Annotated in this window: 177 protein-coding genes, 3 pseudogenes and 1 riboswitch (2 of these 181 only partly in view); of the genes and pseudogenes, 107 read left to right on the forward strand and 73 right to left on the reverse strand. The window is 71.5% G+C overall.

Annotation, left to right across the window (positions count from 1 at the left end):
• From ACIGO6_RS10045 to ACIGO6_RS10060, 4 genes are all read left to right on the forward strand, one after another.
• Window positions 1–322, forward strand: partial view of a GNAT family N-acetyltransferase gene (locus ACIGO6_RS10045; RefSeq protein WP_399873886.1) — the 3' portion only. Its footprint begins 2,498 nt before the window's first position; 322 of the gene's 2,820 nt are visible here — the last part of the coding sequence; the start codon falls outside the window, past its left edge; the stop codon is at window positions 320–322.
• A 62-nt stretch (window positions 323–384) separates the two neighbouring features.
• Window positions 385–981, forward strand: coding sequence for a DUF5998 family protein (locus ACIGO6_RS10050; protein ID WP_399873888.1), 597 nt, complete (start codon window positions 385–387; stop codon window positions 979–981).
• A complete protein-coding gene (locus ACIGO6_RS10055) occupies window positions 981–2,174 on the forward strand; it encodes an alkaline phosphatase family protein (RefSeq protein ID WP_399873890.1) in 1,194 nt (397 codons plus the stop codon). Before ACIGO6_RS10050 ends, ACIGO6_RS10055 begins: the two co-directional genes overlap by 1 nt.
• A gap of 70 nt (window positions 2,175–2,244) precedes the next feature.
• Entirely contained in the window at window positions 2,245–2,895 is a 651-nt protein-coding gene (locus ACIGO6_RS10060; protein ID WP_399873893.1) for a thymidine kinase, read from the forward strand.
• Between the two features lie 29 nt (window positions 2,896–2,924).
• Here ACIGO6_RS10060 and ACIGO6_RS10065 read toward each other — a convergent pair whose 3' ends face one another.
• A complete protein-coding gene (locus ACIGO6_RS10065; RefSeq protein ID WP_399873896.1) occupies window positions 2,925–3,725 on the reverse strand; it encodes a VOC family protein in 801 nt (266 codons plus the stop codon).
• 238 nt (window positions 3,726–3,963) lie between these two features.
• Here ACIGO6_RS10065 and ACIGO6_RS10070 point away from each other — a divergent pair, with 238 nt between their 5' ends.
• Window positions 3,964–4,815 carry a sulfurtransferase gene (locus ACIGO6_RS10070; protein WP_399873898.1) on the forward strand — a complete coding sequence of 284 codons (852 nt, stop codon included), beginning with the start codon at window positions 3,964–3,966 and terminating at the stop codon, window positions 4,813–4,815.
• 102 nt (window positions 4,816–4,917) lie between these two features.
• Here the strand turns inward: ACIGO6_RS10070 and sepH are convergent, their stop codons facing one another.
• Entirely contained in the window at window positions 4,918–5,979 is a 1,062-nt protein-coding gene (gene sepH, locus ACIGO6_RS10075; RefSeq protein WP_399873901.1) for a septation protein SepH, read from the reverse strand.
• A gap of 470 nt (window positions 5,980–6,449) precedes the next feature.
• On the opposite strand from sepH, the gene ACIGO6_RS10080 reads away from it, so the two are divergent.
• Complete coding sequence (locus ACIGO6_RS10080) at window positions 6,450–7,325, forward strand: hypothetical protein (RefSeq protein ID WP_399873904.1); 876 nt, start codon at window positions 6,450–6,452, stop codon at window positions 7,323–7,325.
• Here ACIGO6_RS10080 and ACIGO6_RS10085 read toward each other — a convergent pair.
• Both ACIGO6_RS10085 and ACIGO6_RS10090 read right to left on the reverse strand, forming a co-directional pair.
• Window positions 7,249–8,586, reverse strand: a complete 1,338-nt coding sequence (locus ACIGO6_RS10085) for a D-arabinono-1,4-lactone oxidase (protein WP_399873906.1) — start codon at window positions 8,584–8,586, stop codon at window positions 7,249–7,251. The two genes, ACIGO6_RS10080 and ACIGO6_RS10085, sit on opposite strands and share 77 nt — an antisense overlap.
• A complete protein-coding gene (locus tag ACIGO6_RS10090; RefSeq protein ID WP_399873908.1) occupies window positions 8,528–9,784 on the reverse strand; it encodes an MFS transporter in 1,257 nt (418 codons plus the stop codon). The genes ACIGO6_RS10085 and ACIGO6_RS10090 overlap by 59 nt, the downstream gene beginning before the upstream one ends.
• Before the next feature lie 172 nt (window positions 9,785–9,956).
• Here ACIGO6_RS10090 and ACIGO6_RS10095 point away from each other — a divergent pair, with 172 nt between their 5' ends.
• Window positions 9,957–11,084 carry a ferrochelatase gene (locus ACIGO6_RS10095; protein ID WP_399873910.1) on the forward strand — a complete coding sequence of 376 codons (1,128 nt, stop codon included), beginning with the start codon at window positions 9,957–9,959 and terminating at the stop codon, window positions 11,082–11,084.
• A gap of 8 nt (window positions 11,085–11,092) precedes the next feature.
• Window positions 11,093–11,911: an inositol monophosphatase family protein gene (locus tag ACIGO6_RS10100; RefSeq protein WP_399873913.1), complete on the forward strand. Its 819-nt coding sequence runs from the start codon at window positions 11,093–11,095 to the stop codon at window positions 11,909–11,911.
• Window positions 11,912–12,341: 430 nt separating this feature from the next.
• Here the strand turns inward: ACIGO6_RS10100 and ACIGO6_RS10105 are convergent, their stop codons facing one another.
• Window positions 12,342–12,515 carry a hypothetical protein gene (locus tag ACIGO6_RS10105; protein WP_399873915.1) on the reverse strand — a complete coding sequence of 58 codons (174 nt, stop codon included), beginning with the start codon at window positions 12,513–12,515 and terminating at the stop codon, window positions 12,342–12,344.
• Window positions 12,516–12,957: 442 nt separating this feature from the next.
• Here ACIGO6_RS10105 and ACIGO6_RS10110 point away from each other — a divergent pair, with 442 nt between their 5' ends.
• From ACIGO6_RS10110 to ACIGO6_RS10125, 4 genes are all read left to right on the forward strand, one after another.
• Window positions 12,958–13,611: a response regulator transcription factor gene (locus tag ACIGO6_RS10110; RefSeq protein ID WP_003993508.1), complete on the forward strand. Its 654-nt coding sequence runs from the start codon at window positions 12,958–12,960 to the stop codon at window positions 13,609–13,611.
• A 6-nt stretch (window positions 13,612–13,617) separates the two neighbouring features.
• Window positions 13,618–14,862, forward strand: a complete 1,245-nt coding sequence (locus ACIGO6_RS10115) for a sensor histidine kinase (RefSeq protein ID WP_399873918.1) — start codon at window positions 13,618–13,620, stop codon at window positions 14,860–14,862.
• A 405-nt stretch (window positions 14,863–15,267) separates the two neighbouring features.
• On the forward strand, window positions 15,268–15,564 hold the full coding sequence (locus tag ACIGO6_RS10120) for a DUF4193 domain-containing protein (protein WP_003993510.1): 297 nt from the start codon (window positions 15,268–15,270) through the stop codon (window positions 15,562–15,564).
• Between the two features lie 13 nt (window positions 15,565–15,577).
• The gene (locus ACIGO6_RS10125) at window positions 15,578–16,513 is read left to right on the forward strand and encodes a hypothetical protein (RefSeq protein ID WP_399873921.1); all 936 of its coding nucleotides are present in this window, start codon (window positions 15,578–15,580) and stop codon (window positions 16,511–16,513) included.
• Window positions 16,514–16,526: 13 nt separating this feature from the next.
• On the opposite strand, the gene ACIGO6_RS10130 is transcribed toward ACIGO6_RS10125, so the two are convergent.
• Window positions 16,527–16,988, reverse strand: a complete 462-nt coding sequence (locus tag ACIGO6_RS10130) for a DUF3093 domain-containing protein (RefSeq protein WP_399873924.1) — start codon at window positions 16,986–16,988, stop codon at window positions 16,527–16,529.
• 57 nt (window positions 16,989–17,045) lie between these two features.
• On the opposite strand from ACIGO6_RS10130, the gene ACIGO6_RS10135 reads away from it, so the two are divergent.
• From ACIGO6_RS10135 to ACIGO6_RS10170, 8 genes are all read left to right on the forward strand, one after another.
• Window positions 17,046–17,630 carry a PaaI family thioesterase gene (locus ACIGO6_RS10135; RefSeq protein WP_399873927.1) on the forward strand — a complete coding sequence of 195 codons (585 nt, stop codon included), beginning with the start codon at window positions 17,046–17,048 and terminating at the stop codon, window positions 17,628–17,630.
• Window positions 17,627–18,178 carry a dUTP diphosphatase gene (gene dut, locus ACIGO6_RS10140; RefSeq protein WP_399873930.1) on the forward strand — a complete coding sequence of 184 codons (552 nt, stop codon included), beginning with the start codon at window positions 17,627–17,629 and terminating at the stop codon, window positions 18,176–18,178. Before ACIGO6_RS10135 ends, dut begins: the two co-directional genes overlap by 4 nt.
• 1 nt (window position 18,179) lies before the next feature.
• Entirely contained in the window at window positions 18,180–18,932 is a 753-nt protein-coding gene (locus ACIGO6_RS10145; RefSeq protein WP_399873932.1) for a DUF3710 domain-containing protein, read from the forward strand.
• A 326-nt stretch (window positions 18,933–19,258) separates the two neighbouring features.
• On the forward strand, window positions 19,259–19,951 hold the full coding sequence (locus ACIGO6_RS10150; protein ID WP_399873935.1) for an ABC transporter ATP-binding protein: 693 nt from the start codon (window positions 19,259–19,261) through the stop codon (window positions 19,949–19,951).
• Window positions 19,952–20,073: 122 nt separating this feature from the next.
• Window positions 20,074–22,653, forward strand: a complete 2,580-nt coding sequence (locus ACIGO6_RS10155; RefSeq protein WP_399873937.1) for an ATP-binding protein — start codon at window positions 20,074–20,076, stop codon at window positions 22,651–22,653.
• A complete protein-coding gene (locus ACIGO6_RS10160) occupies window positions 22,650–23,333 on the forward strand; it encodes a response regulator (RefSeq protein ID WP_399873940.1) in 684 nt (227 codons plus the stop codon). The genes ACIGO6_RS10155 and ACIGO6_RS10160 overlap by 4 nt, the downstream gene beginning before the upstream one ends.
• Before the next feature lie 95 nt (window positions 23,334–23,428).
• Window positions 23,429–23,827 (forward strand): OB-fold nucleic acid binding domain-containing protein, encoded by a 399-nt coding sequence (locus tag ACIGO6_RS10165; protein WP_399873943.1) that lies wholly within the window; start codon window positions 23,429–23,431, stop codon window positions 23,825–23,827.
• A 3-nt stretch (window positions 23,828–23,830) separates the two neighbouring features.
• Window positions 23,831–24,631: a DUF3159 domain-containing protein gene (locus ACIGO6_RS10170; RefSeq protein WP_399873946.1), complete on the forward strand. Its 801-nt coding sequence runs from the start codon at window positions 23,831–23,833 to the stop codon at window positions 24,629–24,631.
• Window positions 24,632–24,715: 84 nt separating this feature from the next.
• Here ACIGO6_RS10170 and ACIGO6_RS10175 read toward each other — a convergent pair whose 3' ends face one another.
• Both ACIGO6_RS10175 and ACIGO6_RS10180 read right to left on the reverse strand, forming a co-directional pair.
• Complete coding sequence (locus ACIGO6_RS10175; RefSeq protein WP_399873949.1) at window positions 24,716–25,393, reverse strand: potassium channel family protein; 678 nt, start codon at window positions 25,391–25,393, stop codon at window positions 24,716–24,718.
• A complete protein-coding gene (locus tag ACIGO6_RS10180) occupies window positions 25,393–26,064 on the reverse strand; it encodes a potassium channel family protein (protein WP_399873951.1) in 672 nt (223 codons plus the stop codon). Before ACIGO6_RS10180 ends, ACIGO6_RS10175 begins: the two co-directional genes overlap by 1 nt.
• 579 nt (window positions 26,065–26,643) lie before the next feature.
• On the opposite strand from ACIGO6_RS10180, the gene ACIGO6_RS10185 reads away from it, so the two are divergent.
• The 5 genes from ACIGO6_RS10185 to ACIGO6_RS10205 all read left to right on the forward strand — a co-directional run bounded on the left by ACIGO6_RS10185 (window position 26,644) and on the right by ACIGO6_RS10205 (window position 31,848).
• Complete coding sequence (locus ACIGO6_RS10185) at window positions 26,644–28,707, forward strand: APC family permease (protein ID WP_399873953.1); 2,064 nt, start codon at window positions 26,644–26,646, stop codon at window positions 28,705–28,707.
• 91 nt (window positions 28,708–28,798) lie between these two features.
• A complete protein-coding gene (locus ACIGO6_RS10190) occupies window positions 28,799–30,151 on the forward strand; it encodes a class I SAM-dependent RNA methyltransferase (RefSeq protein WP_399873955.1) in 1,353 nt (450 codons plus the stop codon).
• 305 nt (window positions 30,152–30,456) lie between these two features.
• Window positions 30,457–30,651, forward strand: a complete 195-nt coding sequence (locus ACIGO6_RS10195) for a ribbon-helix-helix protein, CopG family (protein WP_399873958.1) — start codon at window positions 30,457–30,459, stop codon at window positions 30,649–30,651.
• On the forward strand, window positions 30,648–31,040 hold the full coding sequence (locus ACIGO6_RS10200) for a type II toxin-antitoxin system death-on-curing family toxin (protein WP_399873961.1): 393 nt from the start codon (window positions 30,648–30,650) through the stop codon (window positions 31,038–31,040). Before ACIGO6_RS10195 ends, ACIGO6_RS10200 begins: the two co-directional genes overlap by 4 nt.
• Window positions 31,041–31,491: 451 nt before the next feature.
• Window positions 31,492–31,848: a hypothetical protein gene (locus ACIGO6_RS10205; RefSeq protein WP_125495830.1), complete on the forward strand. Its 357-nt coding sequence runs from the start codon at window positions 31,492–31,494 to the stop codon at window positions 31,846–31,848.
• Here the strand turns inward: ACIGO6_RS10205 and ACIGO6_RS10210 are convergent.
• Both ACIGO6_RS10210 and ACIGO6_RS10215 read right to left on the reverse strand, forming a co-directional pair.
• A protein-coding gene (locus ACIGO6_RS10210) for an IS5 family transposase (protein ID WP_390056890.1) occupies window positions 31,838–32,658 on the reverse strand; the annotation gives its coding sequence in 2 pieces (ribosomal slippage) (window positions 31,838–32,301 and window positions 32,301–32,658; 822 coding nt in all). The two genes, ACIGO6_RS10205 and ACIGO6_RS10210, sit on opposite strands and share 11 nt — an antisense overlap.
• 18 nt (window positions 32,659–32,676) lie before the next feature.
• Window positions 32,677–32,835, reverse strand: a complete 159-nt coding sequence (locus ACIGO6_RS10215; RefSeq protein ID WP_399873964.1) for a hypothetical protein — start codon at window positions 32,833–32,835, stop codon at window positions 32,677–32,679.
• Window positions 32,836–33,724: 889 nt separating this feature from the next.
• On the opposite strand from ACIGO6_RS10215, the gene ACIGO6_RS10220 reads away from it, so the two are divergent.
• Window positions 33,725–35,083: an MFS transporter gene (locus ACIGO6_RS10220; RefSeq protein WP_399873966.1), complete on the forward strand. Its 1,359-nt coding sequence runs from the start codon at window positions 33,725–33,727 to the stop codon at window positions 35,081–35,083.
• On the forward strand, window positions 35,067–35,828 hold the full coding sequence (locus ACIGO6_RS10225) for a hypothetical protein (RefSeq protein WP_399873969.1): 762 nt from the start codon (window positions 35,067–35,069) through the stop codon (window positions 35,826–35,828). The genes ACIGO6_RS10220 and ACIGO6_RS10225 overlap by 17 nt, the downstream gene beginning before the upstream one ends.
• Here ACIGO6_RS10225 and ACIGO6_RS10230 read toward each other — a convergent pair.
• From ACIGO6_RS10230 to ACIGO6_RS10275, 10 genes are all read right to left on the reverse strand, one after another.
• On the reverse strand, window positions 35,802–36,893 hold the full coding sequence (locus ACIGO6_RS10230; RefSeq protein WP_399873971.1) for an LLM class flavin-dependent oxidoreductase: 1,092 nt from the start codon (window positions 36,891–36,893) through the stop codon (window positions 35,802–35,804). The two genes, ACIGO6_RS10225 and ACIGO6_RS10230, sit on opposite strands and share 27 nt — an antisense overlap.
• 78 nt (window positions 36,894–36,971) lie before the next feature.
• Window positions 36,972–37,742 carry a class I SAM-dependent methyltransferase gene (locus tag ACIGO6_RS10235; RefSeq protein WP_399873973.1) on the reverse strand — a complete coding sequence of 257 codons (771 nt, stop codon included), beginning with the start codon at window positions 37,740–37,742 and terminating at the stop codon, window positions 36,972–36,974.
• Between the two features lie 22 nt (window positions 37,743–37,764).
• Window positions 37,765–38,910, reverse strand: a complete 1,146-nt coding sequence (locus tag ACIGO6_RS10240; protein ID WP_399873976.1) for a glycosyltransferase — start codon at window positions 38,908–38,910, stop codon at window positions 37,765–37,767.
• Window positions 38,907–39,701 (reverse strand): alpha/beta hydrolase, encoded by a 795-nt coding sequence (locus ACIGO6_RS10245; RefSeq protein WP_399873979.1) that lies wholly within the window; start codon window positions 39,699–39,701, stop codon window positions 38,907–38,909. Before ACIGO6_RS10245 ends, ACIGO6_RS10240 begins: the two co-directional genes overlap by 4 nt.
• Entirely contained in the window at window positions 39,698–40,942 is a 1,245-nt protein-coding gene (locus ACIGO6_RS10250) for a (d)CMP kinase (RefSeq protein WP_399873981.1), read from the reverse strand. The genes ACIGO6_RS10245 and ACIGO6_RS10250 overlap by 4 nt, the downstream gene beginning before the upstream one ends.
• The gene (locus ACIGO6_RS10255) at window positions 40,939–41,556 is read right to left on the reverse strand and encodes a dTMP kinase (protein ID WP_399873984.1); all 618 of its coding nucleotides are present in this window, start codon (window positions 41,554–41,556) and stop codon (window positions 40,939–40,941) included. The genes ACIGO6_RS10250 and ACIGO6_RS10255 overlap by 4 nt, the downstream gene beginning before the upstream one ends.
• Window positions 41,556–42,212, reverse strand: a complete 657-nt coding sequence (locus ACIGO6_RS10260) for a hypothetical protein (RefSeq protein WP_399873987.1) — start codon at window positions 42,210–42,212, stop codon at window positions 41,556–41,558. Before ACIGO6_RS10260 ends, ACIGO6_RS10255 begins: the two co-directional genes overlap by 1 nt.
• Before the next feature lie 125 nt (window positions 42,213–42,337).
• Complete coding sequence (locus ACIGO6_RS10265) at window positions 42,338–43,222, reverse strand: GNAT family N-acetyltransferase (RefSeq protein ID WP_399873990.1); 885 nt, start codon at window positions 43,220–43,222, stop codon at window positions 42,338–42,340.
• Window positions 43,219–44,400 (reverse strand): nucleotidyltransferase family protein, encoded by a 1,182-nt coding sequence (locus tag ACIGO6_RS10270; RefSeq protein WP_399873994.1) that lies wholly within the window; start codon window positions 44,398–44,400, stop codon window positions 43,219–43,221. Before ACIGO6_RS10270 ends, ACIGO6_RS10265 begins: the two co-directional genes overlap by 4 nt.
• A 31-nt stretch (window positions 44,401–44,431) precedes the next feature.
• The gene (locus ACIGO6_RS10275; protein ID WP_399873997.1) at window positions 44,432–44,950 is read right to left on the reverse strand and encodes a hypothetical protein; all 519 of its coding nucleotides are present in this window, start codon (window positions 44,948–44,950) and stop codon (window positions 44,432–44,434) included.
• A 62-nt stretch (window positions 44,951–45,012) separates the two neighbouring features.
• Between ACIGO6_RS10275 and ACIGO6_RS10280 the strand changes: the two genes are divergently transcribed.
• Window positions 45,013–45,684 (forward strand): histidine phosphatase family protein, encoded by a 672-nt coding sequence (locus tag ACIGO6_RS10280; protein WP_399874875.1) that lies wholly within the window; start codon window positions 45,013–45,015, stop codon window positions 45,682–45,684.
• 4 nt (window positions 45,685–45,688) lie between these two features.
• Here ACIGO6_RS10280 and ACIGO6_RS10285 read toward each other — a convergent pair whose 3' ends face one another.
• Window positions 45,689–46,348: a hypothetical protein gene (locus ACIGO6_RS10285; RefSeq protein WP_399874000.1), complete on the reverse strand. Its 660-nt coding sequence runs from the start codon at window positions 46,346–46,348 to the stop codon at window positions 45,689–45,691.
• A 53-nt stretch (window positions 46,349–46,401) separates the two neighbouring features.
• On the reverse strand, window positions 46,402–47,112 hold the full coding sequence (locus tag ACIGO6_RS10290; RefSeq protein WP_399874003.1) for a class I SAM-dependent methyltransferase: 711 nt from the start codon (window positions 47,110–47,112) through the stop codon (window positions 46,402–46,404).
• Window positions 47,113–47,406: 294 nt separating this feature from the next.
• Here ACIGO6_RS10290 and ACIGO6_RS10295 point away from each other — a divergent pair, with 294 nt between their 5' ends.
• Complete coding sequence (locus ACIGO6_RS10295) at window positions 47,407–48,591, forward strand: hypothetical protein (protein WP_399874006.1); 1,185 nt, start codon at window positions 47,407–47,409, stop codon at window positions 48,589–48,591.
• Between the two features lie 187 nt (window positions 48,592–48,778).
• Here ACIGO6_RS10295 and ACIGO6_RS10300 read toward each other — a convergent pair whose 3' ends face one another.
• Window positions 48,779–49,600 (reverse strand): hypothetical protein, encoded by an 822-nt coding sequence (locus tag ACIGO6_RS10300; RefSeq protein WP_399874009.1) that lies wholly within the window; start codon window positions 49,598–49,600, stop codon window positions 48,779–48,781.
• Window positions 49,601–49,770: 170 nt separating this feature from the next.
• Here ACIGO6_RS10300 and ACIGO6_RS10305 point away from each other — a divergent pair, with 170 nt between their 5' ends.
• The 5 genes from ACIGO6_RS10305 to ACIGO6_RS10325 are packed head-to-tail and all read left to right on the forward strand — an operon-like array spanning window position 49,771 to window position 58,297.
• A complete protein-coding gene (locus ACIGO6_RS10305; RefSeq protein ID WP_024886728.1) occupies window positions 49,771–50,079 on the forward strand; it encodes a YciI family protein in 309 nt (102 codons plus the stop codon).
• Between the two features lie 46 nt (window positions 50,080–50,125).
• Window positions 50,126–51,751: a condensation domain-containing protein gene (locus ACIGO6_RS10310; RefSeq protein WP_399874012.1), complete on the forward strand. Its 1,626-nt coding sequence runs from the start codon at window positions 50,126–50,128 to the stop codon at window positions 51,749–51,751.
• Complete coding sequence (locus tag ACIGO6_RS10315) at window positions 51,718–53,535, forward strand: non-ribosomal peptide synthetase (protein ID WP_399874015.1); 1,818 nt, start codon at window positions 51,718–51,720, stop codon at window positions 53,533–53,535. Before ACIGO6_RS10310 ends, ACIGO6_RS10315 begins: the two co-directional genes overlap by 34 nt.
• Window positions 53,536–53,560: 25 nt before the next feature.
• Complete coding sequence (locus ACIGO6_RS10320) at window positions 53,561–56,710, forward strand: amino acid adenylation domain-containing protein (RefSeq protein WP_399874877.1); 3,150 nt, start codon at window positions 53,561–53,563, stop codon at window positions 56,708–56,710.
• 54 nt (window positions 56,711–56,764) lie between these two features.
• Window positions 56,765–58,297 (forward strand): condensation domain-containing protein, encoded by a 1,533-nt coding sequence (locus tag ACIGO6_RS10325; RefSeq protein WP_399874018.1) that lies wholly within the window; start codon window positions 56,765–56,767, stop codon window positions 58,295–58,297.
• A 16-nt stretch (window positions 58,298–58,313) separates the two neighbouring features.
• On the opposite strand, the gene ACIGO6_RS10330 is transcribed toward ACIGO6_RS10325, so the two are convergent.
• Both ACIGO6_RS10330 and ACIGO6_RS10335 read right to left on the reverse strand, forming a co-directional pair.
• The gene (locus ACIGO6_RS10330; protein WP_399874020.1) at window positions 58,314–59,735 is read right to left on the reverse strand and encodes an amino acid adenylation domain-containing protein; all 1,422 of its coding nucleotides are present in this window, start codon (window positions 59,733–59,735) and stop codon (window positions 58,314–58,316) included.
• A gap of 23 nt (window positions 59,736–59,758) precedes the next feature.
• Window positions 59,759–60,961, reverse strand: a complete 1,203-nt coding sequence (locus tag ACIGO6_RS10335; protein WP_399874022.1) for a cytochrome P450 — start codon at window positions 60,959–60,961, stop codon at window positions 59,759–59,761.
• Window positions 60,962–61,095: 134 nt separating this feature from the next.
• Between ACIGO6_RS10335 and ACIGO6_RS10340 the strand changes: the two genes are divergently transcribed.
• A complete protein-coding gene (locus ACIGO6_RS10340; RefSeq protein WP_399874025.1) occupies window positions 61,096–61,704 on the forward strand; it encodes an O-methyltransferase in 609 nt (202 codons plus the stop codon).
• 729 nt (window positions 61,705–62,433) lie between these two features.
• Here the strand turns inward: ACIGO6_RS10340 and ACIGO6_RS10345 are convergent.
• Both ACIGO6_RS10345 and ACIGO6_RS10350 read right to left on the reverse strand, forming a co-directional pair.
• Window positions 62,434–63,117 carry an ABC transporter ATP-binding protein gene (locus ACIGO6_RS10345; RefSeq protein ID WP_399874027.1) on the reverse strand — a complete coding sequence of 228 codons (684 nt, stop codon included), beginning with the start codon at window positions 63,115–63,117 and terminating at the stop codon, window positions 62,434–62,436.
• Window positions 63,114–64,202 (reverse strand): ABC transporter permease, encoded by a 1,089-nt coding sequence (locus ACIGO6_RS10350; protein ID WP_399874030.1) that lies wholly within the window; start codon window positions 64,200–64,202, stop codon window positions 63,114–63,116. The genes ACIGO6_RS10345 and ACIGO6_RS10350 overlap by 4 nt, the downstream gene beginning before the upstream one ends.
• A gap of 173 nt (window positions 64,203–64,375) precedes the next feature.
• On the opposite strand from ACIGO6_RS10350, the pseudogene ACIGO6_RS10355 reads away from it, so the two are divergent.
• From ACIGO6_RS10355 to ACIGO6_RS10370, 4 genes and pseudogenes are all read left to right on the forward strand, one after another.
• A pseudogene (locus ACIGO6_RS10355) lies at window positions 64,376–65,592 on the forward strand (sensor histidine kinase).
• The gene (locus ACIGO6_RS10360; protein WP_399874032.1) at window positions 65,589–66,227 is read left to right on the forward strand and encodes a response regulator; all 639 of its coding nucleotides are present in this window, start codon (window positions 65,589–65,591) and stop codon (window positions 66,225–66,227) included. Before ACIGO6_RS10355 ends, ACIGO6_RS10360 begins: the two are co-directional and overlap by 4 nt.
• A 106-nt stretch (window positions 66,228–66,333) precedes the next feature.
• Complete coding sequence (locus ACIGO6_RS10365) at window positions 66,334–66,651, forward strand: hypothetical protein (protein WP_399874034.1); 318 nt, start codon at window positions 66,334–66,336, stop codon at window positions 66,649–66,651.
• A 311-nt stretch (window positions 66,652–66,962) separates the two neighbouring features.
• Window positions 66,963–67,544, forward strand: coding sequence for a GNAT family N-acetyltransferase (locus ACIGO6_RS10370; RefSeq protein ID WP_399874037.1), 582 nt, complete (start codon window positions 66,963–66,965; stop codon window positions 67,542–67,544).
• 258 nt (window positions 67,545–67,802) lie between these two features.
• Here the strand turns inward: ACIGO6_RS10370 and ACIGO6_RS10375 are convergent, their stop codons facing one another.
• From ACIGO6_RS10375 to ACIGO6_RS10385, 3 genes are all read right to left on the reverse strand, one after another.
• Complete coding sequence (locus tag ACIGO6_RS10375) at window positions 67,803–68,471, reverse strand: nucleotidyl transferase AbiEii/AbiGii toxin family protein (RefSeq protein WP_399874878.1); 669 nt, start codon at window positions 68,469–68,471, stop codon at window positions 67,803–67,805.
• A gap of 5 nt (window positions 68,472–68,476) precedes the next feature.
• Window positions 68,477–68,869 carry a hypothetical protein gene (locus ACIGO6_RS10380; protein ID WP_399874040.1) on the reverse strand — a complete coding sequence of 131 codons (393 nt, stop codon included), beginning with the start codon at window positions 68,867–68,869 and terminating at the stop codon, window positions 68,477–68,479.
• A 349-nt stretch (window positions 68,870–69,218) separates the two neighbouring features.
• A complete protein-coding gene (locus tag ACIGO6_RS10385; RefSeq protein ID WP_399874042.1) occupies window positions 69,219–69,359 on the reverse strand; it encodes a hypothetical protein in 141 nt (46 codons plus the stop codon).
• 598 nt (window positions 69,360–69,957) lie between these two features.
• Here ACIGO6_RS10385 and ACIGO6_RS10390 point away from each other — a divergent pair.
• From ACIGO6_RS10390 to ACIGO6_RS10430, 9 genes are all read left to right on the forward strand, one after another.
• On the forward strand, window positions 69,958–70,677 hold the full coding sequence (locus ACIGO6_RS10390; protein WP_399874045.1) for an IclR family transcriptional regulator: 720 nt from the start codon (window positions 69,958–69,960) through the stop codon (window positions 70,675–70,677).
• Window positions 70,678–71,134: 457 nt separating this feature from the next.
• Window positions 71,135–72,895: a hypothetical protein gene (locus ACIGO6_RS10395; RefSeq protein ID WP_399874046.1), complete on the forward strand. Its 1,761-nt coding sequence runs from the start codon at window positions 71,135–71,137 to the stop codon at window positions 72,893–72,895.
• Complete coding sequence (locus ACIGO6_RS10400; RefSeq protein WP_399874048.1) at window positions 72,892–73,770, forward strand: hypothetical protein; 879 nt, start codon at window positions 72,892–72,894, stop codon at window positions 73,768–73,770. Before ACIGO6_RS10395 ends, ACIGO6_RS10400 begins: the two co-directional genes overlap by 4 nt.
• Entirely contained in the window at window positions 73,767–74,777 is a 1,011-nt protein-coding gene (locus tag ACIGO6_RS10405; protein ID WP_399874051.1) for a membrane dipeptidase, read from the forward strand. The genes ACIGO6_RS10400 and ACIGO6_RS10405 overlap by 4 nt, the downstream gene beginning before the upstream one ends.
• A gap of 515 nt (window positions 74,778–75,292) precedes the next feature.
• Window positions 75,293–76,942 carry an ABC transporter substrate-binding protein gene (locus tag ACIGO6_RS10410; RefSeq protein ID WP_399874053.1) on the forward strand — a complete coding sequence of 550 codons (1,650 nt, stop codon included), beginning with the start codon at window positions 75,293–75,295 and terminating at the stop codon, window positions 76,940–76,942.
• 5 nt (window positions 76,943–76,947) lie between these two features.
• Window positions 76,948–78,078, forward strand: coding sequence for an ABC transporter permease (locus ACIGO6_RS10415; protein ID WP_399874056.1), 1,131 nt, complete (start codon window positions 76,948–76,950; stop codon window positions 78,076–78,078).
• Window positions 78,075–78,965 carry an ABC transporter permease gene (locus ACIGO6_RS10420; RefSeq protein WP_399874059.1) on the forward strand — a complete coding sequence of 297 codons (891 nt, stop codon included), beginning with the start codon at window positions 78,075–78,077 and terminating at the stop codon, window positions 78,963–78,965. The genes ACIGO6_RS10415 and ACIGO6_RS10420 overlap by 4 nt, the downstream gene beginning before the upstream one ends.
• Entirely contained in the window at window positions 78,962–80,317 is a 1,356-nt protein-coding gene (locus ACIGO6_RS10425; RefSeq protein ID WP_399874062.1) for an ABC transporter ATP-binding protein, read from the forward strand. Before ACIGO6_RS10420 ends, ACIGO6_RS10425 begins: the two co-directional genes overlap by 4 nt.
• Window positions 80,314–81,351: an ABC transporter ATP-binding protein gene (locus tag ACIGO6_RS10430; protein WP_399874064.1), complete on the forward strand. Its 1,038-nt coding sequence runs from the start codon at window positions 80,314–80,316 to the stop codon at window positions 81,349–81,351. The genes ACIGO6_RS10425 and ACIGO6_RS10430 overlap by 4 nt, the downstream gene beginning before the upstream one ends.
• Before the next feature lie 445 nt (window positions 81,352–81,796).
• On the opposite strand, the gene ACIGO6_RS10435 is transcribed toward ACIGO6_RS10430, so the two are convergent.
• The 3 genes from ACIGO6_RS10435 to ACIGO6_RS10445 form a co-directional block, all read right to left on the reverse strand.
• Window positions 81,797–82,012 (reverse strand): hypothetical protein, encoded by a 216-nt coding sequence (locus ACIGO6_RS10435; RefSeq protein WP_399874066.1) that lies wholly within the window; start codon window positions 82,010–82,012, stop codon window positions 81,797–81,799.
• A 179-nt stretch (window positions 82,013–82,191) separates the two neighbouring features.
• Window positions 82,192–83,850 (reverse strand): amidohydrolase, encoded by a 1,659-nt coding sequence (locus ACIGO6_RS10440; protein ID WP_399874068.1) that lies wholly within the window; start codon window positions 83,848–83,850, stop codon window positions 82,192–82,194.
• A gap of 109 nt (window positions 83,851–83,959) precedes the next feature.
• On the reverse strand, window positions 83,960–85,294 hold the full coding sequence (locus ACIGO6_RS10445; protein ID WP_399874071.1) for an MFS transporter: 1,335 nt from the start codon (window positions 85,292–85,294) through the stop codon (window positions 83,960–83,962).
• A gap of 214 nt (window positions 85,295–85,508) precedes the next feature.
• Between ACIGO6_RS10445 and ACIGO6_RS10450 the strand changes: the two genes are divergently transcribed.
• The 3 genes from ACIGO6_RS10450 (at window position 85,509) to ACIGO6_RS10460 (ending at window position 87,610) form a co-directional block, all read left to right on the forward strand.
• Complete coding sequence (locus tag ACIGO6_RS10450) at window positions 85,509–86,402, forward strand: LysR substrate-binding domain-containing protein (protein ID WP_399874073.1); 894 nt, start codon at window positions 85,509–85,511, stop codon at window positions 86,400–86,402.
• A gap of 624 nt (window positions 86,403–87,026) precedes the next feature.
• Window positions 87,027–87,221, forward strand: a complete 195-nt coding sequence (locus ACIGO6_RS10455) for a ribbon-helix-helix protein, CopG family (RefSeq protein ID WP_030583974.1) — start codon at window positions 87,027–87,029, stop codon at window positions 87,219–87,221.
• Window positions 87,218–87,610 carry a type II toxin-antitoxin system death-on-curing family toxin gene (locus tag ACIGO6_RS10460; protein WP_399874075.1) on the forward strand — a complete coding sequence of 131 codons (393 nt, stop codon included), beginning with the start codon at window positions 87,218–87,220 and terminating at the stop codon, window positions 87,608–87,610. Before ACIGO6_RS10455 ends, ACIGO6_RS10460 begins: the two co-directional genes overlap by 4 nt.
• A gap of 304 nt (window positions 87,611–87,914) precedes the next feature.
• On the opposite strand, the gene ACIGO6_RS10465 is transcribed toward ACIGO6_RS10460, so the two are convergent.
• From ACIGO6_RS10465 to ACIGO6_RS10495, 7 genes and pseudogenes are all read right to left on the reverse strand, one after another.
• Window positions 87,915–88,355, reverse strand: a complete 441-nt coding sequence (locus ACIGO6_RS10465) for a hypothetical protein (RefSeq protein ID WP_399874078.1) — start codon at window positions 88,353–88,355, stop codon at window positions 87,915–87,917.
• A gap of 10 nt (window positions 88,356–88,365) precedes the next feature.
• Window positions 88,366–89,433, reverse strand: coding sequence for a cell wall-binding repeat-containing protein (locus tag ACIGO6_RS10470; RefSeq protein ID WP_399874081.1), 1,068 nt, complete (start codon window positions 89,431–89,433; stop codon window positions 88,366–88,368).
• Window positions 89,430–91,196, reverse strand: coding sequence for a helix-turn-helix domain-containing protein (locus ACIGO6_RS10475; protein ID WP_399874083.1), 1,767 nt, complete (start codon window positions 91,194–91,196; stop codon window positions 89,430–89,432). The genes ACIGO6_RS10470 and ACIGO6_RS10475 overlap by 4 nt, the downstream gene beginning before the upstream one ends.
• 1,062 nt (window positions 91,197–92,258) lie before the next feature.
• A pseudogene (locus ACIGO6_RS10480) lies at window positions 92,259–92,406 on the reverse strand (transposase); the annotation flags it as partial.
• Between the two features lie 93 nt (window positions 92,407–92,499).
• On the reverse strand, window positions 92,500–92,733 hold the full coding sequence (locus ACIGO6_RS10485; protein ID WP_399874085.1) for a hypothetical protein: 234 nt from the start codon (window positions 92,731–92,733) through the stop codon (window positions 92,500–92,502).
• A 467-nt stretch (window positions 92,734–93,200) separates the two neighbouring features.
• Window positions 93,201–93,869 (reverse strand): nucleotidyl transferase AbiEii/AbiGii toxin family protein, encoded by a 669-nt coding sequence (locus ACIGO6_RS10490; RefSeq protein ID WP_399874880.1) that lies wholly within the window; start codon window positions 93,867–93,869, stop codon window positions 93,201–93,203.
• 5 nt (window positions 93,870–93,874) lie between these two features.
• Entirely contained in the window at window positions 93,875–94,267 is a 393-nt protein-coding gene (locus ACIGO6_RS10495) for a hypothetical protein (protein ID WP_399874088.1), read from the reverse strand.
• A gap of 462 nt (window positions 94,268–94,729) precedes the next feature.
• Between ACIGO6_RS10495 and ACIGO6_RS10500 the strand changes: the two genes are divergently transcribed.
• From ACIGO6_RS10500 to ACIGO6_RS10525, 6 genes are all read left to right on the forward strand, one after another.
• Complete coding sequence (locus ACIGO6_RS10500; protein WP_399874091.1) at window positions 94,730–95,581, forward strand: helix-turn-helix domain-containing protein; 852 nt, start codon at window positions 94,730–94,732, stop codon at window positions 95,579–95,581.
• Between the two features lie 178 nt (window positions 95,582–95,759).
• Entirely contained in the window at window positions 95,760–96,623 is an 864-nt protein-coding gene (locus tag ACIGO6_RS10505; RefSeq protein WP_399874092.1) for an ABC transporter ATP-binding protein, read from the forward strand.
• A gap of 86 nt (window positions 96,624–96,709) precedes the next feature.
• Window positions 96,710–97,777 (forward strand): iron-siderophore ABC transporter substrate-binding protein, encoded by a 1,068-nt coding sequence (locus ACIGO6_RS10510; protein ID WP_399874094.1) that lies wholly within the window; start codon window positions 96,710–96,712, stop codon window positions 97,775–97,777.
• 57 nt (window positions 97,778–97,834) lie between these two features.
• The gene (locus tag ACIGO6_RS10515) at window positions 97,835–99,931 is read left to right on the forward strand and encodes an iron ABC transporter permease (RefSeq protein WP_399874097.1); all 2,097 of its coding nucleotides are present in this window, start codon (window positions 97,835–97,837) and stop codon (window positions 99,929–99,931) included.
• A 40-nt stretch (window positions 99,932–99,971) separates the two neighbouring features.
• Window positions 99,972–101,042 (forward strand): peptidase C39 family protein, encoded by a 1,071-nt coding sequence (locus ACIGO6_RS10520; protein ID WP_399874099.1) that lies wholly within the window; start codon window positions 99,972–99,974, stop codon window positions 101,040–101,042.
• A 241-nt stretch (window positions 101,043–101,283) separates the two neighbouring features.
• The gene (locus tag ACIGO6_RS10525; RefSeq protein WP_399874102.1) at window positions 101,284–101,964 is read left to right on the forward strand and encodes a hypothetical protein; all 681 of its coding nucleotides are present in this window, start codon (window positions 101,284–101,286) and stop codon (window positions 101,962–101,964) included.
• 20 nt (window positions 101,965–101,984) lie between these two features.
• Here ACIGO6_RS10525 and ACIGO6_RS10530 read toward each other — a convergent pair whose 3' ends face one another.
• The 6 genes from ACIGO6_RS10530 to ACIGO6_RS10555 form a co-directional block, all read right to left on the reverse strand.
• Window positions 101,985–102,449: a barstar family protein gene (locus ACIGO6_RS10530; protein ID WP_399874105.1), complete on the reverse strand. Its 465-nt coding sequence runs from the start codon at window positions 102,447–102,449 to the stop codon at window positions 101,985–101,987.
• Window positions 102,446–107,155 carry a putative T7SS-secreted protein gene (locus ACIGO6_RS10535; protein ID WP_399874108.1) on the reverse strand — a complete coding sequence of 1,570 codons (4,710 nt, stop codon included), beginning with the start codon at window positions 107,153–107,155 and terminating at the stop codon, window positions 102,446–102,448. Before ACIGO6_RS10535 ends, ACIGO6_RS10530 begins: the two co-directional genes overlap by 4 nt.
• Window positions 107,156–107,157: 2 nt before the next feature.
• Complete coding sequence (locus ACIGO6_RS10540; RefSeq protein ID WP_399874111.1) at window positions 107,158–107,814, reverse strand: hypothetical protein; 657 nt, start codon at window positions 107,812–107,814, stop codon at window positions 107,158–107,160.
• Window positions 107,811–108,218, reverse strand: coding sequence for a hypothetical protein (locus tag ACIGO6_RS10545; protein WP_399874882.1), 408 nt, complete (start codon window positions 108,216–108,218; stop codon window positions 107,811–107,813). The genes ACIGO6_RS10540 and ACIGO6_RS10545 overlap by 4 nt, the downstream gene beginning before the upstream one ends.
• 154 nt (window positions 108,219–108,372) lie before the next feature.
• On the reverse strand, window positions 108,373–109,566 hold the full coding sequence (locus ACIGO6_RS10550) for an acyl-CoA dehydrogenase family protein (protein WP_399874114.1): 1,194 nt from the start codon (window positions 109,564–109,566) through the stop codon (window positions 108,373–108,375).
• Between the two features lie 22 nt (window positions 109,567–109,588).
• Window positions 109,589–111,154 carry a class I adenylate-forming enzyme family protein gene (locus tag ACIGO6_RS10555; protein ID WP_399874116.1) on the reverse strand — a complete coding sequence of 522 codons (1,566 nt, stop codon included), beginning with the start codon at window positions 111,152–111,154 and terminating at the stop codon, window positions 109,589–109,591.
• Window positions 111,155–111,315: 161 nt separating this feature from the next.
• Here ACIGO6_RS10555 and ACIGO6_RS10560 point away from each other — a divergent pair, with 161 nt between their 5' ends.
• Window positions 111,316–111,912, forward strand: coding sequence for a TetR/AcrR family transcriptional regulator (locus tag ACIGO6_RS10560; RefSeq protein ID WP_399874119.1), 597 nt, complete (start codon window positions 111,316–111,318; stop codon window positions 111,910–111,912).
• Here ACIGO6_RS10560 and ACIGO6_RS10565 read toward each other — a convergent pair.
• Window positions 111,879–113,339, reverse strand: coding sequence for an MFS transporter (locus ACIGO6_RS10565; protein WP_399874122.1), 1,461 nt, complete (start codon window positions 113,337–113,339; stop codon window positions 111,879–111,881). The genes ACIGO6_RS10560 and ACIGO6_RS10565 overlap by 34 nt on opposite strands.
• A 156-nt stretch (window positions 113,340–113,495) precedes the next feature.
• On the opposite strand from ACIGO6_RS10565, the gene ACIGO6_RS10570 reads away from it, so the two are divergent.
• From ACIGO6_RS10570 to ACIGO6_RS10590, 5 genes are all read left to right on the forward strand, one after another.
• Window positions 113,496–114,680: a serine hydrolase domain-containing protein gene (locus ACIGO6_RS10570; protein WP_399874125.1), complete on the forward strand. Its 1,185-nt coding sequence runs from the start codon at window positions 113,496–113,498 to the stop codon at window positions 114,678–114,680.
• A 183-nt stretch (window positions 114,681–114,863) separates the two neighbouring features.
• A complete protein-coding gene (locus tag ACIGO6_RS10575) occupies window positions 114,864–117,068 on the forward strand; it encodes an MMPL family transporter (RefSeq protein WP_399874128.1) in 2,205 nt (734 codons plus the stop codon).
• 31 nt (window positions 117,069–117,099) lie between these two features.
• The gene (locus ACIGO6_RS10580; RefSeq protein WP_399874131.1) at window positions 117,100–118,572 is read left to right on the forward strand and encodes a streptophobe family protein; all 1,473 of its coding nucleotides are present in this window, start codon (window positions 117,100–117,102) and stop codon (window positions 118,570–118,572) included.
• A 68-nt stretch (window positions 118,573–118,640) separates the two neighbouring features.
• Window positions 118,641–119,381, forward strand: coding sequence for a response regulator transcription factor (locus tag ACIGO6_RS10585; RefSeq protein ID WP_399874133.1), 741 nt, complete (start codon window positions 118,641–118,643; stop codon window positions 119,379–119,381).
• Between the two features lie 23 nt (window positions 119,382–119,404).
• The gene (locus ACIGO6_RS10590; protein ID WP_399874136.1) at window positions 119,405–120,922 is read left to right on the forward strand and encodes an ATP-binding protein; all 1,518 of its coding nucleotides are present in this window, start codon (window positions 119,405–119,407) and stop codon (window positions 120,920–120,922) included.
• A gap of 8 nt (window positions 120,923–120,930) precedes the next feature.
• Here the strand turns inward: ACIGO6_RS10590 and ACIGO6_RS10595 are convergent, their stop codons facing one another.
• From ACIGO6_RS10595 to ACIGO6_RS10605, 3 genes are all read right to left on the reverse strand, one after another.
• Window positions 120,931–121,635, reverse strand: coding sequence for a GNAT family N-acetyltransferase (locus ACIGO6_RS10595; RefSeq protein ID WP_399874138.1), 705 nt, complete (start codon window positions 121,633–121,635; stop codon window positions 120,931–120,933).
• A gap of 38 nt (window positions 121,636–121,673) precedes the next feature.
• Window positions 121,674–122,228 (reverse strand): LysE family translocator, encoded by a 555-nt coding sequence (locus ACIGO6_RS10600; RefSeq protein WP_399874142.1) that lies wholly within the window; start codon window positions 122,226–122,228, stop codon window positions 121,674–121,676.
• A gap of 321 nt (window positions 122,229–122,549) precedes the next feature.
• Window positions 122,550–123,614 (reverse strand): LacI family DNA-binding transcriptional regulator, encoded by a 1,065-nt coding sequence (locus ACIGO6_RS10605; protein ID WP_399874145.1) that lies wholly within the window; start codon window positions 123,612–123,614, stop codon window positions 122,550–122,552.
• Between the two features lie 256 nt (window positions 123,615–123,870).
• Here ACIGO6_RS10605 and ACIGO6_RS10610 point away from each other — a divergent pair, with 256 nt between their 5' ends.
• From ACIGO6_RS10610 to ACIGO6_RS10620, 3 genes are read left to right on the forward strand one after another with little or no spacing between them, the layout of a single operon-like run.
• Complete coding sequence (locus tag ACIGO6_RS10610; protein WP_399874148.1) at window positions 123,871–125,322, forward strand: purine-cytosine permease family protein; 1,452 nt, start codon at window positions 123,871–123,873, stop codon at window positions 125,320–125,322.
• Window positions 125,323–125,369: 47 nt separating this feature from the next.
• Window positions 125,370–127,145 (forward strand): adenine deaminase C-terminal domain-containing protein, encoded by a 1,776-nt coding sequence (locus ACIGO6_RS10615; RefSeq protein ID WP_399874151.1) that lies wholly within the window; start codon window positions 125,370–125,372, stop codon window positions 127,143–127,145.
• A 25-nt stretch (window positions 127,146–127,170) separates the two neighbouring features.
• Window positions 127,171–128,181 carry an adenosine deaminase gene (locus ACIGO6_RS10620; protein ID WP_399874154.1) on the forward strand — a complete coding sequence of 337 codons (1,011 nt, stop codon included), beginning with the start codon at window positions 127,171–127,173 and terminating at the stop codon, window positions 128,179–128,181.
• Here ACIGO6_RS10620 and ACIGO6_RS10625 read toward each other — a convergent pair.
• From ACIGO6_RS10625 to ACIGO6_RS10635, 3 genes and pseudogenes are all read right to left on the reverse strand, one after another.
• The gene (locus tag ACIGO6_RS10625; RefSeq protein WP_399874155.1) at window positions 128,169–128,756 is read right to left on the reverse strand and encodes a tyrosine protein phosphatase; all 588 of its coding nucleotides are present in this window, start codon (window positions 128,754–128,756) and stop codon (window positions 128,169–128,171) included. The genes ACIGO6_RS10620 and ACIGO6_RS10625 overlap by 13 nt on opposite strands.
• A pseudogene (locus ACIGO6_RS10630) lies at window positions 128,756–129,365 on the reverse strand (MBL fold metallo-hydrolase). The gene ACIGO6_RS10625 and the pseudogene ACIGO6_RS10630 overlap by 1 nt, the downstream one beginning before the upstream one ends.
• 128 nt (window positions 129,366–129,493) lie before the next feature.
• Window positions 129,494–130,225 carry a TetR/AcrR family transcriptional regulator gene (locus ACIGO6_RS10635; protein ID WP_399874158.1) on the reverse strand — a complete coding sequence of 244 codons (732 nt, stop codon included), beginning with the start codon at window positions 130,223–130,225 and terminating at the stop codon, window positions 129,494–129,496.
• A gap of 117 nt (window positions 130,226–130,342) precedes the next feature.
• Between ACIGO6_RS10635 and ACIGO6_RS10640 the strand changes: the two genes are divergently transcribed.
• The 15 genes from ACIGO6_RS10640 to ACIGO6_RS10710 all read left to right on the forward strand — a co-directional run bounded on the left by ACIGO6_RS10640 (window position 130,343) and on the right by ACIGO6_RS10710 (window position 173,823).
• Complete coding sequence (locus ACIGO6_RS10640) at window positions 130,343–131,353, forward strand: ABC transporter ATP-binding protein (RefSeq protein WP_399874160.1); 1,011 nt, start codon at window positions 130,343–130,345, stop codon at window positions 131,351–131,353.
• Entirely contained in the window at window positions 131,346–132,143 is a 798-nt protein-coding gene (locus ACIGO6_RS10645; RefSeq protein ID WP_399874163.1) for an ABC transporter permease, read from the forward strand. Before ACIGO6_RS10640 ends, ACIGO6_RS10645 begins: the two co-directional genes overlap by 8 nt.
• Before the next feature lie 602 nt (window positions 132,144–132,745).
• Entirely contained in the window at window positions 132,746–133,615 is an 870-nt protein-coding gene (locus tag ACIGO6_RS10650) for a 3-hydroxyacyl-CoA dehydrogenase family protein (RefSeq protein WP_399874165.1), read from the forward strand.
• A 41-nt stretch (window positions 133,616–133,656) separates the two neighbouring features.
• The gene (locus ACIGO6_RS10655) at window positions 133,657–134,676 is read left to right on the forward strand and encodes an HAD-IIIC family phosphatase (protein ID WP_399874883.1); all 1,020 of its coding nucleotides are present in this window, start codon (window positions 133,657–133,659) and stop codon (window positions 134,674–134,676) included.
• A complete protein-coding gene (locus ACIGO6_RS10660; RefSeq protein ID WP_399874168.1) occupies window positions 134,669–134,965 on the forward strand; it encodes a phosphopantetheine-binding protein in 297 nt (98 codons plus the stop codon). Before ACIGO6_RS10655 ends, ACIGO6_RS10660 begins: the two co-directional genes overlap by 8 nt.
• Window positions 134,949–136,121 (forward strand): acyl-CoA dehydrogenase family protein, encoded by a 1,173-nt coding sequence (locus tag ACIGO6_RS10665; RefSeq protein ID WP_399874171.1) that lies wholly within the window; start codon window positions 134,949–134,951, stop codon window positions 136,119–136,121. Before ACIGO6_RS10660 ends, ACIGO6_RS10665 begins: the two co-directional genes overlap by 17 nt.
• Complete coding sequence (locus ACIGO6_RS10670; protein WP_399874174.1) at window positions 136,108–145,809, forward strand: amino acid adenylation domain-containing protein; 9,702 nt, start codon at window positions 136,108–136,110, stop codon at window positions 145,807–145,809. The genes ACIGO6_RS10665 and ACIGO6_RS10670 overlap by 14 nt, the downstream gene beginning before the upstream one ends.
• The gene (locus ACIGO6_RS10675) at window positions 145,806–147,059 is read left to right on the forward strand and encodes an ACP S-malonyltransferase (protein ID WP_399874176.1); all 1,254 of its coding nucleotides are present in this window, start codon (window positions 145,806–145,808) and stop codon (window positions 147,057–147,059) included. The genes ACIGO6_RS10670 and ACIGO6_RS10675 overlap by 4 nt, the downstream gene beginning before the upstream one ends.
• Window positions 147,056–151,660 (forward strand): SDR family NAD(P)-dependent oxidoreductase, encoded by a 4,605-nt coding sequence (locus ACIGO6_RS10680; RefSeq protein ID WP_399874179.1) that lies wholly within the window; start codon window positions 147,056–147,058, stop codon window positions 151,658–151,660. Before ACIGO6_RS10675 ends, ACIGO6_RS10680 begins: the two co-directional genes overlap by 4 nt.
• Window positions 151,648–156,363, forward strand: coding sequence for an SDR family oxidoreductase (locus ACIGO6_RS10685; RefSeq protein WP_399874181.1), 4,716 nt, complete (start codon window positions 151,648–151,650; stop codon window positions 156,361–156,363). The genes ACIGO6_RS10680 and ACIGO6_RS10685 overlap by 13 nt, the downstream gene beginning before the upstream one ends.
• Before the next feature lie 2 nt (window positions 156,364–156,365).
• Window positions 156,366–163,115: an amino acid adenylation domain-containing protein gene (locus tag ACIGO6_RS10690; RefSeq protein WP_399874184.1), complete on the forward strand. Its 6,750-nt coding sequence runs from the start codon at window positions 156,366–156,368 to the stop codon at window positions 163,113–163,115.
• 30 nt (window positions 163,116–163,145) lie between these two features.
• Window positions 163,146–166,355: an amino acid adenylation domain-containing protein gene (locus ACIGO6_RS10695; protein WP_399874187.1), complete on the forward strand. Its 3,210-nt coding sequence runs from the start codon at window positions 163,146–163,148 to the stop codon at window positions 166,353–166,355.
• A gap of 16 nt (window positions 166,356–166,371) precedes the next feature.
• Window positions 166,372–172,350 (forward strand): beta-ketoacyl synthase N-terminal-like domain-containing protein, encoded by a 5,979-nt coding sequence (locus ACIGO6_RS10700; RefSeq protein ID WP_399874190.1) that lies wholly within the window; start codon window positions 166,372–166,374, stop codon window positions 172,348–172,350.
• Window positions 172,347–173,111 (forward strand): thioesterase II family protein, encoded by a 765-nt coding sequence (locus tag ACIGO6_RS10705; RefSeq protein ID WP_399874193.1) that lies wholly within the window; start codon window positions 172,347–172,349, stop codon window positions 173,109–173,111. The genes ACIGO6_RS10700 and ACIGO6_RS10705 overlap by 4 nt, the downstream gene beginning before the upstream one ends.
• A 4-nt stretch (window positions 173,112–173,115) precedes the next feature.
• A complete protein-coding gene (locus tag ACIGO6_RS10710; RefSeq protein ID WP_399874195.1) occupies window positions 173,116–173,823 on the forward strand; it encodes a 4'-phosphopantetheinyl transferase family protein in 708 nt (235 codons plus the stop codon).
• 92 nt (window positions 173,824–173,915) lie between these two features.
• On the opposite strand, the gene ACIGO6_RS10715 is transcribed toward ACIGO6_RS10710, so the two are convergent.
• A complete protein-coding gene (locus ACIGO6_RS10715) occupies window positions 173,916–174,326 on the reverse strand; it encodes a MerR family transcriptional regulator (RefSeq protein WP_399874197.1) in 411 nt (136 codons plus the stop codon).
• A 427-nt stretch (window positions 174,327–174,753) separates the two neighbouring features.
• Between ACIGO6_RS10715 and ACIGO6_RS10720 the strand changes: the two genes are divergently transcribed.
• Window positions 174,754–176,244: a SulP family inorganic anion transporter gene (locus ACIGO6_RS10720; RefSeq protein ID WP_399874885.1), complete on the forward strand. Its 1,491-nt coding sequence runs from the start codon at window positions 174,754–174,756 to the stop codon at window positions 176,242–176,244.
• A 106-nt stretch (window positions 176,245–176,350) separates the two neighbouring features.
• On the opposite strand, the gene ACIGO6_RS10725 is transcribed toward ACIGO6_RS10720, so the two are convergent.
• Genes ACIGO6_RS10725 through ACIGO6_RS10735 form a run of 3 tightly spaced genes read right to left on the reverse strand, consistent with a single transcriptional unit; the run spans window position 176,351 to window position 179,984 of the window.
• Window positions 176,351–177,193, reverse strand: coding sequence for an ATP-binding cassette domain-containing protein (locus ACIGO6_RS10725; protein WP_399874199.1), 843 nt, complete (start codon window positions 177,191–177,193; stop codon window positions 176,351–176,353).
• Window positions 177,190–179,046 carry a dipeptide/oligopeptide/nickel ABC transporter permease/ATP-binding protein gene (locus ACIGO6_RS10730; RefSeq protein ID WP_399874202.1) on the reverse strand — a complete coding sequence of 619 codons (1,857 nt, stop codon included), beginning with the start codon at window positions 179,044–179,046 and terminating at the stop codon, window positions 177,190–177,192. Before ACIGO6_RS10730 ends, ACIGO6_RS10725 begins: the two co-directional genes overlap by 4 nt.
• On the reverse strand, window positions 179,043–179,984 hold the full coding sequence (locus ACIGO6_RS10735) for an ABC transporter permease (RefSeq protein WP_399874205.1): 942 nt from the start codon (window positions 179,982–179,984) through the stop codon (window positions 179,043–179,045). Before ACIGO6_RS10735 ends, ACIGO6_RS10730 begins: the two co-directional genes overlap by 4 nt.
• A 248-nt stretch (window positions 179,985–180,232) precedes the next feature.
• Between ACIGO6_RS10735 and ACIGO6_RS10740 the strand changes: the two genes are divergently transcribed.
• On the forward strand, window positions 180,233–180,928 hold the full coding sequence (locus ACIGO6_RS10740) for a TetR/AcrR family transcriptional regulator (protein ID WP_399874208.1): 696 nt from the start codon (window positions 180,233–180,235) through the stop codon (window positions 180,926–180,928).
• Here ACIGO6_RS10740 and ACIGO6_RS10745 read toward each other — a convergent pair.
• Window positions 180,918–181,925 carry an SGNH/GDSL hydrolase family protein gene (locus ACIGO6_RS10745; RefSeq protein WP_399874211.1) on the reverse strand — a complete coding sequence of 336 codons (1,008 nt, stop codon included), beginning with the start codon at window positions 181,923–181,925 and terminating at the stop codon, window positions 180,918–180,920. The two genes, ACIGO6_RS10740 and ACIGO6_RS10745, sit on opposite strands and share 11 nt — an antisense overlap.
• 244 nt (window positions 181,926–182,169) lie before the next feature.
• Here ACIGO6_RS10745 and ACIGO6_RS10750 point away from each other — a divergent pair, with 244 nt between their 5' ends.
• Window positions 182,170–184,530, forward strand: a complete 2,361-nt coding sequence (locus tag ACIGO6_RS10750; RefSeq protein ID WP_399874213.1) for a glycoside hydrolase family 3 C-terminal domain-containing protein — start codon at window positions 182,170–182,172, stop codon at window positions 184,528–184,530.
• A gap of 81 nt (window positions 184,531–184,611) precedes the next feature.
• Here the strand turns inward: ACIGO6_RS10750 and ACIGO6_RS10755 are convergent, their stop codons facing one another.
• Complete coding sequence (locus tag ACIGO6_RS10755; protein WP_399874214.1) at window positions 184,612–185,199, reverse strand: TetR/AcrR family transcriptional regulator; 588 nt, start codon at window positions 185,197–185,199, stop codon at window positions 184,612–184,614.
• A gap of 10 nt (window positions 185,200–185,209) precedes the next feature.
• Window positions 185,210–186,493, reverse strand: coding sequence for a glycoside hydrolase family 1 protein (locus ACIGO6_RS10760; RefSeq protein ID WP_399874216.1), 1,284 nt, complete (start codon window positions 186,491–186,493; stop codon window positions 185,210–185,212).
• Between the two features lie 242 nt (window positions 186,494–186,735).
• On the opposite strand from ACIGO6_RS10760, the gene ACIGO6_RS10765 reads away from it, so the two are divergent.
• A complete protein-coding gene (locus tag ACIGO6_RS10765) occupies window positions 186,736–188,343 on the forward strand; it encodes a family 20 glycosylhydrolase (RefSeq protein WP_399874218.1) in 1,608 nt (535 codons plus the stop codon).
• A 52-nt stretch (window positions 188,344–188,395) separates the two neighbouring features.
• On the opposite strand, the gene ACIGO6_RS10770 is transcribed toward ACIGO6_RS10765, so the two are convergent.
• The 3 genes from ACIGO6_RS10770 to ACIGO6_RS10780 form a co-directional block, all read right to left on the reverse strand.
• Window positions 188,396–189,934 (reverse strand): ABC transporter substrate-binding protein, encoded by a 1,539-nt coding sequence (locus tag ACIGO6_RS10770; protein WP_399874221.1) that lies wholly within the window; start codon window positions 189,932–189,934, stop codon window positions 188,396–188,398.
• 219 nt (window positions 189,935–190,153) lie between these two features.
• Window positions 190,154–190,351 (reverse strand): DUF397 domain-containing protein, encoded by a 198-nt coding sequence (locus ACIGO6_RS10775; RefSeq protein ID WP_399874223.1) that lies wholly within the window; start codon window positions 190,349–190,351, stop codon window positions 190,154–190,156.
• Complete coding sequence (locus ACIGO6_RS10780) at window positions 190,348–191,190, reverse strand: helix-turn-helix domain-containing protein (RefSeq protein WP_399874224.1); 843 nt, start codon at window positions 191,188–191,190, stop codon at window positions 190,348–190,350. Before ACIGO6_RS10780 ends, ACIGO6_RS10775 begins: the two co-directional genes overlap by 4 nt.
• Before the next feature lie 144 nt (window positions 191,191–191,334).
• Between ACIGO6_RS10780 and ACIGO6_RS10785 the strand changes: the two genes are divergently transcribed.
• Together ACIGO6_RS10785 and ACIGO6_RS10790 are read left to right on the forward strand one after the other, a co-directional pair.
• The gene (locus ACIGO6_RS10785) at window positions 191,335–191,823 is read left to right on the forward strand and encodes an ATP-binding protein (RefSeq protein WP_399874227.1); all 489 of its coding nucleotides are present in this window, start codon (window positions 191,335–191,337) and stop codon (window positions 191,821–191,823) included.
• A 100-nt stretch (window positions 191,824–191,923) separates the two neighbouring features.
• Window positions 191,924–192,583: a TetR/AcrR family transcriptional regulator gene (locus tag ACIGO6_RS10790; RefSeq protein WP_399874229.1), complete on the forward strand. Its 660-nt coding sequence runs from the start codon at window positions 191,924–191,926 to the stop codon at window positions 192,581–192,583.
• A 61-nt stretch (window positions 192,584–192,644) separates the two neighbouring features.
• On the opposite strand, the gene ACIGO6_RS10795 is transcribed toward ACIGO6_RS10790, so the two are convergent.
• The gene (locus tag ACIGO6_RS10795; protein ID WP_399874232.1) at window positions 192,645–193,244 is read right to left on the reverse strand and encodes a TetR/AcrR family transcriptional regulator; all 600 of its coding nucleotides are present in this window, start codon (window positions 193,242–193,244) and stop codon (window positions 192,645–192,647) included.
• Window positions 193,245–193,426: 182 nt separating this feature from the next.
• On the opposite strand from ACIGO6_RS10795, the gene ACIGO6_RS10800 reads away from it, so the two are divergent.
• Entirely contained in the window at window positions 193,427–195,046 is a 1,620-nt protein-coding gene (locus tag ACIGO6_RS10800) for an MFS transporter (protein WP_399874234.1), read from the forward strand.
• 31 nt (window positions 195,047–195,077) lie between these two features.
• On the opposite strand, the gene ACIGO6_RS10805 is transcribed toward ACIGO6_RS10800, so the two are convergent.
• The 6 genes from ACIGO6_RS10805 to ACIGO6_RS10830 all read right to left on the reverse strand — a co-directional run bounded on the left by ACIGO6_RS10805 (window position 195,078) and on the right by ACIGO6_RS10830 (window position 200,162).
• Window positions 195,078–195,944 carry an ATP-binding cassette domain-containing protein gene (locus ACIGO6_RS10805; protein ID WP_399874236.1) on the reverse strand — a complete coding sequence of 289 codons (867 nt, stop codon included), beginning with the start codon at window positions 195,942–195,944 and terminating at the stop codon, window positions 195,078–195,080.
• Window positions 195,941–196,690: a cobalt ECF transporter T component CbiQ gene (gene cbiQ / locus ACIGO6_RS10810; protein ID WP_399874237.1), complete on the reverse strand. Its 750-nt coding sequence runs from the start codon at window positions 196,688–196,690 to the stop codon at window positions 195,941–195,943. The genes ACIGO6_RS10805 and cbiQ overlap by 4 nt, the downstream gene beginning before the upstream one ends.
• Complete coding sequence (locus ACIGO6_RS10815; protein ID WP_399874240.1) at window positions 196,691–197,029, reverse strand: energy-coupling factor ABC transporter substrate-binding protein; 339 nt, start codon at window positions 197,027–197,029, stop codon at window positions 196,691–196,693.
• Entirely contained in the window at window positions 197,026–197,739 is a 714-nt protein-coding gene (locus ACIGO6_RS10820) for an energy-coupling factor ABC transporter permease (protein ID WP_399874242.1), read from the reverse strand. The genes ACIGO6_RS10815 and ACIGO6_RS10820 overlap by 4 nt, the downstream gene beginning before the upstream one ends.
• A gap of 29 nt (window positions 197,740–197,768) precedes the next feature.
• Window positions 197,769–197,956: riboswitch (cobalamin riboswitch) on the reverse strand.
• Between the two features lie 92 nt (window positions 197,957–198,048).
• Window positions 198,049–198,519 carry a potassium channel family protein gene (locus tag ACIGO6_RS10825; protein ID WP_399874887.1) on the reverse strand — a complete coding sequence of 157 codons (471 nt, stop codon included), beginning with the start codon at window positions 198,517–198,519 and terminating at the stop codon, window positions 198,049–198,051.
• Window positions 198,520–198,620: 101 nt separating this feature from the next.
• Complete coding sequence (locus tag ACIGO6_RS10830) at window positions 198,621–200,162, reverse strand: chloride channel protein (protein WP_399874245.1); 1,542 nt, start codon at window positions 200,160–200,162, stop codon at window positions 198,621–198,623.
• 295 nt (window positions 200,163–200,457) lie between these two features.
• On the opposite strand from ACIGO6_RS10830, the gene ACIGO6_RS10835 reads away from it, so the two are divergent.
• Window positions 200,458–200,925 carry a hypothetical protein gene (locus ACIGO6_RS10835; RefSeq protein WP_399874247.1) on the forward strand — a complete coding sequence of 156 codons (468 nt, stop codon included), beginning with the start codon at window positions 200,458–200,460 and terminating at the stop codon, window positions 200,923–200,925.
• Window positions 200,926–201,226: 301 nt separating this feature from the next.
• Here the strand turns inward: ACIGO6_RS10835 and ACIGO6_RS10840 are convergent, their stop codons facing one another.
• Complete coding sequence (locus ACIGO6_RS10840; RefSeq protein ID WP_399874250.1) at window positions 201,227–204,361, reverse strand: FAD-binding and (Fe-S)-binding domain-containing protein; 3,135 nt, start codon at window positions 204,359–204,361, stop codon at window positions 201,227–201,229.
• Between the two features lie 218 nt (window positions 204,362–204,579).
• Between ACIGO6_RS10840 and ACIGO6_RS10845 the strand changes: the two genes are divergently transcribed.
• From ACIGO6_RS10845 to fxsT, 10 genes are all read left to right on the forward strand, one after another.
• On the forward strand, window positions 204,580–204,972 hold the full coding sequence (locus tag ACIGO6_RS10845) for a cell division protein SepF (protein WP_399874253.1): 393 nt from the start codon (window positions 204,580–204,582) through the stop codon (window positions 204,970–204,972).
• 96 nt (window positions 204,973–205,068) lie between these two features.
• Entirely contained in the window at window positions 205,069–206,283 is a 1,215-nt protein-coding gene (locus tag ACIGO6_RS10850) for an AAA family ATPase (protein WP_399874255.1), read from the forward strand.
• On the forward strand, window positions 206,280–206,651 hold the full coding sequence (locus tag ACIGO6_RS10855) for a nucleotide pyrophosphohydrolase (protein ID WP_399874258.1): 372 nt from the start codon (window positions 206,280–206,282) through the stop codon (window positions 206,649–206,651). The genes ACIGO6_RS10850 and ACIGO6_RS10855 overlap by 4 nt, the downstream gene beginning before the upstream one ends.
• Window positions 206,652–206,864: 213 nt before the next feature.
• On the forward strand, window positions 206,865–207,335 hold the full coding sequence (locus tag ACIGO6_RS10860) for a DUF6099 family protein (RefSeq protein WP_399874261.1): 471 nt from the start codon (window positions 206,865–206,867) through the stop codon (window positions 207,333–207,335).
• A 59-nt stretch (window positions 207,336–207,394) separates the two neighbouring features.
• Entirely contained in the window at window positions 207,395–208,318 is a 924-nt protein-coding gene (locus ACIGO6_RS10865; RefSeq protein ID WP_399874263.1) for an LLM class F420-dependent oxidoreductase, read from the forward strand.
• A 164-nt stretch (window positions 208,319–208,482) separates the two neighbouring features.
• Window positions 208,483–209,961 carry a 3' terminal RNA ribose 2'-O-methyltransferase Hen1 gene (locus tag ACIGO6_RS10870; protein ID WP_399874266.1) on the forward strand — a complete coding sequence of 493 codons (1,479 nt, stop codon included), beginning with the start codon at window positions 208,483–208,485 and terminating at the stop codon, window positions 209,959–209,961.
• Window positions 209,962–209,996: 35 nt separating this feature from the next.
• The gene (locus ACIGO6_RS10875; RefSeq protein WP_399874889.1) at window positions 209,997–212,525 is read left to right on the forward strand and encodes a polynucleotide kinase-phosphatase; all 2,529 of its coding nucleotides are present in this window, start codon (window positions 209,997–209,999) and stop codon (window positions 212,523–212,525) included.
• Between the two features lie 170 nt (window positions 212,526–212,695).
• The gene (locus tag ACIGO6_RS10880) at window positions 212,696–214,240 is read left to right on the forward strand and encodes a hypothetical protein (RefSeq protein WP_399874268.1); all 1,545 of its coding nucleotides are present in this window, start codon (window positions 212,696–212,698) and stop codon (window positions 214,238–214,240) included.
• The gene (locus tag ACIGO6_RS10885) at window positions 214,237–215,355 is read left to right on the forward strand and encodes an AAA family ATPase (RefSeq protein ID WP_399874271.1); all 1,119 of its coding nucleotides are present in this window, start codon (window positions 214,237–214,239) and stop codon (window positions 215,353–215,355) included. The genes ACIGO6_RS10880 and ACIGO6_RS10885 overlap by 4 nt, the downstream gene beginning before the upstream one ends.
• Window positions 215,356–220,029, forward strand: coding sequence for an FxSxx-COOH system tetratricopeptide repeat protein (gene fxsT, locus ACIGO6_RS10890; RefSeq protein ID WP_399874274.1), 4,674 nt, complete (start codon window positions 215,356–215,358; stop codon window positions 220,027–220,029).
• Between the two features lie 22 nt (window positions 220,030–220,051).
• Here fxsT and ACIGO6_RS10895 read toward each other — a convergent pair whose 3' ends face one another.
• Window positions 220,052–221,374, reverse strand: a complete 1,323-nt coding sequence (locus ACIGO6_RS10895; RefSeq protein WP_399874277.1) for a cation:proton antiporter — start codon at window positions 221,372–221,374, stop codon at window positions 220,052–220,054.
• A 118-nt stretch (window positions 221,375–221,492) separates the two neighbouring features.
• Here ACIGO6_RS10895 and ACIGO6_RS10900 point away from each other — a divergent pair, with 118 nt between their 5' ends.
• From ACIGO6_RS10900 to ACIGO6_RS10930, 7 genes are all read left to right on the forward strand, one after another.
• Complete coding sequence (locus ACIGO6_RS10900) at window positions 221,493–222,659, forward strand: hypothetical protein (RefSeq protein ID WP_399874280.1); 1,167 nt, start codon at window positions 221,493–221,495, stop codon at window positions 222,657–222,659.
• Complete coding sequence (locus tag ACIGO6_RS10905; protein ID WP_399874283.1) at window positions 222,656–223,771, forward strand: caspase family protein; 1,116 nt, start codon at window positions 222,656–222,658, stop codon at window positions 223,769–223,771. Before ACIGO6_RS10900 ends, ACIGO6_RS10905 begins: the two co-directional genes overlap by 4 nt.
• A 119-nt stretch (window positions 223,772–223,890) precedes the next feature.
• Window positions 223,891–224,124, forward strand: coding sequence for a hypothetical protein (locus ACIGO6_RS10910; RefSeq protein WP_399874286.1), 234 nt, complete (start codon window positions 223,891–223,893; stop codon window positions 224,122–224,124).
• An 88-nt stretch (window positions 224,125–224,212) separates the two neighbouring features.
• Entirely contained in the window at window positions 224,213–225,979 is a 1,767-nt protein-coding gene (locus ACIGO6_RS10915; RefSeq protein ID WP_399874289.1) for an aKG-HExxH-type peptide beta-hydroxylase, read from the forward strand.
• Window positions 225,980–226,038: 59 nt separating this feature from the next.
• Entirely contained in the window at window positions 226,039–227,262 is a 1,224-nt protein-coding gene (locus ACIGO6_RS10920; RefSeq protein ID WP_399874291.1) for an arginine deiminase, read from the forward strand.
• Between the two features lie 72 nt (window positions 227,263–227,334).
• Window positions 227,335–228,342, forward strand: a complete 1,008-nt coding sequence (gene argF, locus ACIGO6_RS10925) for an ornithine carbamoyltransferase (protein ID WP_399874293.1) — start codon at window positions 227,335–227,337, stop codon at window positions 228,340–228,342.
• Between the two features lie 105 nt (window positions 228,343–228,447).
• On the forward strand, window positions 228,448–229,899 hold the full coding sequence (locus tag ACIGO6_RS10930) for an amino acid permease (protein WP_399874295.1): 1,452 nt from the start codon (window positions 228,448–228,450) through the stop codon (window positions 229,897–229,899).
• On the opposite strand, the gene ACIGO6_RS10935 is transcribed toward ACIGO6_RS10930, so the two are convergent.
• Complete coding sequence (locus tag ACIGO6_RS10935) at window positions 229,856–230,356, reverse strand: ATP-binding protein (protein WP_399874297.1); 501 nt, start codon at window positions 230,354–230,356, stop codon at window positions 229,856–229,858. The two genes, ACIGO6_RS10930 and ACIGO6_RS10935, sit on opposite strands and share 44 nt — an antisense overlap.
• 135 nt (window positions 230,357–230,491) lie before the next feature.
• Between ACIGO6_RS10935 and ACIGO6_RS10940 the strand changes: the two genes are divergently transcribed.
• A protein-coding gene (locus tag ACIGO6_RS10940; RefSeq protein WP_399874299.1) for an enoyl-CoA hydratase family protein crosses the window boundary here: on the forward strand, window positions 230,492–230,686 show its start. 633 nt of this gene lie beyond the right edge of the window; the window shows 195 of its 828 coding nt (coding positions 1–195); it begins with the start codon at window positions 230,492–230,494; its stop codon lies beyond the right edge, outside the window.

The raw sequence follows: 230,686 nt of genomic DNA on the forward strand, positions 1-230,686 counted from the left end.
AGCCGCCACCCAGCTGCTCGGCGACATGGCGCACCGGCTGATTCCGGTCACCGACCGGGAGGCCGGCTCGCTCGTCCGCTCGATCCGCACGGCCCCCCTCCTCTTCGGCTGGCGCGGCTCGGCCCCGGTCGACGCCCCCGCCCTGGAGGAGCTGCTGCTGCGGGTCTCCCGGCTGGTCGACGACCACCCCGAAGTGGTCGCGGTCACCCTGGAACCGGTCGTCGTCGCCCCGCGCGGCCTGAGCGTCCTCAGCGCCTCCGTCCGCCTCGCGCCCCCTCCCGCCAGGGACGACCTCGGCCCGCGGACCCTGCCGGCGTACTGACCGCTCCCGGACCGGCACGGGGATCGCACGAGCGTGCCGCGCAGTCAGTGGGCCCCCGTAGGATGGACGGCATGGCCAAGACCAGTACGACGACCCAGGGGCTGCGAGCGGCGATCGAGCGCAGCGGCTACTACCCGGCCCTCGTGGCCGAGGCGGTGGAGGCCGCCGTGGGCGGCGAGCCCATCCGGTCGTACCTGGTCCACCAGGAGACGACGTTCGACCAGAACGAGGTGCGCCGGCACGTGACCGTGCTGGTGCTCACCGGCAACCGCTTCATCGTCAGCCACACCGACGAGCAGGCCGCCGACGACACCTCCCCGACGCCGTACGCCACGACGTCCACGGAGTCGGTCAAGCTCGGCCGGATCTCGTCCATCGTCGTCAGCCGCGTGGTCGCCAACCCGGAGAAGTACAAGCCGGGCACGCTGCCCCGTGAGATCGTCCTGACCATCGGCTGGGGCGCCGTCTCCCGCCTCGACCTCGAACCGGCCGCCTGCGGCGACCCCAACTGCGAGGCCGACCACGGCTACACGGGGAGCTCGACGGCCGACGACCTCAGCCTGCGCGTCAGCGAGGCCGGGGACGGCCCGGAGACGGTGCGCCAGGCGCTCACCTTCGCCCAGGCCCTCTCCGAGGCGACCGCGGACTCCGCCCGCTGATGGTGCAGCCCGCCGCCTGGGACACCCACCCGGAACCGCTCCCCGTCGACTCCGCCCCCGTACCCGAGTACGGCAGCGGCTCGCTCGCCGACCTGCTGCCCACGCTGGCCGCCGGCCTCGGCGTCCCCGGCATGACCGCCGGAATCACCGAACTGACCCCGGCCGACCGGAACTGCGTGTTCCTGATCGACGGCCTCGGCTGGGAGCAGCTGCGGGCCCACCCGGAGGACGCCCCGTTCATGAGCTCGCTGCTGAGCAGCTCACGCGGCGGCACCGGGCGCCCGATCACCGCCGGCTACCCGGCGACCACCGCGACCTCCCTGGCCTCCGTCGGCACCGGCCTGCCGCCGGGCGCCCACGGTTTGCCCGGCTACACCGTGCGCAACCCGGCCACCGGCGAGCTGATGAACCAGCTGCGCTGGCAGCCGTGGACCGCGCCGGGTGCCTGGCAGCCGTATCCCACCGTCTTCCACCTCGCCCACGAGGCGGGCGTGCACGCCGCGCAGGTCTCCTCCCCGACCTTCGCGAACACCCCGCTGACCAAGGTCGCGCTCAGCGGCGGCTCGTTCCACGGGCGGCTATCCGGCGAGGACCGCATGGACCTGGCCGCCGAGCAGCTGGCCGACGCCGACCGCGCCCTCGTCTACACGTACTACGCGGAGGTCGACGGAGCCGGCCACCGCTTCGGCGTCGACTCCGACACCTGGCGCGGCCAGCTCGCCCACGTCGACCGGCTCGTCCAGCGCCTCGCCGAGCAGCTGCCGCCGCGCAGCGCCCTGTACGTCACCGCAGACCACGGCATGATCGACGTGCCCTTCGACGAGGACCACCGCATCGACTTCGACGAGGACTGGGAGCTGAAGGCGGGCGTCGCCCTCCTCGGCGGCGAGGGCCGCGCCCGGCACGTGTACGCCGTCCCCGGCGCGCACAACGACGTACTGACCTGCTGGCGCGAGGTGCTCGGCGAGCAGTTCTGGGTGGCCTCGCGCGACGAGGCGATCGCGGCGGGCTGGTTCGGCCCCCGCGTCGACGACCGGGTGTACGACCGCATCGGCGACGTGGTGGCCGCCGCGCGCGACGACGTCCTGCTCATCGCCTCCGAGCGGGAGCCGAAGGAGTCGTCGATGGTCGGCAACCACGGGTCGATGACCCCGGCCGAGCAGCTCGTCCCCCTGCTCGAAGTACGCTCCTGAAGCCCCCTGCCCCCACCCCGCCCCATTCCCCCACTGAGTGACCATGCTGCCGAAAGGTGTTCGACTCCCCATGCCCGAGCTGGTGTTCTTCTCCGGAACGATGGACTGCGGGAAGTCGACGCTGGCTCTCCAGATCGAGCACAACCGCTCGGCCCGCGGCCTGGCCGGCATGATCTTCACCCGCGACGACCGCGCGGGGGAGGGCAAGCTCTCCTCACGCCTCGGCCTGGTCACCGACGCGGTGGAGGTCGCGGACGGACAGGACCTCTACGCCTATGTCGTCGACCACCTCTCGCAGGGCGGACGCGTGGACTACGTGATCGCGGACGAGGCGCAGTTCCTGGCGCCGGAGCAGATAGACCAGCTCGCGCGCGTGGTCGACGACCTCGAGGTCGACGTGTACGCGTTCGGCATCACCACCGACTTCCGCTCCAAGCTGTTCCCCGGTTCCCAGCGCCTGGTCGAACTCGCCGACCGGGTCGAGGTGCTCCAGGTCGAGGCCCTGTGCTGGTGCGGCGCCCGCGCCACGCACAACGCCCGCACCGTGGGCGGCGTCATGGTCGTCGAGGGCGCCCAGGTGGTCGTCGGCGACGTCGCCCAGTCCCCCGACGAGATCGGCTACGAGGTGCTGTGCCGACGGCACCACCGGCGCCGTACGACCGCGGCGACGGCCCGCGCGGCAGCGCTGTCACCGGACGTGCTGCCGGTGGCACCCGCCTGAGCGGCCCGGGGACCTCCCGCGGCCCGGCCTCACCGGCCCTCCAGCAGCGCCAACCGCGCCCCCTCCGGATCCGCCACCCTCGCCACCCGGCCGTGGGGCGTGTCCTGCACGGGCTCCAGGACGTGCCCGCCCAGCTCGACGAGACGCTCCAGCGCCTCCTCCGCGTCGGCCACCTCGAAGTACGTCGTCCAGTGCGGCCCCCGGTCGCGCGGCAGGGCGTCGCCGAGGCCGTGGATGCCCGCGACGGGGCGGCCGTCGAGGCGCAGGGTCACGTAGTCGAGGCCGGCGGAGTCCTCCCGGACCAGCTCGAAGCCGAACACCGTCTCGTAGAACTTGGCGACGCTCGCCGTCTCGAAGGTCGTCAGCTCGTTCCACGCCGGTGTGCCGGGTACGCCCGATACGGCCGTGCCGAGGTGCGCAGCGGCCTGCCAGACACCGAAGACGGCGCCCGAGGGGTCGGAGCCGATGGCCAGGCGGCCGGCCCGGCCGGCGTCCAGCGGGCCCACGCCGACGGTGCCCCCGCACAGGCGTACCGTTTCGGCCGTCCTGTTGACGTCGTCGGAGGCGAAGTAGGGCGTCCAGGCGATGGGCAGGTGCCGGTCCGGGGGCAGTTGGCCGATGCCCGCCACCTCGCGGCCGTCGAGCAGGGCCCGCGCGTAGGGCCCCAGTTGCTGCGGGCCGGGCTGGAACTCCCAGCCGAACAGGGCTCCGTAGAAGTCATGGGTCGCGGCCGGCCCGTGCACCATCAGACTCACCCAGCAGGGCGTGCCGTGCGGGCGCCGGGCGTTCGTCTCGCCGTTCCGGCCGGCCGGCCCCCGTGCGTCGGTCATCGTCACTCTCTTCTCGGCCCTGCGCGGGCCGTGCGTCCGCTTCCGCTCCGACGGAGCCCCCGCGTCGATGCCGGCACCGGTCCCGGTGCCGCGCACCTCGGGCTCGCTCGTGAGGCCGCCCGCCTGCTCGGCTGGTACAGCATGTGCCCGAACCCGTACGCCTCGTGATCGGTACTGTCCGGCGGGCAGAGTAGCCCGACATCGACGCGGCGGCCACTCGGTGCGTCAGGATGGGGCCATGAACGCCATCATCTCCGCATCCGATCTCGCCGACGAACTGGCGGGCGCGAACCCGCCGGTCCTGCTCGACGTCCGCTGGCAGTTGAGTACGGCCAAGGCGGCCGGCGCCCCGCCGTTCGACGGCCGCGCCGAGTACGCGGCCGGGCATCTCCCCGGCGCCGTCTTCGTCGACCTGGACCGGGAGCTCGCCTCCGCCCCCGGCACCGGCGGCCGGCATCCGCTGCCCGACGTCGCGGAGTTCGGCGCGGCGATGCGTCGGGCGGGCGTGTCGACCGGGCGGCCGGTCGTCGTCTACGACGGAGGACAGGGGTGGGCGGCGGCCCGCGCCTGGTGGCTCCTGCGCTGGACGGGTCACCCGAACGTGCGGGTCCTCGACGGCGGGTTGCCCTCCTGGGAGGCACCGCTGTCCACGGACGTCCCCGCGCCCGCGGAGGGCGACTTCGCGCCGGCGCCGGGTGCGGCGGGGCTGCTGGACGCGGACGGGGCGGCCGCGCTGGCGCGGTCCGGGGTGCTGTTCGACGCCCGCGCGGGGGAGCGGTACCGGGGCGAGGTCGAGCCGATCGACCCGGTGGGCGGCCACATTCCGGGTGCCGTGTCGGCGCCGACGACCGACAACGTGGCGGCGGACGGCCGCTTTCTGCCCGCCGAGGAGCTCCGGGCGCGCTTCAAGACCCTCGGCGCCACGGAGGGCGGCGAGGTCGGCGTGTACTGCGGTTCGGGCGTGTCGGGCGCCCACGAGGTGCTGGCCCTGGCGGTGGCGGGCATCCCGGCGTCGCTGTACGTGGGCTCGTGGTCGGAGTGGTCGTCGGATCCCGGGCGGCCGGTCGCGGTGGGGCCCGACCCGCAGTAGGGCGGCGCCGGACCGATCCCGGGCCGACCGCAGGCCGACACATGTGGAGCAGGGCCGCACCCAGGCGGGTGCGGCCCTGCTCCACATGCGCGAAAGGCCGGTCTACTCCTGCTTCTTGCGCCGCGTACCGAACACGATCTCGTCCCAGCTCGGCACCGCCGCGCGGCGGCCCGGCCGGACCCCGTCGGCCTCGGCCTGACGGTCGGTGGAGCCGGTGAGACGGTCGCGGTGGCTGGCCACGGAGCGCGGCATGAGCACGTCGGCATAGGCCGAACCGGCCGACGCCGCAGGAGCCGGGGGCTCCTCGACCTCGGGCTCCTCGGCAGGCTCCTCCACCGGTTCGGGAGCGCGCTCGGGTACCACCAGGTCGCCCCGGAAGCTCGGCACCGCCTCCAGGAGGCTGGTGAGCGAGTCCCGTTCGCGTTCGGCCGAGGCGGTGGCCGCGGTCTCCTCGGCCGGCTCGGACGGCGGCGGGGGCGGCAGGCTCGGCCGATCCCGCTGTTCCCGGTCGAGGGAGCGGTCCAGCGGACGGTCGCGCGGCAGCCGCGCGATCCGCGGGACGAACGGGAAGCTGGGCTCGGGCGCGGCGAGGTCGTCGGACTCGCCGATCAGCGCGCGTGCCTCGTCGTCGACGGCCTGGACGAGCCGCCGGGGCGGGTCGTACGTCCAGCTCGCCGAGTGCGGCTCGCCCGCGACCAGGTAGACCAGCAGTACTTCCCAGGTGCCGTCGTCGCGGCGCCATGAGTCCCACTGGACGGTGTCCTTGTCGGCGCCGCGCAGCAGGAGCCGCTCCTGGACGGCCTCGCCGAGGGGCGGGCCGGAGTTCTCGCCGGGACGGCGGACGGGGGTCTTGCGGGCGCGCTCGGCCATGAAGGCGCGCTCGGCGAGCACCGGACCCTCGAAGCGGCGCACGCGGTCGACGGGGATGCCGGCCATCGTGGCGACCTCTTCCGCGGTCGCGCCGGCTCGTATACGCGCCTGGATGTCGCGGGGGCGGAGATGGCTCTCCACCTCGATCTCGATCTGGCCGAGGCGGGGACGGTCGCCGCGCACGGCGGCCCGGAGCCGCTCGTCGATCGGAAGCGTGTACTCCGTGCTGTCCGCAGCCTTCAGCACCAGCCGTGTGCCGTCATTCGAGACGGCCACGACACGCAGTTCGGGCATGGGGACCTCCCGGGTGGTGCCTGCCGACGTCACGTGCGTCGCTGCTTCCGCTCTGTCGAGTGTGGCCTGCCCGGGTGCAGCCTGCCACAACCTTGCCGAGTTGCCCGGCGTGTCGGGCACGGGCCCTGGATCGCCGTTATGGCACGGTTACCTATTCGCAACGCTAAGTGACCAACTCGGTCACCCTGTGCAACTAGCCCCCTCCCGGCGGTCCTTCAAGATCCTGACCCCTGTCGGGGGACCGGACCCAGGGCTCGCAACAGTACTCCATTCGGGCCACGTGCGTGGATTGGCACGCCGCCCAACTTCTGGCAAGAGGTGCCGCTTGGTCGCCCCTGGCCCGATCTCCGCGATCCCGGGCGTGGCGTACTTCACGCAATCACCAGAAACGGAACTAATGGTTTCGTTCGCACGTCCCTTTCTCGTGCAGTTGATGGATCACGTGCGGGAAAGGCAGGGAAGGTCCGGGGATGCGTGAAAAGCCCGATGGCGTAGGCGATGCGGACATGCGTACGGAGGGGGAGTCCAAGCGAATCGACCTGAGCGTGCCCCAGGTCGCGGGAAGCGCCCTGGCGGCCGTGGTGGCCGCCAAACTCGCCTCCTCCTTCGGTGTCTACGGCACGATCCTCGGGGCGGGACTGATCAGTGTCGTCGCCACTTGTGGAGGCTCGGTCCTCCAGCACTTCTTCAAGCGCACCGGCGAGCAACTGCGGGTCAGGCGCACCGCAGAGGCCTCAGTCGGCGGCGCACACCCGGGCGGGCGGACGGCTCCCGTTCCGGGCGAGTTCACACAGGGCACCGTCTACCGCGCGCGGGCGCGGGGCTGGAAGCGGCCGGTGGTCGCGGCGGCCCTCGTCTTCGGCGTCACCATGGCCGGGATCACCGCGTACGAACTCGCTTCCGGCCACAGCCTGAGCGGCGGCCGGAGCACCACCGTCGGCAGCGCCCTCACGGGCCACGACTCCGCGTCCGGTTCGGAGAAGTCGGACGAGCCGAGCGATTCCGAGGGCGGCGGTGCCTCCCAGGATTCCCAGGACAGCGGGGACACGGGGGGCGCCGGGGACTCCGAGGGCCCGGCGGGTTCCGGCTCCGGCGACGACGCCCCGGCCGCGACCCCCTCCGGTACCCCGGGCGGGACCGCCGACAGCACGCCCTCGGGCGACGGCTCCGCGCAGGACGGCGGTACGGCCGCCGACCCGACGCCCACCCCGGACGCCACCGGGGACGGGGCGCCGGGCGAGACCGCGAACCCCGACGCCGGAGCCTCGGCTACCGCCCCAGAACCCGGCGCAAGTAGTCGTTCCGGAACAGCCGATCCGGGTCAAGGCGGTCCCGCAGCGCCGTGAACTCACCGAAGCGCGGATACACCCGGGAGAGGTACTCGGCGTCCCGGGTGTGCACCTTCCCCCAGTGCGGCCGTCCCTCGTGGGCCGTGAAGATGCGCTCGGCGGCGGTGAAGTACGCATGGTAGGGCGTGCCCCGGAACATGTGGACGGCGATGTACGCGCTGTCGCGGCCCGAGGCCGTGGACAGCGCGATGTCGTCGGCCGGGGCCGTGCGCACCTCGACCGGGAAGCTGATCCGCAGCCGCGAGCGGTCGATCATCGCCTTCAGCTCGCGCAGCGTCTCGACGACGGCCTCGCGCGGAACGGCGTACTCCATCTCCACGAACCGCACCCGGCGCGGAGAGGTGAAGACCTTGTAGGCGGTGTCCGTGTACGTCCGCGCGGACAGCGCCTTGCTGGAGACCCGGGCGATCGCCGGGATGGTGGCGGGTACCGCGCGGCCGACCCAGTTGACCGCCTGGAAGACGCCGTTGGACAGGAACTCGTCCTCGAACCAGCCCTGGAGCCGGCCCACCGGCTGCTCGGGGCCGGCGCTGCGGTTGTTGCGCTTGGTGTTGGTGCTGCCGGTGTGCGGAAACCAGTAGAACTCGAAGTGCTCGTTCTCGGCCCACAGTTCGTCGAAGTCGGTCAGGACCCGCTCGAACGGCATCGGTTCCTCGCGGGCGGTGAGCAGGAAGACCGGCTCCACGGCGAAGGTGATCGCGGTGACGACGCCCAGGGCGCCGAGGCCGATCCGGGCGGCGGCGAAGACCTCGGGGTTCTCCTTCTCGGAGCAGGTCAGCACCGAGCCGTCCGCCGTGACCAGTTCCAGGCCCCGGATCTGGGCCGCGATCGAGGCGGACTCGCGGCCCGTGCCGTGGGTGCCGGTGGCGGTGGCTCCGGAGACGGTCTGCTCCATGATGTCGCCCATGTTCGTCAGCGACAGGCCCTCCCGCGCGAGGGCCAGGTTGAGCCGCTTGAGCGGCGTGCCCGCCTCGACCGTGACCGTCATGGCGTCGCGGTCGATGTTGCGGATGCCCGTCAGCAGCTGTGGGCGTATCAGCACGCCGTCCGTCGCGGCTATGGACGTGAAGGAGTGCCCGGTGCCGACGGCCTTGACCGGCAGCCCGTCCTCGGCAGCCCTGCGGACGGCCTCGGCCAGTTCCTCGACCGAGGCGGGAGCGACCTCCCGCGCGGGGCGCGCGGAGACGTTGCCGCCCCAGTTACGCCATGTGCCGTTCCTGCCGCTCGTCTTCCCGATCGTCGTGCGTGTGCTGCTCAACGGTCCCTCCCCGACGCGGTTCCGGCCGCTTGAGCCGGCGGTACCCGAGGAAACCGACCGCGACCGCGACGGCCCCGGCCACCGCCGGAACCCCGTACCCGGCACGCGCTCCGGCGGCGTCGATCACCCAGCCGCCCGCGGAGGAGCCGAGCGCGACCCCGACCGCGAGTCCGGTGCTCACCCAGGTCATGCCCTCGGTGAGCTGCGTGCGTGGCACGTGCTCTTCGATGAGGGACATCGTCGTGATCATCGTGGGAGCGATGGACAGACCCGCAACGAACAGCGCCACGGCCAGAAACAGCAGGTTTCCGACCAGTAGGAGGGGGATCATACTCACGGCCATCGCACAGACGCCCAGGAGCCAGCGACGTTCCGGCGGGCCCGCGAAGCGCAGCAGCCCGAAAATCATGGCCGCGGTGCACGAACCCGCCGCGTACAGGGCGAGTACGACGCTGGCGAGGGCCTTGTGCCCCTCCTCCTCGGCGAAGGCCACGGTGACGACGTCGATGGCGCCGAAGATCGTCCCCGTGGCGACGAACGTGCCGACCAGGACCTGAAGCCCCCGGGAGCGCAGCGCGGTGCCGCCGCCCTTGTGCTCGCGCGGGTGCGGCTCCGGCTCCGTGGCGCGCTGCGCGGTCAGCCAGAAGACGCCCGTCGCCAGGAAGCAGGCGGCGAGCAGCGGCCCGGCCTCCGGGAACCACGCCGTGGACAGGCCGATGGAGATGATCGGTCCGAAGATGAAGCAGATCTCGTCCACCACGGACTCGAAGGAGTACGCGGTGTGCAGTTGCGGGGTGCCCCGGTACAGGGCCGCCCAGCGGGCCCGGACCATGGCGCCGAGGCTCGGCACGCAGCCGATGCCGACGCAGGCCACGAACAGCACCCAGTCCGGCCACCCGTAGTGCGCCGCGGGCAGCAGTACGGCCGCCGCGGTGAGCGACACCAGGGTCGCCGGCCGCAGCACGCGTCGCTGGCCGTACCGGTCGACCAGGCGGGAGACCTGTGGTCCGGCCACGGCGGCGGCGAGCGCGATGGTGGCCGAGAGGGCACCGGCCAGTCCGTATCGCCCGGTGAGCTGCGAGATCATCGTCACCACGCCGATGCCCATCATGGACAGCGGCATACGGCCGAGGAAGCCCGCGGTCGAGAAGGCCTTGGTGCCGGGGGCGGCGAACAGGGCGCGGTAGGGGCTGGGCAACGGCGTCTCCGGAACGGCTCAAAGTGCTTGGTACGGCGCTCTGTAAGGCGCGAACACAATCGATACAGCTTACTCGCCAGGTGCTCCCGGAAACACCCCTCGGAGACCCCTGAAACCACGGTCGGCACCCCACCGTTTCCCCGCTGTCAGTGCCGGGTGGCAGGATCGAGACATGCCAGACGTGCTCGATGCCAGCCCCTACGACGCCCTGCTCCTGCTCTCGTTCGGCGGCCCGGAGGGCCCGGACGACGTGGTCCCGTTCCTGGAGAACGTGACGCGGGGGCGCGGCATCCCCAAGGAACGCCTCAAGGAAGTCGGCCAGCACTACTTCCTCTTCGGCGGGGTCAGCCCCATCAACGACCAGAACCGCGCCCTGCTGGACGCCCTCCGCAAGGACTTCGCCGAGCACGGACTGGACCTGCCGGTCTACTGGGGCAACCGCAACTGGGCGCCGTACCTGACGGACACCCTGCGCGAGATGGTCCGCGACGGCCGCCGCCGCATCCTCGTCCTCGCCACCAGCGCCTACGCCTCGTACTCGGGCTGCCGCCAGTACCGCGAGAACCTCGCGGACGCGCTCGCCGCCCTGGAGGCGGAGGGGCTGGAGCTGCCGAAGATCGACAAGCTCCGGCACTACTTCAACCACCCCGGCTTCGTCGAGCCCATGGTCGACGGCGTCGTCCGGTCCCTCGCCGAGCTCCCGGAGGAGGTCCGGGACGCCGCGCACATCGCGTTCTCGACCCACTCGATCCCCACCTCCGCCGCGGACACCTCCGGCCCGGTCGAGGAGCACGGCGACGGCGGGGCGTACGTCCGCCAGCACCTGGACGTGGCGCAGGTGATCGCCGACGCGGTCCGCGAGCGCACCGGCGTCGACCACCCCTGGCAGCTCGTGTACCAGTCGCGGTCGGGCGCCCCGCACATCCCGTGGCTGGAGCCCGACATCTGCGACCACCTGGAGGAGCGGCACGCGGCCGGGGTCCCCGCCGTGGTGATGGCCCCCATCGGCTTCGTCTCCGACCACATGGAGGTCCTGTACGACCTCGACACGGAGGCCACGGCCAAGGCGAAGGAGCTGGGGCTGCCGGTGCGCCGCTCGGCCACCGTCGGCGCCGACCCGCGGTTCGCCGCCGCGGTGCGCGACCTCGTCCTGGAGCGGGCCGCGGACGAGCGCGGTCAGGAGGTCGCACCCTGCGCCCTCGGCGCGCTAGGCGCGAGCCACAACCTCTGCCCGGTCGGCTGCTGCCCCGCCCGTGCTCCCCGCCCCGCCGCCGCGGGCGCCGACAGCCCCTACGCGTGAGGAGCCCCGTGACCGACGTGACGACCGACCCGCTCCACGCCGACCTGCTGAAGATCGCCCAGGAGGCCGCCCACCGCGCCGGCGAGCTGCTGCGCGACGGGCGCCCCGCCGACCTCGCGGTCGCCGCCACCAAGTCCAGCCCGATCGACGTGGTCACCGAGATGGACATCGCGGCGGAGAAGCTGATCACCGGCCTGATCGCGGACCGCCGCCCGGACGACGGCTTCCTCGGCGAGGAGGGCGCCTCCACCGAGGGCACGAGCGGCGTCCGCTGGGTCATCGACCCGCTCGACGGCACGGTCAACTACCTGTACGGGCTGCCCACCTGGGCCGTCTCCATCGCCGCCGAGCAGGACGGCGAGCGGGTCGCCGGGGTGGTCGTGGCCCCGATGCGGGGCGAGACGTACCAGGCGGTGCGCGGCGGCGGGGCCTGGGCGACCGGGGCCTGGGACGGTGAGCGCAGGCTCGCCTGCCGGGCCGCCGCGCCGCTCGACCAGGCGCTGGTCTCCACCGGCTTCAACTACGTCGCCGACGTCCGCGCCGAGCAGGCCGAGATCGCGCGGCGGCTGATCCCGCTGGTCCGCGACATCCGGCGCGGCGGCTCGGCCGCGATCGACCTGTGCGACGTGGCCGCGGGACGCCTGGACGGCTACTACGAGCGCGGTCTGCACCCCTGGGACCTCGCGGCCGGCGACCTGATCGCCCGGGAAGCGGGCGCGGTGACCGGTGGACGCCCCGGAGAACGCCCGTCGGGCGAACTGACGATCGCTGCCACCCCGGAGGTGTTCCAGCCCCTCCAGCGGCTGCTGGTGGACTTCGGCGCGTAGGCCTCCGGCGGATCGTGCGGCGCCCGACCGGCAAGGGCGTGGGCGCCCCGCGACCCGCGCCTGTGTCACGGCTCGCCGGGTCCGCACGCCCCGCCACCGTCGGTCGACCGGGCGGTGCGCCCGGCGGCGGGGTGGCGGCCGGCGTCCCTGCCGACCCGTCGCCGGGTGGCGGGCGTCAACCCGGGCAGGACCCGCCACCGACGTTGCCCCGGCGGTGGCCGGCCCGGGGGCTCCGGGCCGGCCACCGTTCCGGGTCCGGCCCGCCGGCGCGCCCCGGGGAGCCGGCAGCGGCCGGCGGTGCTGCCGCCCGGCCCGGTGCTCACGCCCCGGCCGCGCACCTCTCACGCTCCGACTGCTCCCCGCCGTAGGCGTCACGCACGACGGGGCCCCGGCGCTGGATCCCGCCGGGGCCCCGTCGCTCACGGGCCGATCAGATGCCGGTCGCGCTGACCTCCACACCGTGCTCGGCGGCAAGGCGGCGCAGGTCGTCGAGCTCGCCCAGCTCCACCTCGACGAGGAACTCGTCCCCCTCGTCGCGGGCCCGGGACAGGTCGGACTCGGTCGTCTTTATGCGCTGCAGAAGTCCTGCGGTGAAAGCGTCCATGCTGCGCCCCCTCGTCCTGGGTCGTGGGTCGATGGCACGGGGGTGTGCCGTTCGGAAGGGGCGATCACGTCTCCGGTGGAGTGCCCAGCGCTGCCCTGCTGGGCGGCGACGGTGCCGGACACCCACGCCCGCTCTGCGGAAGCGGACCGCGGCGTACCGCGTGGTGGTGCGGCACAGGCAGAGCGTGATCGCGGGGTGTAAAGCGGTCCTCCCCCCGCGTCCTTCCGGGGAAACCTAACCGCGGGAGAAAATCTCGCATTCCCGGTTCTGCCGCGTTTTCCCGCCGACCCGCCTCCTCCAGGGCCGCCCCGAGGGGCCCTCGCCCGCCTTACAGCCGACTTATGGCCGAAAAGGGCAGGATGGAAGGCAACACACCCACCAGCCCCCTGCCCTCGTGCGCCCCAGAAGCGCTGCGCGGGTGGACACAGGAAGGACAAGCGACGTGCGCGTACTCGTCGTCGAGGACGAGCAGCTGCTCGCCGATGCGGTGGCCACCGGACTGCGCCGGGAGGCCATGGCCGTCGACGTCGTGTACGACGGTGCGGCCGCCCTGGAGCGCATCGGCGTCAACGACTACGACGTGGTCGTCCTCGACCGCGACCTCCCCCTCGTGCACGGCGACGACGTGTGCCGCAAGATCGTCGAACTCGGCATGCCCACGCGCGTGCTGATGCTCACGGCCTCCGGCGACGTCAGCGACCGCGTCGAGGGTCTGGAGATCGGCGCCGACGACTATCTGCCCAAGCCCTTCGCGTTCAGCGAGCTCATCGCGCGCGTGCGCGCCCTGGGCCGGCGCACCAGCGTGCCCCTGCCGCCCGTCCTGGAGCGGGCCGGCATCAAGCTCGACCCGAACCGCCGCGAGGTCTTCCGCGACGGCAAGGAGGTGCAGCTCGCGCCCAAGGAGTTCGCGGTGCTGGAGGTGCTCATGCGCAGCGAGGGCGCGGTCGTCTCCGCGGAGCAGCTGCTGGAGAAGGCCTGGGACGAGAACACGGACCCGTTCACCAACGTGGTGCGTGTGACCGTCATGACCCTGCGCCGCAAGCTGGGCGAGCCGCCCGTCATCGTCACCGTCCCCGGCTCCGGCTACCGGATCTGATCGACCGTGGCGACCACACCCGCGCCCCCCGGGGCGCCTCCGAAGCCCACGTGGGACCCCCGCTCGGCCACGCCCCTGCCGTGGCTGCGCCCCACCATCCGGATAAGGCTCACGCTGCTGTACGGCGGCATGTTCCTGATCGCCGGAATCCTGCTGCTGTCGATCATCTATCTGCTGGCCGCCCAGGCCGTGCGCACCGGCAACGAGCCGCTCTACAAGATCGTCGACTTCAACGACCTCAGGGTCACCAGCAGTGACTGTCCGGTGGTCGACAACGGCAACCTGTCCCTGTCCGACTTCAACGCCGCGATCAGCGACTGCATCGACCACCAGCGCAAGGTCGCCCTGGACAATCTGCTCAGCCGTTCGCTGCTGGCCCTGCTCGGCCTCGCCGTGATCGCGTTCGCCTTCGGCTACGCCATGGCCGGGCGCGTCCTGTCGCCGCTGGGCCGGATCACCCGCACCGCGCGCGCGGTGGCGGGTTCCGACCTCTCCCGCCGGATCGAGCTGGACGGACCGGACGACGAGCTGAAGGAGCTGGCGGACACCTTCGACGACATGCTGGAGCGGCTCCAGCGGGCCTTCACCGCCCAGCAGCGCTTCGTCGGCAACGCCTCCCACGAGCTGCGCACACCGCTGGCGATCAACCGCACGCTCCTGGAAGTGCACCTGTCCGATCCGCACGCCCCGGTGGAGCTCCAGCAGCTCGGCAAGACGCTGCTGGCCACCAACGAACGCAGTGAGCAGCTCGTCGAGGGCCTGCTGCTGCTGGCCCGCAGCGACAACCAGATCGTCGAGCGCAAACCGGTGGACCTCGCGGAGGTGGCCGGTCAGGCCATCGACCAGGTGCACGCCGAGGCGGAGGCCAAGGGCGTGCAGCTCCGCGGGACGCGCGAACCCGCGGTGGTCCAGGGCAACGGCGTCCTGCTGGAACGGATCGCCCTGAACCTGGTGCAGAACGCCGTGCGCTACAACGTGGCAGAGCAGGGCTGGGTGGAGGTCACCACCGCGGTCGAGAACGGCCAGGCGGTCCTGGTGGTCACCAACACCGGTCCGGTCGTGCCGGCGTACGAGATCGACAACCTCTTCGAGCCGTTCCGGCGGCTGCGGACCGAGCGGACGGGCAGCGACAAGGGGGTAGGCCTCGGCCTGTCCATCGCGCGGTCCGTGGCCCGGGCGCACGGGGGGCACATCTACGCGCAGCCGCGCGAGGGCGGAGGGCTCGTGATGCGTGTGACGCTGCCCGTCTGAGATCATGACCCCGACATCTCAGCGAGCCCAGAGGCCGTTCGCTCTGAGCGGAATTTCCAGGCCGACGGGCACGGAGTCGCGTGTGTGATCGATCACAGCGAGGGCTTTCCGGCCATCTACTCTCCGTGATCATGCACCCTGTCGGAAAGCCGGGAAAATCCCGGTTTTCAGGGGTCCTGATCACGGGAAGTACACGTGGAGACGCCTTTGAAGTGCGGCATTCGGACCGTGTACGGTCCCCATCGCCATCCAAGCCGATCACTCATGAGGAGTCCGGTTGGGTGTCGATTGAGTAACAGACCTTGATGTGAGGCAAAATCTCCGCCTCAGGTCGGGCACAAGTCCGGCCTCTCACGCGTTACGTGCGCTGGAGACACCGCAGACACCCAGAGGGGGAGAGCGACCATGGCAACCGATTACGACACTCCACGCAAGACCGACGACGACGTCGACTCGGACAGTCTCGAAGAGCTGAAGGCCCGGCGGAACGACAAGTCCGCCTCGGCCGTCGACGTCGACGAGTTCGAGGCCGCGGAAGGCCTCGAGCTTCCCGGCGCCGACCTCTCGAACGAGGAACTGGCCGTCCGTGTGCTGCCCAAGCAGCAGGACGAGTTCACCTGCATGAGCTGCTTCCTGGTGCACCACCGCAGCCAGCTGGCCCGGGAGAAGAACGGCCAGCCGATCTGCCGCGACTGCGACTGAGGCGGGGTCGGCCGTGACCGGCTCGACCCCTCCCTGGAAGCGCCGCTTCTCCAGGGGAGGAGCGGACCAAGGACCGTCCGACGGTCCGTACAGCGCGCGTGACGACGAGCGAGGCCCGACCGACACGGGGAAGGCCTCGCTCGAACCGGTGGCCGACCGGGGTGACCTCCCGGCGACCATGCAGACGCCGGCGCCCGCTGCCCGGCGCAGGGCAGCGGCGTTGCGGCACAAGGCGCAGGAAGGCGTCCGCAAGGGCGGTGACCGCGCCAGAGCCGCCTTGGGGCACCTCGCCGACCGGATCATCGAATTGGCGCCGCGTGTGCCCGTACGGGACCTGGCGACGCTCCGCAGGCAGTTCCCCGGCCTCGGACCCGAGGAGCTCGCCGACCGGCTGGTGGCCGGCGCCGCCAGGGGCACGGCGACCGTCGGAGCGGGAATCGGCGCGGCGGCGATGATGCCCATCCCACCCGCCATGCCCACGGAACTGGCCGCCGAGATCACCGGCGTCGCCGCGATCGAGCTCAAGCTGATCGCCGAACTCCACGAGGTCTACGGCCTGCGCCCGCCCGGCAGCCTGGCCCACCGCAGCACGGCCTACCTCAACTCCTGGTCCGACGAGCGCGGCATCGACGCCACCAAGCCGTCGACACTCGGCGCGGCGATGAACAGCCACATGAAGCGCCAGCTGCGCCAGCAGATCATGAAGCGCATGGTGCGCAACCTGCCGAACCTGATGCCGTTCATGGTGGGCGCGACCGTGGGCGCGGTCATGAACCGCCGCGACACCAGGAAGCTGGCCGACCGGATTCGCGCGGACCTGCGCAAGCGGCAGGTGCCATGGAGCGCCCTCGACGAACTCCCGGCTCTGGAGAGACCGGAGGACGCCCTGGACATGGGCGCCGTCACGAAGGAACTCGGCCGCGGCCCCGCCGGAGACGACCGGCACTGATCCCGCGGGTGCGCTACGCCGCGGCCTGCGCCGCGCGCAGGGCCTCCACCAGCCGCTCGGGCTCGCGGGTCGACAGGTACAGGTACGGAGTCGGGTCCTCGGGATCGGTGACCACGACGCGCACGGCCCGGGGGATGTAGGCGCGCAGCAGCAGGAAGGCGCGGGTGTCGGCCTTGTGGGTGCGCCAGGCGCGGGCCTCCTCCGGGTCGAGGATCTCCGCCTCGCCCAGGGCCGAAACCGGCACCTTCGCCTCGCCCGCGATCAGCGAGCCGCCCACGACCCGGATGCGCACCGCGCCGTACGAACTGGCCGCCACCGCCGCCACCGCCGTCCCGCCGGCCAGCCCGCCGAGCATCGGCAGCGTGCCGAGGGGCAACAGCATCAGGGCGAACGACAGCCCCACCAGGAAGGAGACCAGCCACCAGGAGCGGGGCGCGGTGAGGCGTTCTTCGTACGGGGCGGTGGAGAGCTGCATGGACCAAGCTTGGCACGGTATCGGTGTTCGGCCGACGCGCGGGTAAGGTCTGCGCCTGTGAGTGGTACTTCCGCAGGTCTTCAGCCTCCCGCCGACGCCGTGAAACCCGTCCGGCATCCCGACGCGCCCGCCCCCGGCGAACTGCTCGGCGCGCACTACGGACAGTGCTTCGGCTGCGGCGGCGACCAGCCCCACGGACTGCACCTCCAGGCGCGGGCCGGTGAAGGCGTGTCGATCACCGCCGAGTTCACCGTGCAACCCGCCCACCAGGGTGCTCCCGGCCTGGCGCACGGTGGCGTGCTGGCCACCGCCCTGGACGAGACCCTCGGCTCGCTGAACTGGCTGCTGCGCACGATCGCGGTGACCGGACGGCTGGAGACCGACTTCCTGCGGCCGGTGCCCGTCGACACCAAGCTCCACCTGGAGGCCGAGGTGACGGCCGTGGCCGGCCGGAAGATCTACTCCACCGCCACCGGCCGGATCGGCGGCCCCGACGGGCCCGTGGCCGTGCGCGCGGACGCCCTCTTCATCGAGGTCAAGGTCGATCACTTCGTGAACCACGGCCGCGAGGAGGAGATCCGCGCCGCCATGGACGACCCCGACCAGCTCCGCCGCGCCCGCGCCTTCGAGGTGAACCCGTGAGCCGCGCCGAGCTCGAGGTGCTGATCCGCCGCGTCGATCCCGACGTACCGCTCCCGGCGTACGCGCAGCCCGGCGACGCGGGCGCCGACCTGCGCACCACCGTCGACTGCGAGCTGGCGCCCGGCGAGCGCGCCGTACTGCCCACGGGTGTGTCTGTGGCGCTCCCCGAGGGGTACGCGGCCTTCGTGCACCCACGTTCCGGTCTTGCCGCCCGCTGCGGTGTCGCCCTCGTGAATGCCCCGGGGACGATTGATGCCGGGTACCGTGGGGAGATCAAGGTGATCGTGGTGAATCTCGACCCGCGCGAGAGCGTGCGGTTCGAGCGCTTCGACCGGATTGCCCAACTGGTCGTCCAGCAGGTCGAGAGGGTCCGCTTCCGTCAGGTCGCGGAGCTTCCCGACTCGGCGCGGGCCGAGGGGGGCTTCGGGTCCACCGGCGGCCACGCCGGATCGGACCGGGCAAGCGGCACAAGCGGTCAGGTCGCCGAGGGCGGCCCGACGGGTGGGAATCGATACGCTTCGGTCGTATCCGACCGGGAAGGACAGTGACGTGTTCGGACGTCGCAAGAAGAGGGATGCCGCCGAGGACGCGGCCGGCGAGACCGAGCAGGTCGTCGACAGCGTCGACACCGAGGCGGACGAAGAGCGCGAGCGCGTGCGGCTCGAACCCGAACCGCGGCCCGACGGGCCCTGGGACAGCAGCGAGGTCCGGGAGCCGGGCGAGGGCCGGGTGGACCTGGGCGGTCTGTTCGTCCCCGGGGTCGAGGGCATGGAACTGCGCGTGGAGGTCGCGGGCGACGCGATCGTCGCCGCGACCGTGGTGCTGCGCGACAGCGCCATCCAGCTGCAGGGCTTCGCCGCACCCAAGCGCGAGGGCATCTGGAGCGAGGTGCGCGAGGAGATCGGCTCCGGCATCACCCAGCAGGGCGGCATCATCGACGAGGTCGAGGGTCCGCTGGGCTGGGAGCTGCGGGCCCAGGTGCCGGTGCAGCTGCCGGACGGCACGAGTGGCTTCCAGGTCGTGCGGTTCGTCGGTGTCGACGGCCCCCGCTGGTTCCTGCGCGGCGTGATCTCCGGCCAGGGCGCGGTGCAGCCGCAGGCCGCCGGTCTGCTGGAGCAGATCTTCCGGGACACGGTCGTGGTCCGTGGTGACGGACCGATGGCCCCCCGGGACCCGATCGTCCTCAAGCTGCCGAACGACGCGCAGATGGTCCCCGAGGGCGTCCAGCAGGAGGAGAGCTCCCGCTTCGCCGGCGGCATGGGCCAGCTCCAGCGTGGACCGGAGATCACCGAGGTCCGGTAGGCAGAGACTCCGTACGGATCTCCGTGCGTGTGCGCGAGAGGCGCAGGTGCGGGAGGAGGGCCGCGCTCCACCGGGGGCGCGGCCCTCTGCCGTGCCCGAGGCCGACACCCGGTGGGGACGCCGACAGCCGCCGGAGCCGACGGGCGGGGGCGCAGAGACGCTTCTCCGTGCGGGCCCCGAGCTCCCTCCTGTGCGAGCCACCCGGCCGACGGGTCCGTCCGCCGGGTCGGCGACGGACGGCGCGGCGTGGGAATCGCGGCCGGACCGTTGAACGCCGTGGCGCCCGGCGGACATACTGGCGCCCGGTTCACGGCGGGGGAGGGCACATGAGTCAGGTGGTCACCGAGACCATGGTGGGCGTCCGGGACGTGCACAAGTCGTACGGCCACGGCACCGGTGCCGTACACGCCCTGCGCGGCGTCTCCTTCGCGGTGCCGCGGGGCGAACTCGTCGCCCTCAAGGGACGCTCCGGGTCCGGGAAGACCACGCTGCTCAACATCGTCGGCGGTCTCGACGTACCCGATGCCGGGCGGGTCGAGGTCGACGGCCGGGACCTGGGCGAGCTGGACGAGGACGGGCTGCTCGCGCTGCGCCGGGACCGCATCGGCTTCGTCTTCCAGTCCTTCGGGCTCATCCCGATCCTCACGGCCGCCGAGAACGTGGGCGTGCCGATGCGGCTGCGCCGGACGGCACCGCGCGAACGCGAGGAGCGCGTCGAGCTGCTGCTCTCCCTGGTCGGTCTCGCCGACCACGCCGCCCAGCGCCCCGGCGAGCTCTCCGGCGGCCAGCAGCAGCGCGTCGCCATCGCCCGCGCCCTCGCCAACAACCCCGCCCTGCTCGTCGCCGACGAGCCCACCGGCCAGCTGGACGCCGAGACCGGGCACGCCGTGATGGAGCTGCTGCGGGCCGTCGTCCGCAGTGAGCGCGTCACCGCCCTGGTCGCCACCCACGACGCCACCCTGCTGGACCTCGCCGACCGGGTGCTGGAGCTGCGGGACGGGGAGATCGTCGAGCAGTGACGCCGCGGGCGTCAGAGTTGCGTCAAAGAGGACCGGCATCCGCGCCCCGCCCCGTTTTGCCGTGATTGTGGGCCGTAGGGTCGACGCTGCGCAGTCAGCGGTGACCGGAAGACAATGAGGCCATGGGACGCGGCACACTTCGGATCTATCTCGGCGCGGCGCCGGGCGTCGGCAAGACGTACGCGATGCTCTCCGAGGCGCACCGCCGCATGGAGCGGGGCACCGACTGCGTCGTGGCGTTCGTCGAGCACCACGGCAGGTCGCGCACCGAGGTACTGCTGCACGGCCTGGAGCAGGTGCCGCGCCGGGAGCTGGTGCACCGCGGCGCGGTCTTCACCGAGCTGGACCTGGACGCGGTGCTGGTCCGCGCGCCCCGGGTGGCGCTGGTGGACGAGCTCGCCCACACCAACGTCCCCGGCTCCCGCAACGCCAAGCGCTGGCAGGACGTGGAGGAGCTGCTGGCCGCCGGCATCGACGTGATCTCGACCGTCAACATCCAGCACCTGGAGTCGCTCGGCGACGTGGTGGAGTCCATCACGGGCGTACGGCAGCAGGAGACCGTGCCGGACGAGGTGGTGCGGCGCGCGGACCAGATCGAACTGGTGGACATGTCCCCGCAGGCGCTGCGCCGGCGCATGGCCCACGGCAACATCTACCAGCCGGACAAGGTCGACGCCGCCCTGTCCAACTACTTCCGCCCCGGCAACCTGACCGCCCTGCGCGAGCTGGCCCTGCTGTGGGTCGCCGACCGCGCCGACGAGTACCTGCAGCAGTACCGCAGCGAGCACCGGGTGTCCAAGATCTGGGGCTCGCGCGAGCGGATCGTGGTCGGCCTGACCGGCGGCCCCGAGGGCCGGACGCTGATACGGCGGGCCGCGCGCCTCGCGGAGAAGGGCGCCGGCGGCGAGGTGCTGGCCGTGTACATAGCCCGCAGCGACGGGCTGACCTCCGCCTCCCCGAAGGAACTCGCCGTGCAGCGCCCCCTGGTCGAGGACCTCGGCGGCACCTTCCACCACGTGCTCGGCGACGACATCCCGGCCGCCCTGCTCGACTTCGCGCGCGGCGTCAACGCCACCCAGATCGTCCTCGGCTCCTCGCGCCGCAAGGCCTGGCAGTACGTCTTCGGCCCCGGCGTCGGCGCCACGGTGGCCCGCGAGTCCGGTCCCGACCTGGACGTCCACATCGTCACCCACGAGGAGGTCGCCAAGGGACGCGGACTCCCGGTGGCCAGGAGCGCGCGCCTGGGACGCTCCCGGCTCCTGTGGGGCTGGCTCGTGGGCCTGGGCGGGCCGGTGGTGCTGACGCTGCTGCTCAACACCGTCCACCTCGGGCTCGCCAACGACGTCCTGCTCTACCTGGCGCTGACCGTGGCCGCGGCCCTGCTCGGCGGGCTGTACCCGGCGCTCGCCTCGGCGGCGGTCGGGTCCCTGCTGCTGAACTGGTTCTTCACACCGCCGGTCAACCGGATCACCATCGCCGACCCGAGGAACATACTTGCGCTCGCCATATTCGTCGGCGTCGCGCTCTCCGTGGCCTCGGTCGTCGACGTCGCGGCCCGCCGCACCCACCAGGCCGCCCGGCTGCGCGCCGAGTCGGAGATCCTCTCCTTCCTGGCCGGCGACGTCCTGCGCGGCGAGACCAGCCTGGAGACCCTGCTGGAACGGGTCCGCGAGACCTTCGGCATGGAGTCGGCCGCCCTGCTGGAGCGGGAGAGCGACGTGGCGCCCTGGACCTGTGCCGGACGGGCCGGCACCGGTCCGCCCGTGGACCGCCCCGAGGACGCGGACGTGGACATGCCGGTCGGGGACCACATGGCCCTCGCCCTGACCGGCCGGGTGCTGCCCGCCGAGGACCGCCGGGTGCTCGCCGCCTTCGCCGCCCAGGCCGCCGTCGTACTGGACCGGCGCCGCCTGCGCGAGGAGGCCGACCGGGCCCGCGCGCTGGCCGAGGGCAACCGCATCCGTACGGCCCTGCTGGCCGCCGTCAGCCACGACCTGCGGACGCCGCTGGCCGGGATCAAGGCGGCCGTCACCAGCCTGAGGTCCGACGACGTGGCCTGGTCGGAGGAGGACCAGGCGGAGCTGCTGGAGGGCATCGAGGAGGGCGCCGACCGGCTCGACCACCTCGTCGGCAACCTGCTCGACATGTCCCGCCTCCAGACCGGCACGGTCACCCCGCTGATCCGCGAGATCGACGTCGACGAGGTGGTGCCGATGGCCCTCGGGGGGGTGCCCGAGGGGAGCGTGGAGCTCGACGTGCCCGAGACGCTGCCCATGGTCGCCGTGGACGCGGGGCTGCTGGAACGGGCGATGGCCAACCTCGTGGAGAACGCCGTCAAGTACAGCCCGGCCGGCCGGGCCGTCCTGGTGGCCGGCAGCGCCCTCGCGGACCGCGTCGAGGTGCGGGTCGTCGACCGGGGGCCGGGCGTGCCGGACGACGCCAAGGACCGCATCTTCGAACCCTTCCAACGCTACGGTGACGCCCCGCGCGGAGCCGGCGTGGGGCTCGGCCTGGCCGTGGCCCGGGGCTTCGTGGAGGCGATGGGCGGCACCCTGAACGCCGAGGACACGCCCGGCGGCGGCCTCACCATGGTCCTCACCCTCCGCGCGGCGGGATCGGCTCCGGGGGCGCCCGCGCCTCCCGGGGCCGCCCAGACCCCGCCCCTCCACCCCGCGACCGCAGAAAGGCAGGCGCTTCGATGACCCGGGTGCTCGTGATCGACGACGAGCCGCAGATCGTGCGTGCCCTCGTGATCAACCTCAAGGCACGGCACTACGAGGTCGACGCCGCCCACGACGGTGCCACCGCCCTCCAGCTCGCCGCCGCCCGCCACCCCGACGTGGTGGTGCTGGACCTGGGCCTGCCCGACATGGACGGCGTCGAGGTGATCCGGGGGCTGCGGGGCTGGACCCGGGTGCCGATCCTGGTGCTGTCCGCCCGGCACTCCTCCGACGAGAAGGTCGAGGCCCTGGACGCGGGCGCCGACGACTACGTCACCAAGCCCTTCGGCATGGACGAGCTGCTGGCCCGGCTGCGCGCCGCCGTCCGCCGCGCCGAGCCGGTCCCGGGCGGCGAGGACGACGTGATCGTGGACACCGCGGAGTTCACCGTCGACCTGGCCGCGAAGAAGGTGAACCGGGATGGCAAGGACGTACGGCTGACCCCCACCGAGTGGCATCTGCTGGAGGTGCTGGTCCGCAACACCGGACGCCTGGTCGGCCAGAAGCAGCTGCTCCAGGAGGTCTGGGGGCCGTCGTACGGCACGGAGACGAACTACCTGCGGGTCTACATGGCCCAGCTGCGCCGCAAGCTGGAGGCCGACCCCGCCCATCCGCGGCACTTCATCACGGAGCCCGGCATGGGGTACCGCTTCGAGAAGTGAGCGGCGGTGAACGGGTGGTGAGCGGGACGTGAGCCTCGCGATACCGCGGCCCGGGAGGGTGCCTGGCTGTTGCCGCACCCCGGTACGCTTCAGATATGAGTGCTGCTCCGCGTTCCGACAAGCCGGTGGGCCGGTTCCGGCGCATGTTCGACCGGCTCTCCTCGTCGCAGGAGGACCTGGAGTCCGAGGAACTGCGCGAGGACGCCGACACCGCCGGCTGCACCCGCATCTGCGACTGTCAGGACCGGCAGATCGTGTCGGTTACTGGTACCTTGCGCACGGTCACCCTGCGACCGCGTGCGGGCGTCCCGGCCCTGGAGGCCGAGCTCTTCGACGGCTCCGCCCCTCTGGACGTGGTGTGGCTGGGCAGACGCTCGATCGTCGGCATAGAGCCGGGGCGCAAGCTCATCGCATCGGGCCGGATCTCGATGAGCCGGGGCCGCCGGGTGCTCTTCAACCCGAAATACGAACTGAGACCCCTCGGACGGGAGTAGCCGGTGACGTCGCTCGACAAGCCGACCGAAGACACCCAGGACACGGAAGCCGGCGACGCCCGGGCGGTGACGGAGGCCGCGCTGTTCGAGGCGTTCGGTGGCGTCCGGGGCATGGTCGAGACGGTGCTCCCGGGTCTGCTCTTCGTCACCATCTTCACGCTCAACAACAACCTGCACATGTCGGCGGTCGCGGCACTGGGCGTGTCGCTGGTGCTGGTCGTGGTCCGGCTGGCGATGAAGGACACCGTCAAGCACGCGTTCAGCGGGGTCTTCGGCGTCGCCTTCGGGGTCGTCTTCGCGATGATGACCGACAACGCCAAGAACTTCTATCTGCCGGGCATGCTCTACACGCTGGGCCTGGCGCTGGCGTACATCGTCACCTCGCTGGCCGGCGTGCCGCTGATCGGCCTGATCCTCGGCCCGGTCTTCAAGGAGAACCTCTCCTGGCGCACCCGCAACCCGGGCCGCAAGAAGGCGTACACCAAGGCCAGCTACGCCTGGGGCCTGATCCTGCTCGGCAAGAGCGCGATCCTCTTCCCCCTGTACTGGTGGGCGGACACCGAGCAGCTCGGCTGGGTCCTGGTGATCCTCAAGATCCCGCCGTTCCTGCTCGCCGTCTGGCTGACCTGGGTCTTCCTGGCGAAGGCGCCGGCCCCCATCGACGTGTTCGCGGAGATGGAGGCGGCGGAGAAGGCCGAGGAGGCCGAGAAGGAGCGGGCGGAGCGCGAGAAGGCCGAGCGCGAGGGCGAAGCCGCGGAGCCAGTCGTGGATTCCGCCCGCGGCGGCAGGCACCGCAAGGGCTGACGGCCCACGACCGCTGTACGACGGTGGGGGCGCCCGGAACTCTCCGGGCGCCCCCCTTGTCGTACTGCCGTACCTCCGGACGCGTCAGCGCGCGGTGTCGCGCCGCCGTGCCGACAGCAGGTCCTCCAGCTGCTCCTCGCGGGCCTGCGCCGCCACGAACAGCAGCTCGTCGCCCGCCTCGAGGGAGTCCTCCCGGGATGGGGTCAGCACCCGGGCGCCGCGGATGATGGTGACCAGGGAGGTGTCCTGGGGCCACTCGACATCGCTGAGCCGGGTGCCGGCCAGGGCCGACTCCTCCGGCAGCGTCAGCTCCACCAGGTTGGCGTCGCCGTGGCTGAAGCGCAGCAGCCGGACCAGGTCGCCGACGCTCACCGCCTCCTCCACCAGGGCCGACATCAGCCGCGGCGTGGAGACGGCGACGTCCACGCCCCAGGACTCGTTGAACAGCCACTCGTTCTTCGGGTTGTTCACCCGGGCGACGACGCGCGGAACGCCGTACTCCGTCTTGGCCAGCAGGGACACGACCAGGTTGACCTTGTCGTCGCCCGTCGCGGCGATGACGACGTTGCAGCGCTGGAGCGCCGCCTCGTCCAGGGACGTGATCTCGCACGCGTCGGCGAGCAGCCACTCCGCCATCGGGACGCGCTCGACCGAGATGGCGGTCGGCGCCTTGTCGATGAGCAGGACCTCGTGGCCGTTCTCCAGCAGCTCGCCGGCGATCGAACGGCCGACCGCACCGGCACCGGCAATGGCGACCCTCATCAGTGACCGCCCTCCTCTTCGGGACCCTTGGCGAACGCCGCCTCGACCTTGTGGACCTCGTCGGTGCGCATCATCACGTGCACCAGGTCACCGTCCTGCAGCACGGTCTGCGAGCTGGGCAGGATGGCCTCCCCGAGCCGGGTGAGGAACGCCACCCGCACGCCGGTCTCGTCCTGGAGCCGGCTGATCTTGTGGCCGACCCAGGAGGGCGAGGTGTGCACCTCGGCGAGCTGGACACCACCGGTGGGGTCGCGCCACAGCGGCTCGGCGCCCGAGGGCAGCAGCCGGCGCAGCATCTGGTCGGCCGTCCAGCGGACGGTGGCGACCGTGGGGATGCCCAGGCGCTGGTAGACCTCCGCGCGGCGAGGGTCGTAGATGCGGGCGGCGACATTGTCCACGCCGAACATCTCGCGGGCCACGCGGGCGGCGATGATGTTGGAGTTGTCGCCGCTGGAGACGGCGGCGAAGGCGCCGGCCTCCTCGATGCCGGCCTCGCGCAGGGTGTCCTGGTCGAAGCCGATGCCGGTGACCCTGCGGCCGCCGAACGCGGAACCCAGGCGACGGAACGAGGTGGGGTCCTGGTCGATCACCGCGACCGTGTGCCCCTGCTGCTCCAGGGTCTGCGCGAGCGCGGAACCCACACGCCCGCAGCCCATGATGACAATGTGCATCGCCTCACACCGCGCTTCCTGCGGGCCCGTCGGCCTTGGTGAATGTCCTGCTCATGTCTCTCTTTCGGCTCGCCCGGCGACAGGTCGCGGCCAGTGTGCGGGCCGCAGGGGAACATCATGCCGGTGTACGCCGACGGTGGTGCCTTCCGGGGCCCCTGTCCGTCTCCGTCCACGGTCCGTCTCCGGTCCGGGCTCCGGTCGCGTCGCCGGGCCCGGGGGCCGGGTTCCCCTGTCCTGCGCACCCAAAGTATCGGCAGGACGGCGGGGGCCGCAGGCGTCGTCTCACCCCTCGGCGGACGATCCCCTCCGGCCGATGCTGCGGATGCTGGCGAGAGCAAGGATTCCGAGGCCCACGAGCGTGGCGGCGCCCCCGATCAGCTCTGCGGTCAGGTGCATGGAACCTCCAGGGGCGGCAACGGCAGGAGAGACGGGCGGTGTTTGTCATATAGGCACGCGAACTTCCCGGCCTGCGGAATCCGCAGCCGCACCCACCCCCGAATTCACCCGGAGAGCAGACGACGGACGGGACGGGGGTGGCGGGTGGGCGGGCGCCCGTTCGAACGCTTACGATCCTCTGTTGTGTCCAAACTGACCGACGTGCCCAAGCGGATCCTCATCGGGCGCGCACTGCGCAGTGACCGGCTGGGGGAAACGCTCCTGCCGAAGCGCATCGCCCTGCCCGTCTTCGCCTCCGACCCGCTGTCGTCCGTGGCGTACGCGCCGGGCGAGGTGCTGCTGGTCCTGTCCATCGCGGGCGTGTCGGCGTACCACTTCAGCCCCTGGATCGCGGTCGCGGTCGTCGTGCTGATGTTCACCGTGGTCGCCTCCTACCGGCAGAACGTGCACGCCTACCCGAGCGGCGGCGGCGACTACGAGGTGGCGAACACCAACCTGGGGCCGAAGGCCGGCCTCACGGTGGCGAGCGCGCTGCTCGTCGACTACGTCCTCACCGTCGCCGTCTCCATCTCCTCCGGCATCGAGAACCTCGGCTCCGCGATCCCGTTCGTCGTCGAGCACAAGGTCCTCTGCGCGATCGCCGTGATCCTGCTGCTGACGCTGATGAACCTGCGCGGTGTGAAGGAGTCGGGCACGCTGTTCGCGATCCCGACGTACGTCTTCGTCGCGGGCGTCTTCATCATGATCGCGTGGGGCGCGTTCCGCGGGATCGTGCTCGGCGACACCATGCGCGCCCCGACGGCCGACTACGAGATCAAACCGGAACACGGGGGCCTGGCCGGCTTCGCCCTGGTCTTCCTCCTCCTGCGGGCCTTCTCCTCCGGCTGTGCCGCGCTCACCGGCGTGGAGGCGATCTCCAACGGCGTCCCGGCCTTCCGCAAGCCGAAGTCGAAGAACGCGGGCAACACCCTGGCGCTGATGGGCCTGCTCGCCGTCACCATGTTCTGCGGCATCATCGCGCTGGCCTCCGCCACCGACGTCCGCATGTCGGAGAACCCGGCCAAGGACCTCTTCCACGACGGCGTCCCGCTCGGCGCGGACTACGTGCAGCACCCGGTGATCTCGCAGGTCGCCGAGGCGGTCTTCGGCGAGGGCAGCTTCCTGTTCATCGTCCTGGCCGCGGCCACCGCGCTGGTCCTCTTCCTCGCCGCGAACACCGCGTACAACGGCTTCCCGCTGCTCGGCTCGATCCTGGCCCAGGACCGCTACCTGCCGCGCCAGCTGCACACCCGCGGCGACCGCCTGGCGTTCTCCAACGGCATCGTGCTCCTCGCCGGGGCGGCGATGCTGTTGGTCTTCATCTACGGTGCCGACTCGACGCGCCTGATCCAGCTCTACATCGTCGGCGTCTTCGTCTCCTTCACGCTCAGCCAGATCGGCATGGTCCGCCACTGGAACCGCCACCTGGCCACGGAGAAGGACCAGGCCGCGCGCCGCCGCATGATCCGCTCGCGGGCGATCAACGCCTTCGGTGCCTTCTTCACCGGTCTGGTGCTGGTCGTCGTCCTGGCCACGAAGTTCACCCACGGTGCCTGGGTCGCGCTGCTCGGCATGTGCATCTTCTTCGTGACGATGACGGCCATCCGCAAGCACTACGACCGCGTCGCCGAGGAGATCGCGGCCCCCGAGGACCCGGCCGAGGCGCAGAGCGACGACATGGTGCGGCCGTCCCGCGTCCACTCGGTCGTCCTCATCTCCAAGATCCACCGCCCGACCCTGCGGGCCCTCGCCTACGCCAAGCTCATGCGCTCCGACAGCCTGGAGGCGCTCAGCGTCAACGTCGACCCGGCGGAGACCAAGGCGCTGCGCGAGGAGTGGGAGCGGCGCGGCATCGAAGTACCGCTGAAGGTGCTGGACTCGCCGTACCGCGAGATCACGCGGCCGGTCATCGAGTACGTGAAGAGCCTGCGCAAGGAGTCGCCGCGCGACGCGGTCTCGGTGATCATCCCCGAGTACGTGGTGGGCCACTGGTACGAGCACCTGCTGCACAACCAGAGCGCACTGCGCCTCAAGGGGCGGTTGTTGTTCACCCCTGGGGTCATGGTCACCTCCGTCCCGTACCAGCTCCAGTCCTCCGAGGCCGCCAAGCGGCGGGCCCGCAAGCGGCAGGACTGGAACGCGCCCGGCGCGGTCCGGCGGGGTCCGGCCCAGCCCGACCGGGCGAAGGACTCGTCGTCGTCGACGTAGACTGGACGGCTGTTGTCGTGGGGCGTTCGCGGTCCCCGTTCGCAGTCCCCGTTCTCTGTTCGTAGTCCCCGTTCTCTGGAGTCATCCCGCCATGCACGCAGAACCGAAGAAGTCGCAGGCGGAGTCCCGGGCCCTGTCGCTGGTCGGCGAGGAGTACGAGGTCGAGGTCGGCCCCGTCGCCCACGGCGGCCACTGCATCGCCCGTACGTCCGAGGGGCAGGTGCTGTTCGTCCGGCACACGCTGCCCGGTGAGCGGGTCGTGGCCCGGGTCACGGAGGGCGAGGAGGGCGCACGCTTCCTGCGCGCCGACGCGGTCGAGATCCTCTCGGCCTCCAAGGACCGCATCGAGGCCCCATGCCCCTACGCCGGCCCCGGCCGCTGCGGCGGCTGCGACTGGCAGCACGCCAAGCCGGGCGCCCAGCGCCGTCTGAAGGGCGAGGTCGTCGCCGAGCAGCTGGGGCGCCTGGCGGGCCTCACGCCCGAGGAGGCCGGCTGGGACGGCACGGTGATGCCGGCCGAGGGCGACAAGGTGCCCGCAGGGCAGGTCCCGTCGTGGCGCACGCGCGTGCAGTACGCGGTCGACGCCGAGGGCCGCGCGGGTCTGCGCAAGCACCGCTCGCACGAGGTCCAGCCGATCGACCACTGCATGATCGCCGCCGAGGGCGTCAGCGAGCTGGGCATCGAGCGGCGGGACTGGACGGGCATGGAGTCCGTCGAGGCGATCGCGGCGACCGGTTCGCAGGACCGGCAGGTCATCCTGACCCCCCGGCCGGGCGCGAGGCTCCCCATCGTCGAACTGGACCGCCCGGTGTCGGTCATGCGGGTCGGTGAGAAGGACGGCGGCGTCCACCGCGTCCACGGCCGCCCCTTCGTCCGCGAGCGCGCCGACGACCGCACCTACCGGGTGGGCAGCGGCGGCTTCTGGCAGGTCCACCCGAAGGCGGCCGACACGCTGGTGCAGGCGGTCATGCAGGGCCTGCTGCCCCGCAAGGGCGACATGGCCCTCGACCTGTACTGCGGCGTGGGACTGTTCGCGGGCGCTCTCGCCGACCGGGTCGGCGACAAGGGTGCCGTCCTCGGCATCGAGTCCGGCAAGCGCGCGGTCGAGGACGCCCGGCACAACCTGGCCGGCTTCGACCGGGTGCGGATCGAGCAGGGCAAGGTGGAGGCGGTCCTGCCGCGCACCGGCATCGACGAGGTGGACCTCATCGTCCTGGACCCGCCGCGCGCGGGGGCGGGACGCAAGACGGTGCAGCACCTGTCGTCGCTCGGGGCACGGAGGATCGCGTACGTGGCCTGCGATCCGGCTGCGCTGGCGCGGGATCTGGGGTACTTCCGGGACGGGGGGTACCGGGTGCGGACGCTGCGGGTGTTCGATCTGTTCCCGATGACTGCGCACGTTGAGTGCGTGGCGATTCTGGAGCCTTCTGCGAAGGGGCTCTGACCTGCTGGTTTCCTGGGTTTCTCACACGCGGCTGGACGTACTCGACCTGTTTTCCGAAGTGCAGCGGTTCGAGCGGGGGTTTGATCTTTGCGGCTTGCTGACCTGCGGTTTCGTGAGCGAGGTGCCTGCATGGGCGACGCATGTAGAGGGGGCGTTCGGAGAATCTTGACGCTCGGACGACGCTCGAAGCGGAAGTCACTGCTGCACCTCCGCCGGCCCCGCTGCGAGCCACCATCTTCGGCCGCGCTTTGCTAGGAATGCGAATCGACCGCGCCACTGTGATACCGGTCAGGTATCATGTGTGTATGGCGATGACACTCCGGCTCCCCGACGACCTTGACGCGAAGCTCACCGAGCGGGCTCGTCGGGAGGGTCGCAGCAAGCAGGAGCTTGCCATCGAGGCCATCCGTGAGGCCCAGGACCGGGCCGAGCTGAAGGTCGATGACGTCCTGGCCGACCTGATGGACAGCGATGCGGAGATCCTGGACTACCTGAAGTGACCGGCGTGCGCTACATCCAGATCGACGAGATCCTGGTCATCGCCCGCACGGTCAACGGTACCGAGCACAGTGTGCGTGACATGGGACTTCTGGTGTCGGCGATCGAACGGCCCCGGACCAACGTGTTCGGGGCTGAGTTGTATCCCACGCTGCACGAGAAGGCTGCGGCGCTGCTGCACTCCGTTGCCCGTAATCACGCGCTGATCGACGGCAACAAGCGCACCGCCTGGCTGGCCATGCGTGTCTCCCTGCGGTTCAACGGCGTCAGCGCCAATGCCGCCCCGCCGCCCGTCTCCGTTGCCGGCCCGTTCGTGGAGGGCGTCGCGCAGGACAACATCGATGTACCGGCCATTGCCAAGCGCCTGTCGGTCTGGTTCCCCGTTTCCTGACGTTTGGCGACGTGAGGGCAGGGCAGGCGCCAGCCCTGCCCTGCCCTCACGCGCTGTCCGGCCTTGCTCGGGTCGGGTGGCATGGGAGCGCTGCGCACTGGAGTGCGTGGCTCCCGTTCGGCGCGGGATACCGGACTTCGGAGCTCGGCATCACAGCCTCTCGTAGGCCGCCGTGAGGTGAGGGAGGGGGGCGGCCCGCTCACGCAGCGCTTCGAGTGGCTCGTGCGCACGGCTCGCTTTGCCCCGAGCGAGTGGACGCATGCGGCAGCTGAGCTGGTGAAAGGTCGAGAGGAGGGAAGAGGCCCGCGAGGCGTCCGCCTCGCGGGGCCGGCGCGCCGTGGTGCTGGTTCAGCTGTGTCCCGCTGGTCTCAGCTGACGTTGACGTCGCCGGACAGGAAGTACTTAGACGTCGTTTCTTATGGCTGTCAGAGCGGCATGAGAGCCTCCTGGCATGAGCTACGACCTTGCTGTCTGGGAAGGCGAGAGACCAGCGGATGACAAGACCGCCGGCCGGGTCTTTGACGACCTGTACGACCGCCACATCGACAGCGACGTGGAAGAGCCTCCGTCTGAGCGCATCGCGGCCTACGTGGCTGCGTTGCTTGAGCGGTGGTGCGACCTCACCGAGGACGAGGAGGACACCTCGCCCTGGTCAACCGGGCCATTGATCGGCGAGGCCAGCGGTCCGCTGATCTACTTTCCCATGCGCTGGAGCATGGCCGAGGAGGCGTCGGCCTACGCGGCAGCCGTGTCGGAGTCCATGGGGTTGGTGTGTTTCGACGTGCAGCAGAACCGGCTCAGGCCGTGAGGAGAGCCGCCAGTCGGCGATAGCTGATGAGGGCTGCGGCTATGCCGACGAAGGCGAGGAAGTGTTCGGCCTTGCGTTCATACCGCCGATGGAGGCGTCGGCAGCCCGCCAGCCAGGACACGGTTCTCTCGACCACCCAGCGATGCCGGCCCAGTCGCTGCGAGGACTCGACACCCTTGCGGGCGATGCGAGGACGGATGCCCCGCTCGCGCAACCATCGGCGCAGGTGGTCGTAGTCGTAGCCCTTGTCGGCGTGTAGCTTGGCCGGCCGTCGGCGCCGGGGGCCGCGGCGAGAGCGGATGGGTGGGATGCCCCGCACGAGGGGCTCCAGGCCCTGACTGTCGTGCATGTTCGCGCCGGAGATGCCCAGGGACAGCGGCAGTCCCTTCCGGTCGCAGATCAGGTGGATCTTCGATCCCAGTTTGCCGCGGTCGGTCGGATTCGGTCCGGTCAGCGGCCCCCTTTTGCGGCCCGCAAGCTTACGGAGTCGATCGCGCATCGCGACCAGTCCAGCTCGCCTCGTGCTCCGAGTTCGTCGAGGATCGCGCGGTAGAGACGGGCCCAGACCCGGTCCCGGGTCCACTGGGCGAACCGGCGATAGACCGTGGGCCAGGCCGGGCCGAACACCGGCGGCAGCTGCCGCCACGTGCAACCCGACGTCGCCACGAAGATGATCGCGGCGAGCGCCTCCCGATCACCCGCTCGACGTCGGCCGCCGCCCTGCGGACGTATCACTTCCGTCGGCGGCACCACCCGCCGGAACACCACCCACAACTCGTCCGGCACCAGACGCTCAACCAGATCCGTCATGCACGGTTCAACGAACGATCACGCCATAAGAAACGACGTCTTATGGTCGATGCGGGACGCCTTCCAGGCGGTCACCACGATGTGCCGTCCGCTGTAGCCGGAGGTGCTGACGTCGGCGACATAGTGTGCCTGATAGTGGTAGCGGCCGGTCTTCTTCACCAGTTCTAGCTTCTTCACCAGTTTGAGTACGTCCTATGATCAACCCTTACTCAAGTTGCAGCCCTGCTTGGGGGCGTAGACCTTGAGCCAGTCAGCGCCGTGCCGGGCCTCGTCGTACAGGTCGGCAGTAAAGTTAGAGCCGATGTCGATCATCTTCCACGGCCCGGGGCGGTCCAGCGGCTGGTAGTTCGTCTCGCCCTGGCCGTTGAGCCTGTAGGTCTGACCGTCGGGGATGAGCTGCCCGTAGGTGTCGTTTAAAGCGGCTCACCAGTGCGCCTCTAGGATTTGGCCGCCTTGGCGTAGGATCTCGCGTTCGGTCACCAAATTCCGCTTGCGCGCATACACCTCGGCGCTCCGAGCCTCCAGATGCCAACTCCGCATACGGGTCAGTAGTCGGCGCCGTCTGTGGGGTCTCCGTGATGTTTCAGTCGACGATGGGGTGGCAGCTGCGCCGCGGCGTTCGCGGTCCCTCAGTACCACTCGTGCAGCGTGGGCCCGGTTGATGCCCAGGTCAGCGATGATGCCCTTGTGCGTTGCCCAGGGCGCGGACTCATGCACGGCCACGGCATCGGCCTTGCACTCGTCCGAGCAATTCTTCAACGCCTTGGTGGTGTATCTCGCTTCCTCGAGAAGTATTAGCCTGTTCACCGCTCAGGGGCCCCGAACGGCACATGACGGCAGCACACGCGGAGACTCAGGCTTGCTTCTCAGCTAGGAGCACGCCCTCTCGGCGAGGCGATAGTGGGCGCACGGCCAGGCGAACCCGGCGCCGGTGCGCTTGCGTCGATCGATGGGCCAGAACCAGCCAAGATCTGGGGTATTTGCTGCCGCCGTCAGAAGTTCGTCGCTAGCCTGTGCGAGCCGTGGCCGGATGTCTCCGTGGGGCTCGCTAGGGGGTAGGGATCGTATGACCGAGGGTGGCGGGTCTGCGCCAGCGCAGAAGCCCGAAGGACGGCTCTCTCGACTGTTGCCTGATCCGGGACCACCGCGTGTCCTTGCGCTCTCCACTGCGCTCTACGGCACGGGATTTGGATTCTTCTCCTCCGGTACTCCCATCTACTTCCACCGGATCGTCGGGCTGTCTGTATCTCAGGTAGGACTCGGCGTCACTCTGGCTGCTGTCGTTTGGATGCTCGCCGCTCCGGTCGTCGGTCGGTTCACTGACCGGATCGGCACCCGGGAGATGGCCGTCCTCACCGGCTTCCTCCAGGCGCCACTGCTCCTGATCGCCACGAAGGTCACGTCCTTCAGTGGCTACATCGCCATCATGATCCTCCTTGGTATCGCCGAACGAGCGGGTGCCGTAGGCAAGATGGCATACATTGGGCAGCTTCTCGACTCAGAGGCGCGCGTACGGTTGTTCGCGTACAACCGCAGCGTCATCAACATTGGAATGACGGTTGGTGTTGCGCTGTCAGGTCTCGCAATCGCGCAGGACACCAAGACCGCCTATTTGTGGCTTTTCTACGGTTTCGCTGCCGTGTCCGCAGCCAACAGCACGCTGATGCTTCTGCTGCCGCGGCTGCAGGTGAAAAAGCCCTCTAGGGGCGAGAGTTCTCTCCGGGGCAACAAGGCGCTGCGGGACCGTCCCTTCGTCCTTATCTCCTTTCTGTGCGGACTCACGGCAGTGTGCGACACCATCCTCACTCTCGCACTTCCGCTGTGGATCGTGGCGCAGACCGAGGCGCCTCGCCCTATGGCGGCCTGGTTGATCGGATTGAATACTGTCCTAGTGGTGCTCTTCCAAGTACGCGCCAGTAAGGGCGCTGACACACCTGAGGGGGCTGGCCATAAGCTGCGCCACGGCAGCATCGCACTGGCACTGTCGTGTGCCGTCATTGGAGTCTCTGCATTGGGCGACTCCATATCCCTAGCACTTACCCTGCTGATCGTGGCCACAATGCTGCTGACTGTCGGCGAACTGTTGACTTCCTCGGCACAGTGGGGCCTTCAGTACGGGCTTTCCCCGCGGCACAGCCAGGGTGAGTACGGTGCGGTGTTTTCGATCGGATACACCGTGCAGTCCGTGATCGGACCGGTCGCTCTCACCGCCCTGATGGAGAGCGTCGAGATCGCCGGATGGCTGCTCATGACCCTGATCTTCGCCGCCCTCGCCGTCGGAACCGCCCCCGCTGTCCGGTGGGCGGTCGCCACTCGGCGCCAGGAGGGGGAAGAGCAAGAGGAACCGATAGATGCACCGATGCCCGGGCGCAGGGCCGAACCTGTGATTGACACCGAGGAGAGCGTGCGTGCCGACCAGCTCTGAGGACGTTCTCCTGATCGAATTCACCGGGCTGGCCTCCGAAAGGTCCTTCGAGACCGCCTTTCCGAGTGACTCCACCGCCCCGGTGCTGCGGATCGATCCGCTGGTCGGGGTGACTGGCGACGGCCCCATCGACATTGCCGCGCGGGCCGTGGCCGTAGCACGTGAGCATGCCGGAGGCGGGCCGTACGGTGCCCTGATAGCCAATTGCAACGGTGCTCTCTTCGCCGTACACGTAGCCGCCGCTCTGGCCGAACATGGTGCCGCCCCGCGCACGCTCGTCCTCGTCGACCCCCTGGTCACCACAGGCGACGACCTGCGCCACGCACTGGCCGACCTGCTCACGGGACTGGGTGCGTCACCTGCGGTGCCGGATGAGCTACTGGGGCTCAAGGAGCCGGTAGAGCTGTTCCACACGGTCATGCGATTCCTCAGCAACACCGTGGCCGAGCACCTGGGGCGGATCCTGGAGGAGGACGAGGATCCCGAGTTGGTGGCCGAGAGCCTGGTAGGGCGCTACGCGGCCTGGGTCGCTCTGCTGACCGGCAACCTGGCAGCGGAGCGGCTGGCGCTCGACATCCCCATCCAGGTCCTGCACACCCATGATCGCGATGACCTGGAGCGGCTGGTGGACGCCCGCGGAGTTGTCACCCAGGTGCCGGTGCCTGAGACCGTACGAGCCTCGGGCACACCTCTGGCCCACCCCGAGATGGTCGCTCTCCTACACGGGCCGGGCGACTACCGCTGAGTCGGGGGCGAGCCCACGGCCGAGCAGTTCCGGCACCAGCAGCCGCTGCAGGACGCGGGCCTCCTCCAGCTTGGGGTAGCCGGACAGGATGAAACCGTCGACGCCGGCTGAGCGGAACTCCAGCAGCCGGTCAATGACTTGGGCGGGAGTGCCGACGATCGCGACGGACGCCCCGAAGCGGCCGGTGCCTATGCCTGCCCACAAGTTCGGACCCACGACAAGGTCGTCCCCTGCGGCCAGTTCGTTCTGTCCGGCTCGCTGGGACCGCGCGTCCGGACGCTGGGCGCGGATCGTCGCCCGGACGTTCGGCTGGACCCGCGAGACGATCTCCGCCGCTGCCGCCCACGCCTCCTGCTCGTCCTCCCGCACCACCAGATGAGTGCGCAAAGTCACCCGAACCGCTGTCCCTATGCCAGGTGTGGCCCGCAGTGTTTCCACCTCGGCGGCCACTTTCGGCAGGGGCCCCGCGAACATCAGGTACTCGTCACCGAAGCGGCTCAGAAGCTGCCGTGCCCGGGGTGATGAGCCCGACATCGCCAACGGGATGCGGCGCTCCGGCCGGCGGTGCAGAGCCGCGCCATCCACCTCGTAGAAGCGGCCCTTGTGGCGCACCGGGGTGTCCGCGTAAAGCACCTCGTGCAGCACCTCCAGCCACTCCTCGAGTCGGTCCGAACGGACCTCCTTGCTCTCGAAGTCCCCGAGCCAGCGGTCCTCAGCCCAGCCGCCGGTGGTGAGGTTGAGCCGGATCCGACCGGGGAAGAGGGCCTCCAGTCCGCAGACCGCCGCGGCCGCCTGCACCGGATGCAACTGGTTCGGGCGTACGGCGAGCAGCATCCCGATCCGCGAGGTGCGCCCGAGCACGGCAGCGGCAGTGGTGAACGTCTCCAGGTCGTTGTGGAAGCTGGTGGGCACCAGCATCTCCTGGCAACCCGCCGCTTCGGCCGTGACCGCGATGTCCACGAGGCGGTCCAGCGACGGAGTGCCACACTCGGCCGGCCAGGTGCCGATGTGGTGCACATCAGGGCCGAGCGGCAGGAACCAGGAGTAGGCGAGCGCCGGGGACATATGATCCTCCTGAGTCGGTCTCGTACGGACGCTCGACAGAACCAGGCCCATCGAGGCCGATGACTGCGGTGCGGCAGTTCATACGTCCCGCACCCGTTCGAAGACGAGGACCGCGTCCACCACCTCCCTCTTGCGCGGCCGGCCCGGGTCGGACAGCGCGCGCAGCTTCGCGCAGGCGCTCTCGGTCGCCTCCGCGGCCTTGGCGCCGCCCGTCCACGAACCGGAGAACAGGCCGGCGGACAGCGCCTGCGCCATGTCCTCCGGGGACTCCTCGAAGACCTTGGTGCGCTGACCGAAGGGGCCGAGGTAGCTCAGCCCACAGGATTCTGCGGTCGGTGCAAGCTCCTCCGGGCCGTCCTGTCGGCTCCGCTGCGGATCGAGGAGATCCTCCAACTCGTTGACCACGACGCCGATCTCGTCCGTCGGCCGCTGGCCACGAGCCGGAATCACGTAGTACCGGCCTCCGGGCTTCAGAACCCGCGCCACCTCCTGGAAGACGGCCGCACGGTCCGGCACCACATGCAACAGCCACGTCGAGACGGTCTGGGCCACCGAGGCCGAGCGGATGGGCAACCGGGCCGCGTCGGCCACGGCGACTGCGGCACCGAGCCGACGACGAGCCAGCGAGAGCATGGCCGGCGCCAGATCGACACCGACGGTGGGGATGCCCCGCCGCACGAGCTCCGCAGCGACGATGCCCGTTCCGATGCCCACGTCCAGGAGCACTCGGTCGGGATCGAGGAGCGGTGCCAACTGCTCGGCGAAACCCTCCGCGCGCGCAGTACCGCCGCGCGACTCGTCGTACTCCCGTGCGATCTTGTCGAACTCGGCGGCGCTATGGGTCGTCATCTGCCGTCGCCTCTCCATCCCGTCAGCGGCCCGACGGCGGTACGGTGCCGCTCACGCGCTGCTCGCAGTAGCCGATGTGGTAACCGAGACCGGCGTAGCCCAGGACGGTCTCGTAATAGAAGGCACGGAACGGATCACGCTCCGCGCGTCCTGCCCACTCGTCGTGGTAGAAGCCGGGGTTGGCCGCGCCCGCCCTGCGCATCAGCTCGGCCGCACCAGTCCAGTCGCCGCTGGCCTGGGCGAGAAGTCCCAGATTGATGTCCGTGTGCAGGAGTTGCGGGTCGTGATGACGGGCGGTACGGAAGCTCTCGGCCGCATCCGCGTGCTGGCCCAGTGCGGCGAGCTGTACGCCCGCCATGTTGTGCAGCGCGGCGTTTTCGGGCGCCACGCTCAGGCCCTTGAGATACGCCTCCAGGGCTTCCCCGTCCTTGCCCAGCGAGCGCAGCACGTGCCCGCGGAACAGCCAGACGGTGGCGGACGAGGGATCAAGAGCGACCGAACGGTTGGAGTGGTCCTCCGCCTCCTCGAAGCGGCCCAGGGTGCGCATGATCAGGCCCTTGTAGCCGACCAGCACGGCGTCCTTGGGGTTGTCCCGCAACTGGCGATCCATCAGGGACAGGTATCGGTACGCCTTTTCGTCACGCTCGGCGACCGGTCGGCAGTGCCCGAAATGGTTCATCACCACCGGCGCGGGTTCCACTTTGCCCCCCGCGTCCGTGATGCTGGCCGCGACGGATTCGTTGATCTTGCGTCGGTACTCGATCTCCGGGAGGTTGCGGAACACTTTCAGCTCCCGGCCGGTGTAGAAGCCGCCGGTGGCGAAGAAGTTGTAGCGCAGCAGGCGCAGTCCCAGAACATCGGGGCCGACTTCCTTGAGATGCTCCAGCAGCCGCTGAGCCTCGCCGTCGATCATGCGCTCGTCAGCGTCGAGAAAGAGGATCCAGTCTCCGTCCGCGCGTACCAGCGCCTCGTTGCGGGCAGCGGAGAAATCGCCGTCGAACGGGACCTCGCAGAACGTGTCAGCGAGCTGCCAGGCCATATCCACGGTGCCGTCGGTCGAGCCGGTGTCGACGATGACGACTTGGTCGACGAAGTGCCGGGCGGAATCCACACAGCCACGGAGATAGGCGGTCTCGTTACGGACGATCAGACACAAGGTGAGGGTCATCGCGCATCCTCCCGGACGTCGCTGGTTGATGGGGAGAGGGAGAAGGCGGATCTGAGAAAGCCCGCACAGGCACTCGCCAGTACGCGCCGGGCGGCAACGCTCTCGAAGAGGTGATCGCCGGCTATGGCCTCGACCGTCCCGCCGTGCTCGGCGAACCAAGCCGACTCGCCGGCCACCTTGTCGTCGGCCGCGCCGTAGCAGAGGAGGAACGGCAGCCCGGTTTCCAGCAGCAGGTCGCGGGGACGGATGCTCTCGCGCTCTCGGAAGAACACTGCCGGGAGGTGGAACTCCCCGCCTCGGATGGCCGTCACTCCCTCGGTCGCGAACCGCACGCCCTGGATCAGGTCGCTCGACAGCAGCAGTACTCCGGTGGGTCGAGGGCCGTCGGCTCCGCCGGCCCGGGTCAGCTGATGAGCAGCCATGACGGCGGGCACCCCCCCGATGCTGATCCCGGCACACACAAGCGGCTCGCCCGGACGGCACAACGCCCTGGCGACGCCTACGAAGTCCTCGGCCATGCCGCTGAAGCGGGTGTCTGCGAAGTCGCCCTCGGAGTCGCCCGAACCCGTCATGTCGAACCGGATGACGCGGACGCCCAGCCGGGCGCACAAGTCCGCCGAGAGCTGCGCGAGCAACTCCTGGGGCCCGGATCGATCGCCGGTCAGGCCGTGCGCCACGCAGACGGTACCCGTCGGCTCCCGAGTCGCCGGGCGATCCATGACGACGAGGCAGCGTCGTCCCGGGGGACCGTTCCACAACTGCTCGCGGACGACTTCCCGCTCGCCGGTCATCGGCTGCCTCCCGACACCCGCTGCACGAAGTCGGTCAGGGCGTCGGGGGCGGCCGCGGTCAGCCAGAGGGCGGCCCGGGCATCGTGATGGCCCTTCAGGTCGAACAGCAGTGTCGTCGTGTCTCCCTGACGCGGCTGCCGCAGTACGGCGTCCAGGTCCGCCTGGGCATGCCCCGTATCCGACGTCGTCGCGGGACCGGCTGCAGGGGCCGTGGCAGGGCAGGGCAGCCACCACGCGTCCTGCAGTGCCGCGAGTGCGGTGGGACGCCTCGCGCCCAGGCCGTCGGTGGCCGCGGCCCAGTCCGCGTCGGCCAGGGCGAGCACCTCCGCGGGGACGGCGAAGTGCCCGTGGTCTAGCAGCCAGCGCGCCCTGAGCTGATGGTTGGCCGGCCAGCTCACGGCGTCGAGTACGGCGTCCCCCCGCCGGCTGGGCACGCGGCCCACGGTGACGATGTCGCTGCCGTACCGCAGGATCGGCGCATGAGCCTCGGCCAGTGCCAGCCGCTCGGCGTCGCCCCCGCCGGGCGGGACGGTGAGGAACGCGTCGGCCGGATGGTCTCCGGGCACGCAGCGCAATCCGCCACCGCGGTGCTCACCCCGCAACCCGGTCACCGCGATGGTGAACTCCCGCTCGCCCCGGACGGTCCGCACTCTCCGGGCCAGCGCTGCGACAGTGATCTCCATGGTGAACCGGGTGGAGTTCCACACCAGGCAACCGGGCCTGACACGGAGGGGCTCCGCCGCGCGCGTCCGGTCGCGGCGCTCACGCTCGGGGTCGTACGCAACGCCGCTGACCGCTGCCGCACGCGCCGCCCGCTCCCCGGCGTCGGCCCAGAGGAAGACCGCCAACAGCGGATCCGGAAAGATCTCCTGGCCCGCCCGGCCTTCCGCCACCACGCCGCGGTCGGCTGTCGCGGCAAGCAGTACCCGGTTCACCTTGGCCTGCCAGGCGGAATCCGCGCCGAGCCGGGAAGCGGCGGAGCCGAAGTGTTCGGCGGTGAGATCCGCTTCGCGAAATGCCGTCCCCGCCACCTCGACCACTGGGTCGAGGCCGCCGTCCGATGCCTTTTCCCACCGCAGGTGGAGGGGCGAGGCGAGCTCGGCGGCAGCCGCCGCCAGCGCCCGGTAGACCATGCCGATCGACAGCCAGGCCCAGCCCAGTTCCCGTGCCAGTTGACGGGCCACGGCGGTCTTGCCCACACCGTTGGGCCCGTCGAGGGTGACGACTCCGGGCGCGCTCATCGCTCCTCCCCGGACAGGGCGGACGTCTCGGCCGCATCGAGCAGCGACGCCTCGTCCGCGCATCCGTCGAGCACGGTGACCTTGCCCCAGGTACCTACCCGGGCGAGTTCGAGCATGTGGCCGCGGCACCGGGTGAGGAAGTCGTCACCGTGGCCGACACCGGGGTCCTTGCCGCGGCCGGCGATGCGCTGCGCGGCCAGATCCGGCGGGACATCCACCAGCAGATGGCAGTCTGGCTGCGGCACCACCTTCAGCCAGGCGGTCCACTCGTCCAATTCGATGCCGAACGATCGCTGGTTGGCCACATGGTCGAGAGCCCAGCGGTCGGCGATCACCCACTCCCCACGGTCCAGGGCGGGGATCACCACCTCTGCGGCGTTCGACGCCAGTACGAGGGTGAAGTACCCGGCGATCCAGCGCTCCAGAGTCTCCCCTCCACCTGCCGACGGGGTCCGTAGGGCCCAACCGACCGGAGATTCGCCGCGAGGCTTCAGCGCATGAAGCGACCGGACGGTCAGGCCCCGCTGGGTCAGACGTCGGGCCAGCCCGGAGACGAGCGTGGACTTGCCGCTGCCGTCCACGCCGCTCACCACTATCAGCCGTCCGCGTGCCATCATTCTGCTCCTTCCGGACCCGGCTGCCGGGGCCACATCATGAGGGCGTTGTGCAGCACGTCCTGCAGGCCGTGCCGGTCGGCCTCGAGCCGTGCCAGACCTTGGCGGCCGGCGATCATCCGGCTGGGGTCGGCGGTCCTGCCCTCCTCCGTGCAGAGCGTGAGGTCCCATCCGGGGGCAGCCTCGGAGGAGCACATCCGTCGGACGAGTTCGTCGAGTACGCAGATGGGCGCGGTCAGCCCGCCGAGGAGATTGGTCTCAACGCCGCATGCGGCCCAGAAGGACACTTCGTCGGCCGGTGCGTCGGATCGGGCCTCCCACGTCCCGGACCGGCCGGCGTTCTGCCCCCACCAGTCGAGGTCCCGCGGCTCAGGAGGGAAGACGGCCACCCGCAGCCCGGGCGCCGAGTCCGGCAGCAGCGCGGCGTGCAGCCCGCGGGCCGTCACATGGACGGCGGACGCGTCGTAGGACCGTGCGGTCGACACTGCCTCGGCGATCTGGCGGTCCCAGACGGACAGGTCTTTGTCCGCGAGGCTCTCCCCGTATCCGGCCAGGTCGAAGCGGGCCACGGTGATACCGGCCGAGGCGAGCCGGCGTGCGGTCTGCGCCTGCCAGTAGTTGTTGCCGGTGCGGTTCTCGCCGGGGGCGTGAATCATGATCAGCCAGGGCGTGCCCGACGTCGGGGCGCGGCCCGAGGGCAGCTGGACGATAAGCGGTTCCAGAGTCTGCGCCACCAGACAGGCTGCAGGTGGGGACGTACGCACGGCGGAAGACTCTGGGGTCACCGGGCCATCCCCGTCGCCGCCCGGCGCCAGCGCAGCCGGTCAGCGACCCAGCCGGCGTCCCGCAGGCCGTCGAGGAGCTTGTCGCTGTTCGGCCCGATGACCAGATCGCTCTCGAGGACCTGGTGACCGCGCTCGGCCGCCCGGCGCAGCAGCGCGGCCGACACCATCCGGGAGAAGCCACGGGAGTGCTCCTCGGGGATCACGAACACGTCCACGACGTACAGCACCTTGCCGCCGCTGTAACGGTCCGGCCGCGGGACACCGAGGCCGTGACAGACCGGTCGGCCGTCGAGGGTGCCGACCAGGCAGACGGACGTACCGGTCAGCTCGAACTTGGAGCGTGCCCACTCCCGGAGGTCGGTGACTGTCGACTCGTCATACAGCCCGCGCCCCAGCGCCGTCGCAAGGCAGTCATAGACGAAGCCGAGTTCCGCGGTGCGCGCGACATGGATGTCCAACGGCCCCTTCGGAAGCGGCGCCTGAGGGACCGTGCGGTGCCGGAGGGTCAGGACGTGCGGCTCGAAAGACGCCTGGCGCATAATGGCGGCGATCTCGTCGCCGGGTACGCCGGCCGTCTCGAGTGCGGCGGCCTGACCGCCGACGGGCAGCTTTGCCAGCAGTTCCCGCAGCGCTGACGGGCGTTCCGCCGCCAGATGGCTGAGCACGATCTCCCGTTGACCGGTGAGCGGGTGCCGGTGCTCGGCCATGCCCGCGAAAGCCTCCGAGCCGTCTCGGGCCCGTGCGTGGAGCACTTCTGTGCGCTCGCGCGCTCGGGCCAGTCGGTCGCGGATGAGCGAGGCGTCCTGCGGCGAACGGTCGGTGCGGCGTTCGAGCTCGGCCAGCCACAGCCGGGCCCAGGCGTCGTGCTGGATGACGGTCATATGTGCTCCTCGGCCGGTGGGGCGAAGGCGGCCCGGGAGTATCCGGGCGGCACCAGCGGATAGACCAGCGCCCGGTGGTCCGGCAGGCCGACGCCGCGGAGTACCGCACCGCCGGACACCTGCCGGTCGGCGGCAGGCGGCAGCACGAAGACCGGGAGGCCGAGCGCGAACCATGGCCGCACGGGGAAGAGTTCGACGAGCCGACGGGCCCGGGCCTTGTTATTCCCGCGCAACCGGGCGATGACGTGGTCGAGCGCTGCGACGGCCGCGCGGCGGCTTCGCGTCGACACCGCGGTACCGCAGCCGTGTGACGGCGGTCGCGGCACCCGGGCCGTCCGTACGGGAATCCCGGTCTCCTGGGCGATGCGGTGCAGTTCTGCCAAGGCGACGACTGCCGCGGGTGCTCCGGCGAGCGCTGCGACGACGGCGTCCCAGTCGGCTCCGCCGCGGTCCAGGGCCAGCAGGTCGAGCAGGTCCCGGAAGATGAACTTGCCTTCGCGTTCGACCAGTTCCACGGCGAACACCGCGGCCTGCCACGTCGTGTCGAGGACCGGCACGAGGGCCCCGCCGACCGGCAGTTCCCGCAGCCCCGCCCAGGCATCTGCGGGGAGCGGCACGGCGCTCGCGCGGTCGAGTCCGGGACCGAGCGTGGTGAGGTCGAGGTACATCGGGTGACCGAGCCCCTCGACTCGACGGTTCAGTGCCACACCCGCCCACAGTCCGGCCCCGTCACGTCGGCACACCATGGGCCGAGCTGTGTAGTAGTCGAGGGACCGCAGCGCGGTGAGTGCGCTCGGTAGCGCGTCGCCTTCACGGATGAGCAGGTCGACGTCGTTGTACTGGCGTACCTGCCCTGCCGGGTATCGAGTACCCAGGGCGTGGCCCCGCAGCAGGAGGTGCTCGACTCCGGCCTCCGTGAGACAGCTGGAGGCAGCGGCGAGTTCACGGTCCAGGACGGCCTCGCGGGTGCGGAGCCGGTCCAGTTCGGCCCGGGCCTCCGGCCCGAGCGGCAGTGCTCGGGCCGCCCATGCCTGCAGCACGGTGTAGGCGGACTTGGTTTCCTTGAGGGCGTCGAGTACCGCCTTGTCCAACGGGAGGTCGCTTGCAGGCCACGCTTCGTCGTCCGTGGCGTACAAGGGCCGCAGGAACGGTTCCACGGCGGGCGGCACGATGTTCATGCGGGACGGCCTTCCGCTGAAGGGGAGCGGCTCAGCTTCTGAGCCGCACGGGTTGCTGTGACCAGTCCGGGTAGCAGTGATCGGCGTCGAACAGGCCGTGCAGGGCAGGCGGCGGGAACACCGCGCCGCGGTGCAGGTACCTGTCGATGAACCGCTGAGCCTTGACCATGGCCCGAGCCAGTACGGGAGCGCTCAGCTCGCCCGAAAGCAGAGCCTCCGCCGCCTCGTCGAGGTCGATCAGCCGGTACGTGGGACCCATGCCTTCGACCACCACGTCCAGGTACTGGTCCCACACCCTGAACAGCGGCAGCTCGTTCCACTGCACGCGCTCGAAGGAGACCAGGTCCACATACCACTCGCCCCGCCATCCGAAGGGCTCGTAGACGAGCTGGACGTCTTCCTCCAGCAGCCAGAAGTAGCGCCGTCTGCCGGCATGGCGCCAGTACTCCTGGTCGGAGTACAGGACGTCGCCGACGAGGGTCGCCGGCACTGGCTCGAAGTCGTAGATGCGCTGGGCCACCAGCGCGGGCATCGTGCCAGACTGCTCCACAGCGGTTTCTCCTTGCAATGTTCCTGGTGGGGGTGGATGTGTGCGGTGTCCGACAGTTGATCATGGTCAGACACGGCGAGTGTGCGCACAACACCAATGCACTGCCCTCCCCGGTCGACGGGACGTCGGCGGGGCTTACTGAAGTGGGCCGCGAACAGGCGCGGGCGTGCGGGCGGTGGCTGCGTGGCCTCGGGCTCGACGTGACAGCAGTGTGCTCTTCCCCCCGTGAGCGGGCGCGGGAAACGGCAGCGCTGCTCGGCTTGGCCGGAGTCGTGGAACCGTGCTCGCCTCTCGCGGAACGGGCCTGGGGCAGGTGGTTCGAGGGAGCCGAGGGTGACGCGGTGGACGAACGGCGTGCGGAGGCCCGGAGGCAGGCGCGAGCAGACCCGTGGGGCTGGCGACCGGAGGGCGGTGAGAGTCTGCGGGAGGTACGCGACCGGGTCGGCGGCTGGCTTGCCGCCACACTGGCCGGCCTGCGCAGCGGTGCCCTGGTTGCCGTGAGCCACGGGGAGGCGATAATGGCGGCCCGGATGGCACTGGAACCCTCCTGGAGCGCGCACCCGTTGCCGCTGCCGCGGGGAGCCGGCCACACGGTGCCCAACGGCGCCGTGCTCTTGTACGAGTTCGAGGCCGATGCCGAGGTCCCGGCCCGCCGGGGGCTGATCGCAGATCCGCTCACCACGACGGACCGGAGGGGAGTGCACTGGCAGCAACTGACCGGGGCTGGGGCATGACCGCTCATCCGGCCTCGATCCGCTCGATCAGGCCAGGCAGCAGTTCGGCCTCCGCCGCGGAGCCTCCGAGGCAGCACAACCCCACGCCGCGGTCCAGCAACCCGGTGAGCGCGGCCCCCACGACGGAGGGTGTGCCGATGAGCGTGAAGGACCACTGGCCACCGGCGATTCCCGGGGAGCCGGGACCCACCCAGGTGGTGCCCCGGTCGACGAGGTAGCTGCCCCGGGGTATGCCGCGGCCCGGCTCGCCCTCCTGCGGCTTGGCGAGTGCTCCGAGCAGGGCTTCGGCCGCGGCCTCGTCAGGGTCGTAGCAGTCGCTGTACCGCTCCGCCCGGTCGCCGGCCTCCTCCTCCGTGCGGCCGAGCACCAGGTCGGCGCGCAGCCCCGCGGCCAGGCCCTGATCGCGGAGTCGGTCGACGAGCGGCAGCAGCCGGCTGTTCGGACGCCCCCACAGCACCACTCCGCGTGCCGCGGATCGCAGCCCCGCGTCGGGGGCCGGTCCACCACGCTCCAGCGCCCACAATTCACCGTCGTGCGCCTCAGGGGATTCGTTCTTCCGCAGCGGATCGACCAGCCTCGCCCTCTGTACGCCCGTTCCATCGGCAAGCCAGGTGACGCCCCCGGTGCGGCGAACCGGATGAAGGATCAGTCCCTTGTGCCACATCGGTTCCAGGGTCGGCACCATCGGCCCGAACCACCAAAGGCGCGCCCGGGCGGTCACCGGGGGAACTCCGCGACGATCACGGCTGCCCGGCGGGTGACGGTCAAGCTGCCCTCGATGGGCGTCATACGATCCACCGCGCTCGCCGGTCTGACCTGGTTCCGCAGGAACTGCCTGGCCTGTGCGTCGTCACGGAAGACGACGGTCCCCTCAACCTCGGTGATCTGTGCGTGCGCCCCGACGGACGAGAGCAGTTCCGAGGCGCGCTCCGCGGGGAACGTCAGCCGGTAGCGCGCGGAGGGAAGACGAGCCCAGAGCTCTGCCATATGGCGGTCGGAGTTGGTGGCCAAGATCAGGTTGCCACCCGGGCGCACTACGCGGGCCAACTCACGTAGGGAAAGTTTTACCTGTTCATCCGTCATGTAATGGAGCACCCAGGCCGCGACGGCAAGGTCGAAGGAGTCCGAGGGGTAAGGCAGCGTTGGAAGCAAGGAAACCTGGGCGTCCACCCCCCTGGCCCGGGCCAGCTCCACCATCCGCTCTGAGCCGTCCACCGCTACCACACGGTGACCGTGAGCCATGGCAGCCTGAGCGAGTTCCCCCTCGCCGCAGCCGACTTCCAGCAGATCACCGGGATTGAGCCGGGTGACGGCAGCACGCAGCACCTCGCGGGCGTCCTGTCCGGATCCGGTGCGGTACACCGCCTGCTGGGCGCGGTAGACGTCCTCACTGGTGAAGGCGCTGACAGCTTCAGTCCGGGAGCTCACAGAACTGTGGCCTCCCCGTCAGACAGCACCCCGTCGCACGTTGCCACCGAAGATCACCCCCGCTTGATCACCGAATCGCTCAGGCCGAGGGAACGCTACCGGTGACTCGACACAGCAAGCCAGGGATCGATCAATTTAGGCCACGTTTCGAACAGATATAGCCACCCCCGCCTCGATGGCTTACATGCTCCCCCCCATCAACACGTACGTTGAATCAACAAAACGTGCACTCACGTCATGCTGCAGAGCTCTTTCAACCCGGGTTTCAGTGGGCTCATAAGGGGGAGTCGGCGAATGAAGCCGAGCAGTCCGGTCGATGTTGAGATTGTTGGGTCCGCGGTCCTTTCAGGCGAAGATGTTCCCTTCGGTTCTGCGGACGCCTTTCAGTTCGATCCCATGCAGAGCGATGCCGGGGACGCTGCGCAGAACTGGACCCGGGAAGTTCCCGTCTCAGTCAATGACACCTACGGGGACCCTTTCATTCCGGAGCAGATAGACAACACGGTCGCAAAGCTGGAGTCCCTCGCCGCACACCGGGCTCCGATCGCCATCTTCACCAAGGCCGGCTTTGACGACGTGGTCCTCGAGAAGTTGCGCGGCGTCGCACATGTGGACAAGGTCGTGGTCTTCTACTCCTTAACCGGGCTGGACGAGGGCGGGATCTCCTTCGACAACCGGGTCCGGTTCATCGCCGCTATCAAGCAGATCTTCCCGAACACCCTTGTGTTCACTCGTCCGATCATCCGCAACCGGAACGACGACCCGGCCACTCTGCGTCGGCTGAGCGAAGTTGCAGCGGAGCACACGGGCCTGCTTGTCCTCGGCGGGCTTCACGACGCGAAGAAGCGGAAGAAGATCGAGCTGCCCATAGAAAACCAGCTCATCGAATTCTGTGACGAACTCGGCGTAAAGACCTTCCATAAGACGAGTTGTGCTGGGGCGTGGCTGCACGGACTCGACTGCTGGGTGCACGACCTCGGCGCCCCGCGCAATCTGGATGTCCTCGTGGCGCTCGGATACCAATTCGGCGTCGCCAACGGCAGCGTCGTACTGGAGCGAGGTACGACCGGTGACATCAATTTCATTCGTATGCTGACTCGAGGGAATGTCTACCTTCACGAACTCGTCAGTAACTACAACCTGCTCACTCTGCCATCGGGTAGCCGCAAGCTGGAGGCGACCTCTTCTTGGTTCGCCTGGTCGGAGAACATTCCCACCTGTCTCGATTGCAATTACTGCATCATCAAGCAGATCGAATACCTGAAGAAGATGCAGGTTCGCATCGGCGTCCATCCCACCCGGCTGCCGGAACTCGTGGTCGGTACGGACTCCACCATCGAGTTCGAGAAGTTCAGGCTGACCAAGCTCCCTGACGCCGGGCAGGGCAAGCACACCTATGCCGATGTGCGCATCACCAAGCCGTGCCGGGCGCCGCTGTACCCGTCGCCGGTGCAAGATGCACTACCCGCCGAGGTCTGACGGCACCCTTGAACGCCTGGCGGCTGACCCCGATCAGTCGGTCGGCGGCCAGGACTCGCCCGTCAACTCCGGCATGCCGGAGCACTCGCGAAGGGAGGTGCCTCCATGGACGTCATCGTCATTCCCGCCGAGGAGGAGTGATCCACGTGCGGGCCGGCCGTGCGTCGGCCCGCACGCCCTCGTCCGGTCAGCCGGTCACCGGCGTGTTCCCGTGGGCCAGTTCGGCAGCGCGAAGGCGACTCCAGCGCGCGGCCGCGGCGGCCGCCGCATGGGGCGGCTCGCCGCCGTGGGCCGCCGCACCGCAGTTCAACTCCACGGTGTGCCCACCGATACACAGGACGTGATCCGCCTGGTGCGCACCGTCCGACGGGCACCACGGCTCTGCCTCATGGGCCAGGACCACCAGCCGCACCGCCTCATCGGCCCGCGTGCGCACGCCCGCCTCCTCGTCGATCGTCAGGGGTTCCGTAGGGTGCAGCTGGGAGGCGAGATACCGCGCCTGTCCACCGCCGGCCGGTCCTGCCCCCAGCCGGGCGGCCAGTGTCTCCGCGGCCAGGCAGGCCACCGCCTCGGCCAGCAGTGCCGCCCGTCGTTCACCGGGACGCAGGGGCCCGGGGTGAGCGAAGACATGGTCGACCGGGTCCACCGCATGAGCCAGTTCATGCAGCAGGTTCAGCGCGAGTTCGGCCCGCACGAGCAGCCGGCCGTCCCCATAGGACGCGGAGCCGGGTCGGTCGGGGTTGACGATGATCGCGGCGTGTTCACGGCAGGTGAACCCGGCCACGGCGGCCCAGGGGCCGGGCAGGGCGCGTTGCGTCACTGTATAGCCGAGTGCCTGGGCGCACCGCAGTGCACCAGGCAGCAGGTTGCCCAGGCCGGGGGACGGCGGCAGTGGACGAGAACGACGAGGCGCCGCCTCCGCGTCGCTGCCGGTCCGGACATGCCGGAACTCCGCGAGCTCGGCCGCGGGCGTCGGCACGTCCCAGGAGCGGGCCAACCGAGCGCTCACCTGGAGCACATCTGGCTTCGGAGCTGTTCCTGGCTGATTGTCCAGGTTCGTCAACTCATCCCTCCCTATCGCGTTTTCGGCAATTCTGATCAGAAGCCATCAGGGGTCGGTACCCAGCCGACCGGAGATGGCGACGTTCCACCACCGTCCTGGCCGAAAGGTGCCGCCCGATGTACGTCATCAAACTGCGCTACGCCGTCCCGCCCTCGTCAGTTCCCGGGCTCATCGACCGCCATCAAGCCTTCTTGGACGAGCACTACGCCTCGGGCGAGTTCCTGGTCTCCGGGCGCGGTACCTCCTACCGGGGCGGCCTGATCATCGGTGCCCGATGCGACAGCGGCTCCGTCGAGGAGCTGGCGCGCCAGGACCCGCTCGTCCGGGAGGGCGTCGCCGAGGTGGACGTCCTGGAGTTCGAGCCGAGCCGCTGGGCGGACGCGGACGCCGACCAACTCGTCGACGTGCTACCCGACTACCACTGACCCTCGCCGTACGACACAGAAACGAACCATGGACACGGTAAACACTATGGACACGTGGGAAGCGCACGATACGTCGGAGGCGGAGTCCGCGTCCTTCGCCGACCGCTCCGCCCGGGGGACCGTCGCGGCGCTGGTGCGCAGGGAGGCGGCACGGTTGCTCGGTCGACAGGTCGACCTGCACGACGACATCTTCGACCTCGGCGCCAAGTCGCTCGACGCCGTTCGGCTGTCCGCGCGCGTGTCGAAGGCGCTCGGCTACGAGGTACCGGCAACCGAACTGCTGGCCGCCCGTCGGCTCGACGTCTTCACGGACGCCTGCATCCGGGCCTCCGACATGAGTCTGCAGCTGCCCCCCATGACCCGGCTTCCGGTACGCACGGCACCCGCGACGGAGGCCCAGCAGCGCCAGTACCGCCTCGAGTCGCAGGACCCGGACCCGGCGCCCTTCCTCATCTGGGAATGCTTCGATGTGACAGGTGAGCTGGACCCCGGTCTCCTGGAGCGGGCCGCCCAGACGCTCGTGTCCCACCACGAGGTCCTGCGCACCGGGTTCGCGCCGGGCGATGACGGCACGCTGTGGCAGACCCCGCGCCCGGCCCCCGCTGCGGGACACACCGTCGTCCGGGACATCGCTACGGACGAGGAGGAGGCACTCGTCGCCGCCACCCAGGAGGCGCTGGCCGAACGCTTCGACTGGTCCGGCGACGACTTCCTGCGCTTGGTGCTCCTCCGTGGACCAAGTCGTCGCCGACTCGTCGTGGTGTCGGACCACTTCGTACTGGAGGGCACGGCATTCACCACCGTGCTGGACGAACTCGCCGCTCACTACCGCGCCCTGACCGGCGAAGGAGTGGCCCCCGCATCCGCCCCCGTCATCCAGGCGCTCGATCACGAGGCGTGGAAGCGTTCGTGGGCCGACTCCGCGGCCGCCGAACGCATCGACTCGTACTGGCGCCAACTCGGCGAGGGCCGACCACGTCTGTCCCGCATCCTCGCCCCACCCGCCCCGGGTACTGAACCCGCCTCGGTGATTCTCACGCGCCGTCTGGGTCCCGAAGCGGACGCGAACGTCCTCGGGGCGGCGAGCGCCTACGGCACCTTCCCGCTCACCGTCGCTCTGGCCACCGCAGCCACGGCGCAGTACCGCGCCACGGGCAATCCGCTGCTCGCACCGCTGCTCCCCGTCATCAACCGGACGGCCGACACCATGCGGCTCGTCGGCCGGATCAGCCACTGCCTGCCGGTGCCGGCTGAGGTGCAGGCCGGGGACACGATCGACGACGTCGTCCGGCGCACTCGGCAATCGTTGATCGCGGGACTACGCCATGGCGCCCTGCCGATGGCCGTACGAGCGATGGACGAGGACCCTGAGCCGACCGGCCCGCAGTCCGGAGTACGGGTCTTCTTCGATGCGGTCAAACCGCCTCAGGCGATCGACCTGGGGAAGGGGATGACCGTCCGGCCCGTGACCCTGCCCTCGGACTCCGACTTCTACTGGGATCTGTTGCTGAGTCTGGTGGAGACAGACCCCGGAATCTACTCCGTCGAGGCCCGGTTCGACGCCTCCCGGCTGCACCGCGACACGATCGAGGTGCTCCTGGACCACTGGGCCGCTCTCTTTCGGCAACCGTACGACGAGTGGACCGACACGCCCGCGGGAGAGGCTGCTTGATGACTACACCGTCCGAACACCCCGCAGCTACGCTCATCGAGCTCTTCGAGGACTCGGTGCAGCGCTATGCTGACCGCCCCGCCGTCACCGACGCCGAGCAATCCCTGACCTATGCCGAGCTCGGTGCTCGGGCGGACGCCGTGGCGGCCCTTCTTGTCGAGCGTGGCGTCGGCCAGGAGGACCGGGTCGGCATGTACATGCGTCGATCGGCGCACGTTCTCGCGGCGATCCTCGGCATCCTCAAGACGGGTGCCGCATATGTGGCTGTCGACAGTCGCTACCCGGACGCGCGGCGCGATCTGATGCTTACCGAGACCGGCGCGAAGACGGTGCTGACCGAACCCGGCTGGGAGGGCAGATTCGACGCCCACGGCGCGGATGTCATCGCATACGACAGCGGCGCGCTGCCGGCCTCGGCGGCTTTCGAAGGACGAGCCCGGTCGGACGGTGCGGCGAGCGTGCTCTTCACCTCCGGTTCGCTCGGTACCCCGAAGGGGATCGTGCTGGAGCACCGCAACATCCTGTCGTTCGCATGCAATTCCTTCCTGCCGGATCTGACGCCGGACGACAAGGTGGGCCAGATATCCAGTCTGTCCTTCGATGCTTTCCACTTCGAGATGTGGCAGTCCCTGCGCCACGGAGCGGAGGTCGTCGTCCTGCCGGACGTGCCGGTACTGCTGGCCGCTGGTTTCCAGCAGGAGCTGCGGCGGCTGCGGATCACCGCCATGCTGGTCCCCACCATGGTCGCGAACCATGTGGTGCGTGACGACCCCGATGCCTTTTCCGCGCTTCGCCTGCTGTACGTGGGCGGCGACGTCGTCCTGCCGGCCACCTGCCGGGCGATACTCTCGGGCCGCTTCGAAGGACGACTGTTCAACCTCTACGGTCCCGCGGAGATCACCACCGCCTGCACGGCACACGAGGTCACCCTCGCTGACACCGAACGCAGCAGCATCCCGATCGGCCGACCGCTGGACGACGCCAGTGTCCTGCTGCTGGACGCCGAAGGGCGTGAGGTGGGCCCGGGAGAGACGGGCGAGATCCATGTGATGGGCCCGGGCGTGGCCCGGGGCTATCTTGGCCGGCCGGAGCTGAGCGCCGAAAGGTTCCTCACCGACCCGGCCGGAACGGGATCCGGCCGTCGGTACCGCACCGGTGACCTAGCCCGGTACTCCGCCGACGGGGTCCTGGAGTTCCTGGGCAGAACGGACGACCAGGTGAAGATCCGCGGCTATCGCGTGGAGTGCGGAGAGGTGGAACGGATGCTGCTCAGGCACCCCAGCGTCCACCATGCCGTCGTCCTGCCCCAAGGCGAGGGTGAGAACCGCAGCCTCGCGGCGCTCGTCGTGCTCGACGACGATGCTTCGGCGGACCGGCTTCGCGACCACTGCGTCCGGAACCTGCCCGAGTTCATGGTGCCGAGCCGCTTCGTGCTCCTTCAGGACATGCCTGCGAACGAGCACGGCAAACGCGATCTCGACGCACTGCGCCGGATCCTGGACGGAGAACAGAACCGCCAACAGCCCCGGTCCCGTGGGCCGAGTCCAACCGAGACCTATCTGATCGGCCTGTGGCAGCAACTGCTCGGCATCGAAGGAGTGACTGTCCAGGATCACTTCTTCGAAATCGGAGGCCACTCACTGCTGGCGTTCCAGATGCAGAGCCGGATCAAGCGCGACCTCCAGGTGGCTCTCCCGCCCATGGTGATTCTTCGCAAGCCGGTCCTGAAGTCGATCGCGGCTGCGATCGACGAAATCAGGCAGCCGGGAGCCACGGATGGCTGACCGGCGGGACACGGCAGCCGTGGAGATGACGCCGGAGCAGCGGCGGCTGTGGTACCTCGACCAGTACGAGGAGATGGGCGCCACCCATGTGATCTGCCAAGCTTGGTGGCTGACCGGCCCGGTGGACGAGACGGCTCTCGACAGCGCCCTCCAGGTGCTCGTGGAGCGGCACGAGCTGCTGCGGTCGGTGTGCGATCAGTCGGAGGCGGGCGCGCGGCTGCTGATCCTTCCCGCCCCGCACAGCGTGCTCACCGCCGAGGAACCGGGTTCCGCAGATGAGGTCGCGGCACGCTGCGCGGAACTGGTCGATCGGCCGATGTCCCTGGCTCATGGCCCGCTGTTCACCGTCCACCTGCTGCGTGAGAGTTCCGACCGCTCGCTGCTGCTGATGCGCCTGCACCATCTCGTCGCCGACGGCTGGTCGCTGGACGTGCTGACTCAGGAGCTCAGCGCGCTCTACACTCCGGGCGCTGCCGCCGATCTCACCGTGCTCGATCCGTTGCCGCTGTCCGCCGCAGAGGTGGCCTCGGCATTGGAGAGCGAGGTCGAGGCGTACGGCGGGAGCGAGGAAGAGGCTTCCGCCTACTGGCGCGAGGCCCTCCGTGGCGCGCCGGAGGCACTGGACCTGCCGTACGACCACCCGCGCCCTGCGAAACTCCTCCGGTCGGGCGACCGGGCCCGGTTGCTGCTGCCTGAGGGCACGGCCGAGAGCCTCAAAGAGGTCTCAGCGGCGGAGGGCACGACGTTCTTCGTGGCTCTGTACTCCGTACTGGCCGGATATCTGGCCCGCATCGCTGACCAGGACGACGTGGTGATCGGTGTACCGGTGGCCGACCGGCCCGGGCAGAGGTTCGGGCCGTTGGTGGGTTTCTTCGTCAACACCCTGCCCGTCCGCGTCGTGTTGACGACGGACCTGACGCTCCGCGACCTCGTCGCTCGGGCAGCGGACTCCTTCTTCGAAGGGTGTGTACACCGTCGGCTGCCGTTCGACCGCATCGTGCGCGCGGTCGCACCAGCGCGGGTGCCGGGCCGTACGCCGCTCTTCCAGGTCATGTGCGTGCTGCAGAACACTCTGGGAGCCGAACTGGACCTTACCGGGGTGACGGCCGAGGAGCACAGGGTGGACCCGGCCACGGCCGCGTTCGATCTCACCGTCGAGTTTTGGCAGGAGGCCGACGGCCGGCTCGCCGCAATGGTCGAGTTCAGCACCGAGCTCTTCACCCCGGATCACGGACGCCGTATCGCCGAGCGGTTGTCCGCCTTCGTCACCGCGTGGGCGGCGGATCCCAGGCTCCGACTGGGTGAAGTTCCGCTGCTGCTAACCGGGGAGGACCAGCTCCAAAGCCGGTCGGCTCTGGGCGGGGAGGAGATTCAGGGCGACATCGTCGATGACATCACGGCGCGCCTTCATACCGACCCGGATAGGGTTGTGGTCCGGTCCGGGGGCCGTGCGCTGACCGGGCGGCGGCTGCGGGAACGGATCACCGAGTTCAAGACGGCGCTCACCGTCGCCGGCGTGCGACCCGGCCGGCGGGTCGGAGTGCGGCTTCCGCGTGGAACGGACACAGTGGCCGCGCTGCTGGCCGTGCTTGAGCTGGATGCCGTCTATGTGCCGCTTGACCAGCGGCTGCCCGCCGAGAGGTTGCGGCTGATCGGACAGTTGGCGCAGTTGAGCGTTGTCCTGACCGCCGCAGGAGTGGAGCCCATAGCGACCGGCGCCGACCAGACACCGCCGCAGTCCGTCACGGTGCAGGGCGACGCCGACGCCTATGTGTTCTTCACCTCCGGATCCAGCGGTGTGCCCAAGGGTGTTCTGGTCGGGCGCAAGGCACTCACCAACGTCGTACGCGAGGCTGTCCGGCTGACCGGTCTGGGCCCCGGCGATGTGGTGGCCGCTTCAACGGCCACCACCTTCGACATCTCCCTGCCGGAACTCCTCGCCCCACTGGTGGCCGGCGGCACGGTCGAGGTAGCCGACGACCGCACCGCCGCCGACCCGACGCTGCTCGCCGAACTGGCCGCCGTCGCACAGGTGACCGTCCTCCAGGCGACTCCGAGTGTGTGGAGGCTGTTGCTGGACCACCTCACCGTTCGGCCCAGGGTCGCGCTCTGCACGGGAGAGGCGCTGCCACGGGAGTTGAAGGATCGACTACTGACCGAGGCCGACGAGGTGTACAACCTCTACGGACCGACCGAGACAGCCGTCTGGTCGGCGATCTGGCGCTGTACGCCGGGCCCGGTCACCGTCGGCACACCGATCGCGCACACCGAACTCCACGTGCTTAACAGGCACTTGCGCCGCATGCCGCCGGGCTGCCGTGGCGAGTTGTTCATCGGCGGGGCGGGGCTAGCCCGCGGCTATCTCGGTGCGGAATCCCTCACCGCCCGTCAATTCATCGACCACGACCTCGGTCAAGGCAGCAGGAGGCTCTACCGCACGGGCGACATCGCCTCCTGGGGCCATGACGGCCTCCTGCGCATCCACGGACGCCGCGACTCCCAGTTCAAGCTTCGCGGTCACCGCATCGAACCCGAGGAGATCGAGACCCGGGCCCGGGAGTGCACGGGAGTCGCGCAGTGCGCGGTGGTGCCGTTCGACCACCACAGACAGAGCGGCCTGGCAGCCATCCTGGTCGGGCAAGCGGACGCCGGGCCTGATCCGCAGGCGGTGCGCAGGTACCTGTCGGCCGTGTTGCCGGGGTACATGGTGCCGACCGTCGTCCTTTGCGTGCCCGGACTCCCCCTGCTTTCCAGCGGCAAGGCGGATACCCGGGCGCTGTCGGCCATGGTCGAGGAGTATCTGGACGGCCTGCCGGATCCGGATGAGCCGGTGGCCGGGCAGCAGGATGCCTCCCCGGTCGCCGAGGTCGTCGTGCTGGCCATGCAGGCCGTACTGCGAAAATCGGTGGCCCGGCAGACGTCGTTCTTCGACCAGGGTGGTGACTCCCTCGGTGCTGCCCGGGTGCTCGCGGTCCTGCGCAGGGCTCTCAACGCCCCCTTGGAGATGTCGGACTTCGTCGCCGCCCCCAGTGCGCGGGGGCTTGCCCAGTTGCTCGAATCACGGCCCGGAGTGACTGCCGCAGCGGAAGCGGCGCTTGCGGCGATCTCAGGACAGCAGGGGGTCGCGGCAGGCGGTCTGGCACGTGGTCTGCTGACCGGGACGGCGGCAGGATGAACGACCGGTATGGATTCAGGGTGCGCCGGCGCGCCCGGCAGAGAGGCGATCTGGGTGAGTAATGTCAGTGCACGACGGGACGCGATCGTGCAGGCGTGGCGGACCGTACTGGAATCCGATCCCGCCTCCGATGACGAGAATTTCTTCGATGCGGGCGGCAACTCCATCCTGCTCGTCGTACTTCAGCGCGAGTTGTCCAAGCGGCTCGGGTTCAGGGTTCCCCTGCGCATGATCAGTGGAGCCCCGACCGTGTCCGGTCTTATGGGGCTGAAGGGCGCCACGGGCGGGAACAGTGAGACGGCCACGCCGTTTCCGCCCCCCCAGGACAAGCCCGCCCCGCTAGCCCATTCCCAGGAGAGACTGTGGCTGGCCGAGCAGTTCAACCCCGGGCATGCCGACGGCACGATCGAGCACGCCTATCTTCTCTCCGGTGACCTCGATCCGACGCGGCTGGAGTCGGCGCTTCTTCGAGTGATCGAGCACCATGCGGTGCTGCGCACGGTCTACCCGATCGACGAGGCCAGTCTCGAGCCCACCCAGGTGACTCGGTCGACCGCGGCACTCACCCTCGAACAACGGCCGGCAGCGGACGTCTCCGGCGCTGAAGACCTGGAGACACTGGCCGCCAGGCTCATTTCGGACTGGTGGGAGACGCCGTTCGACCTCGAGGCAGATCCTCCTGTACGCGCACGGCTCTGCACGCTGGGCGAAGGCCGCCACATGCTCTGCCTTCAGATGCACCATCTGGCGTTCGACGGCTGGTCGGAGAAGCTGCTGATAGAGGACCTCGCCACCGCCTATTCAGGCGGAGACTTGCAGGCACCGCCTGTCAGTTATGAGTCGTACAGCCGGTGGGAGCGGGCGGAGACCGAACGTTGGCGGGAGAACGACATCCCGTTCTGGCGGGAGCACTTGAGTCAAGCGCCCCCGCCGTTCCTGCCCGCCCCGCCCGACAGCACACAAGCAGCGCGGAGGGAAGAGTCGTTCGACCTCGACCGGGAGAGCGTGGGTCGGCTGATCGGGGCCGCCGCCCGGCACAGCGGTCCCCCCGGCGCCGCCCTGCTGGCCGCCGCGGGCCGAGCGATGTCGGGAGTCTTCGGCGTGCCGGACCTGTGCCTCGGCACCGTGACGGCCGGCCGGGTGGCGACCGCGCTCGAACCGGTCATCGGGTGCTTCATCAACCCCCTGGCGCTGGTGCTCCAGGGAGCGTCCGAGCAGACTGCAGGAGAACTGCTGAGCAGCTCGGCCGAGGTGCTCACCTCGGCCATGGAGCACGGGCGCACGCCGTTCAACGAAGTCGTCCGGCTGCTGGGCCCGGACCGCAGCCGCCACCCGTGGTTCCAGGCATGGGTCGTGCTGCAGAACGACCCACCTCGAGCCGTGCTCGACGACACGGTCGTGCTCGAGGCTGTCCGTGTTCCGCAGCCCCGCAGCAGCCTAGACCTCCTCGTCGAAGCCATCCCGCGGCCGGACGGGGGCTGGCGAGTGCACCTCGCCTGGCGCGCGGACTGTATCGATGAGGTGACCGGGATGACGCTGTTGGAGGGGCTTCGCACGGCATTCACCGACATGGCCGCCCTGGCCTGATCCACTGGTCAGTGGGTCACGAGGCCAGCCGGGCGCGGTCCACTTTGCCGGCAGTCGTACGGGGCAGGGAGTCCAAGACGGTGAACTTCGCCGGGCAGTGACTCGCTGGCAGACGGTCACGGATCCACTGCCTGAGGTCGGCCGGCGTAACCTCCACGCCGGCCACGACCAGCGCCTCCAGGTAGGCGCGCTCCGGCCGGTCGCGGTCCCGCAGTACCACTACGGTCTCCGTGACCGCCGGGTGTTCCTCCAGCGTCGCCTCGACCTCGCCGAGCTCGATACGGTGACCGCGCAGCTTGATCTGATCGTCGTCGCGTCCGAGGAAGAACAGGCGGCCGTCAGGCAGCCGACGCCCGCGGTCCCCTGTCCGGTAGACCATCTGTCGCCCCTGCGGGGTGTCATGGAGGTGAAATAGTCGGCGGGTCAGCTCGTCTTGGCCGAGATACCCCGCAGCCAGACCCTCACCGAAGAGCAGGATCTCTCCCTCCTCTGGTTCGCCTCCGTCCGTCGTCGGCCCGTCAAGCGCGACCCCCGAGCCGGGCAGCGGGGATCCTAAGGGGATCGAGTCGGCCGATTCGACCAGTGCTGCTGTCGCGAAGATGGTCGCCTCGGTGGGGCCGTACAGATTCCACAGTTCCCGCGCACAGCCGAGTAGTTGCGCCGCCAGGCTCTGAGTCAGCGGTTCGCCTCCACACCAGATTCGGCTGTCGGCCGCACCATCCCAGCCGCCCGCCGAAGCAAGGCGCCAGAAACTCGGAGTCGCCTGGATGATGTCGGGGGTATGCAGGCCGACGAATTCAGCGAAGGTGTCGGGATCCGTCCGGGCATCCGTGGGAGCGGCGATGAATGTGCCCCCGACCGAAAGCGGCAGCAGCAGCTCTGCCATGGAAATGTCGAACGACAGAGCGGTCATGGCGACGATGGATTCGCCGGGGGCGAATCCGGGCACCTCGGCCAGCCCCGACAGTCGGGCGAGGAGGGCCCTGTGCGGCACCATGACGCCCTTGGGCTGCCCGGTGGAACCGGATGTGTACATCACATAGGCGATTTCCGAGAAGGGTCCAGGGGCCGCTTGCCCATCCTGCCCGTGAGCGGTGGCGTCGGCAGTAAAGAGCCCTTCTTCGACGGACTTCAGAACCAGCGCGGGGCGGGCGTCGGAGAACACCTTTTCTTGGTGGGCCGACGGGCTCTCACTGTTCAGCGGAAGCACGGCACAGCCACATCGGGCCGCGCCCAGCATCGCGATCGAGGCGCTCACCGGATTGCTGGTGTCGAGAGCGATCAGGGAACCGCGCGGCACCCCGTCCAAGGCGGTCTTGGAAAGCGTCAGTGCTCGTTCGGTGAAGTCCTCGTACGTGTACCGGCGTGTGCCGACAGCCGCGACCGCCGTTGGCGTGCGTTCGCACTGTTCCGTGACGACATCCCATATGGTCCGCATTTCGGCAACCCCCTCCTCAATACCTACGCGAATGCTATGTCGAGCCGCTCGAGCACCGTCACCCCGTTGTGTGATCGACTGACGGGAGGCGCGACGAAAGACAGAGTGCTCGATCTCGAGGCCAGAGCTTGAAGTGCCACCTCGGCTTCGAGCTTGGCCAGTCGGGCCCCGAGGCAGTAGTGGGCGCCGAGACCGAAGGTCAGGAGCCGTTTGATTTCCCGCCCGGGTTCCAGGCGGTCGGGCGCGGAGAACACCGCCGGGTCTCGGTTGGCGACCCCCAGCATGAGCAGGACCAGATCACCCGCCTCGATACGTCGGCCGGCTATGCTCACCGGCTCTCGTGCCACCCGGGCGACCTGCTGTACCGAGGTGTCGAATCTGAGTAGTTCCTCCAACGCCATTTCGGCCTCGGGAACGGTCAGTTGCTGCCAGGTGCCGGTATGGATCGCGGCTCGGACCGCCTTGCCGATGAAGGTGGAGGTGGTCTCAAATCCAGCATGGACGAGGAGGCTCGCAGTGGCCAGTACGTCTTCCCGCTCGATCTCTCCCGCGCGGAAGGCTCGGTGCAGCAGACTGATCCCGGTGCCGTCGTCGGCACTACCGGCGCGCAGGACGGATTCGACCGCGTCGGATACCTCGCGCACGGCACGGTCCCCTTGTTCCCGGGCCTGAGGGAGATAGTCGGCTCTCAACAGGGCGTCGATGTCCTGGGTCCATGACCGCAGTCGTGGCGCGACGTCAGGGGGCAGGCCGAGTACGTGACAGATCACGCGGCTGGAGAGCGGAATCGCCACATCGGACATCACTTCGAGGCTGTTTCCGACCTCGGCGAGAAGATCTGTCACCGTCGATTCGACAAAAGAACGAGTGCCGTCGACGCGCTCCGCCGTGAAGAGTGGCGCCACGATTTTCCGTAACGTGGCATGGCGCGGATCGTCATTGAACATGAACCAGCGACGTACAACGGAGTTGGTCCGCGAGCTGTTGCCACGGTCGGGGGCGTCCTCGTGCAGCGCTGTGCCACCCTGCGTCGGCCAGGCGGAAGACAGAGCCGGGTTCCGTAGCAATTGCGCCACCGCGGTGTATCCGGTCACCACCCACACACCGAGGAACTCGTCCCACTCAACCGGATCGCCGCCTTTGAGGGAGAGGTAGTCGGCGCACGGATCAGGGCGAACAGCCGTGGTTGTTGTGCGGTAGGGGCATCCGATTGCGTCGACATGCAAGCCGATTCACTCCCGTCGGACTACAGACGATGCCGGACCAGGTGGTGCCGCCCCAGCATAGCCGGGCGCCAACTCGCGTTCATCGGCGGATGCTTGATGTGACCGGGCCTACCGTAGAAGCCATACTTGCCGTCATGTCGATGAACGGCACTGCTGCCTACCGCATGCACAGCGGGCCGCTGCCCCCGCTTGTCGAGCGCGCCCTCGACGCTGCCCAACGCTATGGCTTCGGCTACTCCTGCCGCCCCGAGCAAGGCCGACTGCTGCAAGTGCTGGCCGGCGGCGCTCGGCAGCGCATCGCCGAGACGGGCACCGGGTGTGGGGTGGGTCTCGCCTGGTTGGCCAGTGGAGCGGCCCCGAACGTGGAACTGCTCAGTGTGGAGCGAGATCCGGCGCGGGCAAAGGTTGCTGCCGACGCCTTCTCCCATGTGCCGCAGGTAAGTGTGTTGTGCGCCGACTGGACTCATATATACGCACATGGGCCGTACGACTTGCTTGTGCTTGACGGCGGTGGCCAGGCCAAGGGGGGCAGTGCTGCGGATCCCGAGCGCCTACTCGTTCCGGGTGGAGTGCTCGTCGTCGACGACTTCACGCCTTCCCAGACCTGGCCGCCCTCTTACGCTGGTCGTCCCGACACTGCCCGGCTGCACTGGCTGGGTCATCCTGCCCTGCGGACTGTGGAGCTACCGCTGGCCGGTGATCTTAGCGCGGTAGTCGCTGTACGGCGTACGGGCCCGTCCTAGGACGAGGGCGATGTCGTCACCGCCTTGTGCTTCGCCTTCCCGCGCTATGTGACCGGTCACCGTTTGCGACTGCGGTCATTGCTTTGACGTACACCACGCCGGACAGTGCTTCGTGTCTACCTGTCCGCCATGCACGAGGAGATCACGTCAAGGCGATGGCCGCCGGGGTGATCTGGTTGCTGCAGTCTGTTTCGCCCTGAGCACGACGGACTCTCGGCCGTGACGCTCGTTTGACGCTCCGGGCGCCCGCACCGCCGGGCGTTGAGCCGAGATACCGGCTCCTACCTGGGGCTTTCCTTGACTCGCTTGACCTGACATCCTTCCGATGACTTCGCACGTGGAGTGCGTGGCGATTCTTGAGCCTGCCCAGAAGGGGCTCTGAACTGCGGTTTTATCGGATTCTTCGGATGTGCTCGGCGGTGCTCGACCTGTTTCCCGAAGTGCAAGGCGTGAAGCGCGTCGCCTGCTCGCGAACGTCGTCTGACCAGGTTCCAGCAGGCGTGCGGGGATGGCGGTGCGGTCTTTGCGTTCCTCGGTACGAGGGAATGCCGACCGCCTCGACGCTCGGTTGACGCTCGTCCTGATGGCTCGTCATTCGAGTGCGGTGCCGGTGCCCTGACGGCGTGAATTCGTCGGCGCCGCAGTCAGGTAAGCGGCGGCCCGTCCATCGGGTGTGGCTCCTGAAGGACGGATGGCCGCAGTCGCTTCGGCGCGTACCGCTCCAGGCGATCAGCGGGTCGGAGTCGGGAGGGTGAGCCGTCCGTCGTGGACTTCGGCGGTCTGGTCGACGGCGGTGAGGTGGGTGCGGTCGTGGGTGACCAGGACGGTGGCGGTGGCCTGCTGGTGGGTGAGGAGGGTGATGAGGTCGAGGACGGCGGCGCCGCGTTCGTGGTCGAGGGCGCTGGTGGGTTCGTCGACGAGGAGGACGGTGGGGTCGTTCATCAGGGCGCGGGCGATGTTGACGCGCTGGCGCTGGCCTCCGGAGAGCTGCTGGGGGCGGCGGCCGGCCTGGTCGGCGAGGCCGACGGCGTCGAGGAGTTCCATCGCGCGGGTGTGGGCGGTGCGGGGTTTGCGGCCGTCGATCTGGGCCATGACCTGGAGTTGTTCGGCGGCGGTGAGGGAGGGCAGCAGGTTGGGCTGCTGGAAGACTATGCCGATCTTGTGGCGCCGCAGTTCGGTGAGGTCGCCGCGGGTGAGGCCGGTGGTGCTCCGGCCATCGATGGTGACGGTGCCGGTGTCGGGGGTGATCAGGGTGGCGGCGACCGCGAGGAGGCTGGACTTGCCGGATCCGGAGGGGCCCACCACGGCGGTCAGGCTGCCCCGGGGAACCTGCAGGCTGACCTGGTCGAGAGCGGTGAGGCGGGTGTCGCCGTCGGGGTAGGTGAGGGTGATGTCGGACAGGTTCAGGCTCATCGGGCGCTCCCCAGGGCGGTCAGCGGGTCGACGGAGGTGATGCGGCGGATGGACAGGGCGGCGCCGAGCGCGCCGAGGAGGATCATCACGACGGCCGGGATCAGGACGGTGGCGGGGGTGAGGAGGAACGGCACCGCCCTGCCGGCGACGAGCGCGCCGAGGGCGGCGGCGATGCCGGTGCCGATCAAGGCGCCGCCGGCCAGCAGGACGACCGCCTGGCCGAGGGCGTCCTTGAGCAGATTGGCAGTGGAAGCGCCCAGGGCCTTGAGGACGGCGACGTCGCCGCTGCGCTGGATGGTCCAGACGGTGAAGAAGGCGCCGATGACGAGGGCGGAGATGGCGAACAGGAAGCCGCGCATCAGCTGCAGGGAGCCGTTCTCGGAGGTGTAGGAGCCGATCGCGGACAGTGAGTCGTCGGTGGAGACCGTCTTGGTGCCGGCTTGGTGGTCGGTGGCGGTCGTATCGGCCTTGGGGGTGGTGCTCAAGGCGATGACGGTTGCGGTCGGGCCGTCGTCGGTGCCGGTGGGCGGTGCGGTCTTCTGCCAGGTGTCCAGGCTGGTCCAGATCACCGGGGTGTGGCTGTAGTGGGCATCGCCTGCGACGGCGGCCACCTTCAGCTGCCGGCCTGCCAGGGTCAGGGCGTCGCCGGCCTTGACGCCGAGGTCGTCGGCGGCCGTGGTGGAGAGCACCACCGCGTTGCCGGTGATCTTGTCGCTGTCGGGGGAGAGGCGGGAGCCGGGCTCGACGCCGAAGGCCGAGACCCCGGTGCTCTTGTCTCCCGCGGTGGCCTTGGTCGTGGTGATCCCCAGCGGCTCGGCGCTTTCGACGCCGGGCGCCTCGGACCACTTCTTCCACTGCTGTTCGGTGATGGTGGAGTTGGAGTACGACAGGTCCTGCCCGCCGCTGGGCGCCTGGAAGGCGATCTCGTCTGCGGGCAGGGACGTGATCGCGGAGATGTTCTGCTGCCCCAGCCCGGCCGTCAGCCCGGACAGCAGCCCGACCAGCAAGGTGATCAGCACGATGACGGTCCCCATCAGGGCGAAGCGCCCCTTGGCGAATCTCAGGTCTCTCCAGGCGACAAACACGGCCTTGGCCTGTCCTTTCCGGCGGTGGAAGCGGTATGACTCCACCCTCGCTGCCAGCCCCCTGTGCGCGCGTCTGGCGCAGGACGGCACTTCGCGGGCCGAATGACGGCACACGGGTTCTAACTTTCGATGGAGGCCACTCCGCAGTCGGCTTTCGTAACCTGGGACGCACTGTGAACTCCGCCGCCCCTGCCCTGACCCCGACCACCCGGGCCCTGGCCTGGTGCCTGCACCTGCTGGTCATTGGACTGCTCGCCCTGGCCGTCGGCCGGGCCGTGGCCGACGAGCGGCCCCACGCCGGGTGGATCGTTGCTGCCTCGGTGGTGTGTGGCCTGGTGTACGCGGTCGGGCCCACGCTGCCGTGCGTACGCCGTTCGCGGCAGGTCGCCGCGCTGTGGCTGGCCGCCGTGGGGGCCTGCTGGCTGGTATTGCTCGCGCTGTCCCCCGATGCGGTGTGGGTGGCCTTCCCGCTGTACTTCCTCCAGCTGCATCTGCTGTCCCGCCGAGCCGGACTGGTGGCCGTGGCCGCCACCGCTGGCGCGGCCATCGCGGGCTTCGCCGCCCACCAGCACTCGTTCAGCCTGGCCATAGCCATCGGCCCCGCCCTCGGCGCCGCCGTGGTGGTCGCCGTGGTGTGGGGTACCAGGCCCTGTACCGGGAGAGCGAACACCGCCGACGTCTGATCGAGGAACTCACCGCCACCCGCGCCGACCTGGCCGCTGCCCAGCACACCGCCGGTGTGCTGGCCGAACGCGACCGCCTGGCCCGCGAGATCCACGACACCCTCGCCCAGGGCCTCTCCAGCATCCAACTGCTGCTGCGCGCCGCCGAGCGAGCACTGCCCCAGTCACCGCAGAACGCCGCCCGCTACGTCGACCAAGCACGGCAGGCTGCCGTTGATAACCTCGCCGAGGCCCGCCGCTTCGTCGCCGCGCTCACCCCGCCCACGTTGGAAGGCAGCACCCTGGCCGGCGCCCTGGAACGACTGTGCGCCACCACGTCCGCCCGCCACCGCCTCACCGCACGCTTCCACCTCACCGGCGACCCCGCCCCGCTCGCCACCGCGCACGAGGTCGCCCTGCTGCGCATCGCCCAGTCCGCCCTTGCCAACACCGTTCGCCACGCCGAGGCCACCACCGCCGAAGTCACCCTCAGCTACCTCGGCGACCACGTCGCCCTCGACGTCGTCGACGACGGACGCGGTTTCGACCCCGCCCTCCTGCCCGTCCCCGACCCCGAGGCCGGCGGCTTCGGGCTGGTCGCCATGCGCGCCCGCGCCCACGCCCTCGGCGGCACCCTGACGATCGAATCCGCCCCTGGCCACGGCACCGCCCTGGCCGCCCATCTGCCCCTCAAGCCGACCGAGACCGAGCCCGAGGCCCGCCCGTGACCTACGACACCTCCATCCGCCTGCTTCTGGCCGACGACCACCCCGTCGTACGAGCCGGACTGCGCGCCGTGCTGGAGACCGAGCCCGGTCTCCTCGTCGTGGCCGAAGCAGCCACCGCCGAGGACGCCGTGACCCGCGCCGCCGAAGGCGACATCGACGTCGTGCTGATGGACCTGCAGTTCGGTAAGGGCATGGGCGGCGCCGAGGCCACCGCCCGGATCACCGCCCGCCCGAGTGCCCCTCGCGTGCTGATCGTCACCACCTACGATTCCGACTCCGACACCCTGCCCGCGATCGAGGCCGGCGCCACCGGCTACATCCTCAAGGACGCCCCGCCCGAGGACCTGGCCGCCGCCGTGCGCACGGCCGCCGCCGGACGCACGACACTGGCGCCGACCGTCGCGGACCGCCTGATGAACCGGCTGCGCACACCGGGCACCGCCCTGACACGGCGCGAGACCGAAGTCCTCGTCCTGGTCGCCGACGGCCTGTCCAACCAGGCCATCGGCGACCGCCTCCACCTGACCGAGGGCACCGTCAAGTCCCACCTGGCCCGCGTCTACGCCAAGCTCGGCGTCGACTCGCGCACCGCAGCGGTCGCCACTGCCACCGACCTCGGCCTCATCCGCCGCTGACCATGTGCGGCGGCCCTGCCCCGTCTCCTGTGGTCTAGCCGCACGTCATCCAACCGCGTGGACCAGAACGTCTTCGACCCTGTCCTCCGCCGCAACGCTGACCGGCATGCGGCTGGAGTCGAGTCCCATTCCTCTGCACGCGCTGCGCAAGGAGATCGGCGACGAGGACTTCTTCGCGGTCCTCAGGGGCTGGCAGCGTAAGTACGCCGGCACGGACGCGGCCGTCGCGGACTTCGTCGCGTACGCCGAGAAGGCGACGGGCAAGCAGCTGGACCGGCTGTTCGACACTTGGTTGTGCGAGACCTCGAAGCCCGCTGTCGGGCCGAACGGGAAGAGTGACCAGCCGTCTCTCAAGGCGGCTGCGACCAAGCAGCCAAAGTCCTGGAAGAAGCTACAGGCCGTCCAGCAGGGGCACCGTCACTGATCACGCTGACCATCGCGGGGTCTTCGACCAATGCGCCACTGGCACGCGGTTGCGTCTTGGGACGTGATGTACGGGCCCCACCTGATTCAGGTGCTGGGTCCGATGCCGAAGGGCGGTCCGGACATGAGTACGGCCACCGGCTGGGCTTCGAGACTCGGCTCGGTCGCCGGAGAACTACAGGGCCCGACGTGGTCGAGGCTGAGCCCCTGTGAGGTTCGGCCTCGGCGCTTCCTGTGTTGACCTTGTGGCAGAGCGTGATCGTCGTCGGTTACATCATTTGCGCTTGCTCGGGGCGTGAGCACAATCGGCGCATGCAGATCTTGTCGTTCCCGGAAGCAGCCACCCCCACCGACTTGCGTGTTCAGGTGGGAGAGATCCAGGAGCAGGTGTGGCCGTCCGAGTCAGGGCCGGACGCTCCTGTTGCCACCCCCACCCACGATCCCGCACTGCGGCCGATTTCGATGTTGCTCGTGGGCGAGGGAACCGTGCTGGCCGCGCTGGACATCCTGTTCAAAGAGATCGTCCATGTCGGCCGGTGCCTTTCTGCTGGTGGGCTGAGCAGGGTGGTGACGAGCGAGCAGGCACGTGGCCGTGGGTACGGTCGGCAGTTGGTGGCAGCGGCGCGGGAGAGGATGGCCGCCCAGGGCCTGGACTTGGGCCTGTTCACGTGTGATCGCCCCTTGCAGCCGTTCTATGGGAGCGCCGGTTGGCGTGTGCTTCCGGGAGCCGTGCTCATCGGAGGAACACCGCAGGACCCCTTCCCCAGCGATCAGCCCGGCTTCGACAAGGTCATGATGTCGGGCTTCTTCTCGGCTGCGGGCCGTCAGGCGCAAGCGTCGTTCCATCACTCCCGCATCGAGTTGTACCCAGGGGAGATCGACAAGCTCTGGTGATGGTCGCTGACCGGTCCGTGGCCGACGGGCCAGTGTGCAGGGGAACGTCCCTGGCCTCAGCGAGTCCTTGAAGGTGCCCGCCCCTTCAGCGCGATTGAATCCGCGCTTTCAAGCGCCGCAGCCGTGTGGATGGCCGTTGGCGGCCCAGGACTCCGCTCGGCTTCGTGCAGAACTTGTCACGATAGGCGGCAGAGGCAGGGTGCCGCCGGGTTTCGTGACCGCCCGGGTGGCTGGAGCCGTGTGAAGGTTCGGGCGTGATCAGTCGATGTCCGGATCATCGGACCCTTCGAGGAGGCGGGTCGCGAGGTCGTCGGCCCACTCCACGGCCCAGATACGAAGAGCAGTGATCGTGGTCTCGTCCAGGCCGTATGCGGCGAAGGCTTCGTCGTCGGTCCACTCGGCGCCCGTGAGGTTCGACTGCAGATCCTCGCGCTCGAAGCGGCCGCGGGCGTGGCGGCGGCCGAACTCCTCGAGCTCGGCGTTGGTCCAGCGGCGGGAGGCGGCGAACACGTCGATCAGGCCGCGGGGCGCTCCACGGTCGGCGAGGGCGCGGACCTTGGTCCCGATCACGTCCTCCTCCGCGAGGACGGGTCCGTAGGGGCTCTGTGCGACAGGCCGCCAGAAGATCTCCTTGAGGATGTCGACTTCGCATTCCTGCTCGGTGGCTGGGTCGGTCACGGTGAAGCGCGCGGACAGTGGCGCGGTCTCCAGCGCGTGCACTTTCCAGCCGCGGTCTTCCAGGCCGGCGCGGAGCGTGGCGGCGATGTCGGCGATGGGCGCCGGGTTCTCGGTGGCGACGTCGAGGTCCTGGCTGGGGCGGTTGACGAGGTGGTGCGCCCGCACGGCATATCCGCCGGTGAGGACCAGGGGATATGGGGAGCCGAGGGCGATCACATCCGCCAGGAGCCGCGTGTGCAGCTCCGGCATGTCCGTCACGCGGCGGCCTGGGTGCGGGAGGCGAGCTGAGTGAAGGCGTCTTCCCATACGGCGCGCACGGTGCGGCCGACGAGGGTGCGCAGCACCGGCCACAGCTGGAGGAGCAGATCCTGATTGAGGTAGCGGGGCAGGTCGTCGCGCAGTCCCTCGTGCAGGACGGTGCGGTACAGGCCCATGCACTGGCGCGGCTTGCCCAGGTCGTACGAGGTCATCCCCGACCAGGCCATGTGCAGTGGCAGCTCCACGACCCCCTGGGTCGGGCCGTGCAACTCGTCCAGCGACTCCGGCAGACGCCGCCGGAACTTCTCCTGGTACAGCGCGAGGTCCTCGGCGACCGGGCCCGAGAGGCCGCTCGGAGGGGGTGCGGCGTGCTGTGGGCTTGAGGGCATGACTCCACTATGGCGGCCTGAGAAGCGGTGCGGGTCATGATGTGCGAGCCTGCGTCCGGAGCGAGCGGGAGCGGGCCGGTGCAGGTGAGCTGATCGTGGCAGCCTGTCCCGCCGGAAGAGAAGCGGGATGGACCGTTGGTCATGACGCTCGTTTGACGCTGGTGGTGCCCGCCCACGGGACATCCAGCCGATAAACCGGCTCTGACCTGGCCTTTTCCGTGACTCGCCCAGGCCGACATCTTTCCGATGACGTCGCACGTGGAGTGCGTGGCGATTCTTGAGCCTGCTGAAAAGTAGCTCTGACCTGCGATTTTCTTAGGCCGCTCAGGGGTGGGCAGGTGTCCTCGACCTATTTTTCGGCGCGCAACGGGTCGAGCGCCGCCGCATGCCGGTCGACGCTCCTGACCTGCAGTTCCAGCTGTTGTCGAACGGCGGGCGTGTGGTGCCTCCGCACGTCGTCGGTGCCGCGCTGGGCAGTTCTGACGCTCATGTGACGCTCGTACTGATGGCGTGTCAGGTCTTGATGAGGGCCTGACATACGGAAATGTCCGCAGGGTGAAGTTACCTGTTTCCGGGACGGGCTGCCCGAGACGTGGTGAATGGTGCGGGTCGGGCGCCACCGAGCTCCGTGTTGCCCGTCGGCGTGGCCTACGTTTCTCTCGCTCGCCACAGGGGGCGTGTGGTGCTCGTTGTGGCGGTCATCCCACACGTCGATGCGGCCGACGAGTCGCTCGGGTGGGTCGGGTCGTCGGCGGCGGAGAGCGGCAGGGGCTGGTGCTTACGCCCGGACGGCCGGGCAGGGTGGTGTCGGCGAAGCGGGCTTGCGACCCCCGCAAGAGTCGGTGTCTCCTCATAGGGGACGGGGTGAAGCGGACCGCTTCTGAGGGCTTGCTTCTGCCTCACTCTTTAGTGCCTGCGAAAACGCGCCACCGGTGCTATTGAGCCAGTGAATTGAAGGTTGAGTGAGGTGAACGCCTGGCTAGTAACGGTCTCGGTGACGTGTGCCTGCGAGGTATTGACGTTACGGTGAACTGGCTGCCAGAGTGCGGTGTCTCATAAGAGACGGTGTCCCTCTATAGGAGACAGCATTGGGCACGCAGATTCTCACCTCCTCACTCAAGACGCTCGAGGTTCTCGCCGCACTCGCCGACGAGCCACGGGGCGTGGGTGCCTCGGAACTGGCCCGTCGCATCGGCGGTAGCCGGGGCTACGTGCACCGGCAGTTGGTGACGCTGTGTGCCGGGGGCTGGATCGAGCAGGCCGAGGACGGAACCTACCGGCTCAGTCTTCGTGTCTCCCGGCTCTCCGACGCCGCGTTCACCCAGGCCGGCCTCGGTCACCGGGCCACCGCGGTGCTGGAGGAACTGGCCGCGAAGCTGGACGAGACGGCCTCGCTGGCCGTGCTCGACGGCGACTCGGCACGGATCGTGCAGAGGGTCGAGGTGGACCGGCTGCTGCGGGTGGACGCCCGGATAGAGGCGCGGATGCCGATCTCCGACACCGCTTCCGGGCGGGTGCTCACCGCGTGGGCCCTGCCGCACGACCTGGACGCCCTGCGCGAGGCTGGGGTGGGCACCGCCGAGGACGAGGAGCTGGAACGTATTCGCCGCGACGGCTTCGCCGTCTCCCTGCCCAATCCGCTTGAACCGACGGTCGCCGTCGCCGCACCGGTCTTCGACACCAGACGCCGGGTTCTCGCAGCGCTCTCGGTCGTCGGCCCCACCGTCCGCTTCGACGCCGAGGCCGCCGCGTCCGCAGTCGTCGCCGGCGCGGCCCGTGTCACCGCCCTCGTCTCCGGACGGGGGTGACGGCCCCGGAATCACACCCCCGCGCGATCTTCCCCTGCCCGAACTCCCGCATGCCGCAGCGCGACTGACGTCCTGAGCGGTACCGCGCCGCCGAAGGCCGGGTCCGCCCCGCTCGTCCTGCGAGCAGACGCCCACCACACCCCCTCACCGGGCCTGCTCGCAAGCCCCTTCCACCAAGGTCGCACACCGCGGCAGCGCCCGCGCAGGCCGCCCCGACCGGGCGGACGCCGGCGCGCCCCCGATCCCCGGTACGACACCCGCGCATCACCGCCGGCGCACCCCGCCTGCGATGCCCACCGGCGATGCTGGTCCCCGCCCGCCCCGGCCGGGCGCCGCGTCCCGGCTACGGAGGGCCGGCCGAGGACGTCCCGGTCGACCGCACCCGGACGCCCCCCCCGTCGGCGCCCGCACCCCTGCCGCGGTGCCCGAGCACGAACACGCACGAAAGGAACCTCCCGTGGTCCCACAGCCCAGCCGCGACCGCACCGGCGGCCGGCCGGCCGCCGAGATCATGACCGCCGAGGCCCTGTCCTCCCTGCAGGCCGGGCGTCTGTCGTCGGCCCGGTCGCTGGTCAACCGGATGCTCCGGGAAGGCTGGCGCGTCGAGCGCCGCTCCCTCTCCGTCGAGGCCGACGGCAGCGGTGAGGCCGTCTACCGCATCCACACGGCGGACCGGGTCATGGACTTCGTCGCCTTCGCCTTCCCGCCCTCCTCGCAGGAGCGCACCCTGCGCATCTTCGACCTGGGCTGGGACATGATGGGCGCGCTGCTCGACGGCCCCGCCACGGCCGACGACGTCGAGCACACCCGCAACGAGATGCCGCGGCTGTACCACGGCCGGGCCACCGCCCACACCCTGACCTGGTGCCGCTCCAACCGTTCGCTGCGGGTCTTCGAGCACGTCGTGGAGGCGCTGGCCGAGGGTCGGCAGCCCGACACCGTCGCCCTCGCCCGCGTCGGATACCTGATGCGCAACATCGGCCTGGACGGCAACGGCACCTTCGGCACCCGCACCTTCCTCGCCTACGGGGAGGACCACCCGCTGGCGGTGCCCTACCACGCCCAACTGCTGTCCGCGTACATGATGCGCGAGCTCAGCGCGGACCTGGTCGAGGCGCTCGCCGCCCGACGCTCGGACCGGGCGGCAGCCCTCGACCCCGAGGTACGCCGCTTCCTCGGAGTGGGCAACAGCTCGGCGCTCGGCCTCGTCCTCTGGGTCGGCAACCACCCCGTGCTCGTGGACCGCTGGATCACGGTGCGCGAGCAGGCCCTCGCGCACGGCCGTTCGCTGGCCGCCGCTCCCGGCTCGGCCGTCGCCGACACCCTGCTCGCGCTACTGGAGCGGGCGGTGACCTACCACGACGAGGACGTCAACGAGTACACCTACTTCACACCGTCCGACCGCATCGTCGCCGACCTGCGGCTCGTCCTGGCCGCGGTGGCCGAGCGGACCGATGCCGCCGACGCCGAGGGACGGGTGCCCACGGTGGCCGAACTCGTCGACGGGGTCGACGGTGTCTGCGCCGAAGCGGTGGAGGTCGTCAACGCGGTCGTCACGGAACTCGACCCGGGGGAATCGGACCGGCTCGCGGCGGAACTCACCGTAAGCGAAACGTTTCGCCGGGACGCGGCCATGACCGTCGGGGCGCTGCGAGGGCTGCTCGCGGACCGGTACGCCTGGGCGCTGGCGGTCGACCGCACTGCCCCCGGTGCGGTCGCCAACACCTGGTACAAGTCCCGTTCCGCCGAGGAGCCGCGCTGCGGTGCCACCGAGGAACTGCCCGAGGGGACCGTCGACCTGACCGTGGACATCCCGGGCATGGTCCAGGAACTTGACGGCGTCCTCGCCGACGAGGACCCCGCCCTTCCCGTCGGACGGCTGCTCGCCCGCCGCCCGGACCTGCGCGGCGCAGTGGAACGGCTGCAGAGCCTGGCCCCGTACGAGTACGCGCTGCCGCACGCCAACATCAGGGACGCCGCCTTCGTACCGGCCCGGCTCATCCGCCTGGCCAACGCCGCCCTCTACGGCCTGGACCGCACCAAGGACTACCTGGGCCGGGATCTGCGCGGGGTCATCTTCCAGGGCGCCCCCACCGCGGCGGACCTGAGCGCCGACGCCTCCGGCCCCTGGTTCTGGCCCGCCGTCCCCCGCCCGGCCGACACCGTGACCCTCGGCGCGACCGCGCCCCGTACCGCCCCGAACGGAGACGCCCGATGACCTCCGCCACCCTCACCGCCGCGTCCGGACCCGAGGACGCCGCCGACCGGCTCGGCCGTACCTGGCACAACGCGTCCGGCGGCGAGACCCTGCGTCTGTCGCCGCGCGAACTGCGCCTGGTCGCCGAGCGGCTCCTCCAGGCCCAGGGGCTCGCCCTCGGCGCGGTGCCCGCCGTCCGCGACCTCGTGCTGCACGCCCAGGCGGCCGGACTGCCCGCGCTGCGCCTGCTCGCCGACCGGCTCACCGACGCCGACCGGACCCATTCCGGCCGGGTCGAGATCGTCGCCGAAGCCACCGGCGCCCTCGTCGTGGACTGCCTCGGCCAGAGCGCCCTGGTCGTCGCCCCCGCGCTGCTCGACCTGCTCCAGGCCGAACCCGGTGAGCGCGTCGCGCTCTGGGCGGGACGCATCGAGCGGGCCGCACTGACCGCCGTACTGGAACACCAGGGGACCGACCGGGGCGTGGTCGTCACCGTCGGCGGGACCGCGGCCACGGAGCCGGGCCTGCCCGCCGTCCCGGCGGAACTGGCGGACCGGGGCGTACTCGTCGTCATGGAGCGCCGCGCGCCCGAGCTGCCCGACGACCCCGAACTGCTTAGGCTCCTGCCGCTCGTCGGCTCGCTGCCCGCGGCCCGCGCGGTCCACCAGGGCATCGAGACCCCGGCCGACCTGTGGTGGTCCCTCTTCGAGGAGTCCGCGTCCGCCCTGTCGGCGGAGTCCGTGACCTCGCTCAAGCACGCGGGCGCGACCGCCGTGGACGACAACGGCGTGATCGAGCCCGACCTGACCGACGACGTCGACTTCCTCGGCGTCCCCGCCGACCACGCACCCGGCGACGCCGGCGCCACGACCACGTACAGCGAGGAGCAGCGATGAACATCGACGGACTCGAGTGCGGCATCTTCAACCGCACGGTCTTCGAGGAACTGCGGGCCGGCCGCGTGGACTGCGTGACCAACACCATCGCGTTCTGGGAGAACGCGGCGGAGACCATGCAGGCCCTCGCCGACTGGTACGAGCTGGAGCGCGACAACTCCGACCTGGTGCGCATCGCGTACTCCACCGCGGACATCGAGGCGGCGGCAGCCGAAGACCGCACGGCCGTCCTCATGGGCACGCAGAACGCCTCCCCGATCGAGGACCGGCTCGACTACATCGAGCTGTTCGCCCGCATGGGCCTGCGGGTCATGCAGCTCACCTACAACATCCAGAACACCCTGGGCGCGAGCTGCTACGAGACCACCGACGCCGGTCTGACCCGCTTCGGCCGCAACGCCGTCGAGGAGATGAACCGCTGCGGAATAGTCGTCGACTGCTCGCACGTGGGGGACAGGACCTCGTACGACGCCATCCACGCATCGGCCGTCCCGGTGGCGATCAACCACGCCAACCCGCGAGAGTTCTTCGACCACGCCCGCAACAAGCGCCCCGAGGTCCTCGACGCGCTCGCCGAGCGGGACGGCGTGCTCGGCCTGACCATGTACCCGAACATCGCCGGTGAATGGTGCGAGTCGGTGGAGAGCTGGTGCGAGCTGGTGGCCCGCACCGTGGAGCGGATCGGCGTCGACCACGTCGGCGTCGGCTCCGACCTCGGCCGCTTCCTCACCGAGGAGCACATGGTCGAGATGCGCAAGGGGCACTGGACCCGCGGCCCCGAGTACGGCGCGGGCAAGCCCGGCCAGTCGCCGGTGGTGCCCGACCCCGAGTGGTTCGAGACGGCCGCCCAGTTCGGCAACATCCCCGACGGACTGGCCAAGGCCGGCTTCTCGCCCGAGGAGATCGCCAAGCTCTGCGGCGGCAACTGGCTGCGGCTCTACCGGCAGACCATCGACGTCGACCTCCAGGCCGCCCGACCCCGCGTCCCGGTGTCCGCCGGGTCCTGAACCGTGTCCGGTGTCCGGTGGCGGTCGGGTGACACCCAGCGGTCGCTCGTGGCGGCCGTACGGCGCCGTGCGCCCGGCTCGGCGGCGGGCCGTGCCACAGCAGATACCGGCCCGGGCGCCGGGCCGGCCGACGGCCGACCCGTCGTTGGGTACGGTGTCGGTGGCCGGCCTCCCGCCGGGCTGTCCCGGGGCCGTCCCGGCGGCCCGGCCGCGTGGGCCGTACCCACCACATCGGCCGTGTCGGCCCTCGCGGCGTACGGCCCCCACCGCACCGGACACACCCACCGCGTACCACCGGCCGCACCGGCCGGTCGCAGGGATGCGGGGGCGCCGCCGACATATCTTCCCGGTCGCCGCGCGACGCCCCCGCCCCGGACCACGGACTCCGTACACCCCACCCCGGAGGCCGTGCCCACCGTCGCGATCCCCCTTCCCACCCGTCGCACCACCCCCCTCGCGTCACCGGGAGTGATCCACCCCGCCCCCTTCTCGTCCACCTCCTCGCGGAGAGCCACGTGACCCACCACCCCGACACACCGCCCACCGGCCGTCCACCGCACCCCACCCGGCGCCGCACGCTCGCCGCGCTGCTCCTGGCGGGGGCGCTGACGGCCTCGCTGACCTCCTGCGCCACGGCCGGGGTCTCCGCCGAAGCAGCCCGGGAGACCCTGGTCGTCGACACCGCGTTCAACGCCAAGTCCATCGACCCGGCCCGGGTGTACCAGCCCACCGACTACATGGTCGACCACGCCCTGTACGAGACCCTGACCACGTACCGGGGCGACGACCTGCAGACCCCCGTGCCCGGCCTCGCCCGGTCGTGGACCAACTCCTCCGACGGCCGGACCTGGACCTTCCACCTCCGTACGGACGCCCGGTTCTCCGACGGCACGCCCGTCGAGGCCAGTGACGTCGTCTTCTCCTTCGACCGGCTCCGCAACGTCGACGCCAGCCCCGCCTATCTGATGGCGGGCATCACCGTCCGGGCGAAGGACCGCCGGACCGTCGTCCTCACCACGGAGACCGCCCGCGCCGACGTGCCCGCGCTGCTCGTCACCCCGCAGTTCGGTGTCCTCAACGCCGACGCGGTACGTGAGAACGGCGGCACCGACGCCAAGGACGCCGCGGACAAGGACACGGCGGAACCCTGGCTGAACTCGGTCTCCGCCGGCTCCGGCCCCTACCGGCTGGGGAGCTACAGCAACTCCTCGCAGATCGTGCTGGAGGCCAATCCGGAGTACCACGGCGACGCCCCCGCCTACCGGCGCGTGATCATCCGGAACGTGCCCTCGGCGCAGCAGCAACTGCTCGGCGTGCAGTCCGGGGACTCGCAGATCGCGCTCGACATCTCCGCCCTGCAGAGCAAGGGCCTGCACGGCGACGGCATCACCGTCGACGACAGCCGTGCCGCGGAGGTCCTGTACCTCGCGGTCGGGCAGCGGAAGGAGCTGCCGACCGCCTCGGACGAGATACGCGAAGCCATCCGCACCGGCATCGACTACGAGGGCCTCGTCGAACTCGCCGGGCCCGGATCCGCCCAGGCCACCGGCATCCTGCCGACCGTCTTCACCGGCGGACTCGGCAAGGACGCCGCGGCGGACCACGACCCGGAGGCCGCCCGGGCGCTCGTCGAGAAGGCCAAGAAGGAACAGGGCCTCGACAGCGTCGAACTCACCCTCGACTACGCCAGCGACTACCACCGGCTGGCCGGTCTGGACTACGGCGTCATCGCCCAGCGCATCCAGAGCGACCTGGCCAAGATCGGCATCGACGTCACCCTGCGCCCCTCGCCGACCGCCACCTCGCTCCAGCGCTACGTCGACGGCAAGACGCAACTCGCCCTGTGGTCCTACCCGCCGGACTACCTCGACCCGCAGAACGTGCTCGGCTTCGCCCCCGGCGACTACCTCTCCAAGCGCGTCCACTGGCCCGCCTCGGCCGCGCCGGAGGTCGCCGCCCTCACGAAGACCGCGTACGCCTCGATCGCCGAGAAGGACCGGCTCACCGCCTACCGGGCGTGGAACCGGGCCATGAACGAGGACGGCCCCTTCGTCCCGCTGCTGGAGCCCAACTTCGTCACCGTGGCCTCCTCCGAGGTCACCGGGCTGGTCCGCAACCCGCTCTACTACCTCGACCTGGCCGCCCTCGGCCGTTCGGACGGGTGACCCACATGACCGACACCGCCTCCGGCACCACCCTCGCGGGCCCCGCCGGCCCTCCCGGGGAGCAGGGCCCCCACGACCGCTCCGCCGCGCCTGCCGTGCGCCCCCGTCGCGGAGTGCCGCCCCTGCTCGGCTACGCGCTGCGCCGCATCGCCTCCTCCGTGCTGATCATCTTCGGCGTCACCCTGGTGACGTTCCTGCTCAGCTCCGTCGTCCCGGCCGACCCGGCCACCGCCAACCTCGGCCAACGAGCCCTGGACGACCCCGAGATCGTCGCCCGCTACCGCGCCGAGCAGGGCCTCGACCAGTCACTGCCGATGCAGTACGTCACCTATCTCGGCAACCTGCTCACCGGAGACCTGGGCACCTCCCAACAGACCCAGCGCCCGGTCCTGGACGACCTCGTGGACAAGCTGCCGGCCACCCTCGAACTGGTCGTCACCGCCACCCTGCTGGCGCTTTCCGCCGGGGTCCTGTTCGGCGTGCTCGCGGCCCGCCGGCGAGGCGGCCGGCTGGACCGGACCGCCCGCATGCTCTCCCTCACCGGGGTGTCACTCCCGATCTTCTGGATCGGCATGGTCGCGGCCGTCGTGTTCGTCAAGAACCTCGGCGTCCTGCCCGGCTCCGGCCGGCTCGCCCCCGCCCTCGACCCACCGGACCAGGTCACCGGCTTCTACACCCTCGACGCCCTGCTGGACGGCGACGTCGGCGCGGTCTCCTCGGCCGCCGCCCACCTGGTGCTGCCCGCGGCGGTTCTCGCCCTGTCGGTCGTCGGCATGGTCCTGCGCTTCACCCGCAGCGCCGTCCTCGACGCGCTCTCCTCCGACTTCGTGAAGGCCGGGCGCGCCAAGGGACTGCGAGGCCGCACGGTCCTGTGGGGGTACGCCGTCCGCTCCTCGTCCGGCCAGCTGATCACCGCCACCACCGTCTCCTTCGGTCTGCTGCTCGCCTCGACCGTCTACATCGAGCAGCAGTTCTCCTGGAACGGCATCGGCCAGTACGCCTTCCGCAGTTCGACCAACCTCGACCTCCCGGCCGTCATGGGCGTGTCCATCCTCATCGCCCTGTGCTTCGTCGTGGTCAACCTGCTGGCCGACCTGCTGTACGCCGCCTTCGACCCGAGGATCCGCCTGTCATGACCGCCACCCTCCCCCTGGCCGGCACCCGGGGCCGCGGCAGGACCACGGCCGTCCGTGCCCTGCGCTGGGCCCGCAGCCACCCTGCCCAGGGCGCTGCCGCAGCCGTGCTTCTGCTCTGGCTGATCGTCATCGTCTTCGCGCCGCTGCTCGCACCGTACGACCCGCTCGACCAGAGCGCCGTGCCCCTCGAAGGCGTCTCGTCCGCGCACTGGCTGGGCACCGATCCGGCCGGACGCGACGTCCTTTCGCGCGTCCTGTACGGGGCCCGCCTGTCGATCCCCGTCGGGCTGGTGCTGATCACCGCCGCGGCGCTGATCGGCACCGTCGTCGGCCTCGTGGCAGGCTTCTTCGGCGGCTGGGTGGACGAGGTCCTGATGCGCTTCACCGACGTCGTCTTCGCCTTCCCCGTGATCATCCTGGCGATGGCGGTGGCCGCCTCGCTCGGCCCCTCCCTGCCCAACGCGGTCCTCGCCGGAGCGCTCGTCTGGTGGCCCGCGTACGCCCGTACCGTGCGCGCCACGGTGCTCTCGCTGCGCGAGTCGGACTTCGTCCACGCCAACCGGCTCGCCGGGGTGGGTTCGCTGAGGTCGATCCTGGTGGACCTGCTGCCCGCGGTGGCCGGCTCGCTGCTCGTCCTCGCCATGCTCGACGTGGGCGCGGCGATCCTGCTGCTCGCCGGTCTGTCCTTCCTCGGGCTCGGCGCCCGGCCACCGGCCGCCGAGTGGGGGACCATGATCTCCGAGGCTTCGCAGTACTTCAACCAGTGGTGGCTCGCGGTCGTCCCGGGCCTCGCCATCGTCACGGTCGTGGTCGCCTTCAACGTCCTCGGCGACGCCCTGCGCGACCGGCTCGACCCCAAGATCTCGACGGCTGGAGAACGGTCATGACCGGCGACACCCCCCTCGGCCGGCGCGGTCACGGCACCCGGCCCGGCCACGGCGAGCGCACCGCGGACACCCCACCGTCCGGAGAGTCCGCCCGGAGCACCGGCGAGCCCGACGTGCCCCTGGAGTCGCGGGCGGGCACCGGAACAGCCATGACGGGGACCGGCGCCCTCGGCACCGGACGGGGGGCCACGCCCAGCGGTGCGCAGTCCACGGACAGCCGACCGGAACCCCCGGACGGCGACGCGGCGGAGTCCCTGTTGACGGTACGCGGCCTCACCGTCACCCTGCGCCGCGCCGGACGGGAGATCCGGCTGGTCGACGGCATCGACCTGGACGTCCGCCCCGGCGAAATCCTCGGCATCGCGGGGGAGTCCGGCAGCGGCAAGACGGTGACCGGAATGACCCTGGTCGGCCTGGGACCCGACCGGGCCGAGGTCACCGGCTCGGTCCGCTTCGACGGCCGCGAACTCGTCGGACTGCCCGAGCGGAAGTGGGAGGCGATACGGGGCCGGGAGATCGCCGTCGTCTTCCAGGATCCGTCCGCCGCGCTCCACCCGATGCTCACCGTGGGCCGACAGATCACCGACCACGTCCGCCGCCACCAGGGCCTGCCCCGCAAGCAGGCCGCGGCCCGCGCGCTGGAACTCCTCGATCTGGTGCGCATCCCCGGCGGCACCTCGGCCGCCGACCGCTATCCGCACCAGTTCTCCGGCGGCATGCGCCAGCGCATCGCCATCGCCTCCGCGCTGGCCTGCGGCCCGCGGCTGCTCATCGCCGACGAGCCGACCACCGCGCTCGACGTCACGGTCCAGGCCGGGATCGTCGAACTCCTCGACGAGCTGCGGCGAGAGGCCGGCATGGCCATCGCCATGGTCACCCACGACCTCGGTGTGCTGTCCTCCGTGGCCGACCGGATCGCCGTGTTCTATTCCGGCCGGGTCGTCGAGACCGGTACCGTCGCCGAGGTCATCGGCTCGCCGCGGCACCCCTACACCCAGGGGCTGCTCCAGGCCCTGCCGCACGCCTCGCTCGGGGAGCGCTCCGCGGTGGGGCACGCGGTGCCGCTGCGGCCCATCCCCGGCTCGGCGCCGGCCGCCGACGCGTTGCCGCCGGGCTGCCCCTTCCATCCGCGCTGTGCCGTCGCGATCGACGGCTGCGACCGTGTCCGCCCGGTGCCGGTGGTCATCGGGCCGGCCCGGACGGTGGCCTGCGCACTGGCGGAACCCGGAGTCTCCGGGGCAGCCGACGCGGGGCCGGAACCCGTCCGGGACCGCTCCGTCGTCACCGAGCCGGCGGACGACCGCGCAACGGACGACCACGCAACCGACGACCACGTAAGGAGTGACGCATGACCACGACCCCGGACCGGCCGGCCGCACCACTGCTCCGCGTCGACGGCGTCGTCGTCGAGTACCCGCGCAAGGGCCTTGCCCCCCTGCGCGCACTGGCCGGGGTGAGCCTCCAGGTCGCTCCCGGCGAGATCGTCGGCGTCGTCGGCGAGTCCGGCTGCGGCAAGTCCACCCTGGCCCGTGCCGTCACCGGCCTGGCACCCGCGCACTCGGGCTCGGTCACCTTCGGCGGCGCGGAGGTCGGCGCCGTCCGCCGGCGTCGCCGTGCCGCGGAACTGCTGCCCCTGCAGATGGTCTTCCAGGACCCCAACGCCTCGCTCAACCCCCGGCGCACCGTCGGCGCGCAGATCGAGGAGGTGGTGGTCGCCCGGGACCGCGCCCAGGGCGTGCGGCGCGGTCGACGCGATCCCGAGCCGGCGCGCGAGGCCGACGAGGCGCTGCTGCGGGTCGGTCTTCCGCAGGGGGCGGCGAAGAAGTACCCGCACGAGTTCTCCGGCGGCCAGCGCCAGCGCGCGGCAATCGCCCGCGCCCTCGTCTCCCGACCGGAAATGATCATCGCGGACGAGCCGGTGTCGGCACTCGACGCCTCCGCCCAGGCCGCCGTGGCGAACCTGCTGCGCGACCTGTCCCGGCAGGACGGCATCGCGCTCGTCTTCATCTCGCACGACCTCGCCGTCGTCGGGGCGCTCGCCGACCGGGTCGTGGTCATGTACCTGGGCCGGATCGTCGAGACCGGCACGGTGGAACAGATCTTCAACGCCCCGCGGCACCCCTACACGCGTGCGCTGCTGGCCGCCGTCCCCGTGCCCGACGGCACCGGCTCCCGGCCGCAAGCCCTCACCGGAGAGATCCCCGACCCCGGCAGCCCGCCTCCCGGATGCCGTTTCCACCCGCGCTGTCCCCTCGCTGTCGACCGTTGCCGCACGGCTGAGCCGGCTCTCCTGGAGACACCGGGAGACACTGCCGGTGACGTCCCTCCGGCGCGCGTCGCCTGCTGGGTCGCGCAGGACGGCGAACTCACCGGTACGGGCGCCTGACGCCGGCGCAGGCCGCCACGTCCCGAAGTCGGCGCCGCCCGCCGGGCAGAGGATCCGGCGGCGCGGTCCCGGGCGACACCCCTCCCGGCACGGTGTGCGGCACGCCGATGCGGGGTGGCGTCACCTGTGCACCGACCGACGCCGTGGCGGCTTTTCCGCCGGCGGCGCCGGCACAGCGGTGGTGCCGTGCCGGCGTGGGGCACGACGGGACTGCCTCACGTGCACCACGAGGTCGGAACACCGGAACGCGAGGGGTCAGTGGGCCGGAGCCGGGAGCGGAGCGGGCGAGGCCACTGGGGTGGAGCGCCGTCGTCGACGGGCAGGGCGGTGCCGGTGACCCATGGCTCGCGCCGGAGCTGTACAGCCACAGGACGGCCTGGGCGATCCCGTCGGCGGTGCCGAGTCGGTCGACGGCCCGGCCCGACTCGGCCTGACCGCGGCCGGGTTACCCGACTTCGACCATCGGGGTGCCGGCGGCGCCGCTGCCGTGGGCAGGCATGTGGCGCAGTCCGTGCTTCGAGCCGGCCCGGATGCCGCGCAGGTCGATGGCCTGGACGCGGTGGAGGTGGTCGGCGCCCTCGGCGGGACGGCGTCGGCGGGTGCTCCGACGGCGGCCCCCTGACGCGGCGAAGGCGCGGGCGGTGACCGGTCCGTGCCGCATGAGGTACCGGCGACGAAAGCGGCCTGGCCAGTGACGTCGTACGTGGGTTTCACGACGGGCGCTTCAACGGAGTTGTGCGTGCGCGGTTGTCCGTCCCGGTCGCGCCGGTGGTCTGCCGCTCGTCGGAGGCGGTGCGTCCGATTCCGACGAGCGGCCGGGCCGGCCTGAGCCCCGGGAGCTCAGCACACCCGTGTCAGAGCCCCCGCGTCGTGGGCGACCCGGCCGCCGATCACGGTGGCTCCCACGGTCAGCTCGCGGATCCGCTCGGGTGCCACAGCCAGCAGGTCGTCGCTGAGCACGGTGAAGTCCGCCAGCATGCCGCGTGCCAGGGTGCCCTTGACGTGTTCCTCGTGGACGGCGTAGGCGGAGCCGACGGTGTAGGCGCGCAGCGCCTCGTCCGCCGTGACGGCCTCAGCGGGGGCGATCGATGCGCCCGAGGCCGTACGCCGGTTGACCATGTCGTGGATGCTCAGCAGCGGATCGGGGGCGACGACCGGGGCGTCGGTGGAGCCGGGCAGCTCCACGCCGGCATCGAGGAAGGACCGCATGCGGTAGGCGAGGAGGGAGCGTTCGGGGCCAAGGGCGGTGAGGAGGCCGTCGCCGATCTCCGAGAGGAAGCGGCCTTGCGGCACCGGCACCAGACCCATCGCGGCGATGCGCGCGACCTGCCGCTCGCTGGTGACCGCGGCGTGTTCGACGCGGTGCCGCGCATCGGGGCGCGGGTACCTGAGCTGTGCCTCGTCGTAGGCGTCGAGGACCGCGTCCAGGGCGGCGTCGCCGATCGCATGCGTGGCTATCTGCCAGTTGCAACGGTGTGCGTCGAGGATGTACCGCCTCAACTGCTCGTGCTCGAACTGCAGGAGTCCCTTGTTCCCGGGGGTGTCGTGGTAGTCGCAGCACATGGCGGCGGAGCGTCCGATGAGCGAGCCGTCCGCCATGATCTTCGTCGGTCCCACACGCAGCCACTCGTCCCCGAGCCCGCTGCGCAGGCCGAGGTCGAGTCCGTACCAGTCGTTGCCGGGTTCGAACGCGCCGCAGTCGTGCAGTGCGGTGATGTAGGGCATGACCGTCATGCGCACCGCGAGTTCGCCCCGCTCGCGGGTGCGGAGGTAGGCGTCCAGGTCGGCGGGGCCGTTGCCGATCCCGTGCACGACGCCGATTCCGGGCTCGGTCACGCTGGTGAGGCCCACTTCCACCGCCGCCCGTGCGCCGCGCGCGATGTTGGCCGTCCATGCGGCGGCCGGCTCCGGCCTCAGCAGCCGCTCGACCAGGTGCATCGCCGTGGTCTCCTGGAGCAGGCCGGTCGCCCGCCCGTCCGCGTCCCGTTCGACGTGGCCGCCCGCCACGTCGGGCACCGCGCCGAGGTCGGGGAAACCCGCCCGGCGGAACGCCTCGGTGCTCGCCACAGCCATGTGGTGGGAGTTGTGCACCAGCCAGACCGGGCGTCCGGCGGCGGCCCGGTCGAGACCCTCGGCGGTCGGATGGGCACCGATCTTGTTCTGGTCGTAGCCGGCGCCGAGCACCCACGCGTCCGCGGGGAGCGTGGAGCACCGCTCGGCCACGGCCCGGTAGAGGGCGTCGAGATCGGGTGCCGCTTCATGGGAGACGTCGAGTTCGCGCAGGCCCTTGCCGACCATGCTCAAGTGATGGTGCGCGTCGTTGAAACCGGGTACGGCGGGGGCTCCGGCCAGGTCGACGACTGTGTCCGCCGTGCACCCGGCGACATCCTCGTCCAGCCCCACGATCCGGCCGCCGAAGACACCGAGCGTGTGTGCGGTGGGCCGGCCGGGGACGAGGGTGGTGAAGCGGCCGTTGCGGAAGAGGGCGTCGAGGTGCACGGGGTACCACTCCTGTTGTGCGGCGTGTGTCGAGACGTGGGGGTGAGCGAAGTGCGGGCTGGTGGCCGGAGGGCCCCTCCCTGAGCGGTCGGCGACCCTGCCCGGCGGATCAGACGGGGAGCGGTTCCCCCTGCGACACCCCGGCGACGCGTCGTGCGGTGAAGCGGGCGAGCGCGGCCACGCACCCGGCGGTCACCAGGAGCAGGAAGACGTAGAACGCGACCACCGGCCAGATGGAGCCGGAGCCCCAGGTGAGCAGCGCCTGTGCCGCCATGGGGGTGGTGCCGCCGATCAGGGTGGAGCAGAGCTGGTAGGCGAGTGAGATCCCCGTGTAGCGGACCCGGGAGGGGAACGCGGCGGCCAGGAACCCGGCGAGGACGGCGTAGTAGCCGGAGCCGGCGATGGTGGCGAGGGCGATGCCGAGGAAGGCGAGGACCGGCCGCTCGGTGCCGATCAGCAAGAACATCGGCACGGCGAGGAGCACGTTGGCGAGCAGCGAGCACACCATGAAACGCGTCTCACCGACCCGCTCGGAGAGCAGCGCGGCCGCGGGCTGCCACAGGAACTGCACGACGGACACGCCGAGCAGCACGTAGAGCATCGTCTGCCGGTCGATGTGCAGTTCGTTGGTGGTCCACGACAGGACGAACGTGTTGGTGAAGTAGGCGGCGGAGATGCCCATGATCGAGGCGCCAATGCCGAGGAGCACGATCCGCCAGGCGGTGCGTACGACCTCCACCACGGGCAGTTTCGCCACCGCGCCCTCCTCCTTGATCCGTTCGAACTCGTCGGACTCCTCGACCTTGAGGCGGATGACGAGCGCGACGACGACGAGCAGCCCGGAGAACAGGAACGGCAGCCGCCAGCCCCACGACAGGAACGCCTGGTCGTCGAGGCCGCCCACGGCGAGGAAGACCAGGGTGGCGAGGATGGAGCCGGCCGGAGACCCCTGCTGGACCAGCATCGCGAACAGCGATCCCCGGCCCTTGGGCGCGTTCTCCGAGGCCATCAGGACGGCGCCGCCCCACTCGCCGCCGACGGCGATGCCCTGCACGGCGCGCAGGAGGGCCAGCAGGATCGGCGCGGCGACGCCGATCTGCGCGTGAGTGGGCAGGACGCCGACGAGGAAGGTGGCGCCCCCCATCAGCAGCAGCGTGGTGACCAGGGTGCCCTTGCGGCCCAGCCGGTCACCGAAGTGACCGAAGACGATGCCGCCGAGCGGCCGGGCGAGGAAGCCGACCCAGAAGGTCGCGAACGAGGCGAGCACACCCGCGGCAGGGGAGACGTCGGGGAAGAACAGCTTCCCGAACACGAGCGCCGACGCGGTGCCGTAGATGAAGAAGTCGTACCACTCGATGGTGGTGCCGACGAACGACGCGAGGCCGGCCCGCTTGGCCTGCGGTGTGGCACCGGTCGGCGCGTGCGGCTGTTCAGTGGCGTGCATGGGTCCTCCGGGGACAGGGATGCGTGCTTCACCCAGGGCCGGTCGACTCGAACCTCGGGACGGCGGCAACGGCGGACGGCGCGCTGCATGTACGGGGCCAGTCTGGTTTCGACTTCCGATACCGTCTAATACTTGGTTGACAGCGATCCCATGCCTTTGAGGCATGACCGGTCAGGGGAAGCGGAATTCGGCAAAAGGAAGTCAGGAGCCGTTCATGGAAATTCGGGTGTTGCGCTACTTCCTCGCGATCGCGGAAGCCGAGTCGGTCACGGCCGCGGCGCGGCGCGTGCACGTCGCCCAGCCCTCTCTGTCCAGGCAGCTCGCGGGCCTGGAACAGGAACTGGGCGTGCGGCTGTTCACCCGGCGGCCCGGCTCTCTGACGCTGAACGCCGCCGGACGGCGCTTTCGGCCCGTCGCCAGGGACCTGGTGCGCCGCGCCGAGCAGGCGACCGAGGTCATGGCCGCGCTCGGGGACGGCGAACAGGGCCCGGAGTTCACCGTGGTGGCCTCGCCGTCGACCGTCGTCAGTTTCCTGGCGCCCTACATGGCGCGGAGCACCGCCGGTCCCGTCTTCCGCGATGCGCTCCAGACCGACCCGAACGACGTCTTCGACGTCTTGGCGAACAGCGACGCCGACATCGGCATCTCGACCTACCCCGCACCGGCCACACTCGAGTCCGCCGTTCTGGGCCGTACTCCGGTCATGGCGCAGCTGCCCGCGGGCCACCGGTACGCCGACCGGGACGTCCTCGACCTCGCCGACCTGGTCGCCGAACCGCTGATCCTCATGAGCCGTTCCAACGTCGCCCGGCTGGTCCTGGACGAGGCGGTCAGCCGTGCCGGGCTGGCCCCCGACATCGTGACCGAGACGAGCTCCGCCGCCCTGGCCCAGTCCCTGGCCGCCCGTGGCAGCGGCGTCTGCCTGGTCACCGACGGTGCGCGGTTCGGCCTGAAGGAACTGGTCGTCCGCGGGCCCGAAGGGCCTTTGACCGTCCCGCTGTACGCGGGCTGGGACCGCGACCACTACGCGGGTACCGCCCTGCGCGAACTTGTCGCGAGGTTGCAGGACTTCGCGGCGACCGGCCTACGGCACTTCACCGACCTGTGAGAGAGGGAAGGAGCGCTCGTCGAGAGCACACAGCATGGGTGCGCTCTCCCCGACAGTGCGGCCGGGCCTCTCGTCCGCCACCGGCATGACGTAAGTGATCAAGCGGGACCGGCGTTGCGTTCTGTGAGCCGACCATTCGCCGATGACGGCGTCAGAAGGTCACGGCCGCGACGCTCATTTGACGCTCTAGGACGGAAAGGCCGTTCCCGCGCGGAGGGAAGGCCCTCTCACCTGCGGTTTTCTCCAGATGGGGAATCCGGGCATGTTTTCGATGACGTCGCATGTGGAGTGCGTGGCGATCCTCGAACCTGCTGGCAAGGGTTCCTGACCTGCGCTTTTGTTGTCCGGGTGGGTTGCTCGACCTGTTTCCCTCCGTATAGCGGTTCGAGTGGACGGTCGCTCTTCAGAAGCTCTCTGACCTGCGAAGATGTGAGTGACGCGCTTACAGTGGCGACGCCTTCAGCGGCTCTCTCGGGAATCCTTGACGCTCGGACGACGCTCGGAACGGATGTCTCTGCTGCACCTCCGCGGTAGCGGTGCGAGCGGCCGTCCGGGCCCGCACTGCGCGGAGCCGGAAGCGCGGCCTGACCGCGCCGTCTGATACCGGTCTGGTATCATCCCTGTATGGCGATGACACTCCGGCTCCCCGACGACCTTGACGCGAAGCTCACCGAGCGTGCTCGCCGAGAGGGCCGGAGCAAGCAGGAACTCGCCATCGAGGCCATTCGTGACGCTCAGGACCGGGCCGAGCTGAAGATCGACGACGTCTTGGCCGAGCTGATGGACAGTGACGCGGAGATCCTGGACTACTTGAAGTGACCGAAGTGCGCTACATCCAGATCGACGAAATCTTGGCGATCGCCCGCGCCGTCAACGGTACCGAGCACAGTGTGCGCGACATGGGCCTTCTGGTGTCGGCGATCGAGCGGCCCCGGACCAACGTGTTCGGGGCCGAGCTGTATCCCACGCTGCATGACAAGGCGGCAGCACTCCTGCACTCCGTCGCTCGCAATCACGCGCTGATCGACGGCAACAAGCGCACCGCCTGGCTCGCCATGCGCGTCTTCCTGCGGTTCAACGGCGTCAGCGCCAGTACTGTCCCGCCGCCCGTCTCCGTCGCCGGCCCGTTCGTCGAGGACGTCGCGCAGGACAACGTCGATGTACCGGTCATCGCCAAGCGCCTGGCGACTTGGTTCCCCGTTTCCTGACGTCCGACGATGTGAGGGCAGGGCAGGGCATGCGCGTACCCTGCCCTCAGGCGCTGTCCGGCCCTGCTCGGGTCAGGCCGGAATGGGGTGCTGTGAAAGACGTGGCTTCCTTTCGGCGTGGGATACCGGATAGCAGTTGCAGGTTTCCCGCTTCAGCTCTTGACCCGGGTCGTCGGGTGAGGGCAAGACAGTACTTCGCGCGCCTCTCGAAGGCCGTCGTGTGCCGTGCGGGACGGGGTGGCACGCTCACGGGATGGACCGAGTACAGGAGCGCGGTGCCCTCCCTGTGCCGACGCTACTGGCGCTACTGGCGATCGACGCGATCCACGTGGAAGGTCAGCCCGGCGACGGTGCCCGACTGGACGACGGGACCGTGCTGGACTCCTCCGCTGATGCGATTGTCCACCGTGCGCCAGGTGCCTGCCGCGGATGCCGAGAGCTGCAGTAACGAGGTCAGCAGAGCGCGCAGGGCTTCGTCGCTGCCGTCGTCGGCTTCCGCCAGTCGGCGCAGACGGTCACCGTATCGGCGGCTGATCTCGCGGGTGGTCCCTTCACGTTCCGTGGCGTCGGCGGCGAGGAGCCGGGTCCTTGCGTCCTGCAGGTCGTCGAACGTGTCGGGGTCCGCGCCTGTGCGGGTCAGGTACCGCCCGACGAGTTCCCGGGCGTGTATCCAGGAGTCGGTGACCATGAGGGAGACCAGTGTGGTGGCCCCCGACGCCGCGAGTACGGCCAGTTCACTGTCCACGTGTCTTCTCCTAGGCGAGGGGGGCGCCGGAGGCGGGCGCCTCGTCGTCGTCCGCAGCGAGGGACGCCGGCGGATCGAAGTGGTGCTGGATCTCCTCGGCGGTCTCGTAGCGGTTCTGCTCCTTGATGAGACCGGCAATCTGTGCCGCGAGCATCGGGCGGCGTACATCTCCGTCGGTGAAACCGATGCTGTCGAGGAAGTCGGACAGATGTATCGTGGCCGTCTCCCGTCCCTGCTGCGCTGAGGGAGGCTCCGCCTCGGGGAAGTCCGCCGTCGTCGGCTCGCCGGCCTGCTGAGAGATCAGATGCTGAAGCCGTTCGGGAATGTCGGTGTCATTGGCCGCTGAGGTCAGCTGAGCGAGCAGGGCCAGATCGTTCACCGTACGTTCCACGTGCTCGTCGTTCCTGGCGAGCCACCAGACCACGGCGCTGCCGGTGTCCTTGAGGACGTCCTCGCCCAAGTACCGGCGTCTGCTTTGCTCGTACTTGCGCTGGTGCACCCAGACGGCCTCGTCCTTGCGTACGTCGGCGAGCTTGTCAAGGCGCTCCTGGTCCTGCTGCACCAGGACGAGCTGGACGTTCTCCGCCATCGCCTGGAGGTGCCCGGTGGACTCAGGCACCATCCGGCTGAGGGCGCCGGACAGTTCCTGCTGGACGAGTGAGGCTCGGACTGGCTCTCGTTGCTCGGTGATGGCGCTGGCCCGCTTCAGGACCGCGTCGACGGCGAGGCCCGCCGGATTGAGAACGAGGGCACTCGCGGGAGCGTCGACAAGGTACCAGCGCACCGTCGCGGAGAAGACGAAGTCGTAGTCGACCCACTTGCTGGGCAGCACTACCTGGCTGACGCGGTGTTCCGTGCGTTCCACGGGGGCGGCCGTGAGCTGCTCCTCGAAAGCCACCGGTACCGTGCCGCGGCGCATCGCGGCGATCCGGAAGACGGCTGCGGGGGAGACGAGCAGCAGCACTGCCAGCAGTAGCCAAGCCCATGCGGGCCACCGCTGCGTCAGTCCGACGATGCTCAGCAGGAGACCGCTCAGAACGGTGAGGAAGACGGTTGTGGTTTTCCGTGCGGTGGTCATGGTCGAGTTCCCCTGGGTAAGGTCGTCGGCGGTGTGGCCGGAGCGATGCCCTGCGCCGCGTTGATCTTGTGGAGCAGCAGACCGGTGGTCTCCGCGGCCCGCGCCGCATCCCCCGGGCCGGTGCGCTCGGCGTCGCGGGCGCACGCGTACAGCAGAGCGAAGACCTTGCCCCGCTTCTCCGTGCACCGCTGTGCCGCGCTGACGAGGAGGTCGAGCAGGAGCCCGCCGTGTGGTCCGGTACCGGCGGCCGCCCAGTGGAGCCAACGTCGTGCTTCGGCCTGCCACTGCGGAGGCGGCAGCTCGGTCAGTACCGCGTGCCAACAGGTTGTCAGGGAGCGCTGCGCGTTCTGCTCGTCGATCAGCGCGTGCGAGGTGCCGGGTCGGAGCGTCAACGGTTCGGGGTCGCTGGCCTGGAGGAAGATCCCGAGATGGGCGGGTGAGAAGTCGGAACGGGCGAGACGGTCGAGCAGCACGCGGTGCAGCCTGCGGCTGCGCGCCGTCAGATCGCACAGCGCCTGCCGGGCACGAGTCGTGCCGCGCTCACGCCGGGCCAGGTGGTAGAGCCTGACCAGGGCTTGATCGGGATGGCTGGTCGCGAGGACGTCGGCACAGACGCGGACCAGCACCTGCGCGAGCTCCCCTTTGAGGTGCCGTTTGGCGCACCACTGATAGATCTGCTCGCGGAAGTGCCTGGCGTGCACCGGGTCCGCCAGCCCGTGGGTGAGCGCATGAACGGCCGCTTCCAGGCGAGGCCGGCTCGATGCACCGGTGCTCCAGGGTTCGACGAGGGCTCCCAGTCCGTCCGTTCGCCCGGTCCGCAGGTATTCACCGGCCACTCGTTCCACCAGGCCGTCGCGTACGACGGGGACGACGTGCGGGTCGTTCAGCTCCACCACACTGACGGCCCAGGTGCCGAGGTGGGGGCGGAGATCGGGCATGTGGTCCCAAAAATGAGCACGAACGGCGGAGTCGAAGTCCAGCTTCTCGAACCGGACCTGTCCGTTGGGGGCGGCGGTGGCCGAGATCTCGAGGAGTCGCTCGGCGAGGTCTCGGTGCTGCAGCGGCGAGTCGTCCTCCGACGGAGGCCCGAGGGTGCTCAGCAGTTGCTCGGCCGCGCGGTGAACGACATCGGCATGCGCCCCGTGCAGCATGGACACGGCGATCAGCAGGGCCCGTTGCGGCGCTTTTCCCAGCTTGGTGACGAGCGCGGCGGCTTCCCGTCGTCCGTCGTTCCGCGCCCGCCCGGCTGCCTCGCACCACTGACCGAATCCGTCCCCGGGCCGACCGGCCTCGCGTGCCCGGCGCACCAGGTCGGCGAATTCCGCGATCTCCCGCATCGGCCTGTTCGCGGTCAGGAACCCGGTGACGGTGCCGTCCGACCGGAGATATTCCTCAGGCGGCACACCGTGCAGGCGCAGATGCCGCCGGAGAACGCCGATACCGGGTGGCCGTTCGAGCACCGAACTCGGGCCGTCCGGTGATAACTGCATCATCCAGTTCTCCTCCTCGACGCGGCCCGGCGCCGACACGGCAGGTGAATCGACAGCGGCAGGCGTGCTCAGGGCGATCAGCGTCCCGTCGGTACCGAGTGCGGCATCGCACAGCCGCACGAGATCACGGCTGGGTGCCTTGATGCCCCGCTCGACCTTGCTGAGTTGCGCCTTGCTGTAGTGCACGAGACCGGACAGGTCTGTGAGGCTCAGTCCGGCCTCCAGACGCCGCTTCCTCAGTTCCTCGCCGAACGGTGTGGACGGTTGGGGCACGGGAACCTCCCAAGCCCGGTCGTCCGGGCTGAGGCGGTACTGCACGGAAGAGTGCGACACCAACTCCCGGACGGACAAGGCGATCGAAGCTGTTTCCCGTTTCCATCTCCGACGGCGGGGCGCGGCAAGCCTCGTCAGCCAGCAATCTTCGATCACACTTCACCTCTGACGACGGTCCCCTCGTACGCACTGGGCGCACAGACGCGACTCCACCGGCGTGAGACTCCGTACCGGTGGAGGCGTTGCGTACTACGGGGAGCCGTGACGCACCAGAGTTTCGGTGCCGAACCGACGTAGGGCCGTGACGCTCATTTGACGCTCCGGGCGCCCGGCGGCTCTCATTCGGGACTCGAAAGCATCTCTGACCTGCTGCTTTCCTGCCTGCGGCCAGGCCGACTTCTTCCCGATGACCGCGCATGTGGAGTGTGTGGCGATTCTCGAACCGGCTTCAAAGGCGCTCTGACCTGCGGTTTTCTTGGACTGCTCAGGTGCGTCGAGGTGTGCCCGACCTGTTTCCCTCAGTGCACGCCGTGAAGCGCACGGAGCGCTTGTGCAGGCCGCCTGACCAGGGCTTCTGTGGGCCGTTCCGGGATGTCGGGGGCTGCGGCGTGGTCTTGGAGCAGAGGAAAGCCGACCGTCTTGACGCTCGTTCGACGCTGCCTCTGATGGTTCGTCACCGTGAGGAGGCAGCTCTCGCCGCCCCACGGTGACGAAGCCGCCGGGCTCGGCTAGGAGCCGCCCGGACGGCGTCCGCTCCTGTCGTCGGCCGCTGGGGTAGTCGACCCAAGTGGTGCTTCAGACTGCCAGTGCCACGAGGAAACGGGAGACCATGTTGTAGGCCGCGACCGTGGCGACCGCTTCCACGGTTTGCCGTTCACCGAACAGGCGCTTCAGCTCCTCGATGAGCTCGGCGTCCACCTCGACCTGTTTGGTCGACTGGTCGGTGAGTGTGAGGAGGGCGCGCTCCTCCTTGTTGAAGAGGGCGTTGTCGGCCGCGGTCGGCTCCTTGAGGGCCTCGCACTTCTCCTCGGTGCCGCCTGCCTGCAGGTATGCCGGGTAGTGAGGTTCGCACCCACGTCCGCAGCGACTCCGCGGTGATGCCGAGATCCGCGGCCACCGCCGCGTACGTCCGCTTCCCGGCCGCGGCACGGTAGAGCGCGACCGCGTCCTTCCTGAACTCCTCCGCAGCGGCCGTGTCATCGACGTCCACGGCATCGGCGAGGCCAAGGCCATCGCCCTCGATGTCTGGCGCAAAGACCTGGTTGCCTCCGCCAAAGCCCGGCAACCGACCGCCCTCGGTGCGTCAGAGCGGCAGTCGATCGAACAGGGCGTCGCCAGCCGTCGGGCCCAGCTCACCGCCCAGCGCAAGGCTGTGGAGTCCGAGACCGATGCGCTGCGTGTGAAAGCACGGAAGCAGATGGAGGACGATCAGAAGCGGCTCACCCGAGAGAACACGCTTGCGGGCGATCAGGCCCGACATCAGCGGCAGGAGTTCAGCCGGCGTACGGTCGCACTCCAGCAGAACAGCGCGCTCCACGGAGCACTGAGCGCCTCCGTCGAGGCTGCCAGGCTCCGGCAGCGCGGACTGTCGTTCGCGTGCTACTTGCGGTTTCTCTACATCGGTCGCTGACGTCCGGTTCGGCTGCCGGGGACAGCAGTGTGAAGGGAGGATTCGGGCATTGCGCGCCGCGGTCGCGCCTGGCCAACCTCACCAAGCACGCCCTCGCTCAGCTCACTGCGCTGATCAAGACCCGCGTTGAACGGATGCAGTATCTGCCCGACCTCCTTGGCGGCCTCGTTGCCAAGACCGGGCCCGTAATCCCAGTCGTGAAGATCTCTAGAGGCCAAGCGCGTGGGGATGCAGGGGCCGACTCCAATTGATCATTCGTCGGACGCAGCTGCCCGCCGACTGATATTTCCGGGGTCTGCCTGGAGTGCTAGGCGTCTGCTCATCTGTTGGCTCTTGTCCTGATCGCTTGCAGGTGTGATCTCATCTGGATGTAATCAGTGGTTGTCCAGATCATCGGCCTCTTCGAGGAGACGGGCCGCGAGCTCGTCGGCCCATTCCACGGCCCAAGCGCGGAGAGCGGTGATGGTGGCGTCATCGATCCCATAGGCGGCGAAGGCTTCGTCGTCAGTCCACTCGGCTCCTGCGAGGTTCGCCTGTAGGTCTTCGCGCTCGAATCGGCCGCGTGCGTGCCTGCGGCCGAATTCTTCGAGGTCGGCCGTGCTCCAGCGGCGGGAAGCTGCGAACACGTCGATGAGGTCGCGTGGCGCTCCACGGTCGGCGAGCGCACGGACCTTGGTCCCGATCACGTCCTCCTCTGCGAGGACTGGCCCGTACGGACTCTGGGCGACCGGTCGCCAGAAGATCTCCTTGAGGATGTCGACCTCGCACTCCTGCCCGGTGGCCGGGTCGGACACGGTGAAGCGGGCAGACAGTGGGGCGGTCTCCAGCGCCTTTACCTGCCAGCCCCGGGCTTCCAGGCCGTTGCGGAGTGTGGCCGCGATGTCGGCCATGGGCGCCGGGTTCTCGGTGGCGACATCGAGGTCCTGGCTCGGGCGGTTCACCAGATGGTGTGCCCGGACGGCGTATCCGCCGGTGAGGACAAGCGGATACGGAGAGCCAAGCGCGATCACGTCTGCCAGAAGCCGCGCGTGCAGCTCCGGCATGTCCGTCACGCGGCTGCCTGGGTGCGGGAGGCGAGCTGGGGGAAGGCGCCCTCCCACACCGTGCGCACGGTGCGACCGACCAGAGTGCGCAGCACCGGCCACAGCTGGAGAAGCAGGTCCTGGTTGAGGTAGAGGGGCAGGTCGTCGTGCAGACCTTCGTGCAGCACAGTGCGGTACAAGCCCATGCGCTGGCGAGGCTTGCCCAGGTCGTACGAGGTCATCCCGGACCACGCCATGTGCAGCGGTAGCTCCACGACGCCCTGGATGGGGCCGTGCAACTCGTCCAGCGACTCCGGCAGACGCCGCCGAAACTTCTCCCTGTACAGCGCGAGGTCCTCAGCGTCCGGGCCCGAGAGGTTCCTCGGCGCGGATGCGGGGTGCTGTGGGCTGGAGGGCATGACTCCATTATGGCCCGGTCGGCGAAGCGGTGCGGGTCATGATGTGGGAGTCGGTGTCGGGAATGAGAGGGGGGTTGCCTCGGGTGAGCTCGTTGGCGCAGGCTGATCCGCCCTGATCGGGAGGGCCGGGCTATCGACCTTGACGCTCGTTTGACGCTGTGGGCGCCCGCATTCAGAGTGATGAGCCGACAAACCGGCTCTGACCTGGCGTTTCCCGTGACACACCCAGGCTGACACCTTTTCGATGACGCACCACGTGGAGTGCGTGGCGATTCTGGAGCCTGCGCACAAAGGTGACTGACCTGCGGGTTCGTGAGCGAGACGCTTGTTCAACGGCGCCAGTGCCAGTGCCGTCCCGCCGACCGTCTCCCTCGCCTTTCCCGTTTCCTGACGTCGACGACGCCGACTCCGGGGCACGAGGGTCCCGGAGTGGCCCGCGCCGCCCCGGATAGACTCGCCCGTATGGCCCGAACGTCCCACGCTGCCGCCGAGGGGAACCCCGGGATGTGGCGGCGCGAGGCCGGTACCGTCGTACGGCGGGCCCTCGCTCTTCCGGAGCAGGCGGCGGCGCGCGGCGCCATAACGGCCGGCTCCCACATACCGCGCGTGCCCACCGAGTGGGCGCCGCACTCCCACCCCTCCCACGAACTCGTCTGGGTCCGCGGGGGCACGGTCACCTCCCGCGTACAGGACCGCGTCTTCACCGTGTCCGAGGGATACGGGCTGTGGATGCCCGCCGGAGTGGTGCACGGAGGGCGGGCCACGGCGGGCGCGAAGTTCCACGACGCCTTCTTCGCCCCCGACCGTACGCCGTTCGCGTTCGGGGAGCCGAGGACGATCACGATGACGCCGCTCCTGGAGTCACTGCTGACCCATCTCGCCCGTACGGATCTCGACGACGCGGCCAGGGCGCGGGCGGAGTCGGTCGTGTTCGACGTGCTCCAGCCGTCGGAGCAGCAGTTCGCCCTGCCGCTGCCGCCCGGCGACGGCCGGATCGACGCCATTGCCGAGGCTCTGCTGGCCGACCCCGGCGACCACCGGTCACTGGAGGAGTGGGCACGGGCGCTGGGCATCAGCGACCGCACCATCACCCGCGCGTTCCGGCAGACGACCGGCCTCTCCTTCGCGCAGTGGCGGCAACTGCTGCGGGTCCACCGCGCGCTGGCGCTCCTCTCCGAGGGCTTCGACGTGATGACGGTCTCCGAGACGCTCGGCTACGCGCAGCCCAGCTCCTTCATCGCCGCGTTCCGGCGGGTCATGGGCACCACCCCCGGGAATGTCCGGAATCCCGTATCGCCTGTCCATAACTCCTGATTGTCGACCTGGCGAGCGGAATATAGCCTTCTCGCAGTTAGGTAACCCTTAGTTGTTGCTCGACGTGGACCGTGCTGCCCGTACGCAGAAGAGTTCGCGGGAGAGTGCGCGGCCCGGCCGGTGACGGCCGGACGGAGGGTGCCGCACACCTCGCCCCTGCGACCACCCGGACTCATCGATGTTCACACGCCCCTCCCGGCACACCGGCCGCCCGGCTGCCGACCCCGCCGCGCCGGTGGCCGCCCTGGGCGGGCACGGACTGGAGCTGAGCCACGGTGGCCGGGCCGTCGTCCACGGCGTCTCCATCGGCCTGGAGCCCGGCCGGGCAACCGCCCTGGTGGGGCCGAACGGCAGCGGGAAGTCCACGCTGCTGCGGGCGCTCTCCCGACTGCACCGGGTGGACGCCGGCCGGGTGACGCTCGGCGCGGCCGAGGGTGAGCCCGAGCGGGACGCGGCGCTGCTCAGCGCCCGCCAGTTCGCCCGCGAGGTCACGCTCTTCTCTCAGTCGAGGCCGGCGCCGCAGGGGCTGACGGTCGCGGAGGTCGTGGCGTTCGGACGCCACCCCTACCGGCGCGGCTTCGCGGGACCGACCGCCGAGGACCGGGCCGCCGTCGACCGTGCCATGGGCGTCACGGGCGTACGGGACATGTCCGGACGGCCGGTCGGCGAACTTTCCGGCGGTGAGATGCAGCGTGTCTGGCTCGCCGCCTGCCTGGCCCAGGACACCGGGGTCGTCCTGCTCGACGAACCCACCAACCACCTGGACCTGCGCTACCAGATCGAGACGCTCGACCTGGTGCGCGACCTCGTCCAGGACCACAACATCGCGGTCGGCGTCGTGCTCCACGACCTCGACCAGGCGTCCCGCGTCGCGGACACGCTGGTCCTCATGCGCTCGGGCCGCGTGCACGCGGCGGGCGCCCCCGTCGACGTCCTCACCGCCGAGAACATCGGCGAGGTCTACGACATCCGGGTCGAGGTCGCCGTCGACCCCCGCACGGGCCGCCTCCGCATCGACCCCGTCGGACGGCACCCCGCCTGACCGGAAAGCCGGCCTGACCGCAAAGCCCGCCTGACGCGGAACGTCCCCTCACTCATCACGCATCACAAGAAAAAGAGGAACCCTCCATGAACCGTGCCCGTCACCTGGCGGCGGCAGCCTCCGCGGGGCTCGTGCTCCTCGCCGCGACGGCCTGCGGCACGACCGACGTCGACGACAAGGCCGAGGCCGCCGGCAGTGCCGGCGCCTCGCCCGCGTCGAAGGACTGCGCCGACGACACGACGACCACCTCGACGGGCCCGGTCTCCTTCAAGGACGGCGTGGGCCGGACCGTGAAGCTCGACAAGCCCGCCGAGCGCATCGCGGTCCTGGAGTGGCAGCAGGTGGAGGACGCGCTGACCCTGTGCGTCACCCCCGTCGCCGTCTCCGACGCGAAGGGGTACAGCACCTGGGTCAGCGCGGAGAAGCTGCCCAGCGGGGTGAAGGACATCGGCACCCGTGAGGAGCCCGACCTCGACACCCTCTACGCGGCCAAGCCCGACCTGATCGTTGTGGAGGCGTTCGCCGCCGACGACGAGACGGTCAAGAAGCTGGAGGAGCGGAACGTCCCGGTCATGGTCACCAAGGGCGCAGACCCGAAGGACCCGATCGGCAACATGCGGAACGTGTTCAGCATGATCGGCGAGGCGACGGGCCGCACCGAGCGGGCGGACAAGGTGCTCAAGGAGTTCGACGATCACCTCGCGAAGGCGAAGCAGCAGGTCACCGACGCCGACCTGCCGACGAAGGACTTCCTGTTCTTCGACGGCTGGCTCCAGGGCGGCAACCTCACCGTCCGTCCCTACAGCGACGGCGCCCTGTTCACGGAGATCGGCAAGGAACTGGGCATGACACCCGCGTGGACCGACGCGATCAACAAGGACCACGGTGACGGCGGTGTCGACCCGTCCTACGGTCTCGCCCAGACCGACGTCGAGGGTCTCACCGCGGTCGGCGACGCCAACCTCTTCTACGCCAACGACGAGGGCGCCGGCGGTTACGTCGAGGCGCTGAAGAAGAACCCGATCTGGAAGACCCTGCCGGCCGTCAAGGAAGGCCGCGCGCACTCCTTCCCGGCGCGGGTGTGGGGCGCCGGCGGCCCGCGCTCCTGCGAGCAGGCCATCGACGCCTACGTCGACGTCCTCGACAAGAAGTAAGTGACACCGCAAGAAGTGAGCGCACCGCGAGAAGCCGGCGCATCGCGAGAAGTGAACGTGTCCGGGATTCCGGCACCCGGCGGGGAACCGCTGCCGCGCACCGAGCGCGGCGGCGGCCCCACCGGGGTCGTGGTCCTCGGGGCGCTCGCCGCCGTGACCGTCCTGGTCGGCATGTGGCACGTCACGCAGGGGACGTCGGGTGTCGGCGTCGGCGACCTGGTGCGGTACCTCCTCGGGGACCGGGACGGCACCGGCGGCGCGCCGGTCGGTGAGATCATCACCGGCTCGCGCCTGCCGCGGCTCCTCGCGGGCGTGGCGGTCGGCTTCGCCCTCGGCACCGCCGGAACACTGCTCCAGTCCGTCACGCACAACGTCCTCGCCTCACCCGACACCCTCGCGGTCACGGCCGGCGCCCACTTCACCCTCACCCTCGTCGCGGTGTTCGGCCTGACCGTCCCGCTGTGGGCGTCGGGCGCCGTCGCCTTCGCCGGCGGTCTGCTCGCGGCGGCGCTGGTCCTGCTCCTCGCGGGCCGCGCCGCGGGCACCGCCGGCACCCGGCTGATCCTCGCCGGATCGGCGATGGCGTTGGCGCTGGACGCGGCGACGGGCACGCTCCTCATCCTGTTCGACCAGAACACGACCGGCCTCTTCGCCTGGGGCAGTGGTTCGCTCGCACAGCTGAACATCGACGCGTCGGTACGCGCGTGGCCGCTGGTGGCCGTAGTGCTGTGTCTCGCCCTGGCCCTGTCCCGGCGGCTGGACGTGATGAACCTCGGTGACGACACCGCGTCCACCCTCGGCGTGCCGATCCGCACCACGCGCGTCACCGCCGTCCTCTGCGCGGTCCTGCTCACCAGTACGGCGGTGACGCTCGCGGGCCCCATCTCCTTCGTCGGCCTCGGCGCCCCCGTCCTGGTCCGCCTGATCGCGAACCGGGTCCGGGCACTGCGCCGGCACCTGTACGCGGTCCCGGCGGCCGGACTGGTCGGCGCGCTGCTCATCCTCCTCGCCGACGCCGTCCTGCGCGCCGTGCAGGGCGCGGACGGCGCCGCCTCCATCCCGACCGGAGTGCCGACCGCGCTGCTCGGCGCGGTCGTCATCGTCGTCCTGGCGCTGCGGTTGCGGGACACCGGCCAGGTCGCACGCGCGGCGCACACGCGGGTCTTCGCACGGTCGCACCGCGCGTACCTCCTCGTCGTGCTCGGCGCGGTGGTCCTCCTCGCGGCCGCGGCCGTCGTAGGGGTGCTGGCGGGGAGCCTCTGGCTGCGTACGGGGGACGTCGTGCTGTGGCTCCAGGGGTCCGCCCCGGACCTCATCGGCATGGCGCTCGACGACCGGGTGCCGCGCGTGACCGCCGCCGTCCTCGCCGGCGCGGCACTCGGACTGGCCGGCTGTGTGGTGCAGGGCGCGGTACGCAACCCCCTCGCCGAACCCGGCATCCTCGGCATCACCTCAGGCGCCGGACTGGGAGCGGCGAGCGTCGTCACGTCGGGCCTGTCCGGCGGACGGACGGTGCTCGTCGTGGTGGCGGTCGCGGCGGGGCTCGCCACGTTCGGGGTGATCGCCCTGCTGTCCTGGCGCGGAGGCTTCCTGCCCGACCGGTTCGTCCTGATCGGCATCGGCTGCGGCTACGGACTCAGCTCCGTCACCACCTTCCTCCTCCTGCGCGCCGACCCTTACAACACGCCCCGCATCTTCACCTGGCTCTCGGGCACCACGTACGGCCGTACGTTCCCCGACGTCCTACCGGTCGCGGTCGCCCTGGCGCTCGCGCTGCCCGTACTGCTCGCCATGCGCAGCCGCCTCGACCTGCTCGCGGTCGACGAGGACACCCCGCGCATCGTCGGCGTCAAGGTGGAGCGCACGCGCTTCCTCGCGCTGGCGATCGCGGCCGTACTCGCGGCGCTCAGCGTGGTCGCCGTCGGCGTCGTCGGTTTCGTGGGCCTCGTCGCCCCGCACCTCGCCCGGTCGCTCGTGGGCGCCCGGCACGGCCGCTCGATCCCGGTCGCGATGCTGCTCGGCGGCGTACTGGTCTGTGTGGCCGACGCCCTCGGCCGTACGGTCGTCGCACCCTCCCAGGTACCGGCGGGACTGATGATCGCGCTGGTCGGCGCACCGTACTTCGTCCGGGTGCTCCGGCAGTCCCGCGCCTGACACCCACTCACCCTTCCCTCACCCTTCCCAGGAGCCCCGGATGCCGACCCAGCAGGAGACGCCGGTCACGAGCGTCGTCGTACCGTTCGAGGCCGGTACGACGGTCGGCCGGCACGAGGTGCCGGAGCGCTGGCACACGGTCGACCGCTCGGCGCACCACCCGCACATCGTGGCCGTCGTGGGGGACGACGGCAGGGAGTGGACCGCCGCCGCGCTCGTGACGGCGCGTCCGCGGACGGCCTACCTGAAGATCGTCGATGCCGTCGGTGACGTACGGGCGGTCGTCGCCGCGGTCGTCGACCATGCCCGCCGCCAGGGCCTGGCGCAGGTCAAGTGGGAAGGCTGGACGGCGAGTCCCGAGGACGCCGCCGCAGCGGGCTTCACCGCACTGCGCCCGCCGCTCGGTCAGGGGCTCGCGCAGGGGGAGGAGACGGCGGGACCCATCACGGGATACGTGCTCTGGTTGGACGACGGGACACCGACCCCGCCCCCGTACTACGGCCAGACCACCCACTTCACCTGCGGTGCCGTCACCGCCCTCGTCGCCCGGGCACATGCCGGCAAGGTGTCCCGGGAGGCACTCGACCGCCGCGCGGAGCTGTCGCTGTGGCGCGACGCGACCAACTTCCCGGCCTGCGAACCCGTCGGACTGGGCGTCGCCGTACGCCGGGCCTGGCCGTCGTCCCCCGTCACGGTCCACCTCGACACCGACAAGCCCGTCCTCCTCGGCCACCTGCCGGAACACGAACAGGAATGGCGCGCGATCCTCCAGCGGACCTCGCGCACGGAGGCGGAGCGGACCGGCGTCCCGGTCGACCCGGACCACCTCCCCATGACCGCGATCCGCGCCGCGGTCGAACGCCGGGAACACGTACTGCTCCTCATCTCGCTCGACGCGATGCTGGGGTTCGACGTACCGCACTGGGTGCTCTGCCACGGCGCCGTGCCGGGCGCCCTCGTGATCGACGATCCATGGGCCAACACGGCGACGGGGGACACCTGGCTCGACGCCCACCTGCTGCCCGTCCCGGACACCGCGCTCGACACGATGTCCACCCACCCACCGGACGACTTCCGCGGCGCCGTGACCATCGCGAGTGCGGCTGACTGACCTCACGACCGCCCGTACACGTCCGGCACTGAGCCCGGCCCCTCGCTGTCCTCGCCGCTCTCGCGCGGGGTGTTGCACCGAAGGCCCTGACCGATCGTTGTCGTCCGGTATTCGGGAGGCAACTACCGGCCGTCGTGTGGGCGCGTGATGATAGTCGGTTACGGGGTCGGCAACGACCGGGAGAACCAGCAGGGCAACCGCCCGGAGACCGGCTGAGGTCGGCGGGCGAGGACACGTGAGGATGCGGATAGTGACCAGTCGTGGGCCGGTGCGCGGGGGACTCCTTGCCACCGCCGTGGCCGGCTCGTTGTGTCTCGGGGCCACCGGTTGCAGTGGGGACGGAGACGAGCAGGCGGCCGACAAGGACATCGCGGGGACGCAACTGTGCGGTGGCGACGCCGTGTCCGCCCAGGCGTCCAAGGCGCTGAAGGTGATCACGGGGTCGTCGCGGTTCGGGACGACGGGGGAGAAGTCCACCGTCGCGCAGGCAGCGACGGATCTCGTCGCGGCGTTTCCGCCTCCCACCGACGGGCGCGACGACATCTGCCGCATCTACACGGCCGACGGTACGCAGGATTTCGCGATCCGAGTCACCTGGGGGCTGGATGACGGCAACTCGACGGGAACCCCGGCCCCGGATTTCACCGTGCTGAAGATGGGGGAGGAGACTCTGGCGGCGGCGAACAGGGCGTCGGTCCTGTTCGCGTGCCGGAGCGACGCATTCCCCAACAGGATGAATGAGGCTCTCGTCGCCATCCGCGTCGAGCGCTGGGGCATGCCGACAGAGCCCGAGGGCGACGTCGAGGCGTTGAAGGACGCCTACGCGACCGTGGCCCACTCCTTCTCACTGGCCATGGCCAAGGAACTTGGCTGCGAGAAGAACGGCGGGCTCCCCGAGCGGCCCGTGCTCGATCCCGCGTAGCCGCCGGTGTACGTGGGGTCTCAGTTGGTCCTGATTTCGCGGACGACCTGCTCCTGAACGTCGGGTGGGCACAGCAGTACGGCCTGGAAGGTGATCTTCTCCTCGCCCGGAAGGTCGGGCTTTCCCGCCCAGAACTTCACGGCGTCGTTCAGGGCGCGAAAGAGGATTTCGCGTTCCTCGGTACTCTCGGAAAGCACGGCGTCGGCGTCGTCGATGGTGAGGAGGAAGTGCTTGGCGCTGATCCAGTGCAGATCGGTCAGGCAGTCCCGCAGAGCATTCCAGTTCCAGCCGAAGTAGTCCGGGAGGCGCAGCGCCTCGTAGAACTGAGTGAACACCCCGTCGGAATCGCGCATTTCCTGTCCTCGCATCCGGGCCGAGTGGATCAGTCCGGTGGGAGGCAGGGCGCGAGCAACGGGGAGCGTGGAATCGTCCGGGATGACACGGACTTCTTCCTCGTGCCGTTCCCACCAGGTGGCGTTGCTCATCGACCGGTCTCCATCACGATGTACGTCTGATAATGGGTCGGAGTGTAGTACGCCGATCCGTCGGACCCGGTCACGATCCTCTCGCCGCCCCATTTGGGGTTGTCGATCGACTGTACGGTGCCCCATTCCGTGTACCGGATCGAATTCCCCTGGCTGTCGAATTCGGGAAGTTTGTAGGCGCCGTTCCTCCCGCTGTTCTCGAATGGCTGGGGGACGGATGGGCCCATGCGTTGGGGACCCGCGCCCTGGGCCTCCACACCGAACTCCCGGATGTCGCGGAGGACCGCCTCGGACTCCGCCGGAACCTTTGTGGGGATCCACCCGCTCAGCTTTGACGTGTCGCCCAGCGTCTGGCCCACTTGGTAGTTCGGCGAGAGACCCAGTGGGTCGGCGCCCGTGTGGGGGTTGTCGACGTAGGTGACCGGGTTGGGCGCGGGTGTGAGGCCGAGGGGGTCCGGAGCCGTGTAGCGGCCGGTCTCGGGGTCGTAGTGGCGGAAGTAGTTGTAGTGGAGGCCGGTTTCGGGGTCGTAGTACTGACCGGGGAAGCGCAGAGGAGTGTAGGCGCTGCTGTCCCGGGACCAGGCCGTGGTGCCCCAGAGCGTGCTGCGGGTGCGCCAGGTGATGTCGCCGGACTCGTCGACCAGTTCGGTGGGGGCGCCGACGAGGTCGGTGACGATGGCGAAGAAGCGCCGGTCGATCTCTTCCTGGCGGGCATCCGCGGTGAGGATACGTTCCGTTTGGGACAGAGGGGTCAGGCCGCGGTGGTCCCAGGTGAGCGCCACGGGGTGGGGCATGTCCTGCGACGCCGTGACCTGCTCGCACAGGGTGGTGCCGTCCCAGGTGAAGCGGACGTCCTCGACGACTGTCTCGCCGTCGGAGGCCAGGCGTTGCTTGGCGGTGCGGCGGCCCAAGGGGTCGTAGCGGTAGCGCCAGCGGGTGCCGTCGGGAGTGAGGACGGAGGTGAGGCGGTCCTCGGCGTCCCACTCGTAGCGCCAGGTGTCGGGTTTGCGGGAGAGGCGGATCTTCTGGCGCAGGGTCACGCGGCCGAGCGCATCGTGTTCGAAGCGCACACCTCCGGCGCGGGTGAGGGAAGTGCCGTCGTACGTCCGGGCTCCCTTGGCCTCCTGGCCGGGATGGGAGGCCGGCCAGGAGGCGGAGACCTGATTGCCGCTCGCGTCGTAGGCGTACCGCTCGCTCCAGTCGTCGGCGGTCACCGCGGTGACGCGGCCGACCGGATCGAGGCCGAAGGTGCGGGTGCCCGACAACCGGTCGGAGACCGCGGAGAGGTGGCCGTCCGCGCGGTAGGTGTAGCTGCGGCTGTTGAGCATGCGTCCGTCGGCGGTCAGGTGCTCGGCCGACAGACGCCCCGCTTCGTCCCAGGCCGAGGTGACGGTGAGGGAGCCGAAGACGCGGGACAGTTCACGGCCTGCCGCGTCATGGGTGAACGTGACCTGATGACCACCCGTGGTGAGGAGGCCCGGGCGACCGGCCGCGTCATGGGTGTACGTGGTGACATGGCCGGTGGGGGTGACACGTCCCACGCGACGGCCCACGGCGTCGTAACGAAAGGTGGTGGCGCGGCCGTCGACGAGCTCCGTCTTGAGCAGACCGCGTCGGTCGTACTGCCGGACCAGGTCGCCGTCCGGGCCGGATGCCTGCAGGAGGCGCCCGGCCGGGTCATAGGCGTAGCTGGTTGCCCGTCCGGCGGCGTCCTTGCGGGTGACACGGCCCAGCTCGTCGTAAGTGAAGGAGACGATGTCACCGCGCGGGTCGATCCGCCTGGTCAACTGACCCGCGGCGTCATGGCGATAGCCGACGGTGCGTCCGTCGAAGTCGGTTTCCGAGACCAGGCGGCCGATCGCGTCGTACCGGTAGCTCCAGCTCAGACCTTGCGGGTTGGTGACACGGGTGAGGCGCAGGGCGGTGTCGTACTCGAACGCGTATCGGGCGCCGTCCGGCTCGGTGCGGGCAGCGAGCAGGTCGAAGTGGGTGTACTCGAACCGGGTCACTCCTCCGGCCGGGGAGGTGTGGGTCAGGCAGTTGCCCTCACCGTCGTAGGTCCACGACTCGCTGGCGCCGTCCGGGGCGGTACGGCGGGCGAGTTGCCCGTCGGCGTTCCAGGTGAGACGGGTGACCTTTCCCAGAGGATCGACCGTGCTGACGAGTCTGTCCAGAGCATCGCGACCCACTCGGGTGGTGCCGCCGGCCGGGTCGGTGACCTCCACCGGCAGGCCCGCGGCGTCGCAGACCACCTGGGTCGTCGCGCCGAGGGAGTCGGTGACGGAGACGAGTCGGCCGGCGTCGTCGTAGGCGTAGCAGGTGGCGTGGCCGGCCGCGTCGGTGGCCCTGATGCGGTTGCCGCGCTCGTCGAATTCCTGGGTGCGGCGCGTGCCGTCCGGCTCGTGGAACTCCACCGGCAGTCCGAGCGGGCCGCGCACGATGCGCGATTCAGTGCCGTCGGGCCGAGTGACCGCGACGAGCCAGCCGTCCTCGTCGTAGGCGTAGACGGTGGTGCGACCGAGTGGGTCCGTACGGGTCAGGAGGTTGCCGTGGGTGTCGTAGGTGAAGCGGGTGGTGTGGCCGAGGGGGTCGGTGGTGGCCAGGACGCGGCCGCCGACGCCGATGAGGTGCCGGGTGGAGTGTCCCTCGGCGGTGGTGAGGGTGGTGGTGCGGTGGCCGGTTTCGGGGGCGGGTTCGGTATAGGTCAGGGTGATCTGGACGTGGCCTGCTTCGCCGCCTTCGGCGATCACGCGGTCGTGGTCGTCGTAGGCGTAGTCGTAGCGGCTGTTGTTGGAGTCGATCCAGGCGGTGACGCGGCGGCGGTCGTCGTAGACGAACGTGGTGGTGGCGCCGGAGGGCTTGGTGACGGTGGTCAGATTGCCGTCCTGGTAGCCGTAGCGCATCAGGAGCAGGTCCGTGCCGTCCTTGCCCGCGCCGGTCAGGGACAAGGCGGTGATCCGGCCGTCGGCGGTGGTCAGCTTCACCTCGCGGCCCGCCGAGTGGACCAGGGCCAGTGGGAGACCGTCGTCGGCGCGGTCGACGGTGATCGTGTGGCCGTTGCGATCGGTGACGGATGTCAGCCAGGCGGTTCCGTCGCAGCCGGGCTCACTGCCGGGCGGAGCGGTGAAACGCCGGACCAGGCCGGTGTCGGGGTCGTCGACCGTGTAGTCGCCGTCGGCGTCACGCGCGAGCAGCGTCCGCGCCCTTCCCGACTCGGGGCGTGTCGGGGCGCCGGGCACCGGATGCGGGTACGTGATCAGCAGGCCGTCGGCGGTGACGTGGACGACGCCCACCGGGTCGATCTGCAGCCGCTCGTCCACCGTAGAGGTCCAGGACACGCCGAGGAACCGGCCCGCTGTGCAGCCCGACTCGGTGCGGCGGGTGAACGCCAGCGGCAGGATGCCCGGGATCCGCACGTCGGTCTGGGGCAGGAACATCCGCCCCGACGCCAGGTCCACCGGGTCCGTGCCGTCCGTGGTGCGCTCGCCGTCGGGACGGTTGTGCGTGCCCTCCGGAGCGTCGTCGACCAGCTTGCGCACCCGGGCGGCGTCGGCGGCGTCCGCGGCGATCCGCACGCCCTTGACCGCGGCGCCGCCGCCCCCGGTCGCGGCCGTCAGCGCGAGATCCGGGATCAACCGGCCGAACCCCTCGGCCGGGTCCTTCATGAAGTCGCTGACCATCTGCTTGCCCGTGCCGACCGGGTCGTTGGCCGCGACCACCAGCCCCGCCGCCAGACTGTTGAGCGACGTCGCGTACTCCGCGGGGTGCGTCAGGTTGTACGGGTCCAGGGGGTTGACGCTGCGGACGAAGTTCAGCAGCCCCGCCGTGCCCTTGATGATGCCGCCGCCGACATGGTCGCCGATGATCTGCAGCTCCTGCAGACCGTCACCGAGCTGCTCGGCGTACGACGGCTTCTCCGGCGCCTTGTCACGCGCCGCGCGGACCGCGCTGCGGGCCGTCTCCGCCGCGGTGTTGCGCTGCTTGCGCGCCTCCGTCAGCAGCTCCTGCGCCTCCTGCATCAGCTTCTTGCCCGGATCGTCGAACGTCGGCGCCGGACAGGGCGGCAGCGTGGACGGGTCCCGCTTGTCCGGGGCCTGCGCGTTGTACCGCTCCACCGCCTTGTTGTAGTCGTCGATCTTCTTGCGGTGGGCGTCCGCCGCCTCCTCCGACGCCTTGACGCCCTCCTTCCACTTGTCGATCGCCGTCTGCGCCTGCCCCTGGGCCCACTCCACGGTCCCGGCGAACGACGCCAGGGCCGCCGCCGCCTCCTCGCAGGCGTCCGCGCCCTTGAACCACTTCGGTGGCTGGGTCCGCACCGCCTTGCGCAGCGCCTCGGCGGCCTCGCCCTTCAACTCCGAGGAGTCCAGCCCCTTCAGGCCTTCCCCCACACTGTCGAACGACGACTGGAAACCCCGCAGCCGCTCAGCGGTCGTCCGGATCTTCGACGCGCTGCCGTAGACCAGCTTCGTCTTGTCCTCGGTCTGCCCGAGATCCATCTCGTCGACCTCGGCACCCATCCGGTTCGCCACCGACCGGGACTGCTCCCGCACCCAGTCCGCACCGGACTCCCAGCCCACGTCGTCCAGCCGGTTCGCCGTCCAGTTACCGGCATCCTCGACCCGGTTGCCGACCCACTCGACACCGTCCTCGACCGCGTTCTCCACCGAGTCCGGCGTGATGTCGCTGATGAAGCCGCCGATACCCACGCTCAGTTCCCCCCGGGCTCACGCTGCTGCGCCTGCTGCTCTGCACGTTCCTCCGGCGACGGACCGAACGTGTCGTCCAACGCCTGGTTCCACTGGTCGTCGGAGACACCGAGCGCCTCGTTGAGCATCTCTGCCCGGCGCCCGCCCTCACCCTCCGTCAGAACGGTGCGGCCGGTGTCCTTCCACGTCTGCGAGATGTCCTGCCCCGCCTGCTCGAACGACTGCGCGCTCCAGTCCGGGTTCAGGTAGTCCGGCGTGAACACATCACCCCAGTCCTGCTGGGTGATCTCCTCCTCGGACGCGTGCGGATTTCCGCCCATCACCGAGTTCACGCCGACCTTCAGCGCGCCCTCGACGTACTGGTCGTGCTCCCACTGCGTGCCCGCGGCCAGACCCAGACGGTTGGCGATCTCGCTCGCATCATGGACCAGGGCCCGCACGCCCCACTCCCAGCGCTCGCAGAGGTCCTCGAAATCCGTCGACAGGCCGTGGTGCCCGGCCTCCATACCGGTCATCGCCAGCTCGGAGAAGCCCTTGCCCATCACCGAGCCCGTGGGGTCACCGATCTCCCCGAGCTGGTCGATCGTGCCGCCGAGCCCCTTGGTGAACTTTGCGACCGCGGCCTTGTCGAACTGCAGGTCCGGCCCGCCCCCGCTCATGCCCGCACCCCCTGGCCCGCGTCGACGGCAGTCCGGTCCGGCACGATGCCGACCACCGGAGGAAAGAACATCGAGCCGTCCTCCGTCGCGATGTCCACCGCCAGCCCCGCCGGCTCACCCAACGACGGCACGATCTCGTCGACGATCCGGGCGCCCAGCAGCGCGGCGTACTCCAGCGACTGCCCGCCGGGCGCATGGTGCAGGCAGAACTGGGCCAGCGCCGTCTCGTCCGTGAAGCCGCAGATCCACCGGACCCCACCCGAACGGGCCGACCACAGGCCCCCGTCGGACGTCGGCACCAGCAGGATCGAGCGCCTCATCTCACCCACCAGCGCCCGAGGGTCGCCGACCCCCGCTCTCCGCTCGGCAATGCGCTGGGTCAATGCCGTCCTGGGCTGCTCCACGGACCCTCCCTCGTCCTCGGTCACTGGTGGCACCGTAGATCAGACGCTTCGGAAGGTCCCAGCGGTTCTCCTGGGGCCACACCGGGGCCTCGCGCGGTCGATGCCACGAGGAGGCGGCGTTTGCGAACGCGGGGCCATGAGAAGGCCCGCGCCGTCAGTGGTGGAAGGCCAGGAGCTTGGCGATGCCGTTGCGCTGGATCTCGGACGTGCCGGTGAGGACGCGGAACATGCGGATCTTGCGGAAGAGGTACTCGATCTCGTTGCCCTGGGTGAGCCCTTCCTTGCCGTGGATCTGCACGGCCTCGTCGAGGATGCGGAAGGCGGACTCGGCGACGAACAGCTTGCACATGAACGCCTCGGCGTGCACCTCGCGCCCCTCGTCCAGAGCGGCCAGAGCGGCGTAGGTCATGGAGCGCGCGGCGTAGAGCTCGGTGGCCATGTCGGCGACCTTGTGCTGGATGGCCTGGAGCATGAGCAGGGGTTGGCCGGCGACCTGGCGGGTGCGGGTGCGGTCCAGGGTCAGCTGGACGGCGCGGCGGGTGGCGCCGAGCACGGTCGGGCAGTGCAGCAGGCGGTTGGTGGTGACCCGGCCGAGCGCGATGCGCATGCCCTTGCCCTCCTCGCCGAGGAGGTTGGCGGCGGGGACGTGGCAGTCGTCCAGGACGATGTCGCTCTCGATGTGCTCGCCGGACATCGGCGTCGCACCGTCCTCGACCCGGCAGCCGGGGCTGTCCAGGTCGACCAGGAAGGCGGAGAACTGCGGCTTGTCGCCCTCCTGTTCGCCGGTGCCGGCCATGCGCGCCACGACGATCGCGAAGTCGGCGAAGGGCCCGGCGGAGGAGAACACCTTGTGCCCGGTCAGCCGGTAGCCGTCGCCGTCACGCACGGCGACCGTGCGCATGGAACGGACGTCGGAGCCCGCGTCGGTCTCGGTGAGGGAGAAGCAGCAGGCACGTTCGCCGCGGATCAGCGGCAGCAGGTAGGTGTCCAACTGGTGCGGGGTGGCGTGCTTGAGGATGTCGCCGGCGCGCAGCGGGCCGCCCATGTCGCCGAGCACGCTGTGCGCGAGGACGCGGCCGCTGGCGCCGATCTCCTCCTTCAGGGCGGCCAGTTGGGAGTACGTGAGGTTCCGTCCTCCGTACTCCTCGGGCAGGTGGATGCCGTAGAAGCCGAGTTCGCGGCTGCGGCGCCAGACCGGTTCGAGGTCCGCGCGGGTGAGGCGGGTGGTGGGGGTGAGGCCGTGCTCGCGTTCGTGGTCGGCGAGTTCGCCGTCGAGGTAGTCGCGCAGGCGGTCCACCAGTTCGGCGGTGTGCGGGTCGGCGTAGGTGGGGCGAAGGGAGAAGGTCACCGTGGCTCCGTGGTACGAGGTGTCAGTTGACGCGGCGGGCGGCGTTCGCCCAGAACGGCTCGCGTACGGCCTTGCGGTCGAGCTTGCCGTTGCGGTTGTGGGGCAGCTCGGTCACGAAGTCGACGGAGCGGGGCTTCTTGAAGCGGTCGAGCCGGTCGACGCAGAAGGCGATCAGGTCGTCGGCGGTGACGGTCGCGTCCGGGTGTCGTACGACGACCGCCTTCACCGCCTCGCCCCACTGTTCGTCGGGGACACCGACGACACACGCCTCCTGGACGGCGGGGTGCTCGTAGAGGGCGGCCTCGACCTCGGTGCAGTAGATGTTGAAGCCACCCGAGATGATCATGTCCTTCTTGCGGTCGACGAGGAACAGATAACCGTCCTCCCGCATCCAGGCGAGGTCCCCGGTGTGCACCCAGCCGTCGCGGAACGTCTCCGCGGACAGGCCGGGTTCCTTCCAGTACTCGCGCACGCAGTCGGGGCCGCGCACGATGACCTCACCGACCTCGCGGGGTCCCCGTTCCCGGCCCGCCTCGTCGACGACGCGTATCTCCGTGTCGTACGCGGCCCGCCCGCACGACTGGAGCAGCTCGGGGTCCTCCTTCACCGCACGGGCGATCTCCTCGCTGCTCAGGGCCGCGACCACACTGGTCGTCTCGCCGAGGCCGTACCCCTGGGCGACGACCGGGCCGAAGAACTCCACGGCTTCCCGCAGGCGCTGGGGCGAGATGGGCGCGCCGCCGACGCGGACGCTCGTCAGGGAGGAGAGGTCGTAGCGCCCGGCGGCGGGGTGGGCGAGGAGCATGTTCACCATGGCGGGCACCAGGAAGGTGGCCGTGATGCGCTCCTTCTCGACCGTCTCCAGGAAGCCCTCGGGGCTCCAGGTGGGCAGGACGTAGGTCGTGGAGCCGCCGAACACCCCGGCCAGCAGGCCCATTCCGGTGGCGTGGGTGATGGGGCCGACGGCGAGGTAGCGGGTGCCGGGGCGAGGGCGGGACTCGTCGGCCATCAGCAGCTTGCGCATGTTGGCGAGGCGGTTGCCGACCGTCTGCACCGCGGCCTTCAGCGCGCCTGTGGAGCCGGAGGTGAAGTTCAGGACACAGGGCTGCGATTCGTCCACCTCGACGCGGAACGGGGTCTCCGCACCCGCGGCCAGCAGGGTGCCGTACGGGACACCGTCCTCGACTCCCCCGTCTCCCTCGTCCAGCGGGACGGGCAGGCAGTCGGTGCCGGCCGAGGCGATCGCGGCAAGGGCGTCCTCGCGGTGCGCCGCGTCGAAGACGAGGGCGCGGACGGGGGCGTAGCGCAGGATGTGCGCGATCTCGCCGCGCCCGAGCCGGGCGTTGATCGGGGCGCGCGTCAACCCGGCCTTGTACAGGGCGAACTCCACCTCGACCAGCTCGCCGCGGTTCCAGGCGAGCGAGGCCACGGCGTCACCGGGGCGCAGACCGCGGGCGGCCAGGGCGGCGGCCAGACGGTCGGTCGCGCGGTCGAGTTCGGCGAAGGTCCAGGAGCGGTTTCCGCACACGAGCGCCGGGGCCTCGGGCCAGTGGCGGGCGCTGCGGGACAGGTAGGTGCCGAGGTTCATGGGGACCTCATCTCGGGTGATGACAGGGATGTAGTAATCGGCGACTGCAGCTACTGGGCAGTCGGGTCGATCGTTTCCATACAGAGTGTTCAGTAAAGGGGGTGGCGTCAAGTATCTCCTACACTGGTCACGCACCGGGCGGGACGAGCGAGGAGGGGCCGATGGGCGAGGACAGGCGGACGAGACGGTCACGGCGAGCCCTGGGGGCGGCTCTGGTGGAACTGGTCCTGGAGCGCGGTTTCACCGCGTTGACCGTGGAGGACATCACCGAGCGGGCGGACGTGGCCCGGGCGACCTTCTACGCCCACTTCCGGGACAAGGAGGACCTGTTCGCCCGGGTGACCGCGGATCTGCTGGCCGAGCTCGGCGAGCGGCTGGCCCCGGCCGTCGCCGACAGCGCGGTCGGCTTCACCGGCAAGCCGGTGCTGGAGATGCTGCGGCACGCGCGCGAGGAGCGCGATCTGTACCGGATCGTGCTGCGGGGCGAGGGGGACGGCAAGCCGCTGCAGATGTTCGTGGACGCGTGCGCGCGGGCCACGGCCGAGGAGTTCCGGGCCCGCGCGGAGCGCAACGCCGTCAGGGCGCGCATCGACCCCGAGCTGCTGGCCCGGGTGTGGGTGGGGGAGCAGGTCGCCGTACTGCGCTGGTGGGTGGAACAGGACGCCCCGTCCCTGCCGGCGGAGGAGGTCGTGCGCATGCTGCTGGACCTGGCGATGCGGGGACGTTACTGGGCGAGCGGCTTCGAACCGTCGGCCTGAGAGCCGGGGCCCGGCTGTCGGGGGTCTGCGTCCGGGTGTCCTGTGGCCGCGCCCGGCTGTCGGGGGTCTGCGTCCGGGTTTCCTGTGGCCGCGCCCGGCTGTCGCGGGCCCTGGCCCGGCCGCCCCGTGTTCAGCCCCAGCCGCCGTGCGTCCCTTTCCGGCCGGATCGTCAGCAGCGCGATCAGCCCGCACGCCAGCATCACGGCACCGGTCAACAGGAAGGCCTGGCTGTACCCGGCGCTCTCCGAGGCGGCCGAGTCCAGCAGGTGTCCGGTCACGAACGGCGCGATCAGCCCCGGCAGGGTGCCCGTCGCCGCGACGATGCCGAACACCGCGCCCCGCTGGAGCGGCGGGACGACGGCCGACGCGGTCATGTAGTGCAGCGGAAAGACGATGGCGTGGCCGCCGAAGGCCACGGCGAGCAGCACCAGATGGGCGCCCTGTGCCTCGACGAACGGCAACGCGGTCATGGCCAGGGCCGCCGTCGCCACCGCCACCCCCTGCGGGACGCCGGTCGACCGGCGGTCCGACACCCCCCGCCGGCGCAGCGCGTCCAGCAGTGGCGGCACCGAGAGCAGCAGCGCCAGGCTGAACGCCGAGATCACGCTGATCAGCGTGGCCCCTTCGCCCGGCGTCATGCCGAGCTCCTCCCGCAGGTAGGCGGGCAGCCAGGCGTGGCTCAGCGACAGGGCCCAGGAAGCGCCGAACGCCCCGGCGATGCTGCCCAGCACCGTGCCGTTGAGCAGCAGGCTCCGGTACGGCAGCCGCCGGCCGCCCGCCGCTGAGACCGCCGTCCCCGTCTCGCCGTACGGGCCGTCGTGTCCCACCCGCCACCACACCAGCGCCCACACCAGGCTGACCACGGTGAGGACCAGGAACGCGGACCGCCAGCCGAAGGCGGTGATCAGCCCTGTCACGACCGGCGCCGCCACCAGCGTGCCCAGCGCCGCGCCCCCGATCTGCAGCGCCGAGGGAAGCCCCCGCCGGTCTGCCGGGAACCACTTGTACAGCGCGTGCATGGACATCGACGCGGCGGGCCCCTCGGCCGCCCCGAGCAGCACCCGTCCCGCGACCAGTGCCGGCACCGACGCCACGAACAGCACGGGCAGTTGGGCCACCGCCCACAGCACGGCCATGGTGAACAGCAGCACCCGGCTGGAGATCCGTGCGGAGACGATCAGCCCCGAAAGGCTGAACAGCAGCGCGTACGAGCTGGAGATCAGCCCGTACGTGCTGTTGCTGATGCCGAGCTCGTCCATGATCGGCACGGCCGCCAGCCCCAGCACGGACTTGTCGGCGTAGTTGACCAGCATGAACGTCACGATCATCGCGGCGATCAGCCATGCGTGCCGCCCGCCGGACTCCTTGGGGCGGGAGGACGCGACGGCGGTCTCCCGGGGCGGCGCGGACGAGGACGGTTCGGCCATGGGCACTCCTGCGGCTCAGGGGAGAGGGGGAGGGTGCGGCGGCGGGCGCGTCCGCGGCGCGGACGTGACAAGGCAGGACACCCTCTGTCTCCGGATGTCGAACAGGTTGTACGTTAACGGCACCATTGTTCGAGTCTCTTGCCCGACGGAGTTGAAATGACCGACACGGAAGCCCGGCTGAGCGACCTCCAGTGGACCCGCGGCTACACCGACCCCGACTGGATCCGCCGCTTCACCTCCGCCGGCCGCGAGCTCGCCCCGAGCCGCCGGGTGTGGCGCGGCCCCGCCCCCGCCCGAGCCCTGCCCGCCCAGCCCGCCGACCTGGGCGCCTTCGACATCGGCGGCACCACGCTCACCCTGCCGGAGCTGTTCGCGGCGGCCCACACGGACGCGTTCCTCGTGCTGCACCGCGGCACCGTCGTCCACGAGGCGTATCTGCACGGCACCGAACCCCACACCCCGCACTTCAACGCCTCGGCGGCCAAGTCCTACGTCGGCCTCCTGGCGGCGATGCTGGCGCACGACGGCCTCCTGGACCGCTCGGCCCGTACGTCCGCCCACGTCCCCGAACTCGCCGGAACCGCCTTCGGCGAGGCCCGGATCGAGGACCTGCTGCACATGGGCACCCAGGTCGGTTACGCCGGCCGCCCCTACGACAAGGCTCGTGAGGCCCAGCGCTACCACGCCGTCATCGCACCCCAGTTGCGCCCCTTCGGCTACAACGGCCCCACCACCATCCGCGAACACCTCCTGACCGCCCGCGCCACCGGACAGCCGGGCACCGGGTTCCGCTACGAGAACGGCAATGTCGAGGCCCTCGCCGAAGTCCTGCGCCGCGTCACCGGACTGAGCACCTCTGCCCTGCTGAGCGAACTCGTCTGGTCCCGGACCGGCGCCGAGGAGGACGCGTACTACATCCTCGACGGCGACGGCGTCGAGGCGGCCTGCGGCGGCTTCAGCGCGACGGCCCGCGACGTGGCCCGCCTGGGGGAGATGCTGCGCTGCGGCGGCGCGGTCGGCGACCGGCAGGTCGTACCGGAGGAGGTGGTCAAGTCCATCACCGGCGGCGTCCCCGACGGATACCCGCGCCGCGTCCGCTTCCCCGCCGCACCCCCGACCTCGCCCGCCACACTGTCGTACCACGACCTGTGGTGGATCCTGAACGACCCGTACGACTCCTACATGGCCAGCGGTATCCACGGCCAGCGGCTCTTCGTCTCGCCCGGTCTCGACCTCGTCGTCGTCCACTTCGGCTCCCAGGTCGTCTCGCCCGCCGTGCCGGTCGCCCCGCTCGTCCAGGCGTTCCTGCGGATCGGGACGCACCTGGCGGGCCTGGGCTGACCGCGAGTCCGGGAGCTTTCTGTGAATCGGGCCGCCACGCCCCCGACAAGTCCGTCCGCTCCCGCCGGAGGCGGCCGGAACTCTCAGAAAGCTCCCAGGATCTCTCCGGGCCCGGTCAGAGAGGGCTGACAGCGTCGGGGCCCAGACGTTCTGTGAGCCCCGACCCGACTTGGAGCCCTTTCCGTGGCGACATTCCTCTCCCGGCTGGGCCGGTTCTCCTTCCGGAGGCGCCGGCTGGTCGCACTGCTGTGGGTGGTACTGCTCTTGGGAGCGGGGGTGCTGGCCGGCCGGGCCCCCGCCGCGCCTCCCAACGACTTCTCCATGCCCGGCACCGAGGCCCAGCAGGCCTACGACCTGTTGGAGAAGGACTTCCCGGAGCTGAAGGCCGACGGAGCGAGTGCCCGAGTGGTGTTCCGTGCCGAGGACGGCAAGGTCACCGACCCCGAGACGCGCGGGGCGATCGGGGAGACGGTCCGCGCCCTCGGTGAGGATCCGCAGGTCGCCCGGGTCACCGACCCGTTCGCCACCCGGTCCGTGAGCCAGGACGGCACCACCGCCTACGCGCAGGTCTCCTACGACGTCTCCGCCTCGGCGCTGGCGGAGGAGTCCCGCACCGCGCTGCGGGAGACCGTCCAGCAGGCCGCCTCACCGGAGCTGGCCGTCGAGACGGGCGGCAACGCCGTCGACGCCATGGCCGCCGGTCACTCCTCGGAGGCCCTGGGTCTGGCGGTGGCCGCCGTGGTGCTCGTCATCACCTTCGGCTCGCTGCTCGCGGCAGGGCTGCCGCTGCTGACCGCCGTGCTCGGCGTCGGCATCGGTGCACTGACCATCCGGGTGCTGGCCGAACCGCTGGGCCTCGGCTCCACGACGACCAGCCTCGCCGTGATGATCGGGCTGGCGGTCGGCATCGACTACGCCCTGTTCGTGGTCTCCCGCCACCGCGCCGAACTCGCGCGCGGCCGCAGCCGCGAGGACGCCGCCGCGCACGCGGTGGGCACCGCCGGATCGGCGGTCGTGTTCGCCGGGCTCACCGTGGTCATCGCCCTCGCGGGCCTGGCCGTGGTGGGGATCCCGATGCTGACGCAGATGGGCCTCGCCGCGGCCGGCACGGTCGTCGTCGCGGTGCTGATCGCCGTCACCCTGATCCCCGCACTGCTCGGTCTCTGCGGCCGTCGGATCGGACCGGCCCGACCGCGGCGCAAGAGCCCACGACGGCAGGCCATGGGCGTGCGCTGGGCCCGGTTCGTCGTCCGCCGTCCGGTCGCGGCCCTCCTCGCCGGCGCCGCGTTCCTCGGTGTGGTCGCGGTTCCCGTCGCCTCCCTGGAGATGGGCCTGCCCGGCGACGACAGCAAGCCCGTCTCCACGACCCAGCGCCGGGCCTACGACATGATCGCCGAGGGCTTCGGCCCGGGCTACAACGGCCCGCTCACGGTCGTCGTCCGGGCCGACGGAGACGGCAGCGCCGAGCAGGCCGCGCGGCGCGTCACCGGGCAGATCGACGGACGCCAGGACGTCGCCGCCGTCGGGCAGCCCCGGCTGAGCGCGTCCGGCGACACCGCCGTGCTGAGCGTCGTACCGGCCGCCTCCCCGAGCAGCACGCAGACCGCCGACCTGGTGCACGCCCTGCGCGAACCGGCGCTCGCCGAGGACAGCGACGCCCAGGTGCTCGTCACCGGTACCACCGCGATGAACGCGGACGTCTCGCAGAAGCTGTCCGACGCGCTCGTGCCGTACCTGGCCCTCGTGGTCGGTCTGGCGTTCGTGCTGCTGATCGCCGTCTTCCGCTCGCTGCTCGTCCCGCTCAAGGCGGCGCTCGGCTTCCTGCTGTCGGTGCTGGCCGGGCTGGGGGCGGTGGTCGCGGTCTTCCAGTGGGGATGGCTGGGCTCCGTCCTCGGGGTCACGGAGCCGGGGCCGATCGTGTCGATCATGCCGATCTTCATGGTCGGTGTCGTCTTCGGCCTCGCCATGGACTACGAGGTGTTCCTGGTGACCCGGATGCGCGAGGCGTACGTCCACGGGCGGTCGCCGAAGGACTCCGTGGTCAGCGGGTTCGAGCACAGTGCGCGGGTGGTGACCGCCGCCGCGGTGATCATGATCTCGGTGTTCGCCGCGTTCCTGGGCTCCGAGGAGCAGATCCTCAAGACGATCGGCTTCGGGCTCGCCGCCGCCGTCCTCTTCGACGCGTTCGTCGTCCGCATGACGCTCGTCCCGGCGGTGCTGGCCCTGCTCGGCCGGAGCGCCTGGAGCCTGCCCGGGTGGCTGGACCGGTTGGTGCCCGACCTGGACGTGGAGGGAGAGCGGCTGGAACGGTCCCCGAGCGGTGTCACAGCCGAGGCGAGCGGTGCCGAGCCCGTCGGTGCGGCCGCGGGCCACGTCCCCGGCAACTGAACCCCGTCCCCCCGCTCGGAGGAGCCTGCCCATGTCCGCATCGCCGTCCCGTCCCTCCCCTCCCGCGTGGCGCCACGCCCTCGAAGGTGCCCTGGCCGCCGTGGCCGCCCTCGTCACCATGGCCGCCACCGCCTGGGCGGCCCTGACCCTCCTTGGCGCCGGCGCCGTCGCACCGGTCTCCCGCCTGGTGCCGACGCTGGTGAGCCTGGCCGTCGGCGGCCGCGTCACCCTGGAGTCGGCCACCGAGTCCGCCCCCGCCTCCGACGGTGGGGGCCTCGGCGGGCTGCTCGGCGGGGGCGGCGGCCTGAGCCTCGGGCTGGCCGGTGAGGTGGCGCTGACGCCCCTGACGCTGACCTTCCTGGGTGCGGCCGTCCTGGCGACCGCGTTCTTCCGGCCCCTGCGCCGCAGGGCGCGGCCCACCCCGGCGATGCTGTGGGCGCGGTGCGGGGGCGCGCTGGTGACCACGGTGGCCCTGCCGGTCTGCGCCGTCCTGGCGCGGGGCACGGCCCGGCTGCCGGAAGGCGTGAAGGACCGCATCGGCGAACGTGCCGGGTCGGGCCGGGCCGGGGGGTTCGGGGGCGGGGGCGGCGGTGGTCTCGCCTCGGGGCTGTCCTCGGTGAGCTTCCGGACCGACGTCGTCGCCACCGCCTTCCTCGGCCTCCTGGGCGTGGCCGCCGTCCTCGCGGTCGGCTGCCTCGCCGCCCGCCGGACGGCACTGCCGCGCCCCCTCGCCCTGGCCCGGCCCAGGCTGAAGTGGAACGCCGTCATGTCCACCCTGACGGGCACCGCGTCCGTGCTGTGCTGTGCCGCCCTGGCCGTCGGCGTCCTCGCCGGGGCCGCGGCGCTGACCGGCCGGGAGCAGGCCGCCACGGCCGCGGGTGCGCTGCTGCTCGCCGGTCCCAACCTGATCGCCGTACTGCTCACCGGCGGGACGGGCACCTCGTGGGAGGCGGGGGTGCGGCGGCTGCAGCCGGAGGGCGGCGGGATGCTCGGCATGCTCGGCGCGGGGGCGCAGGACGACACGGCGGGCGCGGACCGGTCCGTGGACCTCGGACAGTGGGCGGGAGCCGGCGTACCGCTGTGGGTGATCGGACTGCTGCTCACGCTGCTCCTGGCGTTGATCGCCGGATACGTCGCCGCCGCCCGCACCCCGGCCCGCACCCCGCGGGAGGCCGCCGACTCCCTCCTGGACCGGCACACCGACACGGCCCTGCGCACGGGCATCGCGGTCGGCGTCGCGACGTTCCTGCTCCCCTTCCTCGCGCGCGGCTCACTGCGGATCGGCGTCAGCCTCATGGGCAGCGAGATGGGCGGCCTCGCTGCCGGGCTCGACGCCGGCCCCCGGCTGTCCGCGCTCACCGCGTTCGTCGCGGCGGCCCTCGCCTCGTACGGCGGCAGCCGCCTGCACGGCCGACGGGCCCGGCGCCGGGAACAGCAGACGGGCGGGTCCACCGCCGCGCCCTCACGTCCGGCGCGGTCCTCTCAGCGCCATGTGATCTCCTGAGAAGACGTTGAGCAAGGCCCGCGAGAAGAGCGGCACCGTGGCATCCCGGAAGGCGGCGAACCACGACCATGGCGGCACCGACACACCCCCCGCGCCCCGCCGACCGCGCCGACCACCTGCTCGTCGTCGACGACGAGCCCACCGTCCGGGAACTGCTGCGCACCGCCCTGCGCTACGCCGGCTTCGACGTCGACGCCGCCGCGACCGGCCGGGAGGCCATCGACCTGGCCGCACGGCGCACTCCGGATCTCGTCCTCCTCGACGTCATGCTCCCGGACATGGACGGCTTCGAGGTGATCCGCCGGCTGCGCGCCCAGCCCCGCTCACCACTGCCCGGCCGGGGCGGCGACGTGCCGGTGCTCTTCGTCACCGCACGCGAGGACCGCCAGGACCGGCTGCACGGACTGCGCCTCGGCGGCGACGACTACGTCACCAAACCCTTCGACCTCGAGGAACTGATCGCCCGCATCCAGGCCGTACTGCGCCGCACCCGGGGCGAGTCGCCGGCCCGCCTCACCGTCGGCGATCTGCACCTCGAACCCGACAGCCACCACGTCACCCGGGCGGGCCGGACCGTGCGGCTGTCCCCGACCGAGTTCCGGCTGCTGCACTTCCTGGTCGCCAACGCGGGGCGGACCATGACCAAGAACCAGATCCTGGACAGCGTGTGGGAGTACGACTTCGGCGGTGACCCCAGCATCGTCGACACCTACATCAGCTATCTGCGCCGCAAGGTCGACACAGGAGAGCCCAAACTCATCCACACCGTCCGCGGCGTCGGCTACGTCATCCGCGAGCCCCGGCCGTGAAGCGCCCCCGCCCGACCTCACCCATGACATGGCCGGGCCGGCTGTCGCTGCGCACCCGCCTGCTGTGCCTGTCCGTGGCCCTGGTCGCCGTCGGCCTCCTCGGCACCGGTCTCCTCGTCACCACCGCCCTGCACGGCTACCTCCAGGACCGGGTCGACGACCGGCTCGCCCTGACCGGGCGGATCGCCGCCCGGCTGACACCCCCGGCCGGCACCGACACCCCGCCGAGTGTGCAAGCCCTCGGCGTCCTCGGCGACACCACCGTCACCTACGTCGACGACACCGGCGCCACCCGCAGGACGTTCGACGCGAGCACCGCGCCCCCGGGCGGCGGTCCCGTCCTTCCCCACCTCGACCGCGCGGCCGTCCTCGCCCACGACGGCCGGCCCTTCACCGTGCCCGCCCACGACGGCGAGCACAACTGGCGGGTCATCGCCCTGAGCCGGCCCGCCCGGACCCTCCCGCCGGACCCCACCGCGACCGGGGGAGCCGCCGTCGTCGCCACCTCGATGGAGGAGGTCGACCGCACGATCACGAAGACCCGGAACCTCTCCCTGTCCGCAGGCGTCGCCCTGCTGGCGGTCCTGGGGATCGCCGGCTGGTTCGCGGTACGTTCCGGGCTGCGCCCCCTGACCAGGATCGAGGAGACCGCGACCGCCATCACGTCCGGCGACTACTCCCACCGCGTCCCCGAACCGGCCAACCCGCACACCGAGGTGGGACGCCTGACCACCTGCCTCAACCAGATGCTGGAACGGATCGACACGGCCTTCCGGGCCCGCACGGAGGCCGAGGCGAGAACCCGTCGCTTCTTCGCCGACGCCAGTCACGAACTGCGTACGCCGCTCGTCGGCATCAAGGGCTACACCGACCTGTACCGCATGGGCGCCACGCCCACCCGCGAGGACGTCGACCGGACGATGACCCGGATCGCGGCGGAATCCGAACGCCTCACCCGGCTCGTCGAGGAGATGTTCCTCCTCGCCCGCCTCGACGAGGACACCCAGGGCGCGGGCACCCACGGCACGCGCAGTGCCCGGGAACCCGCCTTCGACCTCGACCTCGCCCCCATGGACCTGCGCACCCTGGCAGCCGACGCCCTCCGCGACGTACGCGCCCTGGACGCCACCCGCCCGGTGACGCTGACCGGACCCGGCGGGGGGAAACCCGCCACCGCCCCCACCCATGCCGATGAGGCCAGACTGCGCCAGGTCGTCACCAACCTCATCGGCAACGCCGTCACCCACACCCCTCCCGGCACTCCCCTCCGGATCGGTGTCGGCACCGTCGGCCCCCACGCCGTCCTGGAAGTCGCCGACCAGGGCCCCGGCCTCTCCGCCACCGAACGCGCCCGCGTCTTCGACCGCTTCTACCGCACCGACGACTCCCGCACCCGCGCCACCGGCGGCTCCGGCCTCGGCCTCGCCATCGCCCACGCCCTCGTCACCGCCCACGCCGGCCGCATCACCCTCGACACCGCCCCCGGCCGGGGCTGCACCTTCCGCATCCTGCTGCCCCTGTCCGACCCGCCCACGGCCTGATCACGTCGTCAGGGAGTGCGGAAGCCTCGGAAGGTCACCTGTCTGCGGGACTCGAAGCCGAGCCGCTCGTACAACGCGATCGCGCGGTCGTTCGTCTCGGCCACGTGCAGGAAGGGACGTTCGCCGCGCGTCAGGATCCGGGTGGCGAGCGCCCGGACCAGGCGGGCGGCGTGACCCTGCCCACGGGCGTCGGGAGCGGTGCAGACGGCGCTGATCTCGGTCCAGCCCGGCGGTCGCAGCCGCTCTCCTGCCATCGCCACCAGGGTGCCGTCGACCCGGACACCCAGGTAGGTGCCGAGTTCGTGGGTGCGCGGCCAGAAGGGGCCCGGCTCGGTCCGCGCGACGAGGTCGAGCATCTCGGGCACGCTGTCCGCGCCCAGTGCGACCACGCCGGTGTCGGGTTCGGCACCCAGGGGGCCGGGGTGGCCGTCGGTGGGCCAGATCAGCTGCCGGCCCTCGAGACCGAAGACCGGCTCCCAACTCGGCGGCGGGACGGCCGGGCAGCTGAACATGTCGGCAAAGGCGCCCGGACCGAGCAACGCGGCAAGATCGGCCCAGTCCGCTGCGTCCGGATCGGCGGGCACGGCGGAGAAGGTCGCCACGTCCGCGAGGTAGGTGGCGGCCCGGCCGCGGCGGCGGGCGAGATGCGCGTGCCGACTGCCGAGCGACCGACCCACCGGGTCGTCGAGTACCGGATCGTCGTCGGTGAGCACCGTGCTGTTCCCTTCCTGGTGGGCGCGATGGTGGGGACTCAGGGCTGGGACGTGGCGACCTTCAGCCCGAGTCCGATCAGTACGGTCCCGGTGACACGGTCCATGCCACGGCGTACGGCCGGCTTCTCGAAGACGGCTCGGGCCTTGGCCAGCAGCAGGACGTATCCGCCGAGCCAGACCGCGGTGAGCAGGGTGTGGACGAGGACCAGCAAGGCCATGCCGGTGTGGGGAGGCATCCCGGTGGGGGCCAGCGTCGGCAGCAGTCCCGTGTAGAAGACAGCGATCTTGGGATTGAGGACGTTGCTCACCAGACCGGTCCGCCAGGGGTTGCCACGAGGCGGCGCAGGGGCCGCCGCCGGTGACTGCGAACGGTTGCGACGACTCCGGAGCAGCGCCTGGGCCCCGAGGAAGACCAGGTAGACGGCGCCGGCCAGTTTGACCACCGTGTACGCGGTGGCGGGCGCGGCCGGGACGGCGGCGAGACCGGCCACCGCGAGCACGCCCCAGACCAGCAGTCCCGCGGTGATCCCGCCCACCGTCCGTAGTCCGTCCTGCCGGCCGGAGGCGACGGCCCGCTTCGTCACGACGGCCATGTCGGGCCCGGGCACCATGGTCAGCACGGGCAGGACACGATCGCGGTCACGAACTGTATGAGCATCGTCCCAGTCTCACACCCGCAGCGGCGTCCCCGGTCCGCAGCCCCGCCGGTGTCGAGCCCGCCGTCGCGGGCACTCCGAGGGCCATGAGCCGCGCAGCGGAATGATCATCCGGCCGTCGGCCTGACCGCACGGTCACCGCGGCAGTGCGGGACGAACTCCGTGTCACCCGGACAGGCTCTCCGTCACCCGGACACTTTCTCCGTCACCGTCGGCCCGGTCAGCAGCCACGCTCCGGTGACCGGGTCGCCCGCCCTGTCACGTACCGCCCCTGGTCGAGTCCCGCCGCAACAGCGTCGCGGGCACCAGGCGGTGCTCCGGCGCGGCGTCCGGGGCGGGCGGCGCCTGGATGACCCCGATCAGCAGCTCCGCCGCCTGCTTGCCGATCTCTTCGGGTGCCAGGTCGAGTGCCGTGAGCGCCGGGCGGGCGCTGCGCGCGAACTCGCCGTCCGCGCCCACCACGATCTGTACGTCCCCAGGCACCGAGAGGCCGAGTTCGCGGCAGACGGCGAGGGTGGCGAAACCGAACTTCTCCATCACCACGTACAGGGCGTCGGGACGGTCCGGGCGGGTGAGCAGACGGCGCGCGGCGTCGGTGGAGTCGGTGCCGGGCTCGGCGCGGTCCACGAGCACCGGGTTCCCGGTGCGCGCACACCAGTCGCGGTAGGCGCGGGCCGCGTCCTCGTCGTAGGACTGGCCCGTCGAACCCGTCAGGAGGCCGATCCTGCGGGCGCCCGTGGACGCCAGGTGGTCGAAGGCGGCGACGGCGCAGGTCGACAGTTCGTTGTCGACCCAGGGAAAGGCGTCCCTGCGGGACAGGTCGCGGCCGGTGGTGACGACGGGGACGCCCATGGCGGACAGCCGGGTCAGCAGCGGGTCGTCGGTGAGCGGGTCGATGACGATGGTCCCGTCCAGCGGCAGCGAGTCGAAGGGGCGGCCGTCCAGTGACGGCGGGACGAGCACCAGGGAGTAGTCGTGGGCCATCGCCGTCCACGTCGCGGCGTTCACGATCTTCACGAAGTACTCGATGTCGGTGACGCCGCCCTCGACGGCGGTGCGATGGGTCAGGCCCAGCAGTCCGGTCCGGGCGCCGCGTAGTCCCCGGGCGTTGGGGTTGGCGCGGTAACCGATCTCCGCGGCGACGGCGAGGACGCGCTCGCGGGTCTCGGCGCCGACCCTGCCCACCCCGTTGAGCGCGTGCGAGGCCGTGGTGACGGAGACTCCGGCGCGGCGGGCCACCTCGCGCAGGCCGCCCCCCTTGACAGCGCCCGATGGGCGGGACGACGACGCGCCGCCCCGCTGGGGCTCTGTGACGTCTGGCATGGCCGCGAGCTTACCGGTTGACTGCCAAAACGTTTGGGCAGTACGGTCCGGAGCGTTGCCAAAACGTTTGGGCAGTTCGGTACGGACCATTGCCAAAACGTTTGGGCACCTGTTCGGGCGGCCGACCGGGCCCTCGCGTCCGTACCGTCGCCGCCCCGCACACCGCCGTGCATCACCCGGCTCGTACCGGGTTCCCGTACACCCGTGTCCCGTCTCCCCAGGCCGGGACGCCAGTCCGCGAAGGACACTGCCGCCCATGGCCGAGGCCACCTCCACCGCTCCGCCCGGAACCTCTCCCGACGCCGGCGCGCCGACGTCCGTCTTCACCGTCGAGCAGCGCGGCATCGACGCCGTCCCCGACGCCGAGCGCCAGGGCGGTCCCGGCCGCCTCTTCGGCCTGTGGGCCGGGACCAACACCACCGTCTTCACCGTCGTCTACGGCGCCCTGGTCGTCTCCTTCGGCCTGTCCTTCTGGTACGCCGTCGCGCTGATCGTCGTCGGCAACGTCCTCGGCTTCACCGTCACCGGGCTGACCAGCCTGCAGGGACCGCGCACCGGCACGTCCACGCACTCCGTCTCCCGCGCCGCCTTCGGGCCGCGCGGTGGAAAGCTGCCCGCGCTGCTGAGCTGGGTGATGCTGGTCGGCTTCGAGGCCGGCGGCATGGTGCTGATCGTCCTCGCCGGGCTCGCGCTGCTGGAGCAGGCGGGCGTCGGTACCGGAACCCCCGTGAAGCTGCTGGTGATCGCCGCCGCCGCGGGGCTGCAGATGCTGCTGCCGCTCGCGGGCTACCACCTGATCATGAAGGTCCAGAAGTACTTCGCCTGGATCTTCGCCGCGATGTTCACCGTCATGGCGTTCCTGGTCTTCCCGAAGGCCGACTTCGGCGCCCACGGCAGCGCGCCCTCCCTGGTGACCGTCTCGCTGGTGCTCGCCATGGTCACCGCGTCGGGCGGTCTGTCCTGGGCGGACATGGGCAGCGACTACTCGCGCTATCTGCCCGCCGGCTCCGCGCCCCGCAAGGTGTTCGCCTGCGCCGCGCTCGGCGGCATGGTGCCCAACATCCTGCTGCAGATCCTCGGCGCGGCCGTCGCCACCGCCACCACGAACGCGGCCGACCCGATCTCCGGTCTGCCCGAGGTGCTGCCCGGCTGGTTCATCACCCCGTACCTGCTGCTCGCGATCGTCTCGCTGCTCGCGGTCAACACCACCGACATGTACTCCTCCGGCCTGAACCTGCTGGCCGTCGGCATCCCGGTCAAGCGCTGGATGGTCGTCTTCATCGACCTGAGCCTGTGCACGGGCATCACCCTGTGGGCCGTGTTCTCCGCGGACTTCTACACGTTGCTGTCCAACTTCCTCAGCCTGATCGTCCTCTGGCTCGGCCCGTGGGCCGCCGTCTACCTCACCGACTGGGCACTGCGCCGCGGCCGCTACGACGTCCCGTCGCTGTTTCCCCGCGAGACCGGGCGCGAGGGCGTCTACTGGCACAGGGGCGGCGTCCGCCCGGCCGGTCTGATCGCCGTCCTGCTCGGCTTCGTGGCCGCGGTCCTCTGGGTCGACTCGACGGTGTTCGTCGGGCCGCTGTCCGAGGCCGCCGGCGGCCTGGACCTGTCGGTGTTCGCGGGCGCCCTCGTCGCGGGCGTCGCCTACTGGCTGCTCGCCCGCCACACCGTCCGCGCCGAGGCCGAGCTCGCCCCGGCCGCCTGAGACCTCCCCTTCCGCCTCCCTTTCGTACGCGCCTGGAGCGAACCTTCATGAACCACCCCACCCTCCGCGACCTCATCGACGCCTCCGAGGGTGTCGTCAAGGCCGACCGGATCATCAAGGGCGGACAGCTCGTCAACGTCTGCACCGGCGAGATCTACCCGGCCGACGTCGCCATCACCGGCGACCGGATCGCCGCGACCGGTGACGTCGGCACCTACGAGGGGCCCGACACGGAGATCGTCGACGCCACCGGCAAGTACCTCACCCCCGGCCTCATCGACGGCCACCTGCACCTGGAGTGCTCCAAGCTGTCGGTGACGATGTTCGCCGACGCCGCCGTGCGGTTCGGTACGACGTCCGTCGTCTCCGGGCTCGACCAGTTCCTGGTCGTCGCCGGTCCCGAGGGCGTGCGCGAGGCGCTCCGCGAGGCCGACGCCGGCCCCATGAAGATCTTCTGGGGCGCCCCGTTCAAGACGCCGTACACCCTGCCGGAGACGACCGTCGGCTTCACCTTCGGGCCGGACGACCACGCCGAGGCGCAGCAGGGGGCCGACTGCTTCGGCGTGTGGGAGACGGTCGCCGAGTTCGTCCTCAACCGCGACGAGAAGGTGCTGCGCGCCCTCGAACTCGCCCACCGCAACCGGCTGCCGATCTTCGGCTGCGCCCCGATGGCCGCGCAGACCACCATCAACGCCCTGTCGGCGGCGGGTGTCCGCCTCGACCACGAGAGCTACACGGCCGAGGAGGCGCTGGCCAAGCTGCGCGCCGGCATGTCGCTCCTCATCCGCGAGTCGTCGGTGGCGCACTTCATGAACGAGAACGTGCGCACCGTCACCGAGTTCGGCGCCCAGTCCCGCCGCGTCGGCTTCTGCACCGACGACATGCACGTCGCCGACATCCTGCGCGAGGGCCACCTCGACAAGCTGGTCCGCATGGCCATCGAGGCCGGCGTCAAGCCGATCGAGGCCATCCAGATGGCGACGCTCAACTGCGCCGAGATGTACCGCATCGACCACCTCGTCGGCTCGATCACGCCGGGCCGCTACGCGGACGTGCTGATCGTCGACTCGCCCGAGTCGTTCCGGGTGGAGCGGGTGTTCGCGCGCGGCGAGCTGGTCGCCGAGGGCGGCCGGACCCTCCGTGCCCCGCAGGCCCCCGAGCGCACCCCGGCCCTCTCTCCCGCCTTCCGGGTGAAGCCGCTGACGCCGGACGCCGTCGGTGTCGCCGCCGAGGGCGACGAGGCCCGCGTCCTCGTCGTCGAGATGGACCGCACGGTGCCGTTCGTGCGCAAGGGTGTCGAGATGACGCTGCCGGTCGAGGGCGGTACGGTCCGCGCCGACCTCGCGCAGGACGCGCTGTATGTCACGGTCTCCGAGCGCTACGGCAAGCGCGACGGCGCCACCGCCACCGCCATGGTCAACGGCTTCGGCCTGCGCTCGGGCGCCATCGCCTCCTCCGCCGCCCCCGACGACAACAACATCGTCTGTGTCGGCGCCGACCGCGCCGACATCGCCCTCGCCGTCAACCACCTCGCCGAGCACGGTGGCGGCCAGGTCGTCGTCGACGGCGGCGAGATCAAGGAGTTCCTCCCGCTGCCGGTGGCCGGCATCGTCGCCGACCTCACCCCCGAGGAGATGGCCGCCGCGGAGGACCGCCTGGAGGCCGCCGCCCGCGAGCTCGGCTGCACACTCCCCTCCGCCTTCGGCTACTTGATCTTCCTGGAGATCACCGCCATCCCCGAGTACGCCGTGACCGACCTCGGCGTCGTCAACTACCACACCCAGGACGTCGTCGACATCCTGCAGCCTTCCGCCGCCCACTGACGCCGCCCGAACGAGGAGTTCACCCATGACCGCCGCCGTCGACGCGTTCATCGCGGGCCTGCCCAAGTGCGAGCTGCACCTGCACATCGAGGGCACGCTCGAACCCGGTCTGAAGTTCGCCCTCGCCCAGCGCAACGGCATCGAGCTGCCGTACGCCGACGAGGCCGCGCTGCGCGCCGCGTACGACTTCAACGACCTGCCCGGTTTCCTCTCGGTGTACTACGAGGGCATGACCGTGCTCCGCACCGAGCAGGACTTCTACGACCTCGCCGCGGCGTACGCGGCCAAGGCGCACTCCCAGAACGTCCGCTACGCGGAGATCTTCTTCGACCCGCAGGCGCACACCGCGCGGGGCGTCGCCTTCGACACCGTCATCCGGGGCCTCACGCGGGCGCTGGACGACGCCGAGCGGGCCACCGGCTTCCAGGGACGCCTGGTGATGTGCTTCCTGCGGGACTTCCAGGCCGCGTTCGCGATGGCCACGCTGGTGCAGGCACTCCCGTACAAGGAGTGGATCACCGGTGTCGGTCTGGACTCGGACGAGGCGGGCAACCCGCCGGTGAAGTTCCGTGACGTGTTCGCGCGGGCGCGCGCCGAGGGCTTCCGGCTGACGATGCACTGCGACGTCGACCAGAAGAACTCCACGGAGCACATCCGCCAGGTCCTCGACGAGATCGGCGTCGACCGCATCGACCACGGGGTGAACGCCCTGGAGGACCCCGCGCTGGTGGCGCGGATCAAGGAACGCGGCCTGGGTCTGACGGTGTGCCCCATCTCCAACGCGCACGTCACGGACGGCTTGAAGGCCGCCGAGATCCGGGCGCTCCTGGACCAGGGCGTGAAGGTGACGGTCAACTCCGACGACCCGGCCTACTTCCCCGGCTACGTCGCCGAGAACCTGGCGGCGCTGCGCGGGCCCGCCGCCCTGTCCGACGAGGACCTCGTCCGCCTGCAGCGCAACGCCATCGACATCTCGTGGGCGGCGCCCGCCGTGAAGGAGCGCTTCCTGGCGGAACTCGACGCCTACGCGGGCTGAGCGGGCGGAGGGGGAGAGTCCGTCGGGGACGGACGGTCCGGTGGGTCCGTTCCGCGGTTCCGGGCGACCGGAGCGACGGCCCGGAAGAACTCCAGCGTCCATGCGTGCTGTTCCTCGGTGTCCGGCACCCTGGCCCGTCGAGCGCGTGCCATGGCCGCCCAGGCGGCCTCCGACGTCATGCCCTCCAGCAGCATCAGGCTGACCGCGATCAGCGAGGACCGGCCGATGGCGCAACGGCAGTGCACCACGACATGGGCGCCCGTCCGCAACTCCCCGGCGAGCTCCCGCAGCAGCGGCAGCACGACGGGGATCGACGGAACCGTGAAGTCGGGGACGGGCAGGGCGACGAACCGCAGTCCGGCGGCCTCGGCGAGGCGGGGCTCGTCGGCGAGCCCCAGCTCGACGCGCTCGGCGTCGGGGAGGGCGCAGACGACGATGTCGGCGCCGGCGTCGCGCAGGGCCGCCATGTCGTCGGCCAGGTGCCCGTGGCCGCGAGGCCGGACCATGGTGCTCAGGCGGCCCGGGGTGCGAGGGCGGTCGACGGTGTGGAGGACGGGGTGGGACGGCCCGGGCATCAGACGGACGCTCCCGGCGCGAGCCGGCGACAGCGACCGCCGCCCTCTTCGGTGAGCCAGCCGTTCAGGCTGTTCAGGCCACGCTCGTTGACCTGCCCGTCATGGATGCCGTAGGCCCGTTCCGGGGCGACAGCGCGGACGAAGTCGATGGCCTCGTCCGTCTTCAGCCATGAGCCCTGCAGGGGGACCAGCAGGGTTTCCACCGGTCGGTCGGGCAGGTGGAACGAGTCCCCGGGGTGGTAGAGGAGGTCGTCCACGAGGTAGGCCAGGTTCGCGCAGTCCGGAAGGTCGCCGTAGATGCGCGCGTGCCGCCCGCCCTGCGCGGTCACCCGGAAGCCGGCCGCGGTGAACTCCTCGCCGACGGCGACGCCGCTGAAGTCCAGTCCCAGGAGCCGCGCCGACTCGGGGGCGTACACGGGCACGCCCAGACCCTTCAGTCGCAACAGGTCGACGTGGTCGTTGTGTTCATGGGTGACCAGAACCGCGTCCGCGCCGGCGAACGCCTCCGGTTCGCTCCGGACGCCGGGATCGACGACCAGCGTGCGGCCTTCGTGCTCCAGGCGGACGCAGGAAATGGGCGTACTTGGTGATCCGCACCTGCGTGAGCATAGCGCCCTCGGTCACACCCCAACTCATTTGCGCGCGGCACGAGTTGACCTGCGCCTGCCGAGTCTGTTCCGCTCTCGTCCCATGGGGCGCGAACGGGAGCAATCCAGCGATCCAGGCGTGCGCCCGCGTCAGAAGTCCGTGTCCCGGGCGAGGCGTTGTACCCGCTCGACGTCCGGGAGGCCCGTACCCCGGCCGGTGCGGGACGGTGTCGGGTCGTCGGCGGCGCCCGACGGGTCGACCAGGCGGCGCAGGCCGGTGCGCAGGAGCGCGCCGTCGACCGAGGCCACGCCGCTGAGGGCGAGCACCGACACGCCCTGGTCGAGTGCGGCCATGAGCTGCGCGACGTCGTCGACCGGGAGATTCTCACCGGCCGGCCGGCTCTCGGCCGCGATCCGTCCGTAGGCGCCGATCATGATCTGTACGCGGTCGCGCAGCTGCTCGCCGAGCGCCGCGTCGCGGGCGGCCGTCGCGATGAACTCCAGCATCGCCAGGCCGAAGCCGCGCACCAGCATCGCGGCCTCCTCGGCGGGGGCGACACCGGAGTCCGCGACACCGGAGTCCGCACCGGCGGTGTCACCCTCGTCCGGCACGGCGAACGGGTCCCAGTCCTCGCCCCGCAGCGCCTGCAGGTTGTGGTCCATCGCGGCCAGGAACAGCTCGGCCTTGCCGCCGAAGTTCGAGTAGACCGCCCCCTTGGAGAACCCGGCCTCGCCGGCGATCCCGTCCAGGCTCGCGCCGTGGTAGCCGTCCCGGGCGAACGCCATCAGCGCCGCCATGGTCAACGCTTCGCGCGTCTCCTGCTTCTGCTCGGCGCGGCTGCGGCGTACCCGGCTCGGGGGGCTCGTGAGGCGTTGGTCCATGACTCACATGGTAGTTGACGTACTTGCGGCATCGCGATACCAATGGCATCCAGATACCGTTAGTATCTGAATTCCACGGGTACCGAAGTGGTGGGCCGGGGTGGTGGGAGGAGCGCGATGAGTGACGCGGTGTTGGAGGTCGAGAACCTCACGAGGAGGTTCGGTCCGGTCCTCGCGAACGACGGGGTGAGTCTGCGGGTCAGGGCCGGTGAGGTGGTCGGTCTGCTCGGACACAACGGCGCCGGCAAGACCACGCTGGTCTCGCAGATCGTGGGGCTGCTCAAGCCCGACGCGGGGTCGATCCGGGTGGCCGGGGTGGACGCCGTCGCGGACCCGGCGACGGCCCGCCGCTGCGTGGCGCTCCAGGCCCAGTCGCAGGCGCCGATGGACGGCCTGACCCCCAGGACGGCGATCGAGGTCGCGGGCCGCCTGCGCGGCATGTCCAAGGCGGCCGTCGCGACGGCGGCCCGCACACTCGCCGAGGAGCTGGACCTCCACGAATGGCTCGACCGCCGCGCCCTGCCGGACGGGCGCGGACTGTCCGGCGGGGTGCGCCGGCTGACCGCGTTCGCCATGGCCGCCGTCGCGCCGGTGCCGCTGGTCGTCCTCGACGAGCCCACCAACGACGTCGACGCGGCCCGCCGGCGGCGCCTGTGGGACACCGTGCGCCGCCTGGGCGACGAGGGTGCGGGCGTCCTGCTCGTGACCCACAACGTCGTCGAGGCCGAGCGCGTGGTGGACGAGCTCGTGGTGCTCGACCACGGCAAGGTCGTCGCCGCCGGGTCGCCGAGCCGGCTGCGCGGGACCGGCGACCACGCCCTGCGGCTCGAACTCTGGCTGCACCCCGACGGGGCCGACCCGTCCGACCCGTCGGGCGCCGTGCCGGTCCCGGTCGCCCGCCGCGTCCGCGTCGGCCGCCGGGTGCTGCTCACCCTGGGTTCGGCCGACGCCGCGACCGCCGTCGCCTGGGCCACGACGCTCCGCGAGAGCCGCCGCATCGAGGAGTACACGCTGGGCCCCGCCACCCTCGAGGACGTCTACCTCGACGTGACCGCAGGGGCCGCCGGAGCCACCACCGACGCCGCCACGGACGCGGCCGACCTCCCGGAGGGGACCGCCCGTGTCTGAGGCAACCGTCGTCGCCGCGCCCACCCGTGTGGCCCGCGCGGTCCCGCCGCGCACCGGCCTGTGGACGACCTACGCGACCCTGCTGCGCTGGACCCTGGCCCAGATCGGCGCGATCCTGCCGCTGATCATCCTGATCCAGGCGCTGCTCGCCGCCGGCATCATCGTCGGCTTCGGGTTCCTCATCGGGGACGTCAACAGCCCCGCAGCCCAGTTCCTGTCCACGGGCACCCCGACCGTCCTGCTGATGGTCATCGGCCTGGTCATGGTCCCCCAGGGCGTGGCGCAGGCCCGCACCAGCGGCACCTTCACCTACCAGCGCGCGCTGCCGGTACCGCGCCCGCTGCTGCTGCTGGCCGACCTCACGGTGTGGCTGGTGGTCGCGCTCCCCGGCATCCCGGTGGCGGTGTTCGTGGCCTGGCTGCGCTACGACCTGAGCTACTCCTTCGACTGGCCCCTCCTGGTGGCCGCCTCCGTGCTCACCGCGGTGGTCGCGACGGCCGTCGGCTACGCGGTCGCCGTGCTCCTCCCGCCGCTGCTCGCCCAACTCGCCAGCCAGGTCCTGGTGTTCTTCGTGATGCTGTTCTCGCCGATCACGTTCCCGGAGAGCCAGCTGCCGGACTGGTTCCGGGCGGTCCACGACGTGCTGCCGTTCCGGCCGGCCGCGGACCTGCTGCGCGCGGGCCTGGTCTCGGGCGACGGGGGAGTCGACTGGCAGGACCTCGCCGTGCTGACGGTCTGGTGCGTGCTCGGTCTCGCGATCAGCGTGCGGGCCCTGGTCCGACGGGCCTGAACCAGCCACGACGGGCGGCGTCCGCGGCGACCGGGCGAGGGGCGACACGCCCCTCCCGGTCGCCGCGGACGCGTCAAAACCGCACGTCGTACCGGGCATTGCTTTGTCATCGCTATAACTTCCCTTGGATCCCCCTTTACTTGAGGAAGATCCCTACATACGATTCACGGCAGTGGTTATCGCGTAACCCTGGCGTGAAGAACACGTGGTGTGCCGTCAGGACGTGATGACCTGATCGGCCAGTGCTTCGGGGGGAGAGGCTTCACACAGCAACGGGGGCAGTAGGACACCGGTTCAGGACGCCGCGGCAGAGGCGAGGGGACGTGAATCCCCGGTGTGCCGAGGTGCGTCGACCCGCCTTTGACGGTTCGTCGTCTCAAGGGGTGGGGGTCTGGGCGGTCGTCTCTTTTCAGTCATCCTCACGTGTATGACGTGATGCGCCATGGGCGTCGTGCCCGTGTGTCACGGCTCCGTGTCGATGTATTCCGGCATTCACACACACGCGTGTCTCGCGACCGCCTTCGTACGCCGAGGGCTGCCTGCGAGCCGACGCGGCCGTTGCGTTTGCCGTCCATGGGACAACGACTCAAAAGGTTATGAGCATGGCGACGGTTGGAGTCATAGGCGCCGGCGTTATGGGCAAAGATGTCGCCCTTACCTGCGCGGCCTACGGATACGACGTATTACTTTGCGACAGCGACGCCGACGTCCTCGCCTCCGCGCCGGGGCGGATGCGCCGGCTGGTCAGGAAGTACCGGATGATGTCGCCGGCCGTTGCCGAGTGGCAGGCCGACGAGGTGCTCGGCCGGGTGACGTGCACCGCCGACCTGGCGGACCTGGCCGGCGCGGACTGGATCGTCGAGAACATCGTCGAGGACCCCGAGGCCAAGCGGGAGCTGTACCTCCGGCTCCGCGAGGTCGTCGGGGAGACGGCGCGTGTCGCGGTCAACACGAGCTGTGTGCCGATCACCCGGATCGCCTCCCTGCTGCCCCACCCCCAGCGGGTGATCGGCATGCACTTCATGAACCCGGTGCCCCTGATCGACGGGATCGAGGTCATCCGCGGACAGCACACCACGGACGAGACGGTGAAAGCGGCCGAGGAGTTCGCCGCCTCCCTGGGCAAGCGCCCCATCGTCGTCAACGACATGCCCGGCTTCGTCTCCAACCGCCTGTCCCATCTCTTCATGAACGAGGCTGCCTTCCTGGTGCAGGACGGCGTAGCCGCGCCGGAGCAGGTGGACGACGTCTTCAAACTCGGCTACGGGCACCGCATGGGGCCGCTGGAAACGGCGGACCTCATCGGCCTCGACACGGTCGTCAACTCGCTGGCGGTCCTGTACGACGAATTCCAGGACCCCAAATTCCGGTGCTGCCCGCTGCTGAAGAAGATGGTCGACGCCGGTTTCCTGGGACGGAAGAGCGGCCGGGGTTTCTACGACTACGCGACGTCCAGCGCGGACGCGCGGTGACATCCGACGCGACTGCTCCCGAAGGGAACCGAACCGTGAAGATGGCGAAATGCGTCGTCTGGGACCTCGACGACACGCTCTGGCACGGAACTCTGTCGGCCGGGGACGACGTCACCCTCAAGCCGGGCGTTCTCGACCTGATCAGAACACTGGACGCCCGCGGAATCCTCCTGTCGATCGCCAGCAAGAACAACCATGAAGACGCCCTGCGGAAACTGGAGGAACTCGGAGTGGCCGAGTACTTCCTGTACCCGCAGATCAACTGGAACAGCAAGTCCAGCTCGGTCTCCGAGATCCAGAAGCGGCTGAACATCGGCCTCGACACGTTCTTGTTCGTCGACGACCAGCCGTTCGAGCGGGACGAGGTCGCCTTCGCCCTGCCGGAGGTCGAGACCGTCGACGCGGCGGACTGCCTCACCCTCGCAACGCTGCCCCGGCTCTCCCCGCCGGTGGTGACCGAGGACGCCGGACGGCGCCGGCTCATGTACCTGGAGGACGAGCGGCGCAACGAGTCCGAGCTCTCCTACCAGGGCCCCCGTGAGGACTTCCTGCGCAGCCTGGACATGGTGTTCCGCATCTCCCGGGCCGGCGGTGACGACCTGCTGCGCCTGGAGGAGCTGACGAAGCGCACCAGCCAGCTCAACTCCACCGGCATCCACTACTCCCACGAGCAGCTCGAGAAGCTCATGCACGACCCGGGCCACGACCTGTGGGTCTGTGAGCTGACCGACCGCTACGGCTCCTACGGGAAGATCGGCATGGCCCTGGTCGCCAAGGACCAGGACCGCTGGACGATCAGAATGCTCCTGATGTCCTGCCGAACGGTGTCGAAGGGCGTGGGCACCGTCCTCCTGGCCTTCCTCGTCAAACAGGCCGCCGCATCGGAAAAACGTCTCTTCGCGGACTTCCGCCGTACCAGCCGCAATCGCCAGATGCTGCTGACGTACCAACTGGCCAATTTCCACGTGGTGTCGAAGGACGGCGACGACCACGTGTACGAGAACGACCTCTCCGTCAGCCAGGAATACCCGGACTACATCAAGGTGGAAGTCAATGCCTAGCGAGGCTCTCACGGACATGCAGAACGGCGCGGCGGCGGACACGGCGGCGACGATCCGGAACTACGTCCGGGCGAACATGAGCGCCCTGCGCGACGTGGAACTGCGGGACGACGACAACTTCTTCGAGAAGGGCTTCGTCACCTCGGTCTTCGCCATGCAGATGCTGGACTTCATCGAGTCCACCTTCGGCATCGAGGTACCGGACGACCGCATCACCCTGCAGAACTTCAGCTCCATCGACAGCATGACCCGAATGGTGGGGGAGCTGAAGCATGCGGCAGCCGAATGAGGAACTCACGAGTGATCTGCCGGCCCGTGCCCGGCGCTTCGCCGAGAACGACCTCGCGTCCCGCGCCGCGGAATTCGACCGCACCGGGCATCTGCCCCGGGACGTCGTCCGGACGATGGCCGACGAGGGGCTGCTCGGCGCCGTGGTCCCGGAGCGCTGGGGCGGCCACGGACTCGACCCCCTCGCCTACGGTGAACTGACCGAGTCGGTGGGCAAGGCGTGTGCCTCGACGCGGGCCCTGCTCACCGTGCACACCTCCCTGGTCTGCGAGACGCTCGTCGAGCGGGCGTCGGACCGCCTCAAGGAGAAGTACCTCCCCGACCTCGCCACCGGTCGGCGGATCGGCTGCTTCGCACTCTCCGAGGCGGACGCCGGATCGGACGCCGCGTCGGTCACCACGAGCTACGTCACGAAGGGCGAGGTCTTCGTCCTGAACGGGCGCAAGAAGTGGATCTCGTTCGCCGGCATCGCCGACCTCTTCCTCGTCTTTGCGACAGAAAACGGTACGTCGAGCGCCTTCCTCGTCGAGCGGGACCTGCCGGGCGTGGAGATCCACCCGATGTCCGGATTCCTCGGCAACCGGGCGACCCACATCGCCGAGGTCTCGTTCACCGACGTCGAGATACCCGCCGAGAACCTCGTGTCGGGCATCGGGCTGGGATTCGGTTTCGTCGCGAACACCGCCCTTTTCCACGGCCGTTACAGCATCGCCTGGGCCGGTGTCGCCATCGCCCAGGCGGCACTGGAGGTCATGTGCGCCTACGCCACCGAACGCGAGCAGTTCGGCACGCGCATCGGCAGCCATCAACTGGTGCAGAAAATGGTCGCGGACGCCGTGACCCAGGTCGGGGCGGCACGGGAACTCTGCCGACGGGCGGGCCGGCTGCGCCGGGAACGCAGCGCGGACGCGGTGATGGAGACCAACATCGCCAAGTATTTCTCCTCGACGATCGCCCAACAGGTCACTTCCGACGCCGTCCAGGTTCTCGGAGGAAACGGCTGCTGGGACCAGTACCCGGCGGAAAGGCTGTTCCGGGAGGCGAAGATCCTGGAAATCATCGAGGGCACCTCGCAATTGCAGCAACTGATGATCGCCGACTACGGCTACAAGAAATTCACGGTCCGAGGGCGGGGTGGGGAAGATGCAGCGTTGTGACACCGGCGGGAGCGCGCGTCCCGCGTTCGTGTTCCCCGGGCAGGGCGCGGTCTGGCCCGGCATGGCGGCGGAACTGCTCGACGCCTCCCCGGTCTTCGCCCGCCGGATCGGCGACTGCGCCGACGCCCTCGCACCGCACGTGGACTGGTCCCTCATGGACGTCCTGCGCGCCGAGGGCCCGGCGACCGCATACGACCGGGCGAACGTCTCGGAACCCGCGCTCTTCGCGATCCAGGTCGCCCTGGCCGAGCTGTGGCGGTCCCACGGCGTCCGGCCGCACGCCGTCGCCGGGTACAGCCTCGGCGAGGTGGCCGCGGCGTGCGTCGCCGGCGCGCTCGACCTGGACGAGGCAGCCCGGGTCATCGCGCTGTGGAGCCAGGCACAGGCACGGGTGACGGCCCCCGGAGCCATGGCGCTGCTGGCGCTCTCGCCCGACGAGGTACGGGACCGGCTGGCGCCGCTCGGCGAGGCCGTGAGCGTCGCCGGTCTCCTCGCCCCGCGCTCGGTGGTCGTCGCGGGCGACCGCGACGCCGTCGTGGAACTGGCCGACCGGGTCCGCGCCGAGGGGACGTACGCCCGGCGGCTGTCGCTCGGTGTGGCGTGCCACTCGCCCCTGATGGAGGAGCAGCGCGACTGGCTGCTGGCCGCCCTGGGCGAGGTCGCCCGGCGCGATGTGGACCTGCCCTTCTACTCCAGCGTGACCGGCGGCCGGATGCCCACCCGTGACCTGGACGCCGGGTACTGGTACCGCAACATGCGCCAGGCCATGCTCTTCGAGCAGGTCACCCGCGCCCTGCTGGCCGACGGCCACACCACGCTGGTCGAGCCCGGCGCCCACCCGGTGCTCATCACCGCGATGCGCTCCACGGCGGAGGCGGCCGGCAACCCCGCACGGGTCGTCGGCACCCTGAACCGGGCGGACCAGGGGATGGACGGGTTCCGTGCCTCCCTGGCCGAGGTCTGTGCCGCGGACGCGCGGGAGACGTCCGCCGCCGGGGACGCGGTCGAGGCCCTGTGCGACCTGATCGTCGCCGCGGTCCGCGGCGGGACAGTGCCCGAGGTGACCGTGGGCGGCGCCACCCTCGGCCCCGGCGACCACGGCACCGGCCTGCTCGACCTCGGATTCGACTCGCTGGCCCTCGTCGCGCTGGGGGAGCGGCTGGAACACCGGCTGGGCGTCCGCCTGGAGAGCACCTTCACCCTCGACCACCCCTCCGTCGACGCCCTGGTGCGCGCACTGGAGCCGCGCCTGCGGCCCGCGGACACCGCACACCCCGAGCCGGCCACCGACCGTCGGCGCGGTGCGGCGCCGTCCCCGTCGGAGCCGGTCGCGCTGGTCGGGATGGCCTTCCGGCTGCCCGGCGGCATCACCACCCGCGACCGCTTCTGGGAGGTCCTGAGCGAGGGCGTCGACGTCGTGGGCGAGATCCCCGCCGACCGCTGGAGCCAGAGCCCCCTCGACCTCGGCGAGGTCACCACCACCCAGGGCGGCTACCTCACCGACGTCGACGGGTTCGACCCGCTCTTCTTCAACATCTCGCCGAAGGAGGCGCAACTGCTCGACCCGCAGCAGCGCCTGCTCCTCGAACTGACCTGGGAGGCCTTCGAGGACGCCGGGATCGACCCGCTCGCCGCGGGCCGCGACCGGCGGGTCGGCACCTACGTGGGCATCTACAACAACGACTACCAGCAGGTCGGCGCGGACCTCGGGCACGCCCCCGACGCGTACACCTACACCGGCAACATGGCCAACGCGGCGGCCGGCCGGATCTCCTACGCCTACGGCTTCCGCGGCCCCAGCATGGCCGTCGACACCGCCTGCTCCTCCTCCCTGTACGCCGTGCACCTCGGCATGCGGGAACTGCGCCAGGGCGGCTGCGACATGGTGGTGGCGGCCGGCGTGAACCTGATCCTCAGCCCCGAGGTCCACCTGTCGTGGTCACGGCTGAACGCCCTCTCGCCGACCGGCCGGTGCCGCAGCTTCGACGACGCCGCCGACGGCTACATCCGCAGCGAGGGCGGCGCGGTCGTCCTGCTCAAGCGGCTCTCCGACGCCGAGCGGGACGGCGACCCGGTCCTCGCCGTCCTGAGCGGCTCGGCGGTCAACCACAACGGCCGCAGCGGCGGCTTCACCGTGCCGAGCGGCACGGCCCAGGCCGAGGTGATCCGCGGCGCCCTCGCCGACGCGGGGATCGGCGCGGACGACATCTCCTACGTGGAGACCCACGGCTCGGGCACGCCCATCGGCGACCCCCAGGAGGTGAACGCCCTCGCCCGGGTCTTCGCGGACCGCGCCACCAAGCTGCCCATCAGCAGCGTCAAGTCCCACCTCGGACACCTGGAGGCCGCGGCCGGCATGGCGGCCCTGTGCAAGGTGGTGCTCGCCCTGGAACACGGCAGGCTGCCGGGCACCCTGCACTACCGCAAGGGCAACCGCCTGATCGACTGGGAGCGGATCCCGGTCGAGGTGGTCGCCGAGGAGATCCCGTGGGAGCCGGCCGCCGGTCCGCGGCGCGCCGGCATCACCTCCCTGGGCATCAGCGGCACCAACGCCCACCTCGTCGTCGAGGAACACCGGCCGGACCCGGCCGCCCTCCCGCCCCGGCCGCACCCACCCGGTGTACCGCAGCTGCTCACCGTCTCCGCCCAGTCGGAGCCGGCGCTGCGCAGTGCGCTGCGCGGCCTCGCCGACTGGAGCCGCGACGCGCAGGCGCCGCTCGCCGACGTCGCCCACACGCTGGGCCGCCGGAGCCCGCTGCGGCACCGCCGGGCGCTGGTCTGCGACTCCCTGGCCGGTCTGCCGGCCGCGATCGAGGCGGCCCTGGAGCACGACGGCCCCACGCCCGCCGAGGGCCGGGGCGGCGGCCAGGTCTTCGTCTTCTCCGGCCAGGGCACCCAGTACCCCGGCATGGGCCGTGAACTCTACGACCGGGCCGAGGTCTTCCGGCGCGAGATGGACGCGCTGGACCGCGCCTTCGTCCGGGCCGGCGGTGTCTCGCCGCTCCGGGCCATGTTCGAGGGCGACGAGTCCGTCTTCGCGTCGCCGCTGCACACCCAGCCGATGATCTTCACCGTCGAGCTGGCGCTCGCCCGCTACTGGCAGGCGCTCGGCATCACCCCCGACGCGGTCCTCGGCCACAGCATCGGCGAGTACGCGGCGGCCTGCTTCGCCGGTGTCATGACCACCGAGCAGGCCGTCGACCTGGTGACCCGCCGCGGCCGGGTCATGGAGGACACGCCCCGCGACGGCGGGATGGCGACCCTGCTGTGCTCCCGGGAGCGGGCCGAGGAACTGCTGCGCGACCACCCCGACGTGTGGGTGGCCGCCGTGAACGCGTGGGAGAACGTCACCGTCTCGGGACTCGGTCCGGCCCTCGACGCGCTGCTGCGCGCCGCGCGCAAGAAGCGGATCTTCGCGGAACGCCTGGCGATCTCGCACCCGTTCCACTCGCCGCGGATGGCCCGGGGCGCCGAGGAGATGTACGAGCAGATCCGCGACCAGCGGTTCGCCGCCCCCACGGTCCCGTGGATCTCCGCGCAGACCGGCCGCGCGGTGACAGCGGACGCGCCGGTCGACGCGGCGTACTGGAGCCGCCACCTGGTCGACCCGGTCCTGTTCACCTCCGCGGTCGGCACCGCCCTCGACGCGGGCTACCGGGTGTTCGTCGAGGTCGCTCCCGCGGCGACGCTCGGCGGCCTGATCGCGCAGGACGCGCGGGAGGACGTCGTCACCGTCCCCAGCCTGCGCAAGGGTCGATCCGACGTGCGCCAGCTCCTGGAGAGCGCCGGAACGCTGTGGGAGCTGGGCAGGCCGGTGGACGGAGACCGGCTGCCGGACCGGCCCGGCGACCTCGTCCGGGACCTTCCGCACACCCCCTTCGACCGGCAGCGGATCTGGTACGACGACCACACCGGAGAGGACGGTGCTCCGATGCCCTCTGGCATCGACGACAGCCGGGCGCACGACGCCCGGACGCACGACGCCCGGGCGACCGCGGAACGTGAGACGGTCCGGGCGTTCCTGGCCGGGGCCCTGGGCCGGATCACCGGTGTCGCGGTCGACCCGGCGGACGAGTCGCTGGAGCTGTTCTCGCTCGGCGTCGACTCCCTGATGCTCGTGCAGCTCGTCAAGCGCATCGAGCGGCAGTACGCGGTGGACTTCCCGATCCGGATGTTCTTCGAGTCGCTGCACACGCTCGGGCAGCTGACCGACTTCGTGTCCGAGAACCGGCCGGCCGACGCCGCCACGCCGGCGGACGACGCCGAGCCCGCCCCTCAGACGGCCACGACGGCTCCCGCGCCGCAGTCGGCGGCCACCGCCGTACCGGCACCCGTCCCGGCCGCGCCCGCCGTCCCCGCCGGGCCCGGCTCCGATGCGCTGCAGGCCGTCGTCCAGGCCCAGCTGGACCTCATGCGGCAGCAGCTCAGCCTGCTCGGCGGCGCCCCCGCGCCCGCCCCGGCCCCGCCTGTCCCGACCGCGTCCGCCCCGACCGCGACCGCGTCCGCGACCGCGTCCGCGTCGGCCGTCGAACCGAAGAACGTGCGCAAGGTCGGCTCGTACAACAACAACATCGCGCTGACCGACGACCGGCTCACCGCCCAACAGAGCCGGTTCGTCGAGGACTTCGTGGCACGCTACGTCGCCCGGACCCGCTCCTCGAAGGAGTACGCCGACCGCCACCGCCCGAGGCTGGCGGACTGGATCGCGTCGCTCAACTTCAACCCGAGCGTGAAGGAGACGGTCTACCCGGTCGTCTCGGCCCGCTCGGAAGGGGCCCTGTTCTGGGACCTCGACGGCAACGAGTACATCGACACCGCGATCGGCTACGGCGTCCACCTCTTCGGCCACAACGCGCCCTTCATCAGGGACGCGGTCAAGCGGCAGCTCGAGCACGGGTACGAGCTGGGCCCCCAGAACGCCGTGGCCGGCGAGGTCGCCGAGCTCGTCCACCGGCTGACCGGTGTCGAGCGGGTGGCGTTCTGCAACACCGGCACCGAGGCGGTGATGGTCTCCCTGCGCCTGGCACGGGCCGTCAGCGGCCGGGACAAGGTCCTGAGGTTCACCAACTCGTACCACGGCAGCTCCGACGGGGTGCTCGCCGAGAGCGACGGCACCGCCACCGTCCCGCTGACCATCGGCATCCCCCAGGCCATGGTCGACCAGACCGAGGTCCGCGCCTACGGCAGCCCGGACACCCTGCGCTGGGTCCGGGAGCACGGCGCCGAGCTGGCCGCGGTGCTGGTCGAGCCGGTGCAGTCGCGCAACCCCGGACTCCAGCCGGGGGAGTTCCTGCGCGAGCTGCGCGAGATCTGCACGGAGCACGGCATCGCGCTGATCTTCGACGAGATGATCACCGGCTTCCGGGTGGAACCGGGCGGCGCCCAGGCCCACTTCGGGGTCCGGGCCGACATGGCCCTGTACGGCAAGCTCGTGGCGGGCGGCCTGCCGATCGGCATCGTCGCCGGGCGCGGCGCGTATCTCGACGCCGTCGACGGCGGCGCCTGGGTCGACACCGACGACTCCCGGCCCGCGGCACCGACCACCTTCTTCGCCGGGACGTTCTGCAAGCACCCGCTGGCCATGGCCGCCGCCAAGGCCGTGCTCACCCGGCTGGTGGAGTCCGGCGCCGAGACGCTGGCCCGCCTCAACGCCTACACCGCGGAGTTCGCCCGCCGCGCCAACGCCTACTTCGAGGCCGAGGACGTACCGCTGGCCGTCGCGCACTTCGGGTCGATGTACAAGTGGGAGCCGGTCACCCCGCGGGACGTCGCGCAGGCCTCGCTCACCCAGAACCTCTTCTTCAAGCTCCTGAACCACCACGGCGTCTACGTGTGGGAGCGCCGCACGGCCACCTTCTCCGTCGCGCACACCGAGGAGCACCAGGACAGGATCCTGGAGGCGATCCGCGCCTCGGTGGAGGCGCTGCGCGCCGGCGGGTTCGACTTCCGCCGCCGGGAGTCGACGGCCGCCCTGCCGCGCACCCCGGAGCCCACGGAGCTGACCTCCCTGGAACAGCGGGTCTACGTCCTGTCCCGGATGCGCGGCGGGAACGAGGCGTACCAGGTCGTCTTCGGCCTCCGCTTCGACGGCCCCCTCGACCCGGACCGGGTCGCCGCCGCCTTCCGGGCCGTCGGCCGCCGGCACCCGAACCTGCGGCGCCACTACGTGCTCGGCCCCGACGGGGTACGGGCCGCCGTGGCGCCGGAGATCAGCCCCGAGGGGCACCTCTTCGACCGGCGCCGCGACCCCTCGCTGACCACCGAGGACGTCCTGTCGGTGCTGAACCGGCCGCTCGACCTGGCGCAGGCGCCGCTGTGGCGGTACGGCATCGTCGTCGACGAGGACGGCACGCACCACCTGGTCGTCTCCTTCCACCACATCGTCGTCGACGGCCGGTCGGTGGAGATCCTCTTCAACGACCTCGCCGAGTACCTCACCCACGGCCGACTCGACGAGCACACCGGGTCGGACGACTACGCGGAGTTCGTGCGCCTGCTGGCCGAAGCACCGCACCGGCCGGAGTACGCCGAACACCGGCGCTGGTGGCTGGAGCAGTTCGCCACCGTGCCCCCGCCGCTGAACCTCCCGGCCGACGCACCGCGACCGGACGTCAACGACTTCGCCGGGCGCCGGCACTACTTCCAGCTCGACCCCGAACTGCACCGGGCGGCCACGGAGGTGATCCGGCAGCTGCGGACGACGCCCGCCGTCTTCTACCTGTCCCTGTGGGCGCTGCTGCTCGCCAAGGTCACCGGCGAGGACGACCTGTGCGTCGGCGTCCCCATGGACCAGCGCATGCTCGGGTCGTTCGAGGACACGGTCGGCATGTTCGCCGAGTCGCTGCCGCTGCGGATCCGGCCGACGGACGACACCCGGCTGTCGGAACTGTTCCGGCAGGTCCGCGACACCAGCCTGGAGGCGATGAGCCACTCGCTCCACCCGTACAGCGTGCTCGTCCAGGAACTCGACCTGACCCGGGACCACGGCCACAACGCGCTGTTCGACACGATGTTCATCTACACCGACGCCCGCAACCGCGCGCGCCGCTTCGGTGACCTCACCGCCACCACCGAGGAACTCGGCGCCCGGGGCTCGATGTTCGCGTTCACCTTCGAACTCACCGAACGCGACGGCGGACTCCACGCCGACCTGAACCACTCCGCCGTCTACGGCGAGGAGCGCGTCGCCGGGCTGATGGACCGCTTCCGCACGCTGCTGGCGCAGGTCGTGCAGGATCCGGAGCGGACGGTGGGCGAGCTGTCGCTGCTCGACGATCGCACCAGGCAGCGGCTGCTGGCCCTGGGCACCGGCCCGGCCGTCGCGGACCCGGCGCCGCTGACGGAGCTGTTCGACGCGGTGTGCGCGGCCCGGCCCGACCAGCCGGCGATCCGGTTCCGCGGCGAGGACACCGACTACCGGCAACTGGCCGGACGGGTGCACCGGTTCGCCGCCCTCCTCCAGGCGCGCGGCGCCCGGCGGGGCGACGTGATCGGGCTCCTGCTGCCGCCGTCGCCCGACCTGACCGCGCTGATGCTGGCCGCCCACCGGATCGGCTGCGCCTGGCTGCCGATGGACGTCCGGACCCCTCCCAAGCGGCTGGCGTCCATCGTCGAGACCGCCGAACCCGTGCTGGTCGTCGGCTCCGAGGAGACCCACGCCGCCTCCGGCCTGGGCGAGCGGGCCGTCGTCCTGCGGGAGGAGGACCTGCCCGACACCGCGGACGTCCCGGCGGTCCCCGTCGCGGCGGAGGACCTCGCGTACGTCATCTTCACCTCCGGCTCCACCGGCCGCCCCAAGGGCGTCACGGTCACCAACGGCTCCCTCGCCAACTTCCTGCGCGGCATGCCGGACGCCCTGCGCTGGGGCGAGGACAAGGCGGTGGCGTGCCTGACGACACCGGCGTTCGACATCCATGTCCTGGAGACGCTGCTGACGCTGGTCAAGGGCGGCACGGTGGTCGTCGCCGACGAGGACGAGGCCCGGACCCCGGCGAGCATCGCCGAGTTCGTCGTCCGGGGCGGCGTCGACCACCTCCAGCTCACCCCGACCCGGCTGCGCCTGCTGCACGCCGACCCGGACGCCGCGTTCGAGGCCCTGGGCGCGGTGCAAAAGCTCGTCGTCGGCGGCGAGGCGTTCCCCGAGGACCTGCTCGACGGACTGCGGGCCCACCCCGGCCTGGAGATCTTCAACGTCTACGGCCCGACCGAGACCTGCATCTGGTCCAGCGTCAAGGACCTCACCCCGCCCGGCACCACGGTCGGCATCGGCACGCCGATCGCCAACACCACCCTGTACGTCCTGGACGACGACCTGGCGCTGGTGCCGGAGGGCACGGAGGGCGACCTGTGGATCGGCGGGCTCGGGGTGTCCCCGGGCTACCTGGGCCGGCCCGAGCTCGACCGCGAGGTGTTCCGGGACAACCCGTTCGGCGACGGGCGGATCTACCGCAGCGGCGACCGCGCGGTCTGGCGGGGCGGCGAACTGCACTGCCTCGGCCGGACCGACAACCAGGTCAAGGTGCGCGGCCACCGCATCGAACTCGAGGAGATCGAGCGGGTGATCACCGGATACGAGCGGGTGACCGCGGCCGCGGCGGTCGTCCAGGACCTGTCGCCGGGCAACCGGGTCATCCGCGGCTTCTACCAGGCCAAGCCGGGTGAGCGCGTCGAGCAGGACGCGCTGCGCGCCCACCTCGCCGAGCGGCTGCCGGACTACATGGTCCCCGCCACCCTGACGGAGGTCCCCGGCATCCCGGTGACCACCAGCGGCAAGGTCGACCGCCCGGCGCTGGCCCGGCAGGCCGTCCCCCAGCAGGAACCCGACACCACCGCCGCCGCCCGTCCGGGCGTGGACCGCCGGCTCGTCGCCGCGTGGCGGCGGATCCTCGGCGACGTCCCGATCGGCCAGGACGACAGCTTCTTCGACCTCGGCGGCAACTCCTTCACCCTGATCCTGCTGCTGAACGAGCTGGAGGAGGCGTTCCCCGGGCTGCTGGACGTCAGCGACCTGTTCGCCAACCCCACGATCGGCAAGCTCCGCGCGCACCTCGAGGCCAAGCTGGCCGAGCGCGGCGCGGACGACTGGCCGGACACCGCCGGCCTGCCGCTCCCCGACACCTGGTTCGCGCAGCGGGGCACGGGCGGAGGCCGGATGGAGACCGTCCTGTCCCGGCGGATCAGGGACGGCCTGGGACGGCTCCGCAAGGAGACGGACCGGGACACCGAGGAACTGCTCCTCGCCGCCTTCGCCCTGACCCTCGGCAAGGTGCTCGACCGGGAGGACCTCACCCTGTGCGTCGTCCGGGGCGACGGCGTCGTACCCGTCCGGTTCGACTTCGCGGGCAAGTCCGACCTGCGGGAGCTCCTCGACGACACCGGCCGGCCCGAGGGGGCCCACCAGGTGGGCCTCGGGCGGTTCACCGCCGGCCGGAACGCCGAGGGCAGGGTCACCGTCGCCTGCGTCGACGGACGGCAGGGGGACGTCTCCCGGCTCCTGCGCCACTTCGACCTCGTCCTGAGCGTCGACTTCCCGGCCGATCCGTCGGTCGTCGGTCTGGCCTGCGGCCGGAAGATCGACCCCGCCCCGGTGGAGCGGCTGCTGAGCGGCTTCGTCAGGCTCCTCGGCGCGCTGAGCCAGTCGTCCGGAACGGACCAGTCACCCACCTCGAAGGAAGAGGGCACGTCGTGAACGAACTCGTCATCGTCTTCCCCGGCCAGGGGTCCCAGTTCCCCGGCATGGGCAAGAACTGGTACGACGCCCACGAAAGCGTCCGGGAGCGCTTCCGGCAGGCGTCGGACATCGTCGGGTACTCGGTGGAGGACCTCTGCTTCACCGCGTCCCCCGGTGAGCTGACCCGGACCGCGCACGCGCAGGTCGCGCTGCTGGTGCTGAGCCACGCGATGTACGAGGTGCTGACGCAGGACCGGGACCGCGTGCCGCCGGTGGCCGCCATGGCCGGGCACAGCCTGGGCGAGATCACGGCACTGCTCGCCGCCGGCGCGCTGGACTTCGAGGACGCCGTACGCCTGGTCAAGGTCCGCGGCGAGGCCATGCAGGCCTGCGCGGCCGAGGGCGGCACCGGCATGATCGCCGCGCTGGGGATGCCGGCCGCCGAGGTCGAGAAGTACGTCGCGGAGTTCGCCGCCGAGGGCCGTACCGTGCAGGTCGCCAACTACAACTCCGCGCACCAGACGGTGCTGTCGGGCACGCTCGACGACCTGAAGGCCATCACCGGCCCCCTGGAGGAGCGCGGCTGCAAGGTCGCCCGGCTCAACGTCGGCGGGGCGTTCCACAGCACCTTCATGGCGGACGCCGTGCCCGCCTACGCGCGGGCCGTCGAGGAGACCGCGTTCCGGGAGCCGGCGGTACCGGTGTACAGCACCGTCACCGGACGGGCGTACGGCAGCGCGCGCGAGATCCAGGACGCCCTCGCGGTGCAGCTGACCGGCCCGGTGCTCTGGAGCACCGTCGTGTCCCGGCTGGCGGAGCGGGAGGTCGCCCTGTGGCTGGAGGTCGGCCCCAAGAAGGTGCTGAAGAAGCTGATCGGGGACGCCGTCGACGGCGCCGACGTCCACAGCCTGGACGCCGACCACGACCAGGCATGGGCCGCGCTCGACCGGCTCGCCGAACGCAGGCGGCGCGAGCCCGGGCTGGCCGGCCTGTGCCTCGGCGCGGCCGCCGCCACCCGCAACCGCAACTTCGACGACGCGCAGTACGACGAGGGCGTGCTGCGCCCCTACCGCAAGCTCCAGGAGCTGGCCCGGACGGACAAGGACCGGCTCACCGACGCCCAGAAGGCGACGGCCCTGGACCTGCTCCGGACGATCATGGCCACCAAGAGGGTCCCCGGAACGGAGCAGGAGGAGCGGATCACGTCCATCCTCCGGCGCACCGGTGACGTGCACCTGCGGGCGAGCACGGAGGTGCCGGCGGGATGAAGTCCCTGCTCGATCTCGGTGACCTGGACCTGACCCGGCTCCCGGACGACACCGAGACCCCCATCACCCACACGGCACCGCGCCGCACCGACGGCCCCGTCGCGATCATCGGCATGAGCGGCCGGGCCGGCACGGCCGAGGACCTCGACGCGTTCTGGTCGATGATCCGCCGCGGCGAGCAGCAGCCCACCGACCTGTCCGCCGAACGCCGCGCCGACGTCGAGGCCTACCTCACCGCCCGCGGCGTGCCGACTCCGGTGGCCGAGGAACGCTACATCGGCGGGACGCGGCTGCCGTCGGTCGCCGCGTTCGACCACCGCTTCTTCGGGCTGTCCCCGCAGGAGGCCAAGACCATCGACCCCAACCAGCGGATCTTCCTGGAGACCGCGTGGGCCGCCCTGGAGGACGCCGGCCACCTGAACCGGGAACTGGGCGGCGAACGGGTCGGTGTCTACGCCGGGATGTCGGCGGACTTCGGCGAGGACTACCGGGCGCTGATCCAGGCGATCGCCCCCGACGCGCCGGAGATCTCCGTCGCCGGCAACGTCAAGTCGATCACCGGGAGCAGGATCGCCTACCTCCTCGACCTCAAGGGCCCGTCGATGGTCATCGACACGGCCTGCTCCTCGGGGCTGGTGGCGGCGTACACGGCGTACCGGGCGATCCAGAGCGGCGAGTGCACCATGGCGGTCGTCGGCGCCGTCAACACCGACCTGCTGCCCATCACCGCCGACGCCACCGGCATCGGCTTCAAGGACATCCAGGACACGTCGTCCGCCGACGGCCGGACCCGCACCTTCGACCGCAAGGGCGACGGCACCCGCCCGGCCGAGGGATGCTTCGTCCTCGTCCTGAAGGACCTGGAGCGCGCCGAGCGGGACGGCGACCACGTCCACGCGGTCATCATGGGCGGCGCCGTCAACCAGGACGGAGCCTCCAACGGCATCACCGCGCCCAACGCGGACGCGCAGGCCGACCTGATCGAGGCCGCCCTCAACGACGCCGGGATCGGCGCCGACCGGATCGGCTTCATCGAGGCGCACGGCACGGCCACCCGGCTCGGCGACCCCGTCGAGGTCAGTGGGATCGAGCGGGCGTTCTCCCGGCAGACGACGCGCAGGCAGTTCTGCGCGATCGGCACCGTGAAGACCAACATCGGCCACATGGACAACGCGTCCGGCCTGGCCGGTCTGGCCAAGCTGGTGCTGTCCCTGAAGCACCGGACGCTCCCCGCCAGCCTGCACTTCGAGGAGCCGAACCCGAACATCGCCTTCGCGCAGACCCCGTTGTACGTCAACGACACCACGGTCCCCTGGACGGACGACCCGCAGGAGACGCTGTTCGCGGGGATCAGCAGCTTCGGGCTGAGCGGGACCAACTGCCACCTGGTGCTGCGCAGCGCGGACCCGGTCCCGGCGCGGGAGCACCCGGGAGCGGAGGACCCGGAGTGCTTCCTGCTGCCGCTCAGCGCACGCGACGCGGAGGGCCTGCGGCGCCTGGTGGAGCGGTACCGCGACTTCCTCGCCCGGGACGAGGACCTGCACCTCGCCGACCTCGCCTTCACCGCATCGACCGGACGCCTGCACCACCGGGTGCGTGCCGCGTTCACGTTCCGGTCCCGCGCAGAGCTGGCGGCGCTGCTCGACGGCTTCCTGCGGGACGAGGGCGCCGCCGCACCGGACGTGGCCCGCGGGGAGTTCCGTCCGGTGCTGGAGCGGACCGCGACGAGCGACCCGCACGCCCTGACGGAGGCCGACCGCGAGGAGCTGAGCGCCGGGGCGCGGGCACTCCTCGCCGACGGCGGGACGGACCGGGACGCACGGCGCCGGCTCGCCGGCCTCTACGTCCGCGGCGCCGATGTCCACTGGCGGGCGCTCGCACCCGCCGGCGCCCGGCGGATCCCGCTGCCCACCCACCCCTTCGCCCGCACCCGGTGCTGGATCGAGGCGGACCGGGGACGCCGCCGTGCCGGACTGCTCGGCGACGCGGAGCTCCTGCGCTCCTGGGACCGCGACATCTGCGCGACCCGGATCGGTCCCGGACGGATGTGGGAGCTGGCCGACCACCGCATCCAGGGGGTCGGCGTCCTGCCCGGCACCGGGCTGGTCGAGATGATCGTGGAGACCGCCCGACGGCTCGGTCGGGGCACGGCCCTGACGCTGCGGAACATCCGGTTCGAAGTACCCCTCGCGGTCCCCGACGGCGAGGAGGCCGACGTACACGTCGTCGTCGAACACGCGGCGGACGGCGGCCGGGTCACCGTCGCGACGCGCGGCACGGACGGCACCTGGGTGCGCAACGCGACCGCCGAACTGGCTGCCGGCACCCCCGCGCCCGCGACCACGTCGTTCGACGTGGCCGAGGTACGGCGCCGGATGACCCGGGAGCTGCCGCTCGACGACAGCGTCGACCGCGCCAACGGCCTCGTCACCGGCGAGCGCTGGACCCGCAGCGTCCTGCACGGCGCGGCGGACGACGACGCCACCGAACTGCTGTACGAGCACGCGCTGCCGCCCGCCCACCGCGGCGAGACCGACGACTACGTCCTCCACCCGGCGCTGCTGGACGCCCTGATCAACGCCCCCAACACCCTGTACGAACAGGACCGCCTCTACCTGCCCTTCTCGTACGGCCGGCTGACCGTCCACCGCCCGCTGCCGGGCCGGGTGTTCACCCACTTCCGCAAGCGGCCCGAGTCCCTCCCCGGCGAACTGCACGTCTTCGACATCAGCGTCACCGACCCCGAGGGCCACCTCGTGCTGACGGTGGACAACTACTGCGTGAAGTCGGCGGCCCGGCTGGACCTGGCGGGGGCCGGGGAGTACGGCTGGACCCAGACGTACCGCGAGACGGCCCCGCCGCCCTCCGCCGCGGCGGGCCCCGGGACCGTGCTGCTCTGCGGGGACTTCGGCGACGCCCTGGGCGGCCTCACGAAGGAACTGGAGACGACCGGCCACGACTGGATCCACCTCGGCGGCGCGGACGACGACCGGGCCGGCGAACCTCTCGGCGAGAACCGCCGGTTCGCCTTCGGCCTGCTGGCCTCGCTGCCACAGGCCGGCGCCTCACTCGCCGTCCGGACGGCCGGACCCGTCGACGCGGTCCGCGACCTGGTCGGGCTGCTCGCCGAGCGGCGGTGCGCCTTCACGGACGGCCTGCTGGTGCTCACCCGCGACGCCTTCGCCGTGACGGGCGAGGAGGAGACGACCGACCCCGGCCAGGCCGCGGTGGCCGGACTGGCCCGCGTGGCGGCACTGGAGTACCAGGGCCTGCGGATCCGCTGCCTCGACACCGACGGACGGACCGCCCCCGCCGCGGTGCTGGCCGAGGCCCGGGCCGTCGGCCGGCCGTCCTTCGTGCTGCACCGTGACGGGCAGTGGTACGAGCCCCGGCTGATCAGGTCCGTCCTCTCATCGCGTCCGGACGCGCCGGGCGCGCTGGTCACTGCCGACGGGGCGGTCGTCGTCTCGGGCGGGACCGGAGGGCTCGGCACCGCGATCGCGCGTCACCTGGCCCGGCAGGGCGCACGCAGGATCGTCCTGCTCGGCTCACCGACGCCGGACACGGCTAGGGAACCGCAGCTGAGCGAGGTGTGGTCCGAACTGGAGTCGCACCTGGAGCACTTCGAGATCGTCCGGCTGGACCTGGAGGACCGGGAGGCCGTCGAGGGCGCGGTGCGCGACATCCGCGCGCGGCACGGCCGGATCTCCGCCGTCCTCCACCTCGCCGGCCGGCCCGGCGTGGGCTTCCTGCACACCAAGAGCGCCGGCACCTTCCGGAGCGTCTACCGGCCGAAGGCACTGGGCGCCGTCCACCTCCACGAGGCCACCCTCGCCGACGACCTGGATCATTTCGTCCTGTTCTCGAGCATCGCCGGACTCGACCTGGAGCAGGGACAGGCCGACTACACGGCCGCGAACCTGGCCCTGGACAGCCTGGCCCAGCACCGCCGCCGCGCCGGTCTGCCGGCGCTCAGCGTCCAGTGGCCGGCCTGGCGCGAGACCGGGATGGCGATGCGCCTGGACGCCGTGGACGAGGACGGCCTCTTCCCGCCCCTGGGCACGGCCGAGGCGATCGGCCTGCTCGACGGCCTGATGGCCGGCCACGACCACCCCGCGGTGATCATGCCCGGCCGGATGCGCACGCCGTCCGCACCGGCGCGCCCGCAGCAGGACCTCCGGCCCCGTGAGGCGGCCGGCCGCGAGGTCGTGCTGCACGGGCTGGAGAGCGTCGGTGAGATCGAACGGGCCGTCGCCGAGATCTGGGCGGCGACCCTGGACGTCCCCGAGATCGACGCGCACGACGGTTTCGGAGACCTGGGCGGCAATTCGCTCCTCATATCGCAGATGTCGAAACTCTACGACGACCGCTATCCGGGACTGATGGACGTCGTCGACCTGTTCAGGTACACGACCGTCGCGGAACAGGCGGCCCACCTCAAGGAAAAGCTTGGCGTCGCACCGGCCGCAACGCCGGCCGAACAGCCCGCGACAGCTTCGGACAGCGGCGAGATAGACCGGCTGCTGGATCTCGCGGAGCAGGGCGTGGTCGACAGTTCCCCGGGCGTCATCCAGGAAACGGAAGTCACATGGAAAATGTGAAGGCATTCATCCTCTCGCAGGTCGCCAACAAGCAGCTGGCCAGGGAGGACGCCAAGAAGCTCCTGCTGGAGCTCTCGGCCTCCCACACGCACCAGGACATCGCCGTCATCGGTCTCGCCGGCCGTTTCGCCGCCGCCACGAGCGTCGATCAGTTCTGGGACCACCTCACGACCGGGCACCAGAGCATCCGGGACTTCCCGCAGGCCCGCAAGGCCGAGATGCGCACCATGCTGCGCAATCCGTACTACGCGGAACTCATCCTCGGCGCCGCGATACCCGAGGCGGACATCGACCGCATGCACGCCCCGAGCGGATACCTCGACCGGATCGACCATTTCGACGCCCGCTTCTTCGGCATCCCCCCGCTGGAAGCCGACCACATGGACCCCCACCAGCGGATCGCCCTGGAGGTGGCCCAGGAGGCGCTGGAGAACGCCGGCTACGGCGGCGACAGCGTCAAGGGCAGCCGCACGGGCGTCTTCCTCGGCCGGGACCAGACCAACCACTCGTACTACCGGATGCTCTCGGAGAACCACCCGATGCAGCTGTCGGGCTCCTGGGAAGGCCTGGTCGCCAGCCGCATCTCCTATCAACTCGACCTCAAGGGCCCGTCGTTGATGACGGACACCGCCTGCTCGGCGAGCGCGGTCTGCATCCACCAGGCGATCCAGTCGCTGCTGCTCGGCGAGTGCGACATGGCGCTGGCCGGCGGACTCAACATCTCGCAGGGCGGCGAGGTGAAGGCCGAGTACCTGGCCAGCATGTCGCTGGGCAGCGTCGAGTCCCACGACGACGCGATCCGCACCTTCGACGCCGGCGCCAACGGCACGCTGTGGGGCGAGGGCGCGGGCATCGTCGTACTGAAGCCGCTGCGTCGCGCGCTCGCCGACCGTGACCACATCAGGGCCGTCATCAAGGCCTCGGCCGTCAACAACGACGGCACGTCCACCAGCATCACCGCGCCCGACGCGCAGATGCAGGAACGCGTGATCCTCGACGCGTGGGCCAGGGCGGACGTCGAGCCGGAGACCATCTCCTACGTCGAGGCCCACGGCACCGGCACGGTGCTCGGCGACCCGATCGAGGTCAAGGGCCTGACCAACGCCTTCCGCAGGCACACCTCCCGCCGGCAGTTCTGCGGGATCGGCTCGCTCAAGACGACGACGGGGCACCTGGTGGCCGCGTCCGGTGTGGCGTCGGTCGCGAAGGTGGTCAAGTCCCTGGAGACCGCCACGCTGGCCCCGACGGGCAACTTCGCGGTGCCCAACCCGTACATCGACTTCCCCGGCAGCCCGCTGTACGTCAACGACCGCCTGACGCCCTGGGAGAGCGGGGGCGGGCCCCGGCGCGCCGGGATCAGCTCCTTCGGGTTCATCCGCACCAACTGCCACCTCGTCCTGGAGGAGGCCCCGCGGTACACGAGCGCGCCCGCGCGCCGCGACCGCCACCTCTTCACCGTCAGCGCCAAGTCCGAGGCCGCCCTGCGCGACCTCCTCGACGCGTACGCGCAGATGCTGGCGGGGGACTGCCCCTGGTCCCTCGCCGACATCTGCTACACCTCCTCCGTCGGACGCGGCCACTACGAGCACCGGGTACTGATCGTGGCCACCGGCAAGGAGCAGCTCGCCGAGTCCGTCGACCGGCTGAGGCGGCACGGCCCGGGCACCGACGAGCGGCGCGGCATCTTCCACGGGGTGCACGCCGTCGTCAGCGACAAGAAGAGCGACCCGGCCCCCGGCGACGTCACCGCCGGCGCCGTCCGGCGGCTGTCGGACGAGGCCGCCGCCGAGCTCGCCGCCCACCGCGCGCACGGCGACCCGGCCTCCCTCACCGCGGTCGCCGCCGCCTACGTCCGGGGCGCCGCCGTCGACTTCGCGCAGTACTACGCCGACGAGGCCCGGCGGCGGGTGCCGCTGCCGACGTACCCGTTCGAGCGGACCCGGCACTGGGCCGAGCCGATGACGTCGCGGGTGCGGGACTTCGGCGGGGCCCCGGCGCACCCGCTGCTCGGCACCGAGACCGGCCGCACCGAGGACTCCGTCGTCTTCGAGAACACGCTGTCCGTCGCGACGCACTGGGTGCTGGCCGACCACCGCATCGACCACCGCGCGGTGGTCCCCGGAACCACCTACCTGGAGATGGCCCGCGCCGCCTTCGCCGCCGTCGCGGGCTCCGGCGCGGCCTGCCTCGACAACGTCTTCTTCCTCACCCCGCTCGCCGTCGAGGACGGCGCGGACGTCACCGTGCGCACCCTGCTCGACCGGTCCGGGGACGGCTGGGCCTTCCGGGTCACCAGCCGGCGGGGGGAGGAGTGGATCACCCATGTCGAGGGCCGCGTCGGCCCGTTCGACGGCCGGGCCCCGCAGACCCCGCTGGACACGGAGGCGGCCCGGCGCGCCGCCACCGAGGTCCTCGACCCGTACCCGGTCGAGACCGACACCGGCGTCTTCCAGTTCGGCCCGCGCTGGGACTCGGTGCGCGGCCTGTGGCGCAGCGAGCCCGAGGGGTCCGCGCTGGCGCTGCTCGGCCTGCCGGCGGGCACGGACGACGAGACCGCGGTCTACGGGCTGCACCCCGCCAAGCTGGACAACGCGGTGAACGTCATCTCGCAGAACAGCGGACACACCTTCCTGCCGTACCTGTACAAGCGGTTCGTCCTGTACGGCCCCATGCCCGCGACGTTCCACTCGCTGATCCGCACGGTGCGCGACGACAGCCGCGACGGCGAGACCATCACCTACGACGTGGACCTCGCCGACCGGGACGGACGGATCTTCGCCCGGATCACCGACTACACCGTCAAGAAGGTCGACTGGGAGCGCTTCAGCCTGAACGGCCCCCGGCGCCACCTGGAGGTCGTCTGGTCGCCCGTCCCGGACGTGGAGAAGAGCGCCGCCGGTGAGGAGGTGTGGGCGGTGATCGCGTCCGACACCGAGGCCGGACGGGACCTGGTCGCCGAGGTGGCGGCCGCCGGTCACCGCGCCGTCCCCTGCTACCTGGCCGCGACCACCGACCCCGCCCGGGACGCCTTCGCCCCCGACGACGACGGCATACGGCTGCTCTGTGAGCGCCTGCGGGCCGAGGGCGCCGAGGGCGTGCTGTTCGCCACCGACCACACGGCGGAGCCCGGCCGGTCCCACGAGGAGCGGCGCGCCCACGGCGTCGACGCCCTCTTCGCCCTGTACCGCGGCCTGCTCACCCACCGCGTCAAGCCGCAGCTCGGCCTGAAGGTCCTCGGCAAGGACATCTGGGAGGTCGGCGCCGACACCCCCGGCACCGACACCCCCGGCACCGGCACCCCCGGCGCCGACCCCTACGCCGCCGCCACCGCCGGACTCGCCGTGGTCATCGGGCAGGAGCACCTCCCGGTGGACGTCGTCGACGCCGGCGCGGACACGGAGCTCGCCGTCGCGGTGCGCGAGACCCTCGGCGGCCGGGGCGCCCTTCCCCGCGCCCTGCGCGGATCGCGCACGTACGTCCGGGAGATGCGCCGCGCCGAGACCGCCGAGACGCCCGACGCCACCCGGTACCGGGACGGGACCTTCCTGATCAGCGGCGGCACCGGCGGCCTCGGCCTCGCCGTCGCCGGGGAGATGGCGAGGCAGGGCGCCGCCCGCGTCCTGCTCCTCGGCCGGCGCCCCCTGGACGAGCCCACCGCACGCCGGGTGCGCGACCTCGGCGTCGCCGAGTACGTGGTGTGCGACGTCTCCCGGGCCGACCAGGTGCGCGAACTGGACGCGCGGCTGCGCGCCGAGGGCGTCACCCTCGACGGGGTCGTCCACGCCGCGGGCGTCGCCGGCGACGGCTTCCTCGCCACCAAGGAACGCGCCGTCTTCGACGCCGTACTCGCCCCGAAGGTGGACGGCGGCGTCGCCCTGCTGGAACTGACGCGGGGTCACCCGGGGGCGTTCCTCGTGCTGTTCTCGTCCGTCACCGCCCTCACCGGCGGACAGGGCCAGGGTGACTACTGCGCCGCCAACGCCTTCCTGGACTCCCTCGCGGCCCGGGCCCGCGCCGAGGGAATCCACGCCGTCTCCGTCAACTGGCCGTCGTGGTCCGAGGTCGGCATGGCCGTCGCCCACGGACTGGGCACCCACGACGCGCCCTTCGTGGCCGTCGGTGTCGAGGACGGGCTGAGCTGGCTCGCCCACGCCCTGGACCACCCGGCCGGCTGCGTCGTCCCCACCGAGGTCAACGCCCCGGTGATGAAGGACCACGTGGGCGAGCTGCCCTTCCGGCTGGCGCCCGAGCTGGAGGCCGGGCTGGAGAACGCCGCCGCGGCGGCGCAGCCCGGGTCCCGCGGCACCGGGGACGTCCGTCTCACGGGCCAGTCCGACCCGACGCCGACCGAGCTGAAGGTGGGCGCGATCTACGGGAGTGTCCTCGGCCTGGCCGAGGTCGACGCCCACGCCAGCTTCCAGGACCTGGGCGGGAACTCGCTGATGACCGCCCAGCTGCTGTCGCTTGTCGACGAGGCGTTCCCGGGGACGGTCGACATCGCCGACCTGTTCTCCTACGCCACGGTCGCCGACCTCGCCGCCCACATCGACGCACTGGCGCCCGCCGGGACCGGCGCGGGTACCGACGGGCCCGGGGAGCCGGCGGCCCTCGGGACGGACGCGTTGAAGGAGGTCCTGGACGAGATCGGCGACGCGGAGCTGGCTGGGCTCTTCGCGGACGCCGAGGACAGCGGGGGGAACTGACGATGCCGACGACGGCGGACACCACCAAGGAACTGATGAAGTACCTGCTGACGCAGGTCAAGGAGGAGCGGCTCGAGGTCGGGCGGGCCAAGGAATTCCTCCGGGCGATCGGCGAGCCGCGGCGCACCGCGGACGAGCCCGTCGCCGTCGTGGGCATGGCCTGCCGCTTCCCCGGCGCCCCGGACAAGGAGCGGTTCTGGGCCAACCTGCTCGACGGCAGGGAGCACATCGGTGACTTCCCCCCGGCCCGCGAGGAGGACCTGCGCCGGGTCGACACCACCTCCCGGCTCCGCAAGGGCGGCTACCTGGACCGGATCGACCAGTTCGACCCGGAGTACTTCGGCATCCCGCCGCAGGTCGCCACGGAGATCGACCCCTACCACCGCAACCTGATGGAGGTGCTGGTCGAGACGGCGGAGGACGCCGGGTACGCCAAGAGCGAGCTGTACGGGGCGAACGCCGGGATCTTCGTCGGCAACGACCACACGCACCGCATGAGCACGTCGTACCTGCAGTTCCTCTCGAAGGTCGGCTTCTCCGCCTTCACCGGGTCCTGGTCCGGCATCCTCGCCAGCCGCCTGTCGTACCACCTGAACCTGCGGGGACCCGCCGCCGTCGTCGACACCGGCTGCTCGTCGGGCCTGGTCGCGCTGGACGCGGCGGTGAAGGCCCTGCGGCAGGGCGACTGCGACACGGCCTTCGTGGCGGCCATCAACCTGCTGCTCGCCCCGACGAGCATCGGCGACGGCACCGAGTCCGCCGACTGCCGGGTCCGGGCCTTCGACGGCGCCGCCAACGGCACGGTGTGGAGCGAGGGCGTGGCCGGGGTGTACCTCAAGCCCCTCTCCCGCGCCCTCGCCGACCGGGACCACGTCTACGGCGTCGTCCTCGGCGGCGCCGTCAACAACGACGGCCGCAGCAACGGCCTCACCGCCCCGAACGCGCGGGCCCAGAAGGAGCTGCTGGTCAGCGCCTGGAAGCGGGCCGGCATCCCGCCCGAGACGCTGTCGTACATCGAGGCGCACGGCACCGGGACCACCCTCGGCGACCCCATCGAGATCAAGGGACTCACCGGCGCGTTCGCCGAGTTCACCACCAGGCGGCAGTTCTGCGGGGTGGGGTCCGTCAAGACCAACATCGGGCACACGGTCGGCGCGGCCGGCCTGGCCTCGCTGATCAAGGTGCTGCTCGCCCTCGACCGGAAGGTCATCCCGGGCTCGCTCCACTTCGACGTGCCCAACGCCCTGCTGAACCTCCCCGAGTCACCGGTCCACGTGCAGGACCGCACCGGCGCGTGGGAGGACACCGGCACCCCTCGCCGCGCCGGGGTGAGCAGCTTCAGCCTGAGCGGGACCAACTGCCACGTCGTACTGGAGGAGGCACCCGCGGCGGCCGACCGGCCGGAGCCCGAAGGCCCGTTCCTGTGCCCGGTCTCGGCGCGGAACGAGGAACTCCTCGCCGCGACCGCGGCCCGTCACCTGGCCCACCTCGACCGGCACCCGGACCAGCGCGTCGACGACATCTGCTTCACCCTGCAGACCGGCCGCGAACACCAGCCGGTGCGGGCCGCCGTCCTGTGCGACAGCCGTGCCGGCCTGCGCGAGGGGCTGCTGCGGCTGCTGCACCCCGTCGAGGCGGGCACGGAGGCGCCGCCCGCGGCGGACGGGCCCCTGGTGCTGCGCGCCGGGGACCCGGACGCCGTGTCCGCGGCCGCCCTCCCGAAGCGGTTCCGGCCCCTGGCGGACGCCGTCACCGGCTGGTTCGACGCCCGGCCGCGGCCCTTCGCCGGACTGCACCGCGGCGGCGACGCCCGCCGGGTGCCCCTGCCGGCCCAGCTCTTCCACCACGTACGGCTGTGGGACGAGGACGCGCGGCCCGCCGCGCGCGGCGCAGGCAGCGCGGACGGCGAGGGCGCCGAGCGGACCATCCTGTCCGGCCCTCGCCGCCTGCACGGCGACGAGGACGCCGGGCCGGCCCGCGAGGCGATCGCGTGGATCTGGTCCGAGGTCCTCGGCTACCCCGTGATCCGCGGCACGGACGACTTCTTCCTCCTGGGCGGGGACTCCATCTCCTCGCTGAACATCACCCAGGTCCTCAACGCCGAGTTCGGCCTCGACATCCCCGCGGCCACCCTGCTCGCGGACCGGGTCTTCGACGACTTCGCCGACACCGTCGTCCGCGACCACGGACTCACCGACGCGCAGGTGCTCGCCGTCCTCGGCGAGCCGGACCGGGCACCGGGTGCCGCCCAGGACGGCGAAACGCCGGCCGAGGAGTACGAGCTGCCGCTGACCGCCGCCCAGCGGAGCGTGTTCTTCGCGAGCCGGCGCGACGAGGACTCCGTCGCCTACAACGAAGGTGGCCTGACCCTTCGTCAGGAGCCGCTGGACGTCGCCGTCCTGGAGGAGGGGCTGCGGACCCTGGTCGCACGGCACGACAGCCTCCGCTCCACCTTCCACCTGGTCGACGGAGAGCCCGTCCAGCGCGTCCACGCCCGGGTGCCCGTGACGGTGGAACGCCGCCGGCTCGGCGCCCTCCCCGCCGGGGAGAGCCACGAGAGCCGCGCCCGCCGGGAGATGCGGGACTTCGTCCGCCCCTTCCGCCTCGACGCCGCCCCGTTGTTCCGCGCCGCGTGCTTCGAGTTCGACGACGGAGCGACCTGCCTCGCGGTCGACATGCACCACATCGTCACCGACGGCGCGTCCATGGGCGTACTGTTCCGCGAACTCGCCGCCCTCGCCGAGGGCGCGGAGCTGCCGGCGCTGCCGCGGAGCTACCGCGACGCCCACCGCGACCTGCTGCGCCGACAGGACCGCGACGCGCTGCGGCGCCAGCGGGACCACTGGGCCGCCGTCTTCGCCGACGAGGTGCCGGTGCTCCGACTGCCCACGGACCGGCGCCGCGCCGACGCCCTGTCCGGGCGGGGAGCACGGCTGTTCACCACGCTGGACGCGCCGCTGCTCGACGCCGCGAAACGCTGGGCCAGGGACCACGACATCACGCCGTACATGCTCTTCCTGGGGCTCTTCCAGCAGCTGCTGTCCCGGCTCGGCGGACAGCGCGACGTGGTGATCGGCGCCCCCGTCATGGGCCGGTCGGACCTGGACCACCAGGACCTCGTCGGCATGTTCGTCAACACCCTGCCGCTGCGCGTCGCCGCCGACCCCGGAACGGGCGTCACCGCGTTCTTCGAGGGCCTGAGGTCCACCGTCCTCGACGCGTTCGGGCACCAGGACTGTCCGCTGGAGGTCCTCATCGAGGACCTCGCCCCGCCGCGCGAGCCCGGCCGTCGGCCGCTGTTCGACGTGTGCTTCGTCCACCAGAACGTGGACATGGGCATGGGCCGCGAGCGGATCGTCCCGTACGACACCGGCGGCGCCAAGTACGACCTCACCCTGAGTACCCGCGAGACCGGCGACGGACTGCTGCTGACCTGGGAGTACTCCACCCCGCTGTTCGGGAGCGAGACGATCGGCCTGTGGGCCGGGCGCTACGAGGAGCTGCTCCGCTCCCTCCTCGCCGCCGAGGACGGCGACCCGGTCGGCGAACTCCGGCTGATCCCGCAGCGCGAGGCCGAGCTGACCCGGCGCCTCGCCCAGGGGCCCGCCGGGCCGGCGCGACGGGAGGACGTCGTCCGCCTCTTCGAACGGCAGGCGGCGCTCGCCCCGGACCGCACGGCACTGATCACGGACGACGCGCGCCTGACCTACGCCGAACTCGACGCGCGTGCCAACCGCGTCGCCCAGGGCCTGATCCGGCAGGGCGTCACGGCGGGGACGCCCGTCGCGCTGCTGATGGACCGGTCGTTCGACATGGTCACCGCGATCCTCGGCGTCCTCAAGGCCCGCTGCCCCTACGTCCCCCTGAACACCGGGTTCCCCGCCGACCGCCTCCGGCTGATCGCGGACGACTCCGGGGCCCGGCTCCTGCTCACCACCGCCGCGCGGATGCCCGACGCACAGCGCCTCGCCTCCGACCGGCTGCGGGTCATGGACCTCCAGGCCTGCGCGGACGCGGCCGGGACGACGGGCGCTCCCGGCCTCCCGGCGAGCCCCGACGACCCCATCTACATCATGTACACGTCCGGCACCACGGGGGTCCCGAAGGGCGCCCTGGTCCGGCAGCGGGGCGTGCTCCGGGTGGCCCACGAGGCGTCCTTCGCCGACGCAGGGCCCGACGACACCTTCCTGCTGATGTCGGACTACTCGTTCGACGGCTCCGTCTACGACATGTACGCGGCGCTGGTCAACGGCGCCTCGCTGGTGATCACGGACCGGGAGACCGTCCTGGACGTGGACCGGCTCGGCGCCACCATCCAACGCCACGGCGTGACGCGGTTCTTCATCACCATGTCGATGTTCAACACGCTCGTCGACCTCGCCCCCCGGACGCTCACCGGGGTCCGCCGGATCATCTGCGGCGGCGAGGCGGCGTCCCCCGCGCACATCCGCAGGGCGTTCGACCTGCTGGGCCCCGGCCGCGTCGCCAACGGGTACGGGCCGACGGAGACCACCGTCTTCGCCGCCGTGCACGTCTTCGACGACCTGGACGACGACGACGCCGTCCCGATCGGCCGGGCCGTCACCGACACCACGCTGCGGGTGCTCGACGACCGGATGCGGCCCGTGCCGATCGGCACCGTGGGCGAGCTGTACATCGGCGGCGCCGGCCTGGCCGACGGCTACCTCAACCGCGACGAGCTGACCGCCCGGCGGTTCGTCACCTCCCCGGCCTTCCCCGGCGAACGGCTCTACCGCACCGGCGACCTCGCCGCGTTCAAGAGCAACGGCCTGCTCTACTACCACGGAAGGGTCGACCAGCAGGTCAAGCTGCGCGGCCATCGCATCGAGCCCGAGGAGATCGCCGCCGCCGCGACGGCGGAGCCGTACGTCCGCTGGGCGCACGCCGCCGTCCGCCAGACCGGCACCGGCGGCGGCAGCCTGTGCCTGTGGGTGCGCTACACCGACGACGCCGAGGACGGCGCCGCCCGGCTGCGCGCGGCCCTGCGCCGCCGGCTGCCCGACTACATGGTCCCGGCGTCCGTCGTCGAGACGGACACCGTGCCGCTGACCCGCAACGGCAAGATCGACGTCGCCGCACTGCCCGCACCGGCCGTCTCCTCCGCCGACTCGGCGACCCGCCCGGCCGGCGTGCTCCAGTCCCGGATCGCGGAGGCGTGGGAGTACGTGCTCGGCGTCGCGGTGGAGGACATCGACGCCAACTTCTTCGAGCTCGGCGGTGACTCCATCAAGGCCATCCAGATCGTGGCCAAGCTCAAGGAGCACGGCATCACCGTGCGGACCATGGACCTCCTGGAGCACCAGACGGTCCGCGTGCTGGCCGAGCGCGCCGCGGACACGGCCCCCGCCCGCGCCGGCGCGCCCGCCGCAGAACAGGGCCCGGTGACCGGTCCGGTGACCCCCGGCCCCGTCCAGCACGCCTTCCTCGCCGATCCCGCGGGCCGCGCCCTGCGCTACAACCAGAGCCTGCTGCTCACGCTCACCGAACCGGTCCCGCTCGACCGGCTGGAACGCGCCGCGCGGCGGCTCGTCACCTGCCACGACATGCTCCGCCTGGAGACCGACGACGACGGCGGACTGAGCCTGCGGGCCCCGGACACCGAGCCGCTGCTCCACGCGGAGGCGGCACCGAGGGACCTGCCGGAGGCGGAACTGCCGGCCTACCTCGAGACGCTCCAGGACCGGGTCGACGTCCGGGGCGGGCCCGTGCTGGCCCTCGCCACCGGCCTGGGGGAGGACGGTCGCGGGGTCGCCCTCGCCGCCCACCACCTCGCCGTGGACGTGGTCTCCTGGGGGATCCTGGTCGAGGACCTGCTCACCTGCCTGGCCGACCCCGACGCCGTACTCCCGCCGAAGACCCTCTCGTTCCCGGCGTGGACGGCGGAGCTGGAGCGCCACACCCGGGAGGGCGGCTTCCGGCCGGAGCTGGCCCACTGGACGGAGCTGGCGCGGGACGCGAAGGAGGCGGGCCCGCTGTTCGAGGAGGCGGTCCTCGCCCGCGGCGAGAGCGTCGCGGAGTACCTCCGGCTGCCGGACACCGACGACAGCGGCGTCTCCCTCCTCGACACCGCGCTCCGCACCCACGGGGCACGGCCCGCCGAGGTCCTCCTCGCCGTGGTGGCCCGCGCGGTCGCCTCGGTCACCGGCCGGGACCGCGTCCTGTTCACCATGGAGGGTCACGGCCGTGAACCCCTCGCCGAGGACCACGACCTGAGCCGGACGGTCGGCTGGTTCACCAGCACCTTCCCGCACCTGGTCCGGGTCGGGGGCGACGCCGCGGACACCGTCGCGTCCGTGCGGCGCTCCTTCGAGCGGCTGCCCGGCAAGGGCCTCGGCCACGGCGCCCTGCTGCGCTTCGACCCGGCCCTGCGCGACCGGCTCGACGGCGTGCGCCCGCAGATCAGCTTCAACCACCTGGGCGACCAGGACGGCGGCGGCGAGATCGGCATCGCCCACCTGCCGAGGGAGATCACGACGGACGCCGCACACCGGTCGCCGTGCGCCCTCGACATCACCACGCACCGCACCGGAGGCGAAGTCGTCGTGGAGGTGCGCTGCCCGCGGAGCTGGCGGCGCGACGGCACCGGCCCCGCCCTCACCGCCGCGATCCGCGCCGCCTTCGACGACGTACGCGCCGCGACGACGGCCGCCGGCCGGGAGCCGATCCACGCGCCCACGGTCGACCGGTCCGTGGTCGACGACATCCTGGCCGACCTCACCGGCGACCTCTAGGCCACTGCGAACCCGAACGGAATGCCTTTCATGGTTGACAAGGACAACATCGAGTCGATAACCGGCCTGGCCGCGATGCAGAAGGGAATGCTGTTCCAGCACGCCGCGGACGCCGGTTCGGACGCCTACGTCGAGCAGTTCGACTTCACCGGCACCGGCGAGGTCGACGCCCCCCACCTGCGGACCGCGCTCGCCGCCCTGTCCCGGCACTACGCCGTCCTGCGCTCCGTCTTCTCCTTCCGGAACACTGACGAGCCCTACCAGGTGATCCTGAAGGAGTGGGCGCCCCCGCTCGACGTCCTGGACCACTCCGCCACGCCCGACGCCGAGGAGGCGGTCGCCGCGTTCAAGGAGGCGGACCGCGCCCGGGGCTTCGACCTCGGCAAGGACGTCCTGCTGCGGGCCACCCTGATCCGCACCGGCGGCGAGCGGTGGCACCTCGTCCTCACCTTCCACCACATCATCCTGGACGGCTGGTCCCTGGGCCCCCTGTTCGGCACCCTGTTCGCCTACTACGACGAACTGGTCCGCACGGGCACGCTCCGCCAGCGGCGCGAGGCCCACCCGTACGCCGACTACCTCGCGTGGTACGGGCGGCAGCGCGGCGAGGACGCGCTCGCGCACTGGACGCGGGAACTGGACGGCTACGAACGGCCGGCCGGGCTGCCCACGGAGCGCCGCGCGGACGGTTACCGCGGCGCCACCCACCGGTTCACGGTCCCCGACGAGCTGTACGCCGGGGTGCGGCGCTTCGCCCGGGAGAACCGGGTCACGCCGAGCGCCGTGTTCCAGGCGGCCTGGGGCGTGGTGCTGCAGAAGTTCACCTACACCGACGACGTCGTGTTCGGCAGCGTCGTCTCGGGCCGGGACGTCGACGTCGACGGCGTCGAGGACATGGTCGGCCTGCTGGTGAACACCCAGCCGGTCCGGGTGACCACGGGGGAGGGGACCGGCTTCGCCGACCTGTGCCTCAGCGTGCAGGACGCCTACCGCCGGGCCGTTCCGTACCAGTACTGCCCGCTGCACGAGGTGCAGAGCCGGGTACCGCTGAAGAACGAGCTGCTGAACCACGTGCTCGCCTTCGAGAACTACCCGCTGGCCGACCGCCTGCGGGACTTCGGCTCCGACGACGGCCTCCGCCTGGCGGACGTCGAGGTGTACGAACGCACCGACTACGACTTCCACGTCGTCGTCCATCCCCTGGACCGGCTGGAGGTGGCGTTCACCTACAACGCGAACCTCTACCCGCCGGCCCTGATGGAGACCCTGGAGGCCGCCCTGGTCCGCGTCTTCACCGCGGCCGTCGACGACCCCGCCGTCCCCGTCCGCCGGATCGCGCTCCTCGGCCCCGCCCAGGGCACCGACGCCGGCCGGGACACGCGGCCGGCGGCGACCGCCCCGCAGCCGACCCTGACCGACACCTTCGACGCGATCACGCGCACCCACGGCGACCGGACCGCCCTCGTGTGGCACGGCAAGGAGTACTCCTACCGCGCGATCGACCGCTGGTCCGACGCCGTCGCCGGGAAGCTGCGGGAACTCGGAGCCGGCCCCGGCGCCCCGGTCGGCGTGCTGGCCGACCGCCGTCCCGAGCTGATCGTGGCCATGCTCGGCGTGCTGAAGAGCGGCAACCACTACGTGCCGGTCGACACCAAGGACGCCGCCCCGCGGATCGAGGACGTCCTGGACGACGCGGGGGTGCGCGTGCTGTGCACGGTGGGCGAGTTCACCGGCAAGGCCCCGGACCGCGTCACGACGCTGCTCGTGGACGAACTGCCCTCCGACGCGCCGCCGTTCCCGCGGGAGGCGGCGTCGCCCGACTCCGTCGCCTACCTGATGTACACCTCCGGGTCGACCGGGCGTCCCAAGGGCTGCCACATCACCCACCGCAACGTCCAGCGGCTGTTCACCGAGCAGACGTACGCCGCGTTCGGCGACGACCAGACCGTCGTCATGACCAGCTCGCCCGCCTTCGACGCGTGCACCTTCGAGATCTGGGGCACCCTCGGATCCGGCGGGACGCTCGTCCTGCCCGACGAGGTCGACATCCTCGACGGCACCCGGCTCCGGGCCCTCGTCGAACACCACGGTGCCCGGCGCCTGTGGCTGACGACCTCCCTGTTCCACCAACTGTCCGACCACGACCCGGAGATGTTCGGCACGCTCGACCACCTCCTCGTCGGCGGCACCGTGCTGTCCCGCCGGCACACGGCCACCGTGCTGGACGCCTGCCCCGGCCTGCGGATCACCAACTTCTACGGCCCCACCGAGAACACCGTGTTCTCCACCGCCCACCCCATCCGCGCCGAGGACCTGGACCGGGACCGCGTCCCCATCGGACGGGTGCTGAACCACACGACGGCCCACGTCCTCGACAACGGACTCAACCCGCTGCCGCCGGGGGCCACCGGCGAGCTGTGCCTCGGCGGGGACGGCGTCTCCCCCGGCTACCTCGACCGGCCGGAGCTGACCCGGGAGAAGTTCGTCACCGTTCCCGCCCTGCCCGGCGAACGCCTCTACCGCACGGGCGACCTGGTCCGTCAGCAGCCCGACGGCACCCTCGACTACCTCGGCCGCACCGACGACCAGGTCAAGATCAACGGCTTCCGGGTGGAACTGGGCGAGGTCGAGGCCCTCCTCGCCTCGGTCGACGGCGTGACGGAGGCCGTCGTGGTCGCGGCCGAGGAGAACGGCGCCAAGTCCCTGCGCGGCTACTACCGCGCGGCCGGCGACCTGACCCCCGAGGCCGTCCGGTCGGCGCTCACCGCCAGGGTGGCCGGCTACCTGGTGCCCGCGGTGCTGCTGCGGCTCGACACGTTCCCGCTGAACAAGAGCGGGAAGGTGGACCGAGGCCGGCTGGCGCAGTACCGGCCCGAACCCCGCGCCGACGTCCGCGAGAAGGCCGGCCGGCCCCTGTCCGCCACCGAGCGGACCCTGGTCGACATCGTCGCCGACCTGCTCCCCGGCGCCGACATCGACGTCGACCAGAACTTCTTCGACCTCGGGCTGAACTCCCTCAACCTCCTCACCATCGGCAACCGCCTGCGCAAGACCCTGGGCCGCGAGGTGCCCGTCCCGCTGTTCTTCGAGCACACGTCCGTCTCCGCGCTGGCCGCCCACCTCGACACCCCGGAGGAGGACGCGGAGGCCGCGTCCGGCGACACCCTCGCCGGCGAGCGGGAAGAGGAACAGGCGGCCCTCGCGACCGGCCGGCTGCTGATGCAACTCGGCGACGACTGAGAAGGAGGGCACGGCAGTGGCTGCACGCAAGGACCCCGAACGCCAGTACACCGGCCTGGAACTGGCGGTCATCGGCATGGCCGGCAGGTTCCCGGGCGCCGAGGACCTCGACGCCTTCTGGCACAACCTCGTCGAGGAGGTCGACGCGGTCTCCCGCTTCACCGACGAGGAACTGCTCGCGGCCGGCGTCACCCCCGAGGAACTGGCCGACGAGAACTACGTCCGGGCCCGCGGCGTCTTCCCTCGGCTCGAGAGCTTCGACTCCGCGTTCTTCCACTACACCCCGGCCGACGCGGCCATGCTGGATCCGCAGGTCCGGGCCCTGCACGAGGAGGTCTACCACGCCCTGGAGGACGCCGGGTACTCGGCGGACGGGCGCGGCGAGTCCATCGGCCTGTTCCTCGGCGCGACCAACAACCTCCCCTGGGAGGCGCACACCCTGCGCACGTCCATCGCCCGCTCGGGCGTGATGTTCGCCGGCATGCAGCTGAACGACAAGGACTTCACCGCCACCAGGATCGCCTACGCCCTGGACCTCAAGGGCCCGGCGCTCTCCCTGCACACCGCCTGCTCGACCTCGCTGGTCGCCGTCGACATGGCCTGCCGGTACCTGTGGACCGGCGCCTGCCAGATCGCGGTGGCCGGCGGCAGCGGCCTGACCCTGCCGCACCGGCGCGGCTACCTCTACCAGGAGAACATGATCCACTCGCCGGACGGCCGCTGCCGGGCCTTCGACAAGGACGCCGCCGGCACCGTCGAGGGCAACGGCGCGGGCGTCGTCGTCCTCAAGCGGCTGGAGACCGCGCTGCGGGACGGGGACCGCGTCTACGCGGTGATCAAGGGCTCGGCGGCCAACAACGACGGCAACCGCAAGGTCGGTTACACGGCGCCGAGCATCGAGGGCCAGGCCGAGGTGATCCGCAAGGCGCACCGCGTCGCCGGTGTGACAGCCGCCCAGGTGTCCTACGTCGAGACGCACGGCACCGGCACCGCCCTTGGCGACCCCATCGAGGTCGAGGCGCTCCGCAAGGCGTTCGGCCCCGGGACCGCGGGCACGGTCGGCCTCGGGTCGCTGAAGTCGAACATCGGCCACCTGGACACCGCGGCGGGCGTCGCCTCGCTCATCAAGGCCTGCAAGATCGTCGAGCACCGCACGGTCCCGCGCACCCTGCACTTCCAGGAGATCAACCCCGCCGTCAGCCTCGACGGCAGCCCCTTCTACGTGGTGGGACGTCAGGAGGAACTGCGGCGCAAGGGGGCGCCGGAACAGGACGGGCAGCCCCTGCGCGTGGGCGTGAGCGCCTTCGGCATCGGCGGCACCAACGCCCACCTGGTCCTGGAGGAGGCCCCCACCGCCGACACCGCGCCGGCCGGCCGACGGCACAACACCCTCGTCGTGGCGGCCTCCTCCGCCGACGCCCTCGAACGCGTCAAGCGGAACCTCGCCGCACACCTCGCCGCGCACCCGGACCTGGACGGCTCCGACCTCGCGTGGACCCTGCAGAACCGCCAGCGCCGGCTCGCCCACCGCTACGCCGTGGACTTCCGCGACGCCGGGCACCTGCGCGAGCGGCTCCAGGAGTCCCTCGACGCGGGGGAGGAGCCGACGGACCTCGGCAAGAACACCCGCCGCAGCGTCCACTTCCTCTTCACCGGCACCGGCTCGCAGTACCTGGGCATGGCCCGCGACCTCCACGCCACCGAGCCCGCCTTCCGCGACCACCTCGAGGAGTGCTTCTCGATCAGCGAGGCCCTGGGCAACCCGGTGCCCCGCGAGGTCTTCTCCGGCGACTCGGCCGCGACGGAGAAGCGGATGAACTCCATGGAGACGGCTCAGCTGATCCTGTTCATGCTGGAGTACTCCATGGCGAAGACGCTGATCGGCTGGGGCGTCGAACCCAAGGGCATGATCGGCCACAGCACCGGCGAACTCGCCGCCGCCTGCGTCGCCGGCGTCTTCTCCCTCGAGGACGGCGTCCGCCTGGTGCACGCCCGGGGCAGCCTCATGGCGGCCACGCCGGAGGGCGCCATGACGTCCGTCAAGGCCGCCGAGGACACCGTCCGGGCGATGCTGCCGGAGAACCTGGTGATCGCCGCCGTCAACAGCCCCGAGGACTGCACGGTCTCCGGCGCCGTCGCGGACGTCACGGAGTTCGAGCGGCGCTGCGCCGAGCACGGCATCGCCGCCACCCGGGTCAAGGACCTCGCCCACGCCGCCCACTCCCCGTTCATGGAGAGCATGCTGGAGGAGTTCCGCGAGGTCGCCCGGCAGGTGACCTTCCGGCCGCCCAGGATCCGGTACGTGTCCAACGTGACGGGCACGTGGATCACCCCGGAGGAGGCCACGGACCCGGAGTACTACTGCGCCCACATCCGGCGGACGGTGCGCTTCAAGGACGGCGTCGAGACGATCCTGGCGCGGGGCGACAACCTCTTCGTCGAGGTCGGCCCGGGCAAGACGCTGTCGTCGTTCGTGCGGACCGTCGGCCGCGGCGCGGCCACGGACGTCACCGCCGTCAACACCCTGCGGCACCGCATGGAGGCGCTCGGGGACGACGAGCACCTGGCGCGCGTGGTCGGCAGGCTGTGGGAGGCCGGCGTCGGCCTCGACTGGAAGGCGTTCCACAGCGGCCGCAACCCGCGCAAACTGGGCCTCCCGCTCTACCCGTTCGACCACACCGCGTACCCGGTCGACGTGACCGAGTTCCACCGGATGCTGTCGGACGCCGGCGACACCGCGGCCCCGCACACCGCCGCCCTGCCCGGTCCGGGCGCGACGCAGGCGCCCGTCGCCGCCGACGGACCGTGGCCGGCGCTGCGCCGGGTCTGGTCCCGCACCATGCTCCCGTCGTTGCACGGCAGGGAACGGCCACGGGTGCCCGTGGTCTTCACCGACGACGCCGCGAAACTCCGGCGCGTCCTGGCGGACATCCCGCACTGGCGCGCGCTGTACGTCACCTTCGGCCCGGAGTACCGCTTCCACGGGCCGTCCGGCGCCGTCGTCCGACCCGGTCACCCGGACGACCTGACGCGGCTCGTGCGGGACCTGGACCGGCACGCCCTCTCCGGGGACGCGTTCGTCGTCCACCGGGACGACCACACCGCGCTGACCCGGTTCCTGCGCGACCTGTGCACGGTCGCCTCCGAGGCGGCGGAACCGGCCGTCACCGACGTCCTGGTGCTCGACACCGCCGGCCACCTGCGCGACCACGCCGACGTGCTCCCGCGGCTCATCGGTCTGAACCACGAGTTCCCCGGCCTGCGGGTGCGGGCGCTGCGCTGCGACGCACCGCTCACCGGCCGACGGGGACGCACCGCCTGGAGCACGGGCCTGCGGCGGGAACTGCGGGAGGACGGCCCTCAGGAGGTCGCCGTCCGCTACTCGGGGGCGGAACGCCTCGCGCCCGTGATGGTCCCCCTGCACGGCGACACCGGCCCCCTGGGTAGCCCCGCCCGCCGGACGACCGTCCTGTGCCGCTCCGCCGACCTCCCGGCGCTGCTCGACGCCCTGGGCGACGGACTCCCCGACCGCACGGTCCGGGTCGTTCCCTACGGCCGGGACCAGCAGGAGGCGCCCACCCGGAAGGGCGGCGCCGAGGAACGCGTGACGGTCGCGCGGCCCGTGACCGGGGCGACGTGGGGTGCGGTGGCGAGCGCCCTGGCCGAGCGGCTGGACGAGGGGGAGGAGACGGACGGGATCGTCCTGTGGGACACGCCGTCCGACGACGTGCCGGACACCGGCGGCGCCCTCGCCGGCCGGCGCCCGGTCGTCGACGTACTGCGCCGGGTGAGCCGGGAGCGGGGCGCGCCCTGGCAGATCCTGTCCCGGCCGGAGCTCGGCCGACGGGCCTGGGACGCCTCGGTCACCCGCTGGTTCGCCGAGAACGAGCTGATCGACGCGGCCGGGGATGTCACCCGCCTCTACGCGTTCGGCCCCCTCGTGGAGGGCGACCGGTCGGCGCTGGGCCTGCTCGCCCGGATGCAGGACTCCGGCATCCGGGCGGCCCACCACGGCACGGACGCCACCTTCACGGCCGTCACCGCCGCACGCCCGGCGGCCGGCCCCGGCTCCGGCCGCGACGGCGACACGGCCGCGCCCGGCGACGCACGGCACGCCGTCCGCGCGCTCATGCGACGGGAACTGACGAACCTCCTCGGCTTCGAGGACGTCGACGCGCGGGCCGACATCTTCGACCTCGGGCTCGACTCCGTCCGCCTGATCCGCTTCCTCAGCGTCCTCGAGGAGCACGGCCACAAGATCCTCGCCGGCGACGTCTACAACCACCCGACCGTCGACGACCTCGCGCGGTTCGTCACCCGGGCCGCGGAGGGCCCCGGCGAGGACACCGGCTCGCCCGGGACGGTCGCCGCCCTGCTGGCCGGACGCCTGGACACGGAGTGCGTCGTCGAGGAGTTCCACCCCGAGGGCGAGGACGAGCCACGGCTCCTCCTCTTCGTCGACGGCCTGGACGACGCGCTGCGCGACCGGGCCGCCCGCGAGCTCCGCGATCTGCGGCTGCCCCCCGCCCTCGTACCGCACCACGTCCTGCCCGGCTCCCTGCGCGAGGCGTTCCTGGAGCACCGGGACTTCGCCTCCCTCGGGTTCGACACCGGCGCGGCGGCGGACGAGAGCGCGCTGGACGCCGCGTTCCGCGAGATCGACCGGTGCGGACGCGAGCTGGGCCGGCACCTCGGCTCCCGGCCGGTGCGGTGGACCTACCCCCTGACCGGCATGCAGCGGCAGCACTTCGCGAGCGGCGACCGCCTCCAGCTCTACGTCATGGAGTTCCGCGAGCCGGTCGACGCCGAGGTCCTGCAGCGCGCGCTGTGCGACGTCGTCGGACGGCACGGGCTGCTGCGGAGCTTCCTGACCCGGTCCCTCGGCCGCCCGCGGTGGAAGGAGTTCGAGCCCCCGGAGCACGTACCGCTGCCGCGGGTCGACCTGTCCGGCATGACGCCCGACCGGCAGGCACGGGCACGCGCGAGGCTGGCCGGCCGCGACTGGGCCCCGGCCCGGGACCCCTTCGACCAGCCCCTGTACGAGGCCGTGCTCGTGAAGTACCACGAGCGCTCCCACGACCTGCTCTTCCGCTTCGACCACGCGATCTTCGACGCGTCCTCCGGCCAGGTCCTGCGGGCCGACCTGCTGAAGAGGTACCAGGAGCTGACGGCCGGCACGGGCCGGGCGATGCCCGCCGCCAAGAGCTTCCGGCACCTCCAGTGGCGCATCCACCGGGGGCCCGTGGACATCACGGCGGACGAGATCGTCGAGAGGTTCGACCTCGTCCGGTACGGCCGCGCCGGTGCGGCGCTCCGCGACCGGGCCGCCCGCCACGCCGGGCGGCCGGTCCACCAGGTCCGTCACTCCGTCGACCTCGACGCCCTGCGCGGCCCGGACGGTACCGAACCCGAGCCGTTCTCGCTGGCCCTGCACCTGTACGCCCGCCTCGTCGCCCGGCTGCTGTCGGTGGACGAGGTCGCGGCCGACCTCGTGGTGCGGGCCCGGACCTTCGCGGGCGAGGACTTCTCCGACGTCATGGGCATGGCCCTGGACACCCTGCCCGTGGTGCTCCCCGCCGACCCGGCCGCCGGCCAGGACCTGGCAGGCGCCGTCGGGGCACGGACCCGCATGCTGAACAGGCACAACATCAGCTTCCTGGACCTCGGCCACGACCTGCGCTCCCGCCTCGCCCACCGCAAGGTGGCCGCGGCGACGCGGGGGCTCGCCGGGCGGTCCCCGTGCGTGTTCAACTTCGCCGGCCGGGTGGAGGACGCCTACGACACCGTGTGGGACCTGACGCCGGACCAGCCCGCCGACGGCCGGGACGCCACCGGCGGCGCCGACTGCTTCTGCGCCGCCAGGACCACGGGCGGCCGGCTCGACCTCGTCCTCCAGTGCAGGTGGGCGGACGAACCCGAGGACATCACCAGGATCCTGGACGAGGAAGTCCGCCGCCTGGTGCGAGAGAACGACAGTGTGAGGAGTCCTTCGTGACCACCGATGTGCAGATCCCGGTCGTGTGCTTCCCCCACGCCGGAGCGGGCGCCCTGTACTACGGCAGGTGGCGCCACGCCTTCCGGGACGGCGTCGACTTCCGTGTCGTCCAGTACCCGTTCCGCGAGCGCCGGCTGAGCACCCCGATGCCGGCGTCCGTCGGTGCCCTCGCGGGGGAGATATTCGCCGAGTTCGCCGACGTCTTCCGCGGCACGTACGCCATCTGGGGCCACAGCATGGGCAGCGTCATCGGCTACGAGGTGGCCAAGCTGTGCCAGCAGCGGCTGGACAACCCCCCGCTGGTGTTCTTCGGTTCGGGTTCCTCCGCCCCGTGCGAGTCCCGGTTCACCCGGGTGAAGGACCTCGACACCCCCGACGGCTTCGACGACGTACTGCGCCGCTACGGCGGGGTCGGCGAGGAAGTGCTGCGGGACGCCGGCTTCGTGAAGTACCTCGCGCCCGTCATCGAGGCGGACCTCAGGCTCATGGGCGGGTACGTGGACACCGCCCGGGAGAAGCTGCGGTGCCCGATCGTGCTCATGCAGGGCCGCGAGGACCCGGTCACCTCCGACTCCTGGGCGGACTACACGGACGGCCCGTTCGAGGTGTTCGAGTACGACGGCGGGCACTTCTTCCACGACGAGCACCGGGCGTCGATGGCCGCGTTGATGGAGTCCCGGATGCAGCGACGCTGGCAGCAGCGGCAGGCGGCGTCCGACGTGTCCGGTCTCCCCGCGGGGCTGACGCACGAGCGCGGGTGAGGCGGTGCCCACGGTCCTGGTCTTCGACGTCGACCGGCTCTCGGAGGCCGACACGGACCGGTTGCACCGGGTCGCGCCGGCGGAGCGGCGGGCCCGCGCGGACCGGTTCCACTTCGCGGCGGACCGAAGACGGTGCCTGGCGGCGGGGGCACTGCTGCGCCACGCCCTGCTCACCCGCCACGGCCTGACGCCGGGCGACCTGGACACGGCACGGGACGCGTACGGCAAGCCGTACCTCGTACGCGTCCCCGATCTGCACTTCAGCCTCTCCCACGCGGGCCGTTGGGTGGCCTGCGGGACGAGCGGCACGGAGATCGGCGTGGACATCGAGCACACCGACGCCGGAGCCGTCGACATCTCCCACCGCTTCGCCCCGGACGAGCACGCCTACGTCGCCGCCGCGCCCGCCGACCGGCGGGCCCGGCGGCTGGTGCGCATCTGGACCCTGAAGGAGAGCTACGTGAAGTACCTCGGGCGGGGACTCTCCGTCCCGATGGACTCCTTCAGCGTGCGGGCCCCGGACCGGCGTCCCCGCATCCTGCGCGGCACGCTCGACCCCCGCCCCCGCCTGGAACAGGTGCCCCACGGCGACGACTACTGGCTCGCCGCCTGCTCCCGGGAGGACACCGGGATCTCCGTCGTCGAGCCCACCCGCAAAGACCTCCTCGCCGCGTCGGACCTCCCCGGCCGACTCCGTCCCCGCCTCGCGTGACGGCCAAGGGCTCGCATGTCCCCGTCGCTCACCGGGGCGTGCCACTTTGCCGTGCCCACTTCGCCGACCTTGCTGCGCCGGCCGCCGCACGCCTACGAGGCCTGGGCGTCCTGGTTCCGTTCCACGCGCTCGTGCAGCGTCCGGGCGAAGTCCTCGGCCCGCGCCAGCTGCACGCGCAGCTTGGCCACCTGCTCGGCGGCGTCCTGCTCGTATGCGCGCACGCGCTCCAGCAGGCCCTCCCGCTCGTCCGGTGACAGACCGGCACCGTCGAGGCGGTCGGTGGCGTCGAGCAGGTCGCGCATCTGCTCCAGGGTGAAACCGAGGGGCTTCATGCGGCGGACGACCATGAGCCGTTCGACGTCCCGCTCGGTGTAGAGGCGGAACCCTCCCTGCGAGCGGGCGGAGGGGACGACCAGGCCGGCCTCCTCGTAGTGCCGGATCGTGCGCAGGGACAGCTCGGTCCGCGTGGCCACCTCGCCGATCTGCATGTGCTTGCCGTCCACGCCCGTGATCCTCTGGCCTCTCGTCACTGTCGGTCGGAGCCCCGAGCGGGCACCGCCACTCTCTACCCTAACGTTAGGGTAGAGTTGCTGGGGCGAGGGCGGTTCACCGCTGTCCCGCCGTTGCCGTGCCGGGGCCGATGCCGCCCCCGGCGAAGTCCCGATTCTTGCAGGAGAGAAGCGTGCGCGAGCCCATGACGCCCGGCGCCGCCGCCTGCCCGCCGTGACGCCGCGCCCCTGGGTCTGAGCCCCGGCGCCCGTCGCACGGCCGCTCCGTCCCCGCCGCGACCTTCGGCTCCGCTCTCACGCAGCCGCCCGCGGGGTGCCGACCACCCGGCGCCACCGTTTCCCTCCGCGTGCCCCGGCCTGCCGTACGGGGTGTGCCCGAGCACGACAGGTTCCGTCCCCCTTGTCTTCTGCTGCCACTGCCGTGTCCCCGGCCGCCCGCCTGCGCGGCCTGAAGCCCGACTGGATCTCCGACCCGAAGGTCTGGCGCACCGAGGCCCTGGCCGGCCTGGTCGTCGGGCTCGCGCTCATTCCGGAGGCGATCTCCTTCTCGATCATCGCGGGAGTCGACCCCGCGATCGGTCTGTTCGCCTCGTTCACCATGGCGGTGACGATCGCGATCGTGGGCGGCCGGCGAGCGATGATCTCCGCCGCGACCGGTGCCGTGGCCCTGGTGATCGCGCCGCTGAACCGGGAGCACGGCTTCGGCCACCTCGTCGCCGCCGTCGTCCTGGCCGGCGTCCTCCAGATCGTCCTGGGCGCCCTGGGGGTGGCCAGGCTGATGAGGTTCATCCCGCGCAGCGTGATGGTCGGCTTCGTCAACTCGCTCGCCATCCTGGTCTTCATGGCCCAGGTGCCGGAGATGCGGAACGTGCCGTGGCCGGTCTACCCGCTGATCCTCGGTGGTCTGGCACTGATGGTGTTCTTCCCGAAGATCACCACCGTCGTCCCCGCCCCGCTGGTCTCGATCGTCATCCTGACCGTGATCACGGTCGCGGCCGGCATCGCCGTACCGACCGTGGGCGACAAGGGCGAGCTGCCCTCCTCGCTGCCCGTGCCGGGCCTGCCGGACGTCCCCTTCACCCTCGACACGCTGACCACGATCGCCCCGTACGCGTTCGCGATGGCGCTGGTCGGTCTGATGGAGTCGCTGATGACCGCCAAGCTGGTCGACGACATCACGGACACCCACTCCAACAAGACCCGCGAGTCGATCGGTCAGGGCATCGCCAACATCGTCACCGGCTTCTTCGGCGGCATGGGCGGCTGCGCCATGATCGGCCAGACGATGATCAACGTGAAGGTCTCCGGCGCCCGCACCCGCCTGTCCACCTTCCTGGCCGGAGCCTTCCTCATGGTGCTGTGCATCGTCTTCGGCCCGGTCGTCTCCGACATCCCGATGGCCGCCCTGGTCGCCGTCATGGTCATGGTGTCGTTCGCGACGTTCGACTGGCACTCGATCGCGCCGAAGACGCTCCGGCGGATGCCGGCCGGCGAGATCGCCGTCATGCTGATCACCGTCGCCGGCGTGGTCGCCACCCACAACCTCGCCGTCGGCGTCGTCGTCGGCTCCGTCACCGCCATGGTCATCTTCGCCAAGCGCGTCGCCCGCCTCGCCGAGGTCACGGCCGTGGTCGACCCCGACGGCACGACGGTCGTCTACCGGGTCACCGGCGAGCTGTTCTTCGCCTCCTCCAACGACCTCGTCGGCCGGTTCGACTACGCCACGGACCCGGACAAGGTCATCATCGACCTCGGCGCCGCCCACATCTGGGACGCCTCCTCCGTCGCGGCCCTCGACGCCATCGAGACCAAGTACGCCCAGCGCGGCAAGACCGTCGAGATCACCGGCCTGAACACCCCCAGCGCCGATCTCCACGCCAAGCTCAGCGGCGAACTCGCAGCCGGTCACTGACGCCGGAGGCCTGCCGGCCGGTTCCGCCGAAGCGCACCGGCCATCCCCGTGGTCCAGCGGCTTCGGAGCAGACGGCCCGCGCGCAGGTCCCTCGGGCGCGACTGTCTCACTCCGTCTTGGCGAGGGCGGCTCGTTGCTCGCGGCGTCGGCGTTGTTCGGTGACGTCGGAGACGGGGGCGGACAGTAGGAGAGCGCGGGTGTAGGGGTGGTTCGGGGAGCTGGTGAGCGTGTCGGCGTCCCCGGTCTCGACGATCTCGCCGCGGTGGATCACGGCGACGCGGTGGCTCACCCTGCGGACGACCGACAGGTCGTGGGAGACGAAGAGGTAGGCGACTCCTGTCTCCTCCTGGATGTCGAGGAGGAGGTCGAGCACGGTGGCCTGCGTCGTGAGGTCGAGGGCGGAGACAGGTTCGTCGCAGACGACGAGGCGAGGGCGCAGGGCCAGCGCACGGGCGATGGCGACCCTCTGCCGCTGGCCGCCGGAGAACTCGCGCGGGAGTCGGGCGGCGGCGTCGCCCGGCAGTCGGACCTGCTCCAGGAGGGCGGCGACCCGGTCGCGGGCGTCGCGGGCGTCGATCCGCTGGGCGAGGAGGGGCTCGCAGAGGGTGTCGCCGATGGTCCGCGCCGGGTTCAGCGAGGTGTAGGGGTCCTGGAAGATGACCTGGATCTCACGGCTCAGTGCGCGGCGGCGGCTGGTGCTCGCAGTGTCGACGCGTTCGCCGTCGAAGGTGATGGTTCCGGAGGCGACGGGGAGCAGGCCGAGGATCGCGCGGCCGATGGTGGTCTTGCCCGAGCCCGATTCCCCGACGAGTCCGAGGGTTTCGGCGGGTCTGATGTCGAGGTCGACGCCCTTGAGTACCTGGGTGCGCGGAGCCCGCCAGCCCTTGCCGGGGAACGACACCCTCACGTCCCGTACGGACAGCAGGGCTTCGGCGATGGGGGTGGTCATGCGGAGGCGCTCCTTGTCGGGTGGGGACGCGTCGGGCGGGGCCGCCAGGGTTCCCGTGCGGGAGCCGAGTCGAGGACGGCGCCGAGGAGGTCGCGGGTGTAGGGGTCCTGGGGCTCGTGGAGCACCTGCTCGGTGGTTCCGGTCTCCACGATGCGGCCCTGGTTCATCACGGCTACCCGGTCGCAGAGGTCGGCGACCACACCGAGGTTGTGGGTGACGAGCAGGACGCCCAGGTCGCGCTCTTCGCGCAACCGGCGCAGCAGATCGAGGATCTCGGCCTGGACGCGCACGTCCAGCGCGGTGGTGGGTTCGTCGGCGATGAGCAGGGCGGGGTCGCAGGAGATCGCGCCGGCGATCAGGACGCGCTGGGCCATGCCGCCGGAGATCTCGTGCGGGTACCGGCGCACGACCTGCTCGGGCGCCGGGATCTCGACCTGGCGGAGCAGTTCGACGGACCGCTCGGCGGCCTCCTTCCGGGACAGGCCGAGGATTTGCCGCATCGGTTCGGCCAGTTGGCTGCCGACGGTGAAGGCGGGGTCGAGGTTGCTCATGGGTTCCTGCGGGATGTACGCGACGGTCGTGCCGCGCAGGGCCCGGTGCTCCCGCTCCGGAAGTCCCGCGATCTCCCGGTCGGTCAGGAGGATGCTGCCGGTGCTGAGACGTCCGCCCTCGGGGAGGATGCCGAGGACGGAGAACGCGGTCTGTGTCTTGCCCGAGCCCGACTCGCCGACCAGGCCGACGATCTCGCCGCGGCCGATGTCGAGGTCGACGCCGTGCACGACCTCCTTGTCGGTGCCGTCCGGCTGGGCGTAGGCGACCCTGACTCCGCGCAGGGAGAGGAGCTCGGCGCGCTCGGCGGCCGTGCCGGGCTCCGCGGACGGTGCCGTACCGGTCTCGGCCGGCGGTGCCGTAGCCGTCTCGGCCGAGGGGAGCGGTGCGGATGTACGGGGCTTGACCCGTCCGGTCTGCTTGCCGGTCCGGTCCTCCAGGACGTCCCGCAGTGCCGCGGCGAGCAGTACGAGGGTGGCGTTGGTCAGGCCGAGGGCGAGCCCGGGCCACAGCAGGAGAGCGGGGGCGCGCTGGATGTTCTGGAACGCCTCGTTGAGCATGGCGCCCCACGTGGCCGTGGAGCCGCTGCCGACGCCCAGGAACTCCAGCCCCGCCTGGAGGGCTATCGCGATGCCGGCGACCAGGGCGGTCTGGATGATGATCGGGCCGCGGACGACCGTGAGGACGTGGCGGGCCACGATGCGGGCGTCGGACAGCCCGGAGACCCGGGCCGCGTCCACGTACAGTTCGCCGCGCACGTTGGCGACGATGCCGCGCACCAGCCGGAAGAAGCTCGGCGCGGCGAGGACTCCCAGGACGATCATGAGGACCCACACGTTCGGGCCGAGGATCGCGCGGGAAGCGAGCAGCACGACCATGGCGGGCAGCGCCATGACCAGGTTGACCGTCCAGTTGGCCGCGGCGTCGAACCAGCCGCCTCGGTACCCGGCGTACAGGCCGGCCGGAACACCGAGGAGGAGCGCGAGGGCCAGGGCGATCACGGCCCCGCCGAGCGTGTTGCGCCCGCCGTGGAGCAGGCGCGAGAGGATGTCGCGTCCGGCGGAGTCCATACCGAGGGGATGCGCGGAGCTCGGACCGGCGAAGGCGTCGGAGAGGGAGGAGTCGGCCGGGCCCTGGGGAGCCAGGACAGGGGCCAGGAGCGAGCCGGCGATCAGGAGGATCAGGACCGCGAGGGACACGACGGCCAGCGGGTTGCGCAGCAGACGCCGCCCCGTGCCGCGCCGGGGGACGGCCGCTGTCGCCACCACCGCCGGGTCGGGGCGGGCCGGGAGGTCGTCGCTCATGCGATCCTCGCCTTCGGGTTGAGCCAGCCGATCATGATGTCGACCAGGAGATTGATCAGGACGACACCGATCACCGTCAGCATGACCAGCGCCATGATCACGGGGATGTCGCCACGGGTGGTGTAGGTGACGGTCATGCTGCCGATGCCGGGCAGCCCGAAGATCTGCTCCACGAGCACCGCGCCGCCGAGGAGCCCGACGAACTGCATGCCGAGCACGGAGAGTCCGGGTGCGGAGGCGTTGCGCAGGACGTGCTTGAGGACGATCCGGGACTCGGACAGGCCGCGGGCCCGGAGTGTGCGCACGTAGTCCTGGCGCATGACGTCGATGACCGCGCCGCGGACCTGCTGCGAGACGCCCGCGACGGCCGCCACGGAGAGGGAGGCGACGGGCAGCGTGACCGTCGCCAGCCAGCCGCTGGGGGACTCGGTGAAGGGGGTGTACCCGATGGCCGGGAACCAGTTCAGCCGTACGGCGAAGACCAGGACGAGGACGAGGGTCACGAGGAAGCCGGGCAGCGCGTAGCCGATGACGCCGAGGACCTGGACCAAGCGGTCCACGGCGCCGCGCCGCACACCGGCCCAGACACCGAGCAGGAAGGACAGCAGTGCCGTCACGAGGGTGACGCCGAGCATCAGACTCAGGGTGACCGGCAGCCGGTTGGCGACGGCGAGGGTGACGTCCTCGCTGGAGAACCAGGAGGTGCCGAGGTCGCCGCGGACGGCGTGCGCGAGCCATTCCGTGTATTGGGCGAGCACCGGCCGGTCGAGACCGAGTTCGGCGTTCTTGGCGTCGACGACGCCCTGCGACGCGCCCGGTCCGAGGAGTTGGCGGCCGACGTCGGTGTCGGGGATCGACAACAGCAGGTAGGAGAGCAGCGAGATGACGAGAAGGAGCACCGCTCCCGCGCCGATTCTGCGTGCGATGAAGTTCAACATGTGTCTCGGTATCCGTGACCGGCGGCCGCATCGGCCGGCATGAACCGCGCCCGGGCCGGGCCTTGTCGGGAGAGCCCCGTGCAAGCGCGGAGGAACGTCCCCGGCGGGACCGCGGGCGGGAACGACGGTCACCCTACCCACAGAATCAACCAGTTGGTAGGTTTCCCGGCCGCGTTTTTACCAGCTGGTAGATTCCGTTGCTCCGCGTGTCCCGCGCGCCCGACCCCGCTGCCCGAGGAGACCGTCCCTTGAGCCAGGAACCCGGCAAGCGACCCGGCAAGGAACCCGGCAACGAGCCCAGAACGAAGGGCGAGCGCACCCGTGCCCGCATCCTCGACTCCGCGACCGAGTTGTTCTCCCGCTCGGGGTACAACTCCGTGTCCCTGCGGGAGATCGCCGCGCACGCCGGCATGACCCATGCCGGGCTCCTGCACCATTTCCCGGGCAAGGAACCGCTGTTGCTGGAGGTGCTCAGCCGCCGTGACGAGGACGACGCCGCCTACTTGTTCCCAGGCCTGCTCGGCAGGGGCCCCGATCCGGTGGTCGCGGCGGCGAGGCACCCCGCGGCAGAGCGGCTGAACCGGCTGGTCGCCGTGGTGGGGCGCAACAGCCGGACGCCCGGTCTGGTGGCGCTCTACGCGAAGCTCTCCGCCGAGGCGTCCGAACCGGGTCATCCCGCTCGTGCCTACTTCGTCAAGCGCTACCGGGTGCTGCGCGCCGAGATCGGTGCCCTGCTGGGCGAGTTGTTCGCGTCGTCCGAGCCCCCGGTGGCGGCCGATCCCCATGCCGTTGCCCAGCAGCTGCTGGCCCTGATGGACGGTCTGCAGACGCAGTGGCTGCTGGAGCCGGCGGCGGTGCCGATGGAGGAGCGGGTGTGGGAGTTCCTGTGGAACTACGGCCTTGCTCCCCCGGTGGCCCCGGAGCGGGGACCGGTCAGCCACTGAGCGCGGCGACGATGGTGGCCGCCGTACTCCGGTGGCCCGCCGCGTTGGGATGGAAGCCGGCACCGGCCTCCGTGTCCGCGGGCTCGAGCCAGCGGACACCGGCGGGCTTGCAGGCGTCGTGACCGACCGAGGGGCCGTAGGTGTCGATGAAGGTGGCTCCGTGGGCGGCGGCCTGCTGAGCCAGCATGGTGTTCAGCTGCCTGGTCTTGTCGCGCAGCCACGCGAAGTCGCCCGCTGCGAGAGGGATCGTCTCGCGGCACGCCGAGCCGTCGTCGGGGACGATCGTCGGGTAACCGACGACGAGCACCTTCGCCTGCGCCGACTTGGCGCGCACCGCCTGGAGTGCGCCGGCGACCTTCGGGGCCGTCGCGTTGATGCGGGAGCCGATCTCGTCCGTGCCGAACAGTGTGAAGCTGTTCTTGCAGGGCGATCCCTGCGGGTCGAGGTAGGCCAGCAGGACGCATCGCGTGATGACGCCGGCCAGGTCGAGGTCGTTGCCGCCGACGCCCACGCTGACCACGGAGGTGTCGGGGCGGACCGCGTCGATCTGAGGGGCGGCGGTGTTCTGGGCCCCCGTCACATGGCGGGTCTCGGCGCCCGCGCACGTCACGTCCGTCGATCCGGCGGCGCCGACGGCCGCGGCGACGAGCGTGGGGTAGTTGTGGTCGGACCGGCCGCAGGCGGCGTCCGTCTGGGTGGGGATGCCGAGGCCGGAGCTGAAGGAGTCGCCCAGTGCGGCGTAGTGGCCGACCGGCGGTGCGGCGGCGAGTGCCGCCTCGGCTGCGCGGCCGTGTCCGCGCTCATATCCCTGTTCATGTCCCCGCTCATGTCCGCGCCCGTGCCCGGGGGCGCCCTGGTCGCCACGGGCGGGCAGCGCGGTGGCGGGCAGTGCGGTGGCGGCGAGTACGGCTCCGGCGCAGACGGCGATCAGTACGGCACGGCGCCGCCGCGCGGAACCGGCGGATGCGGGGCGATTTTGGGCAGGGCGCAGCGTCATCGCTGTACCTCTTCTCGTGAGTGGTGAAGGCCCGGCCGGCGCGGCTCCCGCCCGAGGGGGCCGGGCCGGCGCGAAAACCGTAGAGCGATCGGTTTCCGGCCGTCAATGGATCGCGCACGGCGGAAACGAGTCCTGTGGGCACGCGTGCGGCTCGTGGCGGCAGTCTCGACTTCCAAAACCGATCAATATATGGTTTTGGCATGGCGGCAGAGTGCCGTCTCGCCGAACGACCGGGGCAGACTCCATGACCCAGCAGACTCGAACCCCCTCGGCGGGGGAGACCGCGATCGCGGCAGGTGCTCTGACGACCGCCCAGAAGGCCGCTCTGACCAGCGGCGCGGGTGATTTCGTCACCGAAGCGGTGGGGGGCATTCCCGCGCTCTCCCTGTCCGACGGGCCCCACGGCCTGCGACTTCCGAAGGACGAGGGCGACGGCGGCCAGCTCGACCTGCACAGCGCGGCACCCGCCACCTGCTTCCCGCCGGCCGTCGCGCTCGGCAGCAGCTGGGACCGCGACCTCGCCCGGCGTGTCGCCACCGCCATCGCCACCGAGGCCCGGGCCCACGCCGTCCACGTGGTGCTCGGTCCGGGCATCAACATCAAGCGCTCGCCGTTGTGCGGGCGCAACTTCGAGTACTTCTCCGAGGACCCGCTCCTGACCGCCGAACTCGGCGGTGCCATGGTCCGAGGGCTCCAGGAGGCCGGAGTCGGGGCCGCGCTGAAGCACTACGCGGCCAACAACCAGGAGACCGACCGCATGCGCGTGAGCGCGGACATCGACGAGCGTCCGCTGCGCGAGATCTACCTGCGCGCCTTCGAGCGCATCGTCCGCCGTGACCGCCCGTGGTCCGTGATGGCCGCCTACAACGCGCTCAACGGGGTGCCGCTCAGCGAGAACCGCCGTCTTCTCACCGACATCCTGCGCACCGAGTGGGGATTCGACGGAGTGGTCATGTCCGACTGGGGCGCCGTGCGCGACCGGGTCGCCGCGCTGCGGGCCGGGCTGGACCTGCAGATGCCGGGCACCGGTGGTCGCACCGACCGCGAGGTCGTCGCCGCCGTCGAGAGCGGTGAGGCCGCCATGGCGGACCTCGACGCCTCAGTGGCGAGGCTCGCCCTGCTGGCCCGCAGGGCGACGGCCGGTGCGGCGCCTCGAGCCGCAGGACAGGTGCCGTACGAAGAACACCACCAGCTGGCCCGCGAGGCCGCCGAACGGTGCGTCGTCCTGCTCAGGAACGAGTCGTCCCTGCTGCCGTTGGACCCGTCGGCCGGAACGGTCGCCGTGATCGGCGCACTGGCCCGCACCCCGCGCTACCAGGGCGCCGGCAGTTCCCAGGTCACACCGACCCGGCTGGACACGCCCCTGGAGTCCCTGAAGGAGTACGCGCAGGGCGCGCACGTGGAGTTCGCCGAGGGCTACCGCCTGACGGGCGACGAGGACCCGGCCGTACGCGAGGACCCGGCCGTACGCGAGGAGCTGGCCGCGTACGCCGAGCGGGTCGCCGCCCGCAGTGACACCGTTCTGCTCTTCCTCGGGCTTCCCGCCCAGGACGAGTCGGAGGGCTTCGACCGCGACCACATCGACCTGCCCGCCGCCCAGATCGCGCTCCTCGACCGCGTGCTCGCGGCCAATCCACGCGTCGCCGTGGTGCTGTCCAACGGAGGGGTGGTGCGCACGTCTCCCTGGCACGAGAAGGTGCCGGCCCTGGTCGAGGGCTGGCTGCTCGGCCAGGGCGGCGGCAGCGCCCTCGCCCGCGTCCTGTACGGCCACGCCGACCCCTCCGGCCGGCTCGCCGAGACGATCCCCCTGCGGCTGGAGGACAGCCCCTCCCACCTGTCGTTCCCCGGCGAGGAAGGACATGTGCGGTACGGAGAGGGCGTGTTCGTCGGGTACCGGGGCCATGACCGGCGCGGCGACGAGGTCGCTTTCCCCTTCGGCCACGGTCTGTCCTACACGTCGTTCGCCCACAGCGGCCTCTCGGCCGTGGTGCGGGACGAGGGCCGGCGGATCGAGGTACGGGTCACGATCACCAACACGGGCGGACGACCCGGCCGCGAGGTGGTCCAGGTCTACAGCCGCGCGCCCGAGGACTCCAAGGTGGCCCGTCCGGTACGGGAGCTGCGCGGCTTCGCGGCGGTCGACCTGGAGCCCGGCGAGAGCCGCGAGGTGCTCATCGAGCTCGGCCGCGCCGACCTCGCCCACTACAGCGAGCGGGAGGGCGGCTGGTTCGTGGAGGGTGGGACGTACCGCATCGAGGCGGGCGCCTCCTCCCGCGACATCCGCTGCACCGTGGAGCTCCGGGTCGTGGGCGACCCGTCACGGGTCCGTCTGACCGGGCGGAACACCCTGGGTGAGTGGCTGGCCCATCCGGTCGGCGGACCGCTTCTCCTCGACGCCTTCGCGCGTGGTCGCGCCGCGCGGTCCGAGACCGGGGCCGAGGCAGGGGCGGGCGCACTGGCCGATCCGGTCATGCGGCGCTTCCTGGCCGGCATGCCACTGGAGGTCATCGCCGACTTCCCGCAGAGCCCCGTCCCTCTGTCGCAGGTCCCGGACCTGTGCGAGCAGGTGGCCGCCCAGGGCCGACGGGCCGGTCGTCAGCGCTGACGACCGGGCATCAGGGCCTTGTGGCACGGGCAAGGGGGTCGCCACCACTCGATGGCGACCCCCTTTGCCACGCCCGTGGCATCACCCGGCCGACGTCGGCGGGGGTGGCGACAGGAGCGTCATCATGTCGTTGATCGGCTCCTCCATGTCCATGGACCGGTCGGTCAGCCACTGCAGTTGCACCCCGTCGGCCACGGCGACGAGGACGACGGCGAGCCGCTCGGGCGGGATGTCCGAGCGGATGCCTCCGTCGTCCATGCGGCGGCGCAGATACTCGACGATCTCGCCGCGGATCGCCGGATAACGCTCGGCGAAGTGCGTGTGGGCCGGATGGCCGGGATCGCTCGCGGCGGCGGACATCGAGACGAACAGCTCGACGAGCCCGGGTGTGTTCGCGCCCTCCCTGATGATCGCGCGGTAGCTCTCCGGGCCCGTGAGCTCGGGGTACCGGGTCCGGGCGGTGTCGTCCCTGGCGCGCAGGACCTGCGTCAGCAGGTCCTCCTTGGACTCGAAGTAGTGCATGAGGCCGGGCAGGCTGAGGTTGCACTGGGCGGCCACCTTGCGCAGGGAGGTACCGCGGTACCCCTCCTGGGCGAAGATCTCCAGTGCCGCCTCAAGGATCTCTCTGCGCTTCGCCTCGCCCTTCTCGTAGGGGCCCCGTTTCGCCATGTGAATCACACTAGCGTGCAGTGAGAGGGGCGTGCCGCGGCCGGTCGGAGCCGCACGGCAGGTGCCGGTCGCGGGTGAGCGACCCCAGCCAGTGCGCCGACGGCTTCGGCGTCCGGGCGAAGGTCACCGGGTCGACGGCGATCAGCCCGAAGGTGGGCCGGTAGCTGCCCCATTCGTAGTTGTCGAGGGCGCTCCAGTGGAGGTATCCCCGTACGTCGGCACCGGCGCGCATCTGTGCCACCAGGCTCGCGAGCGCCCGCTCCGTGTAGGCGACGCGGCGTTCGTCGTCGGGGGTCGCGATGCCGTTCTCGGTGACGATGACGGGTACTTCGGCCCCCACCACCTGCCGGGTGTGCCGGACGGCCTCGCCCAGGGCCTCGGGGTGGAACTCCCAGCCCGTCAGCGTGGTCTCCGCGCCCTCCGGGACGGGCAGCGGGCCGTGCGGGCCGATCCGGTGGCGCGTGTACGCCTGGACGCCGATCCAGTCGTCCTGGCGCGCGGCCTCCAGGAACACGTCCTCGCGGGGCCGTGCGTAGGCCGCCGCGACCTCCTCGGCGCCGGGTTCGGCCTCGTACACCTGGTTGGCGACGGTCCAGCCGACCTGGTAGCCGGGGTCCGCCTCCTTCAGCACCCGGTACGCGGCACGGTGGGCGCCGATGAGTGCGGCGGTCACGTCCGGGTCGGGCTCGACGGCGGTCGGGTCGAAGGCGACGCCTCCCGTGTTCCCGTCCCCGGCGGACGAGGGCCGGCCCTGTTCGGCCGCGCGGCGGCGCATCGCGTGCATGAGCGCCAGCATGTTGGGCTCGTTGATCGTCGCGACATACCGGACCTCGTCCCCCAGCACCTCGACCGCCGTGCGGGCGTAGGCCGCGAACAGCTCGGCCGCGTCCTCGGTGAGCCAGCCGCCCCTGGCGCTGAACCAGCGCGGCGAGGTGAAGTGGTGGAGCGTCACCACGGGGGTGAGGCCCCGCTCGACCGCACCGCGGACCATCGCCCGGTAATGGGCGACGGCGGCGCGGGAGACATGCCCCTGCTCCGGTTCGATCCGGGCCCACTCGATGCCGAAGCGGTAGGCGTTGAACCCTAGGTCGCGCAGCAGGTCCATGTCCTCGGGCCACCGGTGGAAGCTGTCGGCGGCATCGCCGCTGCGCTCGGGGAGGACAGAGCCCGGCTGGTTCTCGAGCGCCCACAGGTCGCTGGAGACGTTGTTGCCCTCCACCTGGTGGGCGGAGGTCGAGGCTCCCATCAGAAAGCCGTCTGGCAGCGGGAACCGGGGCCCGGACGAGTCTGCCATGCGGGTGCTCCTTTCGTTCGCGTCGGGATCCGCGCAGGTGGGTGTGCGGCGGTGCTCCCAAGCGCGAAAAGCGTTCACTGATCGGTTTTCGTGTTAGCGTACAGGTGGTTCCGGTCCGCGAAGAAGGGGCACCGTGGGGGGAGTTCCCGCTTCACGGGCCGGGCCGGCGCCCAGGAGCCCCGCTGCCGAACCTGACACCGGCGCCCGGGCTCCTGGGCCCCGGCGCGACCGGCGGAGGAACCGTGAACGCCGTCATCCCCGCCCCGGCCCTCCCGGCCACCCATGTCCATGCCGCTGCCCGTGGTCCGGCCGCCGCGGGCCCCTGGCACCTCCGCTCCGACCCCGGCCTGGCCCGGACCGAGGAGACAATCCGCGCCCTCCTCGAACCGCACCTGGGTATACGGCTCCTGCCGGCCACCAGTGACGACCCGGGCCCCGTACTGCGCCTCACGCTCGGTGAGATGCCGCCGTCCCCCCGCCGCACCACCGGCGTCGCGCCCGGCGGAACCCCCGTACCCGTCGACGAGTCGTACGGCCTCACCATCGGCCCGGACGGCATCACCTGCCGCGCCCGGACCGACGTGGGCGTCTTCCGCGCCGCCATCACGGCCCTCCAGCTCATCGCACTCGCGGACCCGGAGGGCGAACTGGAGCCCCGGCAACTCTCCGACGCGCCGCACTATGCCTGGCGGGGCCTGCTGGTCGACCCGGCGCGATGCTTCATCGACCCGGCCGACCTGCGCCGGATCATCGATCTCGCCGCCCTCTACAAGGTCAACGTGCTCCACCTGCACCTCACCGACAACGAGGGCTGGCGCATCGAAACACCCTCGACCCCCGCCCTGGCCGCCCGTGACCGCTCCGGAATGGGCGCCTTCTACTCCGCCGAGGAGTACGCCGCCCTCCAGGAGTACGCGGCCCGCCGGCACATCACCGTCGTCCCGGAGATCAACCTGCCCGGCCACTGCGCCGCCCTGCGCGCCGCCGTACCGGGCCTGCCCGACGCGCCCGCCCCCGAGGGAGTGGCGGGCCGTTTCCCCTATGTTCCCCCGCTCGACCTTGCCGACCCGCGTACCCGGACGCTGGTGCGCGAGGTGCTGGCGGACGTGTGCGCGATGACGACAGGGCCGTTCGTCCACATCGGCGGCGACGAAGCCGTCGGCATCACCGACGAGAGCTTTGCCGTGGCGGTACGGGAATTGCGCGCCCTGGTACGGGGCTTCGGCAAGCGTCCCATCGGCTGGCAGGAGACGGCGCGCGCCGGGGTGAGGGAGCAGGATCTGGCGCAGTACTGGGTCGACCCGGAGATGATGGATCTGCCCGCCACGGCCGACGACTTGGCCGAACGCCCTGACCTCCTGGCCGCCGGATTCACGCCGGAACTGGTCGCGGCCATGCGACGCTTCTTCGCGCCGTCCGCGGACGACCTCCAGCGGGTGCTCGCGGGCGGTGGCCGGGTGATCCTCTCCCCGCAGTCCCACCTCTACCTCGACCGCCGCTACGCCGCCGCCGTCGTTCCCCCGGAACGGGCGGCGGACGCGGCACGCCTCGGGTTTCCCAGCTACCGGCCGCGCGATGTACGCCACACCGCGGTCTGGGACCCGGCCGGGCACGGCATTCCCGACGACCGGATCGCCGGAGTGGAGGCGACCGTGTTCGGCGAGTCACTTCGGAGCATTGACGACCTGACGACGATGCTCCTGCCCCGGCTGGCCTCCGTCGCCGAAACCGCCTGGAGCGGACGGCCGGCCGCCTGGGACGCGCATCGCGCCACCCTCGCCCGCCATGGCCGGCTCTGGCGGCAGCGGCGGCTGGCGTACTTCCCGGCCACCGACGTCCCCTGGCTCTGAGAAACGCCCGGGGGCCGCGGGCCGGAACAGCCCGCGGCCCCCGGGGCACGGATCAGGAAGCGGCCGGAGCGTAGTTGTAGAGGGAGGGCACCGCCATGCCGGACTGCGGGGTCACCTTGACGTCCGGGCCGGCGACGATCTGGTACGTCATCCGGTAGAACGGCACGAACCAGCCCTGCTCGACGAGGTGCTTGTTCAGGGCGCGCGCCGCGTCACCCGCCTCCTGCTCGGAGCCCGCCTGGATCTTCGGCAGAAGACGCTGCACCGTCGCGTCGGTGGTGCCGAACATGTTGAAGGTGCCCGGAGCGACCTGCTCCTGGGACGCGACCCAGTCGATCGGCGACTGCCCGATGTTCATGACCATCGCCGAGTAGGCCCGCTCGCGGTAGATCTTCTGCAGGGCGCTCGCGCCGTCGAGCTGGTCCCAGCTGACGGTGACGCCCACGGCCTTCAGGTCCGCCTTGATGGACGAGGCGAGCGCGTCGCTGACGATCGCGGAGACGCGCGGCAGCTTCAGCGTGAAGCCGTCGGCGTAGCCGGCCTTCGCCAGCAGCTGCTTCGCCTTCGCCGGGTCGTGCGCGTAGTGGGTGTCCAGTGCCTTGTCGTATGCCTTCGTCTCGGGGCCGTAGATCTGGTTGGTGATCTCGCCGCGGCCCTGGCGGATCTTGTCGAGCATCGTCTGACGGTCGATCGCGAGATTCAGGGCCTGGCGCACCTCGGCCTTGCGGAGGGCCGGGGTGTGCACGCCGCCGCGGTCGAAGAGGAGCAGGCCCTGGAAGTCGAAGGTGAAGTCGGTCTTCTTCAGCCTGCTGTCGGAGGCGAGGGCGGCCTGCTGGCCTGCGTCCTGGAGGATCGCGCTGTCGATCTGCCCGGTCTTGAGGCCGTTGGCGACGGCCGTCTCGTTGTCGAAGACGCTGATGGTCAGCGACTCGTAGGGCAGCTTCTGACCCCAGTAGTCCTGCTTGCGCTGGAAGGCGTACTTGTTGCCGATGGTCGTCCTGCCCTTGTCCAGGGTGTACGGACCGGTGCCGACCGGGGCGACCTTGAGCGAGCCGTCGGCGAGCTTCGCCGGGCTCGCCATCAGGCCGGCCGCGTCGCTGAGGTGGAACAGCAGCGCCGGGTCGGGCGCCGACAGGGTCAGGGTGACATGCGTGGCGTCCTCGACCGTGACCTGCTTCAGGGAGTCGAGGGTCTTGGCCGCGCCGCCGCCGCCGTTCTTGAAGTGTTCCATGTTGGCCTTGACGGCCTGGGCGTCGAAGACGGTCCCGTCGCTGAACTTCACGTTCTCGCGCAGGGTCAGCGACAGCTTGGTCCTGCTCTCGTCGTACGCCCACTTCGTCGCGAGCATCGGCTGGTAGGAGCCGTCCGGTGCTCTTCGGATCAGTGTGTCGTAGACCGCCTGGAAGTAGGGCAGGGCGCTGCCGATCGCGTCCTTGGGGTCCAGGCTCTGGGCACGGGTGAGCGTGGCGATGTCGAGCGTGGCCGCGCCGGCCTTCGCGCCGCCCGCGTCTCCTCCCGCGCAGCCCGCGAGGACCAATGAGGCCGCGGCCGCGGTGGCCGCGAGAGCACTGCTTCGAGCGGAAAACCTCATGATGACTCTCCGTTGGGAGGGCCGGGAACGCGTTCACCGGCGACAGGTGGAGCCCGAGGGCACGACGGACAGGGGCGTCCCGGCGGAGGGAGCCTCTCGACTCCAAAAACCGTAATGTGATCGGTTTTCGGAGTCAATGGATGCGGTCCGCGCGAAATGACGCGGGCCCGGCCACGGCTGTACAGCCGTGGCCGGGCCCGATTCGGGCGACGCTCTGGGTCAGGCCTCCCCGACGAACCCCGCCCACGCCGTGCGCGAAACGCGGATGACGGGTCCGGCGGCGGCCTTGGAGTCCCGGATGTGCACGACTGCCGTGTCGGCGGCGACCTCGACGCAGTCGCCGCCCTCGGCTCCGCTGTAGCTGCTCTTGACCCAGAGGAGACCGGACGCGACGGCCGAGGACTCATCGGTGTTCATAGCTCTCCCAGCAACCTCTCGATGAACTCCAAGGACTCTCGCGGAGTGAGAGCCTGTGATCGGATAATCCCATAGCGGGCGGCGGCGAGCGCCGCCTGCTGCGGGTCGGTCTGAAGGGTGCTGGTTCCCTGTGCCTCGGTGTACGCGAACTTCTTGCCGTCGTCACGCGTGACGACCGTGAACGGCCCGTCCACGCCCGCGCTTTCCTCGCAGTCGAGCGGAATGACCTGAATCTCGACGTTCCGTTTGTGGCCAACGAGCAGCAGATGCTCCAACTGCCCTCGAAGGACGTCCTTTCCGCCGAGCGGGCGCCGCAACACCGACTCGTCCATCACGAAGCTCAGCAATGGTGAGGGCTGCCGGTCGAAGATGTCCTGACGAGCGAGTCGTGCTGCCACCCGCTGCTCGGTCGTTTCCTGGATCAGGGGTGGCCGTCGCATGGACAGCACCGCCCTCATGTACTCCTCGGTCTGGAGAAGGCCTTTGACGACCAGCGTGTCGTACGAAAGCAGCTCGATGGCCTCCTTCTCCAGAGCCGCCATCCCCTGGAAGAACACCGGATACTGCGCCCGCTCCACCTGCTCCTTCCACACTGTCAGCAGCCCGCCCGCGTCCAGGACCTCGTCCGCCCGCTCGATGGTCCTGGGCGACGGGATCCGTCGTCCCTGCTCGTACGACGCGACCGTGGACGCCGAGTATCCGATCCGCCGCCCGAACTCCTCGCGCTCCAGGCCCGCCCGCACGCGCAGCGTCTTCAGTGTCTGCCCGAACGCGGCGACCACGCCCTGGCCGGATGTGTCCGCCGCTGCCTGTCCCGCGTCGCCTGCCACCTCGGTCATCGCTACCGCCTCCCTGGCTCAACGCCCGTCCGGCAGCGTCGACACGCCGCGCGCCTCGTACCCGTACCGCCACCGCGCGTACAACGGGTCGCGTCGGTGCGTCACCACTGGTCACGCTATGCGACCGAGAACACCGTTGTCGGCATGATGAGCCAACCCCCCAGCCCCGTCGGCGCCTCACAACCCACGTGCCCCGGGAGCGACTTGAGTCGCACCTTCGAGATGCGTTTCACCTCCACCCCGCGCGGCGCTCGCCTCGCCCGCAGGCTGGCCGCGCACCGGCTGGACGCCTGGGGCATTCCGTACGGCACCTGCCCGCACGAGGAGATCGTGCTGGTCCTGGGCGAGCTGACCGCCAACGCGGTACGGCACGGGCATGTCTCCGGCCGGGACTTCCACCTTCTCCTGCACGTGCTCGCGCCCGTCCGCACGGTCAGGATCGAGGTCACCGACACCCGTACCGAACGCACGCCGCCCCACCCGGAGGCGCTGCACGCACTCGGCCTTGAGGACACCGGCGGCCGAGGGCTGCTCCTCGTCGCGGGGCTCGCCAGTCGCTGGGGCTGGCACCTCCGGTCAGAAGGGCCGGGCAAGACGGTGTGGGCGGAGTGTGCGTGTACGACTCCCGCGTGAGGTCGCGAAAGGCTGTGAGGGCGGGCCGCCGGTCGGGTCGGGGAGGGGTCTCCGTGCCAGAATGGACGCCCCGTCGCCCCCTTCCGTGTCAGAGGTTTCCGTGAGCAAGCCCGTCGCCCGTGAGCCGCAGCGGCGCAACGCGCGGTCCAACCGGGCGCGCATCCTGGCCACGGCCCGCCGGGAGCTGGGGCGGAATCCGGACACCACCCTGGAGGAGCTGGCCCGGGCCGCCGGTGTCGTACGGCGGACCCTGTTCGGTCACTTCCCGGGGCGCGCGGCGCTGCTGGAGGCCCTCGCCGAGGAGGCGTCCGAGGTGCTGCGCGGTGCGATGGCCGCCGGGGCGGAGCGGGTGGGGCCTGCCGAACCGGCCGATCGGGCGCTCGCGCACTTCACGCTGCTGATGTGGCCGGTGGGCGACCGCTACCGGATGCTCCTGTCGCTGGCCCGGCACGACCTGGGCGTGGAGCGGGTGGCCGAGATCCTGGCACCGGCCCGGGCCGAGGTGACCGCCATCCTGGAGCGCGGTCAGCGGGACGGTGTCTTCCCCGCCCATCTGCCCCCCGCGGTGCTGAGTGCCGGCCTCGAGGCGATGACGGTCGCGCTGCTGGAGCAGGTCAACACCGGGGCACTGGAGGACGACGGCTCCCGGACCGCCACCGCCTCGCTCATCGCGGCCGGGGTGCCTCAGGAGCGCGCCCGGGCCGTGGTCGACGACGTGGCCTCGACCACGGCCGTCGCGGAGTCCGTCGCGGGGGAGTGAGTCGCTCGGCGCGCCCTCGTACGGCGAGTACTCCCGCGTAGCCCACTAGCCCGCTAAGCCCCTAGCCCCCTGGCGCCCGTCCCGCGCCGCGCACCGTCTCCCTCGCCACGTCGCCCGCCACGCCCGCGGTGATCAGCGCGGCGACGGCGGCGCCCGTGCCGTCGTCGTCCCAGGTCCCGGCACGCGCACAGGCCAGCAGCGCCAGCAGCTGCGCCTCCAGTGCCGCGCCGAGGGCGCCGGGTGGAAGGCCGGTGTGGAAGGTGCCCGCTCGTTGGCCGCGGGCGACGATGCCGGCGACCGTGTCGCGGGCCGGGCCGAGGATCGTGTTCACGCGGTCGGGGCCGAGACCCCGGCGGCGGGCGAGGGCGATGAGCGTGCCGTAGCGGTCGCCGACCGGCCAGAGGGTGCGGACGAAGCGGGCCAGGGCGGTCGCGGGGGCGTCGTCCCGGGCCGGTGCGTCCGGGCCGGCCATCGCGCGCCGCACCGCCTCCGCCGCCTCCTCGACGAGCCCCTCGACCAGCGCCTCCCGGCCGGTGAAGTGGCCGTAGAGGGTGCGCCGTGCCACGCCGGCCGCCGCGGCGATCTCCGTGAGGCCGGCGTCGGGATCGCGGCTCAGTTCCCGCTCGGCCGCGCGCAGGATGCGGGCGCGTGTGGTGGTCACGTCGATACCTCGTCCGTACCTCGTCCGTACCTCGGTCCGTCCCCGTTCGTATCTCGTCCGGAAGGGGGTACCCACCATATTTGCACGTCCGTGTGCAACAAACTACCCTGGCGGTTGTCTGCACATCCATGGGCAATTAAATATCCAGCCCGGCCCGCTCGGCCACGTCCCCGGGAGCCCTCATGCCCCTCCTAGCCACCACACCCGTCGAGAAGATGACCGGGCCCTACGCCCGGCGCTGGTGGGCGCTCGTCGTGCTCTGCCTGAGCCTGCTGATCGTCGTCATGGCCAACACGTCCCTGATCGTGGCCGCCCCGGACATGACGGCCGACCTGGGCCTGAGCAGCAGCGACCTGCAGTGGGTCATCGACGGCTACACCGTCCCGTACGCGGCGCTGATGCTGGTGCTGGGCTCGATCGGCGACAAGTACAGCCGCCGCGGCGCGCTGATCGCCGGTCTGGTCGTGTTCGCGGGTGGTTCGGTGATGGGCAGCCTGGTCGACGAGACGGCGCTGGTCGTCACGGCCCGGGCGATCATGGGCGTCGGCGCCGCCGTCGTCATGCCCGCCACCCTGTCCCTGCTGGTCGCGGTCTTCCCGAAGGGTGAACGGGCCCGCGCCATCACGGTCTGGACCGCCACCTCCGGTCTCGCCATCGCCGTCGGCCCGCTGGTCGCCGGATGGCTCCTGGAGGACCACGCCTGGGGCTCGACCTTCCTGGTCAACGTCCCCATCGCGGTCGCCGCCGTCGTCGGCGCGCTGTTCCTCGTCCCGCCGTCCCGGGCGGAGGGCATGGGCCGGATCGACTATGTGGGCGGCCTGCTCTCCATCGTCTCCGTCGGCAGCCTGGTCTACGCGACCATCGAGGGCCCGTACTTCGGCTGGGGCGCCGGCCCGGTCGCCGCAGCCGTCGTCGCCGGGGTCGGCCTGATCGCCTTCGTGGCCTGGGAACTGCGCCACCCGCAGCCCATGCTGGACGTGCGGCGCTTCCTGCTGCGGCCCTTCAGCGGCTCGATGCTGGCGGTGCTGTTCTTCTTCTTCGGCACCTACGGCGCCATCTACTACGCCACGCAGTTCCTGCAGTTCGTGCTCGGCTACGGCGCGCTGGAGACCGGCGTACGGCTGCTGCCGCTGGCCGGTGCCGTGTTCGTCGGCGCCGCGGTGACGGGGAAGCTGACCCCGAAGCTGGGCGTCAAGGCCATGGTCGGGTCCGGCATGGTGATCGGCACCGCCGGTGTCTTCCTGCTGGTCCTCATCGATAAGAGCTCGACGTACGCCGACTTCCTGGCCCCGATGCTGCTGCTCGGCCTCGCCATCGGCCTCAGCGTCTCCCCGGCCACCGACACCATCATGGGCTCCTTCCCGGAGAGCGAACTGGGCGTCGGCGGCGGCGCCAACGACACCGCGCTGGAGCTCGGCGGCTCACTCGGCATCGCCGTCCTGGGCTCCCTGCTCGGCACCGCCTACCGCGACGAACTGGCCGGCCTGGTGGGAGACCGGCTCCCGGCCGCCGCGCTGGACGCCGCCCAGGACTCGGTCGGCGGCGGACTGGCCGTCGCCGAGCGGCTCGCGACGAACCCGTCCGCAGGACCGCAGCAGGCGCAGGCCCTCGCCGACGCCGTGAACCAGTCCTTCGCCCACGGCGTCGCCACGACCAGCCTCGTCGGCGGGATCATCATGGCCGCCGGCACCCTGATCGTCCTCGCCGTCCTGCCCGGCCGCCGCGCCGGCGCCCGGCAGCAGCCGGAGGAGAAGGGGGCGGCCGACGCCCGGGAGGCGGAGTACAGCGACTCCGCACGCTGAGGCACCCCGGCCGCCCCTGCCGCCCTGGCCGTCAGTCGGTCAGGGCGGTCAGGGCTGCCAGTTCCTCCGGCGTCCGCGGTCCCGCCGCCGAGTCCGCCAACAGCCCCCGTGCGCGCAGCAGTCCGGCCGCCGCCACGCCCCACGGCAGGCGCAGCCCGGCCTGCCGCAGCAGCTCCGTGCGGGCCAGCGTCGCGGCCGTCGGGCCGGTGTGCACACCGGCCGGGGTGAGCAGGGCCGCGTCGTCGGACCAGCGCAGGGCGAGGTCGACGTCGTGGGTGGCCATCACCACGGTGGTGCCGCCCGCGCGCAGCCGGTCCAGGGTGGTGAGCAGCCGCTCCTGCCCGTCCGGGTCGAGCCCGGCGGTCGGCTCGTCGAGGATCAGCACCCTCGGCCGCATCGCGACGGCACCGGCGATCGCGGTCCGCTTGCGCTGCCCGTACGACAGCAGATGCGTGGGCCGGTCGGCCAGCGCGGCGATGTCCAGCGCGACGAGCGCCTCGTCGACCCGGGAGCGGACCTCCCCGTCGGACAGGCCGAGGTTCAGCGGCCCGAAGGACACGTCCTGGCCGACGGACGCGGCGAAGAGCTGGTCGTCCGGGTCCTGCACCACCAGCTGCACCGTGGTCCGCAGCCGGGTCAGTCCCTTGCGGTCGTACGTCACCGGCGCCCCGTCGACCGTCAACGTCCCGGCGTGCGGCCGCAGTCCGCCGCTGAGCAGCCGCATCAGCGTGGTCTTGCCACTGCCGTTGGGGCCCAGCAGCGCGAGCGCGCGCCCCTCGCGCACCGCGAAGTCCAGGCCGGTGAGCACCTCCGGGCCCTCCTCGTACCCGAAGGACACGCCGCGCAGGGCAACCAGCACCGACGCGGTCGTCGCCGTCGTCTCGATCGTCTCGCTCACGACAGTGGCCTTTCCAGTACGAAAGTGAGGGCGGCCAGCGCCGCCAGCAGCGCGACGCTCGCCGCCGTGAAGGGCACGGAGACGCGGGCCTCGGGGACCAGGACGCGCAGGGTGCCGTCGTAGCCGCGCCCCGCGAGCCCCGACTGGAGCCGCGTCGCCCGGTCGAAGGCCCGCACGAACGCCGTGGCGCCCAGCCCGCCGAGCGAACGCCACGCTGCGGCCCGCGTGGTGTGGCCCAGCCGCGCGGCCTGCGCCTCACGGATCCGCCGCATCGAGTCCAGCAGCAGGAAACTCATGCGGTACGTCACCAGCGCCACGTCGACCACCGGCGCCGGCACCCCGGCCCGCACCAGACGGGGCAGCAGGTCGGACATCGGCGTGGTGAACGCGAACAGCAGCACCCCGAGGGAGGCCGCCGAGGTGCGCAGCAGCAGCTCACCGGCGCGCACCGGGCCGCCGTCCGCCGCCGTCAGGAACCCGTCCGGACCCCCGACCTGCACCAGCAGCGGCAGCGCCCCGGTCACGCAGAAGCCCAGCGGCACCCGGTACGCCCGCCACAGCCGGCGTCCCGGCACACCCGCCGGACCGAGCAGTACGGCGAGCGCGGTGACCAGCACCAGCGCCGCGCCCGGCCAGGCCGGCAGGGAGATCGCCAGCACGGTCAGGCCGAGACCGAGCACGGCCTTGTCCACGGGATGGCGGCGGCGCCACCGACTGCTGTGCGCCGCCGCGTCGATCGGCAGCACTCAGTCCCCCGCGGGGGCGTCCCGCAGCGCCTCCACTGCCCGCGCCTCGCCCTGTCGCCGGCCCCGGCGCAGCCCGAAGTAGTACGCCAGCACCCCCGCACCGATCGCGGCCTGCACGGCGAACAGCGCCGACTCGATCTCCCCGGACGGCGGCTCGTACAGCGGGGAGAACCACGGCTCGTAGTCCGGCTCGATCTCGGTGATCGCCGTCTCCGCCTCGGCGTCGGCACCGGCGAACGGCTCCTCCTTGTGGTCGCCGAGGCCCAGCACCAGCGGCAGCACCGCGAGCGCGGCCACGGCGAGCAGCAGCAGGGCGTTGATCTTCGCGTTGCGACTCATCGGGCCACCGCCTGTCCCTTGGTCCCCTTGGCTCCCGTGGTCCCCGTCTTCGTCAACAGCACGCCCAGCCGGGTCAGTTCACCCTTGCTGGACTGCACCAGCAGCCGCATCACGACCACCGTGAGCAGGCCCTCGCTCACCGCGAGCGGGATCTGTGTGACGGCGAAGATGGACCCGAACTTGCCGAGCGCGCCCAGGAACCCGCTGCCCGGGTCCGGGAAGGCCAGCGCCAGCTGCACGCTGGTGACGCAGTAGGTGGACAGGTCGGCGACGAACGCCCCGCAGAACACCGTGACCATCAGCGGCACGTCGTAGCGGCGCAGCAGTCTGTAGACCGCGTATCCGGCCCAGGGGCCGACGATCGCCATCGAGAAGACGTTGGCACCGAGCGTGGTGAGCCCGCCGTGCGCGAGCAGCAGCGCCTGGAAGAGCAGGGTGATGGTGCCCAGCACCGCCATGACCGGCGGCCGGAACAGGATGGCGCCCAGACCGGTGCCGGTGGGGTGCGAACAACTTCCGGTGACGGACGGCAGTTTCAGGGCCGACAGCACGAACGTGAAGGCCCCGGAGGCGCCGAGGAGCAACGTGCTCTCCGGGTGCTCCCTGACCTCACGGGTGAGTGACCGTACTCCGTGGACGACGAACGGCGCGGACGCGACACCCCAGGCGATCGCGTGCGCCGGTGGCAGAAAGCCCTCGGCTATGTGCATGGCTCAGCAGACCCTCTCCAGCACCTCGTGGATGGACGACGCGCCTTGGCCGGTCTCCTGGCTGACGGGTACCACACGCCCGTGCTCCGCCTTCCCGGATCGCAAGCGATCCAGTGGCTGCCCGCGAGGGCCGGAGCCGGACTTCCCGATTCACAGTGGCGAGGGCCGCACCGGCATCACACCGGATTTCCCGTTCACCAAGGCGTGGCGACAGTAGTGCTCCCACGGGGGTGGTGACAAGCGGGCCTCCGCGCCGGCCGGACTCCGTGCCCGCCCGGCTCGCAGGCCTCGGGGCTGCGCAAAGAGCCGTCAGTCACGTTGTTCAGGTGGGTCCCGTTCCGTCCGCCGGACCACCATGTCGCGCACCCGCCGGCTCAGCGCGGTCGCCGCGGCGGTGAGGAACACGAAGGTGTAGAGGATCTGCAGGATGGTGACGACCCGTGCCGCCTCTCCCCGCGGGGTGATGTCGCCGTAGCCGACGGTGGCGAGCGTGACCACGGTGAAGTACAGAGCGTCGACGCGAGTGCCCAGGCCGGTGAACTGGCCCGGCTGCTTGGCGAGGGTGTAGTAGGCGGCGGCGAAGACGTGCATGCACAGAACGATCAGCAGCGCGATGAACAGACCGGGCCGGGTGCCCGGCCGCTCGACGAGGACGTCACGGACCTCGCGGACCAGCAGCACGGCCACGAGGATCAGCAGCACGGTGAACAGCAGCCAGCTCAGCACGGGGCGCTCGGGGCCCAGGTGGTCGAGGGGGAGCAGGAAGTAGGCCACGACCATGGCCACGGCGGCACCGGCCCGCCAGAGCCAGGGCCGGGCCGCGCGCCAGGTGGCACGCGGTGGGGTGCGGCCCTTTCGGCCGGGGGCGGCCCGACGCTCCGTCACGGTGCCGTCTCCGCCGCCGGCCCTCCGGCCGCCGCCGGCCCGGGTTTCGGTCCCGGCTCCGGTTTCTGGCCCGGCCCCGGCCTCGGCCCCGGTCCCGGTTCGGGCCTCGGCCCCGGTCCCGGTTCGGGCCCCGGCCCCGGCCCCGGTTCGGGCCCCGGCCCCGGCCCCGGTTCGGGCCCCGGCCCCGGTCCTGAGCCGGGCCCCGGTCCGGGTCCCCGCCCCGGCTCCCCACGCCGTACCAACTGCGAGACGATCAAGGCGACGACCGACGCGATGACGATCAGCGGCATCTGGTCGTACGCGTCACCGCCCATCAACAGCACCGCCAGGACCGAGCTGGCCAGCGGCAGGCCCGTCACCGCGGCCGCGGCGGCGGAGATGCCGAGGGCGAGGGCCGGGGTCGGGCCGAAGCCGGGCAGGCCGGAGCAGGCCATGGCCGTCGCCGCGCCCAGCAGTACGGCGGGGAAGATCGGGCCGCCGCGCAGACTGCCCAGCGCGATGCCCCAGGCCAGCCCCTTGCACGCGACCAGCGCGACCAGCGCGCCCACGGACCAGGCATGCGGATGCGCGGCGAGCTCGGCGAGGGTGGCCTGGCCGGACAGCGCGGCCTCGGCCGGGGAGCGGCCGGTGATCAGCGCGTACGCGGCGAGGCAGACGCCGACCGCGGTGGCACAGGCGACGGTGCGGACGGCCGTGCGGTGCCGCGTCCAGGAGACGGTCCGGTGGCCCAGCTCGCGGGCCAGCGCCACCAGCACCGCGATCAGCGCCGCCGTGGGGACGCCCCACAGGAAGTCGCCCGCGTCCGGATTGACGGCCGGCGGCAGGTCGTGCAGGGCGAGCGCGCCGATCTTCAGGCCGGTCCACTGCCCGAAGCCGGTGAAGACCAGTGCGCCCGTCGCGGTGGCCAGCAGACAGGGCAGCAGCAGCGCGACCAGCTGCGTCCCCGCGAGCCCCGCCCCCTCGATGAGCAGCACCGCCGCCGCCACCGGGCCGCCGAGGATGGTGGAGATGGCGGCGGTGGAGCCGGCGGTCGCGAGGATCGCACTCGCCCTCGGGTCACGGGCCGCGCCCGCCCGCCGCACCGCCAGCAGGGCGAGTCCGCTGCCGACGGCCATCAGCGGGGCCTCGGGGCCCAGCACCACGCCGAGCGGCAGCGTGGCCAGCGCGGCGAGGACGGCGCCGGGCAGCGCACGGGGGCCGACGGGCGCGCCGCCCAGCCCGTTCACCGGCAGATGGCCCCCGGCGCCCGGCATCCGGGTGACGATCGGTGCCAGGATCAGCCCGGCCAGCACCAGCGCGGGCAGCGGCCACCACCAGGGCGGCGCGTCGTATCCGGCCGCCTCGGGCAGTGACGTCCACAGCCAGTGCTCGAGCTCGTGCTGAAGGCCGACGAAGAAGAAGCAGGCCAGCGCGATGGGCACGCCGAGCAGCACGCACAGCAGCAACAGCCGCAGGTAGCCGGGGCTGAGCAGGGTGCGCCGCAGGGACTGCTCGGCCCGGGCCGGCCCCGCGTTCGCCGGCGCGGGCTGCGTCGTCACGGGTTCTCCTTCGTCCGCCTCACCCCTCGGCGCCCGGTCCGGCGGTCCGTCGTGCCCGTTCGCTCGTGTCCGTTCGCATGTGTGCCTCAGTAAACGCGAGCAAGGAAGGGGCCGCATGCGCACGACGCCGTCCCGGGCAGGGCACGGGAGGGGCCACCGACCCCCGTTCACCCTTTCGGCAGACCCGCGTGGCCGGGCGGCGCCGCGGCCCGCAGGCTCGGAGTGACCTGTCGGTGCCCCGGGGGCGCCGCTGGGCGCAGGCCCGCACGGGGGACACGCTGAAAGGACTCCGCTCATGAGCCAGCACGCCGCATCTTCTCCCGGCCGCCCGTCCCACGGAGCCGAAGGACCATGGCCCCCGCGGTCGGCGGACCGTACCGGCGGCTGGGTGACCGGCGGTGTCGTCTTCGCGGGCGTACTGATGCTGCTCAACGGCGCCCTCGCCGTCCTCCAGGGCATCGCGGCCATCGCCGAGGACGACGTGTACGCCCGTCTCGGCAGCTACGTCTACGAGTTCAGCCTGACCGGCTGGGGCGTCCTCCACGTCATCCTGGGGGCCCTGGTGCTCGTCACCGGCTACGGCCTGCTCAAGGACATGGCCTGGGCGCGCTTCGCGGGCATCTTCCTGGCCTCGCTGAGCCTCGTCGCCCAGTTCCTGTTCCTGCCGTACTCGCCCGTCTGGTCCGTGATCATGATGGCCATCGACGTCTTCGTGATCTGGGCCCTGGCCAGCCGCCAGGGCCAGGCGGACCAGCGCACCTGACCACCGACCGCCCCACAACGAGGGCCGACGGCCGGTGCCCGCCGCCGGGCGAGGGCCTTCGCTTCGCCCCGCCCCTCACTCAACGCCGCCGCAGCCCCGCGCCGTCGCCACCGTCGCCGCGTCGACGGTGGCCGGCCCGTGCATGTGGGTGGCGAGGCCCTTCGCTTCGCCCCGCGGCGGGGCCGTAGCAGCGTGCCAGTGCCGCCGTCGCGCCGACGGCGGCCTGCCCGTGCCTGCTGAGGGCGAGGCCCTCCGCCCCGCCCCTCACTCAGCGGCGAGGTCCTCCGCCCCGTCCCTCGACTCAGCGCCGCCGCCGCAGCTCCCGTGCCAGTGCCGTCGCCGTGCCCACGGCGGCCAGCCCCGTGCCCGTGAGGGCGAGGGCCTTGGCCCGGCGGCCCGGGGGCTTCGGGCGGGCGCCCGGTGCGGTGGCGTAGGCGCTGCCCGGGACGTCGGTGTCGCCCGCGGCGCCGGGCAGCGCCGAGGCCAGCAACTCCGCGAGGTGCACGCCCTCGTGGCCGCCACTGTCGAACTCGTGGATCTGCGTCCGACAGCTGAACCCGTCGGCGAGGACGACGGTCGCCTCGTCCTCCGCCCGCAGCCGCGGCAGCAGCACCCGCTCGGCGCACGCCTCGCTGACGTCCAGATGTCCGCGCTCGAAGCCGAAGTTGCCGGCCAGCCCGCAGCAGCCGGAGTCCAGCCGCTCGGCGTCCACCCCGGCCCGGCGCAGCAGTTCGCGGTCGGCGTCCCAGCCGAGCACCGCGTGCTGGTGGCAGTGCACCTGGGCCAGCGCCCGCGCGGAGCGGTCGGGCACCCGGGGCGGCTCGTAGCCGGGTGAGTGCGCGGTGAGCAGTTCGGACAGCGTCACCGTCTGCTCGCGCAGCCGCAGCACGTCCTGGTCGCCGGGGAACAGCTCCGCCGCGTCCGCCCGGAACACCGCCGCACAGCTCGGCTCCAGGGCCACCACCAGACCACCCGCCCGCACATGCGCCGCCAGCGCGCGCACGGTCCGCGTGAGGATCCGCTCCGCCATGCCCAACTGCCCGGTGGAGATCCAGGTCAGCCCGCAGCACAGCGCCTGGGCCGGCAGCTCCACCCGCCAGCCGGCGTCCTCCAGCACCCGTACCGCCGCCCGCCCGATGTGCGGGTGGAAATGGTTGGTGAAGGTGTCCGGCCACAGCAGCACCGTTCCGCGCTCCCCACCCCCCTGCGGCTCACGGCGCGCGAACCACTGCTCGAACGTCCGCTCCGCGAACAGCGGCACCTCCCGGTCCGCCACCCCGGCGACGGCCACCGCGGCCCTCGACAACAGCGGCGCGTGCGTGAGCGCGTTGACGACCGGCGCGAGCCGGGTGCGCCCCACGACCTGCGCGAGCGCAGGCAGCCAGCCCATCGACCAGTCGGAGCGCGGCCTGCGCCACGGCCGCCCCGCGTAGTGGTGGGACAGGAACTCCGCCTTGTACGTGGCCATGTCCACGTCCGCCGGACAGTCCTTCTTGCACCCCTTGCAGGCCAGGCACAGATCGAGCGCGTCCTTGACCGCCTCCGACCGCCAGCCGTCCCGGATCGCGCCGTCCCCGTGCCCGTCGAGCATCTCGAACAGCAGCCGCGCCCGGCCCCGGGTGGAGTGCTCCTCCTCACGCGTCACCTGGTACGACGGACACATCACCGTGCCGTCACTGGTGTGCTGCCGGCACTTGCCGACGCCGACGCACCGGTTGGCCGCCCGGGAGAACGACCCGCCGTCGTGCGGGAAGCGGAAGTGCAGGTCGCGGGGCTCGTTCGGGGCCCAGTCACCGCCCAGACGCAGATTCTCGTCCAGCCCGTACGGCGCGACCACCTTCCCCGGGTTCATCCGGTCCAGCGGGTCGAAGACGGCCTTCAGCCGCCCGAACGCCTCGACGAGGTCGTCCCCGAACATCCGCGGCAGCAGCTCACCCCGGCTCTGCCCGTCCCCGTGCTCCCCGGACAGCGACCCGCCGAACTCCACGACCAGGTCCGCCGCCCGCTCCATGAACCGCCGGTACGCCGCCACCCCGTCCGCGGTGTACAGGTCGAACGGGATCCGGGTGTGCACGCAGCCCTGCCCGAAGTGCCCGTACAGACTGGGCCCGGTGTCGCTCAGATAGCCGAACTCCTCGAACAGCGCCCGCAGGCGCCGCAGGTAGTCACCGAGCTTCTCCGGCGCGACCGCGGAGTCCTCCCAGCCCTCGAAGGTGTCGGACTTGCCCGGGATGTGCGCGGTGGCGCCGAGTCCGGCCTCACGGACCTGCCACAGGTCCTGCTCGTGCGCCGGGTCGTCCAGGAACGCGCAGTCGGCGTCGTGCTCGCAGCGGTGCACCGCCGCCAGCATCCGGTGCGCCCGCGCGTCCGCCTCCTCCACGGTGTCGCCGCCGAACTGCACCATCAGGTAGGCGTTTCCGTCCGGCATCTCTGCCAGCGCCTTCTCGTTGAGACGCTTGATCCGCTCGTCGCGGACCAGCCGTGCGTCGACGCCCTCCAGCGCGATCGGCTCGTGCGGCAGGACGTCGGGCACCGCGTCGGCGGCCTTGTCGATGGTGTCGAACCCCAGCACCACCAGGGTCCTTTCCTTCACCACCGGCACCAGTTCCAGCTCCGCCCGCACCACCGTGACCAGCGTCGACTCGCTGCCCACCAGCAGCCCGGCGACGTCGAAGCCGTACTCCGGCAGCAGCGAGTCCAGGTTGTAGCCGGAGACCCTGCGGGGAACGTCCGGGAAGCGGCGGCGGATCTCGTCCCCGTAGGTGTCGCGCAGGGCGCGCAGCCGCCGGTAGACGGTCGCCCGCAGATCCCCCTGCCGCTCGATCTCCGCGTACTCCTCGTCGTCGGTCTCCCCGCACCAGAAGCGGGTGCCGTCGTAGAGCAGCACCTCCAGACGGGCGATGTTGTCGACGACCTTGCCGTGCGCCTGCGCGGTGGCGCCGCAGGAGTTGTTGCCGATCATGCCGCCGAGGGTGCAGTTGGCGTGGGTCGCGGGCTCCGGGCCGAAGCGCAGGCCGTACGGCGCCAGCTGCCGGTTCAGTTCGTCCAGCACGATCCCGGGCTGCACGACACAGGTGCGGGCATCGGCGTCCACGGACTCGACGCGCGTGCAGTACTTCGACCAGTCGAGGACCACACCGGCGTTCGTGCACTGCCCGGCCAGGCTGGTGCCGCCGCCCCGCGACAGCACCGGCGCGCCGAACTCCCGCGCCACGGCCACCGCCTCGACGCCGGCCTCGGGGGTGCGCGGGACGACCACGCCGAGGGGCGTCTGCCGGAAGTTCGAGGCGTCCGTGGAGTACGCCGCCCGGCTCCCGGCGTCGAACCGGACCTCCCCGTCGACCCGCTCGCACAGCGCTGCCTCCAGCCCCCGCAGATCCATGGGCGCCGGCGCGCCTACGCGGACGACGGGCTCGGGCAGATCCAGCGCACCCATGGGGCTCTCCTTCGGCTGTCGACGCGGCAACGGCACTCGTGCGTCCGACCAACGGCACTCGTGCGTCCGACGCGGCCGTCGCTGAGTACCCGGTGCTCTCCGCGGCAACCACCGGACACGGAGCGTCGCCGATCGTGTCGGTGTTGGGCCGAACGGGTGACTTGGCGTAAGAATTGGCTGGTGCAGGCAATGAAGGCGAGTGAGATCGGGGGGAGCCGGTGAACAGCCACGACGTCACCGATGAACAGTGGGAAGGGCTCGCCCAGGTCGTTCCGTTGCGCGGGCGTGACGCCTGGCCGTCCTCGGTCGGGCACCGGGCGATGCCGGAGGCGGAGACGGAGGCACGCCGCCGTTTCGTCGTCCTGCGGGTCAATGTGTTCGCGGACGCCCGCGAGGTCGCCGAGACCCTGATGGCGGGCATTCCGGTCCTCCTGGACCTGACCAGCGCCGAGGGCGAGGTCGCCAAGCGGGTCCTGGACTTCAGTACGGGCGTCGTCTTCGGCCTGGCCAGCGGGATGCACCGCGTCGACCGCAACGTCTTCCTGCTGACCCCGGCCGGGACCGAGGTCAACGGGCTGATGGAGGGCGCGGCGGGGGTGCCCGGGGTGTGACGGACGGGCCCGGCCCTGACGGCCGTGTCCCCCGATCGTAGGAACGTCGTCCGGACGGAACGGTTCGCCGCGAAGGCGGACTTCTACGGTCCGCTCATGGCCGTGTCAACTGCGTCAACGGTGTCCACCACGCTGTCTACGGCGTCCACCACAGTGTCCACGGTGTCCGCCGCCCCCGCTCGGACCCAACCGGACCGGCCCCGCGTCACGGAGCTGCGGTTGTCCGCCTTCGCCGGGCACCGGCGCGCCGTGCTGCGGCTCGGACCGCTCACCGTGCTCGCCGGGCCCAGCGGCAGCGGCAAGACCACCGCGTTGCGGGCCTACGACGCCCTCGCCCGGCTCGGGGGCGGCGCCGCACTCGACGCCGTCTTCCCCGACCCGGTCGCCTGCGTGCCCGAGCGGGCCCGGCCCGACGCCCAGCGCCGCCGCGGCTTCCGCATCGGCTGCACGGCCGACGGGGCCGAGGGCCCCGTGCACCTGGACGTCGCCGTACAGGCGGAGCCCGAGCTGCGCGTCGTGGGGGAGCGGCTGACGGCGGACGGCGTCGTGCTGCTGCAGACCGCGCTGCGCGACCCCGGCCGCCGCGCCGTGCAGGCGGCCTGGCACACCGGCGGACCGGCGCCCGTGACGCGTGCCCCGATGCCGGACGACCGGCTCGGCACCCCGCTGCTGCCGCTGCGGGTGGCGGGCAGGACGGACGGTCAGCGCAGGGTGCTCGCCGCGGCCGAGCAGATGGTGGTGGCCCTGCGTTCCGTCTTCGCCTGCGATCCGCGGCCGGGCCGGATGCGCGAGCCCGTGCCCACCGGCTCCGGTCGCCTGCTCGGTGGCTGCGACAACCTCGCCGACGTGCTGTGGCGCACCCGCGCCGAGTGCGGCCGGCGGCACGCGCAGTTCGTCACCGCGGTACGGGCCGGATGCGCCGGCCCCGTCACGGACGTCCTGGCCGAACCGGTCGTCGGCGGCATGGTCCGCGCGCTGCTGGACCGGGGCGACGGCATCCGTACCGGCCTCGCGCGCCTCGGCTACGGCGAGCTGCGCTACCTCGCCCTCGCGCTGGTGCTGTTCACCGGTCCCGGGGTGCTGGCGGTCGACCCGGCCGGCGAGGTTCCCGCCGCGTTGCAGACGCTCACCGTGCTCGCCGACGGCTTCGACCGCGGCCTGGACGTGCACCAGCGCGCGGAACTGCTCCGGCTGGCGGCCCGCATGTGCGACCGCGGGCACATCCGGCTCGTCGCGGCGGTCGCCGACGCCTCGTGGGTGGCGGAGGCGGCCGGGGCGGACGGCGTCACGGTGGTACACCTGGACACGTGAGCGATCATCCACACCCCCACCCCTCCCCGGACCTGGCGGCGCTGCGGCGCAGGCTGGCCGAGTTCGCCGCCGCGCGGAACTGGCAGCCCTACCACACCCCCAAGAACCTCGCCGCCGCGCTCAGCGTGGAGGCCGCCGAACTCGTCGAGATCTTCCAGTGGTTGACGCCCGAGCAGTCGGCCCGCGTGATGACCGACCCGGACACCGCGCACCGCGTCCGGGACGAGGTCGCCGACGTACTGGCGTATCTGCTCCAGTTCTGCGAGGTGCTCGGCGTCGACCCGCTGGCGGCGCTGGCGGCGAAGATCGAGCGGAACGAGGCCCGGTTCCCCGTACCGGGCGAGCGCGAGGGCGAACGGGAGGACTGACTGCCGGAGGACTGAGGGCCGGACGACCGAGCACGGAGGAGGCACAACCTCCGTTATCACTCTCCGCAGTCGGAAACGCGTCGGAAATCAATTTGTTGTCCGAAGATTTCCGCCTTCCTCTGGCTTTTCGTCCCACACGCCTTCACTCTGGGTAGTGAACAACGGAGTTCGGGCGGACGCGCCGCGAGCGCGTCGGACAGACGGGGGCAGCGCATGGACGCTGTGCGGCTCATCGTGACGAGTGGGCGCGCCCTGGCCGCCGGGGGCGAGGTGCCGGACATCCTGACCGAGGTGTGGCAGGTACAGGCCCTGGCGCAGGCGATCGGCAGCCGACTGGCGGTCCACGGACCACCGGAACTGCGCGGCGAGGCGATCGGCCTGACCGAGCTGGCGGGCCGCGGCTGCGGAGTGCTGCGCACCCCGGAGCTGGCCCCGGGCGAACTGCGCGCCGCCCAGCTCACCGAACTGGGCGACGCCCGCCAGGCCCTGATGCGCCTCGGCACCCTGCTCGGCGAGACCGGCATCGCCCTCGTCGGCGTCGCCAGCGCCGCGGACGACGAGGCGACGTACTGGCAGTGCATGGAGGCCATCGACGCGGCGGACGAGTCGCGCGACCGGGTCCTGGAGATGCTCCGCAAACTGGCGGACCGCGACGCGGAGTTACCCGTGCCGGAGGCGGGCTAGCCCCGCGGTCCGGCGAGAGCCTGTCCGGCACACCTGCGCCGAGCAGGCAGGATGGAGACATGGATCTCCGTATCTTCACCGAGCCCCAGCAGGGGGCCACCTACGACACCTTGCTCACCGTCGCGAAGGCCACCGAGGACCTCGGCTTCGACGCCTTCTTCCGCAGCGACCACTATCTCCGCATGGGCTCCGTGGACGGCCTCCCCGGCCCCACCGACGCCTGGATCACCCTCGCCGGTCTCGCCCGTGAGACCAAGCGCATCCGGCTCGGCACCCTCATGACCGCCGGTACCTTCCGGCTGCCCGGCGTGCTCGCCATCCAGGTCGCGCAGGTCGACCAGATGTCCGGCGGCCGCGTCGAGCTGGGCCTGGGCGCCGGCTGGTTCGAGGAGGAGCACAAGGCGTACGGCATTCCCTTCCCGAAGGAGAAGTTCGCCCGCCTGGAGGAGCAGCTGGCGATCGTCACCGGTCTGTGGGCCACCGAGACCGGCAAGACCTTCGACTTCCACGGCACGTTCTACGACCTCACCGAGTCGCCCGCGCTGCCCAAGCCCGCGCAGGCGAAGGTCCCCGTGCTCATCGGCGGCCACGGCGCCGTCCGCACCCCGCGGCTGGCCGCCCAGTACGCCGACGAGTTCAACATCCCGTTCGCCTCGATCGAGGACACCGAGCGCCAGTTCGGCCGGGTGCGGGCCGCCGCCGAGGAGGCCGGCCGCGGGGCCGACGCCCTCACCTACTCCAACGCCCTGGTCGCCTGCGTCGGCAAGGACGACGCCGAGGTCGCCCGCCGGGCGGCCGTCATCGGCCGCGAGGTCGACGAGCTGAAGGCCAACGGCCTGGCGGGGTCCCCGGCGGAGGTCGTCGACAAGATCGGCCGCTACGCCGCCGCCGGCGCGCAGCGGATCTACCTCCAGATCCTCGACCTCGACGACCTGGACCACCTGGAGCTGATCTCCTCCCAGGTCCAGACGCAGCTGACCTGAGACCGGAGACCGCCCTCGAATAACCGAAGGCGCCGGTCACCCGCCCCGTGCGATGGTATGACCGTCGTCCTGCCGGAGCCCCCAGGATCACCACCCTGGGGGCTCTCGTGCGCACGGCACGTCACCAGCATCCACAGCATCCACCGGCCGGAGAGGCCCTCCGCATGTTCCTGACCATCACCACCACCGGTACCCCCGACCGCCCCGCGACCGACCTCGGTTTCCTGCTGCACAAGCATCCCGACCGGGCGCAGGCGTTCTCCACCTCCTTCGGCACGGCCCACGTGCTCTACCCGGAGGCGGAGGAACAGCGCTGCACGGCGGCGCTGCTGCTGGAGGTCGACGCGGTGGCACTGGTCCGGCGCGGCAAGGGCAAGGGCCGCGGCGGCGCCCCCGACGCGGCACTCGCGCAGTACGTCAACGACCGTCCCTACGCCGCCTCGTCGCTCCTCGCCGTGGCGCTGAGCAACGTCTTCTCCAGCGCGATGCGGGGCGTGTGCAAGGCCCGCCCGGAGCGGGCGACCCAGCCGCTGCCGCTGCGCGTCGAGGTCCCGGCGCTGCCCGCCCGCGGCGGCCCCGACCTGGTACGCCGCCTCTTCGAGCCGCTCGGCTGGGCGGTCACCGTCGAGGCGGTCCCGCTGGACACCGCGTTCCCCGAGTGGGGCGACTCGCGCTACGTCCGTCTCGTCCTGGAGTCCACGACCCTCACCCTCGCCGAGGCCCTGCGCCACCTGTACGTCCTCCTCCCGGTGCTCGACGACGCCAAGCACTACTGGGTCGCCCCGGACGAGGTCGACAAGCTGCTGCGGGCCGGCGAGGGCTGGCTGCCCGGCCACCCCGAGCAGAAGCTGATCACCAGCCGCTACCTGTCCCGCCGCTGGTCCCTGACCCGCGAGGCGATGGACCGGCTGGAGCTGATCCGGCTCGCCGAGACCGACGACAGCGACGTCGAGGAGATCGACAACGCCGTCGAGGCGGAGGCCGAGCAGGAGGAGAAGCCCACCCCGCTCGCCGTGCACCGCCGCGAGGCGATCCTCACCGCGCTCCGGGACAACTCCGCCGCCCGCGTCCTCGACCTCGGCTGCGGCGAGGGCCACCTGGTGCGGGAGCTGCTCAGGGAGCCGCGCTTCACCGAGATCGTCGGCGTGGACGTGTCGGTGCGCGCGCTCACCATCGCCTCCCGACGACTGAAGCTCGACCGCATGGGCGAGCGGCAGGCCGCGCGCGTGAACCTCTTCCAGGGCTCCCTCGCCTACACCGACAGGCGCCTGAAGGGCTACGACGCCGCCGTGCTCAGCGAGGTGATCGAGCACGTCGACCTGCCGAGGCTGCCCGCCCTGGAGTACGCCGTCTTCGGCTCGGCCCGCCCCCGCACCGTCGTCGTGACCACGCCCAATGTGGAGTACAACGTGCGCTGGGAGACCCTCCCGGCCGGCCACGTCCGCCACCGCGACCACCGCTTCGAGTGGACCCGCGAGGAGTTCCGCACCTGGGCGGGCGCGGTCGCCGAACGCCACGGGTACGACGTCGAGTTCCGCCCCGTCGGCCCCGACGACCCCGAGGTGGGTCCGCCCACCCAGCTGGCCCTGTTCACCCTGACCACCACCACGACCGCGACCGAGAAGGAGGCGAAGGCCGCATGACCACCACCGACACCACGGACACCAGCGGCACCACCATGCGGGCCCGCGCCCTGCCCGTCACCGACCTCTCCCTCGTCGTGCTGATCGGCGCGTCCGGCTCCGGCAAGTCGACCTTCGCCCGGCGCCACTTCACGCCCACCGAGGTCATCTCCTCCGACTTCTGCCGGGGCCTGGTCGCCGACGACGAGAACGACCAGAGCGCCAGCCGCGACGCCTTCGACGTCCTGCACTACATCGCCGGCAAGCGGCTCGCCGCCGGCCGCCGCACCGTCGTGGACGCGACCAACGTGCAGCAGGACGCCCGGCGTCAGCTGATCGAGCTGGCCAGGAAGCACGACGTGCTGCCCATCGCCATCGTCCTCGACGTGCCCGAGCAGGTCTGCGCCGAGCGCAACGCCACCCGCACCGACCGCGCCGACATGCCCCGCCGGGTCATCCAGCGCCACACCCGCGAGCTCCGCCGCTCCCTGCGCCACCTGGAGCGCGAGGGCTTCCGCAAGGTGCACGTCCTGCGCGGCGTGGCCGAGGTGGAGCACGCCACCGTCGTCACCGAGAAGCGCTTCAACGACCTCACCCACCTCACCGGCCCCTTCGACATCGTCGGCGACATCCACGGCTGCGCGTCCGAGCTGGAGGCCCTGCTCGGCAAGCTCGGCTACACAGACGGCGTCCACCCCGAGGGCCGCACCGCCGTCTTCGTCGGCGACCTGGTCGACCGCGGCCCGGACAGCCCCGGCGTCCTGCGCCGCGTGATGTCGATGGTGAAGTCGGGCAACGCCCTGTGCGTCCCCGGCAACCACGAGAACAAGTACGGCCGGCACCTCAAGGGCCGCAAGGTCCAGCACACCCACGGACTCGCCGAGACCGTCGAGCAGATGGACGGTGAGAGCGAGGAGTTCCGCGCCGAGGTACGGGAGTTCATCGACGGCCTGGTCAGCCACTACGTCCTCGACGGCGGCAGGCTCGTGGTCTGCCACGCCGGTCTGCCCGAGAAGTACCACGGCCGCACCTCCGGCCGCGTCCGCAGCCACGCCCTGTACGGCGACACCACCGGCGAGACCGACGAGTTCGGCCTGCCCGTGCGCTACCCGTGGGCCGAGGACTACCGGGGCCGCGCGGCCGTCGTCTACGGCCACACCCCGGTTCCGGAGGCCACCTGGCTCAACAACACCATCTGCCTGGACACCGGCGCGGTCTTCGGCGGCAGGCTCACCGCCCTGCGCTGGCCGGAGCGCGAGCTGGTCGACGTACCGGCCGAGCGGGTCTGGTACGAGCCGGCCAAGCCGCTGCGCACCGAGGCGCCCGGCGGACACGACGGACGGCCGCTGGACCTGGCGGACGTGCACGGCCGCCGAGCCGTGGAGACCCGGCACGCCGGCCGGATCACCGTGCGCGAGGAGAACGGCGCGGCGGCCCTGGAGGTCATGAGCCGCTTCGCGACCGACCCCCGGCTGCTGCCGTACCTCCCGCCGACCATGGCACCGACCGCCACCTCGGAGGTGGACGGCTACCTGGAGCACCCGAAGGAGGCCTTCGCGCAGTACGCGGCCGACGGCGTCGCCCGGGTCGTGTGCGAGGAGAAGCACATGGGCTCGCGAGCGGTGGTCCTGGTCTGCCGCGACGCCGAGGCGGCACGCGCCCGCTTCGGGGTGGACGGCCCGACCGGCTCCCTCTACACGCGCACCGGCCGCCCCTTCCTCGACGACGCGACCGTCACCGAGGAGATCCTCGACCGGCTGCGCGCCGCGATCGGCGAGGCCGGCCTGTGGGACGACCTGGCCACCGACTGGCTGCTGCTGGACACCGAGCTGATGCCCTGGTCCCTGAAGGCCTCGGGACTCCTGCGCTCCCAGTACGCCGCCGTGGGCGCCGCCTCCGGTGCGGTGTTCCCGGGCGCGCTGGCCGCACTGGAGGGCGCCGCGGCACGCGGCGTCGACGTCGGCGACCTGCTGGCCCGCCAGCGCGACCGGTCCGCCGACGCGGCCGCCTTCACCGACGCCTACCGCCGCTACTGCTGGCCCACCGACGGCCTGGACGGCGTCCGCCTGGCCCCGTTCCAGATCCTGGCCGTCCAGGGCCGCAGCCTCGCGGCCCTCCCGCACGACGAGCAGCTCGCCCTCATCGACCGGCTCGTCGAGCACGACGGCAGCGGCCTGCTCCGGACCACCCGACGCCTCTACGTCGACACCGGCGACCCCGAGTCGGTGGCGGCGGGCGTCGACTGGTGGCTGGAGATGACCGGCCGAGGCGGCGAGGGCATGGTCGTCAAGCCGATCGGCGCCCTCGTACGGGACGACAAGGGCCGCCTGGTGCAGCCCGGCATCAAGTGCCGGGGCCGCGAGTACCTGCGGATCATCTACGGCCCCGAGTACACGCGCCCGGACAACCTCGCCCGGCTGCGGCACCGGTTCCTGAACCACAAGCGGTCCCTGGCGATCCGCGAGTACGCCCTCGGCCTGGAGGCCCTGGACCGCCTGGCGGACGGCGAGTCGCTGTGGCGGGTGCACGAGGCGGTCTTCGGCGTCCTGGCGCTGGAGTCGGAGCCGGTGGACCCGCGGCTCTGATCCGCCCGGCCGTGGGGTTCGGGCACATGTTTTCGGCCGAGTTGCCCCTCAGGGGGCATCTCGGCCGGACGCCGTACCCCCTGGCCCCACATGTCCCTGGTTAACCGTCAGTTGCCGTGCTAACTTCGCAGGTCGGTCAGGCAGAGGTACCGACTCATGGGGGACAGTCGGTGGAGACGGGCGCGGGATTCGGCGGAGCCGACGACGGCTCCCGGCATGCGCGGGGGTCCGCACTGCTGCTGGAGCTGACCGAGGCCCTGTGCCGACTCAGCTGTACCGAGGACGCGCAGGGGCGGGGCCAGTTCGCCGCGGTGCTCGGGGACCAGCTGGGCCGCCCGGTCGACCTGCGCGGCATCAAGCAGCGCGAGGACGTGGTCACCCTCGTACGCACCGCGCTGAACGTGGCGGGCGGGGAACGCGTACTCGTCACCGTGGTGCGCATCCTCGAAGGGACACCCGCCGGCGACGAACTGGACCGGCTCATCGCCCCCGACCCGCCCGCCGCGCCCGAGGCACCACCGGGCCCGCTCGGCCGGGACGACGAGACCGGCGCGCGTGCCGTCCTCGGCGGCGGCGACCTCGACGCCGGCCGGCTGCGCGACGACCTCGCCGAGGAACTCAACGGCCTCGACCTCCCCACCGGGCTCTCACCCGACCAGCTCTTCCTCCACGTCCTCGCCTGGAACGTCCAGCCGGACGGCCTGCCGCCCGCCGTCCTGCTCCTCGACCGGGCGGCCCCGCTCGCGACCCAGCACGGCCACCGCACCGCCCTGACCGGCTGGGTCGACGACTGGGTGCTGCGCGCCGGCCTCGCTCCGGAGCTGCAGCGACGCCGCGAGGGGCGCACCCGGGCGGAGCGGGACCCCGACATCCCCCGCTGTCTGATCGTCGCCGTCGAGCCCGCCCGGGACGGCTCCGACGACGTGGTCGTGCGCCCTTGGTTCAACACCGTGCCGGGGCACTGGGACCCCCAGCCCGGCGCACCGGCCGTGACCACCCTGGACGCACTCGGCCCGGCCGTCGACGGCGCGCTGCGGCAGGGCGCCCGGCTCTGGGACGGACCCGCCCAGTCTCCCCCCGGTGGACACCGACAGCCGTCGGCGTACGTGGAGTTCGTTCTTCCGTACGACCTCCTCAACCACGATGTGGCGGGTTTGACGTACCAGGTCGGCGACGGGCGGCCGTTGCCGCTCGGGCTGAAGTACGGGGTCCACCTACGGAGCCTGGAGCGGATGCGCACCGACGACGCGCTGGTGAGACACCAGTGGCGGGAGCGCTGGCTCGCGCTGCGGCAGAACGGGGTCGGGGTGCACGGCTGGAGCGAGCCGGACGGGCGGCGGCTCGACGCCTGGCAGGCGACACTCGCGGGGGACACCCGGCACACGGCCGTGGTGCTGGACGCCCCGGCCGGTGTCCTGGCACTGGAGGCGCTCAAGGCCGCCATAGCGGAGGGCATCGGGCTTGCGGTGTGGGACAGGAGGGGAGCCTTCCCCGAGGAGCGACGGGAGGTGGTGACGGCCGTGTTCGCAGCGGTGCCGACCCCTGGGCAGATCCCGCTCGCCATCCACCGCCTGCGGCAGAGCGCCGAACTGAACCAGGGTCCGGCCCGGCTCCTCGGACGGAACATAGGGTTCTTCTGGGACGATCCCACCCGCATCGTCGACATGCACACCATCGATCCCGGCGACCTCGCCGGCGAGGAGGCACCGGCATGAACACGCAGGAACAGACGTCCCCGAACGGCTGGCGCGTGTTCCACGGCACCGGCCGGCCGCCGGTCGTCCCGCCCCCGCTGCCCGAGGCCCCGCCCTGGCGGCGGTTCCTCGGCGCACCGTCGCAGCCCGCCCCGCCGGACGAGCCGGAGGCCGCGGTGCGCAGGCTCGGCCCCGGCGACGTCACTCCGCAGCTCGGTGCCGACGAGATCGACACGATCAACGCCGCCCTGCTGCTGCGCCGGCCGCTGCTGATCACCGGCCCGCCCGGAATTGGCAAGTCCACCCTCGCCTACGTGATCTCCCGGGAACTGGGCCTCGGCCGGGTCCTGGAGTGGAACATCGTCAGCCGCACCACGCTGCGGGACGGGCTGTACGTCCACGACGCCATGGGCCGCGCGCAGGCCATCGCCGCCTGGCAGGCCGGGCTGCGCGACACCGCGGCCCGGGAACCGGACACGGAGGGCGCTGAGGGCGCGGCAGGTCCGGCGGCCGAAGCGGGCGACGCCGATCCGGCGGTCGTGTCGGAGCGCCGTCAACTCCCGCCCGTGCTCGGTGACTTCATCACCCTCGGTCCCCTGGGTACCGCTCTACTGCCCTACGATCGTCCCCGGGTACTTCTTGTCGACGAACTCGACAAGAGCGACATCGACCTGCCGAACGACCTGCTGCACGTCCTGGAGAACGGAAACTATGACGTCCCGGAACTGGTGCGCGACGTCGCGGACACCGCGCGCGTGCACACCAGCGACCCCGCCGGCCAGGCACTGGTGCGCAGCGGGCACGTCGAGTGCCGGGAGTTCCCGGTCGTGGTGATCACCAGCAACGGAGAACGCGAGTTCCCCGCCGCCTTCCGCCGGCGCTGCCTGCCGCTGGAGATGCGCACGCCCGACCGTGAGCAGCTGCTCGCCCTGGTGGAAGGGCACCTCGGTGTCCGCCCCGAGGGCACCGAGCGCCTGGTGGACGAGTTCGTACGGCAGATCCAGTCCGGCGGCACCCACTCCCTGGATCAGCTACTCAACGCTGTCCAGATGACTACCGCGGGTGGTTTCCAGGCGGACGGTGACGGGCGTAAGCTCGTGGAAATGCTGCTCCGCGACCTCGCGAAGGGCCGCTGAATGACCGGCTTTCCCAGGGAGCGCGCATCCGGACCGGGCGACGGTGATCCCGTATCAGGGACGTCGCCTCCGTCGGCGTTCCCCGAGTCCGGCGAAGGCGCGAGTGGGCACGGAGCGGCGTCGACCGCTGCCCCGAACCAGGACGTGCCCGCCCGCGACCAGCCGCATCCGGACGACCAGCCGCATTCGGACGACCAGCCGCACCCGGACGAGGTGCTGCGGCCCTCGGACCCGAACTGGCGGGAGGTCGCCGAAGCCGTCTGGCTCGCCGCCCACTGGGACCGCCACGGCGGCCCGGGCAGCGGCCGTCCGCAGCCGGCTCCCGCGCGCCCGCGCCCCGCCGACCCGGGGACCACCGAGGACGTACGGCCGACGGACCCGCCCTCGGCCGCCATCGACGCCACCGACGACACCGGCGCAGACTCCGCCGATCCCGCACCTTCTCCTCGGCCGACCGCCGCCGACACCGCCCCGCAGACCCCCCCGACCGCTCCCGGCACGCGGCCCGCGCCACCACGCGACCCCGCGGACCCGCGCCCGTCCCCGGCCATCGGCCGTCCGGGCGAAGCGCGCGCCGAACAGCCCGCCCCGGGGCGCCTGTTACCCGACACCGAGGGCCCCTTCACGCTGCACATCGGGCGGCCCCTGCTGCCCCCCGAGGAGCGCCCGCAGCCCGGTCCCGGCCGCGCCACGGCGCTGCTCGCCCGCGCCCTGCACCAACTGGCCCGGCGCATCCCCTCCCGCCACACCCTGGAACTCGACGAGGAGACCACCGCCGAGCAGGGCGTCTCCGACGGCCTGTGGCTGCCCTTCCTGCGGCCTGCCCGCGCCACCGCCCTCGACCTCGTCCTGCTCGTCGACGACGCCCCGACCATGCGGATCTGGCAGGAGACCTGCGCCCGCCTCACCGAGGCCGCCGAGTACAGCGGCGCCTTCCGCGGCGTCCGCGCCGTCCGGGTGCACGTGCCGCGCACCGGCACGGCCACCCTGCGCCGGCCCGCCGACGGCGCCACCGCGGACCCCGCCGAACTGCTCGACGGCCGGGGCGGTCGGGTCTTCCTCGTCGTCACCGACGGGCTCGCCCACGGCTGGGCCGCCCCGGCCGCCGACGACCTGCTCGGCCGCCTCGGCCACGCCGGCCCCACGGCCCTCGTCCACCTGCTGCCGCCGCACCTGCGGCACCGCACCTCCCTCTACCCGTACCCGGCGGTCCTGGAGGCCGGCGGGTTCGGCGCCCCCAACGACGGACTCGGGCACTGGGCGCCGCCGGGCGGCCCCGACCCGCTGCGCCCGCTGCCCGAGGCCGGCGACGGCTCCGTGCCGGTGCCCGTGCTGTCCCTCAAGCCCGGTTCCCTCGGCACCTGGGCCGATCTCGTCACCGGTGAGCGGGGCGTACGCCGGTCCCTGCCCGTCGTCCTCGCCGGCGCCCTCGCCAAGGGTGCGCCCGCACCCGGGCTGCGCGCCCCGCGCCTGCCGCGCGCCGCCGGTGCCGCCGTACGCCGCTTCTTCACCCTCGCCACGCCCGCCGCGCGCCGGCTCGCCACCCAACTGGCGGCCGTTCCCTTCGAGTTCGATCTCGTGGAGCAGATGCGGCGGCGCACCATGCCGGAGACCGGTCCCGATCACCTCGCCGAGATCCTCATGGGCGGGCTGATCGACTGGAACAGCGGCGGCGAGGGTCGCCCCGAGTTCGCCGACGGGGTCCGCGAGGCGCTGCTCGCCACCACGACCCGGAGCCAACTGGCCCGCACCGTCAGCATGGTGGGCGAGCTGCCCGCCGCCGGGCGGCGCGGTGTCGCCCTGCGCGCCGCCCTGCACGACCCGGCCGGAGCCGCCCTGCCCGACCCGGCCGAACACGGCTGGGCGCGCAGCGAACTGGCCGTGATGCGCGCCCTCTCGGGTCCCTACTCCGAACGGGCCAGGCGCATCGAACCCCAACTCTCCGGGCGCCTGCCGCCCGGTGCGGCCGAACGGGTGGGCGCCGGTTTGCCCGCGGGTACACCCACTGAGGTGAACCCTGCGGGCGACGGGGGATCATCCGGCGGTCGAGCAGGCAGGGATCCAGCGTCGAGCAACCGTGACGAACCTGGAGACCCCGTGCCGCCCCTGGTATCCGACGAGACCCCACCCGAAGCCCCGGAGGCTGAGCAGCTCATGCAGAGCACCACGACCGCGACGCCCGCCCTACTGGTGAACGTTCCGCTGCGGAACACCTCGTTCGTCGGCCGGCAGGGGCTGCTGAGGGCCGTGGAGGAGCAACTGGGTGCCCAGGACACGGCCGCCGTGCTCCCGCACGCACTGCACGGCCTGGGCGGCGTCGGCAAGTCCCAGCTCGCCCTGGAGTACATCTACACCCACCAGCACGACTACAAGGTGATCTGCTGGATCCCCGCCGAGCAGGAGAGCCTCATCCTGGCCGCGCTGGCCACCCTGGCCGGCCGGCTGGGCATCGCTCCGTCCGGCCACGAGCGCGGCGCACCCGCCGCGAACACCGCCGTCCCCGCCGTGCTGGAAGCCCTGAGCGCCGGTGCTCCGCACGCCGACTGGCTCCTCGTCTTCGACAACGCCGAGGACATCGAGGTGGTGCGCCAGTACTTCCCCGCCAACGGGCCGGGGAAGGTCATCGTCACCTCCCGCAACCGCGCCTGGGAGCGGGTGGCGACCCCCCTGCCGGTGAGCGTCTTCGAGCGGTCGGAGTCGATCGAACTGCTCCGCAGGCGCTCGCCCGACCTGACCACCGAGGACGCCGACCGGCTCGCCGAGGCGCTCGGCGACCTGCCGCTGGCGGTGGAGCAGGCGGGTGCCTGGCGTTCCGTCACCGGCATGCTGGTCGACGACTACCTCGACCTGCTCGCCCAGCGCAGTCCCGAGGTCCTCGAACTGGACCCCAACCCGGACTACCCGGTCTCCGTCGCCGCGGCCTGGGACCTCTCCCTGGAGCGCATCCAGCAGAACAACCCCGGTGCCCGGCAGCTTCTCGACATCTGCGCCGGCATGGCCCCCGAGCCGATCCCCCGCTCCATCCTGCGCGGCAGCCGGGGCGTCAGCATCACTTCCGAGATCGACCCCCTGTTGCGCGACTCGATCAAGCTGAACCGCGCCATCCGCGACCTCAGCCAGTTCTCCCTGATCAAGGTCGACACCCGTTCCAACACCCTGCAGATGCACCGCCTGCTGCAGACCGTGCTCCTGGCCAAGCTCGGCCCGGGCGAGCGGGAACGGATGCGGAGCGCCGCGCACCAACTGCTGTCGGCGGCCAAGCCGGGGCCCTACGGTTCGCCGCTGGAATGGCCCGCGTACCAGTCACTGCTGCCCCACCTCCGCGCCTCGCTGGCGGTGACCAGTACCGACACCTGGGTGCGGGACCTCGTCGCCGACAGTGTCTGGTTCCTGTACTACTGGGGTGACCACGACGGTGCCGCGGAGTTCGCCCGGCAGACCTACAGCGCGTGGCTCGCGGCCTCCGGCGAGGAGGACATCCACGTCATCCGGATGACGAAGTGCCTCTCGTTCCTGCTGCGCCAGACCGGGCACGTGCCGGAGTCGATCCCGCTGGTGGAGAAGGCACTGGAGACCTCCCGCGGACTCGGCGTCGAGCCCGAGGAGCTGATCGACTCGCTGTGCGAGACGGCCGACGCCCGCCGCTACCAGGGCCGGCTCCAGGAAGCGCGAGCCCTGAGCCAGGAGGCCACCGAACTGGCGCGGTCCCTGTTCGGCCACGACGACCCCTCCACCCTGCGTGCGACCCACTCGTGGGGCGTCGACCTGCGGCTGTGCGGAGAGTTCCAGGAAGCACTGCCGCTGGACCAGGAGAACGGCCGGCTGCGCGACCTGCACTTCGGGTCCACCAGCTTCTACACGCTCAACACCCTCAACTGCTCGACCATCAACACGCGCGAGAGCGGCGACTACCCCGGCGCCCGCGAGGCCCAGGAGGAGGTGTATCGCCGGGCGCGTGCGGCGCTCGGCGACGAGCACCCGCTCACCCTGCGCACCGCCCGCAACCTCGCGGTGTGCCGACGCCGTGACGGAGCGCTCGAATCGGGTGCCGAGCTGGCGGCGGAGACCCTGCAGCACTTCATCAGCCGCTACGGGGAGGACCACTTCGACTCCCTGGCCACGGCGACCAATGTCTCCGTCGACCGGCGGCTGGCCGGGGACCTGGAGGGCTCCCGGCAGCTGGCGGAGAGCACGGTCCGGCGTTACGTGCAGCGGCTCGGCGAGCATCACGTGTGCACCCTGCTGACCAGGGTCAACCTGGCCGCGACGCTGCGGACGCTCGGGGCCCTGGACAGCGCGCAGGAACAGGAGGACGAGGCGGCCCGCCTACTGGCCGAGACGGTCGGGGAGCGGCACGTCATCACGCTGACCACCGCGCTGGGACAGGCCAGCACGGCCTACGTGCGCCTCGACTTCGACCGGGCACGTGAGATCGACGAGGCCAATCTGCCGCTGCTCACCGAGGTCGTCGGCGAGGACCACCCGCTCACCCTGTCCTGCACCGCCAACCTCGCCCTCGACCTGCGTGGTCTGGGACGGGGCGCGGAGGCCGACGAGTTGCAGCGCAGGGCCGTCGACGGCTTCACCCGTGTGGTCCGCGCCGACCACCCCTGGCTGCTGGCGGCCCGCCGGCGGCGGCGCATCGAGTGCGACATCGCGCCGATGCCGATGTAGCCGCCCGCCCCCGCCGGTTCGTTCAGCTCACGTCCGCCGCCGGCGCCGTCGTGGTTCCGCCCCGGGGCCCCGGGGCGGCCGCGGCGCCGTGGGCGGGGGGCGCGGGGCCGTCCCGCTCGGCCAGGCGGCGGATCAGGAGCAGGAGCGGCTGGGTGAGCAGGGTCGTGGCGAGAGCCATGAAGACCAGCACCGTATACAGCGGGGCGCTCAACAGGCCCGCTTGAAGGCCCGCGTTGAGGGCGATCAGTTCGGTGAGGCCCCGTGCGCTGAGCAGGACGCCGACGGTCCGCGCGTCGTGCCGGTCCAGTCCGCCGAGGCGTGCCGCGAGTGTCCCGCTGCCGATCTTCGTCACGACCGCCAGTGCCGTCACCACCAGCAGGACGGTCCAGCCCGTGCCGTCCATGCTGTTCAGCGCCACGGACTGGCCCGACAGCACGAAGAAGTACGGCAGCAGCAGCGAGCTGACGTCGTGCAGCGGTCGCAACAGGTCGGGGTCGAGCGTGCCGCCCTCCTCGCGCGGGACCACCACCCCGGCGAGCAGCGCGCCGAAGATCACATGCAGTCCGAGGGAGTGCGTGACCCACGCCGACCCGAGGGCGAAGCCGATGAGCAGCGCCAGCCGCAGCGAGGGCTCCAGCCGCGTCCGCCACAGCAGCCGCCGCAGCACCGGCCGCGCCGCGAGCGCCATCACGGTGACGAAGCCGACGGCGAGCACGACCCGCCACGGCCAGTCGAGGGCCGACTCCGCGCCCCCGCTGTCCATCAGCGCCCCGGCCAGCACCGTCCAGCACACCGCGTCCAGCACCCCCGCCGCCGACACCGCCACCACGCCCGGCACGGAACGGGACAGCCCGTTCTCCCGCACGATGGCCGTCAGCACGGGCACCGCCGTTATCGACAGGGCGATCCCGGCGAACACCACCATGGCGGGGGAGAGGTCCCTCGGCATGCCCAGTCCGTGCAACTGCTCCTCGAACAGCAGCGCGCCGCCGCAGCCCACGGCCATCGGCACCCCGAACGAGGCCAGCGCCACGATCAGCGAGGTGCGGGCCCGGTCGCCGAGCATCTTCAGATCCAGCTCGTAACCCACCGCGAAGAGGAAGACCACCAGCGCGAACTGCGCGAAGCCGGTCAGCGCGGGGCCGATCTCCTCGGGGAACAGCGCCGCGTACGCGTCCGGCGCCAGGGAGCCGAGGAGGGAGGGGCCGAGCGCGATGCCTGCCGCCAACTGGCCCACGATGTAGGGCTGCTTCAGTTGCCGGGCCAGCCAGCCGGCCGCGTGGGCGGCCACCAGGACGAGGGCCGAGGCACCCACGAAATGCGTGATCAACGCGTCCGGGCTCATGTGTCTCCCCGTTGCTCCGGTGGTCCACCGCGGTGGAGCCTCAATTTCCCTAGAATAAGGTTGATTTGACGTTGCATCGGAAGTCGTACACGGCTTTCACCAGGGTCACGGGGGGCATATGACGGCGGTCGTTTTCATCCATGGCACAGGGGTGCGCGAACCGGGCTTCTCTGCGCTCGCCGGGCGCTTCTCCGTTGGAGTGACGGCCCTGCGCGACGGACTGCGCGTCGTGCCGTACTACTGGGGTGGCGAGCACGGGGCCAGGCTCGCCGCCGACGGGGCGAGCCTGCCGCCGGCCGCCGGTACCCACCGGGGCCCCACCGCACCGGCGGCCGGCGACGACGACACGGCCGGCTGGGCCGCCCTCTACGCCGACCCGTACGCCGAACTCGCCCTGGCCGCAGCCGCCTCGGACGCATCCGCGCGCGAGCTGCCCCCCGGCTCCCTGCCGCCGGATCAGCGCATCCGGGCACGGCTGGCCGCCCTCGCCGCCGAGGGCGACGCACCGGCGGCCGAGCTGGGCCCCGGCCTGGCCCGCGCCGTCACCGACCTGGCCGCCCACCCGCTGCTCGGCGCCGCGGCCGCCGCCCTCACCCCGGACGACCTGGCGAACCTCGCCGCCCGCGGCCTGACCGCCCGGGTCATCGCCGGTGTCCTCGACTCCGACGCACCCCTCGTGCCGGTCGGCGCCACCCGGGACGCCGTCGCCGACCGGCTCGCCGCCGCCCTCGGGGCACCGGGGCGCGGCACGGAGCGCGGCGTGCGTTCCCTGGCGCTGCGGGTCGCGGGCTCGGCCGCCTCCCGCGCCGTCGTACGCCGCCGCCGCGCCCTCACCGAGGCCGCCCACCCCGCCGCCGGGGACGTACTGCGCTACCTCAGCCGCGGCGAGGCGGTCCGCGCCGGACTGCGCACCCTGCTCGCCGGCCTGGAGCCGCCCGTCGCGATCGTCGCCCACAGCCTCGGCGGCATCATCGCCCTGGACACCCTGGTCCTCACCCCGCTGCCCCAGGTCCGGCTGCTGGTCACCGCCGGCTCCCAGGGCCCGTTCCTCTACGAGTCCGGGTCCCTGCCCTCCCTCGAACACCCCGCGCCGCTGCCGGACCACTTCCCCGACTGGCTGAACCTCTACGACCCCCATGACCTGCTCTCCTACCTCGGCGCCGGACTGTTCCCGGGCCGCGTCACCGACGTCGCCGTCGACAGCCGCCAGCCGTTCCCGGCCGCGCACAGCGCCTACTGGACCAACCCGGCCGTGTACCGGCACATCGTGGACCGGCTCCCGTGACCGGCGCGGTCCCCGCCCCGGACGTGGACCCGGCGCGCGTGCACGCCCTCGTCGTCGGCATCGAGACCTACGACGCCGGCACCGGCTGGGACCTGCCCGGGCCCGCCCGGGACGCCGTCCGCTTCCACCGCCTGCTGCGCGCCGCCGGCGTACCGGAGGCCAACATCCGGCTGCACCTCGCGCCGTTGCCGCCGTACGTCCCCGAAGTGCCGTACGCGCCCGCCGACCACGCCACGCTGCGCCGCGCCCTGGTCCGTGAACTGCCCGCCGACCGGGGCGATGTGCTCTGGGTCTGGTGGGGCGGGCACGGCGTCCTGGACCGGTCCGGGCATCTGCGGCTGTTCTGTGCGGACGCCACCACCGACGACAAACTGGGCATCGACCTGGACTCCGCGCTCGAACGGTACGCCGGTGACGCCGTGCCCGGCTTCGCGGACCAGCTGTGGGTCGTGGACGCCTGCGAGACCTTCGAGGAGGCGCTCGGCTTCCGGGAACCGCTGCCGCCGGACGCGTTGCCCGTCGGGCGGCGCAGCACCGCACACCGGCAGACGGTGCTGCGGGCCGCCGGACGGGGGCGGGCCGCAGCCAACGATCCGGTGCGCGCCACGGGCCTGTTCTCCGACGTCCTGCTCGCCCTGCTGGCCGACCGGACGGCCGTACTGCCCGCCCCACCCGATGCGGAGGAACTGTTTCCGGCCGTACGAACGCGTATCGCAGCCCTCAGGGACGCGGGCCGTACTCTGCAGTATCCCGAGATCCGGCTGCAGAGCCCCGAACGCGCCGAGCTCCTCGCCCCGGCGGGGCCGGGTGGCCGGGAGCGGCCGGCCTCCCCGCTGCTGCGGGCCGTGGACGCCCTCCTGGCCTATCCGCTGATGAGCGACCCGACGGAGCGGCAGACGGTGGTCGCCGCACTGGGCTCCGGTGTCACCGGGACGCTGCCCCGTCACACCAAGGCACGCACCGACGCGGCGGGCATCCTGGGATCGCTCGCCCGGCATCGCCCGCGGGCGCTGTGGCAGTTGTTCGACGCGGTGGTGTCCGTGGACGACGACCCCGGGAGACGGGACGAACTCTCGGCCGCTTTACGGGAGTTGGAGGACTCCTCGGGGTGACCGGACGGCCGCGGATGATCGGGTGGCGTGATCGTATGGTTTTCGGCATGGGCTGGAATGGCCATGATGGAAAGAGGACACGGGGCATCCAGTGCCACTGTGCGAGAAGGGGGAGCATCTTGGATCAGCCGCCCGCTCTGCGCCATGCCGAGACCGCTGTCGGCGAACGGCGGGCCGTCGCGCGTGCCGACGTCTGGGAGTCGGATCTCGCGGACGTCGCGATGCTGCCCCTGGCCGCCGTGGACGGTCTCGCCCCGCTGCGACCCCCCGCCCGCCTGCTCGAGGAAGTGCTGCGCGGACGCGGCAGCCTCAGAGGCGGTGAGGGCGGCAACGGCGGAGCCCGAGCCGAGTAGTCGACGCCCGAGCCGGACGATCACTCCCCGACGGGGTCGCGGGCCCGCCGGGGCCCGCGCATGCCCACCCGACCGGAGGCCCCCGACCATGACCAGTGAGCCGACTGAGCCGAGTGAGGCGCACCCCGCACCGTTTCGCATGCCGGAGCGGCTGTTCGCGGAACTGGCTGCCGGAGGGGGCTCCCCAGAGGCCGTCGCCTTCCTGGAACGCGCGGAGCGCGCCAGGCGGCTGCTCCTGCTGCGGACGCTGCTGGACCGACTGGCCGAGCTGCCCACGCCCCTCACACCGGTCGCCGAGGCCTGGGGCGTGTTCAAGGAGGCCGCCGAGCGGGCGCCCGAGGCGGTCGACCGGCTGCTCCTCGCGCCGACGACCGGTGGCTGGATCGCCCACATGCTGCGCCGGGTGCACGGCACCGCGACGGGGCCGCCGCTGTGGGCGGAGGCCGGCCGACTGAACGTCCTGGCCCTCACCGCGTCCCTGCGCGCCGGTTCGGACACGTCCCTCACGGTCCCCCTCACCGACGGCGGGCTGCACCTGCCGGGCCTGGGCCTGCTCCGCCTCCCGCACGCACCGCCGGGCCAGGCGGTCGCCCAGGCCGTCACGAGAGCGGGCGAACTGACCCTCTCGGGTCCACCGCCCCCGGGACACGACGGAGCCCGGGCGACGGTGACGTACCGGCCGGCGACCGCACCGGTGAGGGAACTCCGGCCGGACCGCCCCCGCAGCGACCCCCGCTCCCACCGGCCCGTGCCCCGCGCCGTCGACGCGTCCCCCTGGCTCCCCCTGCGCACCCTCACCCACACCACCCCCGCCGGCCCCGTCGCCCTCCCCCTCGAGGATCTCGACCCGTATCGCGACCTCGACGACCCGGTCCCGCCCGCCCGGCTCGACGCCGACGAGGCGGAGCAGTGGCAGCGGGTCTTCGACGACGCCGTCGCGATACTCGCCGCGACCGGTACCGGCCAGGGCCCCGGGCGGATGAACCCGGCCGACATCCGGGCCGTCGTGCCCTACGGCCGCACCGCCGCCACCCCGCCCGCTCCGCCGACCGTCGCCGTCTCCGCCTCCAGCGGCGACTCCTTCGGCGCCATGCTGATATCCCGCCCCGCGTCCCCGCTCGCCCTGGCCGAAACGTTCGTCCACGAGTTCCAGCACAGCAAGCTCGCCGCCCTCCTCCACCTCTTCCCCCTCCTCGAGGACGACCGCGAGGAGCGGTACTACGCCCCCTGGCGCGCCGACCCGCGCCACCTCACCGGACTGCTGCACGGCGCGTACGCCTTCACCGGCGTCGCCGGTTTCTGGCGGGACCGGCTGGCCGAGCCGGCGCACGCCGAGACCGCCGCCTACCACTTCGCGCTGCGCCGACTGCAGAGCCGCCTGGTCGTGCGCACCCTGCTGAGCAGTGCCCGCCTCACCGCGCCGGGACGCCGACTGGTCACCGGCCTCGCCCGGACCCTGGACGGCTGGCTGCGCGAACCCGTCGGCCCGGCCGCCCTCGCCCGGGCCCGTACCGCCGCCGCCCTGCACCGCACCCAGTGGCGGCTGCGCAACGTCGCCGCCGCCCCGGCCGGGCCGGACGGCACCCTCCGCTTCCGGCCGGACCGCGGCTTCTGGCCCGACACCCGCACCCACGCCTTCGCCACCCGCCCCGCCGTCCCCCGTACCCCCGACGAGCACCTCGCCGCCGACGACCCCGCCACCGCGCTGGACGGCTACGCCAAGGACCTGGCCCGTGACCCCGCCGACCCCCGGGCGCGGTCCGGCTGGATCGTCGCCCGCGCGGTCCTGGACCCGGGCCACGCCACCCGCCGCGCACTCGCCCGCCCGGAGCTGCTCCGGCCCGACCGGCCCTGAAGCGCACGGGTCTGCGCAAGGAGGGGGTGAACGGGCACCCGAATGGTCAGGATGGAGGCATGGGATTCCAAGTCGACTCCGAAGCCGGGCGGCTCACCCGCGTCATCCTGCACCGGCCGGATCTCGAGCTCAAAAGGCTCACCCCCAGCAACAAGGACGCCCTTCTCTTCGACGACGTGCTGTGGGTGCGCCGGGCGCGCGCCGAGCACGACGGGTTCGCCGACGTACTCCGCGACCGCGGCGTCGACGTCCATCTCTTCGGCGACCTGCTCACCGAGACCCTGGACGTCCCGGCGGCCCGACGGCTCGTCCTCGACCGGGTCTTCGACGAGAAGGAGTACGGAGTGCTGGCCACGGACCATCTCCGGGCCGCCTTCGAGTCCCTCCCCACCCGCGAGCTCGCCGAGGCCCTGGTCGGCGGCATGACCAAGCGGGAGTTCCTGGACGCGCATCCGGAACCGACCTCCGTGCGCTTCCATGCCATGGAGCTGGACGACTTCCTGCTCGGCCCGCTGCCCAACCACCTCTTCACCCGGGACACCTCGGCCTGGATCTACGACGGCGTCTCCATCAACGCCATGCGCTGGCCCGCCCGGCAGCGCGAGACCGTCCACTTCGAGGCGATCTACCGGCACCATCCGCTCTTCCGTGACGAGACGTTTCACCTCTGGTCCGAGGGGCAGGCCGACTACCCCTCCACCATCGAGGGCGGCGACGTCCTGGTCATCGGCCACGGCGCCGTGCTCATCGGCATGAGCGAGCGGACCACACCGCAGGCCGTCGAGATGCTCGCGTACAAGCTGTTCGCCGCGGGCTCCGCCCGCACCATCGTGGCCCTCGACATGCCCAAGCGGCGGGCCGTCATGCACCTGGACACGGTGATGACCATGGTGGACGGCGACACCTTCACGCAGTACGCAGGCCTCGGCATGCTCCGCTCCTACACCATCGAGCCGGGCGCGGGGGAGAAGGACCTGAAGGTCACCGACCACCCGCCGGAGCACATGCACCGCGCGATCGCCGCGGCCCTCGGGCTGAACGAGATCCGTGTGCTCACCGCCACCCAGGACGTCCACGCCGCCGAACGCGAGCAGTGGGACGACGGCTGCAATGTGCTGGCCGTCGAACCGGGCGTCGTCGTCGCCTACGAGCGCAACGCCACGACCAACACCCACCTGCGCAAGCAGGGCATCGAGGTGATCGAGATCCCGGGCAGCGAGCTGGGGCGGGGCCGGGGCGGGCCGCGCTGCATGAGCTGCCCGGTGGAACGGGAGCCCGTATAAGCGCCGTATAGAAATTCAGAAGTTCGTATAGACTTCCACGTGTCCCCGTCCCTGCACCTCTGGAGCGCCCCCATGGCGACAGTCCCGACCGCCCTTGCCGGCCGCCACTTCCTCAAGGAGACCGACTTCACCGCGGACGAGTTCCGCGGCCTGGTCGAGCTGGCCGCGGAGCTGAAGGCCGCCAAGAAGGCCGGGAACGAGACGTCGTACCTGCGCGGCAGGAACATCGCGCTGATCTTCGAGAAGACCTCGACGCGCACCCGCTGCGCGTTCGAGGTCGCCGCCGCCGACCAGGGTGCCTCGACCACGTACCTGGACCCCTCAGGCTCGCAGATCGGGCACAAGGAGTCCGTGAAGGACACCGCACGCGTCCTCGGGCGGATGTTCGACGGGATCGAGTACCGCGGGGACAGTCAGCAGAAGGTCGAGGAGCTGGCGGCCTTCGCCGGCGTGCCCGTCTACAACGGGCTGACCGACGACTGGCACCCCACCCAGATGCTCGCCGACGTGCTGACCATGACCGAGCACTGCGCCAAGCCCCTGCCGGAGATCTCCTTCGCCTACCTCGGCGACGCCCGCTTCAACATGGGCAACTCCTACCTGGTCACCGGCGCCCTGCTCGGCATGGACGTGCGCATCGTCGCCCCGAAGGCCTACTGGCCCGCCCAGGAGATCGTCGACCGGGCGAAGGAGCTCGCCGAGTCGAGCGGGGCGCGCATCACGCTCACCGAGGCCCTGGACGAGGGCGTGCACGGTGCCGACTTCGTCGTCACCGACGTCTGGGTCTCCATGGGCGAGCCCAAGGAGGTCTGGGACGAGCGGATCAAGGCCCTCTCCCCGTACGCGGTGACCATGGACGTCCTGCGCGCCACCGGCAACCCGGACGTCAAGTTCCTGCACTGCCTGCCCGCCTTCCACGACCTGGGAACCAAGGTCGGCCAGGAGATCTTCGAGAGCCACGGCCTCGACTCGCTCGAGGTCACCGACGAGGTCTTCGAGTCCGCGCACTCGGTCGTCTTCGACGAGGCCGAGAACCGGCTGCACACCATCAAGGCGGTCCTCGTCGCCACGCTGGCCTGACCAGGACCGTTATCCTGACCGGCGGCCCCGGAGCCACCCCTTCCGGTGCCGCCGGCCGCGACCACCGTCGCGTCCCCGCACCACCAGAAACGAGCACCACCCGCAATGCCCGCTTCCCGCATCAAGTCCCCCCACCTCCTGGTGGCCGAATCCGGCGCCGACCGCGAAGGCCACGGCCTGAAGCGCACGATGGGCCTCTTCCAGCTCGTCTGCTTCGGTGTGGGCGCCATCGTCGGCACCGGCATCTTCGTCGGTCTCTCCGACTCGGTGGCCGAGGCCGGTCCGGCCGTCGTCGTCTCGTTCGTGCTGGCCGCGATCACCTGCGTCTTCACCGCGTTCGCCTTCGCCGAGCTGGGCGGCGCGATCCCGGTCTCCGGCTCCTCGTACTCCTTCGCCTACGCCGGACTCGGCGAGCGGACCGCCTTCCTGGTCGGCTGGTGCCTCCTCCTCGAGTACGGCGTGTCGGTCTCCGCGGTCGCGGTCGGCTGGAGCCAGTACGTCAACGAACTGCTCGACAGCGTCCTCGGCCTCCAGCTTCCGCACGCGCTCTCCGCGGGCCCCGGCGACGGCGGTGCCGTCAACCTCCCCGCGGTGATCGTCATCGCCCTGGCCTGCGTGCTCCTGGTGCGCGGCGTGCGGGAGAGCGCCCGGGCCACGGCCGCCATGGCCGTCCTCAAGCTGGCCGTCCTCGTCGCCTTCTGCGCCATCGGCTTCTACGCCTTCAAGGACGGCAACCTCAGCCCGTTCTCCCCGGCCGGCCTGGGTGGCATCGGCGCCGGCACCACGGCCGCCTTCTTCTCGTACATCGGCTTCGACGCGATCACCACGGCCGGCGAGGAGGCCAAGAACCCGCGCCGGGACATCCCCATCGCCATCCTGGTCTGCATCGGCCTGGTCACCCTGCTGTACTGCGCGGTCGCCGTCGCCGCGATCGGCGCCGTCGGCGGGGACGTGGTCGGCGACCGGCCCGCCGCGCTCTCGTACGTCGTGAACGAGGTCACCGGCTCCGCGATCGGCGGCGGTGTGGTCGCCTTCGGCGCGGTCGTCGCCATCGCCTCGGTGGTCCTCGCCGTGATGTACGGCCAGACCCGCATCCTGATGTCCATGTCCCGGGACGGCCTGATCCCGCGCGTCTTCGAGAAGGTCTCGCCGCGCACCGCGACCCCCGTCGCCGGCACGCTCATCGTCGGCGTGGTCTTCGCGCTCCCCGCGGCCTTCGCCCCGCTCGACGCGGTGGTCAACCTCTGCACCATCGGCACCCTCGCCACCATGGCCGCCGTCAACGTCTCCGTGATCGCGCTGCGCCGCCGCGAGCCGGGCCTCGCCCGTACCTTCCGCGTGCCGCTGTACCCGGTGACGCCGCTCCTCGGGGTCGGCTTCTGCCTGTACCTGATCTACGAGACGGGCGCGACGACCTGGCTCCAGTTCGCGGTGTTCCTCGCGGTGGGCCTGCTGGTGTACGCCGCCTACGGGCGCCGGCACTCCCGCCTCGCCCGGTCGGAGGCGGACGCGGTCACTCCGGAGAGCGACGCGGAGCGGGTACCGCAGGAAGCCTGAACCAGACCGCCTTGCCGGACCCGGTGGGCCGGTGGCCGCAGGACGAGCTCAGGGCACGGATCAGCAGCAGGCCGCGCCCGTGCTCCTGCCAGGGGTCGGGCGGCTCCACACCGGGACGGGTGAGGTCGCCGGGCGGCGCCGGGTCCGGGTCGTGGACCTCGACCTGGCAGCCGGTCGGCATCAGCTCCACCACCAGCTCGATCGGCGACCCGCCGGAGGTGTGCTCGACGGCGTTGGCGACCAGCTCCGCCGTGAGCAGCTCCGCGGTGTCGCCGTCCGCCGTGTGCTCCACCTCGGTCAGCGCCGTCCGCACCAGGGCGCGGGCCACCGGCACGGCCGCGGCGGAGTGCGGCAGCGCGATGCGCCAGGAGGCGGGAGCGGGGGAGTGAGGGGAGCGATCGTGCACGGCAGGTCCGTTCTGGAGCAGGTTGTCGTCCTGTCCTGCTTTCAACCTCATGAATGGTACGGCGCCACCCGGCGGAACCGTTCGACGGGCACCTCATAGAAGAGCCCCTATCGCGCCCTCGTGACGACAGTCACAGAAGGGTGATAGCTTCGAAGTGCTTCGGTATCCAGGAGGAGGCCGCCCGTCATGAGTCCCTTCACCGGCTCCGCCGCCCCCACCCCCGACTGGCGCCACCTTCGCGTCGATCTCACCGACGGCGTCGCCACCGTCACCCTCGCCCGCCCCGACAAGCTGAACGCGCTGACCTTCGAGGCCTACGCCGACCTGCGCGACCTGCTCGCCGAGCTGTCCCGGGAGCGGTCCGTACGGGCCCTGGTGCTG

Source organism: Streptomyces sp. NPDC053750 (genome assembly GCF_044544295.1).
Lineage (GTDB): Bacteria > Actinomycetota > Actinomycetes > Streptomycetales > Streptomycetaceae > Streptomyces.

What these genes read in the sequence shown, in the direction of transcription:
- ACIGO6_RS10150 (WP_399873935.1), top strand. Translation starts at nt 19,259, where the DNA reads ATGAGTCAGGTGGTCACCGAGACCATGGTGGGCGTCCGGGACGTGCAC.
- ACIGO6_RS10885 (WP_399874271.1), top strand. Translation starts at nt 214,237, where the DNA reads ATGAACACGCAGGAACAGACGTCCCCGAACGGCTGGCGCGTGTTCCAC.
- ACIGO6_RS10120 (WP_003993510.1), top strand. Translation starts at nt 15,268, where the DNA reads ATGGCAACCGATTACGACACTCCACGCAAGACCGACGACGACGTCGAC.
- ACIGO6_RS10735 (WP_399874205.1), bottom strand. Translation starts at nt 179,984, where the DNA reads ATGTTGAACTTCATCGCACGCAGAATCGGCGCGGGAGCGGTGCTCCTT.
- ACIGO6_RS10285 (WP_399874000.1), bottom strand. Translation starts at nt 46,348, where the DNA reads ATGTGGCACAAGGGACTGATCCTTCATCCGGTTCGCCGCACCGGGGGC.
- ACIGO6_RS10230 (WP_399873971.1), bottom strand. Translation starts at nt 36,893, where the DNA reads ATGTCCCCGGCGCTCGCCTACTCCTGGTTCCTGCCGCTCGGCCCTGAT.
- ACIGO6_RS10055 (WP_399873890.1), top strand. Translation starts at nt 981, where the DNA reads ATGGTGCAGCCCGCCGCCTGGGACACCCACCCGGAACCGCTCCCCGTC.
- ACIGO6_RS10660 (WP_399874168.1), top strand. Translation starts at nt 134,669, where the DNA reads ATGCCTAGCGAGGCTCTCACGGACATGCAGAACGGCGCGGCGGCGGAC.
- ACIGO6_RS10280 (WP_399874875.1), top strand. Translation starts at nt 45,013, where the DNA reads ATGGTCAGACACGGCGAGTGTGCGCACAACACCAATGCACTGCCCTCC.
- ACIGO6_RS10525 (WP_399874102.1), top strand. Translation starts at nt 101,284, where the DNA reads ATGCGGATAGTGACCAGTCGTGGGCCGGTGCGCGGGGGACTCCTTGCC.
- ACIGO6_RS10235 (WP_399873973.1), bottom strand. Translation starts at nt 37,742, where the DNA reads ATGACGACCCATAGCGCCGCCGAGTTCGACAAGATCGCACGGGAGTAC.
- ACIGO6_RS10840 (WP_399874250.1), bottom strand. Translation starts at nt 204,361, where the DNA reads ATGGGTGCGCTGGATCTGCCCGAGCCCGTCGTCCGCGTAGGCGCGCCG.
- ACIGO6_RS10385 (WP_399874042.1), bottom strand. Translation starts at nt 69,359, where the DNA reads ATGAGCGTCAGAACTGCCCAGCGCGGCACCGACGACGTGCGGAGGCAC.
- ACIGO6_RS10520 (WP_399874099.1), top strand. Translation starts at nt 99,972, where the DNA reads ATGCCGACCCAGCAGGAGACGCCGGTCACGAGCGTCGTCGTACCGTTC.
- ACIGO6_RS10820 (WP_399874242.1), bottom strand. Translation starts at nt 197,739, where the DNA reads ATGCACATAGCCGAGGGCTTTCTGCCACCGGCGCACGCGATCGCCTGG.
- ACIGO6_RS10450 (WP_399874073.1), top strand. Translation starts at nt 85,509, where the DNA reads ATGGAAATTCGGGTGTTGCGCTACTTCCTCGCGATCGCGGAAGCCGAG.
- ACIGO6_RS10570 (WP_399874125.1), top strand. Translation starts at nt 113,496, where the DNA reads ATGACCGACACGGAAGCCCGGCTGAGCGACCTCCAGTGGACCCGCGGC.
- ACIGO6_RS10105 (WP_399873915.1), bottom strand. Translation starts at nt 12,515, where the DNA reads ATGGACGCTTTCACCGCAGGACTTCTGCAGCGCATAAAGACGACCGAG.
- ACIGO6_RS10585 (WP_399874133.1), top strand. Translation starts at nt 118,641, where the DNA reads ATGGCGGCACCGACACACCCCCCGCGCCCCGCCGACCGCGCCGACCAC.
- ACIGO6_RS10255 (WP_399873984.1), bottom strand. Translation starts at nt 41,556, where the DNA reads ATGGCACGCGGACGGCTGATAGTGGTGAGCGGCGTGGACGGCAGCGGC.
- ACIGO6_RS10620 (WP_399874154.1), top strand. Translation starts at nt 127,171, where the DNA reads ATGACCGCCGCCGTCGACGCGTTCATCGCGGGCCTGCCCAAGTGCGAG.
- ACIGO6_RS10650 (WP_399874165.1), top strand. Translation starts at nt 132,746, where the DNA reads ATGGCGACGGTTGGAGTCATAGGCGCCGGCGTTATGGGCAAAGATGTC.
- sepH (WP_399873901.1), bottom strand. Translation starts at nt 5,979, where the DNA reads ATGCCCGAACTGCGTGTCGTGGCCGTCTCGAATGACGGCACACGGCTG.
- ACIGO6_RS10165 (WP_399873943.1), top strand. Translation starts at nt 23,429, where the DNA reads ATGAGTGCTGCTCCGCGTTCCGACAAGCCGGTGGGCCGGTTCCGGCGC.
- ACIGO6_RS10745 (WP_399874211.1), bottom strand. Translation starts at nt 181,925, where the DNA reads ATGACGCTGCGCCCTGCCCAAAATCGCCCCGCATCCGCCGGTTCCGCG.
- ACIGO6_RS10400 (WP_399874048.1), top strand. Translation starts at nt 72,892, where the DNA reads ATGACCTCCGCCACCCTCACCGCCGCGTCCGGACCCGAGGACGCCGCC.
- ACIGO6_RS10495 (WP_399874088.1), bottom strand. Translation starts at nt 94,267, where the DNA reads ATGCCCTCCAGCCCACAGCACCCCGCATCCGCGCCGAGGAACCTCTCG.
- ACIGO6_RS10935 (WP_399874297.1), bottom strand. Translation starts at nt 230,356, where the DNA reads ATGAGGTTGAAAGCAGGACAGGACGACAACCTGCTCCAGAACGGACCT.
- ACIGO6_RS10655 (WP_399874883.1), top strand. Translation starts at nt 133,657, where the DNA reads ATGGCGAAATGCGTCGTCTGGGACCTCGACGACACGCTCTGGCACGGA.
- fxsT (WP_399874274.1), top strand. Translation starts at nt 215,356, where the DNA reads ATGACCGGCTTTCCCAGGGAGCGCGCATCCGGACCGGGCGACGGTGAT.
- ACIGO6_RS10375 (WP_399874878.1), bottom strand. Translation starts at nt 68,471, where the DNA reads ATGCCGGAGCTGCACACGCGGCTCCTGGCGGATGTGATCGCCCTCGGC.
- ACIGO6_RS10265 (WP_399873990.1), bottom strand. Translation starts at nt 43,222, where the DNA reads ATGACCGTCATCCAGCACGACGCCTGGGCCCGGCTGTGGCTGGCCGAG.
- ACIGO6_RS10220 (WP_399873966.1), top strand. Translation starts at nt 33,725, where the DNA reads ATGACCGAGGGTGGCGGGTCTGCGCCAGCGCAGAAGCCCGAAGGACGG.
- ACIGO6_RS10340 (WP_399874025.1), top strand. Translation starts at nt 61,096, where the DNA reads ATGTCGATGAACGGCACTGCTGCCTACCGCATGCACAGCGGGCCGCTG.
- ACIGO6_RS10305 (WP_024886728.1), top strand. Translation starts at nt 49,771, where the DNA reads ATGTACGTCATCAAACTGCGCTACGCCGTCCCGCCCTCGTCAGTTCCC.
- ACIGO6_RS10730 (WP_399874202.1), bottom strand. Translation starts at nt 179,046, where the DNA reads ATGAGCGACGACCTCCCGGCCCGCCCCGACCCGGCGGTGGTGGCGACA.
- argF (WP_399874293.1), top strand. Translation starts at nt 227,335, where the DNA reads ATGGCGACAGTCCCGACCGCCCTTGCCGGCCGCCACTTCCTCAAGGAG.
- ACIGO6_RS10415 (WP_399874056.1), top strand. Translation starts at nt 76,948, where the DNA reads ATGACCGACACCGCCTCCGGCACCACCCTCGCGGGCCCCGCCGGCCCT.
- ACIGO6_RS10430 (WP_399874064.1), top strand. Translation starts at nt 80,314, where the DNA reads ATGACCACGACCCCGGACCGGCCGGCCGCACCACTGCTCCGCGTCGAC.
- ACIGO6_RS10050 (WP_399873888.1), top strand. Translation starts at nt 385, where the DNA reads ATGGACGGCATGGCCAAGACCAGTACGACGACCCAGGGGCTGCGAGCG.
- ACIGO6_RS10205 (WP_125495830.1), top strand. Translation starts at nt 31,492, where the DNA reads ATGAGCTACGACCTTGCTGTCTGGGAAGGCGAGAGACCAGCGGATGAC.
- ACIGO6_RS10295 (WP_399874006.1), top strand. Translation starts at nt 47,407, where the DNA reads ATGAAGCCGAGCAGTCCGGTCGATGTTGAGATTGTTGGGTCCGCGGTC.
- ACIGO6_RS10370 (WP_399874037.1), top strand. Translation starts at nt 66,963, where the DNA reads ATGCAGATCTTGTCGTTCCCGGAAGCAGCCACCCCCACCGACTTGCGT.
- ACIGO6_RS10875 (WP_399874889.1), top strand. Translation starts at nt 209,997, where the DNA reads ATGCGGGCCCGCGCCCTGCCCGTCACCGACCTCTCCCTCGTCGTGCTG.
- ACIGO6_RS10665 (WP_399874171.1), top strand. Translation starts at nt 134,949, where the DNA reads ATGCGGCAGCCGAATGAGGAACTCACGAGTGATCTGCCGGCCCGTGCC.
- ACIGO6_RS10865 (WP_399874263.1), top strand. Translation starts at nt 207,395, where the DNA reads ATGGATCTCCGTATCTTCACCGAGCCCCAGCAGGGGGCCACCTACGAC.
- ACIGO6_RS10330 (WP_399874020.1), bottom strand. Translation starts at nt 59,735, where the DNA reads ATGCGGACCATATGGGATGTCGTCACGGAACAGTGCGAACGCACGCCA.
- ACIGO6_RS10180 (WP_399873951.1), bottom strand. Translation starts at nt 26,064, where the DNA reads ATGCACATTGTCATCATGGGCTGCGGGCGTGTGGGTTCCGCGCTCGCG.
- ACIGO6_RS10405 (WP_399874051.1), top strand. Translation starts at nt 73,767, where the DNA reads ATGAACATCGACGGACTCGAGTGCGGCATCTTCAACCGCACGGTCTTC.
- ACIGO6_RS10510 (WP_399874094.1), top strand. Translation starts at nt 96,710, where the DNA reads ATGAACCGTGCCCGTCACCTGGCGGCGGCAGCCTCCGCGGGGCTCGTG.
- ACIGO6_RS10425 (WP_399874062.1), top strand. Translation starts at nt 78,962, where the DNA reads ATGACCGGCGACACCCCCCTCGGCCGGCGCGGTCACGGCACCCGGCCC.
- ACIGO6_RS10590 (WP_399874136.1), top strand. Translation starts at nt 119,405, where the DNA reads ATGACATGGCCGGGCCGGCTGTCGCTGCGCACCCGCCTGCTGTGCCTG.
- ACIGO6_RS10815 (WP_399874240.1), bottom strand. Translation starts at nt 197,029, where the DNA reads ATGAGTCGCAACGCGAAGATCAACGCCCTGCTGCTGCTCGCCGTGGCC.
- ACIGO6_RS10690 (WP_399874184.1), top strand. Translation starts at nt 156,366, where the DNA reads ATGCCGACGACGGCGGACACCACCAAGGAACTGATGAAGTACCTGCTG.
- ACIGO6_RS10365 (WP_399874034.1), top strand. Translation starts at nt 66,334, where the DNA reads ATGCGGCTGGAGTCGAGTCCCATTCCTCTGCACGCGCTGCGCAAGGAG.
- ACIGO6_RS10380 (WP_399874040.1), bottom strand. Translation starts at nt 68,869, where the DNA reads ATGCCCTCAAGCCCACAGCACGCCGCACCCCCTCCGAGCGGCCTCTCG.
- ACIGO6_RS10540 (WP_399874111.1), bottom strand. Translation starts at nt 107,814, where the DNA reads ATGAGCGGGGGCGGGCCGGACCTGCAGTTCGACAAGGCCGCGGTCGCA.
- ACIGO6_RS10685 (WP_399874181.1), top strand. Translation starts at nt 151,648, where the DNA reads ATGGAAAATGTGAAGGCATTCATCCTCTCGCAGGTCGCCAACAAGCAG.
- ACIGO6_RS10240 (WP_399873976.1), bottom strand. Translation starts at nt 38,910, where the DNA reads ATGACCCTCACCTTGTGTCTGATCGTCCGTAACGAGACCGCCTATCTC.
- ACIGO6_RS10640 (WP_399874160.1), top strand. Translation starts at nt 130,343, where the DNA reads ATGAGTGACGCGGTGTTGGAGGTCGAGAACCTCACGAGGAGGTTCGGT.
- ACIGO6_RS10725 (WP_399874199.1), bottom strand. Translation starts at nt 177,193, where the DNA reads ATGACCACCCCCATCGCCGAAGCCCTGCTGTCCGTACGGGACGTGAGG.
- ACIGO6_RS10825 (WP_399874887.1), bottom strand. Translation starts at nt 198,519, where the DNA reads ATGGTCGTGGCCTACTTCCTGCTCCCCCTCGACCACCTGGGCCCCGAG.
- ACIGO6_RS10915 (WP_399874289.1), top strand. Translation starts at nt 224,213, where the DNA reads ATGACCAGTGAGCCGACTGAGCCGAGTGAGGCGCACCCCGCACCGTTT.
- ACIGO6_RS10455 (WP_030583974.1), top strand. Translation starts at nt 87,027, where the DNA reads ATGGCGATGACACTCCGGCTCCCCGACGACCTTGACGCGAAGCTCACC.
- ACIGO6_RS10505 (WP_399874092.1), top strand. Translation starts at nt 95,760, where the DNA reads ATGTTCACACGCCCCTCCCGGCACACCGGCCGCCCGGCTGCCGACCCC.
- ACIGO6_RS10580 (WP_399874131.1), top strand. Translation starts at nt 117,100, where the DNA reads ATGTCCGCATCGCCGTCCCGTCCCTCCCCTCCCGCGTGGCGCCACGCC.
- ACIGO6_RS10785 (WP_399874227.1), top strand. Translation starts at nt 191,335, where the DNA reads ATGATGAGCCAACCCCCCAGCCCCGTCGGCGCCTCACAACCCACGTGC.
- ACIGO6_RS10615 (WP_399874151.1), top strand. Translation starts at nt 125,370, where the DNA reads ATGAACCACCCCACCCTCCGCGACCTCATCGACGCCTCCGAGGGTGTC.
- ACIGO6_RS10130 (WP_399873924.1), bottom strand. Translation starts at nt 16,988, where the DNA reads ATGCAGCTCTCCACCGCCCCGTACGAAGAACGCCTCACCGCGCCCCGC.
- ACIGO6_RS10850 (WP_399874255.1), top strand. Translation starts at nt 205,069, where the DNA reads ATGGCCGTGTCAACTGCGTCAACGGTGTCCACCACGCTGTCTACGGCG.
- ACIGO6_RS10750 (WP_399874213.1), top strand. Translation starts at nt 182,170, where the DNA reads ATGACCCAGCAGACTCGAACCCCCTCGGCGGGGGAGACCGCGATCGCG.
- ACIGO6_RS10920 (WP_399874291.1), top strand. Translation starts at nt 226,039, where the DNA reads ATGGGATTCCAAGTCGACTCCGAAGCCGGGCGGCTCACCCGCGTCATC.
- ACIGO6_RS10490 (WP_399874880.1), bottom strand. Translation starts at nt 93,869, where the DNA reads ATGCCGGAGCTGCACGCGCGGCTTCTGGCAGACGTGATCGCGCTTGGC.
- ACIGO6_RS10870 (WP_399874266.1), top strand. Translation starts at nt 208,483, where the DNA reads ATGTTCCTGACCATCACCACCACCGGTACCCCCGACCGCCCCGCGACC.
- ACIGO6_RS10195 (WP_399873958.1), top strand. Translation starts at nt 30,457, where the DNA reads ATGGCGATGACACTCCGGCTCCCCGACGACCTTGACGCGAAGCTCACC.
- ACIGO6_RS10835 (WP_399874247.1), top strand. Translation starts at nt 200,458, where the DNA reads ATGAGCCAGCACGCCGCATCTTCTCCCGGCCGCCCGTCCCACGGAGCC.
- ACIGO6_RS10095 (WP_399873910.1), top strand. Translation starts at nt 9,957, where the DNA reads ATGCCAGACGTGCTCGATGCCAGCCCCTACGACGCCCTGCTCCTGCTC.
- ACIGO6_RS10695 (WP_399874187.1), top strand. Translation starts at nt 163,146, where the DNA reads ATGGTTGACAAGGACAACATCGAGTCGATAACCGGCCTGGCCGCGATG.
- ACIGO6_RS10775 (WP_399874223.1), bottom strand. Translation starts at nt 190,351, where the DNA reads ATGAACACCGATGAGTCCTCGGCCGTCGCGTCCGGTCTCCTCTGGGTC.
- ACIGO6_RS10770 (WP_399874221.1), bottom strand. Translation starts at nt 189,934, where the DNA reads ATGAGGTTTTCCGCTCGAAGCAGTGCTCTCGCGGCCACCGCGGCCGCG.
- ACIGO6_RS10345 (WP_399874027.1), bottom strand. Translation starts at nt 63,117, where the DNA reads ATGAGCCTGAACCTGTCCGACATCACCCTCACCTACCCCGACGGCGAC.
- ACIGO6_RS10605 (WP_399874145.1), bottom strand. Translation starts at nt 123,614, where the DNA reads ATGCCAGACGTCACAGAGCCCCAGCGGGGCGGCGCGTCGTCGTCCCGC.
- ACIGO6_RS10160 (WP_399873940.1), top strand. Translation starts at nt 22,650, where the DNA reads ATGACCCGGGTGCTCGTGATCGACGACGAGCCGCAGATCGTGCGTGCC.
- ACIGO6_RS10080 (WP_399873904.1), top strand. Translation starts at nt 6,450, where the DNA reads ATGCGTGAAAAGCCCGATGGCGTAGGCGATGCGGACATGCGTACGGAG.
- ACIGO6_RS10565 (WP_399874122.1), bottom strand. Translation starts at nt 113,339, where the DNA reads ATGGCCGAACCGTCCTCGTCCGCGCCGCCCCGGGAGACCGCCGTCGCG.
- ACIGO6_RS10610 (WP_399874148.1), top strand. Translation starts at nt 123,871, where the DNA reads ATGGCCGAGGCCACCTCCACCGCTCCGCCCGGAACCTCTCCCGACGCC.
- ACIGO6_RS10435 (WP_399874066.1), bottom strand. Translation starts at nt 82,012, where the DNA reads ATGCGGCACGGACCGGTCACCGCCCGCGCCTTCGCCGCGTCAGGGGGC.
- ACIGO6_RS10320 (WP_399874877.1), top strand. Translation starts at nt 53,561, where the DNA reads ATGACGCCGGAGCAGCGGCGGCTGTGGTACCTCGACCAGTACGAGGAG.
- ACIGO6_RS10755 (WP_399874214.1), bottom strand. Translation starts at nt 185,199, where the DNA reads ATGGCGAAACGGGGCCCCTACGAGAAGGGCGAGGCGAAGCGCAGAGAG.
- ACIGO6_RS10680 (WP_399874179.1), top strand. Translation starts at nt 147,056, where the DNA reads ATGAAGTCCCTGCTCGATCTCGGTGACCTGGACCTGACCCGGCTCCCG.
- ACIGO6_RS10780 (WP_399874224.1), bottom strand. Translation starts at nt 191,190, where the DNA reads ATGACCGAGGTGGCAGGCGACGCGGGACAGGCAGCGGCGGACACATCC.
- ACIGO6_RS10560 (WP_399874119.1), top strand. Translation starts at nt 111,316, where the DNA reads ATGGGCGAGGACAGGCGGACGAGACGGTCACGGCGAGCCCTGGGGGCG.
- ACIGO6_RS10470 (WP_399874081.1), bottom strand. Translation starts at nt 89,433, where the DNA reads ATGACCACCGCACGGAAAACCACAACCGTCTTCCTCACCGTTCTGAGC.
- ACIGO6_RS10930 (WP_399874295.1), top strand. Translation starts at nt 228,448, where the DNA reads ATGCCCGCTTCCCGCATCAAGTCCCCCCACCTCCTGGTGGCCGAATCC.
- ACIGO6_RS10270 (WP_399873994.1), bottom strand. Translation starts at nt 44,400, where the DNA reads ATGAACATCGTGCCGCCCGCCGTGGAACCGTTCCTGCGGCCCTTGTAC.
- ACIGO6_RS10900 (WP_399874280.1), top strand. Translation starts at nt 221,493, where the DNA reads ATGACGGCGGTCGTTTTCATCCATGGCACAGGGGTGCGCGAACCGGGC.
- ACIGO6_RS10190 (WP_399873955.1), top strand. Translation starts at nt 28,799, where the DNA reads ATGCACGCAGAACCGAAGAAGTCGCAGGCGGAGTCCCGGGCCCTGTCG.
- ACIGO6_RS10600 (WP_399874142.1), bottom strand. Translation starts at nt 122,228, where the DNA reads ATGGCCGTCGTGACGAAGCGGGCCGTCGCCTCCGGCCGGCAGGACGGA.
- ACIGO6_RS10420 (WP_399874059.1), top strand. Translation starts at nt 78,075, where the DNA reads ATGACCGCCACCCTCCCCCTGGCCGGCACCCGGGGCCGCGGCAGGACC.
- ACIGO6_RS10310 (WP_399874012.1), top strand. Translation starts at nt 50,126, where the DNA reads ATGGACACGTGGGAAGCGCACGATACGTCGGAGGCGGAGTCCGCGTCC.
- ACIGO6_RS10250 (WP_399873981.1), bottom strand. Translation starts at nt 40,942, where the DNA reads ATGAGCGCGCCCGGAGTCGTCACCCTCGACGGGCCCAACGGTGTGGGC.
- ACIGO6_RS10155 (WP_399873937.1), top strand. Translation starts at nt 20,074, where the DNA reads ATGGGACGCGGCACACTTCGGATCTATCTCGGCGCGGCGCCGGGCGTC.
- ACIGO6_RS10555 (WP_399874116.1), bottom strand. Translation starts at nt 111,154, where the DNA reads ATGAACCTCGGCACCTACCTGTCCCGCAGCGCCCGCCACTGGCCCGAG.
- ACIGO6_RS10625 (WP_399874155.1), bottom strand. Translation starts at nt 128,756, where the DNA reads ATGCCCGGGCCGTCCCACCCCGTCCTCCACACCGTCGACCGCCCTCGC.
- ACIGO6_RS10445 (WP_399874071.1), bottom strand. Translation starts at nt 85,294, where the DNA reads ATGCACGCCACTGAACAGCCGCACGCGCCGACCGGTGCCACACCGCAG.
- ACIGO6_RS10670 (WP_399874174.1), top strand. Translation starts at nt 136,108, where the DNA reads ATGCAGCGTTGTGACACCGGCGGGAGCGCGCGTCCCGCGTTCGTGTTC.
- ACIGO6_RS10245 (WP_399873979.1), bottom strand. Translation starts at nt 39,701, where the DNA reads ATGACCGGCGAGCGGGAAGTCGTCCGCGAGCAGTTGTGGAACGGTCCC.
- ACIGO6_RS10065 (WP_399873896.1), bottom strand. Translation starts at nt 3,725, where the DNA reads ATGACCGACGCACGGGGGCCGGCCGGCCGGAACGGCGAGACGAACGCC.
- ACIGO6_RS10070 (WP_399873898.1), top strand. Translation starts at nt 3,964, where the DNA reads ATGAACGCCATCATCTCCGCATCCGATCTCGCCGACGAACTGGCGGGC.
- ACIGO6_RS10800 (WP_399874234.1), top strand. Translation starts at nt 193,427, where the DNA reads ATGCCCCTCCTAGCCACCACACCCGTCGAGAAGATGACCGGGCCCTAC.
- ACIGO6_RS10860 (WP_399874261.1), top strand. Translation starts at nt 206,865, where the DNA reads ATGGACGCTGTGCGGCTCATCGTGACGAGTGGGCGCGCCCTGGCCGCC.
- ACIGO6_RS10175 (WP_399873949.1), bottom strand. Translation starts at nt 25,393, where the DNA reads ATGAGGGTCGCCATTGCCGGTGCCGGTGCGGTCGGCCGTTCGATCGCC.
- ACIGO6_RS10895 (WP_399874277.1), bottom strand. Translation starts at nt 221,374, where the DNA reads ATGAGCCCGGACGCGTTGATCACGCATTTCGTGGGTGCCTCGGCCCTC.
- ACIGO6_RS10635 (WP_399874158.1), bottom strand. Translation starts at nt 130,225, where the DNA reads ATGGACCAACGCCTCACGAGCCCCCCGAGCCGGGTACGCCGCAGCCGC.
- ACIGO6_RS10530 (WP_399874105.1), bottom strand. Translation starts at nt 102,449, where the DNA reads ATGAGCAACGCCACCTGGTGGGAACGGCACGAGGAAGAAGTCCGTGTC.
- ACIGO6_RS10060 (WP_399873893.1), top strand. Translation starts at nt 2,245, where the DNA reads ATGCCCGAGCTGGTGTTCTTCTCCGGAACGATGGACTGCGGGAAGTCG.
- ACIGO6_RS10500 (WP_399874091.1), top strand. Translation starts at nt 94,730, where the DNA reads ATGGCCCGAACGTCCCACGCTGCCGCCGAGGGGAACCCCGGGATGTGG.
- ACIGO6_RS10260 (WP_399873987.1), bottom strand. Translation starts at nt 42,212, where the DNA reads ATGATTCACGCCCCCGGCGAGAACCGCACCGGCAACAACTACTGGCAG.
- ACIGO6_RS10760 (WP_399874216.1), bottom strand. Translation starts at nt 186,493, where the DNA reads ATGGCAGACTCGTCCGGGCCCCGGTTCCCGCTGCCAGACGGCTTTCTG.